At 58.1% G+C, this 227747-nt stretch carries 215 protein-coding genes, 1 tRNA gene and 1 pseudogene (2 of these 217 cut by a window edge); 91 read left to right on the top strand and 126 right to left on the bottom strand.

Annotated features, from left to right (window positions below; genetic code table 11):
- The 11 genes from ACGK9W_RS02555 to ACGK9W_RS02505 all read right to left on the bottom strand — a co-directional run.
- Positions 1-1352, bottom strand: partial view of an RND family transporter gene (locus ACGK9W_RS02555; RefSeq protein WP_008170496.1) — the 5' portion only. 1033 nt of this gene lie to the left of the window's left edge; 1352 of the gene's 2385 nt are visible here — the first part of the coding sequence; its start codon is at positions 1350-1352; the stop codon falls past the left edge of the window.
- A gap of 46 nt (positions 1353-1398) precedes the next feature.
- Entirely contained in the window at positions 1399-2547 is a 1149-nt protein-coding gene (locus tag ACGK9W_RS02550) for a YCF48-related protein (RefSeq protein WP_227497736.1), read from the bottom strand.
- Positions 2548-2693: 146 nt separating this feature from the next.
- Positions 2694-4079: a DUF1329 domain-containing protein gene (locus ACGK9W_RS02545; RefSeq protein ID WP_008170500.1), complete on the bottom strand. Its 1386-nt coding sequence runs from the start codon at positions 4077-4079 to the stop codon at positions 2694-2696.
- 139 nt (positions 4080-4218) lie between these two features.
- Positions 4219-6861 (bottom strand): aminopeptidase N, encoded by a 2643-nt coding sequence (gene pepN / locus ACGK9W_RS02540; protein WP_405418975.1) that lies wholly within the window; start codon positions 6859-6861, stop codon positions 4219-4221.
- Between the two features lie 82 nt (positions 6862-6943).
- Positions 6944-7783 carry a DUF2797 domain-containing protein gene (locus ACGK9W_RS02535; RefSeq protein WP_405418973.1) on the bottom strand — a complete coding sequence of 280 codons (840 nt, stop codon included), beginning with the start codon at positions 7781-7783 and terminating at the stop codon, positions 6944-6946.
- A complete protein-coding gene (locus ACGK9W_RS02530; RefSeq protein ID WP_008170505.1) occupies positions 7780-8070 on the bottom strand; it encodes a YeaC family protein in 291 nt (96 codons plus the stop codon). Before ACGK9W_RS02530 ends, ACGK9W_RS02535 begins: the two co-directional genes overlap by 4 nt.
- A 165-nt stretch (positions 8071-8235) precedes the next feature.
- A complete protein-coding gene (locus tag ACGK9W_RS02525; protein ID WP_008170508.1) occupies positions 8236-9099 on the bottom strand; it encodes a rhomboid family intramembrane serine protease in 864 nt (287 codons plus the stop codon).
- A 43-nt stretch (positions 9100-9142) separates the two neighbouring features.
- Entirely contained in the window at positions 9143-10156 is a 1014-nt protein-coding gene (locus tag ACGK9W_RS02520) for a metallophosphoesterase (protein ID WP_008170510.1), read from the bottom strand.
- 2 nt (positions 10157-10158) lie between these two features.
- Complete coding sequence (locus ACGK9W_RS02515) at positions 10159-11043, bottom strand: NAD(+) kinase (RefSeq protein WP_008170512.1); 885 nt, start codon at positions 11041-11043, stop codon at positions 10159-10161.
- A gap of 111 nt (positions 11044-11154) precedes the next feature.
- Positions 11155-12402 (bottom strand): hypothetical protein, encoded by a 1248-nt coding sequence (locus ACGK9W_RS02510; protein ID WP_008170514.1) that lies wholly within the window; start codon positions 12400-12402, stop codon positions 11155-11157.
- 205 nt (positions 12403-12607) lie between these two features.
- Positions 12608-14677, bottom strand: a complete 2070-nt coding sequence (locus ACGK9W_RS02505; protein WP_273084837.1) for an NADPH-dependent 2,4-dienoyl-CoA reductase — start codon at positions 14675-14677, stop codon at positions 12608-12610.
- Positions 14678-14831: 154 nt separating this feature from the next.
- Here ACGK9W_RS02505 and ACGK9W_RS02500 point away from each other — a divergent pair, with 154 nt between their 5' ends.
- A complete protein-coding gene (locus ACGK9W_RS02500) occupies positions 14832-15881 on the top strand; it encodes an AraC family transcriptional regulator (protein ID WP_008170518.1) in 1050 nt (349 codons plus the stop codon).
- A 250-nt stretch (positions 15882-16131) separates the two neighbouring features.
- Here ACGK9W_RS02500 and ACGK9W_RS02495 read toward each other — a convergent pair.
- A tRNA-Asp gene (locus ACGK9W_RS02495) sits at positions 16132-16208 on the bottom strand.
- A gap of 138 nt (positions 16209-16346) precedes the next feature.
- A complete protein-coding gene (locus tag ACGK9W_RS02490) occupies positions 16347-17378 on the bottom strand; it encodes an AraC family transcriptional regulator (protein WP_008170520.1) in 1032 nt (343 codons plus the stop codon).
- A gap of 285 nt (positions 17379-17663) precedes the next feature.
- Here ACGK9W_RS02490 and ACGK9W_RS02485 point away from each other — a divergent pair, with 285 nt between their 5' ends.
- Positions 17664-18539, top strand: a complete 876-nt coding sequence (locus tag ACGK9W_RS02485) for a MaoC family dehydratase (RefSeq protein ID WP_008170521.1) — start codon at positions 17664-17666, stop codon at positions 18537-18539.
- Here ACGK9W_RS02485 and ACGK9W_RS02480 read toward each other — a convergent pair.
- The 3 genes from ACGK9W_RS02480 to ACGK9W_RS02470 are packed head-to-tail and all read right to left on the bottom strand — an operon-like array spanning position 18536 to position 23233.
- On the bottom strand, positions 18536-20113 hold the full coding sequence (locus tag ACGK9W_RS02480; protein ID WP_008170524.1) for a response regulator: 1578 nt from the start codon (positions 20111-20113) through the stop codon (positions 18536-18538). The two genes, ACGK9W_RS02485 and ACGK9W_RS02480, sit on opposite strands and share 4 nt — an antisense overlap.
- Positions 20114-20158: 45 nt before the next feature.
- Positions 20159-20785: a response regulator FixJ gene (fixJ, locus tag ACGK9W_RS02475; protein WP_008170525.1), complete on the bottom strand. Its 627-nt coding sequence runs from the start codon at positions 20783-20785 to the stop codon at positions 20159-20161.
- Between the two features lie 39 nt (positions 20786-20824).
- On the bottom strand, positions 20825-23233 hold the full coding sequence (locus ACGK9W_RS02470; protein WP_008170528.1) for an ATP-binding protein: 2409 nt from the start codon (positions 23231-23233) through the stop codon (positions 20825-20827).
- A 217-nt stretch (positions 23234-23450) separates the two neighbouring features.
- Between ACGK9W_RS02470 and ACGK9W_RS02465 the strand changes: the two genes are divergently transcribed.
- The gene (locus tag ACGK9W_RS02465) at positions 23451-23828 is read left to right on the top strand and encodes a PilZ domain-containing protein (RefSeq protein ID WP_008170530.1); all 378 of its coding nucleotides are present in this window, start codon (positions 23451-23453) and stop codon (positions 23826-23828) included.
- A 15-nt stretch (positions 23829-23843) separates the two neighbouring features.
- Here the strand turns inward: ACGK9W_RS02465 and ACGK9W_RS02460 are convergent, their stop codons facing one another.
- From ACGK9W_RS02460 to pncC, 3 genes are all read right to left on the bottom strand, one after another.
- Entirely contained in the window at positions 23844-24314 is a 471-nt protein-coding gene (locus ACGK9W_RS02460; protein ID WP_008170531.1) for a flavodoxin family protein, read from the bottom strand.
- A 20-nt stretch (positions 24315-24334) separates the two neighbouring features.
- Positions 24335-25381, bottom strand: coding sequence for a recombinase RecA (recA, locus tag ACGK9W_RS02455; protein ID WP_008170534.1), 1047 nt, complete (start codon positions 25379-25381; stop codon positions 24335-24337).
- Positions 25382-25545: 164 nt separating this feature from the next.
- A complete protein-coding gene (gene pncC, locus ACGK9W_RS02450; protein ID WP_062785224.1) occupies positions 25546-26046 on the bottom strand; it encodes a nicotinamide-nucleotide amidase in 501 nt (166 codons plus the stop codon).
- A gap of 81 nt (positions 26047-26127) precedes the next feature.
- On the opposite strand from pncC, the gene mutS reads away from it, so the two are divergent.
- Complete coding sequence (gene mutS / locus ACGK9W_RS02445) at positions 26128-28758, top strand: DNA mismatch repair protein MutS (protein WP_405418967.1); 2631 nt, start codon at positions 26128-26130, stop codon at positions 28756-28758.
- Between the two features lie 150 nt (positions 28759-28908).
- Positions 28909-29232: a ferredoxin FdxA gene (gene fdxA / locus ACGK9W_RS02440; RefSeq protein WP_008170541.1), complete on the top strand. Its 324-nt coding sequence runs from the start codon at positions 28909-28911 to the stop codon at positions 29230-29232.
- A 71-nt stretch (positions 29233-29303) separates the two neighbouring features.
- Here the strand turns inward: fdxA and ACGK9W_RS02435 are convergent, their stop codons facing one another.
- The 6 genes from ACGK9W_RS02435 to ACGK9W_RS02410 form a co-directional block, all read right to left on the bottom strand.
- Positions 29304-29942 carry a LysE family translocator gene (locus ACGK9W_RS02435; protein ID WP_014576519.1) on the bottom strand — a complete coding sequence of 213 codons (639 nt, stop codon included), beginning with the start codon at positions 29940-29942 and terminating at the stop codon, positions 29304-29306.
- Between the two features lie 56 nt (positions 29943-29998).
- Positions 29999-31033, bottom strand: coding sequence for a hypothetical protein (locus ACGK9W_RS02430; RefSeq protein WP_286804053.1), 1035 nt, complete (start codon positions 31031-31033; stop codon positions 29999-30001).
- 139 nt (positions 31034-31172) lie between these two features.
- A complete protein-coding gene (locus ACGK9W_RS02425) occupies positions 31173-32123 on the bottom strand; it encodes a DegV family protein (RefSeq protein ID WP_008170544.1) in 951 nt (316 codons plus the stop codon).
- Positions 32124-32233: 110 nt separating this feature from the next.
- Entirely contained in the window at positions 32234-33067 is an 834-nt protein-coding gene (locus ACGK9W_RS02420) for a metal-dependent hydrolase (protein ID WP_008170545.1), read from the bottom strand.
- 255 nt (positions 33068-33322) lie between these two features.
- The gene (locus tag ACGK9W_RS02415) at positions 33323-34699 is read right to left on the bottom strand and encodes a solute carrier family 23 protein (RefSeq protein WP_041645090.1); all 1377 of its coding nucleotides are present in this window, start codon (positions 34697-34699) and stop codon (positions 33323-33325) included.
- A gap of 97 nt (positions 34700-34796) precedes the next feature.
- Complete coding sequence (locus tag ACGK9W_RS02410; RefSeq protein ID WP_405418963.1) at positions 34797-36425, bottom strand: acyl-CoA synthetase; 1629 nt, start codon at positions 36423-36425, stop codon at positions 34797-34799.
- Between the two features lie 152 nt (positions 36426-36577).
- Between ACGK9W_RS02410 and ACGK9W_RS02405 the strand changes: the two genes are divergently transcribed.
- The 5 genes from ACGK9W_RS02405 (at position 36578) to ACGK9W_RS02385 (ending at position 41821) form a co-directional block, all read left to right on the top strand.
- Positions 36578-38092 (top strand): PAS domain S-box protein, encoded by a 1515-nt coding sequence (locus tag ACGK9W_RS02405; protein WP_405418961.1) that lies wholly within the window; start codon positions 36578-36580, stop codon positions 38090-38092.
- Positions 38085-38741, top strand: a complete 657-nt coding sequence (locus tag ACGK9W_RS02400; protein WP_288367294.1) for a response regulator transcription factor — start codon at positions 38085-38087, stop codon at positions 38739-38741. The genes ACGK9W_RS02405 and ACGK9W_RS02400 overlap by 8 nt, the downstream gene beginning before the upstream one ends.
- Positions 38742-38815: 74 nt before the next feature.
- A complete protein-coding gene (locus tag ACGK9W_RS02395) occupies positions 38816-39622 on the top strand; it encodes a PhzF family phenazine biosynthesis protein (RefSeq protein ID WP_008170555.1) in 807 nt (268 codons plus the stop codon).
- Positions 39623-39665: 43 nt separating this feature from the next.
- Complete coding sequence (locus ACGK9W_RS02390; RefSeq protein ID WP_008170557.1) at positions 39666-40859, top strand: NAD(P)/FAD-dependent oxidoreductase; 1194 nt, start codon at positions 39666-39668, stop codon at positions 40857-40859.
- Between the two features lie 92 nt (positions 40860-40951).
- Positions 40952-41821 carry a patatin family protein gene (locus ACGK9W_RS02385; RefSeq protein ID WP_008170559.1) on the top strand — a complete coding sequence of 290 codons (870 nt, stop codon included), beginning with the start codon at positions 40952-40954 and terminating at the stop codon, positions 41819-41821.
- Here ACGK9W_RS02385 and ACGK9W_RS02380 read toward each other — a convergent pair.
- Both ACGK9W_RS02380 and ACGK9W_RS02375 read right to left on the bottom strand, forming a co-directional pair.
- The gene (locus ACGK9W_RS02380; protein ID WP_405418958.1) at positions 41818-42744 is read right to left on the bottom strand and encodes a universal stress protein; all 927 of its coding nucleotides are present in this window, start codon (positions 42742-42744) and stop codon (positions 41818-41820) included. The genes ACGK9W_RS02385 and ACGK9W_RS02380 overlap by 4 nt on opposite strands.
- Position 42745: 1 nt before the next feature.
- Positions 42746-44233, bottom strand: coding sequence for a SulP family inorganic anion transporter (locus ACGK9W_RS02375; protein WP_053114765.1), 1488 nt, complete (start codon positions 44231-44233; stop codon positions 42746-42748).
- 335 nt (positions 44234-44568) lie between these two features.
- Between ACGK9W_RS02375 and ACGK9W_RS02370 the strand changes: the two genes are divergently transcribed.
- Positions 44569-45849 (top strand): MgtC/SapB family protein, encoded by a 1281-nt coding sequence (locus tag ACGK9W_RS02370; protein WP_053114764.1) that lies wholly within the window; start codon positions 44569-44571, stop codon positions 45847-45849.
- 4 nt (positions 45850-45853) lie between these two features.
- Here the strand turns inward: ACGK9W_RS02370 and alkB are convergent, their stop codons facing one another.
- A complete protein-coding gene (gene alkB / locus ACGK9W_RS02365) occupies positions 45854-46504 on the bottom strand; it encodes a DNA oxidative demethylase AlkB (protein ID WP_273017253.1) in 651 nt (216 codons plus the stop codon).
- Between the two features lie 138 nt (positions 46505-46642).
- Here alkB and djlA point away from each other — a divergent pair, with 138 nt between their 5' ends.
- Positions 46643-47422, top strand: coding sequence for a co-chaperone DjlA (gene djlA, locus ACGK9W_RS02360; RefSeq protein WP_273017254.1), 780 nt, complete (start codon positions 46643-46645; stop codon positions 47420-47422).
- A gap of 20 nt (positions 47423-47442) precedes the next feature.
- On the opposite strand, the gene ACGK9W_RS02355 is transcribed toward djlA, so the two are convergent.
- On the bottom strand, positions 47443-48051 hold the full coding sequence (locus ACGK9W_RS02355) for an isoprenylcysteine carboxylmethyltransferase family protein (RefSeq protein ID WP_273017255.1): 609 nt from the start codon (positions 48049-48051) through the stop codon (positions 47443-47445).
- A 204-nt stretch (positions 48052-48255) separates the two neighbouring features.
- Here ACGK9W_RS02355 and ACGK9W_RS02350 point away from each other — a divergent pair, with 204 nt between their 5' ends.
- Both ACGK9W_RS02350 and ACGK9W_RS02345 read left to right on the top strand, forming a co-directional pair.
- Positions 48256-49710 carry an amidase gene (locus ACGK9W_RS02350; RefSeq protein ID WP_405421147.1) on the top strand — a complete coding sequence of 485 codons (1455 nt, stop codon included), beginning with the start codon at positions 48256-48258 and terminating at the stop codon, positions 49708-49710.
- 125 nt (positions 49711-49835) lie between these two features.
- Entirely contained in the window at positions 49836-51692 is a 1857-nt protein-coding gene (locus ACGK9W_RS02345) for a bifunctional diguanylate cyclase/phosphodiesterase (protein WP_008170574.1), read from the top strand.
- Here the strand turns inward: ACGK9W_RS02345 and ACGK9W_RS02340 are convergent.
- Positions 51677-52420, bottom strand: coding sequence for a pseudouridine synthase (locus ACGK9W_RS02340; RefSeq protein WP_008170576.1), 744 nt, complete (start codon positions 52418-52420; stop codon positions 51677-51679). The genes ACGK9W_RS02345 and ACGK9W_RS02340 overlap by 16 nt on opposite strands.
- A 154-nt stretch (positions 52421-52574) precedes the next feature.
- Here ACGK9W_RS02340 and ACGK9W_RS02335 point away from each other — a divergent pair, with 154 nt between their 5' ends.
- Positions 52575-54200, top strand: a complete 1626-nt coding sequence (locus ACGK9W_RS02335; RefSeq protein WP_008170578.1) for a methyl-accepting chemotaxis protein — start codon at positions 52575-52577, stop codon at positions 54198-54200.
- Here the strand turns inward: ACGK9W_RS02335 and ACGK9W_RS02330 are convergent.
- Together ACGK9W_RS02330 and ACGK9W_RS02325 are read right to left on the bottom strand one after the other, a co-directional pair.
- Complete coding sequence (locus ACGK9W_RS02330) at positions 54197-57280, bottom strand: efflux RND transporter permease subunit (protein ID WP_053114759.1); 3084 nt, start codon at positions 57278-57280, stop codon at positions 54197-54199. The genes ACGK9W_RS02335 and ACGK9W_RS02330 overlap by 4 nt on opposite strands.
- 5 nt (positions 57281-57285) lie before the next feature.
- Positions 57286-58368: an efflux RND transporter periplasmic adaptor subunit gene (locus ACGK9W_RS02325; protein WP_405418953.1), complete on the bottom strand. Its 1083-nt coding sequence runs from the start codon at positions 58366-58368 to the stop codon at positions 57286-57288.
- Between the two features lie 311 nt (positions 58369-58679).
- Here ACGK9W_RS02325 and ilvG point away from each other — a divergent pair, with 311 nt between their 5' ends.
- Both ilvG and ACGK9W_RS02315 read left to right on the top strand, forming a co-directional pair.
- Positions 58680-60380, top strand: coding sequence for an acetolactate synthase 2 catalytic subunit (ilvG, locus tag ACGK9W_RS02320; RefSeq protein ID WP_104270268.1), 1701 nt, complete (start codon positions 58680-58682; stop codon positions 60378-60380).
- On the top strand, positions 60377-60655 hold the full coding sequence (locus ACGK9W_RS02315; RefSeq protein WP_008170585.1) for an ACT domain-containing protein: 279 nt from the start codon (positions 60377-60379) through the stop codon (positions 60653-60655). The genes ilvG and ACGK9W_RS02315 overlap by 4 nt, the downstream gene beginning before the upstream one ends.
- Before the next feature lie 454 nt (positions 60656-61109).
- Here ACGK9W_RS02315 and cynS read toward each other — a convergent pair whose 3' ends face one another.
- Genes cynS through ACGK9W_RS02295 form a run of 4 tightly spaced genes read right to left on the bottom strand, consistent with a single transcriptional unit; the run spans position 61110 to position 64802 of the window.
- Positions 61110-61553, bottom strand: a complete 444-nt coding sequence (gene cynS, locus ACGK9W_RS02310; protein ID WP_008170587.1) for a cyanase — start codon at positions 61551-61553, stop codon at positions 61110-61112.
- Between the two features lie 27 nt (positions 61554-61580).
- Positions 61581-62495: an ABC transporter ATP-binding protein gene (locus ACGK9W_RS02305; protein ID WP_008170588.1), complete on the bottom strand. Its 915-nt coding sequence runs from the start codon at positions 62493-62495 to the stop codon at positions 61581-61583.
- Between the two features lie 55 nt (positions 62496-62550).
- Entirely contained in the window at positions 62551-63378 is an 828-nt protein-coding gene (gene ntrB, locus ACGK9W_RS02300) for a nitrate ABC transporter permease (protein ID WP_008170590.1), read from the bottom strand.
- Positions 63379-63380: 2 nt separating this feature from the next.
- Positions 63381-64802, bottom strand: coding sequence for an ABC transporter substrate-binding protein (locus ACGK9W_RS02295; protein ID WP_008170591.1), 1422 nt, complete (start codon positions 64800-64802; stop codon positions 63381-63383).
- Positions 64803-65115: 313 nt separating this feature from the next.
- Here ACGK9W_RS02295 and ACGK9W_RS02290 point away from each other — a divergent pair, with 313 nt between their 5' ends.
- Positions 65116-67032 carry a sigma 54-interacting transcriptional regulator gene (locus ACGK9W_RS02290; protein WP_053114754.1) on the top strand — a complete coding sequence of 639 codons (1917 nt, stop codon included), beginning with the start codon at positions 65116-65118 and terminating at the stop codon, positions 67030-67032.
- On the opposite strand, the gene ACGK9W_RS02285 is transcribed toward ACGK9W_RS02290, so the two are convergent.
- The 4 genes from ACGK9W_RS02285 to ACGK9W_RS02270 all read right to left on the bottom strand — a co-directional run bounded on the left by ACGK9W_RS02285 (position 67019) and on the right by ACGK9W_RS02270 (position 71912).
- On the bottom strand, positions 67019-68356 hold the full coding sequence (locus tag ACGK9W_RS02285) for a sodium-dependent transporter (protein ID WP_273070800.1): 1338 nt from the start codon (positions 68354-68356) through the stop codon (positions 67019-67021). The genes ACGK9W_RS02290 and ACGK9W_RS02285 overlap by 14 nt on opposite strands.
- Before the next feature lie 255 nt (positions 68357-68611).
- The gene (locus ACGK9W_RS02280; RefSeq protein ID WP_273070802.1) at positions 68612-69793 is read right to left on the bottom strand and encodes an acetyl-CoA C-acyltransferase; all 1182 of its coding nucleotides are present in this window, start codon (positions 69791-69793) and stop codon (positions 68612-68614) included.
- 181 nt (positions 69794-69974) lie between these two features.
- Positions 69975-71126, bottom strand: a complete 1152-nt coding sequence (locus ACGK9W_RS02275) for an acyl-CoA dehydrogenase family protein (RefSeq protein WP_405418948.1) — start codon at positions 71124-71126, stop codon at positions 69975-69977.
- Between the two features lie 24 nt (positions 71127-71150).
- A complete protein-coding gene (locus ACGK9W_RS02270) occupies positions 71151-71912 on the bottom strand; it encodes an SDR family NAD(P)-dependent oxidoreductase (protein ID WP_405418946.1) in 762 nt (253 codons plus the stop codon).
- A gap of 104 nt (positions 71913-72016) precedes the next feature.
- On the opposite strand from ACGK9W_RS02270, the gene ACGK9W_RS02265 reads away from it, so the two are divergent.
- From ACGK9W_RS02265 to ACGK9W_RS02220, 10 genes are all read left to right on the top strand, one after another.
- Positions 72017-72460: a MerR family DNA-binding transcriptional regulator gene (locus ACGK9W_RS02265; protein ID WP_273157582.1), complete on the top strand. Its 444-nt coding sequence runs from the start codon at positions 72017-72019 to the stop codon at positions 72458-72460.
- Between the two features lie 25 nt (positions 72461-72485).
- Complete coding sequence (locus ACGK9W_RS02260; RefSeq protein WP_405418944.1) at positions 72486-73655, top strand: isovaleryl-CoA dehydrogenase; 1170 nt, start codon at positions 72486-72488, stop codon at positions 73653-73655.
- A 208-nt stretch (positions 73656-73863) separates the two neighbouring features.
- Complete coding sequence (locus ACGK9W_RS02255) at positions 73864-75471, top strand: carboxyl transferase domain-containing protein (RefSeq protein WP_405418943.1); 1608 nt, start codon at positions 73864-73866, stop codon at positions 75469-75471.
- Positions 75472-75485: 14 nt separating this feature from the next.
- On the top strand, positions 75486-76292 hold the full coding sequence (locus tag ACGK9W_RS02250) for an enoyl-CoA hydratase-related protein (protein WP_405418941.1): 807 nt from the start codon (positions 75486-75488) through the stop codon (positions 76290-76292).
- 2 nt (positions 76293-76294) lie between these two features.
- Positions 76295-78304: an acetyl/propionyl/methylcrotonyl-CoA carboxylase subunit alpha gene (locus ACGK9W_RS02245; RefSeq protein ID WP_273085173.1), complete on the top strand. Its 2010-nt coding sequence runs from the start codon at positions 76295-76297 to the stop codon at positions 78302-78304.
- On the top strand, positions 78304-79209 hold the full coding sequence (locus ACGK9W_RS02240; protein WP_405418939.1) for a hydroxymethylglutaryl-CoA lyase: 906 nt from the start codon (positions 78304-78306) through the stop codon (positions 79207-79209). The genes ACGK9W_RS02245 and ACGK9W_RS02240 overlap by 1 nt, the downstream gene beginning before the upstream one ends.
- A 14-nt stretch (positions 79210-79223) precedes the next feature.
- The gene (locus tag ACGK9W_RS02235; RefSeq protein WP_405418937.1) at positions 79224-79799 is read left to right on the top strand and encodes a peroxidase-related enzyme; all 576 of its coding nucleotides are present in this window, start codon (positions 79224-79226) and stop codon (positions 79797-79799) included.
- Positions 79800-79851: 52 nt separating this feature from the next.
- Positions 79852-81540: an AMP-binding protein gene (locus ACGK9W_RS02230; protein ID WP_104270262.1), complete on the top strand. Its 1689-nt coding sequence runs from the start codon at positions 79852-79854 to the stop codon at positions 81538-81540.
- Positions 81541-81692: 152 nt separating this feature from the next.
- Complete coding sequence (locus tag ACGK9W_RS02225) at positions 81693-82379, top strand: DUF2959 domain-containing protein (protein WP_405418935.1); 687 nt, start codon at positions 81693-81695, stop codon at positions 82377-82379.
- Between the two features lie 21 nt (positions 82380-82400).
- Positions 82401-84386 carry a hypothetical protein gene (locus tag ACGK9W_RS02220; RefSeq protein WP_008170623.1) on the top strand — a complete coding sequence of 662 codons (1986 nt, stop codon included), beginning with the start codon at positions 82401-82403 and terminating at the stop codon, positions 84384-84386.
- An 18-nt stretch (positions 84387-84404) separates the two neighbouring features.
- On the opposite strand, the gene ACGK9W_RS02215 is transcribed toward ACGK9W_RS02220, so the two are convergent.
- The 5 genes and pseudogenes from ACGK9W_RS02215 to ACGK9W_RS02195 all read right to left on the bottom strand — a co-directional run bounded on the left by ACGK9W_RS02215 (position 84405) and on the right by ACGK9W_RS02195 (position 89531).
- The gene (locus tag ACGK9W_RS02215; RefSeq protein WP_008170625.1) at positions 84405-85676 is read right to left on the bottom strand and encodes a CynX/NimT family MFS transporter; all 1272 of its coding nucleotides are present in this window, start codon (positions 85674-85676) and stop codon (positions 84405-84407) included.
- Between the two features lie 86 nt (positions 85677-85762).
- On the bottom strand, positions 85763-86506 hold the full coding sequence (locus ACGK9W_RS02210) for an ABC transporter permease (protein WP_104270261.1): 744 nt from the start codon (positions 86504-86506) through the stop codon (positions 85763-85765).
- Complete coding sequence (locus ACGK9W_RS02205; RefSeq protein WP_405418933.1) at positions 86506-87453, bottom strand: ABC transporter ATP-binding protein; 948 nt, start codon at positions 87451-87453, stop codon at positions 86506-86508. Before ACGK9W_RS02205 ends, ACGK9W_RS02210 begins: the two co-directional genes overlap by 1 nt.
- A 20-nt stretch (positions 87454-87473) precedes the next feature.
- The gene (locus ACGK9W_RS02200; RefSeq protein WP_053115549.1) at positions 87474-88628 is read right to left on the bottom strand and encodes an ABC transporter permease; all 1155 of its coding nucleotides are present in this window, start codon (positions 88626-88628) and stop codon (positions 87474-87476) included.
- A 36-nt stretch (positions 88629-88664) separates the two neighbouring features.
- A pseudogene (locus tag ACGK9W_RS02195) lies at positions 88665-89531 on the bottom strand (ABC transporter substrate-binding protein).
- Positions 89532-89762: 231 nt separating this feature from the next.
- On the opposite strand from ACGK9W_RS02195, the gene ACGK9W_RS02190 reads away from it, so the two are divergent.
- Positions 89763-90854 (top strand): TauD/TfdA family dioxygenase, encoded by a 1092-nt coding sequence (locus tag ACGK9W_RS02190; protein ID WP_085986431.1) that lies wholly within the window; start codon positions 89763-89765, stop codon positions 90852-90854.
- A gap of 27 nt (positions 90855-90881) precedes the next feature.
- On the opposite strand, the gene ACGK9W_RS02185 is transcribed toward ACGK9W_RS02190, so the two are convergent.
- Positions 90882-91190 carry a hypothetical protein gene (locus ACGK9W_RS02185; protein WP_008170638.1) on the bottom strand — a complete coding sequence of 103 codons (309 nt, stop codon included), beginning with the start codon at positions 91188-91190 and terminating at the stop codon, positions 90882-90884.
- Between the two features lie 167 nt (positions 91191-91357).
- On the opposite strand from ACGK9W_RS02185, the gene ACGK9W_RS02180 reads away from it, so the two are divergent.
- Positions 91358-92167 (top strand): ABC transporter substrate-binding protein, encoded by an 810-nt coding sequence (locus ACGK9W_RS02180; protein ID WP_008170640.1) that lies wholly within the window; start codon positions 91358-91360, stop codon positions 92165-92167.
- 22 nt (positions 92168-92189) lie between these two features.
- Here the strand turns inward: ACGK9W_RS02180 and ACGK9W_RS02175 are convergent, their stop codons facing one another.
- Genes ACGK9W_RS02175 through ACGK9W_RS02160 form a run of 4 tightly spaced genes read right to left on the bottom strand, consistent with a single transcriptional unit; the run spans position 92190 to position 95035 of the window.
- The gene (locus ACGK9W_RS02175) at positions 92190-93116 is read right to left on the bottom strand and encodes a M14 family metallocarboxypeptidase (RefSeq protein WP_008170642.1); all 927 of its coding nucleotides are present in this window, start codon (positions 93114-93116) and stop codon (positions 92190-92192) included.
- A complete protein-coding gene (locus ACGK9W_RS02170; RefSeq protein ID WP_405418930.1) occupies positions 93113-94327 on the bottom strand; it encodes a serine hydrolase domain-containing protein in 1215 nt (404 codons plus the stop codon). The genes ACGK9W_RS02175 and ACGK9W_RS02170 overlap by 4 nt, the downstream gene beginning before the upstream one ends.
- Positions 94324-94749 (bottom strand): GFA family protein, encoded by a 426-nt coding sequence (locus ACGK9W_RS02165; protein ID WP_405418928.1) that lies wholly within the window; start codon positions 94747-94749, stop codon positions 94324-94326. Before ACGK9W_RS02165 ends, ACGK9W_RS02170 begins: the two co-directional genes overlap by 4 nt.
- On the bottom strand, positions 94730-95035 hold the full coding sequence (locus tag ACGK9W_RS02160; protein ID WP_288367310.1) for a hypothetical protein: 306 nt from the start codon (positions 95033-95035) through the stop codon (positions 94730-94732). Before ACGK9W_RS02160 ends, ACGK9W_RS02165 begins: the two co-directional genes overlap by 20 nt.
- A gap of 97 nt (positions 95036-95132) precedes the next feature.
- Between ACGK9W_RS02160 and ACGK9W_RS02155 the strand changes: the two genes are divergently transcribed.
- The 4 genes from ACGK9W_RS02155 (at position 95133) to ACGK9W_RS02140 (ending at position 98945) form a co-directional block, all read left to right on the top strand.
- A protein-coding gene (locus ACGK9W_RS02155) for an IS3 family transposase (RefSeq protein WP_371915663.1) occupies positions 95133-96283 on the top strand; the annotation gives its coding sequence in 2 pieces (ribosomal slippage) (positions 95133-95370 and positions 95370-96283; 1152 coding nt in all).
- A 263-nt stretch (positions 96284-96546) separates the two neighbouring features.
- The gene (locus ACGK9W_RS02150) at positions 96547-97476 is read left to right on the top strand and encodes an MFS transporter (RefSeq protein ID WP_288367311.1); all 930 of its coding nucleotides are present in this window, start codon (positions 96547-96549) and stop codon (positions 97474-97476) included.
- Between the two features lie 66 nt (positions 97477-97542).
- Positions 97543-98630 (top strand): IS3 family transposase gene (locus ACGK9W_RS02145; RefSeq protein ID WP_405418926.1). Its coding sequence is split into 2 segments (ribosomal slippage): positions 97543-97804 and positions 97804-98630, totalling 1089 coding nucleotides; the frame shifts between segments, so codons are not numbered across the junction.
- A 9-nt stretch (positions 98631-98639) separates the two neighbouring features.
- The gene (locus ACGK9W_RS02140) at positions 98640-98945 is read left to right on the top strand and encodes a hypothetical protein (RefSeq protein ID WP_288944859.1); all 306 of its coding nucleotides are present in this window, start codon (positions 98640-98642) and stop codon (positions 98943-98945) included.
- A gap of 36 nt (positions 98946-98981) precedes the next feature.
- Here the strand turns inward: ACGK9W_RS02140 and ACGK9W_RS02135 are convergent, their stop codons facing one another.
- The 11 genes from ACGK9W_RS02135 to ACGK9W_RS02085 all read right to left on the bottom strand — a co-directional run bounded on the left by ACGK9W_RS02135 (position 98982) and on the right by ACGK9W_RS02085 (position 106510).
- On the bottom strand, positions 98982-99230 hold the full coding sequence (locus tag ACGK9W_RS02135; protein WP_288944860.1) for a DUF1272 domain-containing protein: 249 nt from the start codon (positions 99228-99230) through the stop codon (positions 98982-98984).
- A 41-nt stretch (positions 99231-99271) separates the two neighbouring features.
- A complete protein-coding gene (locus tag ACGK9W_RS02130) occupies positions 99272-99643 on the bottom strand; it encodes a hypothetical protein (RefSeq protein ID WP_288944861.1) in 372 nt (123 codons plus the stop codon).
- Positions 99644-99887: 244 nt separating this feature from the next.
- Positions 99888-100169, bottom strand: a complete 282-nt coding sequence (locus ACGK9W_RS02125) for a GFA family protein (protein WP_405418924.1) — start codon at positions 100167-100169, stop codon at positions 99888-99890.
- Between the two features lie 804 nt (positions 100170-100973).
- On the bottom strand, positions 100974-102299 hold the full coding sequence (gene ltrA, locus ACGK9W_RS02120) for a group II intron reverse transcriptase/maturase (protein ID WP_405418922.1): 1326 nt from the start codon (positions 102297-102299) through the stop codon (positions 100974-100976).
- A gap of 514 nt (positions 102300-102813) precedes the next feature.
- Entirely contained in the window at positions 102814-103212 is a 399-nt protein-coding gene (locus ACGK9W_RS02115; RefSeq protein WP_008170669.1) for a DUF6930 domain-containing protein, read from the bottom strand.
- Between the two features lie 106 nt (positions 103213-103318).
- Positions 103319-103921, bottom strand: coding sequence for a hypothetical protein (locus tag ACGK9W_RS02110; protein ID WP_232903312.1), 603 nt, complete (start codon positions 103919-103921; stop codon positions 103319-103321).
- Positions 103922-104016: 95 nt separating this feature from the next.
- Positions 104017-104319: a type II toxin-antitoxin system RelE/ParE family toxin gene (locus ACGK9W_RS02105; RefSeq protein ID WP_288944582.1), complete on the bottom strand. Its 303-nt coding sequence runs from the start codon at positions 104317-104319 to the stop codon at positions 104017-104019.
- Entirely contained in the window at positions 104307-104564 is a 258-nt protein-coding gene (locus ACGK9W_RS02100; protein WP_076725764.1) for a type II toxin-antitoxin system Phd/YefM family antitoxin, read from the bottom strand. Before ACGK9W_RS02100 ends, ACGK9W_RS02105 begins: the two co-directional genes overlap by 13 nt.
- A gap of 147 nt (positions 104565-104711) precedes the next feature.
- Positions 104712-105077, bottom strand: coding sequence for a hypothetical protein (locus tag ACGK9W_RS02095; RefSeq protein WP_405418919.1), 366 nt, complete (start codon positions 105075-105077; stop codon positions 104712-104714).
- A 113-nt stretch (positions 105078-105190) separates the two neighbouring features.
- The gene (locus ACGK9W_RS02090) at positions 105191-105574 is read right to left on the bottom strand and encodes a hypothetical protein (RefSeq protein ID WP_008170671.1); all 384 of its coding nucleotides are present in this window, start codon (positions 105572-105574) and stop codon (positions 105191-105193) included.
- Positions 105575-106081: 507 nt separating this feature from the next.
- Positions 106082-106510, bottom strand: a complete 429-nt coding sequence (locus ACGK9W_RS02085; RefSeq protein ID WP_273071359.1) for a hypothetical protein — start codon at positions 106508-106510, stop codon at positions 106082-106084.
- Positions 106511-106968: 458 nt separating this feature from the next.
- Between ACGK9W_RS02085 and ACGK9W_RS02080 the strand changes: the two genes are divergently transcribed.
- The 3 genes from ACGK9W_RS02080 to ACGK9W_RS02070 all read left to right on the top strand — a co-directional run bounded on the left by ACGK9W_RS02080 (position 106969) and on the right by ACGK9W_RS02070 (position 109174).
- On the top strand, positions 106969-107994 hold the full coding sequence (locus ACGK9W_RS02080; RefSeq protein ID WP_405418917.1) for a DUF2235 domain-containing protein: 1026 nt from the start codon (positions 106969-106971) through the stop codon (positions 107992-107994).
- A 97-nt stretch (positions 107995-108091) separates the two neighbouring features.
- On the top strand, positions 108092-108424 hold the full coding sequence (locus ACGK9W_RS02075; RefSeq protein ID WP_014576437.1) for an SMR family transporter: 333 nt from the start codon (positions 108092-108094) through the stop codon (positions 108422-108424).
- Between the two features lie 24 nt (positions 108425-108448).
- Entirely contained in the window at positions 108449-109174 is a 726-nt protein-coding gene (locus tag ACGK9W_RS02070; RefSeq protein WP_405418914.1) for an SGNH/GDSL hydrolase family protein, read from the top strand.
- Positions 109175-109189: 15 nt separating this feature from the next.
- Here the strand turns inward: ACGK9W_RS02070 and ACGK9W_RS02065 are convergent, their stop codons facing one another.
- Positions 109190-110848, bottom strand: a complete 1659-nt coding sequence (locus ACGK9W_RS02065; protein WP_405418913.1) for an acetolactate synthase large subunit — start codon at positions 110846-110848, stop codon at positions 109190-109192.
- A gap of 58 nt (positions 110849-110906) precedes the next feature.
- Complete coding sequence (locus ACGK9W_RS02060; protein WP_405418911.1) at positions 110907-112520, bottom strand: FAD-dependent oxidoreductase; 1614 nt, start codon at positions 112518-112520, stop codon at positions 110907-110909.
- Between the two features lie 88 nt (positions 112521-112608).
- On the opposite strand from ACGK9W_RS02060, the gene ACGK9W_RS02055 reads away from it, so the two are divergent.
- From ACGK9W_RS02055 to ACGK9W_RS02015, 9 genes are all read left to right on the top strand, one after another.
- Entirely contained in the window at positions 112609-113622 is a 1014-nt protein-coding gene (locus ACGK9W_RS02055; protein WP_092030138.1) for an AraC family transcriptional regulator, read from the top strand.
- Positions 113623-113750: 128 nt separating this feature from the next.
- Positions 113751-114590: a phosphonate ABC transporter ATP-binding protein gene (gene phnC / locus ACGK9W_RS02050; RefSeq protein ID WP_008175863.1), complete on the top strand. Its 840-nt coding sequence runs from the start codon at positions 113751-113753 to the stop codon at positions 114588-114590.
- Positions 114587-115450 (top strand): phosphate/phosphite/phosphonate ABC transporter substrate-binding protein, encoded by an 864-nt coding sequence (phnD, locus tag ACGK9W_RS02045; RefSeq protein ID WP_008175864.1) that lies wholly within the window; start codon positions 114587-114589, stop codon positions 115448-115450. Before phnC ends, phnD begins: the two co-directional genes overlap by 4 nt.
- Before the next feature lie 8 nt (positions 115451-115458).
- A complete protein-coding gene (gene phnE, locus ACGK9W_RS02040) occupies positions 115459-116289 on the top strand; it encodes a phosphonate ABC transporter, permease protein PhnE (RefSeq protein ID WP_008175865.1) in 831 nt (276 codons plus the stop codon).
- Positions 116290-116298: 9 nt separating this feature from the next.
- The gene (locus tag ACGK9W_RS02035; RefSeq protein WP_008175866.1) at positions 116299-117309 is read left to right on the top strand and encodes a phosphonate dehydrogenase; all 1011 of its coding nucleotides are present in this window, start codon (positions 116299-116301) and stop codon (positions 117307-117309) included.
- Positions 117303-118163, top strand: a complete 861-nt coding sequence (locus tag ACGK9W_RS02030) for a LysR family transcriptional regulator (RefSeq protein ID WP_008175867.1) — start codon at positions 117303-117305, stop codon at positions 118161-118163. The genes ACGK9W_RS02035 and ACGK9W_RS02030 overlap by 7 nt, the downstream gene beginning before the upstream one ends.
- A gap of 105 nt (positions 118164-118268) precedes the next feature.
- Complete coding sequence (locus tag ACGK9W_RS02025) at positions 118269-118877, top strand: sigma-70 family RNA polymerase sigma factor (protein ID WP_008175868.1); 609 nt, start codon at positions 118269-118271, stop codon at positions 118875-118877.
- On the top strand, positions 118874-119602 hold the full coding sequence (locus ACGK9W_RS02020) for an anti-sigma factor domain-containing protein (RefSeq protein ID WP_008175870.1): 729 nt from the start codon (positions 118874-118876) through the stop codon (positions 119600-119602). Before ACGK9W_RS02025 ends, ACGK9W_RS02020 begins: the two co-directional genes overlap by 4 nt.
- 118 nt (positions 119603-119720) lie before the next feature.
- Positions 119721-120149, top strand: a complete 429-nt coding sequence (locus ACGK9W_RS02015; protein ID WP_104270244.1) for a hypothetical protein — start codon at positions 119721-119723, stop codon at positions 120147-120149.
- Between the two features lie 82 nt (positions 120150-120231).
- On the opposite strand, the gene ACGK9W_RS02010 is transcribed toward ACGK9W_RS02015, so the two are convergent.
- From ACGK9W_RS02010 to ACGK9W_RS02000, 3 genes are all read right to left on the bottom strand, one after another.
- Positions 120232-120468 carry a hypothetical protein gene (locus ACGK9W_RS02010; protein WP_405418906.1) on the bottom strand — a complete coding sequence of 79 codons (237 nt, stop codon included), beginning with the start codon at positions 120466-120468 and terminating at the stop codon, positions 120232-120234.
- 89 nt (positions 120469-120557) lie between these two features.
- Positions 120558-121997, bottom strand: a complete 1440-nt coding sequence (locus tag ACGK9W_RS02005) for a fibronectin type III domain-containing protein (RefSeq protein ID WP_227497868.1) — start codon at positions 121995-121997, stop codon at positions 120558-120560.
- A 363-nt stretch (positions 121998-122360) separates the two neighbouring features.
- On the bottom strand, positions 122361-123641 hold the full coding sequence (locus tag ACGK9W_RS02000) for an FAD-binding oxidoreductase (protein ID WP_274540920.1): 1281 nt from the start codon (positions 123639-123641) through the stop codon (positions 122361-122363).
- 184 nt (positions 123642-123825) lie between these two features.
- On the opposite strand from ACGK9W_RS02000, the gene ACGK9W_RS01995 reads away from it, so the two are divergent.
- A complete protein-coding gene (locus ACGK9W_RS01995) occupies positions 123826-125343 on the top strand; it encodes an aldehyde dehydrogenase (protein ID WP_008175879.1) in 1518 nt (505 codons plus the stop codon).
- A 74-nt stretch (positions 125344-125417) separates the two neighbouring features.
- Here the strand turns inward: ACGK9W_RS01995 and ACGK9W_RS01990 are convergent, their stop codons facing one another.
- The gene (locus ACGK9W_RS01990; protein WP_405418904.1) at positions 125418-126782 is read right to left on the bottom strand and encodes a glutamine synthetase family protein; all 1365 of its coding nucleotides are present in this window, start codon (positions 126780-126782) and stop codon (positions 125418-125420) included.
- A 345-nt stretch (positions 126783-127127) separates the two neighbouring features.
- Between ACGK9W_RS01990 and ACGK9W_RS01985 the strand changes: the two genes are divergently transcribed.
- Genes ACGK9W_RS01985 through ACGK9W_RS01970 form a run of 4 tightly spaced genes read left to right on the top strand, consistent with a single transcriptional unit; the run spans position 127128 to position 131110 of the window.
- Complete coding sequence (locus ACGK9W_RS01985; protein WP_008175893.1) at positions 127128-128234, top strand: polyamine ABC transporter substrate-binding protein; 1107 nt, start codon at positions 127128-127130, stop codon at positions 128232-128234.
- 3 nt (positions 128235-128237) lie between these two features.
- Complete coding sequence (gene potA, locus ACGK9W_RS01980) at positions 128238-129356, top strand: polyamine ABC transporter ATP-binding protein (protein WP_008175895.1); 1119 nt, start codon at positions 128238-128240, stop codon at positions 129354-129356.
- Positions 129357-129360: 4 nt separating this feature from the next.
- A complete protein-coding gene (locus tag ACGK9W_RS01975; protein ID WP_008175897.1) occupies positions 129361-130290 on the top strand; it encodes an ABC transporter permease subunit in 930 nt (309 codons plus the stop codon).
- Positions 130283-131110: an ABC transporter permease subunit gene (locus ACGK9W_RS01970; protein ID WP_008175898.1), complete on the top strand. Its 828-nt coding sequence runs from the start codon at positions 130283-130285 to the stop codon at positions 131108-131110. The genes ACGK9W_RS01975 and ACGK9W_RS01970 overlap by 8 nt, the downstream gene beginning before the upstream one ends.
- Before the next feature lie 24 nt (positions 131111-131134).
- Here ACGK9W_RS01970 and ACGK9W_RS01965 read toward each other — a convergent pair whose 3' ends face one another.
- The gene (locus ACGK9W_RS01965; RefSeq protein WP_008175900.1) at positions 131135-132025 is read right to left on the bottom strand and encodes a LysR family transcriptional regulator; all 891 of its coding nucleotides are present in this window, start codon (positions 132023-132025) and stop codon (positions 131135-131137) included.
- A gap of 104 nt (positions 132026-132129) precedes the next feature.
- On the opposite strand from ACGK9W_RS01965, the gene ACGK9W_RS01960 reads away from it, so the two are divergent.
- Together ACGK9W_RS01960 and ACGK9W_RS01955 are read left to right on the top strand one after the other, a co-directional pair.
- A complete protein-coding gene (locus ACGK9W_RS01960) occupies positions 132130-132570 on the top strand; it encodes a DoxX family protein (RefSeq protein WP_008175901.1) in 441 nt (146 codons plus the stop codon).
- Between the two features lie 25 nt (positions 132571-132595).
- Positions 132596-133369 carry a class III extradiol ring-cleavage dioxygenase gene (locus ACGK9W_RS01955; protein ID WP_008175902.1) on the top strand — a complete coding sequence of 258 codons (774 nt, stop codon included), beginning with the start codon at positions 132596-132598 and terminating at the stop codon, positions 133367-133369.
- Positions 133370-133381: 12 nt separating this feature from the next.
- On the opposite strand, the gene ACGK9W_RS01950 is transcribed toward ACGK9W_RS01955, so the two are convergent.
- The gene (locus ACGK9W_RS01950; protein WP_405418901.1) at positions 133382-135874 is read right to left on the bottom strand and encodes an efflux RND transporter permease subunit; all 2493 of its coding nucleotides are present in this window, start codon (positions 135872-135874) and stop codon (positions 133382-133384) included.
- The gene (locus ACGK9W_RS01945) at positions 135871-137040 is read right to left on the bottom strand and encodes an efflux RND transporter periplasmic adaptor subunit (RefSeq protein ID WP_008175904.1); all 1170 of its coding nucleotides are present in this window, start codon (positions 137038-137040) and stop codon (positions 135871-135873) included. Before ACGK9W_RS01945 ends, ACGK9W_RS01950 begins: the two co-directional genes overlap by 4 nt.
- 113 nt (positions 137041-137153) lie before the next feature.
- On the opposite strand from ACGK9W_RS01945, the gene ACGK9W_RS01940 reads away from it, so the two are divergent.
- Positions 137154-137681, top strand: coding sequence for a hypothetical protein (locus tag ACGK9W_RS01940; protein WP_008175906.1), 528 nt, complete (start codon positions 137154-137156; stop codon positions 137679-137681).
- A gap of 81 nt (positions 137682-137762) precedes the next feature.
- Here ACGK9W_RS01940 and ACGK9W_RS01935 read toward each other — a convergent pair whose 3' ends face one another.
- The 21 genes from ACGK9W_RS01935 to ACGK9W_RS01835 all read right to left on the bottom strand — a co-directional run bounded on the left by ACGK9W_RS01935 (position 137763) and on the right by ACGK9W_RS01835 (position 161372).
- A complete protein-coding gene (locus ACGK9W_RS01935; RefSeq protein WP_008175909.1) occupies positions 137763-138758 on the bottom strand; it encodes a branched-chain amino acid ABC transporter permease in 996 nt (331 codons plus the stop codon).
- Positions 138759-138760: 2 nt separating this feature from the next.
- The gene (locus ACGK9W_RS01930) at positions 138761-139648 is read right to left on the bottom strand and encodes a branched-chain amino acid ABC transporter permease (protein ID WP_008175912.1); all 888 of its coding nucleotides are present in this window, start codon (positions 139646-139648) and stop codon (positions 138761-138763) included.
- Between the two features lie 106 nt (positions 139649-139754).
- Entirely contained in the window at positions 139755-140966 is a 1212-nt protein-coding gene (locus tag ACGK9W_RS01925; RefSeq protein ID WP_008175914.1) for an ABC transporter substrate-binding protein, read from the bottom strand.
- 72 nt (positions 140967-141038) lie between these two features.
- Positions 141039-141761, bottom strand: coding sequence for an ABC transporter ATP-binding protein (locus tag ACGK9W_RS01920; protein ID WP_008175916.1), 723 nt, complete (start codon positions 141759-141761; stop codon positions 141039-141041).
- Positions 141758-142561, bottom strand: a complete 804-nt coding sequence (locus ACGK9W_RS01915; protein WP_008175919.1) for an ABC transporter ATP-binding protein — start codon at positions 142559-142561, stop codon at positions 141758-141760. Before ACGK9W_RS01915 ends, ACGK9W_RS01920 begins: the two co-directional genes overlap by 4 nt.
- Before the next feature lie 78 nt (positions 142562-142639).
- The gene (locus tag ACGK9W_RS01910; protein WP_008175921.1) at positions 142640-143443 is read right to left on the bottom strand and encodes an alpha/beta fold hydrolase; all 804 of its coding nucleotides are present in this window, start codon (positions 143441-143443) and stop codon (positions 142640-142642) included.
- A 4-nt stretch (positions 143444-143447) separates the two neighbouring features.
- Positions 143448-143864: a PaaI family thioesterase gene (locus tag ACGK9W_RS01905; protein ID WP_008175922.1), complete on the bottom strand. Its 417-nt coding sequence runs from the start codon at positions 143862-143864 to the stop codon at positions 143448-143450.
- On the bottom strand, positions 143861-145510 hold the full coding sequence (locus ACGK9W_RS01900; protein WP_008175924.1) for an AMP-binding protein: 1650 nt from the start codon (positions 145508-145510) through the stop codon (positions 143861-143863). The genes ACGK9W_RS01905 and ACGK9W_RS01900 overlap by 4 nt, the downstream gene beginning before the upstream one ends.
- Before the next feature lie 172 nt (positions 145511-145682).
- A complete protein-coding gene (locus tag ACGK9W_RS01895; RefSeq protein WP_008175927.1) occupies positions 145683-146744 on the bottom strand; it encodes a proline racemase family protein in 1062 nt (353 codons plus the stop codon).
- Positions 146744-147886: a zinc-binding dehydrogenase gene (locus ACGK9W_RS01890; protein ID WP_405418896.1), complete on the bottom strand. Its 1143-nt coding sequence runs from the start codon at positions 147884-147886 to the stop codon at positions 146744-146746. The genes ACGK9W_RS01895 and ACGK9W_RS01890 overlap by 1 nt, the downstream gene beginning before the upstream one ends.
- Positions 147887-147986: 100 nt before the next feature.
- Positions 147987-149090, bottom strand: coding sequence for an AI-2E family transporter (locus ACGK9W_RS01885; protein ID WP_405418895.1), 1104 nt, complete (start codon positions 149088-149090; stop codon positions 147987-147989).
- A 197-nt stretch (positions 149091-149287) separates the two neighbouring features.
- Positions 149288-150247, bottom strand: coding sequence for an SUMF1/EgtB/PvdO family nonheme iron enzyme (locus ACGK9W_RS01880; protein ID WP_008175932.1), 960 nt, complete (start codon positions 150245-150247; stop codon positions 149288-149290).
- A 13-nt stretch (positions 150248-150260) separates the two neighbouring features.
- Positions 150261-152378, bottom strand: a complete 2118-nt coding sequence (locus tag ACGK9W_RS01875) for a LysM peptidoglycan-binding domain-containing protein (RefSeq protein WP_405418893.1) — start codon at positions 152376-152378, stop codon at positions 150261-150263.
- Positions 152378-153172: a DUF4123 domain-containing protein gene (locus ACGK9W_RS01870; RefSeq protein ID WP_405418891.1), complete on the bottom strand. Its 795-nt coding sequence runs from the start codon at positions 153170-153172 to the stop codon at positions 152378-152380. Before ACGK9W_RS01870 ends, ACGK9W_RS01875 begins: the two co-directional genes overlap by 1 nt.
- The gene (locus tag ACGK9W_RS01865) at positions 153169-155289 is read right to left on the bottom strand and encodes a type VI secretion system Vgr family protein (protein ID WP_405418889.1); all 2121 of its coding nucleotides are present in this window, start codon (positions 155287-155289) and stop codon (positions 153169-153171) included. Before ACGK9W_RS01865 ends, ACGK9W_RS01870 begins: the two co-directional genes overlap by 4 nt.
- 132 nt (positions 155290-155421) lie before the next feature.
- Positions 155422-155754, bottom strand: coding sequence for a hypothetical protein (locus ACGK9W_RS01860; RefSeq protein ID WP_405418887.1), 333 nt, complete (start codon positions 155752-155754; stop codon positions 155422-155424).
- Between the two features lie 3 nt (positions 155755-155757).
- Positions 155758-156645 (bottom strand): 3-hydroxyisobutyrate dehydrogenase, encoded by an 888-nt coding sequence (mmsB, locus tag ACGK9W_RS01855; RefSeq protein WP_053114702.1) that lies wholly within the window; start codon positions 156643-156645, stop codon positions 155758-155760.
- A 27-nt stretch (positions 156646-156672) separates the two neighbouring features.
- Entirely contained in the window at positions 156673-157743 is a 1071-nt protein-coding gene (locus ACGK9W_RS01850) for an enoyl-CoA hydratase/isomerase family protein (RefSeq protein WP_405418886.1), read from the bottom strand.
- A 33-nt stretch (positions 157744-157776) separates the two neighbouring features.
- Positions 157777-158556: an enoyl-CoA hydratase gene (locus tag ACGK9W_RS01845; RefSeq protein ID WP_405418884.1), complete on the bottom strand. Its 780-nt coding sequence runs from the start codon at positions 158554-158556 to the stop codon at positions 157777-157779.
- 62 nt (positions 158557-158618) lie between these two features.
- Positions 158619-159785 (bottom strand): acyl-CoA dehydrogenase family protein, encoded by a 1167-nt coding sequence (locus ACGK9W_RS01840; RefSeq protein WP_008175947.1) that lies wholly within the window; start codon positions 159783-159785, stop codon positions 158619-158621.
- Between the two features lie 93 nt (positions 159786-159878).
- Positions 159879-161372 (bottom strand): CoA-acylating methylmalonate-semialdehyde dehydrogenase, encoded by a 1494-nt coding sequence (locus tag ACGK9W_RS01835; RefSeq protein WP_008175948.1) that lies wholly within the window; start codon positions 161370-161372, stop codon positions 159879-159881.
- A 162-nt stretch (positions 161373-161534) separates the two neighbouring features.
- Between ACGK9W_RS01835 and ACGK9W_RS01830 the strand changes: the two genes are divergently transcribed.
- The 3 genes from ACGK9W_RS01830 to ACGK9W_RS01820 all read left to right on the top strand — a co-directional run bounded on the left by ACGK9W_RS01830 (position 161535) and on the right by ACGK9W_RS01820 (position 163890).
- A complete protein-coding gene (locus ACGK9W_RS01830; RefSeq protein WP_008175950.1) occupies positions 161535-162410 on the top strand; it encodes an AraC family transcriptional regulator in 876 nt (291 codons plus the stop codon).
- Between the two features lie 103 nt (positions 162411-162513).
- Positions 162514-162942, top strand: coding sequence for an SRPBCC family protein (locus ACGK9W_RS01825; RefSeq protein ID WP_008175952.1), 429 nt, complete (start codon positions 162514-162516; stop codon positions 162940-162942).
- Between the two features lie 147 nt (positions 162943-163089).
- Positions 163090-163890 (top strand): MBL fold metallo-hydrolase, encoded by an 801-nt coding sequence (locus ACGK9W_RS01820; RefSeq protein ID WP_008175954.1) that lies wholly within the window; start codon positions 163090-163092, stop codon positions 163888-163890.
- Here ACGK9W_RS01820 and ACGK9W_RS01815 read toward each other — a convergent pair.
- Positions 163887-164510 (bottom strand): tetratricopeptide repeat protein, encoded by a 624-nt coding sequence (locus tag ACGK9W_RS01815; protein WP_227497869.1) that lies wholly within the window; start codon positions 164508-164510, stop codon positions 163887-163889. The two genes, ACGK9W_RS01820 and ACGK9W_RS01815, sit on opposite strands and share 4 nt — an antisense overlap.
- A 204-nt stretch (positions 164511-164714) precedes the next feature.
- Here ACGK9W_RS01815 and ACGK9W_RS01810 point away from each other — a divergent pair, with 204 nt between their 5' ends.
- Together ACGK9W_RS01810 and ACGK9W_RS01805 are read left to right on the top strand one after the other, a co-directional pair.
- Positions 164715-165440 carry a YebC/PmpR family DNA-binding transcriptional regulator gene (locus ACGK9W_RS01810; RefSeq protein WP_008175958.1) on the top strand — a complete coding sequence of 242 codons (726 nt, stop codon included), beginning with the start codon at positions 164715-164717 and terminating at the stop codon, positions 165438-165440.
- Between the two features lie 37 nt (positions 165441-165477).
- Positions 165478-166224, top strand: coding sequence for a glutamine amidotransferase (locus ACGK9W_RS01805; RefSeq protein ID WP_008175960.1), 747 nt, complete (start codon positions 165478-165480; stop codon positions 166222-166224).
- Positions 166225-166245: 21 nt separating this feature from the next.
- Here the strand turns inward: ACGK9W_RS01805 and ACGK9W_RS01800 are convergent, their stop codons facing one another.
- The 3 genes from ACGK9W_RS01800 to ACGK9W_RS01790 are packed head-to-tail and all read right to left on the bottom strand — an operon-like array spanning position 166246 to position 169014.
- Positions 166246-166596 carry an FHA domain-containing protein gene (locus ACGK9W_RS01800; RefSeq protein ID WP_008175962.1) on the bottom strand — a complete coding sequence of 117 codons (351 nt, stop codon included), beginning with the start codon at positions 166594-166596 and terminating at the stop codon, positions 166246-166248.
- A gap of 10 nt (positions 166597-166606) precedes the next feature.
- Positions 166607-167362, bottom strand: coding sequence for a protein phosphatase 2C domain-containing protein (locus tag ACGK9W_RS01795; RefSeq protein WP_008175964.1), 756 nt, complete (start codon positions 167360-167362; stop codon positions 166607-166609).
- Positions 167362-169014 (bottom strand): serine/threonine-protein kinase, encoded by a 1653-nt coding sequence (locus tag ACGK9W_RS01790; RefSeq protein ID WP_053114697.1) that lies wholly within the window; start codon positions 169012-169014, stop codon positions 167362-167364. Before ACGK9W_RS01790 ends, ACGK9W_RS01795 begins: the two co-directional genes overlap by 1 nt.
- Positions 169015-169173: 159 nt before the next feature.
- Between ACGK9W_RS01790 and ACGK9W_RS01785 the strand changes: the two genes are divergently transcribed.
- The 4 genes from ACGK9W_RS01785 (at position 169174) to ACGK9W_RS01770 (ending at position 173224) form a co-directional block, all read left to right on the top strand.
- Positions 169174-170622, top strand: coding sequence for a phospholipase D family protein (locus ACGK9W_RS01785; RefSeq protein WP_405418880.1), 1449 nt, complete (start codon positions 169174-169176; stop codon positions 170620-170622).
- Positions 170623-170641: 19 nt separating this feature from the next.
- On the top strand, positions 170642-171706 hold the full coding sequence (locus tag ACGK9W_RS01780) for a carboxysome shell carbonic anhydrase domain-containg protein (protein ID WP_053114696.1): 1065 nt from the start codon (positions 170642-170644) through the stop codon (positions 171704-171706).
- A gap of 106 nt (positions 171707-171812) precedes the next feature.
- Positions 171813-172214: a PA2779 family protein gene (locus ACGK9W_RS01775; protein ID WP_041645035.1), complete on the top strand. Its 402-nt coding sequence runs from the start codon at positions 171813-171815 to the stop codon at positions 172212-172214.
- A 59-nt stretch (positions 172215-172273) separates the two neighbouring features.
- A complete protein-coding gene (locus ACGK9W_RS01770; protein ID WP_219122916.1) occupies positions 172274-173224 on the top strand; it encodes a PA2778 family cysteine peptidase in 951 nt (316 codons plus the stop codon).
- Here the strand turns inward: ACGK9W_RS01770 and ACGK9W_RS01765 are convergent.
- The 3 genes from ACGK9W_RS01765 to ACGK9W_RS01755 form a co-directional block, all read right to left on the bottom strand.
- Positions 173221-173760, bottom strand: a complete 540-nt coding sequence (locus tag ACGK9W_RS01765; RefSeq protein WP_241956182.1) for a class I SAM-dependent methyltransferase — start codon at positions 173758-173760, stop codon at positions 173221-173223. The genes ACGK9W_RS01770 and ACGK9W_RS01765 overlap by 4 nt on opposite strands.
- A gap of 103 nt (positions 173761-173863) precedes the next feature.
- The gene (locus tag ACGK9W_RS01760; RefSeq protein WP_053114694.1) at positions 173864-174850 is read right to left on the bottom strand and encodes a GTP-binding protein; all 987 of its coding nucleotides are present in this window, start codon (positions 174848-174850) and stop codon (positions 173864-173866) included.
- A gap of 48 nt (positions 174851-174898) precedes the next feature.
- Complete coding sequence (locus tag ACGK9W_RS01755; protein ID WP_008175980.1) at positions 174899-175294, bottom strand: hypothetical protein; 396 nt, start codon at positions 175292-175294, stop codon at positions 174899-174901.
- A 134-nt stretch (positions 175295-175428) separates the two neighbouring features.
- Here ACGK9W_RS01755 and rluF point away from each other — a divergent pair, with 134 nt between their 5' ends.
- The gene (gene rluF / locus ACGK9W_RS01750; RefSeq protein WP_288365985.1) at positions 175429-176367 is read left to right on the top strand and encodes a 23S rRNA pseudouridine(2604) synthase RluF; all 939 of its coding nucleotides are present in this window, start codon (positions 175429-175431) and stop codon (positions 176365-176367) included.
- Between the two features lie 27 nt (positions 176368-176394).
- Here rluF and ACGK9W_RS01745 read toward each other — a convergent pair whose 3' ends face one another.
- The 8 genes from ACGK9W_RS01745 to ACGK9W_RS01710 form a co-directional block, all read right to left on the bottom strand.
- Complete coding sequence (locus ACGK9W_RS01745; RefSeq protein WP_008175984.1) at positions 176395-176739, bottom strand: YdbL family protein; 345 nt, start codon at positions 176737-176739, stop codon at positions 176395-176397.
- 29 nt (positions 176740-176768) lie between these two features.
- Positions 176769-176951 (bottom strand): YnbE family lipoprotein, encoded by a 183-nt coding sequence (locus ACGK9W_RS01740; protein ID WP_405421142.1) that lies wholly within the window; start codon positions 176949-176951, stop codon positions 176769-176771.
- Positions 176952-176989: 38 nt separating this feature from the next.
- A complete protein-coding gene (locus tag ACGK9W_RS01735; RefSeq protein WP_405418876.1) occupies positions 176990-178510 on the bottom strand; it encodes a YdbH domain-containing protein in 1521 nt (506 codons plus the stop codon).
- 23 nt (positions 178511-178533) lie between these two features.
- The gene (locus ACGK9W_RS01730) at positions 178534-180102 is read right to left on the bottom strand and encodes a bifunctional GNAT family N-acetyltransferase/carbon-nitrogen hydrolase family protein (protein WP_108019437.1); all 1569 of its coding nucleotides are present in this window, start codon (positions 180100-180102) and stop codon (positions 178534-178536) included.
- A gap of 72 nt (positions 180103-180174) precedes the next feature.
- Positions 180175-180717, bottom strand: a complete 543-nt coding sequence (gene thpR, locus ACGK9W_RS01725) for an RNA 2',3'-cyclic phosphodiesterase (protein ID WP_405418874.1) — start codon at positions 180715-180717, stop codon at positions 180175-180177.
- Positions 180718-180721: 4 nt separating this feature from the next.
- The gene (locus tag ACGK9W_RS01720; protein ID WP_008175994.1) at positions 180722-181480 is read right to left on the bottom strand and encodes an SDR family oxidoreductase; all 759 of its coding nucleotides are present in this window, start codon (positions 181478-181480) and stop codon (positions 180722-180724) included.
- Positions 181481-181510: 30 nt separating this feature from the next.
- Positions 181511-182203, bottom strand: a complete 693-nt coding sequence (locus ACGK9W_RS01715; RefSeq protein WP_008175995.1) for an SDR family oxidoreductase — start codon at positions 182201-182203, stop codon at positions 181511-181513.
- A gap of 66 nt (positions 182204-182269) precedes the next feature.
- On the bottom strand, positions 182270-182596 hold the full coding sequence (locus ACGK9W_RS01710) for a DUF2007 domain-containing protein (RefSeq protein WP_264622635.1): 327 nt from the start codon (positions 182594-182596) through the stop codon (positions 182270-182272).
- Between the two features lie 106 nt (positions 182597-182702).
- Here ACGK9W_RS01710 and ACGK9W_RS01705 point away from each other — a divergent pair, with 106 nt between their 5' ends.
- On the top strand, positions 182703-183773 hold the full coding sequence (locus tag ACGK9W_RS01705) for an alpha/beta hydrolase (RefSeq protein ID WP_338355183.1): 1071 nt from the start codon (positions 182703-182705) through the stop codon (positions 183771-183773).
- Here the strand turns inward: ACGK9W_RS01705 and arfB are convergent.
- Positions 183770-184183, bottom strand: coding sequence for an alternative ribosome rescue aminoacyl-tRNA hydrolase ArfB (gene arfB / locus ACGK9W_RS01700; protein ID WP_008175998.1), 414 nt, complete (start codon positions 184181-184183; stop codon positions 183770-183772). The two genes, ACGK9W_RS01705 and arfB, sit on opposite strands and share 4 nt — an antisense overlap.
- Before the next feature lie 72 nt (positions 184184-184255).
- Between arfB and ACGK9W_RS01695 the strand changes: the two genes are divergently transcribed.
- The 3 genes from ACGK9W_RS01695 (at position 184256) to ACGK9W_RS01685 (ending at position 186011) form a co-directional block, all read left to right on the top strand.
- Positions 184256-184924 (top strand): SOS response-associated peptidase, encoded by a 669-nt coding sequence (locus ACGK9W_RS01695; protein WP_008175999.1) that lies wholly within the window; start codon positions 184256-184258, stop codon positions 184922-184924.
- 86 nt (positions 184925-185010) lie between these two features.
- Positions 185011-185580: a DJ-1/PfpI family protein gene (locus ACGK9W_RS01690; RefSeq protein ID WP_008176000.1), complete on the top strand. Its 570-nt coding sequence runs from the start codon at positions 185011-185013 to the stop codon at positions 185578-185580.
- Between the two features lie 50 nt (positions 185581-185630).
- Positions 185631-186011, top strand: a complete 381-nt coding sequence (locus ACGK9W_RS01685; RefSeq protein WP_062785432.1) for a ribbon-helix-helix domain-containing protein — start codon at positions 185631-185633, stop codon at positions 186009-186011.
- Between the two features lie 14 nt (positions 186012-186025).
- Here the strand turns inward: ACGK9W_RS01685 and ACGK9W_RS01680 are convergent, their stop codons facing one another.
- Positions 186026-187054, bottom strand: a complete 1029-nt coding sequence (locus ACGK9W_RS01680) for an Acg family FMN-binding oxidoreductase (RefSeq protein WP_405418869.1) — start codon at positions 187052-187054, stop codon at positions 186026-186028.
- A gap of 174 nt (positions 187055-187228) precedes the next feature.
- Here ACGK9W_RS01680 and ACGK9W_RS01675 point away from each other — a divergent pair, with 174 nt between their 5' ends.
- Positions 187229-187729, top strand: coding sequence for a C40 family peptidase (locus ACGK9W_RS01675; protein ID WP_008176003.1), 501 nt, complete (start codon positions 187229-187231; stop codon positions 187727-187729).
- A 20-nt stretch (positions 187730-187749) separates the two neighbouring features.
- Here ACGK9W_RS01675 and ACGK9W_RS01670 read toward each other — a convergent pair whose 3' ends face one another.
- The gene (locus ACGK9W_RS01670; protein ID WP_338355185.1) at positions 187750-188223 is read right to left on the bottom strand and encodes a DUF4442 domain-containing protein; all 474 of its coding nucleotides are present in this window, start codon (positions 188221-188223) and stop codon (positions 187750-187752) included.
- 99 nt (positions 188224-188322) lie between these two features.
- Positions 188323-188928, bottom strand: a complete 606-nt coding sequence (locus ACGK9W_RS01665) for a LysE/ArgO family amino acid transporter (RefSeq protein ID WP_104270215.1) — start codon at positions 188926-188928, stop codon at positions 188323-188325.
- Between the two features lie 88 nt (positions 188929-189016).
- Between ACGK9W_RS01665 and ACGK9W_RS01660 the strand changes: the two genes are divergently transcribed.
- The 3 genes from ACGK9W_RS01660 to ACGK9W_RS01650 are packed head-to-tail and all read left to right on the top strand — an operon-like array spanning position 189017 to position 190730.
- Positions 189017-189898, top strand: coding sequence for a LysR family transcriptional regulator ArgP (locus ACGK9W_RS01660; RefSeq protein ID WP_053114686.1), 882 nt, complete (start codon positions 189017-189019; stop codon positions 189896-189898).
- Positions 189899-189919: 21 nt separating this feature from the next.
- Positions 189920-190273, top strand: a complete 354-nt coding sequence (locus ACGK9W_RS01655) for a gamma-glutamylcyclotransferase (protein ID WP_008176007.1) — start codon at positions 189920-189922, stop codon at positions 190271-190273.
- A 37-nt stretch (positions 190274-190310) separates the two neighbouring features.
- Positions 190311-190730, top strand: a complete 420-nt coding sequence (locus ACGK9W_RS01650) for a DUF2721 domain-containing protein (RefSeq protein ID WP_008176008.1) — start codon at positions 190311-190313, stop codon at positions 190728-190730.
- Here ACGK9W_RS01650 and ACGK9W_RS01645 read toward each other — a convergent pair.
- Both ACGK9W_RS01645 and ACGK9W_RS01640 read right to left on the bottom strand, forming a co-directional pair.
- Entirely contained in the window at positions 190721-191311 is a 591-nt protein-coding gene (locus ACGK9W_RS01645) for a CPBP family intramembrane glutamic endopeptidase (RefSeq protein WP_104270213.1), read from the bottom strand. The genes ACGK9W_RS01650 and ACGK9W_RS01645 overlap by 10 nt on opposite strands.
- Before the next feature lie 30 nt (positions 191312-191341).
- Entirely contained in the window at positions 191342-192187 is an 846-nt protein-coding gene (locus ACGK9W_RS01640) for a crotonase/enoyl-CoA hydratase family protein (protein WP_227507898.1), read from the bottom strand.
- 136 nt (positions 192188-192323) lie between these two features.
- Between ACGK9W_RS01640 and ACGK9W_RS01635 the strand changes: the two genes are divergently transcribed.
- The 3 genes from ACGK9W_RS01635 to ACGK9W_RS01625 all read left to right on the top strand — a co-directional run bounded on the left by ACGK9W_RS01635 (position 192324) and on the right by ACGK9W_RS01625 (position 197608).
- Positions 192324-193295 carry a ribonuclease Z gene (locus ACGK9W_RS01635; protein ID WP_405418866.1) on the top strand — a complete coding sequence of 324 codons (972 nt, stop codon included), beginning with the start codon at positions 192324-192326 and terminating at the stop codon, positions 193293-193295.
- 142 nt (positions 193296-193437) lie between these two features.
- A complete protein-coding gene (locus ACGK9W_RS01630; protein ID WP_338355187.1) occupies positions 193438-197199 on the top strand; it encodes a DUF1631 family protein in 3762 nt (1253 codons plus the stop codon).
- Between the two features lie 202 nt (positions 197200-197401).
- A complete protein-coding gene (locus tag ACGK9W_RS01625) occupies positions 197402-197608 on the top strand; it encodes a cold-shock protein (RefSeq protein WP_008176018.1) in 207 nt (68 codons plus the stop codon).
- Between the two features lie 68 nt (positions 197609-197676).
- Here the strand turns inward: ACGK9W_RS01625 and ACGK9W_RS01620 are convergent, their stop codons facing one another.
- Positions 197677-198156, bottom strand: a complete 480-nt coding sequence (locus tag ACGK9W_RS01620; protein ID WP_014576349.1) for an Lrp/AsnC family transcriptional regulator — start codon at positions 198154-198156, stop codon at positions 197677-197679.
- Between the two features lie 157 nt (positions 198157-198313).
- Here ACGK9W_RS01620 and ACGK9W_RS01615 point away from each other — a divergent pair, with 157 nt between their 5' ends.
- The 4 genes from ACGK9W_RS01615 (at position 198314) to ACGK9W_RS01600 (ending at position 205009) form a co-directional block, all read left to right on the top strand.
- Positions 198314-201832 (top strand): indolepyruvate ferredoxin oxidoreductase family protein, encoded by a 3519-nt coding sequence (locus ACGK9W_RS01615; RefSeq protein ID WP_338355188.1) that lies wholly within the window; start codon positions 198314-198316, stop codon positions 201830-201832.
- Positions 201825-203012 (top strand): aromatic amino acid transaminase, encoded by a 1188-nt coding sequence (locus ACGK9W_RS01610; RefSeq protein WP_405418862.1) that lies wholly within the window; start codon positions 201825-201827, stop codon positions 203010-203012. The genes ACGK9W_RS01615 and ACGK9W_RS01610 overlap by 8 nt, the downstream gene beginning before the upstream one ends.
- A gap of 56 nt (positions 203013-203068) precedes the next feature.
- Positions 203069-204451 carry a sodium-dependent transporter gene (locus ACGK9W_RS01605; RefSeq protein WP_092030214.1) on the top strand — a complete coding sequence of 461 codons (1383 nt, stop codon included), beginning with the start codon at positions 203069-203071 and terminating at the stop codon, positions 204449-204451.
- A 138-nt stretch (positions 204452-204589) separates the two neighbouring features.
- On the top strand, positions 204590-205009 hold the full coding sequence (locus ACGK9W_RS01600; protein ID WP_092030216.1) for a universal stress protein: 420 nt from the start codon (positions 204590-204592) through the stop codon (positions 205007-205009).
- 22 nt (positions 205010-205031) lie between these two features.
- Here ACGK9W_RS01600 and ACGK9W_RS01595 read toward each other — a convergent pair whose 3' ends face one another.
- Positions 205032-205892 (bottom strand): DUF6544 family protein, encoded by an 861-nt coding sequence (locus ACGK9W_RS01595; protein ID WP_092030217.1) that lies wholly within the window; start codon positions 205890-205892, stop codon positions 205032-205034.
- A 106-nt stretch (positions 205893-205998) separates the two neighbouring features.
- Here ACGK9W_RS01595 and ACGK9W_RS01590 point away from each other — a divergent pair, with 106 nt between their 5' ends.
- Positions 205999-206853 carry a PA4780 family RIO1-like protein kinase gene (locus tag ACGK9W_RS01590; RefSeq protein WP_053114677.1) on the top strand — a complete coding sequence of 285 codons (855 nt, stop codon included), beginning with the start codon at positions 205999-206001 and terminating at the stop codon, positions 206851-206853.
- A gap of 18 nt (positions 206854-206871) precedes the next feature.
- Here ACGK9W_RS01590 and ACGK9W_RS01585 read toward each other — a convergent pair whose 3' ends face one another.
- The 4 genes from ACGK9W_RS01585 to ACGK9W_RS01570 form a co-directional block, all read right to left on the bottom strand.
- Positions 206872-207342 (bottom strand): MaoC family dehydratase, encoded by a 471-nt coding sequence (locus tag ACGK9W_RS01585; RefSeq protein ID WP_092030219.1) that lies wholly within the window; start codon positions 207340-207342, stop codon positions 206872-206874.
- 25 nt (positions 207343-207367) lie between these two features.
- On the bottom strand, positions 207368-207823 hold the full coding sequence (locus ACGK9W_RS01580; protein ID WP_405418859.1) for a CopD family protein: 456 nt from the start codon (positions 207821-207823) through the stop codon (positions 207368-207370).
- Positions 207824-207845: 22 nt separating this feature from the next.
- Positions 207846-208886 carry a diguanylate cyclase gene (locus tag ACGK9W_RS01575; protein WP_014576339.1) on the bottom strand — a complete coding sequence of 347 codons (1041 nt, stop codon included), beginning with the start codon at positions 208884-208886 and terminating at the stop codon, positions 207846-207848.
- Between the two features lie 113 nt (positions 208887-208999).
- Positions 209000-209671 carry an SDR family oxidoreductase gene (locus ACGK9W_RS01570; RefSeq protein ID WP_405418856.1) on the bottom strand — a complete coding sequence of 224 codons (672 nt, stop codon included), beginning with the start codon at positions 209669-209671 and terminating at the stop codon, positions 209000-209002.
- A 146-nt stretch (positions 209672-209817) separates the two neighbouring features.
- On the opposite strand from ACGK9W_RS01570, the gene ACGK9W_RS01565 reads away from it, so the two are divergent.
- On the top strand, positions 209818-210648 hold the full coding sequence (locus ACGK9W_RS01565; protein WP_273082365.1) for a zinc-dependent peptidase: 831 nt from the start codon (positions 209818-209820) through the stop codon (positions 210646-210648).
- A 64-nt stretch (positions 210649-210712) separates the two neighbouring features.
- Positions 210713-210889 (top strand): DUF2897 family protein, encoded by a 177-nt coding sequence (locus ACGK9W_RS01560; protein ID WP_075267673.1) that lies wholly within the window; start codon positions 210713-210715, stop codon positions 210887-210889.
- A 40-nt stretch (positions 210890-210929) separates the two neighbouring features.
- Here ACGK9W_RS01560 and ACGK9W_RS01555 read toward each other — a convergent pair whose 3' ends face one another.
- Both ACGK9W_RS01555 and ACGK9W_RS01550 read right to left on the bottom strand, forming a co-directional pair.
- The gene (locus ACGK9W_RS01555; RefSeq protein ID WP_405418854.1) at positions 210930-211439 is read right to left on the bottom strand and encodes a copper chaperone PCu(A)C; all 510 of its coding nucleotides are present in this window, start codon (positions 211437-211439) and stop codon (positions 210930-210932) included.
- 95 nt (positions 211440-211534) lie between these two features.
- Positions 211535-213811: a putative bifunctional diguanylate cyclase/phosphodiesterase gene (locus tag ACGK9W_RS01550; RefSeq protein WP_405418852.1), complete on the bottom strand. Its 2277-nt coding sequence runs from the start codon at positions 213809-213811 to the stop codon at positions 211535-211537.
- A gap of 226 nt (positions 213812-214037) precedes the next feature.
- On the opposite strand from ACGK9W_RS01550, the gene ACGK9W_RS01545 reads away from it, so the two are divergent.
- Positions 214038-214757, top strand: coding sequence for a tellurite resistance TerB family protein (locus tag ACGK9W_RS01545; RefSeq protein WP_092030228.1), 720 nt, complete (start codon positions 214038-214040; stop codon positions 214755-214757).
- Between the two features lie 3 nt (positions 214758-214760).
- On the opposite strand, the gene ACGK9W_RS01540 is transcribed toward ACGK9W_RS01545, so the two are convergent.
- The gene (locus ACGK9W_RS01540; protein WP_405418850.1) at positions 214761-215099 is read right to left on the bottom strand and encodes a zinc ribbon domain-containing protein YjdM; all 339 of its coding nucleotides are present in this window, start codon (positions 215097-215099) and stop codon (positions 214761-214763) included.
- A 40-nt stretch (positions 215100-215139) separates the two neighbouring features.
- On the bottom strand, positions 215140-215712 hold the full coding sequence (locus ACGK9W_RS01535) for a histidine phosphatase family protein (RefSeq protein WP_273071173.1): 573 nt from the start codon (positions 215710-215712) through the stop codon (positions 215140-215142).
- Positions 215713-215996: 284 nt separating this feature from the next.
- Between ACGK9W_RS01535 and ACGK9W_RS01530 the strand changes: the two genes are divergently transcribed.
- From ACGK9W_RS01530 to ACGK9W_RS01500, 7 genes are all read left to right on the top strand, one after another.
- Positions 215997-216449: a YaiI/YqxD family protein gene (locus ACGK9W_RS01530; RefSeq protein ID WP_405418848.1), complete on the top strand. Its 453-nt coding sequence runs from the start codon at positions 215997-215999 to the stop codon at positions 216447-216449.
- Positions 216450-216551: 102 nt separating this feature from the next.
- Positions 216552-218354 (top strand): ABC transporter ATP-binding protein, encoded by a 1803-nt coding sequence (locus ACGK9W_RS01525; RefSeq protein WP_092030234.1) that lies wholly within the window; start codon positions 216552-216554, stop codon positions 218352-218354.
- Positions 218355-218422: 68 nt separating this feature from the next.
- Entirely contained in the window at positions 218423-219196 is a 774-nt protein-coding gene (locus ACGK9W_RS01520) for an ABC transporter ATP-binding protein (RefSeq protein ID WP_219122951.1), read from the top strand.
- On the top strand, positions 219186-220121 hold the full coding sequence (locus ACGK9W_RS01515) for an ABC transporter substrate-binding protein (protein WP_405418846.1): 936 nt from the start codon (positions 219186-219188) through the stop codon (positions 220119-220121). Before ACGK9W_RS01520 ends, ACGK9W_RS01515 begins: the two co-directional genes overlap by 11 nt.
- Entirely contained in the window at positions 220111-222141 is a 2031-nt protein-coding gene (gene fhuB / locus ACGK9W_RS01510; protein WP_405418844.1) for a Fe(3+)-hydroxamate ABC transporter permease FhuB, read from the top strand. The genes ACGK9W_RS01515 and fhuB overlap by 11 nt, the downstream gene beginning before the upstream one ends.
- Positions 222128-222949: a (2Fe-2S)-binding protein gene (locus ACGK9W_RS01505; protein ID WP_405418843.1), complete on the top strand. Its 822-nt coding sequence runs from the start codon at positions 222128-222130 to the stop codon at positions 222947-222949. Before fhuB ends, ACGK9W_RS01505 begins: the two co-directional genes overlap by 14 nt.
- Positions 222950-223200: 251 nt before the next feature.
- Entirely contained in the window at positions 223201-224322 is a 1122-nt protein-coding gene (locus ACGK9W_RS01500; RefSeq protein ID WP_062785473.1) for a PQQ-dependent sugar dehydrogenase, read from the top strand.
- Here ACGK9W_RS01500 and ACGK9W_RS01495 read toward each other — a convergent pair.
- On the bottom strand, positions 224316-224729 hold the full coding sequence (locus ACGK9W_RS01495; protein ID WP_405418841.1) for a GFA family protein: 414 nt from the start codon (positions 224727-224729) through the stop codon (positions 224316-224318). The genes ACGK9W_RS01500 and ACGK9W_RS01495 overlap by 7 nt on opposite strands.
- 121 nt (positions 224730-224850) lie before the next feature.
- On the opposite strand from ACGK9W_RS01495, the gene dkgB reads away from it, so the two are divergent.
- Positions 224851-225660 carry a 2,5-didehydrogluconate reductase DkgB gene (gene dkgB, locus ACGK9W_RS01490; protein ID WP_405418840.1) on the top strand — a complete coding sequence of 270 codons (810 nt, stop codon included), beginning with the start codon at positions 224851-224853 and terminating at the stop codon, positions 225658-225660.
- On the opposite strand, the gene ACGK9W_RS01485 is transcribed toward dkgB, so the two are convergent.
- The 3 genes from ACGK9W_RS01485 to ACGK9W_RS01475 form a co-directional block, all read right to left on the bottom strand.
- A complete protein-coding gene (locus ACGK9W_RS01485) occupies positions 225629-226306 on the bottom strand; it encodes a hypothetical protein (protein ID WP_405418838.1) in 678 nt (225 codons plus the stop codon). The genes dkgB and ACGK9W_RS01485 overlap by 32 nt on opposite strands.
- Positions 226303-227238 (bottom strand): aldo/keto reductase, encoded by a 936-nt coding sequence (locus ACGK9W_RS01480; RefSeq protein ID WP_104270196.1) that lies wholly within the window; start codon positions 227236-227238, stop codon positions 226303-226305. The genes ACGK9W_RS01485 and ACGK9W_RS01480 overlap by 4 nt, the downstream gene beginning before the upstream one ends.
- Before the next feature lie 192 nt (positions 227239-227430).
- Positions 227431-227747: the end of a glutathione S-transferase N-terminal domain-containing protein gene (locus ACGK9W_RS01475; RefSeq protein ID WP_053115543.1), read on the bottom strand. Its footprint extends 454 nt past the window's final position; the window shows 317 of its 771 coding nt (coding positions 455-771); its start codon lies beyond the right edge, outside the window — the gene reads right to left on this strand; the stop codon is at positions 227431-227433.

The following is a 227747-nucleotide window of genomic DNA, read 5'->3' as shown; positions in this document are numbered from 1 at the left end:
TTCAGGTCCTGCTTGTAATAAAGACCAAGACCGAGACCAATTACAGCAATCAACAACGAAATTGGCGCAACGCCCGGATGGGAGAAGTAGGACAAAACACGCCATTTCCGATCCTGTTTTTCGCCGTGATTCTGCACGTGACGAATACCCCCTTTGGAGATACCGACATAGGACATAATCAATACATGCAAAACCAGGTTGGTGAAGATCACGAACGCCACACCAATACCTGCGGCAACAGCCAGGTCCCGGATAACGTCGATCTCGATAAAGAACAGGGTCAGGAAACCAAAGGCATCCGAAATCAGAGCCAGCATGCCCGGAATGTAAAGAGCACGGAAAGCCAGGCGCGCAGCGGTCACCGCATCAAAGCCCTTGGCAGCTTCAACCGCCATGGCATTCACAATCTGAACGCCGTGACTGATACCAATCGCAAACACCAGGAATGGCACCAGCACCGAATAAGGATCCAGCCCGTAGCCCAGCAGCCGAAGCGTACCCAACTGCAGGAACACTGCAATGATTGAGGTAAAGACAGGAACCAGGGTGCCGGCAATAGCCCGCGAGTACCAGAACAGAAGCAGCGTGGTCAGCAGAATGGTAATCCCTGCAAACCAGGCAATAGAACCAATCCCCTCAATCAGATCGCCGACCTTCTTGGCGAAACCGACTATATGAATCTTGATGTTCGGGTTCTGTTCTTCGTACTTTTCACGAATCTTTTCTTCAAGCTGACGGGAAAATTCGCCGTAGTCCAGAGCCTCACCGGTCTCCGGATTCTTCTCGTACAGCGGCGCGTAAACGATCGTTGATTGGAAGTTATCAGAGATCAGGCGCCCAACTTCGTTGGAACGAAGAACGTTCTGGCGAAGCTTCTCCAGACTGTCCCGGGAGCCGTCATAGCCGTCCGGTATGACAGTGCCACCCTGAAAACCCTGTTCGGTAACCTCAACCCAGCGGACATTCGACGTCCAGAGGGATTTGAGACCCGAACGATCCACGCCGTTGAGATAAAAAACCTCGTCGGTGATCTGCTTCAGGGTTTCCATGTACTCTTGGGTGAAAATATCGCCCTCTTCTACCTCGACGGCGATACGAACGAAGTTACCGAGGTTTTCAAGATCATCCCGGTGCTCAAGCATATTTACAATGTAGGGATGCTCAAGCGGAATCATTCGCTCGAAGCTGGCATCCGGCTGGATCTTGACGGCGTTATACCCCAGAAACAGCGTCAACACGGCGAAGACGACAAGAATGATTGGCCGATTATTGAAGATCAGCCTTTCGAGAAAGGGTTCGGCCTTGGGCGTGGTCAGATAGTGCTCGCCCTTGTCATGCTTAGGGTTGGACATTCAAAAGCCCCTCTATTATTCGTTCGGTTGTTGCCACATCAGGGCGTTATTGAAGGTTTCTTCCACGGGCGTCTGTGATTTTTACGCCACCTTCGCCGACAATCAGCAGGTCTGTTCCTGAGATAGGCACCGCGCTCATGACACCTTCACGATCACTTCTGAAATGCTCGCGGAAGGTTTCGGCGCCATTGGTGCTCATCAGTACCGCACCACTATTACCTACCAGGGTGATACGACCATCTTCCGAAACGACGCCGTCGTTGAGCGTAGCCCCAGCTGAATTGGGGACCATCCGCCAGCTTCTGCCGAGGTCTGAAGAGAACAGCATGTTGCCACGAAGGCCGAAGGCGAGCATCTCGTTCACCCGGCCTGTACCGATGACACCGAACAGGGAGCCTTCATAAGGCGCCTCACGGCGCTCAAAGGTCTCACCACCGTCTACAGAGACATGTATCTGACCGGCTTCACCAACGACCACCAGTGCACCACCCGTGATCCGGGTAATGCCATTGAGATGGAAGTTCTGCCGGTTATCAATTCTTGGCGCCCAGTCTTTCCAGGTCTCACCACCGTCCATGGTGCGCAGGAACATACCGTAAGCGCCTACCACAAAACCGCGGTTCTCGTTTTCAAACCAGACATCCAGCAGCGGGTTAACTGGACCAATGTCCATATCCGCCTGAATGTTCTCGAGGGCAAAGTAAAGGTCGTCCAGTGCCCACTCGAGATCCTCTTTCTCTTCTTCGGGCGCTTCTTCGATGCGCTCCTCCATGGCGGCAATCTGCTCTTCCCGGCTCTCAATGGCCAGTTCCATGGCGCGGATACCGTCAATCTGAAGGTCCCAGGTGGCCCCGGCGTCGCTGGTATGGAGGACAACGCCGCTGTGGCCCACGGCCCAGCCATGGCTGTCGGAGCCAAAATCGATCCCTGTCAGGGTCACAGAAACAGGTACCTCACCCTGAACCCAGGTTTTCCCCTCATCATCCGAGTAGATGATATGGCCGCGTTCTCCCACGGCCACAATGCGATCCCCAACCCGGGTCGCATCGGTGAGAAGATTTTCCGGGGCCAGATCCGTCGGCCGGGCCGGGGTTTCGATGATATCTGCAAGCGCAAACGCTGCAGGGGCAGACCAGACCATGGAAAGTCCAAGGCAGGCAGCGCCCAGAGTCTTGCACATCAACCTTTTAGCCATTCAGATTGCCTATTATGTTGTATTGAACTGTGTCTCTGACCGGCAAAGCCGGGAATAACTGTAAACATACCGGCAACCTTACGATTGCCGGTATGTCGGGTCGCCACTTCCTGTGGGCGGGGACGCATCCCTCGGCCAACAGTGCGTTAGCGAACACTCCTGCGGCGCAGGGAAGCCGGCGAGAAGTAACGCTTGTTCGGGACCTCATTGGTGAACACGCGGGTATTGGCCTCTTCTGTGTCCAAACCGAGTACATGATAACGACGGGCCTGAAGGTCATGATAGACGTCAAGAACCGTCCACACACCTGGAAGTTCATAATAATTTTTCGGCAGCCCCATCGTGACACGCCAGAGTTCGCCGCGACCGTCGTATTGATCCAGCAGAACCGTGTTCCAGCTGTCCTCGTCGATATAGAAGCGGCGCTTGCCATAGATATGGCGCTCACCGTCTTTCAGTGTGGCTTCTACCACGTGCACACGGTGAAGCTCCCAGCGGGTGAGGTCCGGATTCAGATGGGAGATACCGAGGATTTCCTCGTAAGGAAGACCTTTTTCCCCAATTCGGTAATTGTTGTAGGGGATGTAGATTTCCCGCTTGCCTTCGTAATTCCAGTTATAGCGATCCAGGGCCCCGTTGAAGATATCGGTATCATCTGCAGTCCGGAGGTTGTCAGCCGCTGCAATCGGGGAGTCGTACCCCAGGTTTGGCGCCCGACGTACCCGACGCTGACCGGCGTTGTAGCCCCAACCATTCCGGGGATTGATGATCTGATTCAGGGTCTCATGAATCAGAATGGCGCCACCGGCAAGGCGGGGTGGTGACTGGGTAAACGACAGGTAGTAGAAGATCACGTTATCCAGATCTTCTTCACCGCCTTCCGGGTTGTAGTAGTTGAAGAAGGCTTCCTGTTGAGAGGTAACCAGCGAGTAGTCACCGTTGGTCTGGACTGCCACCTCACTGGAGCGACGGGTTATATTCACGCCCCGCCAGCGGGTCAGGTGGTTCCAGACCGCCTGCCAGGCCTTCTGCTCGTCATTGCCGTGCAGGATCGGGAATGGGTAACCGCCAAAGGCTCCGTCCAGGCCTTCGCCCTGGCCAACAATCTCCGCGCTTACCGCGTTTTCACGGGTATTCTCAGCCACCCAATCAGGGACCGCATGGGTACGACGGGACTGGTAAACGGGCACACGGAATGTGGTCGGGTAGGTTTCGAGCATCGCCTTCACACCGTCAGTGAGGTACTCCTCATACTGATCCATGTTGGCAGGCGTAATGGTAAAAAGGACTTCATCATCCGGGAACGGATTAATGTGGTGCTGTCCGCTTCCCTCATAGCCGGGAGGCGGCTCTGTCAAGCCTCCGGTCCAGGCCGGAATGGTTCCGGCGCTGTTGCCGGCCTTGGGCGAGCCAAAGGGTGTCAACTCCTGGCCCAGACGGGCCGCTTCACTGGCGGAGACCGCCGCCCACGCAGGCGCTGATGCCACGGAGAAAGCCAGCAGGCCGCCGAGAATCGCATTTTTGTTATACATCATTGTGAAACCTTAAGTGCGTCTGGAAGCCTCTGCGGAGGCTTTTTTATTGTCGTCTGATGGAATTACAGACCTTACTCCAGATTACCCGATCCCAGACTAAAGTCTATCGACCGAAAGTGCGATTTTGTATCTGGCTTCACTCCGCGAGGCTCTTGTGCACCACCTCATAAACATCCCGGGACAATCCGGATTTGTCGCGAATACGCTCCAGGGCAGATTTCATCTGAGCGCTGTACGCGGGCGCAAACTTTCTCCATCGGGTAAGCGGCGTCACCAGGCGCGCAGCAATCTGCGGGTTGCTGTCGTCCAGGCGGCAGACCTGATCCGCCAGGAATTCATAACCAGAACCGTCAGGCTTGTGGAAAGCAGCCAGATTCTGACCCGCAAACGCACCCACCACAGAGCGAATCTTGTTGGGGTTTTTCCAGTCGAACGCCGGATGCTCCAGAAGCTTACGGATGTCCGCCAACTGCCCGGCCTGATCACTGGACGCCTGCACAGAGAACCACTGTTCAACAACCTGCGGATCTTCCTGGAACCGATCATAGAAGTGATCAAGCGCCTGCCGGCGATCAGCCTCAAAGCCCGAATTGACGAGCGCACGCAAAGCACCCATGCGATCGGTCATATTGTCAGCAGCGTTCAACTGGCTCACAGCCAGGCCCCGACCCTCCTCGTCATCAATCATCAGCAACCAGGCCAAAGCGGTATTGCGCAGGCTACGACGGGCAATGGCCTCCGGCGTCACCTCGTAGGGACCACTGTCCTGTTGGCGCTGGTAGCAATCAATCAGCTCGCCTTTCAGGGCACCGGCCAGGTGCCGCAGCACTGAGTCACGAGCCCGGTGAATGGCTGGCACATCGGCGTTTTCGGTAAGCTCAATCAGGTACGCTTCCGAAGGAAGCTGTAGCATTTTCGCCACCAGGGCCTGATCCAGATCGGTGTCGGAAATCAGCTTGCGATAAGCCTCAACCAGTCTTGGTTCGATGTCCGCATCGTCCGGCGCTCCGACCAGTGACTGGATGACATCGACGGCCAGTCTCTGGCCCGCATCCCAGCGGTTGAAACCGTCCGGATCATGGCTCATCAGGAAGAGCAGCTGTTCTCGGCTCCAGTTGTAGCGAACCCGAACCGGCGCGGAGAAGTGCCGCAAAAGTGATGGCACAGGTCTGGATTCGACGCCATGGAATTCGAACGTGTGGACGGCTTCGGTCAGCTCAAGCACCCGCTCCGTCGGCGCACCCGAATCTCCGGATTCAAGCTGCAACGGCAGGGGCTGGCCATCCTGTCCAAGCAGACCCAGCGCAAACGGGATGTGCTGGGGTTTTTTGTTGGTCTGGCCCGGGGTATCCGGAATGCTTTGCTCAATAGTCAGGCGGTACACACCTGTCTCCGCGTCAAAGTCGTCCGAAATGGCCAACACCGGCGTGCCGGCCTGCTCGTACCACAGACGGAACTGGCTCAGATCACGGCCGGAGGCATCCTCCATGGCTTTTACAAAATCATCGGTTGTGACGGCCTGGCCATCGTGGCGCTTGAAATACAGGTCACTGCCCTTGCGGAACATGTCCGGCCCCAGCAGGGTATGGATCATGCGTACGACCTCTGCACCTTTCTCATAAATGGTCAGGGTGTAGAAGTTAGAGATTTCCATATAGGAAGCCGGCCGCACCGGATGCGACATCGGGCCTCCGTCTTCAGCAAACTGGGCGGTACGCAGCAGCGTGACATCCTCAATCCGCTTCACAGTCGGCGAACCCATGTCTGCCGAGAACTGGGAATCCCGGAAAACGGTAAAGCCCTCTTTCAGGCTGAGCTGAAACCAGTCGCGGCAGGTGACCCGGTTACCTGACCAGTTGTGGAAATATTCGTGGGCGACGATGGCCTCAATGCGCTGGAACGCCAAGTCCGTAGCGGTTTCCTGGCTGGCCAGAACACAGGACGAGTTGAAGATGTTGAGCCCCTTGTTCTCCATGGCGCCCATGTTGAAGTCGTCTACCGCCACAATCATGAAAATATCGAGGTCGTATTCTCGACCATAGACTTCCTCATCCCAGCGCATGGAACGCTTCAGCGAGTCCATGGCGTGATCGCATTTCTCGGCGTTGCGGGGCTCCACATACATGCGCAGATCGATGTCGCGGCCAGAGCACGTGGAAAACGTGTCCCGTTTCTCAACCAGATCTCCGGCCACCAGGGCGAAGAGGTAGCAGGGCTTGGGGAACGGGTCTTCCCAGGTGACAAAATGCCGGCCGTTTTCCAACTCGCCTTTTTCCACATCGTTGCCGTTAGAGAGAAGGACCGGATAGGCGTCCTTGTTGGCTTCGATGCGGGTTCGGAAACGTGCCATCACGTCCGGACGGTCCGGGAAGAAAGTAATGCAGCGGAAGCCTTCTGCCTCACACTGGGTACAGAACATGCCGGAGGATTTGTACAGACCTTCCAGGCGGGTATTATTCTGGGGCTCAATCCAGGTCACCACGGTCAACGTGAACTGCTCCGGTACCGAGCGAATAACAAGCTGGTCGCCCCGGTCCTCATAGTCTCCCGCAGCCAGGTCGGCACCATCCAGGGCGACGGATTCCAGCGTCAGACTGTCGCCGTCAAGCTCCAGAGGTGCAGACACTTCATCAGATTCCGGGTTGCGGCGAACGTCAAGCGTGCTGTGCACACGCGCCCCGTCTTCAAAGAGCTCGAACCTCAGGTCTACGGTGTCGACCAGATACGCCGGCACCTTGTAATCGCTCAGATAAATGGTCTGTGGCTGGCTGGTACGCATTGGTTTTCTCCAGAGTTCGCGGTCTGCAGGTGCGTATGATCAGCACCTGCAGACATGAAAAGAAGGGCCGGGCAAGGCGCTGTCAGCCTTCCATGACCCGGAAACGGACTTCATAACCGGTGAATTTCCGAATGTTGATCACACCGGTATCCAGGATAAGGTACTGCCCCTTTATGCCCTCGAGCACGCCCTCCACTTCCGGCGTTTTGTCGAGGTTATGGGTTTTGATCTTTTCTGGCCAGACCTTGACGGGATAGCTCAGGCCAAGACCCTGTTCGTCAACTTCCCGGATCGAATCCTGACCGTGGGTCTGCCTGAGGGCCTCAAGATCGTCAGCGATCAGCCCAAGCATGCGCTGACGCTCCTGTGCCAGATCGAGCTCAGGAACATCGCCCTTGAGCATGGCCCGCCAGTTGGTCCGGTCAGCGACATGGGCCTTGCAGGCGACTTCCACAAGGCCTGCGAGGTATCGCGTTGCAACGCGCACCATCGGTATAGCGTCAACAGCCCCCTGGTCAATCCACCGTGTTGGCACCTGGGACGCCCGGGTAATACCAACCTTGAGACCCGACGAGTTCGCAAGGTACACCACATGCTCCACCATGCAATGGGTTTCTCCCCATTCCGGCTCCCGACAGGTACCAAGGTGATAGTGGCACTTCTCCGGACTCATGATGCAGCTGTCACAAGCGGCAAGCTTGCGGAAACAGGGGTAACAAAAGCCCTGATTGAAGCTTTTGTTGGTTTTCCTGTCGCAATGAATACAACGAATCACGCCATCAAAATCCAGGCGCAAAGGCCTGCCGATCAGATCATTCAGAGGAATGCGGGTATCGCCAACGGCAATGGAGTAGGCCACCGGGTTTCCGGCCTCCGCCGGCATTTTCCGGAGCCGGCCGGTGACATCAATCAGTTCGCTCAAGACTTGACCTCGACAAACTGGCTGGGATCCATATCGTCTTTATCCTGCTTGCGCTGCACCGAAGGATCGCAGGCGGTACCGGCTTTGCTGCCCCGATCCAGGTAGCCAGTGCGCTCTTCTTCAGGAATGTTGTGAAGGTTCTCGTAGTAGATCACCGCTTCCAGGCTGATTTCACGCTGTTCGGGCGTCAGTTTTCGGCCATCAGGCCATTTGCCGAGTTCAATTGACTGCCGGAGGCTCCGGTAGACATTGGGATCCAGTCGCTCGATCAGTTCTTCGTAAGTCATCCCGCTCTCCTGAAAAAACGTTCATTAAAAATATGGCGGAACCGTTTGACAGCATCAAACGATAATGATTATCATTACTTCACCAAATGACGACGGTCGTATCATTTGGTCTCTCTCATCAGGAGCTAAAAGCTCTTTTAACGCCCCGCCTCTGGCGGGGCTTTTTTATGCGCCCCTTCTGCCTTTTACGGGCAAAACCACCGCAAGGGCCAGGCCGGCAACAAACCCGCCCAGGTGCGCCTCGTTGGCCATACGCCCGAGCCCGATCATTTCGGGCAGCGGGGTAAATCCGATGACCATCCACGCAACGGCAAAGGTTACCAACGCAGGTGGAAACTGAAACCTCGGTGCCGATCGCTGGCTGAGCCAGCAATAACCCAGAATCCCATAAACCACTCCCGATAGCCCACCGAACAGCGGACCCGAGACAAAATACTGCAGGCCGTTGGAAATCAGGCTGGTGATCACAAACAGCATGATTAGCCGGGCGCGACCATCAAACCACTCGATCTGGCTACCCAGAAACCAGAGCATAACCGAATTGAAAATGATGTGGGTCCAGCTGAAGTGCAGAAAATCCGGCGTCAGCAGCCGCCAGACCTGGCCGCTTGCCAGCGTCGCTGTCAGCGCTTCAATGCGGCCGGCCATGGTGCTCCAGTCGTAATCCCGGGGGTCGATCACCATCAGGCTGGCCGCCAGCTCATTCTGCCCCATGGCCGTGAGCCAGACCATGGCTACCGCAAACACGATAATCCCCAGCACTAGCGGCGCATGACGCGGAGAAGGTTGCCAGCGGCCACCAACAAACACCGGCGAGCGGTTCTGACGATCCACCGCTTCCCTGATCTCCGGTTCCGCCATAAAACGGTCAAGGGCCGAGAGCACGGGTTCCGCATGGGCGGGATCTTCCAGCCAGAGCACCTGGAACCCGCCCTCTTCCGTGATGCGGTGGGCCACACCCTGACCGTTCAGCCAACGGCTGAAGCCCGCCAGGTTTACCGTGGTATCCAATTGCTTGACTCGGTACACCGTTTACTCCGCCTCCGGAAATGATTCAGCCACAACGCTCGGTCTAGCGTGCGAGACTGTCCTCGCTATTGGGATAATCCGCTTGCTCCGGTCTTTCCACATCAACCCAGACAAATTTGTCCCGGGAAAGTGCCCGCTCACCATCCATTCGGTAAGCGACCAACCGCCCGTACTTCACGGCACTGTAGTCGATGCACGCGACATTGGATTTGAGCGGCGCCGGCTCTCCTTCCATCCAGTAATGCCCGACAAAAACCGGGGGCGCATCGAGAGGATAACTGATCAGCTGCTTTCGCTCGCTTTCCGTCAATACGCGGCTTGCCACTTCCGGTGGCAACGGGTCCGGCTGGAAGACAACATCGGCATAGGTATGAGGATCGTCGGCCCAGAACTTGGTTCGGAAAAACTCGCGCACATAGCCATCCCGACCGGTGATGGTCATTCCCCGGGGGAGCCGCAGATCCGTCCCCCTCAAAAGGGTATCCATAACCTGCCCGGCAAAAGACTCGATGGCGGCAGAGGCGTGCAGGAAATCCTCATCAATGCACGCACCACCCTGCGACTGCTTGAATTTCTCGATCAGGTCGCCATCCCAACACGCGTGCACAACGCGGAAATCCTCGTCGTCGATGAACAGCGGTATGGTGTAGAACCACTCGAGAAACTCATTCCACTCGTAGGGGTGCGCTTCGAACTGCTCGAGAGTCTCGCGGATCAGGCGGTCGTGACGCGCGTTGTGCTCGCGCAGGAAGGTTTTGCCGCTGCCCGGGCGCGCCCGCGTACAGTAACCCAGGGCATTGTACTCATGGTTGCCCATGACAATTCGGGCCGAACCATGTTCCACCATATCGCGCACAAGGTGCAGGGCTTCACGGATGCGTGGGCCACGATCAATGATATCGCCGATGAAGATCGCCTGACGACGGGGGTGCTGGTAGACCCCGTTGATCTTCCGATAGCCCATCTGGTCCAGCAATCGGGCCAGGGTATTGGCACAGCCGTGAATGTCGCCAATGATGTCGTAACCGCGGTTTGCGGTCGGTTTTGTCGCAGCCATGATCAACTCGCTGATATTTCACTAGCCCAGCCAAGCTTGTCACGGCAGGTGGCGTAGAAATTATGGTCTGTGGGGTGAATCAACCGGATCTTGAACGGCTTTTTGGTAATGCGAATGATATCGCCTGGCGCGCAGGCAATGTTCATCTGGCCGTCAAAGCTGATTTGCGGATAGGTTTCATTGGTCTCCCCGATCACCAGTTTGATTTCACTCTTGCCATCGACAACGATCGGCCGGCTACTGAGAGTGTGGGGAAACATGGGCACCAGAACAATGGCGTCCAGCTTCGGGTGCATAATCGGACCACCGGCAGACAGCGAATAGGCGGTAGACCCTGTCGGCGTAGAGACAATCAGGCCATCCGAACGCTGGCTGTACACGAAATGGCCGTCGATGAAGAGGTCAAAGCCAATCATCCGGGTGGATTTACCGGGATGCAGTACGACATCGTTCAGGGCCGTACCAAACCCCAGGGGCTGGCCGTTGCGCTCAACATTGCCATCCAGCAGGAACCGCGTCTCCTCCATGTACTCGCCTTCCAGAACCTTGCCCAGGCGCTCCTCAAGATCGGACGGCGAAATGTCAGTCAGGAAGCCCAACCGCCCACGGTTCACCCCAAGCAGGGGAATCTTGGACTTGGCCAACTCCCGGGCGGCGCCCAGAAGGCTGCCATCCCCGCCAACCACGATGACCAGATCACAGATTTCGCCCAGAAGCTTTTTGCTGGCCACCTGCAGGCCATGCCCTGGCAGCATGCTGGCTGTGTCTTCTTCAAGAATGACGTGGTAATTGTTGGTGATCAGGTACTGTTTGAGCTGGCGCAGTGATTCAACCACTTTCACACTGCCCATTCGGCCAATTACACCAATGTTCCTGAACTGATCCATGAAGTTTCCTGTGATGTCGGGATGCGGCGGGGACCAACGAAACCGTTACCCCGGTGACAATCTGGCGTACAGTTTAACGAAAGTCACCCCGATACTGAAAAAGTTCGAACCTCAGGCCTGGTGTTTCTCACACCGATCGTCAACGCCCGGGCGGAATTCCGAGGGTTGGCTTACCCGCAGGATAGGCTCACCGCAGGGTTTGCCATCATTGCCCTTGTGGGTGCACACAGGATTTTCATAGTGATCCAGCCATTCACGATAGGCGGGTTCATTCATGCCGCAGCGTTCCGCGGCATAGGCGGTGGGGTTGCTGAAGTAGGTCTCAATGTCCTTGAAGGGCAGCGTTACGTGACCGACGCCTGGCTGGTAGGCCACCAGGAACACCGCCTGGCGCTGCAGGTGGTCCATGATGGAGTCTTCCGGAGGTTCGCGGTTTCTCAGCTCGTGGTTCTCTTCCTCGAGAGCGACAATCTTCTCGTCTCTCAGCTCGAGTTCACGCTGACGCCGCTCCAGCTGCTCCCTGAGGAGCAGGAGCTCGGCACCCGCGTTTGAATCCTCCCGCTGTTTCTCCTCACCTACCGCGGCCATCTGCTCCTGCATGGCGAGGTACTGCTCGTTTCTTTCGGAAAGTCGCTTCTTGAGCTGCTCATTACTGAGGCGCTGGCGTTCGTATTTCTGCTCGAGATCCGCAATATCACTGCGTAACCCCTGGACCTCCAGCCGGTGCTCTCGCTGGATATCCGAAAGCGCATCGCGGTGGACACTCTGGAGGGTCTTGATCCGCAGGCGTTGCTCACGAATCAACTGCGCCAGGCGGGAACGGTCGGCGGCGGCTGCGGCCTCTTCGCGCTCCGAAGAATCTTCTGCCTGCTCACTCAGAACCGGAATATTCTCTTCCTGTACCGGCTCAACTTTGCGGAATTTAAGGCTATTGGCCTCTACTGCCTTGCGAATGGCCTGGAAATGATTATTCCCCGGGGTCATGTCCGGGTCCCAAAGATCCTCCTTGAACTTGGGATCGGGGCATTGGCTTCGGCAAACCAGCCGGATCGGACCACCGCCCATGTCCGGCCCCTTGGCGCCTTGCCTGGCGAGCTCTTCAATCGGCAGGTTCCAGTGACTGTCTGCCCTGCCCTCCTCATCAAACCAGATTCGGAAGAACACGAGTGCCTGAACCCGAAGATCGGGACTCAACTCAACCAGAACAGCCCTGACATCGGTTTCGGCAAGATCGGACAGCCCAACGTAGCCATCCAGGAAAGCGCCGAATTCCGTGGCCCGCATTTCGCGAGCCACCTGGCTTCCTTCCACAAAAAATACCGCCGAATAACCATCGGTTGCCTGGTCGGCAGACACCATTGCACGTTCTCCAAAGTTCAACGACTCGACACCACACGACAGAACACTGAGAGATGTTCCATCCGATCGTGGTGCCGGCCTCTTCAACCCCAGCCTCCCGGAGCCGGGGCGAAGACGCAAGCTGACAGACTCAAAGCTATTAGTCTAGCCAGACAATCGTTTCTGCACAGGGAAAAAGTGCAACGATTTGTGATCGTGTTTGCGCTTAAAGCTCTGCTGCCAGGCGACTGCCCTGGTTGATCGCTCGCTTGGCATCGAGTTCAGCCGCCACATCCGAGCCACCAATCAGGTGAACTGGCAGGCCCGCTGCCTCGAGTTCGCTTTGCAGTTCGCGCAGCGGCTCCTGGCCCGCGCAGACGATAATGGTATCCACGGGCAGCATACGATCTTCGCCCTGCTCTGCGCCTTTCGGCGTGACCGTTATATGCAGCCCCTCATCATCGATTTTACGATAGGTCACACCGGGCACCATCTGAACCTGACGGTTTTTTAGGGAAGTCCGGTGAATCCAGCCGGTGGTCTTGCCCAGGTTCTTACCCACTTTCGAGGCCTTGCGCTGAAGCAGATAGACTTCCCGGGCCGGCTCCGGTACCTGGGGCTCAACGCCCTGGATGCCACCACGATGCTCGACACTGAGATCCACACCCCACTCACGCATGAAGTGATCGGTATCCAAAGCAGCTGACGTGCCCTTGTGGATGATAAACTCGGAGACATCGAAACCGATACCGCCGGCGCCGATCACGGCCACTTTCTGGCCAACCGGCTTGCGCTCCAGCAGCGCGTCCAGATAACCGATCACTTTGGGATGATCGATACCCTCGATTTCCGGCGTACGCGGCTTTACGCCAGTGGCCAGAATCACTTCGTCAAAGCCACCGGCTTTCAGGTCGTCAGCGCTAACCCGGGTGTTCAGGCGTAAATCGACCTGATGCTTGTCGAGCATCACCCGGAAGTAACGCAACGTCTCGTAAAACTCTTCCTTGCCCGGAATCAGCTTGGCAACGTTGAACTGGCCACCAATCTCACTGCCGGCGTCAAACAGTGTCACCTTATGGCCACGCTCTGCCGCCACGGAAGCAAAAGCCAGTCCTGCCGGGCCGGCACCAACCACCGCGATGGATTTGGGCTTCGCGGTCTTCACGTAGGTCAGCTCGGTTTCATGACAGGCGCGGGGATTGACCAGGCAGGACGTCAGCTTGCCACTGAAGGTGTGATCAAGGCAGGCCTGATTACAGCCGATGCAAGTGTTGATCTCCTCCGCGCGATCTTCCGCCGCCTTCAGAACCAGATCGGCGTCTGCGAGGAACGGCCGGGCCATGGACACCATATCGGCATCGCCCTCGGCCAGAATCTTCTCGGCCACATCCGGCATGTTAATCCGGTTGGTGGTGACCAGAGGAATGCTCACTTCACCTTTCAAGCGCGCGGTCACCTTGGTAAATGCGCCCCGGGGAACTGAGGTGGCAATGGTAGGTACGCGGGCCTCATGCCAGCCAATACCCGTATTGATGATGGTTGCACCCGCCTTCTCGATTTCCTTGGCCAGATGCACCACCTCTTCCCAGGTACTGCCGTCTTCAATCAGATCCAGCATGGACAGGCGGTAAATCAGGATAAAGTTCTCGCCCACTCGTTCACGAACCCGGCGAACGATTTCGATGGGCAGACGAATGCGGTTTTCGTAACTGCCACCCCAACGGTCAGTCCGATGGTTGGTATGAGACACAATGAACTGGTTAATGAAGTAACCCTCTGACCCCATCACTTCAACGCCGTCATAACCGGCGCTTTGTGCCAGTGCGGCGCACTCCGCATAGTCCTGAATCTGCTTCTCGATGCCGTCTTCATCCAGCTCCCGGGGCTTGAACGGATTGATTGGCGCCTGAATGGCCGAGGGTGCCACCAGCTCCGGAGAATAGGCGTAGCGGCCAGCGTGGAGGATCTGCATGCAGATCTTGCCATCAGCTCCATGCACCGCATCGGTAATGACCCTGTGCTTCTCGACTTCCTCTTCGGTGGTCATCTTGGCGGCGTGCTGGAAAACGCCCCCCTCCACATTCGGAGCAATACCGCCAGTCACGATCAGGCCGGCACCGCCTCTGGCACGCTCTGCATAGAATGCCGCAAGGCGTTCGAAGCCATTTTTGGCCTCTTCCAGGCCGGTGTGCATGGAGCCCATCAGGGTGCGGTTACGCAGTTTGGTAAAACCAAGGTCCAGTGGCTCAAGCAGGTTCGGGTACTTGGCAACGCCTGACGTCGTGCTCGCGGTCATGTTTGCTCTCCTCATCGTGATCTCGGGCGGAACGCCTGTAAATGACAGGGCTCCGTTCATTGTTGAGCCTTAAACTACCCGCGCATCTTGCCATCGACAATATCCAGGGATAACATTTTATTATCTTTGCATAACATGTCAGACAAAGGCTTCAATGAACGCCCACCTCTCCAGCCCGTCAAAAAACCGAAACTCACTCGGGGACATCAGTGTTCTCTATGTGTCGGCTCTTTTGCGGGCCGCCGAAGCCGAAGGCGCCAGCAGCGCAGAACTGGCATCCCGTTTCCAGCTTGACCATCAGACCCTGACATCACCGGAAGCGCGCATCAGCATCCCGCGGTTTATGCGTCTGGGGCATGCCGCGATCAACGAGACCGGCAACCCGGCTCTCGGGCTGAGGATGGGTGCGCTATCACGCCCTGTCGACGCGGGTATTGCAGGGCTGGCCGGAGAAACCGCCGGCACCGCTGGCGCAGCACTCGCCACGCTGATTCGATACGCTCTGCTAACCAGCCGCAATAGCCGTGGCGTTCCAACGGTCCAACCGGAAACCCGGCAAGCAAAGTTCTACTCGATTCGTCCCTATAACGGCTTCAACTACTTCGTGGTGGATTCTGTTCTTGCCGCGTGGACCCAGTTTCTCAGGACCGTTACGGGCCGTTATGACGTTCTGGAGAAGGTCACTATCGAATACCGATCAATCGGCCAGGATGATTTGTTCGAGAGCTGGTTCCGCTGCCCCGTGCAGTTTGGAGCTTCGAGCAACAGCCTTACCGTTCGTCAGGACATTTGGGAAAGCGCCAGCCAGCAGGCTCAGCCCGCCATGCATGAAAAGCTTTCGGATCTCTGCGAACGGGAACTGCAGCAGATACGACGGGGGTGGACCACAGGCGACCGCGTAAAAAACCTTCTCACACCCCTGTTTCGGGGCGAGACACCCAGCCTGGAAACCATTGCAGTTAAACTGGGGATTGCGCCATGGACGCTCCAGAGACAACTGGCCGCCGAGGGAACCGGATTCAGGGAACTGGTGGATGAAACGCGAAAACAGTTAGCGCGGGATTATATTCGGGAGACAGAGACATCACTGGCAGAGATTGCCTGGCTTCTGGGTTTTGCCAATCCTGCGGCCTTCCACAAAGCCTACCGGCGCTGGTTCAATCTAAGCCCCGGGGAGCACCGAAAGCAGATCAGGCATGGATGACATCGGTGATGGTTTCATCCCTTGCCTATAACTCCATGGCGTCGTCCCAGCCATCATCGTCTTCATATTCTTCGAACTGGTTTTCAATCAACTCTTCTTCGTAATCCCGCATCACAGCCTTCCTGATTCCTGAATTTTCAGAAATAGCCTAGAAGTTCTCAATGACAGAACGATGACAATGAAGCTTGGCGTTGAATGTAATGCAACTGGAGAAGTCGGATAACGTGAAAGGTAAAACGAGGGGAAAAAATGGCGGAGCGGACGGGACTCGAACCCGCGACCCCCGGCGTGACAGGCCGGTATTCTAACCAACTGAACTACCGCTCCGTGCGGGTCATCACAGCTCGCCTCGAAAAGGCTTGGCAATCAAGGGTGTGATTGCTCTGTGACAACGAGGGCGCATTATAAAGAGGCGCCCTGTTATGTCAACGCTTTTCCTAAAATATTTTCAGAAAAAGCGTTCTGTTACATGGCATCGACCATGGCGTCCTTGCCCTGGGCGGTTTTGCGGTATTCGATAGGTGTCATTCCGGACCAGCGTTTGAATGCGCGATAAAAAGTGCTGGGCTCAGAAAAGCCGGTCAGGTAGACAATCTCATCAATGGATTCATCGGTGGTTGCCAGCAACTGACGGGCCAGGCGATAGCGAAAATCCGCCAGTACCTGATTGAAACTGGTCTCGGCCTCTGTCAACCGGGTACGCAGGGTCCTCGGCTTGATGCCGAGCCGCTCGGCCACGGCATCGAGGGTGACCTCTCCACTATCGAGGAGCTCTGCGACAATCCGCTCCACCTGACCAACGATGTCTTTCTTCTCCAACCGGGCAACCTGTTCGCTGGCAAACCGCTCGTGCAGATCCAGCAGCTCCGGCTCGGCATGCGGCGAAGCATGGGAAAGCAGCTTGGCCGGGAAATACAGCCGGTTTTCCGGCGCACCGAAGGTGACATCGCACCCCAGCACCTCGCGAACATGATCCTGGCCCTCGGCACGCTCATGCTCGAACTCGATGCGTGACGGGTAAAAGTTGCCATCGGTGATGGAGCGGAAAAAGGTAATCAGTCCCAGCACGAAACATTCATTGAAATGCCGTAAACGACGTACATCATCAGACGCTGCATCCAGAACCATGCAGGCATCGTCGCCCTCAATGAAGAAATCGGTGTTAGCGGCATCACTCAGCAGACGCTGATAGTTCTGGGCCCGACGCAGGCCCTCGCCGAAGGTTGGGCTGCTCAGAAAAAGGTATTCCAGCACCTGCCCCTTATACGCTGGCAGCAACTGTCCCAGATGCAGGCCAACATCCGGATCGCCGGAAACATCCTCAACAGCCTGCCAGAAGTACATCTGCGCACTGTGGGGAGTTCGAAGCTGTTCGGTATAAACGTAATTTTCATCCACACCCAGACGGCTGAAAATCGCATTGGTATCGATTCCCTTCTTTTTCATCGCCTCATAAATCAGGCGCAACATCACTCCCGCGTCACGAAGTTCCTGCATAAGATCCCGTTTTCTTATTTGTTGACTTCTACTTTGGCCGGCCGGACAGTCGCCGGGGCTCGCCAGGTCAATGCCTGATCTGGCAGGGTTTGCCACACTCCAGAGGTTTGTCAGATCCAGAGGGCCCAGAAAAGGCACCCTGTTAGACAATCGTCTTATATTAGAGCATATCAGGCCACGAACGCCGAGTTGTACCAAAATGTAAAAAAAAGCATATCCTCTGCTACTACGCTTTTACTCAGGCAGCGCCGGCATTTCCGGTCGAGGCTATAAAGGAGAACATCCATGCCAGAGACCCTCGTTTACCACACGACACCACCCGCCCTATTGCCCATGTATGGCAGAACACTGCTGCCGAAACAAAAGCAAACCGGCGGTGACGTCAGCATCCCGGAGTTAGCCGCCAGCCTGCTTGGCGTCAGTACTGCCGGCAAGAACCTCAAGCGCTACCAGCAGGTCTGTGGCTTCGCGGCAGGTAGTCATCTGCCCGTTACCTGGCCCCATGTGCTGGCTTTTCCACTGCACCTGAAACTGCTCACCGAGAAGGCCTTCCCCCTGCCGCTGCTGGGCCTGGTGCACCTGCGAAACACCATTACCCAGCACCGGCCGATCGGCACCGGGGAGAACCTGGATTTATCTGTACGACTGGGGAATACCGCAAAAAGTGACCGGGGCGTGGAGTTTGATCTCATCACCGAGGCTCGCTCGGCTGGCAAACTGGTCTGGGAAGAAGCGAGCACAACGTTGTTCCGACAACCGGATGGCGAGAGCAAGTCGTCCGGCAAAAAAACACCGCCAGAGCTGGAACGTTATCCGAACACCGAAAATTTCAAGGCGCCCGAATCGATTGGCCGGCAATACGCCCGGGTATCCGGCGACAGCAACCCGATCCACATGCATGCCCTGAGCGCCAAAGCGTTCGGCTTTCCAAGGGCAATCGCCCACGGTATGTGGACCAAAGCCCACGCACTGGCGCTACTGGAACAACAGGAAGGCTGGCAAGCCAGTGCCCTCAGCATCAGCTGCCAGTTCAAGAAACCGCTGTTTCTGCCTGGTACAGCCCAGCTGAACTGGAAAACCGGAGAAACGGGGTGGGACTACCAGGTGCTGAATGCCAAAGGCGATGCGCCCCATCTAACCGGGCGCGTCGACTGGCTTTAGGCAGGCTTGCCATCCGGTGCGCAGGGGGAACCCTGGGCGCCGGCAACGGGCAACGTGAAATAGAAACAGGCACCACCGCCTTCCGGCCGCTCGAAACCGATGTCGCCACCCTGCGCCTGTATGAGGGAACGGCAGGTTGAAAGACCAATCCCCATCCCTTCATCCTTGGTCGTGAAGAACGGCAGGAACAGTTTCTCTTCGGCATCTTCCGAGAGGCCGATGCCGTGATCCCGCACCTGGATTCGAACACAGGTGCCACCCTGCACACTGGCACTCACTTCTACCGGCGCGCTGGAATCAATACTGCTGGTCGCTTCCAGAGCGTTGCGAATCAGATTCAGGGCGACCTGCTGTACCTGAACCGGATCGGCCAGAACCTCAGGCATATCCCCAGGCACGGACAGCTCAATAGCGCCCTTGTTATTACGCATATCCACCTCGGCAAACTGCCGGGTGTCTTCCAGCAACGCGGGCACCGACAGTACTTCCTTGCCCGTCGCCGGTTTTTTCATGAATCGACGAATGCGTCGGATGATTTCACTGGCGCGATGGGACTGTGCCTCGATCTTGTCGAGGGTCTCCTGGAGCACCCCCATGTCAGGGCTTTCCTTTACCATCATCCGCTTGGCGACCCGGGCATAATTGGTGATGGCGGTCAGCGGCTGGTTCACCTCGTGGGCAACGCCGGCGGCCATTTCACCCATGGTGGTCAGGCGCGAGGTATGGGCAAGCTGATCGCGCTGTTCCTGAACCAGTTGCCGGGCATCCTCCAGCGCCTTTTCATTGTCCAGTTCGGCGGTGATATCCCGGAATACAACAACCGCACCGTGGAGCTCGTCAGAGTCCAGTTTCGGGGTTGAGCGGTACTCCGCCGGAAAGCCGGTTCCATCGGCCCTTAGCATTCTGATATCCCGCTGGTTCTCGGCCACACCCTGCTGACAGGTCGCCTTCACCGGCAGTCCGTCCGGATTGTCACCGGCAGTCGCGAAGTGGGTTTCGAAGAAATCACGACCAATCAGCTCTTCCACCGGGCAGCCAACAATTGACGCCGCCGCCGGATTGGCAAATTCAATAATGCCGTTCTCATCGAGGCCGTAGATGCCTTCGCTGATGGAGTTCAGAATCCGGGCCTGGTCACTTTGCAGCTCCCGGTTGCGGGCCTGCAACTCTCTTTCAAGACGAATAACGCTGGCGTGGGTTTTCACGCGAGCGATCACTTCCTGGGACTGGAACGGCTTGGAGATGTAGTCGGCACCGCCGAGTGAAAAGCCCTTCACCTTTGCCTGCAGGTCGTCCAGCGCAGACAGAAAGACGACGGCACAGTCGGCCGTCTGCGGGGCGGCCTTGAGGCGCTCGCAGACTTCATAGCCGTCCATCTCCGGCATCATGATATCAAGGAGAATCACTTCGGGCTGATGGCGGTGGGCAAGGTCGAGGGCCTTTTCGCCCTCGTTGGCAATGAGTAGCCGGTAACCTTTGTCTTTCAGGGTCTCATAGAGGACTTTGAGGTTCTGCGGATTGTCATCCACGAGCAGAACCGTCACCTCCGAGTTCTCGCTGACAGCTTCAGTCATAAATGTCGGGCCGGTTAGAAAAGTAACCGTATGATGCCGCCGGGATCACCCTGCGTCGATAAGGTCCTTTACGGACAGGACCATACGAACGAGATGTGCCAGGGAATGGGTCCCCATCTTGTGCATAACGCGGGAACGGTGGATCTCGACCGTGCGCTGGCTGATTTCCAGCTCAATGGCAATCACCTTGTTGGCCTGACCGGCAATCATACGGTCCATGATCTCGTGTTCCCGGGGGGTCAGGCTCTTGATGCGGCGAATGATCTCCTGCTTCTCGTCCAGAGACTTGCGCTGCTCAAGATCCTGTTTGAGGGCTGCCTCAATTTTCTCCAGCAGTGCCTCCTCACGGTAGGGCTTCTGAATGAAGTCCACAGCGCCCTCTTTCATGGCGTCGACGGCCATGGGGACGTCACCGTGACCCGTCACAAAGATAATCGGCAATATGGAGTGTTTTTCATTGAGCTTTTTCTGGAGCTCCATACCGTCCATGCCCGGCATGCGAATATCCAGCACAATGCAGCCTGCCATCTTGTCGGAGTAGTCCTTCAGGAAAGCGGTTGCACTCTCATAGGTCTTTACCGGCTTGCCGTCGGATTTCAGCAGCAGCTCCAGGGAATCGCGGACTGCTTCATCGTCCTCAACAACGTACACGGTTTGCTGGATATCAGTCATGGGTGTGTTCTCTCCTGTCCGTTTTCTTATGATCGCCGGTCAGTGAATTGACGGGTCTTTATGGTCGTCACGGGCATGTTCCTGACGCTCGTGTTCCCGCATTTTTTCTAGCCGTTGCTGGATAATGCCAAAAACGCTCTGCTTCGGGTACCTGCCTTTGTCATCGGCCTTGCCCGCAGGCTTTCCAAGCAGCAGCGTGATGGCCTCTTCAACACGGGCGACCGCGTACACCGCAAACTGCCCCCCGCGCACTGCCTGCACCACTTCGCTGTCAAGCATCAGGTTCTGCACATTGGTGGATGGCACGATGACACCCTGGCTGCCTGAAAGCCCACCCTTGAGCTGGCAGGTGGTAAAAAAGCCTTCCACTTTTTCGTTGACACCGCCAATGGGCTGAACCTCACCAAACTGGTTGACCGACCCCGTAATCGCAAGATCCTGCCGAACCGGTATACCGGAAAGGGACGAAATCAGCGCGCACAGCTCTGCCAGAGACGCACTGTCTCCGTCCACTTCACCGTAGTTCTGCTCGAAGGTCAGACTGGCCGACAGGTGCATCGGATCGTTGACCGCAAAATGGGAGGCTAGCCAGGAGCTCAGGATCATCACGCCCTTGGAGTGCAGATTGCCACCAAGCTTTACATCTCGCTCAATATCCATGACCGCGCCATCTCCATAATAGCAGGTAGCGGTGACACGGTTGGAAAGACCGAACTCAAATCCACCCGTGGACAGCACCGAGAGTGCATTAACCTGGCCAACACACGTGCCACTTGTAGTTACGAGCGTTGTGCCGTCACGGATGGAATCATAGAACTGATCCCGGATCCGGCTGCTGCGGTATTTCGCGCTTTCCAGCGCGCGCTCAACGTGCAGGTCCTGGATCAGCTTGGCACCGGCCTGACGGGCCCAGAAATCGGATTCCCGCAGCAGGTTGGCAATATCGGCCGCGTGCAGGGACAGTCGATCCTGATGCTCGGCCATACGGGCACTGTGTTCAATCACCCGGGCAACCGCCTTGTTCGAACAGTGCAGTAGCTTCTTCTCGCTCACCAGGCTGGCGATGAACTTGGCATATAGCAGCTGACTGTCATCGGAACGGTACATTTCGTTCTCGAAATCCGCCGTGACTCGAAACAGCTCGGCGAATTCAGAATCGTATTCCTGCAGCAACATCCAGGTTTCACGGTCGCCGAACAGAACAATCTTGACGTCCAGGGGCACCGATTCCGGTTCAATTGAGATGGTTCCGGACAGCGTCAGTTCCCGTTCCAGGGAATTTATCTGTATGGACTTCGAACGCAGCGCACGCTTGAGGCCATCCCATACGAACGGTTGCTCCAGAACCTTGATGGCGTCCATCAACAGATAGCCACCGTTGGCCCTGTGCAGGCTGCCAGGGCGAATCAGGGAGAAATCCGTGAACACGGTGCCCTTGAAGGTGACGTTCTCAACGTAACCGAACAGGTTGTGGTAGGTGGGGTTATCCTCCACCACCATTGGTACTTCGTTGGTTTTCTGGTGCACCAGAACATTGACGAGGTAACGGCGGGGCATCTTCTTGTCGAGGGACGCATACGCAATCGCTGCCTGTTCCTCGTTGTCATCGAGGAAAATCTCGAGATTTTCAACCAGGTCCGCCCGAACCGCCTCAAAGAAGGCGACCACGTCCGGCAGATCCTTGTATTTCTCGATCAGCTCATCGATCTGATGGCCTGAGATACTCTCGAGGGTCTCCTGGTTCAGGGCTTGCTGTTTATCAGCGTATTCCTGTTCCCAGTCCGCCAGTTTGCGGAGCGCCTGCCTGAGCTTTTTCTCAAGCTTGTTGATGGCATCTTCGAACTTGTCGCGCTGCTCATCAGTCAGAGCCTGGAAAGATTCCGCAGTGTGGGGTTCGTCGCCATTCATGGCCACCAACCGATAACCGCCCGGGGTTGTCACAGTGAGGCTGACTTTTTTGCGCTTGGCCTGTGCCGCCACCTTCTCGAGCTCGTCTTCCTGTTTTTTGCCGTATTCGTTTTTCAACTGTTCCGAGCGCTCAAGAAAGCTGTCGCTGTCAAAGGTCTGTGGAATAACCTTGACCAGGCGACTCATCAGCTTTTCCATATCCTGTTTGAGCTGGGTACCCTTCCCGGCCGGGAGCTGCAACAGCTTCGGAATGCGCGGCTCCTCGAAGTTGGCCACGTAGCACCAGTCATGGCTCTGCTGATCCGTATCCACATGATGCTCGAGGTAACGCAGCATCATGGTGCGCTTACCCAGGCCATTACGGCCAACGGCATAGACGTTGTAACCGCCATGGGGCATTGCCAGAGCAAAACGCACAGCCTCCTGGGCACGGTTCTGGCCAACGATTTCAGCCAGGGGCTCCAGTTGCTTGGTGGTTTTGAACGGCAGATCTTTCAGAACACAGGCTTTGTAAAGCTGGTGCAGAGGCAGTGACTTCAAGGTTTGGTCCTGTAACGGTTAACACATTGGCCGGTCATTGTAGATTCTGCGGTCGGCTCTGTCGCGTTCAGCACGAAGATTTCTGGAGTCGCGCACATTGCGCGGGATTTTGTTAGGCAGTTCACAATTCCGCCGCCGCTCATTTTTCAGCCAGCCTTTCCGGAACTACACTTTATGTCCCAACCATAAAAACAATGCACGCAACGGACGCCAGCGTATGACCAATGATTCCGCAGAGCGCAGAATCAAGGATCGTTACCCCGCCTCCTGCCTGAAGGTCCAGCTCCGGGAGCGTAGCTTCCTTGGTCGTGGCAAACACCCCACGCCGGTTACCTGCCTGGACCTCAACCGGTACGGAATGGCAGTGCTATGCCCCCGACCAGTAGAGCCGGGCGCCCGTCTGTTCATGGATTTTGACGGCAAGTACATCAGCGAATCGCGGGTTTGTGCCCGGGTGGTGGAATGCCAGCCCTTCCAGACCGGCTATCGCGTCAGTGTCCAGTTCAGCTATTGCCTGGACAAGAAGGGCTATTCACGAACTGTCGACAATGCCCTGTCGCGGATTGAAGGCTTCTACAACCGGTTTGCCAGCTGAGCCAGGCCTTCGGAATCAAACCAGCCCGGCGTCAAGGCTGGCCGCAACATACATCCCCAGCTCCCGACACTGATCTTCAAACTCTTCCCGGTATTCACCCCGGCAGATCAAAGGCTCCTGGACCAGCTTCCAGCGTAGCCCGGTAGTAATGCTTTCTATTGCCCGCTTGGTGCCCGTGCCGTCATGGCCGGCGCGAATGTAATAGGCAAAAGGTAGCCCCTGGGTTTTCTCGAGGCAGGGATAGTAGCTGCGATCGAAGAAGTCTTTTAAAGCACCACTCATATACCCGAGATTCTCAGTGGTGCCCAGAATAATGGCGTCGCAGGCAAGAACGTCTTCGGGACCGGCATCCAACGGTGCCAGAACGGTTACTTCAACGTTTTCGATATCTTCATGGCGGGCACCCTCATCCACAGCTTCTCGTAGGCGGAGGGTGTTCGGGGAAGGCGCATGGGCAACAATCAAAAGTTTCTTCATGCCATCCATACGTCCTCCCTACATCAAGCTTAGAGCAGCTCGCCGTTGGCTTCTGCGGGCTCTTCTTTTGCGTCTTTCTTGGGTTCAGGCTTGGGCATCAACTTGTCCCGAACCTTGGCTTCGATCTCGTTGGCAATGTCCATGTTTTCTTCCAGGAACTTGCAGGCGTTGGCCTTGCCCTGACCGATCTTGTCGCCATTGTAGGCGTACCAGGCTCCGGACTTGTCGACAAAGCCTTCCTTGACGCCCATATCCAGCACTTCCGCCATGTGGTAAATGCCCTTACCGTACATAATCTGGAACTCGGCCTGCTTGAACGGCGGCGATACTTTGTTCTTGACCACTTTCACGCGGGTCTCGTTACCGACCACTTCGTCACCATCTTTCACGGCACCAATGCGGCGGATATCAAGGCGAACGGAGGAGTAGAATTTCAGCGCGTTACCACCGGTGGTGGTTTCGGGCGAGCCAAACATAACCCCGATTTTCATACGGATCTGGTTGATGAAAATCATCAGGCAGTTAGCGTGTTTGACATTACCAGTCAGCTTGCGAAGCGCCTGGGACATCAGTCGCGCCTGCAGACCCACGTGGCTGTCGCCCATTTCACCCTCGATTTCCGCTTTCGGGGTCAGGGCCGCCACGGAGTCCACGATGATCACGTCTACCGCATTGGAACGAACCAGCATGTCGGCAATTTCCAGGGCCTGCTCACCGGTATCCGGCTGGGACACCAGAAGGTCGTCCACATTGACGCCCAGCTTTTCGGCGTAAACCGGATCGAGCGCGTGCTCGGCATCCACGAATGCGCAGGTTTTACCGGCTTTCTGTGCTTCGGCAATTACCTGCAGGGTGAGCGTCGTCTTACCGGAACTTTCCGGACCGTAGATTTCGCAAATTCGACCGTATGGAAGACCGCCAATACCCAGGGCAACGTCCAGGCCAAGGGAACCGGTGGAGACCGCAGGAATGGCTTCGCGGGGCTGATCGCCCATTTTCATCACGGCGCCCTTGCCGAACTGGCGCTCAATCTGCCCAAGTGCTGCGCTCAATGCTTTCTTGCGGTTGTCTTCCATCAGTGCAAACCCTCTGTCGCCTGGGCCGCCACCCTCAGGAAAAGGCTGGCAGCGAAATAGTGAATCGGGAATCTGTACAGCTCGAACAGCCCATTCCCTGTATATTTGAACAGTATTAAAACATAACCCGCAGAGGAGACCAACCCCTCCGGATGTGAAAGCCGTCAGACTTCGTCCACAAAATTGTTAACCCCTTGAAGGGCAAAGAGAACGGCCTGCCTGCGAACCTGATCACGATCACCCTCAAAGTGTTTTACCACGGCCACGGTGGAGGCCGGGCTGCTACCCCAGGCAAACCAGACGGTGCCCACAGGCTTTTCCTCGCTGCCACCGCCGGGCCCGGCAACACCACTGATAGCCACGGCAACGTCAGCATCTGTCGCCACCAGGGCACCGGCAACCATTTCCCGCACCACCGGTTCGCTGACCGCACCGTGTTCATCCAGCGATTTCCGGGTTACGCCCAGAAGCCCCTGCTTGGCCTCATTGCTGTACGTGACAAGGCCACCCAGCACGTAGGCCGAAGAACCGGCACGATCGGTCAGTACCTTCGCAACCCAGCCGCCGGTGCAACTCTCCGCCGTCGCAACGGTACGGCCGGTTGTCAGCAGTCGTTCACCAAGGCGGTTGCCTGCCTCTTCCAATTCCTGATCGCTGGCCAGCATAATGACCTCCTTCGTTTCATCACGGCGGTTATTTTCTTACAATTCACGCCTTCATCCAAAGCAAGGCTACCGGACCCGTTCATGTCAGCAGCTCAGACCGATCTTTCCAAGCACACCCCAATGATGCAGCAGTACCTGAAGATCAAGGGCCAGCACCCCAATGAACTGGTTTTTTACCGCATGGGGGACTTTTACGAACTGTTCTACGAAGATGCCAAGAAAGCGGCCGAGCTGATGGATATTACCCTCACCGCCCGGGGCCAATCTGGCGGCAATCCGATCCCCATGGCCGGCATCCCCTATCACTCTTCTGAGGGCTACATTGCCCGGCTGGTTCGGGCAGGTCAATCCATCGCCATCTGCGAACAGATCGGAGATCCTGCCACCAGCAAGGGGCCGGTTGAGCGACAGGTGGTGCGGATCGTCACACCGGGAACCCTGAGCGACGACGCCTACCTGGAAGATCGCAGGGACAATCTGCTGGTGGCTATCTATAACCATCGGGAGCAGTTCGGTTTTGCTTCACTCGATATCTCCAGCGGCCGTTTTGCCGTTTCAGAACTGGAGAACCTGGAAGCCCTGCAGGGTGAACTTCAGCGACTGCGCCCGGCGGAAATTCTGATCAGCGAGGATTTTCCTTACGAGGAAGTTCTGGAGGGCTTTACCGGAATTCGACGCCAGGGTCCCTGGCTGTTCGAATCCGATACCGCACGCCGTGTGATCACCCAGCAGCTGCAGGTGCGAGACCTGACCGGATTCGGCTGCGAAGACCTGAACCTGGCGGTCTGTGCCGCCGGCTGTCTGCTGCAGTACGCCAAGGAAACCCAGCGCACCGCCCTGCCCCATATTCGCAAGCTGACCCGCGAGCGTCGTGATGAAGCGGTCATTCTGGATGCCGCCAGCCGCCGCAACCTGGAGATCGACACCAACCTGATGGGCGGCCACCAGTACACACTGGCCTGGGTGATGGACCGTACCGCTACCTCCATGGGCGGACGGGAGCTTCGGCGCTGGCTGAACCGCCCGCTTCGGGACGTGAACATCGTCCGTCAGCGCCAGCAGGCCGTTTCGGCGCTCCTCGACGGATTTCACTACGAGCCTGTGCACGATCTGTTGAAAACCGTGGGCGACATTGAACGGGTACTGGCCCGAGTCGCCCTTCGGTCAGCGCGCCCTCGAGACCTGGCAAGGCTTCGGGATGCCTTCCAGGCACTGCCAGATCTGCAGGAAACCCTGAAACCGGTTAACTCCCACCATGTCGTCAAGCTGGCAACCATCATTGGTGAATACCCGGAACTGGCGGATCTGCTGGAGCGCTCCATTATCGACAACCCTCCGGTTGTGATCCGTGAGGGCGGTGTCATCCGGGAAGGCTTCGACGAGGAGCTGGACGAGCTGCGCAACATCAGCGAGAACGCCGGCCAGTATCTGTTGGACGTGGAAACCCGGGAACGGGACCGCACAGGCATCAGCACCCTGAAGGTGGGTTACAACCGGGTCCACGGCTATTACATCGAAATCAGCCGGGCCCAGTCGGACCAGGCGCCGGTGGATTACATTCGCCGACAGACCCTGAAGAATGCCGAGCGGTTCATTACGCCAGAGCTGAAAGAATTTGAAGACAAGGCCCTGAGCGCCAAGAGCCGGGCACTGGCCCGTGAGAAAGGCCTGTACGATGAGGTCCTGGAAACTGTGGCCGGGCAACTGGCACCATTGCAGGATGCAGCACAGGCGCTGGCCGAGCTGGACGTACTGAGCAATTTCGCCGAGCGCGCCACCTCCCTGCGTTTTTCGGCGCCGGAATTCAGCGAATCCCCCGGTTTCGACATCGAGGAAGGCCGCCACCCGGTGGTTGAACAATTGCTGGATGAGCCTTTCGTACCCAACGATCTGTTGATGGATACCCAGCGCCGCATGCTGGTGATCACCGGCCCGAACATGGGCGGTAAATCCACCTACATGCGCCAGGCCGCGCTGATCGCCCTGCTGGCTTACACCGGCAGTTTTGTGCCAGCCAACCGGGCGGTAATCGGCCCCGTGGACCGGATTTTCACCCGGATGGGCTCCTCCGACGACATCGCCGGCGGCCGGTCCACCTTCATGGTGGAAATGACCGAAACCGCCAACATCCTGCACAACGCCACCGAGCACAGCCTGGTGCTGATGGACGAGGTGGGCCGGGGCACCAGCACCTTTGATGGCCTGTCACTGGCCTGGGCCACCGCCGAGCACCTGGCCCGGGAAATCCGTTGCTACACCCTGTTTGCCACCCACTATTTCGAGCTCACCCATCTGGCCGATGAGTTGCAGCATGCCGTCAACGTGCATCTGACAGCCACCGAGCACGATGACAGCATCGTATTCCTGCACAACGTGCATGATGGCCCGGCGAGCCAGAGCTATGGGCTCCAGGTAGCCAAGCTGGCCGGCGTGCCCCAGGATGTGATCCGAAATGCCAAAACCCAGCTTTCCAATCTGGAAGGCTCTGCCTCTCCAAAGGCGCCGGCAGACATGGGCGGCGAACCGCAAAAAGACACACCCCGCACCAAACCGGCAACGCAGGTCAGCGAACCGGTTTACCAGGGCGATATGTTCGCCAGCATGGAGCCCAGTGCCGTGGAAGACGCGCTTAAAGAGCTGGATCTGGATGGGCTGACACCCCGCGATGCCATGAACCAGCTCTACGAACTGAAGGCGCTGATGAAGAAATAGCGCAAAATTGATCTGTGTAATAAGGTTATAGCAGCCCAATGCTTGCGGCTGTGCGGGTCGCTCCCTACAATATCGCGCACCAAAATATAACGGTGGCGCCCGAAGGCGCTCCTGATGAGACTGACCGACCACTGGACCAGGGATCTGACTATGGCGTTTATCGTTACTGATAACTGCATCAAGTGTAAATATACGGACTGCGTGGAAGTCTGCCCGGTAGACTGCTTCTACGAAGGCCCAAACTTTCTGGTAATCGACCCGGACGAATGTATCGACTGCGCCCTGTGCGAGCCAGAGTGCCCGGCCGAAGCCATTTTCTCGGAAGACGAGCTGCCGGCCGATCAGGTCCAGTTTGTGGAGCTGAATGCCGATCTGGCCGCCAAATGGCCGAACATCACCGAAAAGAAAGATCCACTGCCAGACGCTGAAGAATGGGATGGCAAGCCGAACAAGCTTCAGTATCTGGAAAAGTAAGCATCCGGAACTGGAACAAAAAAGGGAAGCCGAGGCTTCCCTTTTTCTTTGCCTGAAGTTCCGTGATTGCGTCAGGTGCTGGCCAGCTTGGCGCCCATGGCCACGAAAAACCCTCCCGTCAGGCCGTTCAGCGTTCGCTTCACACGCGCGTTTACACCAAGACTCCGAAACGTCACCACCACCCAGGCCAGACCACACTGCCAGAGCATTGCCAGCAGAAAATGCACACCGGCCAGCATCAGCGACTGCTGAAAGGCGTTGCCTGCCGGATCCACAAACTGTGGCAGCAAAGCCATGTAGAACAGGGCGGTTTTGGGATTAAGAACGTTGGACAGCAGGCCCTCACGAAACGACACCGCCAAGCCCACCTTCCGGCGGGCAACCGTTACGTCCTTTGCCGCAGGCGCGTCACCCCGGCGAAGGGCCTGGCGCAACGAACCGATGCCGAGCCAGACCAGGTAGCAAGCGCCGGCCCACTTCAATGCAGAAAATGCCCAGGCGGTTTCCACCAACAGGAGGGAGATGCCCAGCGCCGAGAGCGTGGCATGAATGAACAGGCCGCTACAGATTCCGACACTGGTCACGCACCCATCCCGCAAACCGCCCCGGCCGGTATTACGCATCACCAGCAGCGTATCCACACCGGGCGTGATGGTGAGCAATGTAATGGCAACCAGATAGGCCCAGAACAGATCCGATATCAACGTCATGCCCTCTCAAAATCCTGAACGAAACCTTCCCCGGGGCCCTTCCGACAATCTCAGACTCAGGCCTCCTGCTGGAGAATCTTACGCGCAGCGGCGGACTTGTAAAATGGCGCAAGCCGCCGACGAATCACGGCCTCAACATAGCCCTCTTCACGCAACACGTCTATAACCGGAATTGCGTAAGCATCTATCTCCGCCATAACAACCTCACGGCTTACCCCCATATCGCCCAGCAGGTCTGTAAGCGGGCGCTCGCCATATTTGTCGAACAGGTGGGAAACCACGGCCCGGGCACAGTTCTCAAAGTATCCGGTCTTGCGAAACTGCAGCCAGAACTCATAGCCAAGCACCACAAACTCCTGCAGCTGCACGTCTCCGAGCCCCTCGTGAAGCTCGGCAATGGTGCGATCCTCCAAAGACACCCAGGCGGCCATCACACTGTCGCGCAGCTCCTCATCAGACAGGGCACTGTGCAGGAATTGCTCACTGCGGCTGATCAAACCGGGCAGGCTGTCAGACAACCAGGCTTTCAGTCGACGCTCAAAGGTTTCATCCAGCCCCGGCACCGCCCGGTTGGCCATCCGCTTGCCAAATTTCATCATCGAACCAACGCCCGGCACAGACTTGGTGATCAGGTTATCCTCGTACAGGTAGTTCACCAGGCCGTGGTACACCACATTGGACACCAGCTCCTGATAGACCGGGTGCGCCATGATCTCGCTGATCACCCGTTCACGTTGCTGCCGGAGCTCCAGAGCTTCCTCCAGAAAGCCCGTGGCCTGTTCGCGGGTGATGATCTCGCCCAGGGTGGTCTTTGACTGCACATCGGCATTGAGCACCTCGGTGGCCATCTCCGCAGCCAGTTCCGGAATGCCTGCATCCAGTTCCATGTCCATAACGATACGCTGGATAACGCCCATCACCTGCTCTTCCGAGGTTATCCGGCCAAGGGTTATCTCGCCGGCATAATGCCAGAGCTCATCGAGCTCCTGCTCCAGGAACTTGCGCAGCTTTGCGCCCTTTAGCGAAGCCAGCTCATGTTTCACATGCTGCTCAAGCAGTTGGTTGGCGAGATCCGTTTTGCCTTTGGTCATGGCGTCAGTTGTCCTGTTGAAGAAATGAAACACACAGGCCAGAGGCTAACACGAACGAAACGCTGGCAGGTTTGCCAAAACTACAGGTGGAGAGGCGCGGCCGGGCCAGTATGATTCAGTCACGCACTCTGAGAAGGAGTTACTGAAAATCGTTGAAGGTGTGGGGTTCCGCAGCAAGTGCGAGGCAAAGACTGCCGGGGCCAACGTAGATGCTGCTGGTAATCCCCATCTGGGAGAGCAGCAGTTCCACACCATTGCGTTCGCAAGCATCGCGCAGTCGGTTGAGCCCGGGCAAATCCTCGATCTCCGTCCAGGTAAGACCACAGGACAGGCTTACATAGGGTGTCAGAAGCCCGGCTTCGACACGGGCAGCGGCATAGTTCATCACCTTTTCCACGGCCACGTCGAAACTCCGGGTTTTGGCCGCAGGCTGGCCCTCGGCCCCCTGCCCGAAGATAACCGGCGTAATGTTCAGTGCTTTGCCCAGGAAGGCAACCAGCGCCGACACACTCTTGTCACCACGACGCCGTGCCCGTTCACGGATGTAGTGCAGATCCCTCGGAATGACGCAGGTGTAGATCTTGTCGCTGAAGGTTTCCACCTCATGGCGCAGGGCATTCTTGGACACATTCTGGCCGATCAGCTTGAGCGTGTGGGCTGCCAGCAGGCCCTGGCCGGCAAAAATCTGTTTACTGTCGATCACACGCATAAAGAACCGGCCATCACGACCGGCGGCCTCCCGCGCACCTTCGTAATTCGCCAGGACACTGTTCATAGCCTCGGTGGCATTCTGGAAAATCAGGCTTCGGGATTTCGTGACCGTCTCGCAGATAGCAATATCGAACTGGGTGACGATCTTCTCCATGAACAGATCGTGTATCTGCTCTGCGGTGAAGGCGCGGGTTTCCGCCTGATGTCCTTTCTGCAACAGGCCGCTCTGATAGAACTCCTGGGTCCGAACCGGATCATGCTTGTCTATGTAGGTCTGGCCATCGATTACAGCGGTTACCGGCAGCACGAACAGGTCGTGCTTGCGGCTGAACTCATAGGGTAAGTCGCACGCAGAATCGACGATCAAACCAACTCGCATGGTGGGCCTCCAGCTCCGGGTAGCTTCTCGAACGGAAGCCCCCTTTATTGTCGTTATTCTTTGTGCCGCACAGTTTTACACACCGCGATCAGAATTTCAGCAACCCGGCCCTATCGTGCTGCCGATGTCATATCCAGCTCACGGAGATTCTGCTCGAGCAGTTCGCGGTTATCCTGCTGCCAGGGGTGAAAGCCTTTACGGAAATACGCCAGGAATTCCGGCAGACACTTGCGGAGCACTCCGGGCTTGCCCCAGAGAAAATTAAACCCGCCAACCCAGGTGCGCAGGCTCCAGAGTTTGCCATCGGCCTTCAGCAGGCTACAGGTATTCAAAAAGGTGTACTTGAAGAAATTCCAGGTAACAAAGAGGAAGACGATCCGGCGAAGCTGTTCATTGCCGACACATTCCCGGTAAACATCAAAGGCGACGGATTTGTGTTCGGTTTCCTCAATCGCATGCCATCTCCAGAGCTTTGCCATGGTCGGCGTGGCGCCTTCCATCCACTCCGGGTGGCTCAGGATGGCATTGGCCAGGACGGCGGTGTAGTGCTCGGCGCCACAGGTACCTGCCAGTTGGCGGCTTGGTGGCAGTTTACCCACCCACTCCATATGCTTGCGGAACCGTTGGTCCAGGGCATCAATATCGTAGCCCCGGGCCTTCAGGGCCTCGTTGTAATCCTTGTGCTCCCTGCTGTGCAGGGCTTCCTGGCCAATAAATCCGCGGATCTCCGCTTTAAGCTTTGGATCCTCGATCTTGTCCCGATAGAGCCTTACGGCATTGATAAACTGCTGCTCGCCATCGGGAAATTGCAGGGAAAGGGCGTTGAAGAACGCGGTCCGGAAAGCATCGTTGCCATGCCAGAGCGTTTTCAGATCCTCGCTGACATCGAACCGCAGATGTCTCGGCTCAACGGACACCCCCTCGGGCGTGGAGCTGATGGTCATGACTGCCTCCTGTTTTTGTAGTGTTGTTATCAGTATTGAACAGCGGACAAAATTTCATCAGTTCTGGCAGTTTAAACCCGGAAACCGCGCGGAAGGAATACTTCAGGAGGAAAAATTAGACAAATTGTCACGAAATGACATTCTGTCAACGCCCATGCTCAGGGAAACATTCAGGCATAAAAAAGGGAGGCACGAGGCCTCCCAAGGACACACAGGGGGTCAACGCCTTCCGGTGCAGAGCCGGAAGACGCAGGTTTAGTGCTCTTCCGCGGCTTTCACGCCCGGCGCTTCCGGGTCGGCGGTAAAGCCAAGCAATTTGGTACGTTCAATCAGGAAATAGAGGACGGCGCCGGTGGCCAGGCCCCAGCCAGCGCCATAGACGGCCAGAACAACACCCATGGTGCCGGCAATGCCACGCTCGGTGTTATTCTCCAGCTGCTCCAGCCCTACCATCAGGCAGATATAGCCGGTCAGCAGCAGTGTCAGTGACAGGGCAATCGGCAGCACCGGTTGGAAGAAGCTCACCAGCGGCAGAACGAAAAGGGCAATAAAACCCGTAATCCAGAAAGTACCGCCGCCACTGTAGATGGAGTCCATGGCGTTACGACCGTACTTGTAGCGCTCGGCCATGGTGGCAGTGACAGCCGTCCAGATCGGGCCCGCCAGCCCCGGATAGGGTGCGAAGAACGCGTGGCCACCATTGCGGATAGCGGTTACCAGATGCACCCGGTCGATGCTGTTATCGATATCTTCGTCTTTGCGCAGATGATCAACGCGGTTCATCAATGACTGGCCGACCACGATATCGCCGAAGGCAATCACGTAGGCGATCACCGCCGTGGGAATGGCGTACAGGAAGACGTTGGCATCCGGGAATCCGACGGCGAACGGCAGGTAGTTCCACAGCTCATCAAACGCGGGTTTGGTGATGCCCCACTCCACATTGGGCACCTCGTATTCGCCAGTTGCAAAGCCAACCAGGATCGCAACCACCATACCCGGCACCATGCCGTAGTTGGCAATCTTGCGGGCGATTGAATTGCTTTCCACAAAACCTTTGAACGATACCGAGAACATCAGGTAGAGGCACACCAGGCCACCGATGATCAGGGAGATCGGCGTGTTGGCGAGACGGCCGCCTGCCTCAATCTCACCCATCAGGGCGGCGATACCGGCACCGATGATAATCCCGCCTTTCATGGAACGGGGAATCAGCTCCACCAGTTTGCTGCCCAGGCGTGTAATACCCAGAACCAGGAAGATAATGAACACCAGGAACTGCAGCGCGAACAGCGCCTGAATCGCCTCGGGGCCCGGCTCGTAGTCGCTCAGGAACAGCAGAACCACAGGAATCCCTGGCGTAATCCAGCCCGGCACCAGGGGAACACCCAGCAGTGCCGGCAGCATGAAACCGATGCCACAGATCACCACGTAAGCCAGAGCCACGTCGTAGGGCACACCCAGGTATTTCTCAAGAAGGGGAATCATGGCCAGGCTGACCACGAACATGATCAGAGCCTGCACCATCTCCGCGAACTCCCAGCGGTAATGAACGAACGGCAGACGAACCTTGAAGGGACCGGCCGGCCAGAACGGCTGCTCTTCCCCGTTCTTTCGGTGAAACATTTGCATAAAAAGGTCTCCGGGCTCACGCGGCGCGTGTGCCTGACAGCGTTGTTTTTTCTGGTTTAATTCGGCTGCGCCGGGGCCGGCGCAGCCGATCGGGGAATCAGTCCAGTTCTTTGGCCTGATCCCTCAGCACGAACTTCTGGATCTTACCCGTGGAGGTTTTGGGCAGCTCCGAGAAGACGATGGTCTTGGGTACCTTGAACCGGGCCAGGTGCTCGCGGCAGAAGTTGATGATGTCTTCCTCGCTGACTTGACCGGCTTCCGGCTTCAGGGTCACAAAGGCGCAGGGGGTTTCGCCCCACTTTTCGTCCGGCCGGGCAACCACAGCTGCCTCAAGCACAGCCGGGTGGCGGTACAGGGTATCCTCAACCTCAATGGTGGAAATGTTCTCACCACCGGAGATGATAATGTCCTTCAGCCGGTCCTTGATCTCCATGTAGCCGTCTTCGTGCCATACCGCCAGGTCCCCGGTGTGGAACCAGCCACCCCGGAAGGCCTCTTCGGTGGCTTTGGGGTTCTTCAGATAGCCCTTCATCACCGTATTGCCGCGCAGGAAAATCTCACCGATGGTTTTGCCGTCTTTGGGCACTGGCTCCATGGTGTTCGGGTCGCCGACCATCGTGCCTGCCAGAGTGTGATAACGAACGCCCTGACGGGCCTTTTTCCGGGCACGATCATGCAGTGGCAGCGCATCCCACTCGGATTTCCAGGCACAAACGGTTACCGGGCCATAGACTTCGGTCAGACCGTAAACGTGAGTCACCTGGATGCCCATTTCCTCGATGGCACCAATGACCTGGGCGGGGGGTGCCGCGCCTGCTGTCATGGACTTCACGTCGTGATCAATGCCGGCCTTGGCGGATTCCGGCACGTTCAGCAATGCGTTAAGCACAATCGGGGCGCCACACATGTGGGTAACCTGATGATCCCGGATCAGCTGCAGAATCTTCTCGGGATCAACCCGGCGCAGGCAGACGTGAGTGCCGGCCATGGCGGTGATGGTCCAGGGGAAACACCAACCGTTGCAATGGAACATCGGCAAGGTCCACAGGTACACCGGGTGCATGTCCATGGACCAGACTGTCTGGTTGCCGATGGCATTGATGTAGGCGCCACGGTGATGATAGACCACACCTTTTGGATTGCCGGTAGTGCCGGAGGTGTAGTTCAGAGAGATCGCATCCCACTCGTTCTCCGGGAAGCTCCACTGGAATACCGGATCCCCTTCCTGAAGGAACGCCTCGTAGTCCAGATCGCTGACCTGAACACCCTCGCCATACTCGGGATCGTCCACATCGATCACCAGCGGCTTGGTGTCCAGCCGGCTGACGGCGTCCCTGATCACCTCACCGAACTCCCGGTCGGCAATCACAACCTTGGCCTCACCGTGATCCAGCATGAAGGCGATGGCCTCAGCGTCCAGGCGAACGTTCAGGGTGTTCAGCACCCCGCCAATCATGGGCACCCCGAAATGGGCTTCCACCATCGCGGGAATATTCGGAAGCATGACGGCAACGGTATCACCGCGTCCGATGCCGCGCCCTTTGAGGGCTGATGCCAGACGGCGGCAACGTTCGTAGGTCTGCGCCCAGTTGTAACGGATGGCCCCGTGAATGACGGCGGGATACTCCGGGTAAACCGTGGCGGTACGTTCGATGAAATCAACGGGAGATTGGACGGCGTAGTTGGCGTCGACGGGCGCCAGGCCTTGATCAAATATCGAGGTCATTGCGTGGTCCTCTTGAGTACTGTTGTTCTTATGGCGTATTCAGGAATATCGCTAAACTAGCTATACTTCGGGCTGGTCAGAATAGTATTGGATAGCAAAAACACTAGAAACTATACCAACGTATTATAGTTAATTTACTATAACGATAAGCCATGAACGATTTTTCCACTCCAAGTGTATTTAGTTTGCATGACGCCGACCCGCAACCCGGTTTGATCCTGGATGCGACAGGCAGCGTTCTGGAGGGCAACCTGGCCAGCCATCATCTTTGCCAGAACGCCAACCTGACCTCGCTGTTCCATCTGCTGCCGGTCAACGTTCAGGCGCTTGTGAAGTCGTCCCTGGAGCAGGAACGATCGATCGAGAATGTGGAAGCCAGAATTCCGGCAGACACCACCGAGCGTTTCCTGGTGTGGACGTTCGTCCCCGATATCGGGAGCTCGACGGTTCTGGCGCGGGCCAGAGACGCTACAGACGAAACCATCAACCGGGAAGAAGCGACCCGCTCCAACCGTCTTTACCGGCTGATTACCGAGAACACCACCGACCTCATTTCCCGCCATGCCCCGGACGGACGGTTTATCGATGCCACGCCCGCATCCTGGCGGCTGCTGGGCTACTGGCCGGAAGAACTGAGGGGTAAGCCCCTGGAAGAAATTTTCCGGGGCGATCAGGTGGTTCAGAAGCTGGCTGAAACCCGCAACCAGCTACGGGACGACGGCTACGCCACCATGACTCTGGAGATTATTCACCGGGACGGTTCCCGCCGCTGGTTCGAGATTGCCAGCAGGGCCATTCGGGAAACCTACACTGGCGCTGTGATTGAGGTCATCAGCGTATCCCGGGATATCACCGCCCGGGTAGAGTCCGAGGAGAACAACCGCAGGCTGGCCGACGAACTCGCCCACACCGCCAGGCTCGCCACTCTGGGGGAGCTTGCCTCAAGCATTGCCCACGAGATGAACCAGCCATTGGCCACCATCGTGAACTTTGCCAGCGCCAGCCAGCGCTATCTCAAAGGCGCCCGAACCAATCCCGAATGCCTCGATCGAGTGGACGACGGCCTCCAGAAGATTGTTCACCACGCCAACCGGGCCTCGGAGGTCATCAAACGTTTGCGAGCTTTCCTGCGCAAGGGCCAGAAGCGGACCGCACCAATCGCACTGAACGAAGTCGTCAGCAATGTCGCCCGTCTTTGCCAATGGGAGGCCGAGAAAAACAAGGTGCAGATCCGAGAGAATCTGGCCTGTTGTGCGCCCGTCATCACCGCCGACCCGGTGCTGCTGGAACAGGTGCTGATCAATCTGATCCGCAACGGTATCGAAGCCACGGTTGAGGCTCGCGGTGAGGACAACCCGGGCCCACACTCGCAGATCGCCATAACGACCTGCATCAACGATCAGAACGAAACCCTGATTGAGGTCATCGACGAAGGCCCGGGGCTCGACGCGCAGGGCATTCGCCAGATGTTCCAGCCGTTCTATACCAGCAAGCCCCAGGGGCTTGGCCTGGGGCTCTCGATGAGCCGTTCGATTATCGAAGGCTTTGGAGGCTTCCTGGACGCCAGGCCGGCAGCAACGGGCGGACTCTCCCTGATCTGCCGTTTCCCGGCCAGCCCGGGCCACAAGAACAGAACCTCGAACACGGAGATGCAGCCAGATGAGTGATCAAGCGACACCGGAAGCCACCACCGTCTATGTGGTTGACGACGACGCCGGCATGCTGGAATCCACCCAGTGGTTGCTGGAATCGGTCGGGTTGAACGTGGAAGCCTACAGCGACGGCCGGAAATTCCTGGATGCGGTTGGCAACAAGAAAGCGGGCTGCGTGGTTCTGGATGTGCGGATGCCCGGGCTGGGCGGCCTGAACGTTCAGGAGGAGCTTCAGAAGCGGGGGCTGGACCTGCCGATCATCTTTGTCTCCGGGCACGCCGACGTTCCCATTGTGGTGAGGGCGTTCAAGTCCGGGGCCTTCGATTTCATCGAGAAGCCGTTCAACGAACAGTTGCTGCTGGACAGCGTTCAACAGGCCCTTCAGGAACACCAACAATCCGGCACACAGCTGCAGGGCGATGAGGCAACCGACGCCCTGCTGGCCACCCTCACCCGGCGCGAACGGGATGTGTTTCTGCCACTGGCCCAGGGCTACACCAGCCGGGAAATCGCCGAGCAGTTGGATGTCAGCGTGAAGACGATTGATCTGTACCGGGCCCGGGTGATGAAACGCCTGGGCGCCGATCGCCTGCCGGATGTTACCGGCACAGCCATTGCCACCGGGCTGCTCGACCCGCTGGACCTGCGCAGGGAAAAGAACTGAACGGCAAGAACGACTCGGTACGGCACCCCCAGGCGCGTTATCATCAGTCGAAACCGCCCATCAGGAGAACAGCCATGACCTACCCCATTTACCAGGTTGATGCTTTTACCAGCAAGATTTTCGGTGGCAACCCGGCCGCGGTCATGCCGCTGGAAAGCTGGCTTCCGGACGAAACCATGCTCTCGCTTGCCATTGAGAACAACCTCTCCGAAACCGCCTTCTTCGTGCAGCTGCCTGAGGGGGACGAAGCCGATTTCCACATTCGCTGGTTCACTCCGGGCATCGAAGTACCCTTGTGTGGCCACGCCACTTTGGCCAGCGCCTGGGTCATCTTCAACAAACTTGGCTGGGACAAAGATCAGATTCGCATTCGCTCCAAAAGCGGCCCACTCTCCGTCCGGCAGGCCGATGATGGCTGGCTGGTATTGGATTTCCCGAATCTGGCTTTCGAGGAACAGAGCACGCCGGCACTGATTCGGGAAGCCCTGGATAACGCGCCTGATGCTTCGTTTTTTGTTCCAAACGACACCAATTACATGGTGGTTCTGAGGGATGAGGACGCCGTGCGATCTGCTCAACCGGATCTGCGCAAACTCAAGCAAATCGGCAATCAGGGGCTGATCATCACCGCACCTGGCGAAGACTGCGATTTCGTCAGCCGCTATTTCGCTCCGGGCGCCGGTATTGATGAAGACCCGGTTACCGGCTCCATTCACAGCGTGCTCGTGCCCTACTGGTCAGAAAAACTGGGCAAGACACGGCTCGACGCCCGGCAGGTTTCAGCCCGGGGCGGCGTGCTGCACTGCGAGTTGAAGGGGGATCGGGTCGACATCGCCGGCCAGGCTGCATTCTTCATGGAAGGCTCCGTCTACCTGCCCTGAGACTGGTATACTGCCCGCCGTTTTCTTTCCAACGGCGGGCAGTATGACGGCAGTTTCAGCATCACAGTACGACGTAATCATCCTCGGCGCCGGCGCGGCGGGCCTGATGTGTGCGGCAACCGCCGGCTATCGCGGCCGCAGGGTGCTGGTGCTGGACCACGCCAACAAGCCAGGCAAGAAAATCCTCATGTCCGGCGGCGGCCGCTGCAACTTCACCAACCTGAACAGCACGCCCGCCAACTTCCTGTCGGACAACCCGCACTACTGCATTTCCGCACTCAAGCGCTACACGCCCCAGGATTTTCTGGAACTGGTAGACCGGCACGGCATTGAGCATGAGGAAAAAGCCCCTGGCCAGTTGTTCTGCAAGGACAGCGCCAAGGATATCCTCAACATGCTGCTGACCGAATGCGAGTGGGCAGGAGCAGAAGTGAGAATGAAAACAACGGTCGACCGCATTACCGAAATCGACAGCGGCTACCGCCTGAGCGTCGGCTCCGGCGATCTCACCTGTGAATCCCTGGTGATCGCCACCGGTGGCCTGTCGATTCCCACCATGGGCGCCACCGCATTCGGTTACCGGGTAGCCGAGCAGTTCGGGCTGGACATACTTCCCACCCGCGCGGGCCTGGTACCCTTTACCCTGCAGCCGGAATTGAAAGACCAGCTCGCGCCTTTGTCCGGTGTCAGTTGTCCCGTTGACGTGCAGTGCCATGACCAGCACTTCCGGGAACCGATGCTGGTCACCCATCGCGGGCTCAGTGGCCCGGCGATGCTCCAGATTTCCAGTTTCTGGGAGCCGGGCGACAGCCTGGCCATCGATCTGCTGCCGGCCTGCCGCATCAAGGATGACCTGCTGAACCTCCGGAAAACCCGCCCGCAGTCAACCATTGCAAACTACCTGACCCAGCACCTGCCAAAACGGTTTGCCCAGGCCTTCAACGAACTGCAGGGCTGGACCGGTCCCTTGCAGGGCTACAAGAACAGCGATATTGAGCAGGTTGCCGATGTCCTCGGCCATTGGTCGATCAAGCCGGCGGGAACCGAGGGCTACCGCACGGCAGAGGTTACCCTGGGGGGTGTGGATACACGCCAGCTCTCCTCCAAAACCATGGCGGTGCTGGAGAAGCCAAACCTGTATTTCATCGGTGAGGTGGTGGACGTGACCGGCCACCTCGGCGGCCATAATTTCCAGTGGGCCTGGGCTTCGGGTGTGGCGGCCGGCAACAGCGCCTGAGGGCACATCCGACTGCCCAAAGCGACCGTCGAACTGGTAAGCTGAGTTCATGTATTGGCATGACCGGAGAACACACAAGATAGGGGGAACGGATGCTCCAGACCCACAGTGACACCACAACCAGCAATGCCCTCGTTGTCGAAGGTGGCGCCATGCGCGGCATCTTCGCCGCCGGCGTACTCGATGCCTTTCTCGAAAAGCGGCATCAGCCTTTCACGGAAGCCTGGGGCGTCTCCGCGGGCTCAACCAATCTCATCGGCTACCTCTGCGGCCATCACGGCCGAAATCATCGAGTAATCACCGACCACGCCTGTCGGCCGGAATTCATCAACTGGGGGCGTTTCTTCCAGGGCGGGCATTTGTGCGATGTTCACTGGCTCTGGCATCAGTCTTACCAGGAAGTACCACTCGATCTGGAACGCTACCTGTCTGGCACCACCAAACTCTGGGTGGCAACCACGTCGGTGGTGACCGGTGAGGCCCGGTATTTTCCGGTCGACGACCAGAACATCCACAACGTGCTCACCGCCTCCTGCTCCATTCCCCTGGCCTACCGTGATTATCCAAGAGTGGAGGACGAGCCCATGAGTGATGGCGGAATTGCCGATTCCATTCCGGTTGCGGAGGCCTATCGCCGGGGAGCCCGGGATATCACGGTGGTGCTTTCCCGACCGCTGGGCTATGAGAAGAAGCCGTTGGCGTTTCCGGCGCTCACCAAGCGGATGTTCCGGGAGCAACCGGGGCTCGCCGAGGCCATAATCCGGCGGGGCGAAAGATACAACGAGACACTGGAATTCATTCGAAATCCGCCGGAGGACTGCCGGCTCCGGATTATCGCGCCACCGGAGGATTTTCCGGTAAGCCGGTTGACCACGGATCTGAACAAGCTGGATCTGGGGTATCAGCAAGGCCACCGCGCGGCGATGGCCTATCTGGCCGAATTGGCCCAGGAAGTAACCTAGCGAAGCACCACCAGGGGCTTTTTGGCGGTTTTCAGCATCGTGGTGGTTGTACTGCCCACCAGGAACTGACGGATGCGGGAGTGCCCATAGGCGCCCATCACCAGGATGTCGATGTCGTGTTCTTCCTGGTAGGCGTGCAACGCGGGTTCCACATCCCCGGCCCGGATCGCCAGAGTGATCTCGGATTCCAGACCTGCCAGCATTTTCTCGGCTTTCCTGAGCTGCTCCCAGCGGTCGTTGGTGTCCGGTCCAACCATCACCAGATGCAACGGCATGCCTTTCAGAACCGGGCTGCCAGCCAGCAATTCCACGCCCTTGAACGCCGTAGCGCTGCCATCGAAGGCCAGCATGGCGCTGCGGGGCTGGGTATAGTCGTCCGGCACCAGGAGAATCGGGCGGTGCATGCTGCGAATCACCGTCTCCAACTGACTGCCGATGTGGGTGTCACGCTCGGAACTGCTTTCACCGTGCAGCCCCATGACCAGCAGGCGGGTCTGATTCTCCAGCGCCAGCAGAGACTCGGTCAGGTCACCATGGCGCTGACGCTGCACCACGTCATTGATACCGGATTCGCTGACCCGCTTTGCCGCTTCGTCCAGCATGTGGTGGCCGTGTTCCAGGGCCAGCTTGGCGCGCTTGCGGTCCAGCTCTGCCAGGTCTTCGAGCAGCTGTTCACGGCTGCCCAGACCAATGTTGCCAGCCAGATCCGGCTCCGCCGGATAACGTTCCTTGTCCAGCACGTGCAGCAGCATCATGGGCGTTTCCATGTGCTTGCTGGCCCAGGCTGCGTAATCGCAAACCGCCGGCGCCGCCTGGGAGCCATCAATACAGGCAACTACTCGTAACATCTCAACCTCGCCTTCATGATCCTTGTGATTGTTATTCTGACTGCGATCGCTGTTGGATTCCTTGGTCTGTGTCATGTCAGTGCCCCATCAGCTGGTCAACGGCGTCCGGCTTGTCGTGCACGCCAAAGCGGTCAACAATCGTGGCACTGGCTTCATTCAGCCCGATAACCTCAACTTCCGCGCCTTCCCGGCGGAACTTGATGACCGCCTTGTCCAGGGCACCGACTGCGGTGATATCCCAGAAATGGGCCCGGCTCAGATCAATGACCACATTATCGACTGCTTCCTTGAAATCAAAGGATTCCGTGAATTTTTCCGAGGAACTGAAAAACACCTGGCCCACCACTGTGTAGGTGCGGGTATCGCTTGCTTCATCCAGCTCAGAGGTCACCAGCATGTAATGGCCAACTTTGTTGGCAAAAAACAGGGCCGCCAGCAGAACGCCGGCCAGAACGCCGAACGCCAGGTTATGGGTGGCAACCACCACAATCACCGTAACAACCATCACGATGTTGGTTGAAAGCGGATGTTCCCGCAGGTTCTTGATCGAGCCCCAACTGAAGGTACCAATCGACACCATGATCATCACAGCAACGAGGGCCGCCATGGGGATCTGGACCAGCCACTTGTCCAGCACCAACACCATAATCAGCAGGAACACACCGGCAGTCAGTGTCGACAGCCGGGTACGGCCGCCGGATTTGATATTGATAATGGACTGCCCGATCATCGCGCAGCCCGCCATACCACCAAGCAGGCCGGAGCCGATGTTGGCAATGCCCTGACCCTTGCACTCACGGTTGCGGTCACTGGTGGTGTCGGTCAGGTCATCGACGATGGTTGCGGTCATCATCGATTCCAGCAGCCCCACAACAGCCAGCCCCACGGAGTACGGCAGGATGATCATCAGGGTTTCCAGGTTCAGGGGCACATCCGGCCACAGGAAGATCGGCAGAGTATCGGGCAATTCGCCCATATCACCGACCGTGCGGATGTCGAGGTTCAGGTACATGGCAACGCCGGTCAGAACCACAATGCACACCAGAGGTGAAGGCAGGATCTTGCCGATCCGGGGCAGCAGCGGGAACAGGTAGATGATGCCGAGGCCGGCCGCCGTCATGGCGTAGACATGCCAGGTAACATTCGTCAGTTCGGGCAGCTGCGCCATAAAAATAAGGATGGCCAGGGCGTTTACAAAACCGGTTACCACCGAGCGCGAGACGAACCGCATCAGGCCGCCGAGCTTAAGGTAGCCAGCGGCAATCTGAAGAACACCGGTCAGCAGCGTCGCAGCAAGGAGATACTCGAGACCATGCTCTTTAACCAGTGTCACCATCAACAGGGCCATGGCGCCAGTGGCTGCCGAAATCATGCCGGGACGGCCACCCACGAAGGCAATGATCACCGCAATACAAAAAGAGGCGTAAAGACCCACTTTGGGATCGACACCGGCAATGATCGAGAAGGCAATGGCCTCCGGGATCAGTGCCAGCGCCACGACGATACCGGCGAGCACATCGCCACGAATGTTCGAAAGCCAGTTGGCTTTTAGGGAATTCACCATAATGTCGGGTTTCCGGATTGCTGTGGAGATAAAAAAACTGAGATAAAACCGTCGATTGCACCCAACCTATCTCACGTTGGCTACAGGGATATGTCTCAGGGGATTAAACCAGAGGAAGAGGAAGCTGAGCGCTAGGGCGGAAGGATCGTCACGGTTTCAGTTTGCTGCACGGTTGATGAAAATCAGGTAACTGCGAATTTCAGGGTCGCGAAGCTTACCAGACCCCTAACGGGAAAGTAAGGCGGTTACGGGAATCTTCTTAGAGGTGTAACGACCGGTTGCACCTGCTGCTATCATCAACATATTCAATTATTAACAGGAGCCTACGCCCTCCCATGGATGATCTTGCTTCCCAGTTTCTGGCCGGAAACCAGACCACTCTCGACCTCGCCGTTGCGCTTTTGCTTGGCGCCATCATTGGCCTGGAGCGGGGATGGGATGCCCGGGAACAGAAATCCGGCGAGCGAATTGCCGGCATCCGCACCTTTGCCCTGGTAGGCCTGCTTGGCGGTATTTCCGCGGTATTGGCACAGGAAATCACGGAATGGGCGTTTCCCGTGCTTCTGGTCAGTGTCGTGGCCATGGCCATCGTGGCCTACAGCGAGCGCCTTGAGCATATCCGTAATTTCAGCATCACCGGTATGGTTGGCATGGTGCTGACCTTCTGCTTCGGTGCGGTGGCGGTGGCAGTGGACCCGGTCATCGCCACGGCCGCAGCGGTGGTAACCGCAATCATTCTGGACAACAAGGAAGAAATCCACGGTTGGGTCAACAAGCTGAAGGAACATGAACTGGATGCCGCTCTCAAGCTGCTGCTGATTTCCGTGGTCATGCTGCCGTTGCTGCCAAACGAAAAGATGGGGCCTGGCGGGGTTCTGAATCCCCGGGAAATCTGGTGGATGGTGGTGATGATCGCCTCCATTTCCTTTGTCGGCTATTTCGCCATAAGGGTCGCCGGTACCCGCAAAGGCATCCTGTTTACCAGCCTATTCGCCGGGTTGAGCTCGTCCACTGCCCTCACGCTGCACTTCGCCCGCCAGGCCTCGAAAACTCCGCAGCTCAACGCCCAGTTCGCCACCGGTATCCTGATTGCCTGCGGCACCATGTTCCCCCGTATCCTGGTTTATTGCCTGGTGATCAATCCCGATCTGTTGCCCAGTCTGATCTGGCCCGTGCTGGTGATGACCGCCCTGCTCTACGGGCCCGCGCTCTTTATCTGGCGGAAAAATGACCGAGAGCTTCAGGTAAGCCAACCAACCCTTAACCAGAACCCGCTGGATTTGACCTCTGCCCTGGTTTTTGGCGCGTTGCTCACAGCCATCCTGCTTATGGGCGAGTTCCTCGGCAACTGGCTAGGTGATGCGGGCATCTATTTCCTGGCAGCCACCTCCGGCATCGCGGATGTGGACGCAATTACCCTCTCCCTGACCCGCATGTCCAACAACAGCCTGGCCATGGGAACAGCAGTCATAGGCATTGTGATCGCCGCTGCCACCAACAACCTCGTGAAATCGGCGCTGGCCGGGTTTGTCGGCAATCGCCAGATCGGGCTGCTGGTCGGGGGGCCGATGGTGCTCTCTCTGGCAGCCGGGCTTCTGGTCGCCTGGCTGCAGTAATCCCTTACCTGGCCCGACGGAACGTCAGATTGTAACGATACCCGCCCGTTAGCGGGTGCTCCCCGGCTTTGAGGGTCAGCACGCCGTGATAACGCATCCGGGCCGGGCCGCCCCAGACCACAACGTCACCATGGGCAAGTGGCACGCGGATGGGGCGTTCGCTGCGTTTGAGACCACCAAACTGGAACACCATCGGCAGGCCCAGAGAAACCGACACGATGGGCTGCGTGAAGTCCTGCTCGTCCTTGTCCTGATGCAGCCCCATTCTTGCCCCGGGCTGGTATCGATTGATCAGACAGGCGTCCGGTTCAAATCCCTCAAAACCAGCGGTTTCGGCGGCGCTTCTGGCCAGTTCCCGGAAAGCCGCAGGCATGGCGGGCCAAGGCCGGCCGGATTCCGGATCCTCCGCCTGATACCGGTAACCCCTGCTATCGGTAACCCAGCCAAGATCCCCGCAGCAGCTCATGGCCGCAGACATGGCATGGCCACCAGGGGTCTTCATGTGTCTGAACGGCGCTTCTGAGGTAACCGTTTCAATGCTGGCCATGAGTGATTCGGCGTTCGGGAGCGCGAACTGCCGCAGCACCACCGCGCCATCCATCAGAGGCTCGACTGTCTGTTCCGGTGGCAGGTTAGAAAACAGGTCTTGGGTCATGACTACTGCCCCCTCATAAATGATTTAATCTAATAGCTTACGTGGCTTTTTCACAGGTCGATGAAAGCCTGTTCATGAAGCCGGGCTGAAAAACACGTATATTCTATGGGCTGATTCATTCCTGTTAAGGACTTATTAATGCTGTTTGCAATCATAATTGGCGGTCTGATTGGCTACGCCTTTGGCAAATTCCCGGGCTTTCTCATAGGTGCGGCGATTGGCGCCTTTCTCTTGAACCTTCTCAAGCGCCGCCTGATTGGCAAGCTCCAGAGCATTCAGTCCGGTTTTATTGAATCGGTTTTTGCTGTGATGGGTGCCCTCTGCAAGGCAGATGGCGTGGTATCCAGGGATGAAATTCAGATGGCCGAAGCCATGTTCGTTCGCTTCCGCCTGAATGAAGAACAGAAAGCCAAGGCAAAAACCGCCTTCAACCGTGGTAAAGAGCCGGATTTCGACCTGGATGCCGAGCTTAACCAGTTCCTCCAGGCCAGCGGACGCCAACCCGCGTTTCTCCAGATGTTCCTGCAGGTTCAGGTATCGGCCGTGGCTGCAGACGGCAAGGTGCACCCGGCCGAACACGAAATGCTGGTAAAAATCGCCCGTGGGCTGGGGCTACCGGAGAGCCAGGTGGACCAGCTGGAAGCCATGCTCCGAGGAGCCCACACCAACCGGGCCGGTGCGGGCCAGCCCTCCTCCGCTGATCAGATCAGCGATGCCTACAAGGTTCTTGGGGTATCGCCTTCCGCCAGTGATGATGAACTCAAGAAGGCCTACCGTAAGCTGATGAGCGAGAACCACCCGGATAAACTTGCCGGCCGGGGATTGCCCGAGAGCATGCGGGAGATGGCAGAGGAACGCACCCGCGAAATCAGTCATGCCTACGATGTGATCAAGGAAGCCCGGAAAAAATCTGCGTAAAGCCCTCTGCCGTCAGCGGGTCAGAACCAGCGCGGTACCCGCACGCGATAACGCTCGTAGTCCTCGCCAAATTTTTCCGCCAGCGCCTTCTCCTCCTCCCGGGCCTGGCGGGTGATCACCAGTACACCGGCCACCAGGCATACCAGGGAAAACACACTGGGCAAGGCCAGGAAAAAACCGAGTTGCCCAGCCATCACAGCCAGGAACAGGGGATTACGGGAGCGGCCAAATGGCCCGCCTGTGAGCAGTTTGCGCTTATCCTTCCGAGGATCGATACCAGAGCGCCAGTCCTCATGCATGTAGGCCTGCAGATAGTTCACCGAAGTAAATGAGCCAATCAGGAGGAGCATACCAACCAACAAAATCGGCCATACATAGAGCGGGCCGAACACGCCCAGCCAGGGGTCGATATCCGCAAAAATCCGCACCACGCAGACGCCGAGAATGAACGCCCGAAACACATTGAAGGTTTGCCGGTGCCACCAGGGCGCACTCCCTCGCTCACCATAGTTAATGTGCGAAAAGCGCATTCTCTGATACAGCCCGAGGCTTCGGCCAGCAAACTGCAGACCGATCATCAGAAAGAAAATGCCGAGAAAGTGGCGTACGAGGGGTTCAATAAATTCCATCAGGATCGCTTACAACGTTTTCAGGCGGACAGCTTATTATCTGAAGAGGTCTGTGAAAAGGCCCTGTGCTGGCTGCCGACCACTCACCCTACCTAAAATGACATGTCATCACGTTTTCAAATGCAGTAGAGTCGTGGAATCACTTTCAAGGAGAGTCTGGCCGTGAGCGCCCCGCAGTCCTGACACAGTTTCAGCAACGACGCGATAGGTTGCGATGACGCCACTGCCCTTGCCGAGAAGGTCCGCCGCCGGGAAATATCGATCACCGAACTCACGCAAGCCGCTATCGCTCGCGCACAGGCGGTCGAACCGCTAATTCATGGTCTGGCCGCGGCGAATTACGACCAGGTGATATGGACTGCTTCACAGCTTGATGCCACCGACCAGACCGGTTCCTTTCCCCTGTTCCGCGGTGTTCCAACACTGATCAAAGACAACACCAACGTGTCGGGCATGACCACACGGCACGGCTCCCTGGCCTTGCCCAGCGTTCCTGCATCCGATACCAGTCCATTTGCCCGCCAGTTGCTTGCCCAGGGTTTTCTGTGCCTGGGTAAAAGCACCCTGCCGGAATTCGGATTCAACGCCACAACCGAGCCCGCACACGCGCCGGCAACCTGTAACCCGTGGAACCTGGCCTATTCCTCCGGCGCCTCCTCAGGCGGTTCAGCGGCCCTGGTGGCGGCCGGCGTGGTACCCATTGCCCACGCGAATGACGGCGGAGGCTCCATACGGATTCCGGCCGCCTGCTGCGGCCTGGTCGGCCTTAAGCCCACACGAGGACGATTGATAGACAACGAAGCGGCGGCCTCCCTGCCGATCAACATTATCAGCGAGGGCGTAGTGACGCGCTCGGTACGGGATACCGCTAATTTTTTCGAGCAGGCCGAGACCTATTTCCGCAATCCCGGCCTGCCGCCCATTGGAAGAATGGAGGGCCCCTCCGGTCGTCCTTTGAGAATCGGACTGGTGCTGGATTCCATCAACGGTCACAAAACCGATGACATCACCCGACGGACTGTCGAAGAAACGGCGCTCAGGCTGGAAAAAATGGGCCACCGCATTGAGCCAGTGCCCGTTCCGGTGCACAGCACCTTCCCTGATGACTTTGCCCTGTACTGGGCACTGCTTGCCTTCGGCATCAGGGCCAACGGCAGGAAACTGCTTCACCCGGCCTTCGACAAACACAAAACAGACGGCCTGACCAACGGCCTCGACAGGATGTTCCGGCGACAGTTCTGGCGCCTGCCAACCGCACTCTGGCGGCTCAAGCGTTCCTGGCACGACTATGCACATGCCATGGCCGGATTTGATGCCGTGCTCACACCGGTACTTGGCCACACCACGCCCGCCCTTGGCCACCTGAGCCCCGATGTGCCTTTTGACACCCTGTTCGAACGGCTGCGCGAGTATGTGAGCTTCACCCCTCTGGCAAACGCCACGGGCGCACCGGCAATCTCATTGCCCATGGGCCACACGCCCGATCAACTGCCCGTGTCCGTTCAGTTTATGGGGCGGCACGGAGGCGAACGCACGTTGCTGGATATCGCCTTTACTCTGGAAGCCAACCATCCCTGGCCGCTGCTTTGCGATTTCAGCCGGAACCATCTTGGTAGTGGAGAGCAAAACACCAGGGACTCACTGACCAATCCCGTTTGAAGTTGGACACTTATAAAAACAGCTGCCATATTCTTTAAAGAACTTAGACATAACCTGTTCAAGTATCCAAACCGAGAGCCAAGGCCGTTCGTAATTCGAAGAAGGACAATTTATTGAGCCCGGCCATGCGTGACAGTGAAGTCCTCGTGACCCACCACAAGGCACTGATGGAGCTGAGCCACAATACCAGCTTTATCGAGATGCCCCGCCCCCGGAAGCTGGCAGCCCTCATGGAGCTGTGCACACGGCTGTTGGGCGTGAAACGGGCAAGTGTCTGGCTTTTCCCTCCAGAACGGGACCGGATCACCTGTGAGTGGCTTCACGACACAGAGCTGCCCGGCCGCAATAGCTGCATCGCGCAGAATGGCTCAGAGTTCAACCTGTTTCGCTCAGACCACCCCGACTACTTCCGCGCCATCACCGAAGAACGAGTCATTGCCGTGGAAGACGCCCGCAATGATATCCGTACCCGTTCCTTCGACCGCGATTATCTGTCCGTGCAAAACATTCATTCCATGTTAGACGCGCCGATTTTCGACGGCGAACAACTCAGCGGGGTTGTCTGCCTGGAGTCAAGTGTGCGCCGTGACTGGTCGGTCCCGGACATTTCGCTGTCAGCTGCCATTGCAGACACCATAAGCCTGATGAACACTCACGAGGCATGGCTGAGATCCAAGCGGGCGCTGGAATACGTCAGTCGCTACGACTCCCTCACCGGACTCGCCAACATTGATTCACTGCGTGACCGGCTGAACCACCTGGTGCGCAAGATCAAAGGCCGGGGTACCGGCAGTCTTGCACTGCTCTGGATTGACGTTGACCGCCTGAAAACCATCAACGATGGCCTTGGCCCTCAGGCGGGGGATCAGGTCATCGCCGATATCGGACAGCGCCTGAAAGAAATCCAGTTGGCGGGCAAGGACTTTCTGGCGCGCATTGGAGGGGATGAATTTGCCCTGGTTATTCGCAACTACACCCAGCCGAGCTTTCTGGACGAGGTGATCCGCGAGATCCACAGCCGTATTCGCCAGTCTATCCGGGTGTCCGATCAGGATCTGAATGTCAGTGCCAGTGTGGGCATCTGTCACTTCCCGGGCGATTGCCACGAGTCAGAAGAACTGCTCAGAGGTGCAGAGGCTGCGATGTACCACGCGAAGCGGCAGGGCGGGGACCGTTCGACCCTGTTCGATTCGGAAATCCAGATGACAGCCCGCTCCCGGTTTGCGCTCGAGAGCGAGCTGCGGGAAACACTCAGAACCAGCGGCCTCGATGTCTTCTACCAGCCAATCATGGACCGCACGGGAACACAGCTGGAAAGCGCCGAGGCCCTGGTTCGCTGGCAGCACCCGCAACGTGGCTGGCTGTCACCGATTGAATTTCTGGACGTGGCGCGCAGCGCCGGCCTGATGTATGAGCTGGGCGCCTGTGTGCTGAAAAACGTCTGCGCTCACTGGCGTGAGGCAAAAGACCGGAATACGCCATTACCAACGATATCCGTCAACCTGTCGGCAGAGCAGATATTGGTCCCAGAGTTGCCAGAGCTGGTAAAAGAGATCTGCGGTAACCAGGGCATGCCGGTCAGTGCCCTGCAGTTTGAGGTGACCGAAGACTCCATCCAGGGTGATTTCAGTGTCATCGGTCGGGTTCTGGAACAGCTGGTACACGCCGGCGCCGAGCTCGCTATCGACGACTTTGGCACCGGGTACTCATCGCTGTCCCGGCTCAAAAGCCTGCCCTTCTCCCGCATCAAGATCGACCGCTCGTTCATCAACAACCTTCCGGATGACGAAAACGATTGCGCTATCACCCTGTCGATCATTGGCCTGGCCAGGGGGCTTGGCCTTTCTGTCGTTGCAGAAGGTGTGGAGAGCGAAGCCCATGAAAGCTGGCTGTTCGAGAAAGGCTGCGACTACCTTCAGGGCTACCGTTACAGTAAACCGCTTCCCTACCCAGGGTTTATCAAGCGCTACTTTTCCGAGTGATCCCGTACGTCAAATCCCGGGAATAGCGATAGCACCTCCAGAAAACTCGCTTCCGGCGCGGCGCTAATGGTCAGTGGTTTACCCGAAACCGGGTGCTGGAATGCCATCCGGGTTGCGGCCAGCATCAACCGCCCCTGGCCGAATCGCTCTGCAAAATAGCGGTTGTGGCGGCCCCGACCGTGATTGGCATCGCCAATGATCGGGTGGTTGATGTGTTTCATATGCCTGCGCAACTGGTGCTTTCGGCCAGTTTTCGGGTTCAGTTCAACAACGGCGTAGCGACTGCTCGGGTATTTCTCGATCTCCACTGGTATCTCGGTCGTCGCCAGCGTGCGGTAATAAGTGAGAGCGTCCCGCACCGGCTGCTCTTCCCCTTTCAGCCGTCGATCCTCCGGTTCCTCTCGCAAGGGATGATCAATCTCCCCGTGTTCCGGCGGCCAGCCACGCACCATCGCCAGATAGGTTTTCGTCACCTCACCGGCCATCAGCGCCATACCCAGCGTGCGGGCAGTGTCGCTGTCCCTGGCAAACACCAGGACGCCGGAGGTAGGCCGGTCCAGTCGATGGACCGGGTAAACATGCTGGCCCTCATTTAGCGCCCGGGCATATTGCAGGGCAAACTCGGTTTCGTGTTTGTCGATAGGGCTCCGGTGAACCAACAGCCCGGCCGGTTTGTGGACAGCCAGAAGGTGTTCGTCCCGGTAAAGAACGGTTAGTGGGTTGCTCATAAGATAGATGTCATAAAAGCTTCATATTCAAGTCGGCCAATTGCATTCAAGAGCCCGCTTCCCTAGCCGATACCAAAGTAGATAACCTAATCAACTAACGCTACGTATACACTAGCGACACACCCTTACCATCGATCGCTCCCAGGAATAGCTGATGAACTGGTACTCGAAAAGCATTCTCAACCGGGTTCTTCTCGTCGTTTTGACGGCAAATCTAGTCGTCGCCGCAGTGGCGGTGATTTACCTGAACTTCTCCCTGAAAGTCAAAGATGACTTCAACAGTCTTGTAAGTACCAGGATGGTGAACGCCCTTGAAGCCCAGGATGTGCTTTCTGATTTCAAGACCCAGGTCCAGGAGTGGAAAAACGTCCTGATCCGCGGAGCCGACCCGGAACAACTGGACAAATACTGGGGCCGATTTCAGCAGCGCGAAGCATCAATACAGAGCCAGCTTGATGACCTGATTCCCCGAATTCAGGAGCCACAGGCAAAGTCACTGATGTCCGACTTCAAACAGGCACACCAGACGATGGGGCGTGCCTATCGTGAGGGATTCGAGGCGTTCACACGCTCAGGCTTTGATCCGAACGCAGGCGATGCCGCGGTACAGGGGATCGACCGTGAACCTGCCAGACTGATTGTAGATGCTGCAACCGCAGTCCGTGAAGATAGCCTTGTCCGGGCCCGAACCCTGAACACCGTTGTCACCGAGCGTAGCTGGCTGGTGGCGGGTCTTCTGATTGCCGCCATCATTCTGGGTACCATCGCGCTGATAATGATCCTTTTGTCAGGTGTGGTCCGGCCCGCACAGAAGCTCACCTCGCAGATCTCCCGACTGGGCGACGGTGATCTTTCGGATCCTGTAACCATGCAGCGGGCTGACGAATTGGGGCAATTGGCCGACGCTGCCCGAAGCCTGCACCGCTTCCTCAGCGATACCGGAAGCCAACTGAGCGAGAACGCCAGGCAACTGAACGATACCGGCGAGTTGATCCGCCAGAACGCCGACAGTGTCGTCAGCCAGTCTGACCTGGCCCACCAGCGCATTGAGCAGATTGCGACAGCCATGAACGAAATGTCTGCCACCGCGGAGGATGTGGCCAGTCACGCTGCCTCGGTAGCCACCGAAGTGAGCCAGACATCCGACGAGACGGCTACAGCGGATTCGCAGATCAACAAGGCGGTAGACAGCATGCGGCGTCTGACCGACCAGATCCGGAACTCGGCCGAAACCGTTAACCAACTCGCCAATGATGGCAAGAAGGTCGGCGACGTTATGCAGGTTATCCGGGAAATTGCAGACCAGACCAACCTGCTGGCACTGAACGCCGCCATCGAGGCGGCCCGGGCCGGCGACGCAGGTCGCGGATTCGCGGTGGTTGCCGATGAAGTCCGGAACCTGGCTGCCAAGACCCAGGAAGCCACCGTGGAAATCGACCAGATCATCGGCGCCATCAGTGGGGCTTCGCGGGACGCCACCGAGTTCATGCAGGCCTCAGGCGTTGTAGCTCAGGAAAGCAGCGAGGCCGTTGAAGCCGTACGCGCCACCCTGGCCGAAATCAACCGGCGCATGGGCAGCATCAACGACGCAACAACCCAGGTTGCTACAGCGGCCGAAGAACAGACCAGTGTCTGTGAAGACATCAACCGCAATGTCACGGATGTGGCCGAAACCTCCGAAGCCATGCACCAGGCTGCTGAAAACAACCTGCGCACGGTACCTGAACTGGAAGCCATGGCTGCCCGGGCCCAGGAACTGGCGGGCCGGATCAAGCATTAAGTAGTTCGGAAGCGGCTGGTCAGACTCCCGAAAGCCCGACCGGCCCGGTTACCCAGCACCAGCAATGCAGGTGTGAGCAACAGCGTCAGCACCGTAGCAAACGCCAACCCCCCCGCGATGGCACTGGACAGCTGGGTCCACCACTGGGTTGATGGCGCACCAAGGCCCAGGGAGGGCGTCAGCAGGTCCACATTGACGCCGAGGACCATGGGCATCAACCCCAGCACAGTGGTGATGGCCGTCAGCAGCACCGGCCTCAGGCGAAGGCAACCGGTTTCCAGGGCGGCCTCGTAGGCCTCAACCCCGTCCTTGCGCATCTGGTTGTAGGTATCGATCAGAATGATGTTGTTGTTTACCACGATGCCTGCCAGGGCAATCGTACCCATTCCCACCATCACAATGCCGAACGACTGACCGTTTACCAGAAGCCCGAGCAGCACCCCGGCGGTGGAGAGCACAATCGCCGAGAGAATCAGGAAGGTCTGGTACAACGAATTGAACTGGGTCACCAGTATCAACAGCATGAGGCCGATGGCTACCAGGAAGGCCGTCGCAAGGAAGTTTGATGCCTGCTGCTGATCCTCGTTCTCGCCGGCAAACTTCACCGAAATTCCCTCTGGCGGTTCCGGCATCTCGGCCTGCAGGGCCCGCAGCAGCTCATCCACGCGGCGCCCCTGTGCCAGATCGGATTTGATGGTTACCGTGCGCTGGCCATCCACCCGGACAATACTGTTGGTTTTGTCGCCGGGGCGAAGATCGACGAATTCAGAGAGCGGCACCTGGCCCCGGGAGGTATGAATGGTCTGGCGCTGCAGATGATCCAGTTCCCGCCAGTTATTCGGAACTCGCACCACGATGTCCACTTCATCCCGCACGTCTTCAGGGCGATAGGTGGCCAGTTTCAACCCGTTGGTCACCAAGCGCACGGCACTGCCGATACCCAGCACATCGGTACCGAAGCGAGCGGCGGCTTCCCGGTCAACCTGCAGCCGCCACTCAATCCCCGGAAGGCTGCGGTCGTCTTCGATGTCCACGAAACCACCGAGCTCACGCATGCGGTCTTTGATTTCGTCCACGTAGCCATTGAGACTGTTTGCTTCGCGGCTGCTCACCTGTAGCTCTATCGGTTTGCCTTCGGCAGGCCCACCTTCCTGTTTGCGGAATTCCAGCTCAACGCCCGCTATATCAGAGGTCATGTCGCGGAAGTCCTCGAGAATCGCGCTGGCCGGTCGCCGGGTGAACCAGTCGGTAAACTGGAATTGCAGAACGCCTATGACATCTGGCGCCAGTTGCGAGCTGGTCTGTACCATTGAGCGGGCGTACAGGGCCTTCACCTCGGGCATGCCACGCAACCGCTGCTCCACTTCACGCACAATGGCATCCCGCTCCCACACTGAAAGATCACCCCTCGCCCTCACCTGAACCTGGGCGGAATCCGGCTCCACACTGGGGAAGAACTCAACCCCATGGTTGAAGCGGGCGTACGCGGCGTAGATCACGGCGATCACGCAGAGCACACCAATCAACGTCAGCCCCGGTGAACGAAGTAGCAGCCCCAGTACCCGTCGATAACCCTCCATCAGGCGCCCCGAAGAATGCCCCTGCCGCGCCCGGCGCCCCCCACTGGTGCTGCCCAGCACGGGCAGGAACACCAGCGCCATGGCCAGGGAAGCAATCAGACAGATAATCACCGTCAGCGGCAGGAACTTCATGAACTCCCCGACAACGCCGGGCCAGAACAACAACGGCACAAACACCGCCAGCGTGGTTGCGGTCGACGCAATAATGGGCCAGGCCATGCGACTGGCCGCCTCGGCCCAGGCGTGCTTTACCGTCTGCCCCTCCGACAGGTTCCGGTCCGCCAGCTCCGACACAACAATGGCGCCATCCACCAGCATGCCGGCCACCAGGATCAGACTGAACAGCACCACGATGTTGAGCGTGAGCCCCATGCTCCAGATCACCAGGATGCCGGTGAGGAAGGCACCAGGAATCGTCAGCCCCACCATAACCGCCGAACGCGGCCCCATGGCGGCAATCACCACAATCAGAACCAGCACGATGGCGGTGAGCACGTTATTCAGCAGGTCACTGAGAATATCCCGGACTTCCTCGGACTGGTCCATGATGTAGCGGATTTCCAGAGAGTCCGGCAGCTCCGGTCTGGCCTGATCAATCAACTCACGAACCTGGGCAATGGTCTCGATAATGTTGGCACCCGAGCGCTTGGAGACTTCCAGCACCAGCGCCGGCTCCCCATTGATACGAGCGAAACCGGTGGGGTCCTTGAAGGTACGCTGGAGCATGGCCACATCGCCGAAGGTGACCACTGTGTCACCGTCCACCTTGATCGGCATGGACATCACATCCTCGATGGTTTCGATCACCCCGGGCACTTTCAGGGCCATGCGGCCATTGCCGGTATCCAGCGAGCCGGCCGCCACCAGCTGATTGTTGCGGGTTACCAGCGAAGCCAGCTGATCAAAATCAACGCCATAGCTCTCCAGCACCTGGGGATCGACCACGATTTCCAGCAGATCCTCCCGATCGCCACCAATCTCCACTTCCAGAACTTCCGGGATAGACTCGATGGCATCCTGGAACCGCCGGGCGATGGTTATCAGCTCCCGCTCCGACAAGGGGCCAGACAGACCCACGGACAGCACCGGGAACAGGGACACGTTGATCTCGTTTACCCTGGGTTCATCCGCTTCCTGGGGCAGCTTGGTACGTGCTGTATCCACTTTCTCCCGCACGTCCTGAAGCGCCTTGTCCGGATCAAACCCGGCATCGAACTCCAGCATCACCGAGGCATGACCTTCCGAGGCGGTACCACGCATTTCCTTGATGCCTTCAAGCGAACGCAGCTCCTGCTCCATGGGCCGCACCAGCAGACGCTCGGCGTCCTCCGGGCTGATGCCATCCAGGGTCATGGAGACATAGATCATGGGGATGGTGACGTCGGGGTTGGCTTCCTTCGGGATGGTCTGAAACGCGGCAATACCCCCGAGCAGGAGGAACAGAAGCGTCAGCAAGGTGGTCCGGCTGCGATCAATGGCTGCGAAGATCAGTGCGCGCATGCGGTCTAGCCCCTGTCTTCAGCGGCGTCGACCGGCACAACCTGTTCCCCGGTGCTGACGAAACCACCGCCGCGGGTAATCAGGCGGATCTCATCCGGCAAGCCGGTCACCCAGGCACCCTCGGTGGATACACTCAACAACTTCACTTCACCGAACTCGACACGGTTCTCACCGTTCACGTATTTCACACCGGGGCGACCGTCATCACCGAGGGACAAATAAGCGGGTGAGATAAACATCGCCTTTACCTCCGGCAATGCCACCCGCAGGCTGGCGCTGCCACCGGCCACCCGTTTGCGATCCGGATTCTCCACCGCGATCTCCACGGCAAAACTCCGGGTTTCGGGCGAGGCAGCGCTGGCCACAAAGGTCACCACGCCAGAAAGACGGCTGCCATCCAGCAAATCCACGCGAACAGACTGACCGGGCGCCACATTGCCCACCGATTGCTGGGGGATCTGCGCGGTAGCCTTCAGGCGATCCACCCTCACCAATTGAAACAGGGGGGAACCCACCTGCACCAGATCGCCGATATCCACCGATTTGCTGTTGATAATGCCGTCAAAAGGCGCCTCGGGAGTGAGGTGGCTGATGGCCTGTCGGGCACCGGTCAGCTCCGCTTCAGCGGCAGCAAGTTCGCTTTCCAGGCTCAAAATCTGGGATTCCGAGGCAAGGTTATTGGCGCGGAGCCGGCGGGCCGCCACCAGGTCCGCTTCCAGTTTCCGAACCTCGGACTGCCAGCGCAACACCGCGGCACTCCGCCCTTCATCAGCTATCGTAAGCAGCTTCTGACCCTGCTGGACCTGCTCACCCAGACTCACAGCCAGAGACTCCACGCGGCCGGGCACCTGGGCACTCAGCATCACCGAACTCCAGGGCTCCAACTGGCCCTGCAGCATCAGGCCCGGCTCATGCAGCCGTGCCGTCAGGGTTTCCACCTGCACAGTTGTAGGCTGGCCATCGCCGCTGTCCTGACGTTCCGGAGCCTCATCACTGGCCACCTTTACCTCACCGGTCGCCATCCAGACCACCAGCGCGATCACGATCAGAAGTGACAGCCCAAGAGAACCCCATTTTGCTTTCGTCATTGAATGCTCACTGTTCCTGAATCGGAGGTTGGCAGAAAAACCGGCAATTAACGGTTGCATCTGTATAAAAACGTGGGGTAGATTCTACACAGAATCTTTTTACGAATTCAGAGCAGACTGTCGATTTTATGAATCTCAACGCAGTGATTGTCCTTGTGAAGCTTGTCCTGGTGGTCGTGGTACCGTCCGGGGGCTTCTGCGTGGACAAGCGGGTGAGATAGCGACAAACCTGACAAAACACCAGAAACCCCCGGCACCGAAAGGTCCCGGGGGTTTCTTTTTTTACGGCAAAAGAAAAGGGAAAAACGACCATGAACGGCGCACAGCACATTCTTGAAGCGTTCCACCGCCACAACATCAGCACGGTTTTCGGGTATCCGGGTGGCTGCATCATGCCGCTATACGACGCGCTGGTGGACGATGTGGGCGTGGAGCACGTGCTGTGCCGCCATGAACAGGGCTGCGCCCTGGCGGCAGACGGCTACGCCCGGGCCAGTGGCAAGCTGGGCGTCTGCATTGCCACGTCGGGCCCCGGCGCCACCAACCTGATCACCGGCGTTGCCAACGCGCACCGGGATTCCATTCCCATGCTGGTGATCACCGGCCAGGTTCCCTCGGGCCTGATCGGCACCGACGCCTTCCAGGAAACCGACGTACTGGGCATGACCCTGGGCATCGTTAAACACAGTTACCTGATTGACGATGCAGACAGCCTGCCGACCATCATGGAAGAGGCGATCGAACTGGCTCAGAGCGGTCGCCCCGGGCCGGTCTGGATTGATATTCCCAAGGACCTGTTGCTGAGCGAAGCGGCCTATGCGCCCTTCCCCCAGCCTGAAGCCCGTGAAACAGCTTCAACCGACCTGACGGACGCCCTGGCAATGCTGCGCGCAGCCCGCAAGCCCCTGCTCTACAGTGGCGGTGGCATCAGCCTGGCCCACGCCGAGGACAGCTTCCGGGCCTTTGCCGAATCCTCCGCCCTGCCCGCGGTTGTAACTCTGAAAGGCATCGGCAACCCCGGGAAACACAATCCCTACAACCTCGGCATGCTGGGCATGCACGGCTCCCGGGCTGCCAACAAGGCCGTCGACGAGTGCGACCTGCTGCTGGTCATCGGCGCCCGCCTAGATGATCGCGCCACCGGCAAACTGGATGGCTTTGCGCCCAACGCCAGGATGATTCACATCGATGCCGACGCAGCCGAAATCAACAAACTGCGCGACGCCGACCTGGCCATCCGCGGCGACCTGAACGAGATACTGAAATCACTGGCGGACGCATTGCAGGCCGAGCCACTGGCCATCAATGAATGGCAGAAACAGTGCCGCACCTGGCACACCACCGGCGGCTTCCATGCGGCCGACAACGATGACCCGATGGCCCCGATCACCGGCCCGGCCTTCATCCGCCAGCTCTCCCGGATTGCCCCGGACGACACCGTCATCGCCTGTGACGTTGGCCAGCACCAGATGTGGGTGGCCCAGCATTACGACTTCTATCACCCGCGCCATCACCTGACCAGCGGCGGCCTCGGAACCATGGGCTTCGGCCTGCCAGCTGCCATCGGCGCCCAGTTTGCGGATCGCAACAGCACCGTCATCAACGTAACCGGTGATGGCTCGTTCATGATGAACGCCCAGGAACTGGCCACCATCCGCCGCTACAACCTGCCGGTAAAGCTGATCGTCATGGACAACCAGTGCCTGGGCATGGTCCGCCAGCAGCAGGAACTGTTCTACAACAACCGCGAAAGCCAGATAAACCTGGACGACAACCCCGACTTCGTCGCCATGGCCCGGGCCTTCGACATTCCGGCCCTGCACATCGAACGCACCGACCAGATCCGCCGCGGCATCGAAACCATCCTGGCCTACAACGGCCCGATGCTGCTGCACGTTGCCATCAGCCGTGAAGAAAACGTATGGCCCATCGTCAAACCCGGCGCAAGCAACACAGACATGATCGACGAAACCGCCCGCACCGCAAAAGCCAGCAAGGAGCAAGTTGCATGAACCCGCAAAGCCAGCCATCAACGCCCAGCTACACCATCAACTGCCGCATGACCCACGAAGCCGCCGCCCTGGAGCGGCTCTGCCAGGTGGTCCGCATCCGCGGGTTCCGGATTGCCACCATGGCGGTTGAAACCGCTGGCGAGCATCTGGATATCGCACTGACTTTGGAGGGTACAAGGCCGATTGCCATGTTGCAGTCGCAACTGGAGAAGCTGCACACGGTTGCCGAGGTTGCCCTCGCGGCTGGATCTGTGGCCCGGTCTCGTTCGGCCTGAGACTTTGGGGGGTATCGTCCTTTCCTAGCCTGAGGTTTGGCGGGCGTGGTCTTTCTGTAGCCTGAGATTTGGCGGGCAGGTACGGGGGTGGGGGTATCTTTTCTTCGGGGAAAACAACTCGCTGCGCTCAGACATCTTTTCCCTGTCAGAAAAAATACCCCCACCCCCTACCGACGGGCAGCAGCGATAATTCTAAAGGGAATATTTCGTAGGATTAGCGAAGCGTAATCCGACAAAACCCGTTGGATTACGCCTGCGGCTAATCCAACCTACAAAAGCACAAAAATCCTTAAACCGGTGAACCCGTGTTGCACGTCGGCGCGGGGTGGCAGGTGGATTTTTCGCCGGAAAAAGGTGTCTGAGCGAAGCGAGTTCTTTTTCCAAGAAAAACTCCACCTGCCACCCCGCAGGCCCGCCCCTCAACCAACAGGCTACAAAGGCGGGCTCTTCCGATTTACCAGGCTTTGTAAGGCAGGAACTTCCCGTTCATAGTCACGACCACACGGTCGCCCTTCGGATTCTCTTCCTTCTCGATGTCCATGGTGAAATCGATGGCACTCATGATGCCGTCGCCGAACTTCTCATGGATGAGCTCTTTTATAGTGTCGCCGTAGACACCCACCACTTCGTACAAACGGTAAATCAGCGGATCCTGCGGAACGGCGCCGTCCCAGGCTTTTTTGGGGCAGACCTGCAGGGCTTCGGCTATCGGCTTGTCCAGGTCGAGGACTTCGCACAGGGCAAAGGCCTTGTCTTCGGTGAGGCTGTTCATACCCAGGGCCGCTGAGGTGGTGAACACCGGGGATAGGCCGATGGTTTCGGCGATGGCTTCCCAGGTCATTCCCTTGGACACTTTGGCTTCCAGGATTTTGGCGGTCATCAGTTCTTTGTTCATCATGGCTGTTTCCTCTCTTGGGTTTTAACGTCAGGCATTCACCGCACGGGCGGCAGTCTCAGATTCGGATTCGGTTTCAGAGTCGGCAGACGCTGGCGTGGACTGGGCAACGCCTTTGGCGGGTTCGACGATTTTCGGGGTGCCGTCTTTTTCCGGCAGAGCCGAGCCGCTTCGGTTGACCAGGAAGTCCACCAGGTAGTCCCGGGTTTTGTGGTAGGCCGGGTTCTGGAAGATGGTGGCCCGGGCCCGCGGGTGCGGAATGTCCACTTTCACGCTCTCAGCGATGCGGGCGTTGGGGCCGTTCGACATCAGGAAGATGCGGTCAGACAGTAGAATGGCTTCGTCCACATCGTGGGTGATCATGAACACGGTCTGGCGGGTTTCTTCCCAGATTTTCACCAGCTCGTCCTGAATCACACCCCGGGTGAGCGCATCCAGCGCGCCGAAAGGCTCGTCCAGCAGCAGGAGTTCCGGCTGGGTGGCGAAGGCCCGGGCGATACTCACCCGCTGACGCATACCGCCGGACAGCTGGGACGGCTTGCGGTTCAGGGCGTGGTCCAGGCCCACCATCTTCAGGTAGCGTTCGCTGTGCTCTTTCACCTTTTCCTTGGACCACTCCGGCCAGCGGGCGCGCACGGCGAAGACGATGTTGTTCAGGGTGGTTTTCCAGGGCAGCAGGCTGTAGTTCTGGAACACAACCCCGCGCTCAAGGCCTGGGCCTTTGATTTCCTTGCCGTTCATCACCACGTTGCCGGCGCTGGCTTCGTCCAGGCCTGCCAACACGTTCAGGATGGTGGATTTGCCGCAACCGGAGTGGCCGATGATGCAAACAAACTCACCTTTCTCCAGGGCAAAGCGGATATCCTCGAAGACGGTCAGCTCACCGCCCTGGCCGTCCGGATAGACTTTGGACAGGCCATCTACTTCCAGGAATGATTTACTCATAACAGGTCTCCATTCGGAGGGTTGAGGCCGGCACCGGAAACCGGTGCCGGACCGCTCATTCTTTGTATTCCACCAGTTTCTGGGCCTTGCCCAGGGCCAGGTCGAGCAGCATGCCCACCACCCCGATCATCAGGATGGAGAAGATCACACTGGCCAGATCCAGGTTGTTCCATTCGTTCCACACGTAGTAGCCAATGCCGGTGCCGCCCACGAGCATTTCCGCGGCCACGATGACCAGCCAGGCAATGCCAATCGAGATCCGCATGCCGGTCAGAATGGTGGGTGCTGCGGCCGGCAGGATCACCGTAATGGCGGTGCGCAGTGGGCCGAGTTCGTGGGTGCGGGCCACGTTGACCCAGTCCTGCCTCACGTTCGCCACACCAAAGGCGGTGTTCAGAAGCATTGGCCAGATCGAGCAGATGAAGATCACAAAGATCGCTGAGGCATCGGAGTCCTGGATGATGAACAGGGCCAGGGGCATCCAGGCCAGCGGCGAAATTGGCCGCAGCACCTGGATGTAAGGGTTCAGGGCCTTGTACATCAGCGGCGACATGCCGATCAGGAACCCGACGGGCAGCGCAATGGCCATGGCCGCCAGGTAGCCGGTCAATACCCGGTACACCGAATAGGCCAGCTGGATGCCGATGCCCTTGTCGTTGGCGCCGGCGTCATAGAACGGATCGGACAACTCCGCCCAGGCCAGCTTGATCACCGCCGAGGGTGGCGGCACCCGGGATTCCTGCTCCACACCACCCATCAGCATTTCGTATTCGGTCAGTCCTGTCTGGGCCTCCGGGGGCTGGGTTGCCATTTCCCAGAGCCCCAGGGCCAGAATCAGGAACGACACCGACAGCAGTGCTGCCCGGACGTTCAGGGAAGCCATGGTTACACCCTCCCGATGTCGAAGCTGCGTGCGTATTCTTCGGCACGATCAGAATCGAACGTCTTGCCCATGATGGTGTGGGTCTTGTAGGTCTTGTCCGGAGCGGTGTAACCCAGTTCTTCCATGATCTTGCCGGTCTCGCTCGCCAGGTAGACCTGCTCGGCAATGCCTTTGTAGTCCACATCACCCTCGATATAACCCCAGCGCTTCATCTGGGTGAGGATCCACACGCCCATGGAGTGCCACGGGAACGGGTCGAAGTCGATGCGGTCCGGCACGTCTTTTACCTCGCCAAGGCCATCGGCGTAGTAGCCGGTCAGCACCTGCTGAATCACCGGAACCGGCTGGTTCAGATAGTTCTTTGGCGCGATGGCTTCGGAGATTTCCTTACGGTTATCCGGATTGTTGGAGTACTGCGTCGCGTCGATGATGGCGCGCAACAGGGCGCCGTAGGTGTTCGGGTTCTGGGTCGCGAACTGCTTGCTGCAGGCAAAGGCGCAGCACGGGTGGCCTTCCCAGATGTCCTTGGTCAGCATGTGGATGAAGCCCACCTTCTCCCAAACAGCACGCTGGTTGAACGGATCCGGTGACAAGTAGCCATCCAGGTTACCGGCGCGGAGGTTGGCAACCATCTCGGGTGGCGGGACCACACGGATCTGCACATCTTTGTCCGGGTCGATACCGTTCTCGGCCAGGTAGTAACGCAGCAGGAAGTTGTGCATGGAGTACTCGAACGGCACGCCAAACTTGAAGCCTTTCCACTGTTTCGGGTCGCGCTTGTCCTTGTGGTCGACGTGCAGCACGATGGCCTGGCCATTGATGTTCTCAACGGCCGGCATGATGAACGGCTCCGGTGTGGAGCCCGCGCCCATGGTCATCGCCAGGGGCATGGGAGTAAGCATATGTGAGGCGTCGTATTCGCCAGCCAGGGACTTGTCCCGGGCCACCGCCCAACCTGCGGTCTTGGTGACGGTCACATCGAGGCCGTACCGCTCATAAAAGCCCATCGGGTGGGCCATGATGATAGGCGTGGCGCAGGTGATCGGTACAAAACCAACGTTCAGCTTGGTCTTCTCGAGCTTGCCCAGGGATTCCTTCACCGCGGCCTTGGCCTTTTCCATCGGGAACACGCTGCCCAGAACGGCCGCCGCGGTGCCCGCGCCCATCATTTTCATGAAGGCGCGCCGGCTGTGTTCGTTGTGACCAAACACCGAGCGCACCACCGCGCCTTCGATGGCGCGATCCATCATCGCTTCTGAATCCAAATGCTCGTCAGCAACTGCCTGCTGGCCGGCAGAGGGCTTGAGATCGAGGGAAATCGACGGGGTGCTGTCGCCGGGTTTGCACTCGGGGCAGCCGCAGGTCTTGGCATGAATCAGGGACTTGTCACCGTCAAACGGGTTTCCAAGGCTTTTCGTGGTCATGGCGCACTCTCCTGGGTTTGGGACCTAAGTTTTGGGTTATTTCTGCACTCTCACGGTGCAACAAAGGTGCGGCTCGGGCCCGAGGCTGGAAATGGTCGGGTCGGCTCCGCGTTCTGAGAGAGGTATCGCAGGGTTTGTGCCAAGTCCGGTTATTTTTTTAACCCATTGTTTTTAAGGCATCAGGAATGAGGAGCCTGAAAACAGGAGAGCTACGACATTTCGTATTTCACGATTTTTCGTAGCCCGGACTGCGATTTTTCGTAGTTGGCACAGGGTTTGTTTCTTCCTTCGGGAACTGACTCAGGAAATCGCCATGAACACCGAAGCCATCATTCGCCCTGAAATCACCGGCAACTGGATTGACCATCTGCCAGAGGCTGCGCTGTTGGTAGATGCAGGCAGGGACCTGATTCTGTCCGCCAACAGTGCCATGGGCCGAATGATCGGCTCCGACCGGCAATCCCTCGTCGGAACGCCATGCACCCACCTGTTCACCGACCAGCGGCCGCAACTGATTGCATTCACTGAGGAAACCCTGTTTCGCAGCCACGGCTGGAGCCGGGATTTCTTCCTCCAGCACCGGGACGGCCACACCGTGGAACTGGAAATCTCCTCATCCAGGGTCGGCGAGGCGGAAACCCAGAATGTGCTGCTGTTGTTGAGGGACCGACGCCAGCTGCGAACCCTTCGGGAGCGCCACGATGCCAACCACTACCACCGGGGCGGCCTGCTTGAATGGCGTCGGGTGGAAGAACTGTTCAAGGACATGGAGCGGGAAAACCAGCTGATCCTGCATGCCGTCGGGGAAGGCATTTACGGGGTGGATGCCGAGGGGCGAGGCACCTTCGCAAACCCCGCAGCCGAGCGCATGCTGGGGTGGCGAATTGACGAACTCATGGGGCGGGTTCTGCACCGCGTGGTGCACCACTCCCATGCCGATGGCAGCCTGTATCCCCTGAAGGACTGCCCGATATACGCCGCCTTCCGCGATGCCAGTGTGAAGCGGGTTGGCGAGGACTGGTTCTGGCGCAAGGACGGCAGCGGTTTCCCGGTGGAATACACCAGCACACCGATCCTGGACAACGGGCATCCGGTGGGTGCAGTGGTGGTTTTCCGGGATATCTCCGCGCGTCAGGAAGCCCAGCAAGAACTGCAGAAAGCGCTGGAGGAAGTGGAAACCCTCAAGCACCGGCTGGAAATGGAGAACGCCTATCTGCAGGAAGAACTCAGCGCCGAGTACCACTTCCACGAAATCTTCGGCCAGAGCGAGGCCATCAAAGCCATCGTGCGCCGGATCGGTATGGTGGCGCCCACCGATGCCAACGTGCTGATCACCGGCGAATCAGGCACAGGCAAGGAGCTGATTGCCCGTGCCATCCACCAGTCCAGTAGCCGACGGGACCGGCCCCTGATTCGGGTGAACTGTGCGGCCATTCCCAAGGATCTGTTCGAGAGCGAGTTCTTCGGCCACATCAAGGGTGCCTTCACCGGCGCCGTCAGTGATCGCGTGGGCCGGTTCGAACTGGCCGACGGCGGCACCCTGTTCCTGGACGAAGTGGGCGAAATCCCCCTTGAACTCCAGGGCAAACTGCTCCGGGTGCTGCAGGATCAGCAATTCGAGCGGGTTGGCGAAAACCGAACCCGGGCTGTGGATGTGCGGGTGATCGCGGCCACCAACCGTGACCTGAAGGCGGAAGTTCAGGAAAAAACCTTCCGGGAAGACCTCTACTTCCGCCTGAATGTTTTCCCCATCGAATCCGTACCCTTGCGCCGGCGGCTGGAGGACATCCCCATCCTCGCCCAGGAATTCCTGAACCGCGCGTGCCAGAAGTTCAACCGGCCTCTGTTGGCCCTGAAAGAACGTGACGTTGAAACCCTGAAAGCCTACCACTGGCCCGGCAATGTGCGGGAGTTGGAGAATGTGATCGAGCGCCAGGTAATCACCGCCGACGGCCGGCTGGATCTGGACCTGCCAGGCCCAGAGTCCGCAGCCCGGTCCAACACGGCAGAAGCGCCGCCTGCGAGACATTACAGCGGCGAATTGATGACGGAGCAGGAGTTGCGGGAACTGGAGAAACAGAATTTGGCCCGGGCCCTCACCATGAGCAGTGGCCGGGTCTTCGGCGATGACGGCGCGGCGGCCATGCTGGGCATCAAACCGACCACCCTGACCTCGCGCCTGAAGAAGCTGAAGATCGACGCCAGGGAGTTCCAGGTCAGGCCGGAGTAATGCCCACCTGGTTCAGGGCATAGGTCACCACAATCCAGATCAGCATCACCAGCGGCAGGTAGCGACCAACCAGGTACATACGCCACTCCCACCAGCGGCTCTGGGTGCCCAGCACCGTTCGTATCTTCTCGGGCGGAATAAACCAGCAGAACATGGCGGCCCCCAACACCCCGGAGAAGATGATCACATTACCGCCGGCCACCCGGTCGATCACATCCAGCACCGGCTCCCCGGCAATGTTCCACTCCAGCGGGGTGAAACTCAGTGCCGATGCCGTGCCCAGCACCAGCATCACCAGGGTAACAAGACTGACGGCCTTGCCATTGCTCAGCCGGAACTCCTCCGCTACCGCCGCTATCATCACCTTCAGACCGGCCAGGCTGGAACTGAACGCGGCCATGAAGAACAGGCTGAAAAACAGGGTACCCACCCAGTAGCCGCCCACCATGTCCTCGAACACCCGGGGCATGGTCACAAACGCCAGTTGACTGCCCTCCGCGGGCTCCATGCCAAGACTGAACACAAACGGAAAGATCATCCAGCCCGCCAGCAGCGCCACACTGGTCTCGGTACCTGCAACAATCAGACAGGCCCGGGGCACGTGGGTCTGCCGGGGGATAAAACTGCCATAGGTCACCAGGTAGCCCTGGCCAATCGCCAGCGTGTAGAACGCCTGCCCGAACGCAAACGCCCACAGCTTGCCGTCCGCCAACCGGCTCCAGTCCACCTGGAAAAAGAAATCCTTGGTCTGCTCCCAACCGGGTGTGCGGCTGGCGAAAATCACCAGACCGATCATCACAATGATCAAAACCGGCATCAGGATCTTCGACATCAGCTCGATGGCCGTCACATCCTTGGCCAGGATGATTGCCCCCAGCACGGTCACCGCGAAGAAATACCAGAGCGAGTTATACCCGGCGGTAAAGTCACCAAACACTCGGAGATTGTCTGTTGCGGCATCCACCGCATAACCCAGGGTCCAGCCGGTAATCACCAGGTAATAGCTGGTAATGGCCATGGTGATGAGCACCACAAACCACCCGTAAACAACCCCGAAGCGGTTCACCTGCCGGTAGGTCTGAACCGTACTGCCCTTGGAAAGACGTCCCGCTGACACTTCCAGAATCATGATGGGCAAAACCACGACAATCAGCGCCAGCAGATAGGCCACCACAAAAGCGCCACCACCGTTCTCCCCCACCATGTACGGAAACCGCCACAGGTTCCCAAGCCCCACAGCCGCTGCGGCCATGGAGGCCACAAACGCAGGCTCGGAGCTCCACTGTTTGCGGGATTCCTCAATAAACTCGTGGCTCTTTCGCACGGGGGTTCTTTCTCCAATGCCGGGGACGTTCAATGCATTTGAGGCTAGCATATCATGGCTTGGGCCGCATGACTGATATCAAAGTCACTAACTTCGCGATATCTCAGGGGGTATCTCGGCGCGGGGTGGCCGGTGAATTTTTCGCCGGAAAAAGGTGTCTGAGCGAAGCGAGTTCTTTTTCCAAGAAAAATTCACCGGACACCCCGCAAGCCCGCCCTAAAATGGGCAGGCTACAACGAGGACAATTCCACCAAATCAGATCAACTCGATAGCAACGGCAGTCCCCTCGCCACCACCAATACACAGCGAAGCCACACCGCGCTTCAGGCCACGCTGCTTCAGGGCATTGATCAGGGTAACGATAATCCGCGAACCGGAAGAACCGATCGGATGCCCCAGGGCACAGGCGCCACCGTGGACGTTCACCTTGTCAGCCGGGAGTTTCAGTTCGTTGATGGCCGCCAGGGTGACAACGGCGAAGGCTTCGTTGATCTCGAAGAGATCCACGTCGTCCACGCTCCAGCCGGCTTTCTTCAGCACCTTCTCGATGGAACCAATGGGCGCAAGGGTGAACTCGGCCGGCAGTCGGGCATGAGTGGCGTGGGCCACGATGCGGGCCTGGGGTGTCAGGCCACGGGCGTCGGCTTCGGCGGCGGAGGCCAGAACAAGGGCGGAGGCGCCGTCGCTGATGGAGCTGGAGTTGGCCGCGGTCACGGAACCGTCTTTGGCGAAGGCCGGCTTCAGGTGCGGGATTTTCTCCGGCTTTGCGTTGCCCGGCTGCTCGTCGGTGTCGACTTCGGTGTCACCGCCACGGCCAGGTACGGTTACCGGAACAATTTCGTCGCGGAACCAACCGTTTTCGATGGCCGCCAGGGATTTCTGCAGGGAACCGATGGCAAATTCGTCCATGGCCTGGCGGCTGATGTCGTATTTGTCAGCTGTACGCTGGGCGAAAACGCCCATCAGGCCGCCTTCGTAGGCGTCTTCCAGGCCGTCCAGGAACATGCTGTCCATCACCTGGCCATGGCCCATGCGCATGCCGGCGCGGGCCTTGGGCAGCAGGTACGGCGCCTGGCTCATGTTTTCCATGCCGCCAGCGATCATGATGTTATTGGTGCCTGCCTTGATCTGGTCGTGGGCCATGATCACGGCCTGCATGCCGGAGCCGCACATCTTGTTGATGGTGGTGCAGCCGGAGCTGTCGGGAATGCCGGAAGCACGGGAGGCCTGGCGCGCCGGGGCCTGGCCGAGGCCTGCGGGCAGTACGCAACCCATGATCACTTCCTGCACATCCGCCGGCTGGAGGCCGGAGCGTTCAATGGCGGTCTTGATGGAGATAGCGCCCAGATCCGGCGAGCGCACGGAGCTGAGGGAGCCCATCATGCCGCCCATCGGGGTTCTTGCTGAACCTGCGATTACCACATCATTGCTATTCATTTGGTTGTCCTCCTGATTCTGTGGAAGGCCCGACCAGGGGGCAGCCTCTCCGGGACACGCTGTAAATACTTCCCTGTACGCTTGACTGCAGCATCCATGCTGCAGACAGTCCCGGAGAGGCTGCCCCCTGCTCGGACCCCGAGCATTCGACTTGCCTTCTGAGGCCTTAAAGGCCCTTCTTTCAGGCTTTGCCCAGTACCGACCGGGCAATAATTTCTTTCATGACTTCCGAGGTACCGCCATAAATGCGCTGCACCCGCGCGTCGATAAAGGCCCGGGAAATCGGGTATTCGGTGGTGTAACCGTAACCGCCAAACAGCTGCAGGCAGCCATCGGCCACGCGGCACTGCATCTCGGTGGCGCTGTACTTGGCCATGGAGGAAGTTGGGGCATCCAGCTCGCCCAGATCGTACTGATCAATACACTGGTCCACGAATGCCTTGTTCACCCGGTAGTCGGTTTCCATGCGGGCGATTTCAAACCGGGTGTTTTGCAGTTGGGCCAGCTTCTGGCCGAACAGTTCCCGCTCCCGGGCATAGGCGATGGTCAGGTCGAGGGAGCCACGGGCGGCGGCAACACCAAGGGCACCAATCACCAGCCGCTCCCGGGGCAGCTCCTTCATCAGGTACACAAAACCCTGTCCTTCTTCGCCGAGAAGCGCGGAAGCCGGGATGCGCATGTCGGAGAAAAACAGTTCGGAGGTATCCCCGGAATGCTGGCCTATCTTGTCCAGGTTGCGACCTTTGCTGTAGCCGGGCAGCGAGGTGTCCACCAGGAACAGGCTGATGCCGCGGGCGCCGGCCTTCGGGTCGGTTTTCGCGGCGACGATGACCATGTCGGCGTGCTGACCGTTGGTGATGAAGGTCTTGGAACCGTTCAGGATGTACTCATCGCCATCCTTGACCGCACTGGTGCGGATCGCCTGCAGGTCACTGCCAGCACCGGGTTCAGTCATGGCGATGGCGCCAACGGCTTCGCCGGAAACCAGCTTGGGAAGCCACTGCTGCCGCTGCTCTTCATTGCCCATGTGGCTCAGATAGGGAGCGACAATGTCCGAATGGACCATCACGTTGGTGGATAGCGCGCCGAATCCCATGCGGGCAAGTTCTTCACCCACCACCACGGAGAACTGGAAAGGCGCACCAATCCCGCCCCACTCTTCAGGCACATCCACGCACAGCATTCCGGCGTTGCCCAGGGTGTTCCAGAGCTCGCGGGGCACCAGCCCGGACTTCTCCCAGGCTTCGTAGTGCGGCGTCACTTCTTTTTCCAGGACCTTGATAACGGAATCCCGGAACATCCCCAGTTCTTCTTTATCAACAGACACGGTCATGTATGTCTCCTGCAATTGAATGCTTTACTTGGGCGCCATACGAAGCGCGCAGTCCAGACGAATCACTTCGCCGTTGAGAATCGGGTTGCGCACCATCTGGTCCACCATCATGCCGAATTCTTCCGGCTTGCCGAGACGCTTCGGGAACGGCAGCGTAGCGGCCAGGCTTTCCTGAACCTCATCGGGCATACCCGCCATCATGGGCGTCATGAACAGGCCCGGTGCAATCGTATTTACACGGATGCCTTCGCGAGCCAGCTCACGGGCCGACTGCAGGGTAAGCGATACCACACCGCCCTTGGACGCGCTATAGGCCGCCTGGCCAATCTGGCCCTCGTAGGCGGCCACCGAGGCGGTATTGATGATCACACCCCGTTCACCGTCAGCGTTGGGCTCACGCTGGGCCATATCTGCTGCCGCCAGGCGCAGAATGTTAAAGGTACCAATCAGGTTGACCTGGACAACCTTGCTGAAGTTCTCCAGCGGCATTACCCCCTCACGGCCCAGAATCTTGGAGGCCGTGGCAATACCGGCACAGTTCACAGCAATACCGCAGGGGCCATGGGCCTCACGGGCCGCGTTAATCGCTGCTTCGGCGCTGTCCGGGGAACTGACATCGCATTTCAGGAAAATGCCGCCGATATCCGCGGCCACCTTTTCACCCTGTTCCTGCTGAAGGTCAAGAACCGCGACCTTGCAGCCGGCGGCGGCCAGTGCGCGGGCCGCACCCTCGCCCAGCCCGGAAGCACCGCCTGTTACAATGGCTGCCACATTTTTGAATTCCATCGTTCACTCCCCTTTTCAGGATTCTGTTTGTTAGAAATCGGACCCTAAAACTACTTTACGTTTACGTAAACTTTATCTAACCTAAGTCTAAAAAGGAAATCCCAATGGACATTAAACAGACATACAGCATCAGCGAGCTCGCCAAAGAGTTCGATGTAACAACCCGGAGCATTCGTTTCTACGAAGATCAGGAACTGCTCAAGCCCTCACGGCGCGGGCAGACACGGATCTTCAGTTCAAAGGATCGGGTGCGCCTGAAGCTCATACTCCGGGGCAAGCGCATGGGCTTTTCCCTGGCCGAGACCAAAGAGCTGTTTGACCTGTGGGACGAAACCCTCAGCGGAAATGAGAAACAGCTTCACAAGATGCTGACCATTCTGGCCAACAAACGGGCACAAATGGAACAGCAAAAGAACGACATTGCCCAGGCGGAAATGGAGATAGACACAGCCGAAACCCGGTGCCGAGAAGCCCTGGCCGAGCTGCAGAAGAAAAAGAAACAGCAGGCCCCGGCCAACGAAGAAGCCAGGCAGACCGCTGAACACTAATGACAGAAATCAAAGGTAGCCAACGATGAAATCACAATACTCAGAGCTCAACTTCGGCCTCGGCGAAACCCTCGATATGCTCCGCGAGCAGATCAACGGCTTTGCTGCTTCCGAAATCGCGCCGCGCGCCGAGGAAATTGACCGCAACAACGAGTTCCCCATGGACCTGTGGCGGAAAATGGGCGACATGGGCCTGCTGGGTATCACCGTGAGCGAAGAATACGGCGGCTCCGACATGGGCTACCTGGCGCACGTCATCGCCATGGAAGAAATCAGCCGTGCTTCCGCCTCCGTTGGCCTCTCCTACGGTGCCCACTCCAACCTGTGTGTGAACCAGATTCACCGCAACGGCACCGAAGAACAGAAACAGAAATACCTGCCGAAGCTCGTCAGCGGCGAGCACATTGGCGCCCTGGCCATGTCCGAGCCCAACGCCGGCTCCGACGTCATCTCCATGAAACTGACCGCCAAAGATGAAGGTGACCACTACCTCCTCAACGGCAACAAAATGTGGATCACCAACGGCCCGGATGCGAACACCTACGTCATCTACGCCAAGACCGACACATCCGCCGGCTCTAAAGGCGTGACCGCCTTCATCGTAGAACGCGACGCCCCGGGCTTCAGCCGTCACCAGAAACTCGACAAGCTCGGCATGCGCGGCTCCAACACCTGTGAGCTGGTATTCCAAGACTGCAAAGTACCCAAGGAAAATGTCCTGGGCGGCGTTGGCAACGGCGCCAGAGTGCTCATGAGCGGCCTCGATTACGAGCGTTTGGTCCTCGCAGGCGGTCCGCTGGGCATCATGCAGGCCGCCATGGACGTGGTTGTTCCCTATATCCGCGAGCGCAAGCAGTTCGGCCAGGCCATCGGTGAATTCGAACTGGTGCAGGGCAAAGTCGCCGACATGTACACCTGGATGAACACCGCCAAATCCTACGTCTATATGGTTGCCATGTCCGCCGACCGCGGCGCTGAAACCACCCGGAAAGACGCGGCCGGCGCGATCCTCTACTCCGCCGAAATGGCCACCAAAATCGCCCTGGACGCCATCCAGCTGCTCGGCGGTAACGGTTACATCAACGAATACCCGACAGGCCGCCTGCTGCGCGACGCCAAGCTGTATGAGATCGGTGCTGGTACGTCAGAGATTCGTCGGATGCTGATCGGCCGCGAGCTGTATCTGAACAAATAAAACGCAGCATCAAGCCGGAGGCCGTCCGTAGTCTGAAACGGCTGGGACGGCCGCACCCAAAGTATGACGGAGGGGGCGGTGGCAGGGCGGTCCGGGAATGTAGAGGGCCATGGATGGCCCGAAACAAGCGCACATGGATGTGCTTGTAGCGGTTCCCGGACCGCCCTGCCACCGGCCCCGACTCCCCCGAGGTCAGGAAGTCAAAACCATGACGATACTGCAAAGCAAGATTAACCCCAGGTCCGAAGAGTTCCAGGCCAACCAGGAATCCATGGCCAAGGCCGTCGCCGACCTGCGCGACAAAGTCGCCACCATCCAGCAAGGCGGCGGCCCCTCCTACCAGGAGCGCCACATCGCCCGTGGCAAACTGCTTCCCAGAGAGCGCATCAACCGCCTCCTGGACGACGGTTCCCCGTTCCTGGAAATTGGCCAGTTCGCCGCTTACAACGTCTACGATGAAGAAGTCCCCGCAGCAGGCGTCATCGCCGGCGTGGGCCGCGTCTCCGGCACCGAATGCATGATCATCGCCAACGACGCCACCGTAAAAGGCGGTAGCTACTACCCGCTTACGGTCAAGAAACACCTGCGCGCCCAGGAAATCGCCCTGCAGAACCGCCTGCCGTGCATCTACCTGGTCGACTCCGGCGGTGCCAACCTGCCCCGCCAGGACGAAGTCTTCCCGGATCGCGACCACTTCGGCCGCATCTTCTACAACCAGGCCCGCATGTCCGCCGACGACATCCCGCAGATCGCCGTCGTTATGGGCCTGTGCACCGCCGGTGGCGCCTACGTGCCCGCCATGGCCGACGAATCCATTATCGTCCGCAACCAGGGCACCATCTTCCTGGCCGGACCGCCGCTGGTAAAAGCGGCCACCGGTGAAGTGGTCAGCGCCGAAGACCTCGGTGGCGCCGACGTCCACTGTAAAATCTCCGGCGTTGCCGACCATTACGCCGAAAACGACGCCCACGCCCTGGAAATCGCCCGGCGCAGCGTCTCCAACCTGAACCGTCGCAAGCCAACGGATGTGGAAATTCGCAAGCCGAAGGCGCCGCTCTACGACGCTGAAGAAATCTACGGCATCGTCGGCACCGACCTGCGCAAACAGTTCGACGTGCGCGACGTGATCGCCCGCACCGTAGACGGTTCCGAGTTTGACGAATTCAAACGCTATTACGGCCAGACCCTGGTCACCGGCTTTGCCCATATCCACGGCTACCCGGTGGGCATCATCGCCAACAACGGCATCCTGTTCAGCGAAGCCGCCCAGAAAGGCGCCCACTTCGTTGAATTGTGCTGCCAGCGCAACATCCCGTTGCTGTTCCTGCAGAATATCACCGGGTTCATGGTTGGCCAGAAGTACGAATCCGAAGGCATCGCCAAGCACGGCGCCAAGATGGTTATGGCCGTGGCCTGTGCCAACGTACCCAAGATCACCGTACTGATCGGCGGCTCCTTTGGCGCGGGCAACTACGGCATGTGCGGCCGGGCCTACAACCCCGATTTCCTCTGGATGTGGCCGAACGCCCGCATCTCGGTGATGGGCGGCGAACAGGCCGCCGGCGTTATGGCCACCGTTCGCCGTGAAGGCATGGAGCGCAAGGGCCAGGAATGGAGCGCCGAGGAAGAGGCGGAATTCAAGAAGCCGATCATCGACACTTACGAACACCAGGGCCACCCGTACTACGCCAGTGCCCGCCTCTGGGACGACGGCGTTATCGACCCGGCCCAGACCCGGGAAGTGGTTGCCCTGAGCCTGTCTGCCACCCTTAACCGACCCGCCAAGCCGACACGCTTTGGCGTGTTCCGGATGTAATCGGGGAGACTGACATGACAGACAACGAATCCGCAGTTCTGCTCAAACGTCGCGACGAAGGCATTGCCGAGGTGGTTCTAAACCGCCCTGACAAACGCAACGCCTTTGACGACGTGATCATCCAGCAGCTGATCAGCACCCTCACCGAGGTGAATGCCGACAACAGCGTGAAGATCGTTATCCTGCGCTCCGAAGGCAAGCACTTCTCCGCCGGGGCCGACCTTGGCTGGATGCGCCGCATGGCCGAGAACAGCCGCCAGGAAAACCTGGACGATTCCCGGGAACTGGCGCGGCTGATGAACGTACTCAACCATCTGGCCAAGCCGGTGATCGGACTGGTACAGGGCGCTGCCTTCGGCGGCGCGGTGGGCCTTGCCGCCTGCTGCGACATCGTCATTGCCACCGAAAAATCCAGCTTCTGCCTCAGCGAAGTGAAGCTCGGCCTGATTCCGGCGGTGATCAGCCCCTACGTGGTGCGCGCCATCGGCGAGCGCCAGGCCCGGCGGTATTTCATCTCCGCCGAAGTGTTCACCGCAAAGCAGGCTCAGGAATACGGCCTTGTGCACATCGTCTGTGACGATGTCGACGCCATGGAAGCCCGCTGCAACGAGATGCTCCAGCAACTGGCCATGAACGGGCCCGAGGCCATGAAAGCCGCCAAGGACCTGGTATTCGCCGTCAGCCACAAACCCATCAACGACGACGTGATTGACGACACCGCACACCGCATCGCGGATATCCGGGTGGGTGAAGAAGGGCAGGAAGGGCTCAGCGCCTTCCTGAACAAGCGCAAGGCCAACTGGGTTCCGGAGGAAGAATAACAATGTTCAGCAAGATACTGATCGCCAACCGGGGCGAAATCGCCTGCCGGATCATACAAACCGCCCACCGCATGGGCATTCGCGTTGTCGCCGTCTATTCCGAGGCCGACGCCAATGCACGGCACGTGGCCATGGCTGACGAAGCCTTCCACATCGGCCCTGCACCGAGCTCCGAGAGCTACCTGCGGGCCGAAAAGATCATCGAGATTGCCAAAAAGAGTGGTGCCCAGGCCATCCACCCGGGTTACGGTTTCCTCTCGGAAAACACCGGGTTCGCCGAATCCTGTGAAGCCAACAACATTGTCTTCATCGGCCCGCCCTCCTCGGCCATCGCTGCCATGGGCTCCAAGTCTGCGGCCAAGGCCATCATGGAAAAGGCTGGCGTACCGCTGGTGCCGGGTTACCACGGCGACGACCAGTCGGTTGAAACCCTGCGGGCCGAAGCCGAGAAATGCGGCTTCCCCTTGCTGCTCAAAGCTGTCGCCGGCGGCGGTGGCAAAGGCATGCGCGTCGTGAACAACATGGGCGAGTTTGACGACGCCCTGGCCGCCGCCAAGCGCGAAGCCCAGAACGCGTTCGGCAACCCGGACATGCTGATCGAACGTTACCTGACCCAGCCCCGGCACGTGGAGATCCAGGTCTTCTGCGACCAGGAAGGCAAGGGCGTGTACCTGGCCGAGCGTGATTGCTCCGTGCAGCGCCGCCATCAGAAAGTCCTGGAAGAAGCCCCGGCCCCGGGCCTGAGCGAAGACACCCGCAAGGCCATGGGTGAGGCGGCCGTGCGCGCCGCCCAGGCCATTAACTACGTGGGTGCCGGCACCGTTGAATTCCTGTACGACGTCGACGGCTCCTTCTTCTTCATGGAGATGAACACCCGCCTTCAGGTCGAGCATCCGGTTACCGAAATGGTCACCGGCCAGGATCTGGTGGAATGGCAGCTGAAAGTGGCCTGGGGTGATGCCCTGCCGCTGGAACAGTCCCAGGTGAAAACCCGGGGCCACGCTCTGGAAGCGCGGATCTACGCCGAAGACCCGGACCAGGACTTCCTGCCGGCCACCGGTAACCTGCGCTACCTGAGCACCCCGGATGAAAGCGCCCATGTGCGCGTCGACACGGGCGTGACCGAAGGCGACGACATCAGCATCCACTACGACCCCATGATCGCCAAGCTGATCGTGTGGGACGAAACCCGCGACCAGGCCATCAACCGCATGGTTCAGGCCCTGGAGCACTACCGCATCGCGGGCGTGAAGACCAACATCCGGTTCCTGCACGCCCTGGCGGACGCCCAACCGTTCCGAGAAGCGGAACTGACCACCGGCTTTATCGACGATCACCGGGAACTGCTGTTCCCGAAATCGAAGCTCGATACCCATAAAGCCCTGGTACTGGCCGCCGGCTTTGTTCTGGAACAGCGCAAATCCCGTGAAGTGGTCAGCACCGACCCCTGGTCGCCGTTCGGCCGCCAGAACAGCTGGCGCATGAACTCAGAATACGCCCAGCCGCTGCAACTGCAGGTCGGTGACGAGATTCACGACCTGAAGGTACTGGAGCGTGATGACCGTTATCAGGTGTATGTGGGCGACAGCGTCTATAACCTCACCGCCCGCCTGGACGACGATTATCTGCAGGCGGTCATCAACGGCCACCGCATCAGCATCCACGGCAACCTGCACAACGACCAGCTGGTGCTGTTCTACGAAGGCGACACCTTCAACTGCACCGTGTACAAGGAAAGCTACGGCTTCGAGGAAATGGCCGGCGAAGGCAGCCTGGCCGCGCCCATGAACGGTGCCATCGTCGCCGTGCAGGCCAAAGTCGGCGACAAGGTCACCGCCGGCCAGAGCCTGGTGATCATGGAAGCCATGAAGATGGAGCACGCCATCAAGGCCCCGGCCGACGGCGTGGTCACCGAGATCTTCTTCGCCGAAGGCGACCAGGTTTCCGAAGGTGCCGAACTGATTGCCATTGAGGTGAACGACCCAGAAGCGAAACAAGAGGAGGCAGGCTAATGGCCTTTCCCAAACAGGTCCGCCTGGTTGAGATGAGCCCCCGGGACGGACTCCAGAACGAGCCCGGCCCGGTGATCGCCACCGCCATCAAAACCGGGCTGATCAACCGCCTGGCAGACAGCGGCCTGAGCCACATCGAGGCCGCCAGCTTCGTGTCCCCGAAATGGGTGCCACAAATGGGCGACGCCGCCGAGGTGATGGCCGGCATCAATCGCAAGGCTGGCGTTCGCTACTCCGCCCTCACCCCGAACCTGAAAGGGTTTGAGGGGGCACTGGCGGCGAAGGCCGACGAAGTGGCGGTGTTCGGCGCCGCGTCCGAATCCTTCACCAAAAAGAACATCAACTGCACCATCGCCGAAAGCCTCGAACGCTTCGCCCCGGTGGTGGAAGAAGCCCGCAAACACGGCATCCCAGTGCGTGGTTACGTTTCCACCGTCATGGGCTGCCCCTACGAAGGCGACATCGCCCCGGAACAGGTGGCCACCGTGGCCAAAGCCCTGTACGAAATGGGTTGCCACGAAATCTCTCTGGGCGACACCATCGGCGTGGGCACCCCGATCAAAGCCAAGCGAATGCTCGAAGCCGTCGCTGCCCACGTGCCCATGGAAAAGCTGGCGGCCCACTTCCACGACACCTATGGCCAGGCACTGGCCAATCTGTATGCAGTGCTGGAAGAAGGCGTCAGCGTTATCGATGCCTCCGTCGCCGGCCTCGGCGGCTGTCCCTACGCCAAGGGCGCTTCGGGCAACGTCGCAACCGAGGACGTGCTATACCTGCTTAACGGCCTTGGCATCAAGACCGGCGTCGATCTTGAAAAACTGGTCGCCACAGGCGACTGGATCTGCAGCCAGCTGAACCGTCACAACGGTTCAAAAGTCGGCCAGGCAATGGGCGGTAACTGTTAAAACCAGGGGTAGTTATGAGCAACAAGAATGTGGTCGCGCTGGATCTGCCGATTCCCGAGATCAACGACATGCCGGAAGACACCCAGAAGTACTTCCAGATCTGCCAGGAAAAGCTGGGCATGATCCCGAACGTACTCACCGCCTACAGCCAGAACCTCAAACAGCTGGACGGCTTCACCCGCCTGTATAACGAGCTTATGCTCGGTGAGAGCGAACTCTCCAAACTGGAGCGGGAAATGGTCGCCGTGGTGGTTTCCTCCGAGAACAAATGCTTCTACTGCCTGGTTGCTCACGGCGCCGCCGTGCGGGTCCTGAGCGGCGATCCCCAGTTGGGTGAGCACATGGTGATGAACTACCGCAGCGCCAAACTCGACAAGCGCCAGCGGGCGATGCTGGATTTTGCATCCCACCTTACCCGCTCGCCGGCCACCGTAACCGAAGACGACATCCAGGCCCTGCGGGATGCCGGTCTGAGCGACCGCGGCATCTGGGATCTCAGTAACCTGATCGGCTTTTACAACATGTCCAACCGGGTGGCAATTGCCAGCGATATGCAACCGAATCCCGAATATCACAGTCAGAGTCGCTAGCAGGTAAACCACCCTGCTCGCCCTCGAATACAAAAACAATGGAGGCAGAGATATGAGCAAGACTCTACCAAGTTATACCAGCGGAACCGCGGAAGTGCCCCTGCTGGGCATGACCATCGGTGAAATGCTCGACCGCACCGCAGAGAAGTACCCGGACAACGAAGCCCTGGTGTGCCTGCACCAGGACATTCGCTGGACCTACAAAGAGTTTGTTGAAAAAGTCGACGAAGCCGCCCGCGCCTTCATGGCCATTGGCGTCAAACGCGGCGACCGCGTGGGCATCTGGTCCCCCAACCGCTACGAGTGGACCGTTACCCAGTTCGCCACCGCCAAAGTCGGCGCCATCCTGGTGAACATCAACCCGGCTTACGGTGTCCACGAACTGCAATACGCCCTCAACCTCGCTGGTATCACCACCCTGGTGACGGCTGACAGCTTCAAAGCCTCCAATTACCGCGAGATGATCTACGAGCTGGCCCCGGAGCTGAAGCGAAGCTCCCCCGGCAAGCTCAAGGCCGACCACGTTCCGGAACTGCGGGCTGTGATCAACGTGCACGAAGACAAGCACGACGGCATGTGGACCTGGAAGGAATTCCTCGGCTTCTCAAGCGACGTGTCCCAGGACGATCTGGTAAAACGCCAGGGCGAACTGCAGTTTGACGACCCCATCAACATTCAGTTCACCTCCGGCACCACCGGCAACCCGAAAGGCGCTACCCTCACCCACCACAACATCCTGAACAACGGGTACTTTGTGGGCGAGAGCCAGATCCTGACCGAGAAAGACCGCCTGGTGATCCCGGTGCCCCTGTACCACTGCTTCGGCATGGTCATGGGCAACCTGGGCTGTATCACCCACGGTTCTACCATGATTTATCCCGGCGAAGGCTTCGAGCCCAAGTCGGTTCTGCAGGCCGTGCACCAGGAAAAGGCCACCGCCCTGTACGGCGTGCCCACCATGTTCATTGCCGAACTGACCGAGCCGGAATTCGAGACCTATGACCTTTCCAGCCTGCGCACCGGCATCATGGCGGGGTCCATCTGCCCGGCAGAGGTCATGAAGAAGGTCAACGGCAAGATGAACATGAAAGAGGTTCAGATTGCCTACGGCATGACCGAAACCAGCCCGGTTTCCACCCAGACCAGCTCCCTGGATCCGTTCGAGAAGCAGGTCACCACCGTGGGCCGCACCCAGCCGCACCTGGAAACCAAGATCGTTGATCCGGGCACCGGCAACGTGGTTCCGCGTGGCGAGATCGGCGAGCTGTGCACCCGTGGCTACAGCGTGATGCTGAAGTACTGGAACAACGAAGAGAAAACCCGCGAAGCCATCGACAGCGCCGGATGGATGCATACCGGCGATCTGGCCACCATGGACGAAGAAGGCTATGTCCAGATCGTTGGCCGCATCAAGGATATGGTCATCCGCGGTGGCGAGAACATCTACCCGAAAGAAATCGAAGAGTTCCTCTACACTCACCCGGCCATCGAAGAAGTGCAGGTAACCGGCATTCCCGATGACAAGTACGGCGAAGAGCTGATTGCCTGGGTGAAGCTGGCTCCAGACGCGGCGCCAGTCACAGCCGAGGACCTGCAGGCCTTCTGCAAGGGCAAGATCGCTCACTTCAAGATCCCGAAGAACTACAAGTTCGTGGACGAATTCCCGATGACCGTCACCGGGAAGATCCAGAAATTCAAGATGCGGGAGATTTCAATCGAGGAGATGGGACTGAAGAAATAACCACGGTCCCTGCTTTGGTTGAACGGACAAACCCCGGCACTTGCCGGGGTTTGTCGTTTTCCGCTCCAGCAAATCAAGGCCGAATACGTGCTTGTCAGCGCTCCACCGCCATGCTTCACTTCTGTGATTAGCATGCAACCGGAGACGCCCCTATGCCCAGCCCCGCAACCGACTACTCGAAAACAAAAATCAGCCTTCAACGTGTCTGGGTGCTATTGCTCAGCGCGGTGCTCCTTGGCGGGTGCTCCACGGTGTACTACAAAACCATGGAAAAATTCGGGTATGAAAAGCGGGACATTCTGGTGGATCGGGTTGAAGATGCCCGGGACAGCCAGAACGACGCCCAGGAAACCTTCCGTTCGTCGCTTGAGCGTTTCCAGAGTGTGGTGGACACGCCTGACACCGAGCTCAAGGAACAATATGCCGAAATCAGCGATGCCTACGAAGACAGCCTGTCGAGTGCCGAAGAGGTTAGAGACCGGATCGACAAGGTAGAAGAAGTCGCCGAGGACCTGTTCGATGAATGGGAAGACGAACTCAGCCTGTACGAGAGCGCATCACTGCGCCGCAGCAGCGAACAGCAGCTGAAAGAGACGCGCGTTCAGTACGGCCAGCTGATCAGCCGGATGCACGACGCCGAGGACAGAATGGAACCGGTGCTGCAGGCATTTGAGGATCAGGTGCTGTACCTTAAGCATAATCTGAATGCCCAGGCGATCGGTTCGCTGGAAAACGAACTGGTGAGCATCCGTCAGGATGTGGATTCCCTGATTCGCAATATGGAACAGTCAATCGCGGAATCTGAAGCTTTTATTCAACGCTTTCGCCAGGGCGGGTAATACCTCAAGGGAGCCAACGCTATGGAGCGCCAAGACGCAGATCCTGCGCTCAAGCCGGCATTGATGCAATTCGACATGGCGCTGGCAGAATTTGCCCGCGCCCGCAAATCGGACCCCAAAGCCTCAAGTCTCAGTCTCCTGGAGCGCACACGGATGCTGATGACGCTGCCGGGCGGCTTCGACGCCATCTACCGGCGCGTAAGGTCGCTCGAATCCGCTGGCATTTTCGGCACCAGCGACTGGGCCCGGCCAGCCCTGCTGCAACCGGCGCTCGCCAAACACTCGCTGAGGGAGGCGGGCGCCGTTACCACCATTGTCGAGGCGATCAGCGAACTGCGCATGCTGGCCGTCACCCGTGGCAAATACTTCCATCCCGGAATTTCTGCTGAGCAGGCACGCCACTTTCTCACCCAGGTGATGGCATTAAACCTGGACCTGCTGTCTGGCCAGCTCACCGAAGCCGATCGTGAAAGACCCAAGCAACTTGGCACCATCGTTCAGGAACTCTATCGGTACCTGATCTCCCACCTCGGTTATGAAAGCCTATTGGACAGCCTGGTGGCGGAAGTCTGGCGATTGCTGGACCAGGGGCCGGTGCAGGTCGACAGTATTCGGGAAATGATCGGGCAGATCGCCAAATGCCTTTACGACCCCGACATCAAAACCGGACGCAATGCCGATGCCACGCGGCTGGTGAAGGCCCTCTTTGCCCCCACACCTGCCAGCGCCGAGGACCCCGGCCTTGCCGTTTACGAGCAGCGTTTGAAAGACATGGACGACGTGGCGCTCTCCTCCGAAGCCACCTACTTTGCCCGCAGCATGTTCGACACCGGCCTTGCCTCTCCCTACCACGCGGTGATGCTCCGGTTCCTGCGCGCCAGCGGCCAGGACGATCTCATCCCCAACACACTGGGGCTGACCATGACCGGGCTGGACGATCTCTACTGTTACACCGATCTGGTCCATGCCCTGATTGACGAGGCCATCTACCCGGAAACCTGCCAGGCCGTCTATGGCCTGACCATGATGCTGGAGCGCGGATCGCTGTTTACACCCTCTGTGGCCCAGGCACTGTGGCGGCAAATCAAACTGAAGCCCTCTGCGGAAACCGATCAGGCTCTCAGAGAGGCGTTCGGCGATGCCCGGCCACCCCGGGTATTCCTGCTGGCCGGGGTTATCAACCTGCTGGGCCAGCCGCTGGGCGTTGGTCAGGGCAACAACCCCACCTGCCAGTCTGCCATTGGCCTCTCCATGTGGGCGTCAAACGAGGCGGATTACCTGTTGCAAGTCCTGGCCTGGGCAGCACGCGACAACGAAGTGCTGAGCCGCTTTGAAGGCCAGGAGGTTTCTTCCCGCGATCTGGAACCGGGCCTGGTTAAGGGAACGCCAGTGGATGTGGACCCGGTATCGCTCGTGCTCATCCCTCATCTCGATCGCCTCTACGGTGAGATGTGGCGCCGCTGTGAGACCCGGGACGACGACGCCCATCGCTGGATCAACCCGGAATTCTACGGCTGGTGGGTCAGCCACGGCTTCCGCGTGGTCGCCGACGTAAAAACCGGCGAGGTAAAGGACTACGAGGGATTTATCCGGCATTTCTACGCGAGCTATCACCCCTTCTACAACGGCAACATACCGGTCATTCACGCCCAGCCGGCAGGGATTGCTGTAACAGACAGCGCCGCCCGCTTTGTTGGCCGGCACGCCATCAATATCCTGCGGGTTGCCCTGAGCCCGAAGAACGAGATGCGGGTGTACTTTTTTAACCCCAACAACGACAGCGGCCAGAACTGGGGCCAGGGCATTACCTGCTCAACCCACGGCAATGGCGAGTTTCGCGGTGAAGCTTCCCTGCCCGTGGCCGAATTCACGTCTCGACTGTACGCCTTCCACTATGACCCGCTGGAACTGGGCGATCTATCGGCGATACCCGATGAGGAAGTCGCCCGGGTTATGGACCTGGGCTACACAAGCTGGGCGGCGCCGAGAGATACATCCGAGGAATAACACTCTCGGCTATCCGCCCTAATAGCTCTCGGTCTTACCGGTGACCGGCGACAGGGGCTCGCCCTCCTCGTTCTGCAGCTGATAGTCGTAGGCGGCCTGCAGACCGGTATCCTCTTCGGTCTCATCATCCGGTTCGTATTCCAGATGCCTTGGATAGAGCGGCGACAACATGGCCACGATAATGCCGATGGCGCAGAACATGGCAAAGGCATCGGCGTAACCCACCTTGCCAACAAGAATACCGACTATCGGCGAGCCAGCCGCCTGGCCCAGTGATACTGCCATGAAAGGCAGTACGGGGCCCATGGACAGCCGCCCCGGCAGCAGGCGAATGCCGGTCATCAGGTACAGCCCGGTCAGACTCATGTAGGCCAGACCAAACACCAGTGCTGAAAACGCCGAAATCATCAGGTTGTCGGGGCTGGCCGCCAACAACGCCAGGCTCGCGGCCAGTGTCATCAGCATCAGGGCCTGGGTAACCGGTGGGTTGTTCCGGTCAGCCAGATCGGCCACCACCGCGCCGCCAAGGCCGGCAATACCGACCCCCAGCCACAGCCATGCCGTGGCATCGGATGGCATGGATCCCAGATTAACCACGAGATCGGGTGCGAAAATCCAGTAGGCGGCGGAGACAAAGCCCATCATGAACGCGAACAGCGAGAGCCTGAGCAGTCGCCACCATTGATCCGCACTGATTGGCTGCGCCGGCGCAGCATTGGCGGGCACAACACGGGATACAGACGGAATGAAGAACCAGGTGGCAATCACGCCAATTACCGCCAGCACGGCAAAGGACGCGTAGGCATAGCGCCAGGCCCCGGCGAGGAACAGGATCGTCGGCACAGCAACGACGACACCGATACTGGTGCCCGCGTTCATCACCGAGCTTACCCGGCCGTGGAGCGAGCGTCTCACCAACGCCTGCATGGCGGCTGTGAGAGCCGGCATCATCAGGCCCGTGCAGATACCACAGAGAACAACACCCACCCCGAGGGAGACGGCCCCCACGGCCTGGCTGATCAGCGCCAGGCCAACAACACCAAAAATACCGGATGCCATGGCGGTATTGCGGGCACCAAGACGATTTGCCGAGAGCGGAGCCACCAGGGTAGCGAATACGAAACTGATCAGCGGCAGCGCACCGATCACACCGATCACATCCGGCGCCAGCCCCAGGTCATCCCGGATCGGGGGGACGAACAGACCGAACGCAAAGCGCGCCAGACCATAGCTGATCGCGATCAGTGCTGCGCCGAGGAGTGCAAATGACGTGCTCGAAGGAAACTTCATTCCGCTGTGCTCCTTGCGCTGTCCATCTTCGTCAGACTAGACATCAAAGCAGGATTTTTAAAGCAGCGGATGGCCTGCGCCAGCGATCAGCCTGCGGTCTGGGGCAGAAACCGGCGGTCCCAGACCCGCTCAGCGGCCTCGAACAGGCTGTCCACCGTCAGCGCGAGCATGCCAATCAGAATCGCGCCCTGCAACACGTAGGCTGTGTTGCCATTGACGAGACCGGCGATCACCGGATCCCCCAGGGTTCTGGCACCGATGGTTGAGCCAATGGCGGCCGTTGCAATGTTGATGGTTACCGAGGTCCGGATACCGGCCAGGATCACCCTGCCCGCCAGCGGCAACTCCACCTGCAACAGCACCTGAAAAGGCGACATGCCCATACCGAGCGCCGCCTGCCTCACTGTGGCATCGACACCCTCCAAGCCGGCCAGGGTATTGCGCAGAATGGGCAGCAAGCCATACAGAATCAGCGCCACCAGAATCGGCGCCTCACCAAACCCGAGAACCGGCACCGCCAGGGCAAGAACCGCCACCGGCGGGAAGGTCTGGCCGATAGAGGCAATCTGGCTAACCAGCGGCAGAAAGTCCCGCCCAGCCGGGCGCGTGGCGAAGATTCCCCCGGCAACCGCAGCGACGGTTCCAACCAGGGCGGAAATCACCACCAGCATCAGATGGTTCTGGAGCAGAAAGAGAAAGCTCTCCCGCTCGTAGATCACATTCTGCTTATCGGGCTGCATCCACTCGAAAAGCGGTTCGAGAGCCGGCATGCCCGCGCTCAGGGCACAGAGGAGCACAGTCAGCATCACAGGCGGCAACCAGACCCGCATCAGGCACCTTCCTGGATAATGCGGTCACGGGTGATGGTTCCGGTTTCCTGGCCATCGGCATTGAACACCGGCACCTGGCTCCAGTTCTGCCAGAGCATGATTGAAAGAGCCACTCGCAGGCTGTCGTCTTCCTTGAGGCCGTCGGCGCCGGGTTCCGGCTCTCTGGGCTGAGGGTGAGCCTCCATCAGATCCCGCACGGTATGCAGGCTCATCAGTTTCAGGCCTCGGTCCTGCTTGCCCACGAGATTCTCCACAAAAACGGAGGCGGGTCGCCGGAGAATGTTCTCCGGCGTGTCGTGCTGGATAATCCGGCCCTGATCCATCACGGCAATGCGGGTCGCCAGCCTCAGGGCTTCGTCAATATCGTGGGTTACAAAGACCGTGGTTTTCCGCAGCTGACTCTGGATACGCAGCATCTCCAGCTGCAGGTTCTCCCGCGTGATGGCATCCAGCGCACCGAAGGGTTCGTCCATCAGCAGAATATTGGGGTTGGCAGCCAACGCCCTGGCAACGCCCACCCTTTGAGCCTGCCCGCCGGACAATTGCTGGGGATATTTGTTGGCGTGGGTGGCCTGGTCCAGATCCAGCAGCGTCAGCAACTCATGCACGCGCTCGTCGATCCGCTCCCGTGGCCATTTCAGAAGCTGGGTTACCATGGCGATATTGCGGGCCACCGTCCAGTGTGGAAACAGCCCCGTGCCCTGAATCACATAACCCATGTTCAACCGCAGCTGCTCGGGGTTCATGGCGGTAACATCGTTACCATCCACCAGGATCTGGCCCTCACTGTGGGGCAGCAACTGGTTGATCATCCGCAGGGTAGTCGACTTGCCGCAGCCTGAGCTGCCCACCAGCACGCACACTTCGCCGGTTTCGACCGTGAGGTTTATCCGGTCCACCGCCACGGCATCTCCAAAGCGGCGGGTAACGTTTTTCAGTTCAATCATCCGGGCTTATCCCTCTCCTGTCAGGCCGTCGCCGGTGTCGGCTTGAGACTGGCCGCCAGCATGGTGAGCAGAGCATCCGCCAGCAGCGCGAGTGCAATGGTGGGCAGCGCACCAAGCAATACCAGATCCATCGCCGCCTGCCCCAGGCCCTGAAAGATAAAGCTGCCAAAACCGCCGGCGCCAATGAGCGCGGCAACCGCGGTCAGGCCAATGGCCTGGATGGTGGTAATGCGCACGCCTTCCACAATCACGGGAAGCGCCAGTGGCAACTTGAGTTTGAAGAACAGCTGTCGCTCGTTCATTCCCATACCCCGCCCGGCATCGGCGAGGCTTTCCGGCACCTCGGTAAGCGCGACGAAGGTGTTGCGCACCATGGGCAACAGACTGTAAGCCACCAAAGCCAGCAAGGCCGGAGCCCAGCCAATGCCACGAATCCCCATGGCCTGCAGTGCCGGAAAAGCGGCCGCCAGCGCACTGAGCGGTGCGATCAGTAACCCGAATACCGCCAGGCTGGGAATAGTCTGAAGAAAGCTGACCGCGCCAAGGATGGGACGGCGCCAGGCCACACTACGAATCATCTTCAGGGCCAGTAGAAAAGCCAGACCGGCGCTGATGCCGACCGCGCCAAAGGCCAGTGCCAGATGAGTCCACAGGGCCTGCTCGAACTTGTCCGGGCGGGCGTTGAATTCCCGAACCAGCGACAAACTCTCCAGCCCACCGCCTCGAAGGATCCACAGCCAGCTGCCAACGATGACGGCCAGTATCATCAGCTGCAGCCCTCGCCCGCTCCCGAGGCGCCCGAGGATTTCGATCAGCATCAGCGACAGCAAAAACAGCAAACACCAGAAACCGGCTCCGATGGACGACCGCGCATAAGGTGCGTCTTCCGGCAGGTGCCGGCCCGCAAAGACCTCGAGCAACAGGGGCAGCAGCGCCAGGGAGAGGCCTACCAGGCCCAGAAGCGGCAGGTACCGCCGGCGCAACGGCAGAAAAGACAGCAGAACGCAGCCAGCCAGAACCAGTGACACCAGGCCAGCCCAGGGCCCGCCAACGGCCGAAATGAGGCCGTGACCGGTACCCGGAACAATGCGGTTGGGTTGAATGACGCCCAGGTCCAAAAGCCAGACCAGCGCCAGGGCAAGACACCCCAGCACAGGCAGGACACGGTTCGGCATGGTGTTCGAGGCAACAGAGCTGTAAATCGACAAACCTCAGTCCTGGGCCAGGGAATCCAGGTAATCCCGGGCGACGGTATCCGCCGGTACCCCGTTCACGGCCACCTGGCCATTCAGGCGCTGCAGCGTTTCGAGATCCAGCGATTCGAAGATCGGCGTCAGCACTTCCCGGATCTGCGGATAGGCTTCCAGCACCTCGCCACGCACGATCGGCGCTGGCTGATACACCGGCTGAACGCCTGCGGTATCTTCCATTACCTTCAGATCCAGCGCATCCAGCCCGCCATCGGTGCCGTAGGTCATCGCACCGTTTACGTCGTTGTTATTCAGGGCCGCCGCGCGCAATGTCGCCGCCGTGTTGCCACCGGAAAGAATCAACAGCTGGTCGGATTCCAGCTTGAAGCCATAGGCCTCCTGGAACGCCGGCAAGGCACTGGCGGATTCCACAAACTCGGCGCTGGCCGCAAACTTGAAGGCACCGCCCTCATTGATGTAATTCGCATGATCTTCGAGTGTGGCCAGGTTATTTTCCCGCGCCAAATCGCCCCGCACGCTCATAGCCTAGGTGTTGTTTGCTTCGGCGGGTTCCAGCCAGACAATGTTATGTGCCTCTTTATCCAGGCGAGCAGCCTCCTGGTAGGCCTTATCCGCATCTTTCCAGATATCCCGATCCGCCTGATCGTGAAAGAACGCAGCATTGCCGGTGTACTCGGGGTAGATATCGATTTCGCCGGCCTTGATCGCATTGCGGACGATGCTGGTGCCACCCAACTGCAGTCTGTTTTCAACCGGAATACCCGCCCCCTCCAGGGACTGCAACACCATCTGCCCCAGTACCGAGCCCTCGGTGTCGATCTTGGAGGACACCACCACGGGATCAGCAGCCATTACCGATCCGGACATCACGAACGCTATCAATGCCGCTGTGCGGCGCAAACGGGATTTGGGAGTCACGGCCATTCCTCTCGGTTTTTGGTTACCACTATCAATCTAGAGGCCGCATCTACGAAGGCAAACGGGATTTGGTCTTGCCGGCACCGGCCCGCAGGAGGCCAGTTCCAAAATCGGGCGGAACGGACATCGTATTTGAAATCCGGAAACCCAACGGGTTAGGCTGTCTAAATAGCGAGCAGCATGGTAGTGAAGGTTATGGCACAGACCCTGGAAAAGACCCTCGAACCCACCTCCACCGTAGCGCCCCTGAACCCTGATAACGTGGCACTGCTCGAACAGGAAGGTTTAACCCTCAAGCCACTGGACCCTATCGGCGTTGAGATCTACGGATCCGACGTGCGCAACCAGCTGCCAGAGCCGGCTATCAAGGCCCTGGAAGAGGAAATGGCAAATCGCGGGTTCATCGTATTCAAGCACCAAGCCGGCCTTTCCCCCGATGAACTGATTGAAGCCTGCAAATGGTGGGGCGGGCGCGAGATCCATTCCACCCACGGCGTGCATCCCGCAACACCCGGCCGTAACCGGCACATTTTCCGCTGCTCTAACGATGGCCGCCAGGGCATTCTTGGCGTTGGCCCGCAATGGCACAACGATGGCAGTTTCGAAGCCGCCACCTTCTCCCACAGCGCCTACTACATGGCCCGTGCGCCAGAGAATGGCGGCGGCACCCACTTCGCGCACCAGGGTGCGGCCTTTGAAGCACTCCCTCCGGAGAAACAGGATTTCTGGGAAAGACTGGTGTCGGTAAACTCCGCATCCAGTGTGACCCACCCCGTGGTTCACACCCACCCGATTTCCGGTCGCAAGAGTGTCTGGCTGCATCTGGGCATGACCGGCGCCGTGCTGGAGCGCCTGCCGGAAGAAGGTCTGACGCTCGACCAGTTAAAGACTCTGCCTGCACCCGCGGACAGCTTCCACCTGCTGGACGACGCCGCCATGAAGGAACTGTTCAACGATTACAATGATCTGCTGAACGATTCCTTCGAGGGTGGCTACGGAATTCGCTACGAATACGAAACCGGCGATCTGTTATTTATCGATAACTGGGCCGTCGCCCACCGCGCCGCGCCAGAAGCGCATCTGCCGGCAGAGCAACAGGGACTGCGCATCATGGACCGGGTCACCATCAAGGCACCGAGAAACCTGTCGCCCCATTTCGGGCTGCCCCAATACATCAACATGGCCGGCCCCCACCCGTTCAACAAAGACGGCGTATGGCAGGCCGGTGGCGTGGGCTTCCGGTGGAAAGACGATATCCGCATGCAGAACTGATTCACCCGTTTTGCATGCGGCCGTGCGTCACTGCACCGGCTGACAACCGCGCACAGCGAGAGAGATATTCGTTGCCGCCTTTATCTGATCGTAGTATTTCGCGGCGGTTTTCACGCCCATATCCGCGTAGTTCCCGGCACTGGGGCTGATCAAGGTGCCCAGCTGGGCCCAAGCCGCCGCGGATTGCCGGTCACTCTCATAGGCTGAAAATGCCTGGTAGATTTCATTACAGGTAATGCCGTCTCCATCCATAGCTGCGGAAGAAACATGAGAGGACGTCTGACAGCCCGTCAAAGCGCCAACCGCCAACAAAAACCCAAGACTCTTGTACTTCATTGATCAGGTCTCCCAGGCCGTAATGGCCTCTTTTCGAAAGTATGGATAGCATGGTCTTATACATTCCAGCCCGATGCCAGACCTGCTGGTCTCAATGGAAAGATGCATTGAAAATTCCTCGCCACAAACTAAGCTATTCCTGTCTCTTCACTCTTTTGAGCATGCCCATGAAAGCGTGTCTTCATGCAGGTCTCACTCTCGCGCTATCCATTCTGCTTCTCTGGAGCCCAGCCCGAATTGGCCATGCGGAAACCGTCCTGCACGTTGCCTACGAAGATAAAACGCAATTCCCCTACTACATGGGCGACACCCAGGAGGTTCTGGAGAGACCCGGCGCAGCGGTGGAGCTGGTCAAATTGCTGGAAGAGCGGGTACCGGGGTTGCGGATCAAGTTCAGCCGATACCCCTGGAAACGATGCCTGGCCATGCTCGAAACCGGCCAGGTAGATGGTATTTTCAATGCTTCTTACAATGCTGCCCGCACCCGAATTGGCGAATACCCCTGGCGGGACGGTCAGGTTGACCCTACCCGCCGACTAACCACCATCAGCTACAATCTCTATGTCCTGCCAGATACAGAGCTGGGCTGGAGCGGCAAGGCTTTCGAAGACACGGACCTGTCAGTTGGCGCCCCATTGGGCTACTCAATCGTGAACGATCTGGAGAACCTGGGCGTTTCCGTAATCAAGGTTCGGAGTTCCAGGCAGAGCCTGCAGTTACTGACTGCCAGACGCGTTCATGCCGTTGCGCTCCAATCGGTCACCGCCGATTTTCTGTTACGCCAGAACGCCAGGCAGCTCCCGGGCATTGTCCGGATTGATCCCCCTCTCAAAACCAAGCCCTACTACCTGATGCTCTCACGGGAATTCAAAGCGGCAAACCCGGAGCTTGCAGAGCACATATGGAATGCCATCGGCGAACTCAGAGAAGAAAAGCTTGAGGCCCTGGCGCAGCCCTATCTATCCGAGTCCGGCTAGTCAGCTTTCCCACTTATTTGGCCTATTGAGAGTGAGTAAGCCCATAGTCGATGGCAGCACACACCGCCGCGGCCTGCGCGGCATTGCATTGCTCGGGGGTTACGCGGGGGCTGTCGGGGTAAACCTCGGTGGTGGTCCGGTAGGGCGCACTCGTAATACCGGCGCACAGGCCCCACTGCGTGAGCGGATACGCGATCACGCCCCGGGCGACCACCGGGGAGCCGAAGATCTCGCCGCTGTCATCGGCCGGCGCAATATGCGTCACCTGCTCCACCGCTCTGATCAATGCCTGCTGGAATTCAGGCTGTGGGTTCTCGCTGTCGTCGACCACGTAAAAGCCATCGGGAATCCCCGCCGGTTCGAACGGCTTGCCGTCGCGGGCAGCCAGCGCCGGGCGAAACTCCGATTCGTCGGTATCGGCAGTCTCGTGCAGGTCGATATGAATCAAGGCACTGTCACGAACAGGCGCTACCAATCGCATAAGGGCGGCTGACTCCTCCGCCCGACTGCCCTCGTGGAATGAACGGTTGGGATCAATCGCATTATAGTTCCAGCGATGAATGCGCTCATACGCCCAGGGACTGACACAGGGCGCAACCAGCAAGTTCACGCGGCCGGCATAATCCTCCGCGTGCTTATCCAGGAACTGCAGCGCGCCATGCACACCACTGGTTTCATACCCGTGAACGCCGCCGGTTATCAGCACCACCGGCAGATCGTTATTCCAGTCGCGGCTGCGAATCGCCATCAGCGGATAGTAATCCGGGCCGTAATCCAGAGCGCCGTACTCTTCCACATCAAAGCGCGAGCGCAGGCCCTCGATCACACTCAACACCTCCGCCTCGTAACTGCGCTGGCGGGTCTGCCGTGACAACCACTCGGCGCGTTCCGCATCGCCCCAGGGAGTGCCGGGAGTGCCAATTGGATAGGGTGTTGAAACTGTGTTCATAGCAGCGCTCCGTTAACGATTGCCCGTAACTCCTGACGGATGGGGTATGTTGATGAGGGAATCAGTTGCGTCATGAAGATCATCACCAGCTCCTCCACGGGATCGACGAAAAAGTTGGTGCTCGCAAGGCCACCCCAACCGTACTCACCGACCGATCCGTTGGTCTGGGATTTGGCGACGTCGGTTTTTACCGAAAAGCCCAGACCAAAGCCAGTGCCGGCATAAGGTGTCTCGCTGAAAGCACCGACAGACAGGCCCGGTAGGTCCTGATTGTAAGGCAGGTGGTTACGACACATGAATTCCAGAGTTTTTCGACCAATAATCCGCCGCCCGCGGAACTCGCCACCCTGGCACAGTGCCTGGGCGAAGTGGAAATAATCGTCGATGGTGGAAACCAGCCCGCCGCCGCCGGACACGAACTGAGGCTTGCGCCGGAAGGGAGACGTCTCGGGGTCATCCTGCAGCGTGAACTGATCACCGGCCTGGTACTGATAACAGGCAGCGAAGCGGTCAAGCTGATCATCCCGAACGTGGAAGCCGGTGTCACACATGTCCAGAGGCTCAAAGATATGCTCCCGCAGATACTCATCAAACGGCTTACCAGACAGCAACTGCACCAGATACCCAAGCACATCCGTGCTGACCGAATAGTTCCAGGCTGTGCCCGGGGAAAACTCCAGAGGCAGCTCTGCGAGGTGATCGACCAGGGCTTCCAGCGTCATACTCCGGCTGCCATCCAGCTTAAGCTCGCGATAGGCAGCATCAACGTTGGTGCGCTGCATAAATCCGTAAGTCAGGCCTGACATATGCGTGAACAGGTCGCGAATTGTCATGGTGCTGGATGCAGGCGTGGTCAGGAAGTTGGGGTAAACCCCGCTTTTATAAATCCGCCGGGTTCTCCAGGCAGGAATATACTTGTGTACGGGATCATCCAGTAAAAACCGCCCCTGCTCATAAAGCTGCATCATGGCGATAGATGTGATCGGCTTGGTCATGGAATAGATGCGGAACACCGTATCCCGGCGGACCGGCTTGTTGCGTTCCACGTCCATCAGTCCCTGGGCTTTCACATAGGCAATTTCCCCTTGCCGGGCGACCAGTGTCAGCGCGCCGGGTAACTTCCCGGGCTGGATGTAGCAACGGTCAAGGTGGCTTTCAATGTTTGAAAGATGATCCGTAGACAGGCCAGCAACCTGTGTGTGTTCCGTCATTGCACGGGTACCTCTTCAAGCGCCTCATCCCAGGCTGCCCTGCTCACCGTGAAAATATGCGCCGTTGGCTTTATGGAGACTTCGGTGTCCAGACACCCTGCTGGAACCACAAGCAAACCTTGAACCTGAGTGCCTGGCAGTGCGGAACCACACAGCTTACAAAAACTCTTGCTATGGCGAGTACCCGGAAGCGTGTAGGACGTCACAGCATCCTCACCGGCCAGCCACGTCAATTTGGCGGATTGCGAAAACAGATTGGCTGCATGGGCAGAACCCGTATCCTTTTGGCAGTGCTGGCAATGGCACAGGTAAAAGTTCTCGAAATCGCCTTCAATCTCGAATGTCACGGTGCCGCAAAGGCAGGAACCAGAATGAACAGTCATCGGTGTTTCTCTATCGCTGTTACCGAATAGCCAGGACATCCTCGATATCAACCGGCCTTGAGAGTAGGGATTTATACCAGATAAGATCCTCCTTCAGCATCAAGGGAAGCTCAAGGCCAAGTAAGTGCACGGTCTCGTATCGAGAAAAATCGATGTTTAGCGCAACCCAGGTTCTATTTTGCGCATCGAAGATTTGTGCACGGTCGGCGTTACCCACCTCCACTTTGACACCTTCATACTTGAACTGGACGTAGGTCAGATCCCAGCCTTCCTCCCGGCGGTGAGCGGCAGCTTTGGATATGAACTGATGTCCTGCCTGGACCACAGACGAAAAGTGCTCCCCAGGGACAAAGAGTGGCAAGCCCCCGATACAGTAGACGCCTGATAGCGTTACACTAAACGCAAATCTACAGGTGTTGGTAATGAGCGGAAAGCGATACTCCGAAGAATTCAAAATCGAGGCGGTCAAGCAAGTCACGGAGCGTGGCTACAAAGTGACTGATGTGTGCCGGAGACTGGGGATTACCTCGGCCAGCCTGCACAAATGGATCAAGCTATACGGCGATGCTGGAAGCCAACACCAACAAATCAGCGAGCAGCAGGAAGAGCTGCGCAAGCTCAGAGCGGAATTGCGCCGGGTCAGCGAGGAGCGCGACATACTAAAAAAGGCCGCAGCGTTCTTTGCCAAGGAGTCCAAGTAAAGTATCGCTTCATCAGGGCTCACCAGAGTGAATTTCGAGTCCGTGTCATGTGCCGAGTTCTAGGCGTTCACTTCAGTGGCTTCTATGCCTGGCTAAATGCACCAGAAAGCCCTCGCACCAAGGCCAACCGCCGCTTGGTGGGACTGATCAAACAAGCCTGGCTCGAAAGTGGTGGCGTGTATGGCTATCGGAACATCACCCTGGATCTCAAGGACCTCGGCGAGAGGTGCAGTAAAAATCGGGTATATCGATTGATGAAGGCCGAAGGTATCCGCGCTCAGCGCGGCTATAAACGCCACAAAGGCTACTACGGCGGGGAACCTGCTCACGTCGCGCCCAATCACCTGGATCGTGATTTTGAGGCTCAGAAGCCGAACGAACGTTGGGTGACTGACATCACCTACATTCGGACCCATGAGGGCTTTTTGTACCTTGCCACCGTTCTGGACCTGTTCTCCCGGCAAATTGTGGGCTGGTCCATGAAGCCACGGATGTCGACAGACCTCGTTATGGACGCCTTACTAATGGCTTCCTGGCGGCGAAGGCCGAAGCAGGAGGTTCTGATTCATTCAGATCAAGGCTCTCAATACACTAGCCGTGAATGGAGAGATTTCCTGAAGGACCACCGTTTGAAGCCCAGTATGAGCCGTCGCGGAAACTGTCACGACAATGCGGTTGCGGAAAGCTTCTTCTCATTACTCAAAAGTGAGCGAGTGAAGCGGAAAATCTACAAGGATCGGGAAACAGCCCGGCAGGATATCTTCGATTACATCGAGATGTTTTATAACCCTGTTCGCCGTCACGGCAACAACGGTGGCTTGTCGCCGGTGGACTTCGAAAAGCAGTACTTCACAAAGCTGTCAGGTGTCTAAGATATCGGGGGCTTGCCAGAGATCAATGTCATGCAGATCGCGTTGAGAGCCATATCCCCTTGCGGCGAGCCCGCCACAAATCAGGAAGGGAATGTTCCTTTCCCTCAGTTGCGACACAATCCACTTGGCGGCTGATTGATGCACGCTCTCTCCTTTCGTGATTAAAGCTGGACGATTGCCCTGGTGGGTAGGATGCTTCGATTCCGCCCAACGCATCTGATAGTGTAATCGACCTTTCAGTAACCGTTCATTGGAACTCTGGCATGGCCCCCTCCAAGCAGCACCCATGGCTTCCGCTACTCATATTCCTGGGCGCGACCTTTACCTTCAGCGTGACCATGATCGGCACCACCATGCCGACACCGCTCTACCCCATCTACCAGGACAGGTTCGGCTTTTCGGATCTGATGATCACCATCATCTTTGCCGCCTATGCCTTTGGTATGATCGCCGCGCTGGTAATGACGGGGCGCTGGTCCGATCAGATAGGCCGCCGGCCAATGCTGTTCGCGGGCCTTGCTTGTTCGATCATCAGCGACCTGGTGTTCTGGCAGGCCAATGGGCTGGGAATGATACTCACCGGCCGGGTGCTGTCCGGATTGTCTGCGGGGATCTTTACCGGCACCGCCACGGTGGCCGTGCTTGAATTGGCTCCGCCTCACTGGCGGGACAAGGCAACCTTCTTTGCCACGGCGGCGAACATGGGCGGGCTTGGCCTCGGCCCAATGCTTGCCGGCGCCCTTTCCGAGTATCTGCCCTGGCCACTGCACCTGACCTTTCTAGTGCACTCCGCCATGGCCCTGCTGGCCGTGTGCTGCATCTGGGCAGCCCCGGAGACCGTCTCAAAACCCGCTCGCCCAAAACTCACCATCCAGCGCCTGAGCGTGCCACCGGAAGTTCGCGGAGTATTCATTCCCGCCGCCATTGCCGGTTTCGCCGGCTTCGCCATGTGCGGCTTCTTCACATCCATCGCTCCGGCGATGATGGGCAAGGTCCTGGGCTATGACAACCGGTTGCTGATCGGTGTTGTTGCCGGAAGCATCTTCATCGCCTCAACCCTGGGCCAGTTCCTGCAAGGCGCCCTGCCGCTGCGGCTGCGCCTTCCCCTGGGCTGCGTGTCTCTGATGCTCGGGGTAATTCCGATAGCACTGGGCATCTATACCCAATCCCTCTCACTATTCATAACCGGGTAATCCCCCCGAAAAACAGCGGTGATCAAAAGTAGAATTTTCCGTAAGCTACACGCAGGGAGATTCTGCATGAAGAAGTCACGATTTTCCGACAGCCAGATCCTGTCGATCCTGAAACAAGCCGAGAACGGCGTACCGGTTCCGGAGCTGTGTCGTGAGCACGGCATGAGCAGTGCGTCGTTTTACAAATGGCGGGCCAAATTCGGTGGTATGGATGCGTCCATGATGGCCCGCTTGAAAGAGCTGGAGGATGAAAACCGCCGGCTTAAGAAGATGTATGCCGAAGAACGTTTGAAGGCTGACATCCTCAAGGAAGCCATCGAAAAAAAGTGGTGAAGCCGTCTCGTCGCCGTGAGATGGCGCAGAAAGCCGTCAATGAGAAGCGCATCAGCATTCGTCTGGCGTGCTGGATGTTCAGCATCAGTGAGACCTGCTACCGCTACCAGCCTAAACTCAGCAGCGAGAACGCTGAGATCGCGGACTGGCTGGTTCGGCTGACCCACAATCAGCGGAACTGGGGCTTTGGTCTGTGCTTCTTGCATCTGCGCAATGTGAAAGGCTTTACCTGGAACCACAAACGGGTCTATCGGATTTACCGGGAGCTGGAACTGAATCTACGCATCAAGCCCAAGAAGCGTCTGGTTCGTGAAAAGCCGGAACCATTGGCTGTGCCGGAAATGATCAACGACAGTTGGTCGATGGACTTCATGCACGACCAGCTCAACGACGGACGCAGTTACCGGCTGTTGAACGTGATCGATGACTTTAACCGCGAGGGGCTTGGCATCGAAGTGGACTTCTCGCTTCCGGCAGAGCGGGTGATCCGATCACTGGATCAGATCATTGAATGGCGGGGTAAACCGCGCTCTATCCGTTGTGACAACGGACCTGAGTACATCAGCGGCAAGCTGTCAGCCTGGGCCGAAAAACGAGAGATCAAGCTGGCGTTTATCCAGCCTGGTAAACCCCAGCAGAATGCTTATATAGAACGCTACAACCGAACGGTCCGTTACGATTGGCTGGCACAGTATCTGTTCCACAGCACCGAAGAAGTCCAGGATTATGCCACTCGCTGGCTCTGGCACTACAATCACGAACGACCCAATATGGGACTCGGAGGGATTACTCCTCAACAGAAGTTGGCCATGATGGCCTGAGGTCTACTTTTGAACCCCGCTAAAAATGGGGGGATTACCACCGGGGCCGTGATTGCCGGCATGGGCCAGGGTATTTCGTTCCGGGCCGGCATGGGCGCCATTGCCTCAGCCAGCCCGACGACGGAGAAGGCCGCCGTAACGTCCGCCTTCTTTGTTGTGGCCTATATCGCGATCTCGGTGCCGGTGATCGGCCTGGGCGTGATGGCAACCGTGACCAGCCTGACGACAACCGGGATCAGTTTCGCCGCTGTTATGGGGTCACTGGCGGCGCTGGCATTGGTACTGCTGATTCGACGGGAACGGGCAGAGGCGTGATAAGGCCAGAGAAAAGGCGCGTAATACTGCGACTGGTTATGAGTTGGCTCTGCAACCACCCACCTTCAAGACCCGCTTGGTTGACGCCGGATATTTACCAAGCAGTGACGCAGGGCGAATCGGACGGGGTGAGAAATTACCACCACAGTTGGGGCATTGGTTACCCAAAACACCCGAGGCGCACGATTGGCAGAACGTGCATTCGAATGTGCAGATGACTGCCTCACTGGAGTCCGGTGGCAAATCCTTGTCGCAGCACTCGCAATTGGGTCTTAATTCGAGCATAGAATTCTCCGTACTTCTTCATTTGTACTATTTCTAGACGCTCACATTTCTCGCCCTGTGGTGCAGAACACGCTGGCCTCGGTCACGACAAGCTGGGCCAAAATAAGCCGTTTGTCTGACTTATCCAAAGGCACCCAATTTTCCTCTGGTAGCGACAGCGATTCAGGATCAAGGGTTTCCGGATCACCAGCGATCTGGGCGCGACGATCAGCCTGTGTCTTGATGCAGTTGTACACCTTTTCACTGATGTTCGTCGCTTCTTTCATTCCCACCAAAAAATGGTTCAGCTCGGCGCTGGTAAGCTTGCCGTCTGCATCAAAAGGTGGGTCAGTGAACAGTTGATCACATGCACTGGTGAATAGTGCGATAGACGTTAACAAGAAAGCACGCCCAAATCTCAGACCTTTTTCCATGCATCTAGGTCCCATGCAATGGTGTTGAAACCATAAATTGGCTGCTAATCCAGTCTACTGCTCTATCGCCAAGTAAGCCTTCCTTAGCAAACGTTTTCCAGGCAGATTCCATGCTGCCAATAATGACTAAATCTGCAGCTAAGAAGATTAGCGCTTTTGTTTAGCTGCGGCCATGTAGCGCAGCTAAATGGGTGTCCGGTGGAGGATAGAAGGCCCGAAACAAACTACTATCACTTGTTACGCGTTACTCCTCGTCGCCCGACGGAAACCGCTCATAAGCCTTTAACGTGCCGAGGTGGGGCACCCAGGTTTGGCGCTCGGCCGTTTGGACCTGGACCCCGGGTGGTAGCGAGTTCGGGTTATCGAGAGTGGCGGTCTGCACGTCAATAAGACCTGGCAGAACATCGGCATTTCGGTAGAACAGCCCTGTGCCACACTCTGGACAGAACGAACGCATAGCAGCGCCGGATGAATTGATTGTCTTCGGCACACCCGCGATGACCTTGACCGATGATTCAGGAAACATAGCCCATGCAACGAGTGGTGCCCCAGCACTGCGTTGACAATCCCTGCAATGACAAACAGCCACTAAATTTGGACTGCCTGTAATGTCGTATTTAATCGATCCACACAAGCATTGACCAGTTTGTTTCATTGTCATTTCCTCGCGAGATGAACAGTGATGTTCTTCTTGTGCAGTGACGCATAACGCCAGCAATAAACGGCGCCCTGACAAGGCCGTAACGAATTTAATTGCCTTGTTATGAGTGCAGCCAACGTTGCACCCTCACTTTATCCTGACCAACGACCCGCTCGATTAATTCCGCCAAAAAATCCATGTTCTCGTAATGCTCGAGCCTTGTGCCCTGAAGCTCCGAACCTTTCAAGATAATGGAGTCGACTCGGGACCGCCTCTTGTTCAGCACGAGCTTATCAACTTTGCGGAGGTCGATCTCCGTCTTGTAAGCACTGCCTCGGCTTACGAGATTTTCGCCAATGATCTCCAGATGGTGATCTTTAGCATTATTGAGAAATCGCCTCGCTCCAAGCCAGTTAAGACCTGAACAGAAAACTACTAATAGGGCTACTATTGATACTCCCGCAACTAGTGATGCCCCGCTTGCGAAACATAAAAGACCTCCGATCAGAGCAATTAATGCAGCACTAACGAAAGGGCCTCGTCGCCGTTTTCGCAAATACTTTTCTGAAACATTGAACTTCATACGCTACTCATAATCGGGATAGGGAGGCACCTCACGATGCCCCTCCTCCCACATCACCGGGCATACGGATCACGTACCACGGCGATTCAGTGACTTGATTCAACCCGTTACCGCACTGCCAGTTCCGGCAGTCCATAGCTCCGGAACAACCGGGCCGGTAAGGCTTCCCGCAGGGCCGGCGAATGACTCAGCCGCCACGGGCCGTGGGCTGATTTCGCGGTGTTCCAGGCCAATCTGACCGGGACACCCCGCTTTCTCAGCTCACGATACCCCCTTCGGCCCCATTGCTTCCACACGTAACTTCTCATTCTCCGCCGTATCCACTTGTCCAGGTCCCGCAGCGGGCTCAGTACTTCGGCTGCGTCGAAGTACGCTTTCCAACCAAGCAGGGTCTCTTTCAGATCTGCGATCACCCGGGCCAGTGAGTGGCCCCGTGTTCGGCGGCTCAGTAGCCGGATCTGGGTTTTCAGCTTGGTGATGGCTTTGTCAGCCACTTTCAATCGCTGCCCTTTCCGGCTGAGGGTGAAGCCCAGGAAGCTGCGCTTCCAGGGCCGGTCTACCGCGCTCTTTCGTGTATTCACTGTGAGCCTCAGCGAGTCCTCGATAAAGCGCGTCAGACTCACCATCACCCGCTCGCCTGCGCGGTGACTGCCCACGTAGATCTGGCAGTCATCCGCGTAGCGGGCGAAGCGCAGGTTGCGCCGGTCCAGCTCCCAATCCAGTTCATCCAGCATCACATTCGCCAACACCGGGGACAGTGGCCCGCCTTGTGGTACGCCCTCGGGTGTTGGTGTTTTGCGGCTGTCGATCTGTACACCTGCCTTCAGGTACCGGTTGATCAACCTGAGCATCGGCCTGTCCGGCGTGTGCCGTTTCAGACGTGCCATCAGGCGATCATGGTTTACCCGGTCAAAGAAGGCTTCCAGGTCCAGATCCACCACCCAGTTGCGACCTTCCCGGGCGCAGCGCTGTCCGTATCGGACCGCTTGATGCGCAGAGCGTCCCGGACGGAAGCCGTAGCTGTGTGGGTGGAAGCGCGGTTCCCAGTCCTGCTGGATAACCTGAGCGATTGCTTGCTGGATAAAGCGATCCAGCACCGTTGGAATGCCCAGAGGGCGGGAACCGCCGTTGGCTTTGGGGATGGTAACCCGCCGGACCGGTTTTGGTCGGTAGGTCTGCTGGAGCAGTTGCTGCCGGATCTCGGGCCAGTGTTGGCGCAGATAATCCGGCAACTCATCCACGGTCATGCCGTCGATGCCCGGCGCTCCCTTGTTACGTCGAACCTGTTTCAGGGCGCGATTGAGGTTGTCCCTGCTCAACACACGCGCCATCCACGGTGAGGGTTGAACGGAGTGCGAGCCTTCCCGGTTTCCGGCAACGGGTTCATCCCCTGGAGACTCCAGGGGCAGCGCTAGCTGCTTTGCGGATGCCATCCCGTTTCCCTGCACGGACTCTCGACTCCTGTCTCTGTTCGGGCCTTCGGTTCACGGGCGAACCTACTATGCCCTCTGCTGATTTCTGCCACGCGATCAGAGACGATCGCTCGTCTCTCAGTGGGTCCGTCCACACGTGGCAGACCTCCCGGGGTAAGGCACAGAGCTTTCACGACGTGAACGCCCGATTTATAAAGTACACCCCAGTCGCAGAAGGAGGGCTTCGCGGTCACGTGCCCGCTCGCCCCGGATGTACCACACCTCGTATCGGGTTCCTGTTCGTCGTCCCGCCGCTTTGGATTGGGCTTCCTTCAGACCCCACCTCGCGATGACGCCCTTGCCCTTCTCCTAGCCTTCGGCTCTGCGAACACCTGGCAGGAGGACTTTCACCTCCCTAGTTCTGTGCCATGCCCGGCACACACGCCGTTGTTCAGCGGTGCCCTTGTAGCGCAGCGAAAAGGGCATCCGGTGGAGGGCCGTCAGGCCCGGAACGAACTGGAACACTTGGTTAGATTTATTGGATCCTACCGCCTGAAACATGGGCCGCGAAACCTTCCCTCGCTTCCTGTGTTATGCCGGATAGATCTTTGGCCGGGACTCGCTCAACTTCAATCCCCATGGCCTCAGCGACTTTGACCAGATCATCCGCGTGGTACTCAGTCGCTATGAACAATTTTTGGGGTCTTGAGCCAGATTGGCCTTCAGCGTCGGCCAACAATTTCCGTGACAGGAATTCCGGCAAACCAGACATGCTTACCTGAACAAGCTCCATGCCAAAGATCATCCCCGTTGCCACCTCCATGATGGCCATAGCGTTGAAATCTCCATCGGCCTCCGTCATCACCGGTGCTTCGTTCAATTGGAAAAGCAGCCAGGCTTCATTGTGGGCATAATCAGACGGCTCAATTGGCAACGTACTCTCCTGATTCTTTTAAATCTAACGCGAAGCTTAGCGGCGCCCTTGTAATGGAGGCGAAGCCGCAATGGAAAAGACGTCGCCGTGCCTGCGATTGTTAGGCTTAGATGCCACAGTTAGCCAGTGCCTGTTTGATATCTTCGCCTAATGCATATTCTCCAGTAGTTGTTGCGACTGAATTCACTCCAAATCCGATAATACGCATTTTGAGCACTTTGCCTACTTGAAGTTGGTCGACAATCTTCTCCGCTTTTTCACCCGCTGTGGCCGTGTACGGGCTTGACATTTTTTGGACATTTTCCATAGTCGCAGCCATAGATTTCTCCATCGCCTCAGCGTCAACACCTTCAATGCCTTTCATGTAAGACATATCTATCTCGTGGGAGCTTGAGGAAAAGCGCAAAGGGGTTTCAGATTGCGATATCGAGATAAAGTTATTCCCATCAATCCGTATCTGAACATCGCCAACAGGTACTTCGTAATCGTTGTGCACCCCAAAAACAACACCATCAGGACCATTCTCAATGAAGGGATAATAATGTATACCGCCTAACCCCTTGACCATTCCCTTACCAAAATCAGTTCCGTAAACTACTCTGCACGTTTTTTGATCGGTAAATTCATCTTGATAGTTTCTTGCCGACCAGTTCGTCGATGCACAAGCACTTAAAAGGACAATGAAGAGTGATAGCACCACCTGTTTCATTACGAACTCCATTTTTCTATAAGCCTAACGCTGAAGCTCACCGGTGACTTTGAAGTAGCGAAGCGGAGACAAAGGCATCCGAGTGACGCGCCTGGCTAGCTGCTCTCGAGCATGTACGCACGGAGTTGCCTTTCCTCCCGCATTACATAAAGGACAAAAACCCGCTTATCATTCTCACGATAAAAAATGCGACACGGTGGAACAACTACTTCCCTGTATACCGAATTAGGAAGCTCTGGAGGAGTCCGCCCGGATTGCGGAAAATCTTCCAAGCGATCGGTTTTATCAAAAACCTCTTCTACCAGACGGCTTGCAGCGGCAGGATTATCCAGAGCAATGTACTCTGCGATTGCGCTTAATTCTTGAAGGGCCGGCTCAGTCCAGATTACTTCAGCCATTTACTCATTTTCTCTCTGGCCTCACTTTGGCTGTACGTTCTTCCCTCAAGTACAGCACGCTCCCCCCGTGACAGCCCCTCAAGCAGCTCAAGTCGGCGCTGCATGAACTCGTAATCCTGCACATCAACAAGGTATGCAGATGGCTGACCATGCTCCGTGATCAGTATCGGCTCTTTAGACACGTGCAAATCTGCCAGAATCTTTGTCGCTTGGCGCTTGAGATTCGTAACCAGCTCAACTTTCATGGGCTCACCCTGAATCAGACTAATAGTGACACTATAGTATCACTATTCAGATGGGGCAATCCCAGCTAACGCATAGGTAACCGGCGCCGGAGCGCCAGCGGAGGGAACCAAAAGCGGTACGCTTTTGGCGTCCGGTTGACCGACTGGTTATGGCTGCTCATTCCGCCTCACGATACCGATGACCAACTTGCCGCAACCTAGCGCCAACAAAAGCATCGATAGAATCTGCACTACGCTGATGGCTATAAAGTACCACTGGTATTTGTCTTGGGCTTCTTTTTTGGCTGAAGAGAACTTTTTCAGGAAGTCATCATTTTTCATAAGACTCGAAAGCTGCTCTTTCGACATAAATTCCCAGGTTTCGAGATTCCAAGGCTCCTGACCAAGCACGCTCACGCGAATCTCTTTCTCCAACCTTTCCTGAAGAACGCTTCGACCTGTTTCCAATACAGATTCGACCAAGTTCACGAGAAAGAAAAAGACGAAAATGGTAAAACAAACTTTAAGCTTCACTCGACTTCCCTGTGGGCATAACGCCAATAATAAGCGGCGACCCGACAGGGGCGTCCGGTGGACGGCCGTCAGGCCGGGAACGAACTTGATTGACTGGTTAAAAGGTGCACCGCTTACGGGGTTCCTCGCAGTCGCTCTGTTACAACCACCGCATCGGCCTGATTTTCTTTGAAAAAATATCCTGAAAACGCGTATGCATCCTGCCAGTTTGGATGAGCCAACTCGAACTCTTTGAGTTTTCCCACAAGAATACTGACGGCTTCTTCTGACGACGTTGATTCCTGAATAAGCCTGTCCAAAATCATGGCTTGGAGGCTCACTTTCAGCGCTTCCAAAAATTTGGAATATGATTCCTGCCCCTTATCACGGCCAAATAATGTCTTCTTGCCGGTATTTTTTGTGACTGCGGCCATGGCCATAACCAATTTGGTTAGTGCATTGTAGGTATGGGGCGAGAAATGACGTAACTGTCGCTCAAACAGTTGATTACCAGCCATAGAACAACCTCCTTGTGTACTTTTAACGCTGAGGTAACCGGTGCAGGAGCGCCAGCGGAGGGAACCAAAAGCGGTACGCTTTTGGCGTCCGGTTGACCGCCTTGTTAATGGCCGTTCACCACCGTGGTTGAGCCTGACACCCAGGCCGCATGCCCTCTCCCGGACAGCTTGCACCAACTCGACGGATGGCGAAAGGAACCAGAACGCAAAAGCCGCCGACCCGATTACCATTTAAGACGGACGGCCCCACGACTGGGGCACGTCATGAATACCGACACTGCTGGGCATTGTGGCAACCAAACCAGACAGCGAATTTTCCGGCCTTGGCGATCACCAGAGTGAGCGGGCTTACAACCAATCCCGGTGCCAAGGCCTTTGCACCCCACTTGCTAAAAACTCACGAATGCCGGGCCAATAACGCTGAGCACAGCAGCGACCTTGGAATGGCGACGAAGACGCCATGGAAAGGGCGTCCGGCGGCCATAGGCCGCGTACTGCTGCGACTTGTTAAAGGTTTTTGAGGGCTGTTTTTGCCCTGTATGCTTGCACAAACTGAAAGAGGCCCAACCCAATCAAAAACACGACCGGTGAGCTCAGGTTGTCCATATCGATCTGTACAAAGCCAGCAGTCGCGACACAAAATAGCCCGCCTAGAACGTACTCGCAGGGAGAATAGCTGTAATTAAACCTCAATGACTTTCCGAAAAGGTCGGTCTCAAAATCGACCGGAACCTTCAATTCTTCCGCTTTTTTGAGAGCGAAACGGTTCACTTTGCCACGAAAAAATGACCAATAGACAATTTCTTCACCCGGTAACGCAATCACTCGAAAACCCTTGCCTGCTCCGGTTGCCACTTTAGTTAAGCGTAGGCCCGTAACTTCTGAAAGATCGCCAATTCTTATTGTTCCATCTAGGAATTGCTTCCGTGCCATCATTCCTTGCCTGCCTTTAACAGCTCATTATATGAACGCGCTCGTCTATCACCCGTTCGCAAAACTCCATTCAAACACGCTCAAGAAAAAAACTAGCTTCTTCAGTAAAAACAATCTCTTGAGCACCAATCACCACGGCTACCGCCGGAGTTATACGCCCTATTTTGAGCCACTCCCGCTCCCACCGTGGGCGTATAACTCAACCCATCCTTTTCCATCTTTCCAACCCTATCAGATAGTTACCAACATTTCTCTTGGGGCATCCGGAGTTATACAAACGCGTTCGTATAACTCCAGCGCCCGGCGCCTCGGCACTACCCTCCCACTCACATACCTGAGATACTCATCTATACCCACCAAACAGGATGTACCGGTCGTTTCCATTCGCCGGACGGTGGGCAAGGTTGCTCCCCTCTCGACAGGCGGAGCACAGGGAAACAACACGACAGGAGGTCACTCCCATGAAACGCATCGCTGTCTGCTTTGATGGCACCTGGAATCGCCCGGAGGAAATCCTGGGTGAGGACTTTCCCACCAACGTACTGCAATTTGCCCGCGCCATCCGACCAACCGACGGTAACGGGGTGGAGCAGGTGGTGTTTTACGATTGGGGCATTGGCTCCTACCACGATTCCCTCCGAGCTGGCGCCACCGGGTACGGGCTGGAGAAGAACGTGATGGACGGCTACCGGTTTCTGGTGCACAACTACGAGCCCGGCGACGAGATTTTCCTGTTCGGGTTTAGCCGCGGCGCCTACACAGCCCGCAGCCTGTGCGGGATGATCAATAACTGCAGCATTCTGCGAAAAGAACACGGCAGCCGGATTGAGGAGGCCTTCAAGCTCTATAAAACCAAGAAGCACAAGGCCAACGGCGACCATTCCATGGCCTGGAAGGCGAAATATTCGCTGGAACAGCGCACGCCCATCCGGTTTGTCGGGGTGTGGGATACCGTGGGTGCCCTGGGCCTGCCCTTTACTTTTTTCGGACTGATCAAGGATCGGGACCTGTTCTACGATTGTAAGATCGGCAGCAACATTCGCGTCGCCCGCCACGCGCTTTCGCTGGACGAGCAGCGGGAGGATTTCGAACCCACGCTCTGGGACCCGCGAGACGGTACCGATCTGGCTCAGGTGTGGTTTGCCGGGGTGCACTCGGACGTCGGCGGAGGTTATGAGCCAGACAAACAGGGTCGCACCCTGGCGGATATCCCCCTGCTGTGGTTGAAAGAGGAGGCGCAAAATCACGCCCTGGTGTTCAACGATTCCCTGCCCGCCGAAACCCACGCCAATGCCGATCAGCACAATGAGTACAAGGGCAAGTACAAGCTGCTGGGCAAGCTGGTACGCGAGATACCGGCGCCCGAGACCAACCGCACCTGGGTGCATCCCAGCGTGAAAGAGCGCTATGCCGGCGGCTACCGCAGCGAACCGATCGAGCAGTACCACAAGTTCCACGGCCAATGGCCACCGCGCTGGCCGGGATAAGCCCGCGCGTTATCGGCCTGGTTTTTGATAGACTCCGCAGCCACAGAGTGCCGTTCGGTCTTGCCGGGCGGTTGTTCACCAATGGGGGCTGTAAGTTGTGAAGAGCTGGATTTTTCTGGGCGTTGCCATCGTAGCGGAAGTGATAGCCACCACCGGCCTGAAAGCCAGTGAAGGGTTCACCAGACTGTGGCCCAGCCTGCTGGTGATTGCCGGCTATACAATTGCCTTTTACTTCCTCTCGCTGACCCTGAAGGAAATTCCCGTGGGCGTGGCCTATGCCATCTGGGCGGGGATGGGCGTTGTGCTGGTGGCACTGATCGGCTGGCTGATTTACGGGCAGGCTCTGGATGCCGCCACTGTGATTGGTATGGCGCTGATCATCACCGGTGTTGCAGTGATCAATCTGTTTTCCAAGTCAGTCGCTCACTAACCTGACGGTAAAACCGGAGCCCCCATGCATCTCCCTTTCTGGCTGACGACTACCCTGCTCTTTCCGGTACTGCTCTACCAGGGCAAGCAGGCGCGCCGCACAACACCAAGGTTGCCGGAGGCCGGGGGATCTCCTTGCGGCCAATATGGCGAAGGCACTCCCGCCAAGCGGGTCCTGGTGATTGGCGAATCCACCGCGGCCGGCGTGGGTGTTGAAACCCACGACCAGGGCCTGGCCAGCCACTTGGCAAGAGAGATTCACGAGCGCACGGGCCAGACCATTGCCTGGCATACCTTCGGGGTCAACGGCATCCGGCTTGGGGCGTTGATTCACAAGCTGGAAACCGCCGAGTTGCCAGAGGCGGACGTGGTGCTGCTGAGCATGGGGGTGAACGACACCACGGGCTTCACGCCCCGCTTTCGTTTCCGCCGGCAGTTGCGGGCATTGCGCCAATTGCTGGCGCCACGGTATTCAGGGCCTATTCTGCTTTTGAGCGTGCCGCCGATGCATCTTTTTACGGCGCTGCCCTCGCCGCTCCGGCACGTGATGGGATGGCGGGCCCGGCAGCTGGATAACCTCTATATCCGGCTGGCACGCCAGATTCCTGAGGACTTCCGTTACGTGAACTACCCGGTGGTTACCGATCCCGAGCTTCTGGCCAGGGATGGCTATCACCCCGGCCAGAAGGGCTACCGCTATATTGCCGAGGCACTGGCAGACAGGGTCAGCCCCACCAATCGGTCAGGCTAACCCTTCCTTCCCGCCTCAGGGCGCCAGCTTGCGCTTCAGCGCCTTGGAAACCGACAGCGGCAGGCTGGGCAGTGAGCGCAGCATCCACGGTAGTATCCGGCGTTTTACCCCGCTCAGGGATTCCGGGATCACGGCTTCAATAAGGTGGGGGCCCGGCATTCTCTGGGCGTATTCCAGGGCTTTTGCCATTTCCTCAGCGGTGTGTACCCGCACGCCGTGAACGCCCATACCGTTAGCCATTTCCGCAAAGTTGATCACCGGGCCCCGCAGGTCCAGCTGGGATTTGGCTTTCTCTCCGGCCTCTTCGGCGCCGACCCGCTCAAGCTCGATGTTGAGCACGGAGTAAGAGGCGTTGTTGAAGATGATGGAGGTGACGTTCAGTTGCTCCCGAGCCATGGTCCACAGGGCCTGAATGGTGTACATGGCGGTGCCATCGCCAATCAGGGCGATAACCGGCCGGTCCTGGCAGGCTACGGCAGCACCCACTGCATTGGGCAGGCCCTGGCCGATGGCGCCACCGGTGAGGGTGATCATGTCGTGGCGGGGCGCGCCGGCGGTCATCACTGAGAGCATCAGGCTGGAGGTGATGCCCTCGTCGACGATGATGGCGTTCTCGGGCATCAACTCGCCTACCGCTTTGCAGACTTTCTCGGCGGTCAGCTTGCCCCGTGGCCGGCCCGGTCGCTTCTCTGGCTGGAGCTTCGGCTGCGCCTGGCTGGCACCAACGGCGTCATTGAGTTTGTTGAGGCTGGCCAGAATATCCTGGTCCGGGGCGGCCAGGGTATGTACCTGGCAGGTATCCGGCACCAGGTAGCTCTTCTTGCCGGGATAGGCGAAGAAGGAAACCGGCGCCTTCGAATCCACCAGAATCAGTTGCTCTATATCGGTCAGCTGCACCGTGGCGAGCTCCGCCAGGTAGGCGATTCGTTCGATGTAAGGCAGGCCGGCACCCCGCTCCATGCGGGTGGGGAAGGTCTCCGCCAGCAGGGTAACGCCGCTGTGGGCGGCCAGTTTGGCGGCCGCCAGGATGCTGGGCTCTCGCAGGGAATGGCCACCCATCAACAGGGCGGTTTTCTTGCCTGAGCGGATGGCCTTGGCAATGGCCTCTACCGTGGCATCGTCTGCCGGCTCCGGTGTTGGCGGTGCCATGGGCGCGCTGGGCACACCGCCCTCACCCCAGGACACATCGGCCGGCAGTATCAATGTGGCGACCTGCCCGGGCGCTGTGCGGGCAGCGGCAATGGCTTCGGCGGCATCCTGGCAGAGGGTTTCCGTGCTCTTGGCGGTGCGCACAAACCCCGGGGATACGTTGCGCGCTACGGTCTCGATATCCGACTGCAACTGGGCATCGTATTTCACGTGGTAGGTGGCGTGGTCGCCCACAATGTTCAGCACCGGCACCTTGCCCTTGCGGGCGTTGTGCAGGTTGGCCAGGCCGTTGCCCAGCCCGCAGCCCAGGTGCAACAGGGTGGCGGCAGGTTTGTCGGCCATGCGGGCATAGCCGTCGGCGGCGCCGGTGGCGACCCCTTCGAACAGGGCAAGCACCGCCCGCATTTTGGGCTCGTCATCCAGAGCGGCCACAAAATGCATCTCGCTGGTGCCGGGGTTGCTGAAGCAGACCTCAACGCCGGCATCCACCAGGGTTTTCATCAGGGCTTGAGCGCCGTTTGTCATTGTTGTTCTCCAAGCTTTCCGGGTTCGGGGTTTTGGTTATGTGTTTTGCCCACAGGATTCAGCCTCCGGCCACGATGGCCCGCACCGCCGCCCGGGCTGTCATGATGCATCCCGGCAGGAAGGTACCTTCCAGGGAGCGCTTGCCGTTGGCACCACCGCCACCAAAGCCTGCAGCCTCGCCCACACAGTAGAGACCTTCAACGGGTGCGCCCTGGGCGGTGAGGACGCGGCTCTGCAGATCAGTTTGCAGGCCACCCAGGCTCTTGCGGGTAATCAGCTGCATTCGGATGGCGATAAAGGGGCCGGCGCCGGATTTCTGCAACGGGGCCGGCTTGCAGGTGCGCAGGCGATCCGGCTTCCATTCCCGGGCATGCTGGATCATCCGGATCTGGGGGTCGTCGTGGAGGCTGGTGCCTGCCGCGAAGTTGGCATCAAAGGCATCCGCGGTAGCCTTGAGTGTTGCCGGGTTGATGTCGTTGGAGCAGGTCAGCGCGTTCATCTTGCCGGCCAGATCCGTCAGGCTGTCGGCCACCAGGAAGGCCCGGCTTTCATGCCGCATCTGCCGAATCAGGGCGTGGTTGCCCAGCAACAGCTCTTTCACAAACTGGGGGAACTGTTTATCCCGGATGCGGGCATTATGCTCGGCGCCCGAGATGGCAAATTCCTTGGCGGCGATGCGCCAGTTAAGCAGGTGCCAGGTCCAGGGCTTTTCCTGCTCGGCCACGCGCTGGCACAGCCAGTGGGTATCGAAGCCGGTCACCAGGGGTTCCGGGCCAATCCGTTCGCCCCGATGGTTCAACCACAGGGCGGATTTACAGGGAATGGTGGACAGGCCGTGGCCCGGAAAGTGGGGGTACGGATGCGGAAAACCGGCCGCGTAATTCCACATTTCGCCAGCGTGGGTAATCCGGCCTCCGAGGGTGTCGGCCACCCAGTGATGCATGCGGCCATCGGCATAGGGGTGGGCCCCATTCAACATGCGGGTGGGCTGCGGGCGATCCACCGGCCAGTTGGCGCGGCATTCCTTGTGGCTGCCGTTGATGCCGCCAGTGGCCAGAACCACGGCCGACGCCGCGAAGCGGACTTCCTCACCGGTGGCTTCGTTGATGGCCAGGGCGCCGCTGACCTTTCCCGCTTCGTGGTCCAGTTCGGTAATGCGATGCTGGTGCAGCAGCGTGAGCTTGCCGCTGGTGTTCTCCCGGTGCAGCGCGGTCATCAGGCAGCGGACCAGTTCCCGGGCGGTGCCCCACACCACATGGTAACGGGGCAAACGATTACCATCGCCGAAACGGCCGCGCTCAACCCAGTTCACGGCGGGCAGGAACTTGATGCCTTCGTTGCTGAGCCAGTCGTAGACCTCGGAGCGTGAATGCTCCACGTAGTAACGGGCCCATTGCAGGGGCAATTCATCGTCGGGGGCCAGCTCGCCAAAGCTGAGCCAGTCTTCCAGGGCAATCTCCGGTGTGTCGGCAATTTTCATGCGCTTCTGCAGCGGCGTACCCACCAGCATCATGCCACCAAAGGCCCAAAGCGCCAGGCCACCCATCCGTTCTTCGGTGTCCCGGTCTGCCAGGGTTACGGACTTGCCGGCGCGCAATCCTTCCAGAGCGGCGACAATACCGGCCAGCCCGCCGCCGACCACCAGAATGTCTGAGGAAATCACCTTGGCCATATCGCATCCGACCCGATCGCAATGAGTTGTCAGCTTTAAAGATATACCGGTACCATGGCTTTAAAATTGACTTCAGAGGCCAACAAAATTGACGTTAGAGGCCACGGTTTCCATTGGATGGGTTAACACCGTCATCGGTGCTGCCGAGAGACTGTCTTTAAACGCCAACCAACTGCTGGCAGAAGCCGGCATTCCGGAAGCCGCCTGCGAACTGGAGCGCTGGCCGATCGACGATATTACCCGACTCTGGCACGCCGCCGAACGCTGCACCGGCGACCCGGGCTTTGGTTTGAAGGTGGGAGCGGAGTTCTCCCCGATGAGCATCAGTGGCGTGGGTTTTGCGCTGCAATCTGCCGCAACCCTGCGGGAGGCCATTGTGATGGTGCAGCGTTTCCAGCGGCTGATCTCCGATGGCGGGCGGTTCCAGATTGTTGCCGGCAACACAGCCACCTGGCTGGTTTACCATCCCAGGCAGGGCCGGCTGGCCTTCAGCCCGCACCAGATCGAAGCGGTGCTGGCGTCGGTGGTGGGGTTCGGAAGCTGGGTTACCGGCACCCGGATGCAACCATCCCGGGTGCAGTTCAGCCAGCCCCGGTTGGGGCCGTTGGCCGGTTACCAGACCGTATTCAATTGCCCGGTGGAGTTCGAGCAGGCGTTCAGCGGTGTTCAGATCGACAACGCCGTTCTGGACCAGCCCCTGCCCCAGGCGGACCCCCAGCTTGCCCAGGTGCACGAGCGCTACACCAATGCCCGCCTTGCCGCCCTCTCCATCAACAGTGCCTCAGTGCCAGAAATACGAAGATGGCTCACTGCCCGGATAGGCCCGGTTCTGCCCCGCCGGGCAGACGCAGCCGAAGCCCTGGGCATCAGCGAACGCAGCCTGGCCCGGCGGCTCCGGGAACAGGGCCAGACCTTTGACGGGCTGGTCGACGACGTGCGCCGTGAAAAAGCCCTGCAGGCGGTCGTTGATTTCAGCGCTTCCCTACCTGAAATCGCCGAAGCGCTCGGGTTTGCCGAGGTAAGCACGTTTTACAGGGCATTCCGGCGTTGGACGGGCATGCCACCGGTGCGGTGGCGCAAGCAGGAAAACCTGACTTCGTAATTCTTCTTCGGCCGGCGCAAATGGTCACTAAGGTGTCACGTCACTGACACTGCATTGTCACCTCTCAGGATTAGCGTTGCATTGTAAGTCGCAATCAAGCGAGCTTATTCATTGCAAAAGGTGATCCAATGACGCCTGCTTCATACCCCGACATGATGCTTCGCATTGAGGACATGGGGGTGACTTACCCCGGCAATGTCCTTGCTCTACGGCCAACCACCGTTGATTTCAACAAGGGCGAATTTACGGTCCTGCTCGGCCTTTCCGGTGCGGGCAAATCCACGCTTCTGAGGTCACTCAACCACCTGGTGCAGCCAACGGCTGGCAAGGTCGTTTCGGCGGAATTTGGTGACCTTGATAACCGCAGAACCGTTCGGCTGCACCGAAGCCGCACTGCCATGGTGTTCCAGCACCATCAGTTAATTGAGCGCCACACTGCACTCCAGAACGTACTGACGGGCAGGCTTGCCTATCACAGCACCTGGCGCAGCCTGTTACCAATGCCCAGGCGCGATCTTGAACTTGCCCTTCACTGCCTTGAACGCGTTGGACTTGCCGACAAAGCCCTGGCCAGGATTGACCAGCTGTCTGGAGGCCAGCAACAACGAGTTGGCATCGCGCGCGCACTTGCACAACAGCCCTCAATGATCCTCGCGGATGAACCCGTTGCCAGTCTGGATCCGGCGACGTCGGAAAAGGTACTGGGGTTACTGCGCGATATCTGCCAGGAAGACGGTATTACCGCTGTTATTTCACTGCATCAGCTGGAATACGCCCAACGCTTTGCAGACCGAATCATCGGCCTGGCGAATGCCAGGATTGTGTTCGATGCACCACCTGCAGACTTGAAGCAACACCACCTGAATGAGATCTACCACGGAAACTACGAAACCAAACCCCGAACCGTCCCGGTTCCCGCCACCAAACCCGTTAACCCCCAACCGAAGAAACTGGAGATAGCCCGATGAAAGCGTTAATGAACCTCTTGATAGCACTCTGCCTGGTGACAGGATTGAATTCGCAGGCACTCGCAGCGGATCCAGACCCTGATCTTCTGAAAGTTGCTCTCCTGCCCGATGAAAACGCCTCTGAACTGATCAAACGCAATCAACCACTAAAAGACTATCTGGAAAGCACGCTTGGCAAGGAAGTTGAGCTGATCGTGACTACCGATTATTCATCAATGATTGAAGCCATGCGCTTCGGACGTATCGACCTGGCCTACTTCGGCCCTCTGTCCTACGTGATGGCCAAGAGCAAGAGCGACATCGAACCCTTTGCAGCCATGATTGTGGACGGCAAGCCAACGTACCGCTCCATCATCATTGCCAACGCAGACGCCGGGGTTGAATCCTATGCTGACATCAAGGGCAAGAAGATGGCCTACGGTGATCGGGCCTCTACATCGAGCCACCTGATTCCCAAAACTGTCCTGATGGAATCTGCGGGCCTGGAAGCCGGCCGTGACTATGAGGCACATTTCGTAGGGTCCCACGACTCTGTGGCAGTGAATGTGGCAAATGGCAACGCAGAAGCCGGCGGCCTGTCCGAGGTAATTTTCCAGCATGTGATGGATCGTGGCCTGATTGACCGCAATAACGTGAAGGTTCTCGGATATAGCGGCGAATTCCCCCAGTATCCCTGGGCCATGCGCTCAAATCTCGCCCCGGAGCTGAAAGAAAAGGTTCGAAATGCCTTCATCAGCATCGACGACAAGGAAATCCTGAGCAACCTCAAGGCTGAAGGCTTTGCTGCTATCTCCGATTCGGATTACGACGTAATCCGGCGCATGGGCAGCCTCCTGAACCTCGACTTTGCCAAGATGTGAGGAAATCCATGAGTTATACCCCGACGGAACCGGCGACTCTGTCGCCGGCTCCGTCAGCTCCGGTGCTGGATGAGCATGCCCGGGGCTGGCGGAAAAAACTCCTGCAGACAGGTCTGGTCCTTGCGGTGATTCTCATTGCCAGCTGGTACGTGGGCCTGCTCGATTTCAAAACCCTGGCCAATGGCATGCCAGCGATTGGCGTCCTGTTGGGTGAATCTCTGCCGCCCGACTTTACCAATGTCATGAACTGGGTTTCGCCACTTGTCGACACCCTCGCCATGAGCATTGCCGGCACTGCAATTGCGGTTGCCGCTTCGGTACCACTGGCTTTCCTTGCTGCACGGAATACGTCGCCACACCCGGCTGTTTTCCACATAACACGCACCATTCTGAATGGCCTGCGGTCAGTTCCCGAACTGATCATGGGGATTATCTTCGTCGCTGCCGTCGGCTTTGGCGCGCTACCGGGCGTTCTTGCCCTCGGCCTTCACTCTATTGGGATGGTCGGCAAATTCTTTGCAGAAGCCATTGAACATGTGGACGAAGCCCCGGTGGAAGCAGCCGATGCCGCCGGAGCGACTCGCCTACAGGTTCTCTGGCACGCAGTTCTGCCCCAGGTTCTGCCGCAGTTCGCAGATGTATCCATCTACCGCTGGGAGTACAACTTCCGCGCCTCGACCGTTATGGGCATGGTGGGAGCAGGGGGTATCGGTTTCGAACTCATGGGCTCACTGCGCATCATGCAGTACCAGGAAGTCAGTGCCATCCTGATTGTTATCCTCCTGATGGTCACGATTGTCGACAGCCTGAGCGGCTTCCTCCGTAAGAAATTCAAGTAAGGAAAACGAATGAAACCAAGAGTTGTGATAACTCACCGGGTACACGATGAAGTCCTGGCTGCCCTCGAACCACATTGTGAGCTTGTAACCAATCAGTCAAACCGCACGCTCCCGCCAGATTCGGTGAAGGCCAGGGTAGCCACAGCCGATGCCGTGATGGCCTTCATGCCGGACAGGATCGGCGATGAGTTTCTGGCGGATTGCCCGAACCTGAAGATCGTGGGCGCAGCCCTGAAAGGTTACGACAACTTCGATGTGGACGCCTGCACTCGCCATGGGGTGTGGCTTTCATTCGTGCCGGATCTTTTAACCGTACCCACCGCAGAACTGACCATCGGACTCACCGTTGGCCTTACCCGGCAGGTAAAGGCAGCGGACGAATTTGTTCGTTCCGGAGAGTTCAGAGGGTGGCAGCCGAAGTTCTATGGGCTGGGAATTGAGGGCGCTACCATTGGCATTGTTGGAATGGGTGCCATTGGCAAGGCCATAGCTGTCCGTCTGCAGGGATGGGGTGCGAACCTGCTCTACTCAGAGCCCGAGGGCTTGCCCTCTGATGAAGAGAGGAATTTGGGGCTGGCGCATACAGGACTGGAAGAGCTTCTCGCCCAATCCGATATCGTAATACTGGCGCTGGCACTGAACGAGCATACCTTTCACACCATAAACCCTATACGCCTGGCACTGATGAAGCGGGGTGCCTATCTGATCAACCCATGCAGGGGTTCTGTGGTCGATGAGAACGCCGTACTGGCGGCACTGGCCTCCGGACAGTTGGGTGGTTACGCCGCCGATGTATTCGAAATGGAGGACTGGGCACGAACGGATCGTCCGCATGAAATCAGTCCGGAGTTACTTGCCCATCCGAACACATTATTTACCGCTCACATCGGCTCGGCCGTACAAAGTGTAAGGCTGGCCATTGAGCAACGGGCGGCCGAGAACATTCTGCAGGCATTACGGGGTGAACGGCCGCGGGATGCGATCAATTCTCCGTCATTACGTGAGGACTCTCCATGCTGAATCCGGTCTGGCTCAAGAGCTTTATCGCGTTGGTCCAGCATCAGAGTTTTCAGGCCGCTGCAGAGAATCTTGGAATCGCCCAACCCACTCTCTCCCAGCATATCCAGAAACTGGAACAAGACCTGGATGTGTTGTTGATTCGAAGGGGAAGATCAGGCTGCGAGCCCACCAGGGCAGCTTTGGCACTGGTACCATTCGCAAACAGTATATTGCGCCTCGACAAACATGCCCGTGAAGCGGTTCGGGGGGCCGGCGTTCGGATAGGGGCGAGCTCAAACATTGGCATATATATGCTCCAGCCCTATCTTCGGGCCTTCAGGGACGATAAAGCCTCGCCCGACGTGGACCTCGTAATTGATAATAACCCCTCAATTGCCCGGCAACTAACGATCGGTGAACTCGACATAGCCATAATGGAGTGGTGGCAGCCTAAACCCGGATTTCTGGCGCAGGATTGGCGGCGAGAACAGATGGTACTGATTGTTCCACCCGATCACCCATGCGCAGATCTTCAAAGCATAGATCGGGACACCCTCGCAGAAATGACGCTGCTTGGCGGAGAGCCTGGCACAGGCACAGGCCGGCTACTGGCAAACTTCTTTGGTGACGAGGGACCGTTTCCGAAGGTGTCTATGCAACTAGGGAGCACAGAGGCTGTCAAACAGGCAGTCAAGGTTGGACTGGGTATATCGCTGGTGTTGGAAGCGACGGTAAGGGAGGAAGTCCAGGCGGGCTCGCTACGAGCCATCCCCGTTAGTAACCCTGGGTTGGAAAAGGAACTCATGGTGGTCTACCCGAATGCCTTGGCCAATCATCCGCCAGTCTCTGCATTCCTCAGCCAACTGTGCCACTGAGCAAACGAATAGCTCACACCGAGTGTTAGCCAGACTGCAATTTCATGTTGAGCAACAACGGACCAACCAGTAACCTGCTGATCAGACACCAAAGCCCGAGGCCCCATGAAGCCTGACTCCCATCAGCTCCCAGACAATGCCAGCGCAGGAACCGGCCCGCAGTCGCCATCCGATGGCCCTGAGCGTGTTGCCCGGCTGATTCACCGCGTCGCTCAAAAAGACCGCCAGGCTTTCGCCCTCCTCTACCAGGCAACTGCCCCGAAACTTCTGGGCACCGTGTTGCGTATCCTCAGAGACAGAGGGTGGGCAGACGATGTTATCCAGGACAGTTATCTCAAAATCTGGCAAAAAGCCGAGCAGTTTCAGGACGGCAAATCTTCGCCGATTACCTGGCTGGTGTCGATTGCCCGTAACGGTGCCATTGATGAGCTGCGCAAACACCCCGCCGGACGCACCACGAACAGCGACGAGCTGGATGAGATGCCAGGCCGGCAGACATCAGCTCAGGAACAGCTGGAAGACCAGCGGGCGGCAAATCAACTGAATCACTGCATCGACCAACTGGAAAAAGACCGACAGGACATGGTGCGCCTGGCCTACCTTAACGGATGGTCCCGGGAGGACCTGGCAAGCCAGTTTGAACAGCCGGTCAACACGGTAAAGACCTGGCTTCACCGCGCATTGAAACAGCTCAAAAGGTGCCTCGAATCATGACTGAACGCGACGACCTGGACATGCTGGTTGCAGAGTTCGTTCTGGGCACATTGCCAGCCTCGGAGCGGGCCTATCTTGAAAGCCGGCGCAATGAGGACCCGGAGGTAGATGCGCTGATTCTGCAATGGGAAGAGCGCCTGGGTAAGCTGGCCGAGGAAACCGAGCCCGTTCAGCCCTCACCGGCGTTGTTCGCAAAAATCGAGAAGGCTCTGGACCGAGTGGAATCGACGCCTCGCGAGGCTGCCGAAACGTCAAACGTGGTTGCGCTGCGCAGCCAGCTGAACCGCTGGCGCTGGAGCACGGCGATTGCCTCGGCGGCCGCCCTGGTTCTCGTGGCCATTCTGGCGTTCCAGCCGCAGCCCGAGCCTCAAGCCCAGTCGTTTGTTGCGGTTTTCCAGAACAACGATGAGCAGCCGGCCTTCCTGCTGACGGTGGACCTGAAGGAGCAACGGCTCAACATCCGGCCGGTAACTGCCGAGCCAAGACCCGGAAAATCCTATCAGTTGTGGATCAAGGCCGACGAGCTGGGTCCAAACCCCCGCTCCGTGGGCGTTCTGGGCAACGATTTCGCGCTGGATGAAGGGGCGTTGAGCAATTACGACCCTGCCCTGCTCAAGGAGGCCACGTTCGGCATCAGTGTCGAGCCCGAAGGCGGCTCACCCACCGGACAGCCCACGGGACCGGCGATTCACGGTTACCTCTACCCCACCGACGGAAACAATTAATAGGCAGGTGCAAAAAATCTTCCGTGCCTGAAACTTTGCGCACCGGCTCCCGTAGCTGCAGTTAACCCGCCCAAAAACAACCCAGCGGGCGGGAAACACTGACACTCAGGAGAACGCAATGATCAAGCACGCAAAAACTTCCACACTTCTGGCCGCCCTCGTTTCCGGCGCTTTCGCAACCAGTTCAGCGTTGGCCGCTGAACACAAGGCCGGTGTCTGGACCAACGATCAGTCTGTTGCCAACGGCGTTGTATCCGCCAGAAAGGTGGTTGCCGAACAGAATGGGTGGCTGGTGGTTCACCGCACGGACGAATCCATGAAGCCGGGCCCTGTTGTCGCCCACGCGCCGTTGCGCAAAGGTATGAACATGGACGTCGCCGCCATCCTGACCGAGGAAGTGCAATCCGGTGACATGCTGATGCTGATGGTTCACAGCGAAGACGGCGGGATGAAAACGGGTATTTTTGAATACACCCTGGGCGCCAAGGAAGACGGCCCGATCAAGAAAGATGGCAAGCTGGTGATGCAGACTATTACCGCAAAATAATCGCTGGCGATAGTGCCGGCTGCTGCGCTGACTGGCGAATGCAGCCGGCATATCAAACCGGATTAATTACCCACGGCCAACCCTATCTGCCGTCCCCCTTCACGCCCAATCTGTCGAGGTAAAGATGGAGTTCCGCCTCGCTAATGTCCACGTATTCAAGTACGCGCCCATACAGCATGGCGGTCGGGACATTGCGGCCCTTCAGCTCTTTCTGAGTTTCATGCAGGACGTAAAGAATGATTCTTTCAGTACGGGTAAGGCCGTCTCTGGCGTCAGGGATCACTTCAAGGAGAGTGCGGGAGTAGTCTGAACCGGCCATGATGTACCTGGTATGGAGCAATGGACCAGCACATAGTAACAGGCTGGCAGCGAAGCCCCCAGAGGGGGTCGCTGCCTTTTACCGCCAAATCAGATCTGTTTGTAGACCACTTCAGACAACCGGCTGCGATTACCATCGGTGTCCAGGGTACGGATAGCGAAGTACCAGGTGCCTTCTGTCAGCTCATCAACCAGCAGCTCGTCGACGGAGGCGTCACCAATGGCCAGGCTCTGGTCGAGGTTTTCAGCGCTGGTGCCGTAGACCACCTCGAAGCCTGCGATTTCGCCCATGGCCAGGCTGTCGCCATTTTCGCGGGTCAGCGGCGCGGTCCAGCTCAGCAGTGCTGTGTTTGCAGGAGCGGTTTCCTCAGGCGTCGTCTCGGTGACGGGCTCGCTGATTTCAGTGTCTGTTCCTGTGTCCGCTACGGTTTCGTCGGTGGTTGTATCGGGCTCAGTTGTACCGGCAACCTGCTCGTCGGTTGAACCTGTTGAGGTATCGGTCGAGGTATCGGTGTTGGTGTCGGTTGAGGTGTCAGTGGTGCTGCCGGAATCAGTTCCAGCGGTTTCATCGCCGCCAGTGGTTCCGTCGGTGGTGTCACCGGAATCGGCGACGTCGGTATCACTTTCTTCGTTAACATCGGCAATGGTTTTGAAGCGCTGTACATTGCGGTATTCGACCACCACCAGCTTCTGGCTAATGACGCTTGAATTCACCACGTTCTGCAATTCTGAGGACTGCAAGGCCGCCGCGCTGACAAGATCTGCCAGTGCCACGTTGGTACCATCGCCCATAACGCTGATCTGGCCGGTGGCACTGACCTGTGAAGTAACGTCATCCAGGACAGCTGAAATCGAATCCCACTGGGCGTTGTCATTGACCAGCGCCAGGAATGACGCATTGGCAATCGCCACCTGAATGGCATCCGCGGTTACGCCGGTCATTCCATCCAGATTGGTCAGGTCCGGAGGAGTCAGGCGCAAAGCACCGGCCGGAAGGGCGAACCAGTTTTCAACGGTGGTGTAAGCGCTGGAAATCGCTGTCGGTGAGAGACCTTCCGAACTGCGCTCAGCCAGTTTTACAGCCAGGTGGGTGAGCGGCGTAAGGTTTACCGTTTCGTTCCGCAAATCGCCAGCACCCAACAGACTGAAGTTGCTATCCAGCGGCATTACCTGCCCAAACGGCACTGGCTCGGCACCGGCCTGATCGCATTGGGGCAGAACGTCACAGACCATGCGAGTGCCGCCGTCCGCAGAAAGCTCAACCAGGGCCCAGCCTTCGGCCTTACCGCGAAGCTGCCAGGTATAGCTGCCATCGTCTGCGGTTAATACCGGTTTGGCTGCCTGACGCTGCGGGGCGTAGTAGCCGTCTTTGTCAGCTATCAGCCGATTTGCAACCACAAGGCCCTGTTGAATGATTCCTTTAACGGCTGCGCCGGCGATCTGGACTGTGGGCTCAGGCGTCGCGGGAGCAGCCTGCGCCGCCGTGGTGCTCTCTTCACTCGTAATGTCCAGACCGCAGCCCGAAAGCATAACAACCGCAGGTAAAATCAGCAGTCCTTGCTTCGTTAGTTTTTTGCCGCAATATGACATTGTTTCGCACCAATTATTTGACGAATTTGAGCGAATCTTACAGCGGCAGTTTTCGGTTATATGCGGCCCAGTTCCGGATTTTTCGGCCGGATTACGTCAGAAAATTGGCGTTTACGGAGGGATACACGTTGTGATGGAAGGTTACAGCATGGAGCCCGGACTCCTGAGCATAGGTCATTGTTTTAGGTCCGCTTTTCACAATTCGCTTAAATCCCGGCTGTGGGCCGGGAGCGAATAGCGGGCCGACTGATTACAAATTTAAACGTTGATGAAACGGGTACTGTTTCACAGTTTTCCGGGGACTCAAACGCCCAACCTGTCCCGCAGCGCATAGTACCAGGCTCCCATCGCCGTCAACGGCACCCGGAAGGCGCGGCCACCCGGGAACGGGTAATGCGGCAGGCTGGCGAACGCATCAAACCGTTCCGCCTGATCCTGGATTGCCAGTGCCAATGCCTTGCCTGCCACGTGTGTGAAGGTAACCCCATGGCCGGAGCAACCCTGGGAGTAGAACACGTTCTCGTGCAAGCGCCCGAGCTGTGGCAGGCGCGACAGGGTCAGCAGGAAATTGCCGGTCCAGGCGTAATCGATCTTCACATTCGCCAGTTGCGGGAAGGTTTTCAGCATATTCGGGCGAATCAGCCGTTCGATGTTAGCCGGGTCGCGGGCGCCGTAGACCACGCCACCGCCGTAGATCAGGCGGTTGTCACCCGACAGCCGGAAGTAGTCCAGGAGGTAGTTGCAGTCTTCGACGCAGTTGTCGTTCGGCAGCAACTGCCTGGCAACGGCCTCCTCCAACGGCTCGGTAGCAATAATCTGCGAGCCGCAGGGCATGGATTTGGCCCCGAGCTCCGGCACCAGGCCGCCAAGATAGGCGTTGCCCGCCAGGACAACCGTTTGCGCCCTCACCTCGCCCATGTCGGTTTTAACGGTTACGGTTTTACCGGGGGCGATGCTCGTTACTGTGGAGTGCTCGTGAATCACGCCGCCACGCGACTCGAGGGCCGCGGCTTCGCCGAGAGCCAGATTGAGCGGATGAATATGGCCGCCGGTGTGATCAATGGCGCCGCCGACATACCGTTCCGTGCCAACCCGGGAACGGATGGCATTCCTATCCAACAGTTCCAGTTGGTCGTAACCGAACCGGCGCCACAGCGCTTGCTGAGATTCCAGGTGCCTGAGCTGCTTTGGATTGAGCGCTGCGAAAATACCGCCTTCTTTCAGGTCGCACCGAATGCCGTAACTCTTCACCCGCTGGCGAATGATCTGGCTGCCCTCAAAGGCCATCTCGGACAGCAGTTTCAGGTGGACTTGAGAGGTCTGTCTTTCGATGCTGTCCAGATCCCGGCTGAAGCTGTTAACGATCTGGCCGCCATTGCGCCCCGAAGCACCCCAGCCGACCGTCGCTGCCTCCAGAACCACCACCCTGAAGCCAGCTTCCGCCAGGAACAGCGCTGTCGAAAGGCCGGTGTAGCCGGCACCGACGACGCAAACATCGGCCTCGCAAGACCCTCGCAGCGCCGGGCGCACAGGGGCCGAATTGGCGGAAGCTGCGTAATACGAGGGAACCGGGGGATACTCGATCATTATGTGACGCCAGAAAAGGTGATAGAGACGTTCAGGATCAGGCTGCAACGATGCGCGCCGCAGGAAGTCTATGCCAGCACCGCGCGTTCGGAAAGACACGTTCTTATACCTATATCGCGGGCGGCGCCTGCGGATAAAAGTGCTGCTATGATTGCTCAACTCTACAGCCTGCGAGGCGTCCATGAATCAACCCGTCAGCTCTTCCACACCGACCAGCCAGGCCGAATGGCAGGCCCTGGCCACAAACCTCACTCTGGAGGGCCGCGCCTATCTGAACGGCGCCTATCAATGGGCGGCCAACGGCGAGACGTTTACCTCGGTCAGCCCGATTGACGGGCGCGAGCTGGCCTCTATTGCCAGTTGCGATCAGAGCGATGCCGACCAGGCCGTTAGGGCTGCAAGGGCCGCCTTTGAGGCGGGCATCTGGAGCCAGCTGGCACCGGCAAAACGCAAGGCGGTGCTGCTCCGGTTCGCTGACCTTATCGAAGCCCACGGCGACGAGCTTGCCCTGCTGGAAACCCTGGACATGGGCAAACCCATCAACCACGCCAGGAATGTGGATGTGCCGGCCACCGCCCGGGCAATCCGCTGGACCGCCGAGGCCATCGACAAGGTCTACGGTGAACTTGCCCCCACGCCTCACAACCAGATCGGCATGATCTCCCGTGAGCCGATGGGTGTGGTGGCGGCCATCGTGCCCTGGAACTTTCCGATGATTATGGCGGCCTGGAAAATTGCCCCGGCCCTGGCTACTGGTAATTCCGTCATACTGAAACCCTCCGAGAAATCGCCCCTGAGCGCCATTCGCCTGGCCGCCCTGGCCGGGGAAGCGGGCGTTCCCGCCGGCGCTTTCAATGTGCTTCCAGGCTATGGTCACACCGTGGGCAAGGCCCTGGCGCTGCACATGGACGTGGACTGCCTGGTGTTTACCGGGTCCACGAATGTGGCCAAGCAGCTGATGATCTACGCCGGCCAATCCAACATGAAACGGGTATGGCTGGAGGCCGGTGGCAAGAGCCCCAACATTGTCTTTGCCGATGCGCCAGACCTGAAAAAGGCCGCTGCCGAGGCGGCAAGTGCCATTGCCTTCAATCAGGGCGAAGTGTGCACTGCCGGCAGTCGCCTGCTGGTCGAGAACAGCATTCGTGCCGAGTTTGTAAGGCTGATATGCGAGGCCCTGAAAACCTGGCGCCCCGGCCATCCGCTGGACCCGGCGACTACCTGTGGCGCGATCGTGGATCAGGCCCAGCTTGATCGGATCATCGACTACATCGGCATCGGGCAGTCTGAGGGCGCACGCCTGGTGGAAGGTGGGCAGCGGATTCTGGAAAACACGGGCGGCCTGTTTGTTCAACCCACGGTGTTTGACGGGGTGAATAACCAGATGCGCATTGCCTCGGAGGAAATCTTCGGGCCGGTGCTTTCTGTCATCGGGTTCGATACTGCAGACGAAGCCGTTGCCATTGCCAACGATTCCATCTACGGCCTGGCTGCGGCGGTGTGGACCTCCAATATCAATACCGCCCATAAGGTAGCCAAGGCCCTGCGAGCCGGCAGCGTGTGGATTAACCACTATGACGGCGGCGATATGACCGCACCCTTCGGTGGCTTCAAGCAGTCCGGCAACGGCCGCGACAAATCTGTGCACGCCTTCGACAAGTACACGGAACTGAAGGCCACCTGGCTGGTGCTGGAGTAGTTCGGAATAGTTCGTCGCAGTCCGGCAAATGAAAAACGGCGCCTTCAAGGCGCCGTTTTTTATCCCGGAATTGATCAGACCGTGTGCAGGTACCAGAGATATTCGAGATCGGAGATGGTCATCTCGAATTCGTTCAGTTCATGCTCCTTGCAGGCGACGAACACATCCAGAAACTGGCTGCCGAGATAATCGGCCATCACTTTCGATTGCCCCAGCTCCCGCAAGGCATCCCGCAGGTTATTCACCAATGAGGCTTCGTGCTGCTCATGGGCATTACCCACGGTGACGGGGGGTGGCTCTATCCTGTTGGAGATGCCGTAGTGAATGCCCGCCAGCACGGCTGCCATCAGCAGATACGGGTTGGCATCAGCACCGGCGACCCGGTGTTCGATTCGCAGGGCCTCCGGATCACCGCCCGGCAGACGCAGCGACGCAGTGCGGTTGTCCACGCCCCAGGTGGCGGCGCTGGGAACGTAGTACTCCGGGCTGAACCGGCGGTAGGAATTGATATTGGGGCAGAACAAGGCCATGGCGTCGTTCATGGTGGAGACCAATCCACCCACGGCCCAGCGCAACATGTCGTTTGGCTGCTCGGCGTCGCCGGAAAACACGTTACGGCCTTCGCCATCCACCAGGCTCACGTGCAGGTGCATGCCACTGCCGGCCTGGTTGTGATAGGGCTTGGCCATGAACGTGGTGTCCATTTCATGGTCGTAGGCCATGTTCTTGATCAGACGCTTCAGCAGAGTGGCGTGGTCGCACGCCTGCACCGCGTCATCCACGTAGTGCAGGTTGACCTCAAACTGCCCGGGCGCGGACTCGGCTACCAGCGCATCCGCCGGCAGCTCCTGCTCATGGGCGGCATCCAGCACGTCCGCCAGGAATTCAGCGTATTCGTCCAGATCATCAATGGAATAGGCCTGCGTGCCCGCCGGGCGTTTGCCAGAGAGGGGTGATTTGGGTGGCTGAGGGCGACCGGCGAGGTTTTCCTGGTCAATCAGGTAAAACTCCAGCTCAAAGGCCGCCACGGGAGTCAGCCCCAAATCCTCAAAGCGCTTGATGATGTTCTGCAAGACCACCCGCGGATCTGCGAAAAACGGTGTCTCGCGATCCAGCTCATACATGGTCAACAGAAGTTGCGCAGTGGGCCGCTTCTGCCAGGGTTCCATAGTGAGGGTATTTTCAATGGGCAGACAGACGCGGTCTGCCTCGCCAATATCCAGGCCGAGGCCGGTTTCTTCCACCGTAGTGCCCTGAATGTTCAGGGCAAAGATGGACGCCGGCATAGCCACACCGCGCTCAAACACCTTCGCCAAAGCAGACGGGTCTACCCGCTTGCCGCGAACAATACCATTCATATCCGGGATCAGCAGATCAACAAACTGCAGTTCGGGGTGTGCCTGAAGGAACGAGTCGGCACTCGTAGAACCAGAAGCCATAAGGGAAGCCATCCACAACGCAAACAGGCCTGGTGCCGAGGAGCCGGCGCAGGGGTTTCAACACTCCTTTATCCCGCTTTCCGGGGTGTTTGGCAAGATAGGGACATACCACAAATCCCGGAGTAAAATTTTTATAGCGCAACCCCGCATCTCATGATAAATATCGCGAGAATTCGGCAGGTTCCCCACCGCCGTTTCCAGGACAAGCCTTAAAGGAGTCAAAAGGCGGCGACCGGTTCTTCCCGGGACAACAGCCACCTGCGGCCACCCTCAGCAGACCTGCACAACACCGCGTGCGTCCTGCACGTTTTGTATTTATCCCTTTTGAGTGAGGGACATCATCCAATGTTGAAGTTGTGTAAGCCACAGGCGCTGGCCGCCTCTGTTGCGTTGTCTCTGTGTGCCTCTTCCGCGTTTGCCGCCGAGGAAGTGCGTGTCTACAACTGGTCCGATTACATCGCCGAGGACACCCTGGCGAAGTTCACGGAAGAAACCGGCATCAAGGTGATCTACGACGTTTACGACAGTAACGAGATCCTCGAAGCCGCCCTGCTTTCCGGTCGTTCCGGCTACGATCTTGTTGTGCCGTCCAACCACTATGTGGCCAAGCAGATTTCTGCCAACGCCTTCGTAGCGCTGGACCACAGCAAGCTGCCGAACATGAGCAACCTCAACCCGGATCTGATGGACGATCTGGAAAAGGTTGACCCGGGTAGCCAGTTTGCTCTGCCTTATCTCTGGGGCACCAACGGCTATGGCTATAACGAAGGCCGTATCCAGGAAATCCTGGGTGACAGCGCTCCCACCGATTCCTGGGCCCTGGTATTCGATCCTGAAGTCACCGGCAAGCTTGCCGCCGGCGGCTGCGGTATTGCCATGCTGGATTCCGGCGAGGAAATGGTTCGTGCTGCCATGGCCTACATTGGCCTGGACCCGAACAGCAACAACGCCGACGACATCAGGAAAGGCGGCGAGGTGATCAAGGCCATTCGCCCGAACATCACCTACTTCCATTCGTCGCGTTACATTGCTGACCTGGCCAACGGTGACCTGTGTGTGGCTGCCGGTTACTCCGGCGACATCCTGCAGGCCGCCGCACGCGCCGAGGAAGCCGAGAACGGCAACGTGATCCGCTACACCATTCCCAAAGAAGGTGCAGTCCTGTGGTTCGACATGATGACCATCCCGGCCGGCGCACCGAACGTTGAGAACGCCCACAAGTTGATGAACTTCCTGATGCGTCCGGAAATCATCGCGGACGTGACCAACTATGTGTGGTACGCCAACCCGAACAAGCCGGCCAACGAATTCGTTGATCCGGAGATTCTGAGCGATATCAGCATCTACCCGACCGATGAGGTGATGAAGAAGCTGTACATCATGGAAGGCCGGCCTCAGGACGCCCAGCGTCTGATGACCCGCACCTGGACCAACGTGAAGTCTGGTCGCTAAGCGGTGGAAAACGGCAACAACACCTCCGCGCAAGCGGAGGTGTTACTCAGCATTCGGAGCATTTCCAAAAGCTTTGATGGCACGCTGGCCGTGGACAATGTGAACCTGGACATCCACAAGGGCGAGATCTTTGCCCTTCTGGGTGGTTCCGGTTCCGGCAAGTCCACCCTGCTACGCATGCTCGCAGGTTTTGAAACGCCCAACGCCGGCTCCATCATGCTCGACGGCCAGGACGTTACAGCTCTGCCCCCGTTCCTGCGCCCGACCAACATGATGTTCCAGTCCTATGCTCTGTTCCCCCATATGACGGTGGAGCAGAACATTGCCATGGGCCTGAAACAGGACAAGTTGCCGAAAAGCGAAATTCGCGACCGGGTGGCCGCCATGCTGAAGCTGGTCAAGATGGAACCCTATGCCCGGCGCAAACCCCAGCAGCTTTCCGGTGGTCAGCAGCAACGCGTTGCCCTGGCCCGCTCACTGGCCAAACGTCCCAAGCTGCTGTTGCTGGACGAGCCCATGGGCGCCCTGGACAAAAAGCTGCGTACCGAAATGCAGCTGGAACTGGTGGAAATTCTGGAAAACGTGGGCGCCACCTGCCTGATGGTGACCCACGACCAGGAAGAGGCCATGACCATGGCCAGCCGCATCGCCATCATGGCGCAGGGCCGGATTGTCCAGATCGGCTCGCCCATCGACATCTATGAGAGCCCGAACAGCCGCATGACGGCAGAGTTTATTGGCTCGGTGAACATTTTCGAGGCCCACATCCGGGAAGACGAGGCCGACAGCGTTACTTTGACCAGCGACCTGCTGGATGCCCCGGTTTTTATTGATCGCGGCGTGACCACGCCGGCGGAAAGTACCGCAACACTGGTAGCCCTTCGCCCAGAGAAGATCTACCTGACCCCGGACAAACCGGACGGCGAGCACAACTGGAGCTGCGGAACGGTGGACAACATCGCCTATCTGGGCGACATCACGTCCTACTATGTAAAGCTGGCCAGCGGCAAACGCGTTCAGGCGACCATGGCGAACGTGGAACGCCGTGGCGAGCGGCCAACCTGGGGTGACAGGGTATTCGTATCCTGGGAAGCCTCCAGCCCCATCCTGCTCTGGAACTGAGCCAATGAGACGGAAACTTTTACCCACCCCTCTGACCGAGCGGGTGCGTGCAGTGCTGTTTAATCGCCGGGTGGTGTTCGGTATCCCGTTCCTGTGGCTGCTGCTGTTCTTCCTCCTGCCTTTTGCGCTGGTGCTGAAGATCAGCCTGACCTCGGCGGTGATGGCCATCCCCCCTTACGAGCCTGTATTCCGGTGGGTGGACAACACCCTCTCGGTGGTGGTGAACATTGGCAACTACCTGTTCCTGCTTTCGGACAGCCTGTATGTCGCCGCCTATTGGGGGTCGGTGAAGACAGCATTCCTGGCAACGGTGGTGTGCCTGCTCATCGGCTACCCCATGGCCTACGCAATGGCCCGTGCTCCAAAACATTGGCAACTGGTGTTGCTGTTGATGGTAATGCTGCCCTCCTGGACCTCGTTCCTGATCCGGGTTTATGCGTGGATGGGCATCCTCGGCAATCAGGGGCTTCTGAACAGTTTTCTGATGTGGTTGGGTTTTATCGATCAGCCGCTCAAGATGCTGAACACCAACTTCGCGGTGGTGCTGGGCATTGTCTACGCCTATCTGCCATTCATGGTGCTGCCCATTTACACCAACTTGGTGAAGTTGGATGTGCGCCTGCTGGAGGCGGCATCAGACCTGGGCTGCCGCAGCCTGACCACCTTCTGGGCCATTACCCTGCCCCTGTCGAAGGCCGGCATTCTGGCCGGTTCCATGCTGGTGTTTATTCCCGCGGTGGGCGAGTTCGTTATCCCGGAACTGCTGGGCGGGCCGGATACGCTGATGATCGGCAAGGTGTTGTGGGAGGAGTTCTTCAACAACCGCGACTGGCCGGTGGCGTCTGCCCTGGCGATCGTGATGCTGTTGTTGCTGCTGGTGCCGATTGTGCTGTTCCATCGGTTCCAGGCCCGGGAGATGGAAAAGCATGGTTAAGTCCCGCTCCTTCAGTTTCTCCAAAGTGATGCTGGTTCTCGGCCTGCTGTTCCTGTACCTGCCAATGTTCGTGCTGATCGTGTATTCGTTCAATGCGTCCCGGCTGGTGTCGGTGTGGGCCGGCTTCTCAACCCAGTGGTACGGCGAGCTGTTCCGGGATGAGCAGATTCTGTCGGCGGTGTGGATGAGCCTGCGGATTGCCTTCTACTCCGCCAGCATGGCGGTGTGCTTGGGCACGCTGTGTGCGTTCGTGATCACCCGGTTCAAGAAGATGCGCGGGCGCACACTGCTGTCCAGCATGATTACCGCGCCGCTGGTTATGCCAGAGGTAATCACGGGCCTGTCGCTGCTGCTGTTGTTCGTGCAGATGGCCCAGACCATCGGCTGGCCGGTGGATCGTGGCATGGCCACCATCTGGATCGCCCACACCACCTTCTGCAGTGCCTATGTGGCGGTAGTGGTGTCGGCCCGGTTGCAGGAAGTGGATCGCTCCATCGAGGAGGCGGCCATGGACCTGGGCTGCACGCCCCTGAAAACCTTCTTTGTCATCACCCTGCCTGTGATTACCCCGGCGCTGGTATCAGGCTGGCTGCTGGCGTTTACTCTGTCGCTGGATGATCTGGTGATTGCCAGCTTCGTTTCCGGGCCGGGTGCAACAACACTGCCGATGGTGGTGTTTTCGTCTGTGAGAATGGGGGTTTCGCCGAAGATCAACGCGCTGGCCACCCTGATCATCGTGGCGGTATCGCTGATTGCGTTTATTGCCTGGTATCTGATGCGCCGGGCGGAACGCAAACGGCTGCAGACACCGGACGCCTAGCGTCCAGAGGCCCCGCTCGCGTCCTCACAGGGCATCGGGAAAGGCAGAGACAAGGTAGTCAACCAGCGCACGGACTTTGGGTGTGACGAACTTGCGGGTGGGATAGACGGCGTATACGCCAAGCTCGGTGGAACGATACGCTGGCATCAGCTCCATCAGGCGCCCGGCTTCGAGATCTTTATGCACCAGAAAGCCGGGCTGGAGAACAATGCCCTGGCCGGCCAGGGCAGCACCGCAGCAGGTTTCACCGTTGTTGGCGTACATCCACGGCCGCACCCGCACACTAGTGGCGCCTTCCGGGCCTTCAAAGGGCCAGTCGTTGCCCGTGGTGAAGTTGCTATAACCGATGATCCGGTGGCTGGTCAGATCTTCCGGTTTGGCTGGGGAACCGTGGGTGGCGATGTAATCCGGCGAGGCACAGGCAATGAGCCGGGTAGAGGTGATCCGTCGGCTGACCAGCGTGGAGCTCTGCAATGTGGCAATGCGGATGGCCAGATCAAAGCCTTCCTCAACGATGTCCACCAGCCGGTCTGAAAGATCAATCGACAGCTCCACATCCGGATAGCGGGCGTGAAATTCTCCCCACAAAGGTGCCAGGTGGCTGATTCCGAAGCTGACCGGCGCGTTCACCCTTAGCGTGCCTCTTGCGACATCATTGCGGGAGGTAATTTCCGCTTCTGCCTCTTCAACACCGGCCAGCAACTCCCGGCATCGGACATAAAACACCTCGCCCTCCCCCGTAAGCGACAGGCGGCGGGTGGTCCGCTGCAACAGCCGAACCCCTAGACGGGTTTCCAGCTCGCTGACATAACGCGAGACAGCGGCCTTGGACATCCCCAGATTCTCCGACGCAGCCACAAAGCTCCCCGCCTCAACCACGGTGCAGAACGTCTGCATCTCCAGCAATCGATCCATTGTTTCATTTTCCGGAACAGTTAATTCATTAAAGCCACGTTTATCCCTTTTATTGATATTTGTAAAGTACCCACATGCTCACAACACACCCAAGGAGATTCATCATGAACAACGCATTCCTGAACAAACTGATCGCCACTGACGCAGGCTGGGGCGCTCTGGCCCTTCGAATTCCCGTCGGTATCATTTTCGCCGCTCATGGCGCCCAGAAACTGTTTGCCTGGTTTGGCGGCTATGGCCTGGAAGGCACAGGACAATGGATGGATTCCATCGGGCTGAGTCCCGGCTACCTGATGGCCTTGTTGGCCGGCGGTGCGGAATTCTTTGGTGGCCTGGCTCTGATCATCGGCCTGCTGGTTCGCCCCGCCAGCGCGGTACTGGCATTCGCCATGCTGATCGCCATTTTCAGCGTTCATATCGGCAACGGCCTGTTCATGAGTAACAATGGTTACGAGTTTGGCCTGGCCTTGCTGGCCGTATCGGTATCCCTGGTATTCAGCGGCGCAGGCCGCGCGTCCATTGACCGCGCGATTGCAGCCCGATAACCACCGCAACCCGGAGGAGCAAATCATGAGTCTGTTTGTTTCCCACGGCGCTCCCACCTTTGCGCTGGAGCCGGGCCTTGCTGGCCCGGCCCTGACAGAGCTGGGCAAACGCCTGACCCGGCCCGCAGCTGTGCTGGTGGTTTCACCACACTGGATGACGGAAGAAATCCGGGTAGGCGTCTCGGAAACACCCGAGACGATTCACGATTTTCGGGGTTTTCCACCCGAACTCTATAACCTCGACTATCCGGCACCAGGCCATCCGAAACTTGCGCGAACTGCTCTGGCGTTGTTGGAGGCAGGGGGCTGGAAGGCCAGTGCTGACGAGACCCGGGGGCTGGATCACGGGGCCTGGGTGCCAATGATGCACCTGTTCCCTGATCATTCGGTTCCGGTATTCCAGGTTTCGATGCCAACGGATCTTGGGCCTGCGTCTGCCTGGCGGTTGGGCCAGACCCTGCAGCCGCTCGAGCATGATGGTGTGCTCATCATCGGATCAGGCAGCCTTACCCACAATCTGTATGAGGTTCGCTGGGGTGACCCGAACGCATCCGGGTATGCGAGGGAATTCACGGATTGGGTCCGTGCCAAAGTGCAGGACGGCGACCATCAGCAACTGATAGCAGCGTTGGAGGAGGCCCCCCATGCCAAGCGGGCGCACCCAACCACCGAGCATTTTCTACCTTTGCTGGTGGCCGCCGGTGCAGCCGGGGAGCAGCAACCCGGCGGGCTGATTGATGGCGGGATCGAACACGGTGTTCTGGCCATGGATGCCTTCGTTTTTCAGCACCCAGCCTGAACGGTCAGCGAACTACGCTGCCGGTTGGCGGCGGTCCCGGACAGACTGGATCCATTTGTAAAATACCGGGACCAGCAATGTGCCCAGAACGGTGGCGGCAACCATGCCACTGAGAACCGTAATACCGAGGCTTACCCGGCTTGCAGCCCCGGCGCCACTGGCAAAGCCCGCTGCCGCCTCCCCGGAGATGGTTATCGAGCGCTTCAAGTTGAAATGCTGGATGCTTGAGGGCCCGAGCACAGGCTGGAGCGAAGCCAGCGTGGTCAGTGGCACCATGTCGCCATCCCGGTTGCGGACAAAGTAATGGGACAGGTCCTCCGGACGCTGCCGGAACTCGCCTTCGGCCTGAAGAAGTACGCGGTAGTTCTTACCGAACCGGGTGAAGTCATTCACGTAGAGCGAGCCGAGCTGGGTCTGCAGGGTAGAGAAGATATCGGAGAGCTCAATACCCAGGGCCTTGGCTTTATTCCTCTCAACCTCCAGCAGATATTGCGGAATGTTCGCGCGATAGGTGCTGTAAACACGGGATAGCTCTTTACGCTGATTGGCCTCGTAGATGAGACCATTCATCACCTGGGCCAGTTCCGAGACATCCCTGCCCTGGTTGTCTTGCAGCCGGAAATTGAAGCCGGAGGAGGTACCCAGGCCCGGAATCGGAGGCGGGTTGAAGACCATCACCTGGGCCTCGGGGATTGTCCAGAGCCCGGAGTAGAGCCGGGGGATCACCGCGCTCAGCCCCAGAGCTGGCTCTTCCCGGTCTTCCCAGTCCTTGAGCATGACGATTCCCAGACCGTTGTTGGTGGCAGCGCCGCCCAGCAACGAGAAGCCAGACACGGTGATGAAATCGGTCACTGCCGGATCTTCCAGAACCATATCAGTAACTTTGCCGAGTACGGCTTCGGTGCGCTCGAGGGAAGCAGCATCGGGCAATTGCACATCCACGAACAGGAAGCCCTGGTCTTCCGGCGGCACGAACGCCGATGGCACGGATTTGAACAGGCCGGCCCCAGCGACCAGTATCACCACCAGGGTCACGCCAACGAGAGCGCCTTTGCGTAGCAGCTGCACGACCAGCTTTGAGTAACCACCGGTTGTTCGCGTAATCAGTAACTCGAAGGGCCGGAGCCAACCAATGGTCTTTTCTCCGCCTTTTCCGAGCAGCGCGACGCAAAGGGCCGGGCTGAGGGTAAGAGCGTTTATGGAGGAGATGATCACGGCTACCGAGATGGTGACCGAGAATTGTTGGTAGAATTTTCCGGTGATCCCCGGCATGAAGGCCACCGGTACGAACACGGCCAGCAACACCAGCGTGGTGGCAATCACCGGCCCTGTGACTTCCGCCATTGCCTTGGTAACTGCCTCTCGTATCGGCAGCTTCTCCTCGGCAAGGATGCGCTCAACGTTCTCGATAACCATGATGGCGTCATCCACCACAATGCCAATCGCCAGAACCAGCCCGAACAGCGTGATGGTGTTGATGGAATAACCCAGCACAGCCATAACAGCAAAGGTGCCGATCAGGGAGACCGGGATCGCGATACTGGGAATCAGCGTGGCCCGCCAGTTCTGCAGGAACAGGAACACCACCAGGATCACCAGGCCGACGGCCTGGAACAGGGTAACGATGACTTCGCTGATGGAGCGGCTGATAAACTCCGTGGTGTCGTACAGTACGGTGTGATTCACACCCTCCGGAAAACTCGCGGACGCCTCATCAACCAGTGCTTTTACCCGTTCCGCGACCTCCAGAGCATTGGCATCGGGCAGCTGGTAGATCACCAGGAATGCCGTGTCCTGATTGTTCAGTTTCGCGGTGGAGGTATAGGAACGGGAGCCCAGTTCGATACGCCCGACGTCTCTGAGGCGCACAAAACCGCCATCGGGCCTTGAGCGGAGAATGGTCTGGGCGAACTCGTCGGGATCTGACAGGCGCTCCCGGGTCTGAATGCTGTAGACAAACTGCTGGCCCGCAGGCACGGGCGGCTGGCCGAGTTTGCCGGCCGCGACAATCTGGTTCTGCTCACGAAGCGCGGCAGCAACCTCGGCGACGGTCACATCCAGTGAGGCCATCCGGCGGGGATCCAGCCAGACTCGCATGCTGTAATCTTTCGCGCCCATCACTTCCGCAGAACCGACGCCTGGCACCCGACCAAGGGCTTCGACCAGGTTATTGGAGGCGTAGTTGCTGAGAAAGACGCCGTCGAGATCCGGTCGCTCGGAGGTCAGGTTGATACCCATCAGCATGTTGCCAGCCTGCTTGCTGACCACCACGCCCTGTCGCCGGACTTCATCGGGCAAAAACGGTTCCGCCAGGGCAACGCGGTTCTGGACGTTTACCTGGGCGCTGGCCCCGGGAAGCGATGCGGTCACCTGAACCTGGGGCGGGGCCATGTCCGGATACATATTGACCGGCAGAATGCGTAACGCCAGTAGCCCGGCCAGGGTAATCAGGATGGAAATAACAAACGCAAACTTCGGTCGATGGATAAAAACCCGGCTGATCATTGGCTCGCCTCACCCGTCTGGATGAGTGCTCCGGTTTGCGGGTCAATCTGTTTTTGAGCAGCACTGACTGTGACTCCGGGCCGAACTTTCTGGAGGCCCTCCACAATCACCTGGTCACCGGCTTCGAGCCCTGAGTTGACCACCAGCAGCGCTCCTTCCCGAGAGCCGGTCTGGATGAAGTGCTGGGCAACCTGATTCTGGTCATCAACCACCAGAACAAACTTTCCTTCAATGGTCTCCTGAACCGCTACCTGAGGGACAAGCACCTTGGCCTCACCCGACTGCCCCTCAACCCGGAGTGTCACGTACAGGCCTGGCACGAGGACCGCATCGGGATTGGGGAAGACCGCTCGCATCTCGACGGTCCCCGTACTGGCATCGGTCTGTACGTCGGCGAAATCCAGCACACCAGGCTGCTCATAGCGCTCGCCATCTGGCAGGGTAAGATAGAGCCCCAGGGATCTGGATAGCGCTTGAGCAGATTCCGCTCCCCGGCGGCGGAAGTTAATAAAGTCAGCCTCATTGATCTGGAATTCGACGTAGACAGGGTCGGTAACCTGGATAGAGGTTATTGCTCCAGAAGAGGGACTGACCACGGCTCCTACGTCATAGTTCAGGCGGCCGATCCAGCCATCAAAGGGTGCTCGTATTTCAGAGTACTCGAGGTTACTTCCTGCCTTCTGAACGGCCGCCTGGGCAGCCTGAAGGCGGCTTTCAGCTGCGCTGAAGCGGTCTTTGAGTTTGTCCAGGTCTGCAGCCGACAGGAAGCCTTTCTCCGACACTTCTTCCCCTCGTTTCAGATTTCGGCTCGCAGAATCCACTTCGGCGCGGGCCGCAGCCAGTTCTGCATCCGCCTGTTGGAGATCAGCGCTTGCGCGAGTGTCCTCAAGCCGGATCAGGAGCTCGCCCTGGCTGACTTTCGCGCCCTCGGTAAAAAGAATTTCCCGGATTTCCGCTTCTATGCGCGGCGTGATATCCGCTTTGGCGGAAGCGGCCGTTCTGGCAACAAACTCCCGGGAAGGCCGGATTTCACTGGCCTCAAGTACCACCACGGAAACGGCAACGGGACTGGTTTGCTTTGGCTCCTGAGGCTCGGAACAGCCTGCCAACAACAAAACTGCACACAGTGAAACTACGGCAATGCGGAATTTCTTATAGCCTTCCATCGTCTGTCTTCCCTGAAATGGCAGTCTCTTGGCGGGGTTCAATCAAGTCGAAAATAAGATTAGTCGAATCTTTGCTATATTTCCCTGAATCGTTCGTTTCAGAGATCCACTCAATGAAAATCCCCAAAACCGTAAAATTTACTTCCGTCATCATCGGGCTTTCCCTGGCGGGATGCTCAATTCAGAACACGCTGTCACTGGGCGTTGACGATCCCTGCGCCTCACTGAAAGGCATCGTTGCTGATTACCCCTCTGGTTTTGAGGCTTACCGTGGCAGCTCCAATAGTTTCAGCTCGGTAACTGTCTACAATGCCAAAGAACAGATAATCCGCGGACACTGCGAAGTCTGGAGCTGGGCCAATAACGACAGCGCCTACGTCTGCTCCGGCAATACTCCCAACGACGAGGTGGCGACCACCAGGTACAACACGGCTGTAAACTGGATGGGGCAGTGCCTGGGTGATAGCTGGTCAAGCACTGAAGGGGAAAGAACGAGGGATGGGATGAATGCAGGAATGGTCACCCGGTTCAGCGCGGCTGAGGCTGGGAAACCGAATGTATCGGTTCACAAGGTGGCCTTCCGCGGCGATTCAGCGGTTTATGTGTATGTGGGTACACCCAGTCGTTTGGCGGAGTTCTAACCCGAGAAACCCTGCCAGTTGAACAACAAAAAGGGCCACCCCCAGAGGTGGCCCTTTTTGTTTTCCGAGCTAAAGCAGGCGTCAGCCCAGGTTCTTTTTCACGAACTTCTGGATCTCTCCCACGATACCGCTACGGAATGCCAGTACCGTCAGGACGAAAATCCCGCCGAGGATTGGGTCCACCCAGTCACGCAGGGCACCCTGGGACAACTGGTACTCGATGTTCACCACGAAGGTGGCACCAACCACCGGGCCCAACAGTGTTCCCATACCACCAACCAGAGTCATCAGGATGACCTCGCCCGACATATGCCAGTGGGCATCGTTGAGGGAGGCAAGCTGGAACACCACAGACTTCATGGAACCGGCCAGACCGGCCAGGGCCGCCGAGATGACGAACGCGAGCACCTTGTAGCGATCGACGTTGTAGCCCAGGGAGACGGCACGGGGTTCGTTCTGCTTGATCGCCTTCAGCACCTGGCCGAACGGACTACCGACGATACGCTGTACCAACAGGTAGCAGGCGATGAACACCGCCAGGACGAAGTAATACATGTTCAGGTTGTCTTCAAGATTGATGAAGCCCAACAACTCGCCACGAGGAATGCCGTGCATACCGTCCTCACCACCCGTGAATTCAGACTGGACGAAGAAGAAGAACACAAGCTGGGCAAGCGCGAGGGTTACCATCGCGAAATAGATACCCTGGCGACGAATCGACAGCAACGCAAAGCCAGTACCGAGCACTGTGGCCGCCAGCGTACCGGCGATGATGCCCATCTCGGTGCTTAGCCCGCTGTAATTACTGAGCAGGTAACCGGTGGTGTAGCCCCCTGTGGCCAGGAAGGCTGCGTGGCCAAATGACAACAGGCCGGTGAAGCCGAACAGAAGGTTGAACGCCACCGCAAACAGCGCGAAGCACAGGATCTTCATGAGGAAGACCGGATAGATCATGAACGGTGCCGCCAGCAGGAGGAGCAGCAGGACACCGTTCAGCATCATCTTTTTGCGATCCTGAGCGGCCTGTTCCTGAACGATAGCCTTGTGAATGTCGGCGGAATTGACTGGCTGATTCATGGTTATGCCTCCTTACCGAACAAGCCACTGGGCCGGAACATAAGAACCAGAACCATGACCAGGAAGATGATCGCCGAGGATGCCGGCGGGTAGAAGGTTTTGGTGAGCCCTTCAATCACGCCCATCAGAATACCGGTGATGATGGCGCCGCCGATGGAGCCCATACCGCCGATAACCACCACGGCGAAGACCGTAATCAGTGTGGCCGACCCCATGACCGGTGTCACCGAGTAGATGGGCGCGGCCAGAACACCTGCAAAGGCTGCCAGCGCAACACCAAACCCGTAGGTGAGGCTAATCAGAAGCGGCACGTTAATGCCAAAACCCTGCATCAATTGAGAGTCTTCCGTGCCGGCCCGCAGGTAGGCGCCCAGCTTGGTTTTCTCAATCACGAACCAGGTTGCAAAGCAGACGACCAGTGCCGCTACGATGACCCAGGCCCGGTAGTACGGCATGAACATGAAGCCGAGGTTTACGCCACCCTTGAACATGTCCGGCATGGTGTAGCGAAGCCCGGAAACCCCGAACCAGTTCACCAGTACACCCGAGATGATCAGCGCGACGCCGAACGTCAGCAGCAGACTGTAGATGTGATCCTGCCCCGCAATGCGACGCAGCAGAAAATATTCAATGGCGACACCGAAGGCACCAACCAGAAGTGGCGCCAGCAATAAGGCGACCCAGTAATTCACGCCCAGATAGTCGAACATCAGGACGGTGGTCAAAGCACCGAGCATATACATTGCGCCATGGGCAAAATTGATGATCTTCAGCAGACCGAAGATGACCGCGAGCCCAAGGCTCAGAAGGGCGTAAAAGGCGCCGTTGATTATTCCGATCAGGAGCTGGCCGGATAGCACAGCTAAAGGGACGCCGAAAATCATGGACATTGGGCTAACTCCAGAAGCAGCACAGGGATTGTTTTTTGGCTTTATTCTTTTCCGTTTTCATGGGTTCGCCCTGCCCTGTTGCAGGACGAACCCATAACGGTCGCTTTTAGTTATTGACCAGCTTGCACTTGCTCTCGGAGAGCGGACGGTAGGACTCTTCGGCCGGGATGGTCCGCAGAATCTTGTACAGATCCCACTCGTTCTTGGACTCGGCCGGGGTCTTCACTTCCGCCAGGTACATATCGTGCACCATGCGGCCGTCAACGCGGATCTTGCCGTTCTTGGCAAACATGTCGTTGATCGGAGTGTCCATCATCTGCTTGCGCACAGTCTGGGCATCGTCAGAACCGGTGGCCTCTACGGCTTTCAGGTACTGCATGGCGCTGGAGTAGATGCCAGCGTGAACCATGGTCGGACGCACGCCGGTTTCTTCCATGAAGCGATCAGACCACTCACGGGTTTCATCGTTCATGTCCCAGTACCAACCGGTGGTGAGCTGGATACCCTGGGCCGTCTGAGCGCCAAGCGCATGTACGTCAGTCAGGAACAGCAGCAGTGCCGCCAGAGTCTGGCCGGACTGGGTTACGCCGAACTCACTGGCGGTGGTGATGGCGTTGGTTGTGTCGGCGCCGGCGTTTGCCAGACCGATAACATCAGCACCGGATGCCTGAGCCTGCAGGATGAACGATGAGAAGTCCTGAGTGGGGAACGGATGACGCACTGAACCGATGATTTCACCACCGTTGGCTTCGACCACGCGAGTCACGTCGCCTTCCAAAGCATGACCGAAAGCGTAATCGGCAGTCAGCATGTACCAGGTTTTGCCACCTTCTTTAACGACCGCACTGGCGGTGCCGTTGGCCAGCGGATAGGTGTCGTAAACGTAGTGGATGTGGTTCGGGGTACAGTGCTCGTTGGTGATGCTGGAAGCCGCTGAACCGGAAATGATACCGAGGCGATCGTGCTCTTCCAGAATCTTGCTCACGGCGATGGAAACAGAGGAAGCCACCATACCGGCTACGAGATCGACATCCTCGTTCTCAACCCAGCGACGTACGGTGCTGGATGAGGTATCCGGGCTGTTACGGTCATCGGCGCTCACCACTTCAATCTTGGCGCCATTTACCTGGCCACCAAAATCGGCAATCGCCATTTCCAGGGCTTTCAGCCCGTTGGGGCCTGCCAGATCACGGTAAGTGCCGGACATGTCCGCCAGATAACCGATCTTGACCGTGTCGTTGGAAATGGCCGCCTGGGCTCCGCCTACCATCATGGCTGATGCAACGGCTGATGTCAGAAGCTTTTTCATCATTGTCATTGTTGTATCTCCGCTACTGTCTTGCGTTGGTTCGGGTTGTTGTTACTTTTCTTGCTCTCGTCCTATCCGGGATCAGACCCCCAAATAGCCATCCAGCACCGACTGTTTTGCACTCAGTTCGTTGGCGCTGACTTCTTCCACAATCTGACCGTGCTCAACAACGTAATGACGGTCGGCTAACGGTGCTGCGAAGTGGAAATTCTGTTCAACCAGGACAATGGTCAGGCCCTTGTTTTTCAGGGCAATCAGGACCTCTCCCAGCTTTTCTACAATAACCGGGGCCAGGCCCTCTGTGATCTCGTCCAGCAACAGCATGTTGGCGCCGGTGCGCAGAATACGCGCCATGGCCAGCATCTGCTGTTCGCCTCCGGACAGCTTGGTGCCCTGGCTGAAGCGACGTTCATAAAGGTTGGGGAACATGTTGTAGATTTCTTCCAGGCTCATGCCGCCGCTACGCACAACTGGCGGTAGTGTCAGGTTTTCCTGGACACTGAGTGAGGAAAAAATGCCCCGATGTTCGGGGCAATACCCGACACCCAACCTGGCAATATGATGAGGTGCACAGGACATTGTCTCCTCACCATTGATCATAATGGAGCCGGTGCGCCGGCCAACCATATTCATGATGGCTTTGAGCGTTGTGCTACGGCCCGCGCCATTGCGACCCAACAACGTCACCAGTTCCCCGCGGTTCACCACCATGTCGATGCCGTGGAGGATGTGAGATTCGCCGTAAAAGGCGTGCAATCCGGACAGTCGCAGCTGTTCGTACTCGCGGTCGGATTTCGTGGTCATTGCGCTGCCTCCGCCTGATCATTGTCGGCGGTGGTGCCGCGCTCGCCGCTACCATCACTGCCCATATACACCTCGCGAACCCGTGGATCGCCGGAAACCGTCGCGTAATCGCCTTCGGTCAGAACAGCGCCCTGAGCCAGTACGGTGATGCGATCACAGAGCTTGCTGACTACGCTGAGGTTGTGCTCAACCATCAGGACAGTTCGTCCTTCGGCAGCCTTGCGTACCAGTTCCACAACGCGATCAACGTCTTCCGAACCCATGCCCTGGGTTGGCTCGTCCAGCAACAAAAGTTGGGGCTCCATGGCAAGCGTGGTGGCCAGTTCCAACGCCCGTTTGCGCCCGTACGCCAACTCAACCGTGGTGGTGTTGGCGAATTCAGCCAGGCCCACGGCGTCCAGGAGCTCCATGCAACGCTGGTTGAGCTTGTGCAGGGAGTTACCGGATTTCCAGAAACTGAAGGAGGTGCCCTCGAACGTCTGCAAGGCTACCCGGATGTTCTCCAGCGCGGTCATGTGTGGAAATACGGCTGAGATCTGAAACGAGCGAACAATGCCCTGGCGGGCGATGGCGGCGGACTTCATGGTGGTGATGTCCTGATCCTTGAACAGGATCTGGCCCCGGGTCGGGATCAGGAATTTGGTGAGCAGATTGAAGACCGTGGTCTTGCCGGCACCATTGGGGCCGATCAGGGCGTGAATGTGGCCTTTCTGGACCTTCAGGTTCACGTCGTCGACCGCAACAAAGCCCTTGAATTCTTTGACAAGGTTACGGGTCTCCAGAACGTACTGTTCACTCATGAGCCAATCTACCTTTGTTATTGTTGTGCGTTTTATCTGACTACCAGATTAGATTGACGTATACGTAAACGTCAACACTTAATTGCAGTTTTTAAGTACACTCTCGCTACGCAAAAAGTCGTATAGGAGTTCTACTACCTGGTCCTGCTTTTCCAGGTGTGGCGAGTGCCCCGCATCCTCGAGAAGAACGCCGCGGGCCTTTGGTCCGATGCCGGCAACGATATCCGTGACCTGCTCCGGCACTCCGTATTCGTCGTTTTCTCCCTGAATGATAATAGCCGGACATTCAATTGCCGCCAGCCAGCGACTGAAATCCATCGCCGCCTGAAACCCTTCGTCACGCCAGACTGTCTGCCAGGCGTTGAAAAGATCGTCAGTCCGGTTGCCGTGATAGCGCGCCAAACGATCCCGGATATCCGTCTCCCGGTAACGTACAGCCATTTCCTCGATACCAGCGAGGGTCAGGTGATCGGCATAGATGTGCGCCGCCATGGTCGCCAGCGCCTTTACACGGCCCCCCATGGTGCCGGCAGTCACGAGGGCAATGGAACCACCGTCGCTGTGCCCTATCAGCACCACATCCCTGATTTCGAGCTTGTCCAGGAGACGGGGCAACCACTGTTCGCCAGCTGTCTCAAGGTAATCGTGTGGGCGCGGGAGCTCTTCATCGGAAGAATGGCCATAGCCCTGACGATTGTAGATCAGCGCGTCGCAGCCGGTTGCTTTCGCGAGCTTTTCCGGAAACTTACGCCACAAGGCGATGCTGCCCAGGGACTCGTGGAGAAAAACCAGCACCGGCCCTTTCGGTTCCGCGTGCTGGATTCGCCTGACTTCCAGCTCAATACCGTCGCCTATCGGCACCATCATGTCACGAATCTGCATGGGATTACCGGTTTGGCGGAATTGAATAGGTCATGGTGGAGTGAGCAACCGGCTCTTCGGCACCTTCCGAGTAAACGAACACTTCGCCCACGCCCATGGTACGGCCGACTTTCAGCATGGTGGCACGGGCCCAGATGGGCTGATGCGCCACCGGCTTGCGCAGAAAATTAATGTTCAGATTGGTGGTCACCGCCAGGGGAACCAGGCCAATCTTGCTCAACAGCGCCGCATAAAGGGTGACATCCGCCAGCCCCATCATGGCCGGCCCGGAGACGGTGCCCCCGGGCCTGAGATGCGCCTCATCCACTTCCAGTTTCATTTCTGCCCAGCCATCCCCGAGCTTCTGCAGGGTGCCGTAGGCCTCCCCCTGCGGAAACTGCTCGTCAAGGAAGGCCTGCAGCTCTTCGAACGTAATGATCATGCGCCGATTTCTTCCTTGGCCTGATTACGCAGGACAAACCGCTGGATCTTGCCGCTGGGAGTCTTCGGCAGCTCATCGACAAACTCAATCTCCCGGGGGAAGGCGTGGGTCGAGAGCCTGCGACGAACCAACTCCTGCAGTTCGTCTTTCAGGGCCTGTTCGTCTCCAAGAGCGTAATCGCCCTTGATCACCACATAAGCCTTGATGATGGAACCGCGCTTTTCGTCCGGCTTGCCGACAACGCCGGACTCCGCCACAGCGGCGTGCTCAAGCAGCGTGCTCTCGACGTCTGCCGGTCCCACCCGGTAGCCGGCCGTGGTGATGATGTCATCATCCCTGCCACTGAAGGAGAAGTTGCCATTGCCGTGGTTGATGACCATGTCACCGGTGAGGTAGTAGCCGTTAACGAACGGGTCCTTTTCACCCCAGGTGTAACCGTCGAAGTGAAAAAGCGGGGACGCTTTTACGTCAACCGCCAGCTGACCAACTTCACCCTCGCCTACAACCTCGTTTTTCTCGTTCAGCGCGACCACCTTGTGGCCAGGAGAAGCATAGCCCATGGAGCCTTCACGGACCGGATGCGCCAGACCGTGGAAGTTGCAGCAGGTCATGCCAGTCTCGGTCTGGCCGTAATGATCTTTAACCGGGCAGTAGTGACGGTTGCGAATCCAGTTCACCACTTCCGGGTTCAGAGGCTCGCCGGCACTGCTGGCAACCCGAAGGCCCAGGTTCTCGCCTTCCGGCAGCACGTGATCGTTTGCCTTGAGCAAACGGTAAGCCGTAGGCGCCGCAGCCAGGTTGGTGATCTTGTACTTGCGGATCATGTCGTAGGTGGATTCCGGGGTAAAACCACCCGGGTTGAAGTGCGTGGCGTGGCCCATCAGCAGCGGCCCAACCACGGCATAGTAAAGACCGTAGGCCCAACCGGGATCGGCCACGTTCCAGAACCTGTCACCATCCTGCAGATCAATGGCGTATTTCATGTAAACGTAGAACGCCAACAGCGCTTTGGCCGGTACCGCAACCCCCTTGGACTTACCCACGGTGCCAGAAGTGAACATCTGCAGGAATGGATCGTCGCCCTTGATCATGACAGGCTCGAAATCGCTCGACTGGGCCGCCAGGGTCTCTTCGAAGTCAGGGATGTCCGCGCCAATCTCACTGGCGTTTACACCCACAATCGGCGGGCAGACCTTGACGTCGTTCAGCTTGGGATAGTTCTCCGGGTTGGTCACCACCAGCTTGGTGCTGGCTCGCTCGAACCGGTACTCAATGGCCCCGGAACCAAAGGCCGTGAACAGCGGCTGATACACGGCACCAGCACGCAGGGTTCCGGCGATAACGATCAGCAGCTCCGGAGTGCGCGGCAGGAGTGCAGCCACCCGGTCGCCCTTTCCGATGCCCTGGGATTTCAGATAATTGGCAAAACGCGCAGAGGCCTCTTTCAGCTCGGCGAAAGTCAGAGTGCCGTCACCGCCATCTTCGGTTTCGTAGTAAAGCGCAACCCGACTCGGGTCATCTGCCCATTTGTCGCAGATTTCGTGACAGACATTGAGCCCGCTATCCAGACGTCCATCCAGGATGTCCGCTTCCAGAGCAGCAGGATCGAAGTTGTTGTAAACGTCGGTATATTCCGGAAGGCTCATTCTCAACTCCTGTTGTTTTTATCATTGAAAGCACGGGTCAAGGTTTAGCACAGGCTTCACTTTACGTAAAGGTAAACTTTAGACCAAAAAGGAAGAAATCTGTGTGGCTTTATGAGCAGGAAAAGCGGGTGCGACAGGCCTGCCGCACCCTTGAAGGGATCAAACACGAAAATCAGGATTTCGGCGTAATCTTCCCGGGATGGCGGCTTGAAAGTATGTGGTGCAGGGAGTCGCATTCCACCATGGGATCATCGCAATTGACCACGATGTCGGAGCGGGCAATGACATAACCCTTGCCGGTGATGCTGTTTTTGATCACCTGGTACTCACCCTCTTCCTCAACCGAAGTGAATTCACCGATAAAACCCGTCTCTCTGAGGGAAACGGTTTCCAGCTTGTCGCCCGGCTTGATACTGCCTTCGTAGTTCATCAACGCCAGACGGGCGGACGTGCCAGTGCCCGTTGTGCTCCGACAGATCACCCCGGGATGCACATAGGTTGCCGAGCGGGACCGGTAATAGCCCTCTGCCACATGTTCCACAGGGCCCATGAAGTGCAGGAACGGCAGTGGCCCTACGTCGCCAAGCGTATAATGGGAAAAGCCCCGCTCTGCCTGAATCGCCTCGACAATGGCGTGGGCGGTTTCTGCGAGTTTGCGTTCTTCGTCCAGGGTCAGATCGAAGCCCATGCTGGCTGCATCCACCAGCGCATAAAAGCCGCCGCTGTATGCAACACTGTAGGTAATCTCGCCCAGCGAAGGCACGTCGATGGTGGCCTTGTAGGTGTGGATATAGCTGGGCAGACCCTCACAGGTGATGGCTTCTACCACTCCGTCGTGCACCGTCGCCTCAATCTGGACCAGTCCGGCGGGCGATTCCAGTATAAAACTCTGCTGGCCTTCCTGTTTGGGCACAATGCCCGCTTCCAGCACCGCAGTAGCCGTGCAGATGGTGTTGGAGCCCGAGTAGATAGGGTAGCCCATGACTTCCATGATGATGTAACCGGCGGCAGCTCGCGGATCCGTGGGCGGCACCAACAGATCCACAGACATTTCCGGTATCCCGTAGGGCTCTTCCAGCAAAAGCCGGCGTAGACCGTCGGCGTCATCCCGCAGGTACTCCATCTGCGCTCGCACGGTATCACCGGGCAAAAGATCAATGCCACCGGTCACGATCCGGCTGACATCACCGCCGGCATGGGTATCCATCAACTGAATGGTAAGTTCCGGTTTCATCAAGCGCTCTCCAGTGACCAGGGTTGGCCGTGTTCTTCCCATTGTGAGTCGGGAACGATCACGATCTTGCCGAGATAATTACTACCCCGGTTCACAAAATATTCTTCTGCCCGGTGCAGATCAGAGAGCCGAAACGCACCGTGCAGAACCGGTTTCAGTTGCCCTCCCCGGATCCAGGCCATAAGTTGTTCCGCCTCTTCGCGGGTGCCATGAGATACCCCGAAAATCTGTACCTGGTAGAGGTAGATCCGGGTCCACAGGATTTCGCTGATGTTGCCTCCACTTGCCCCTGCAATACTCAGTCGCGGGTAGGTGCTGCGGGCGTTCATATCGAAGATCATGGTATCGATGAACACATCGGTCATCTCTCCGCCCACCAGATCCATCACCGCATTAATGGGCTTGCCTCCGGTTTCCGCTTTCACCCGATCTACAAAGCTGTCCATATCGGAGCGATCCAGCACCGCCTCGGCGCCCAGTTCCAACAGCGCTGCCGCTTTGTCCTGTTTACTGAGAGCATAGGGAATAGCCCCCATAATTCGGCAAAGCTGGATCAGGGCCGTGCCAACGCCCCCGCTCGCGCCGGTCACCAGGACCCGCTCTCCGACCTTGATGTTGGCCGAGGTAAGCATGTGCATGGCGGTCTGGTAGGAACACATGCCCATGGACGCCACTTCGGCATCCGCCAGTTCGGCATTGGGTATGTGATGGAACTGGTCAGCCGGCAGCGCTACGTATTCCGCGTAACCGCCGTCGGCACCGTGGCCGTAGTAATCGGGCGTGAGATTGATGTCTCGGCGGTCATTGGCGTAGATGTTGAAATCCAGAAGGCCCCGTTCTCCAATGCGGGACTCATCCACACCGTCACCAACAGCCACGACACGCCCGGCGATGTCGGCCCCCTGAATCCGCGGAAAAACCAGCGTGGGCTTGCCGCCCATCTGGAAGGATGTCATTTCGCCTTTTTTGGTGGGATACAGCCCTTCCCGTGCCTTGCGGTCGGTGTTGTTCTTCGCCGTTGCCGTAACCTGAACAAGCACCTGGCCGGCTCCGGGCGCAGGAACAGGCACATCTTGGTACTCCAGTTTATCGACATCACCGTGACCGGTAAGAACCATGGCTTTCATGGTGTTCGGGATCATGGGCTGACGATCCTCCCTGTTTGCTGAATTTCGGGTATTCAAAGAGGATAGGTGAGTTTACCGGGCGTGTCAGTGCGTGTTGCGGGTATCCATTATCAGACTACCGGGCAATCACTTTGTAGACAGGACGCAGCTTGGGAATCTGTTTGAGTACCACCTGGATGACCGTCATCAGAGGCACCGCCAGTAGCACGCCCACCGGCCCCCAGAGCCAGCCCCAGAAGAAGATCGAGACGAAGATGATCACCGGATTGATGGCCATACGAAAGCCATGAATCCAGGGCTCAATAAACAGTCCGACAAGCGTGGTCAGCCCCAGGAATCCCAGGGGCGCGACAGCCATCATCCAGAGCTCGTCCAGACTGACCACAGACACGATGGTCAGCAACGAGATCGAGAGAATATTGCCCAAATAGGGAATGAACCGCGCCAGCCCTGCGACCAGTCCCCAGACAGCCGGATCGGGAAGGCCGACCGCCCAGCAGATCAGCCCGGTGGTTGTGCCCACAACCAGATTGCTCAGGCCGAGAACGCCCAGGTACTGGGCAATCTGATGCTGAGAATCGTGGGTAATCCGAAGCACGGTTTTCCCCTGATCAATAGGCAAATGACGAACAAAGTTCTTGATCAGACGATCACCGCTCACCAACAGGAAATAGGTCAATGCCAGTGCCAAAGCCAGGCCAGCGATGCCGTTCCGGGCTTTGGTCATCAACTGGTTGCGCCAGGAATCCGTCTGCAGAACAACCGTCGTTGGCTGTTGCCTTTCTGACTCCGAGAGCTCCTCAACGGACTTTTCAACCTGTTCCGCAGACTCGGAGACTCTGGCGATCTGGCGACTGATTTCGCTCTCGCCCACCAGCAGCCTCGATATCCCCTGGGGCACTTCCTCAACCCACTTGAGGGCAGGCGTCGCGACGGCCAGTGTAATGCCGACGATGCCGGCGAGCACCAGGAGCACAAACACCAGGGAGCTGATCATCCGGGGAACCCGCCACTTAACGTATGCCTTCTTGACCAGGGGCGAGAGCAACAGGCTCGTCATTACCGCAAGAATGATGGGCAGGACAATCTGATGAGCAACGTACAGGGTGTACAGGATTCCCAGGCCGAACAAACCGTATATCGGCGTGGCAAGATCCGATGAAATCAGCAGGCGCTTGTTCTCACCCGCCGGTTCCTTATTTGTGGATTGGTCTTCCATGATGAAGCCTGTATACCGTGAAAAAAAGCTGGCCCGGTAAATCCAGGCCAGTGTTAAAAACGGTCAGTCTACCTTCACCATGGCGCGAGCGCACCCGGGAGAGGGTTACGCGGGGTTCACTTGAAGCAAAAACCGAAGTTTCGAAAACGAAATGTAAGCTCGGCACTTCAATTTTTTTGACGGATTCCTGTCATTCCCTAGTTTATCGGCTCGGGATGATTGACGACACACCGAAAGCCCGTTCCTGACGCCGATACAGGCTCACCCGCCCGCATAAACACTGTACCTGCTCCCCCCATGCTGTCTCCGTGACCTCCCCAATCCCTTACGGTTTTTTCTGGCCTGTCTGGATTGGCCGGCTTCTCGGGCCCACTGGGGTTATCTCTGGGAGCTTGCTCGTAGTAATCCTCCTGAAACCAATCCTGCGTCCACTCAGCGACATTCCCAGTCATGTCGTAGAGGCCCAGGGAATTTGGGGGATAACTGCCAACCGGCCGGCGCTCAAATTTAAGCGAAGAATGGATCAAAGTGTTGCCGGAAGGAGGAATCGACGGGTCCACGTACTCTGTAGGGCGCCGCAAGTATGGATCTTTTTGCACTTCACCGGAGTCTGTCGCGTAGGCTACCTCACGCCCTCGGCTTCTGGCCGCGTACTCCCATTGCGCCTCAGTCGGTAGTGCAAAAGGCAACCCAGTCTCCTGAGCTAACCAGTCACAATAGCCTTCGGCCTCTCCATAATTGGGCACTCTGGCAGGCTTGTTTCGGAAGTAAGGTGACAAACGATCGTCAGTTGGCGAGGTTACATATCGTTGTTTGAACGGTGACGCCTCATATTGAGAAAGCCGCCCTGTAGCTTCGTAATACACCCTCATTTGGCCCCAAGTAGTTTCGTAGCGTGAGATTGAATAGCTATCGACCCTTACCTCAATTGCCGGGCGACTATGATCAACCAACGTCACGTAGGCAGAACCATCGGGGCGACCCACGTCTCCGAGTTCAAATTCACCGCCTTCAACAAAAACCTGATTCTCGATAGCGTTTTCCACAATACGGGATACAGAGCTATCACCATCAGCACCACCAAGACCACCACATGCCACCAAGAAAATCGGCATTATCGTCAGACCAATCACCTTCAACCGTTCAGTTCTCAACATCCACTAAGTTTCCTTAACCAATCCTACAAATACGACAAACATTAAACGGATCCATTCTTACCGGCCTGTCAGCGACGGCCACCTGGTCCTTCAAGCCTCGAATGAAGAGATGCTGATCCGATTTATTCTTGCCTATGAAGTCAAACAGTCGGTCTAGGTTATTTTCGAACTCATCCAGCCGGGCTAAGCCTTGCGGATTCATTCGTAACACCGTTTCCTCGAAATCACGCCATCCCTGAAACGATTTCAGAATCAAATTCACGGCTTGAATTTTAATATCGCCATCACTCCAGATATCGGGCGTTAGCCACCAGTCGTAAAGGATATTGTCCAGAATTACGCCTTTGACCTCAGGCGGAGAATGCAGAAAGACCGAACTATCTTTAACTGTAATGTCTTGAACTACATTCTCAGCAATTTCGCTGCCCTGTTGTTCTCGATGGCGGTCAACAAACACGGCATGAATATAATCTACAACCCCATCCACCAAAGTGTCCGCAAATCCTTGGGCCACTTCTAATGCCGTGAGCCCCCGAGCCAGAGCGAACAAGCTCATACGCCGATACCAATCAAAAGCTTCTGTATCGCGATCGAAAAGCTCAAGATACCGAAAATCTACATCCATCAGAGCGTTATAAACGAAGTGAAGCATCCGCAATATTTTCTGAGTTTCGATCTCCAACAAGAAACTCCCCGACGCACCAGCACCGAAAACTAGCCCCGCATGAACATTGATATAAAACTTTCCAGTGGCGCGACTGAATTCCAACCGAACGTTAAGCTCAGCACCTCCACCCAATGCACCTTCAACTTTCTGTCCAATGACACAAAGCCTGTCCCACTCTCTCTCCTCGGTTAACACATCCTTCCAGCGCAGCTCACCAGAAACCTCACAACCACCACGAACCCCGGCAAACACACCCGCGTCCATGCCAGCCCCTTGTCCATGCTTTCGGGCGGCAATACCCTTGAGTTTCGGAAAGCCATCGCTGGTGGACACCTCAACGTTGGCAGCCATGAGCGCAGAGGCGCCGGCAAATCCGGTCAGCGAGGCGTTGATCGCTGCCTGGAAATGGCCGAGCGACGCGATCTTGCGCTCGCCATCCCAGCCTCCAACCCTATAAGGAATCCGGATTTCGGACCGGTTATTCACCGGAAACGCCTGCTCAACACCAACCTTGCCCTGCGCCAGCGCATACTGCGCTTCCGCTTTCGCCTGGAAATGCACTTTTCCCTTGCGCGGATCAAATTCACCCGAAGCTGCCGCACCGGCAGCAAAGCGCATGAATTGTGCCTCTGCGGAGGCATCAAATCCGGTTTCATCGACCGCTTCCCGCCGGGCTTCCGCGTCTCCCCAGATGGACCAGGATGCCTCATCGTAAAACTTGTTCAACGTCGTCATAAGCGCGCCATTTTTATCGGGCTCCCAGAGGGTTGCGTTGAACTTGATGTTAAGTTCGCTTCGGATAGCATCTCGTAGCTTCGCCGGATCAACCCCGTTCTCGTTTAGCCAACCCTTGCTGCGCTCCCTGTCTCGCGATGTCATCGAATACCGGCGAGGGTGGTTCGCGATCTTGTCAGAGCGCACGAAAGTGACGTGCTTATTGCCGGCCAACCGCTTTATTTCAGTAATCGGTGGAATGGATTGCATGTCGTTGGTCAGGACTGAGCGCGCCTCAAGTTCGTCTATCAGCCGTTCTTTCTCCTCCTGTACTTCCGACAGCAAGCGCCCTTCGCCCTCACTCACGCCCAGTTCAGAGTCGGTTTCACCCTCATCAAGCCCGTCGAGCTTCCCGTAAAATTCAGTGATGGGGCCACAAACGAATTCCTCTTCTTCGACCCACTCCGCCAATTCCGCCTCAGTCAGGAGAATCAGTTCGTCAGACCCGGTTACATGAACAACTTCCACGATTTCTTCGGAACAGGAAGGCTCCTGAGCAACAGATCCCACTTCGCAGTTGGAGAAACCAGCCTCGTTGGCCGCTGGCAGCTTGAGCAGCTGTCCGGGGAAGATACGATCCGGGTTCTCAATTGCAGGATTCAGCCGCATCAGGCTGCTCAGGGTTGTTTGATGCCTTTGTGCAATCGCACTGAGGGTGTCGCCGGAGCGAACGGTGTATTCAGAATTCATCAGGCAACTCCATATGCCAAATGGTTATCCACTGCTTTCAGACGTGCGCCAGTCGAGAGCTGAGAGTCAGACAGAATGGTGCGGATTTCGGCAAGCTTGATCCGCTCCCCGTGAACCACGGCCAGCTCTGAGTAACGGCTAACCTCCTTTTCGGTTCGAAAACCCAGCGCGGTTGCCTCATTGATGAGTTGCTCCAACCGTGCTCGATCCGTGATGTCGAGAAAACGGCCCAACTTCTCGACGAATTCATGCCTGGCGCTCTGTGACAGCACTGCCACATGATTTTCAGTGAGGAGAAACCAGCCTTCCTCAGCCGCTTTCCTGAAGTGTTGCGAGCCATCTGAATCGAACCGGGATAGCTCTCCGTTCGGTTGGAAGGCCAGCCACTCTCTGACTGGCCCACTAAAGCGAGCGCGTTCCTGCTCATTCAGTGCAGACATCAGCCGCGTGAGCTGCTTGGGTGCGTAATAGCGCAGGTAGGAGAATCCCCCATTCGGCATCTGCACACTGAGCAAACTGCGCAAATGGCCCGCCACAAGGGGGAGGCTTTGATCCGATAGAAGGATAATGGCTTTATCCTGCCACTCCGACTGGGCACGCCAAAGCCGTGTACCCTCGGAGGGTTTGACCAAGCAAGGGGTTACTTCCATAGCCGCTTCATGTGGTGTGCCCAAGAACAGATATTCCAGTTGGGGCTGATCATCATGCTCGTAGGTGAAGCGCGGTGCATCAAACAATGCACCGTCAAAAAGAATGTAGGCCTTCGCCCTGGTTGTTTCATCCAGCCCTATCATGCAGTCACATCCTCGCATGAACAGGATGAGAGGGCGCAGGTGCCATCCGACTTGCGCCCGCATTGCTTGACCAGTGCAACATCATTCCTGGCCGCCGCTTTCAGGGCCTGCACCGAACTTGGAGTCGGACCTGCTAAAGCCCGGGTGTCGGTTTCAGCAAGCTGTGCCGGTTTGTTCGTATCGGCAATTTCACTCAGGCTGGCCGGAAGCGCCGGGTCTTGGGCCGACACCCCACTCCCACTCCCAGGCCCACCGCCAGAGTTCATGCGCACCGAAGGCCCGGAGACCGTAACGCCACTGGGATCCAGCTTCAGAAAGCTGCCACCCGCCTTGAGCGTGAGTTCGGCGCCCGCCTCGATTACGACTTTCATACCCGCTTTGTGGTGGATCTCGGTGCCAGCTTCAACGAGCTGGTTTTTGCCCTGTTTGCTGTGGAGAGTGCCACCGATTGACAGGCTGTAATCACTCCCGACCGACTCACGCTGTTCGCCATCGACAGTGCGGTGCTCATTGCCTTTGACGTGACTGAAATCGTTGTTTTCGACCGTGCGGTGACTGTCGTTTCGAATCACCTCCGTGCGGTTGTTCTCGGTGAGCAGGTCCAGGTCTTTCTGGGCGTGGACGTAGATCTGCTCCTGATCGGCCTCATCCTCAAACCGCAGTTCGTTGCTGCCCTCGCCCTTGTGGGTTTTGGTTTTCAGGGTAGTGCGGGTTTTGTGCTCCGGCAGCCCATAGGGTGGCGCGTTGGTGATGTGATGGGTTCGCCCGGTGATGATGGGCTGGTCCGGGTCGCCGTCCAGGAAGGAGACAATTACTTCGTGGCCGATTCGTGGCAAGGCCATGAAGCCATACTGGCCACCGGCCCAGCCCTGACTGACTCGGAGCCAGGCGCTGCTGTGTTCGTCGTTCCTGCTGTATCGATCCCACGGAAACCGCACTTTCACCCGACCATATTCGTCGCAGTGGATCTCTTCGCCTTCCGGGCCGGTGACAATCGCAATTTGCGGGCCGTCCATCAGAGGACGATGGGGCGTTCGGGGACGCCAGGTCAGGTCTGCAGGTATGGCATTGAACCGGTTGTGATAGGTGGTGGGTTCGCTGCCGCCCTCCTCTTCCAGGGCCTGGGGCTGGGTGCCGGTGTGAGTGACTGCGGTCAGCAGCCATTCCCGATTCAGGGCGTCGCTGTCGTGCTCCTTCAGCTCAACCTTGGCGCCGGCGCTGAAGTCCGGGCGATTGCTCTCACCGGATGCGGTACTGGCATCATTGCGGAGGGATTGCAGTCTGGCTTCGGTAAACGGCTGGCCACTGGCATCGGCCTTGAAGCGGCCGGGGTAATCGTAGTGCTGGTAATCTTCCCGGTGCTTCAGGTCGCCGGAAGCATGCTGATGCATCAGGGCATAGGCGGGGTTCTTAAAGGTATAATCCTTCATGGCCACAGAGGCCACCCGCACCCGCTCTTCATATCGAAATCGGTACACGACCGGGCGCCTGCTGCTGCCGCCGGCTTTGGCGTTATATTCTGCCGGCTCCAGCTTCGGCGCATCGCCGTGATGGTCGGCGATTACAAGCGCCGGCTGTGTGTCTGCGTCCACGCTCCCGTGTTCATACCTGTAATGCCAGCCCTCTTCAGCCGCGAGGCGTTCGAGGAAGGCCAGGTCGCTTTCTCGATGCTGAACACAATACTCCCGCTGCTCTGGAGTGCGTTTCAGATCGAAAACCGAATCGATAATGCCGCGCTCTTCCAGCAAGGTACGCACGATGGTATCGCTGCTTTGGGTCTGGAAAATCCGGCTGTTGTGCATCAGCCCCAGACGCCAGAGCGGCGACTGGATATTCAGTTCATAGCGGGTTCGCCGGTGACCGGCATCGCCCCGAACAAATTCGTTGACCACACCCGTGAAACGCCTTAGCGGCTCGCCATCCTGCCAGACCACAAGATCCATCGGTTGCTCAAGAATTTCCGCTGCCTGAATTGAGGGATCGGTACTGGCCAGCTCAAGCCGACCGTGAAACACCTCGGACAGGCATTCGGTCAGGGTAAAACCGACGAGTGAAAAAATATCAGAGGGGAGACCGCCAACGCGGACGGTGTACTGCAATCCATTTGCCTGGGGCATGTCTTCAATCCTTTGAAGTCATCAATCCGGATGATTCTGCTACAAAAACTGCACTATCCCTGGCAGTTCTTCCGTCGTAGCGGGTGAAACATTAACAGCGTAGTCGCGGTTATTCAACGAAAAGACCAGAGGTTACTCACTCGCCTCCTGAAGCGAACGATACCATTCGGCGTACGGCGTGTTCTCGATCTTGCACTGGGTGTAGTCCGGTTCGCCATCAGACCACCATACCGGCCCGCGCTCACCCAGGGCACGCTTGGCGTGATCCACCTGTTGGCGGGCCTCACGCTCCTGACCCTCGTCGCCGGATGCTTTCGCATCACGCACCTTCCGGCGAGCAGCCATCAGGCGCTTGACCTGTTCCTGATACACCGATTCCGGGAGACTGGGATCCGAACAACGCCAAAGGCGCCCCTTGATCACAAGGTAGCGCTCGTCTGGCGTTTTAATCGTTTCCTTGGTCAACCTTTATTCAGGCTTGTAAAGCCGCTGAATGCTGGAGAAATCCAGGCCACCATTACCCTGCCCGGCGTGCAGCTGGAACAGGTTACGGGCGAGAGAGCCCATAGGAATGGAAGCCTGGTTCTTGACGGCGTTGTCGAACGCCAGCCCCAAATCCTTTGTCATCAGATTGACCAGGAAGCCGCCCTCGTAGTTACGTGACGCGGGTACGCCCTCCATCACACCTGGCCAGGGGTTGTAGACGTTCAACGCCCAGTTGCCGCCAGAGCTCTGCTTCATGATTTCCGAGAGCACCGCCGGATCCAGACCGTTCTTCACGCCGAGCGCAAGTGCTTCGCTGGTGCCGGACATCAGGATGGCCAGCAGCATGTTGTTGCAGATCTTGGCCACCTGGCCGGACCCATGATCACCGGCATGGAAGATGTTCTTGCCCATGGCGTCAAGAATCGGCTTGGCCTTGTTGAAGGCCTCTTCCGAGCCGCCGCAAATGAAGGTCAAGGTGCCGGCCTTGGCACCGCCAACACCGCCGGAGACGGGCGCATCGAGGAACGGGATATCCTTGGCTCGTGCAACTTCGGCAACGCCCCGGGCTGTTTCCGGAGCGATGGTGGAAGAATCAATCACCAGGGTGCCGGCCGGCAGTTTTGCCAGCAGACCATCGTCTCCCAGGTATACCGCTTCCACATGCTGGCCGGCAGGCAGCATGGTGATGACACACTCCGCGCCACTGGCTGCTTCGTGGGCGGTGCCTGCTGTTTTCGCGCCTTCGGACACCAGGGCAGCAACAGCGTCTTTGGACAGGTCGAATACGGTGACCTCGTGGCCGGCTTTTACCAGGTTCCCGGCCATTGGGCCGCCCATGTTACCGAGACCGATAAAGGTAATCTTTGCCATGTCTTTTCTCCTTGTTCTTGTAATAGATCAGCTAAAAAAATCGTCGATCCAGGCGCTGTCCATTTCGGCAAGGGACGCATAGCGCCAGCGGGGCTGCTGGTCCTTGTCGATCAGAAGCGCGCGGATGCCTTCGGCAAACTCGCCCTTGGTCAGGCACTTGGTGGAAAGCACCAGTTCCTTGTCGAGCACCTCTTTCAGGCTGTCGTGTTTACAGCCGTGCAGGTGCCGCCAGACCAAAGCCAGGGATGTGGGTGACGCACCAGCCAGGGAGCGGGTCGCTTTCGCCACCCAGCCCTCGCCACCAGACAGTTCCTTCAACTGGTTAACGGTCGCTTCCAGGGAGTCAGCATCGGTAACCCGATTGATCTCATCGAAATGAGTGCGAACAGGTGACTCCGGCATGGCGTCGGCGCTCTCACGCTCGTATTGACGCAACACACTACCGACCACTGCATGAGGATCTTCGCCCTGCCAGTTACGCTTGCACAGCTCGGCAACAACATCGGCCTTCAGATCATGCCGGATGAAGCGGTCGGCAAGGCCAGTGAAGATTGCATCAGCGCCGTTCAGGCGAGCACCAGTCAGACCCAGGAACAAGCCGGTGCGCCCGGGGGTGCGGTTCAGGAACCAGCCCGCCGCAACATCGGGGTAGAGGCCGATGGTGATCTCGGGCATGGCAAGCTTCGACCCTTCCGTCACCACCCGGTGAGACGCGCCCTCCATAATGCCCATACCGCCGCCCATTACGATGCCGTGTCCCCAGCAAACGAGGGGTTTCGGGAAGGTATGGATCAGGTAATCCAGCTCATATTCCTCGGTGAAGAATGCCTCACCCTCACTGGCACCCTGTGGCTCGGTCATGCTGCGATACAGGGCAACGATGTCGCCACCGGCACAGAACGCCTTGTCGCCCTCGGATTCCAGCCAGACGGCCTGGATTACGGGGTCTTCCGCCCAGCGCTTGAGTTGCGGCGTCAGCAGCCGGATCATTTCCAGAGACAGCGAGTTCAGCGCTTTGGGCGTATTCAGCCGGGCCACGGCGATCAGCGCGCCATCGCCCGTCTTCCATTCTTCGAAGATAATGGGTTGATCACTCATAACAGGTCCTTGAGCCAGCCTTCAAAGCCGGCTTCAGCGGTTTTTCCATTCCGGCTTACGCTTTTCGAGAAACGCATTTACGCCTTCTTTCTGGTCTTCGGTAGAGAACAGCTCAACAAACAGTTCCCGCTCCATGCGCCAGCCGTCGTCGTGGCTGCGGCCATCGCGGGCGCTCATCACCAGGGTCTTGCAACGAGCCGTTGACGACGGGCTCTGCTGGCAAGCCATTTCCGCCAGCTCCAGCGCCTTATCAAGGCTCTTTCCGCTCGGCACCACTTCCTCAACCAGGCCGATTCGCAGTGCCGTATCGGCCTTTACCCGCTCACCGCACAGAATCATCCGCTTGGCCCAGCCCTCACCCACCAGCCAGGGCAGGTTCTGGGTGCCGCCGGCACAGGGCAAAAGGCCAACGCCTGCTTCGGGCAGTGCCATCTGGGCATGCTCTTCGGCAATGCGGATGTCACAGGCCATGGCGCACTCCAGGCCGCCACCCATGGCGTAGCCGTTCACCGCCGCGATAGAAACACCGCGGAACCGCTGCAGCGTGGAGAAGGCCTCGCCAAAAAGCTGGCCCATCTCGTTCGCCCGGGCCTTGTCGCCATCGGCGAAGGTTTTCAGATCGGCGCCGGCAGAATAGAACTTCTCGCCCTGCCCGGTCATTACCAGGGCAAAGATGTCCCGGTCTTCGTTCAGTTCCTTGACGATGTTCGTCAGGGCAATGAGGGAATCCTTCGTCCAGGTGTTGGCCGGTGGATTGTTGATGGTCAGTACCGCGATATGTCCGCGTTTTTCGAGCTGAATCAGGTCACTCATTTGCTATTCCTCATACTGAAAATGGGGTCGGATGACGATGTCATCAGACCCCATTTCTATGCTTATTGAATTGCCTCAGCCACGCCGTCATCGAGCAGGCGACGGGCAACAATCAGACGCATGATTTCGTTGGTGCCTTCCAGGATCTGGTGCACACGCAGGTCACGCAGATAGCGCTCAAGCGGGTATTCACGAATGTAGCCATAACCGCCGTGAAGCTGCAGGGCCTCATTGACCACTTCGAAACAGGCATCGGTGGCGAACCGTTTGGCCATGGCACAATGCAGTGTCGCTTCCGGATCGGCGTTATCAAGCTTGAACGCGCCCAGACGAACCATCTGCCTCGCGGCAACCAGGTTGGTGGCCATGTCAGCCAGCTTGAACTGCAGAGCCTGGAAAGCCGCCAGCGGCTTACCGAACTGTTCCCGCTCGTGCATGTAGTTACGGGCACGCAGAAGAGCCGCCTGGGCACCACCAAGGGAACAGGTGGCGATATTCAGACGCCCGCCATCGAGCCCCTTCATGGCGATGGCAAACCCGTCGCCCTCGTCACCAACTCGGTTGCTGGCCGGAATGCGGACATTCTCCAGGCTGATCATCCTGGTAGGCTGACTGTGCCAGCCCATTTTTTCTTCGTTCTTGCCGTAGGAAATGCCGTCGGCATCTGCGGGAATCACGAAGGTGGAAATGCCTTTATAGCCGGAATCCGGCGCTCCGGTTCGGGCCATCAAGACCAGAATATCGGTGGCCCCAGCGCCGGAAATGAATACTTTACTGCCGTTGATTACGTAGCTGTCGCCATCGCGCACGGCCTTGGTGCGAAGACTGGCCGCGTCTGAGCCGGCACCCGGCTCGGTCAGGCAGTAGGAGGCGAGCCATTCGCCGCTGGCGAGTTTAGGCACGATTTCCTGCTTGAGATCATCCGACGCAAAGCTGGCGACCATCCAGGTGGCCATGTTGTGGATGGTGATAAACGCGGCGGTTGAAGGGCACGCAGCAGCGAGCTCTTCCACGATGACCGAGGTGTCCAGCCGGGACAGCCCCATGCCGCCAAGCGCTTCGGGCGTGTACATACCCATGAAGCCCATTTCGCCGGCTTCCTTCATCACATCGACCGGGAAAATATGCTCGCTGTCCCACTTCGCAGCGTGGGGCGCCATGGATTTTTCCGCGAACGCTCGCGCGGCCTCGCGAAACGCCAGCTGATCTTCGGTGAGGTTAAAGTCCATCGTTACGCTCCAGATAGAAAGGGCTTGGCATTGAGCGGGGAAAACAAGGGGCCGGAAACAGGTTCCGGCCCAAATACCCCACCTTCAACGCAATTAACGCAACTGGATAGAGAAGTTGGCTTCCGAGCTGGTCGCTTCACTGGAGAACCAGCGGGAGGTAACCGTTTTGGTTTCGGTGTAGAAGCGAACCGCCTGCTTGCCGTAGGCATGCTGGTCACCGTAGAAGGAACCCTTCCAGCCGGTGAACGAGAAGAACGGCAGGGGCACAGGAATGGGGATGTTCACGCCCACCTGGCCTACGTCGATCTCATGCTGGAAGCGACGCGCGGCACCACCGGAACTGGTAAAGATGGAGACGCCGTTGCCGTACGGGCTGTTATTTACCAGCTCGATGGCATCACCGAGGGTGTCGGTTTCCATGCAGGAGAGCACGGGACCGAAGATTTCCTCGTTGTAGATATCCATCTCGGTGGTAACACCGGAGAACAGAGTCGGGCCAACCCAGTTGCCATCGGGCAGTCCGTCTACGGTGCAGCCGCGACCATCCAGCAGAAGGTTAGCGCCCTGCGCTTCACCGGTCGCGATCAGAGACTCGATACGGTCTTTCGCTTTCGCGGAGATGATCGGGCCATAGCTGGCACCGGAATCGTTCCACGCGCCTGGACGAACTTTCGCCATGGCTTCTTTCAGCTCCGGAATCCACTGCTGGGCTTCGCCCACAAAGACCGCGACCGAAATTGCCATGCAGCGCTGGCCGGCAGCACCAACCGAGGCGCCAACCAGGGCATTGATCACTTGCTGTTTGTCAGCGTCCGGCAGGATCACCATGTGGTTCTTGGCACCGGCGAAACTCTGCACACGTTTCATGTTGCGGGTGCCGGTCTCGTAGATGTAACGGCCAACAGGCACAGAACCTACGAAAGAAACGGCCTTGATAGCGGGATCAGTCAGCAGTACGTCAACCTGCTCCTTGCCACCGTGAACCACCTGCAGAACGCCCTTGGGCGCACCGGCTTCTTCAAACAGCTCGGCAAGGCGCATGGGTGTCAACGGATCCTGCTCGGAAGGCTTGAGGATAAAGGTGTTACCGCAGGCAATCGCCATTGGGAACATCCACAGCGGGATCATGGCCGGGAAGTTGAACGGCGTAATACCGGCGCACACACCCAGCGGCTGGATCCAGGAGTGGGTATCCACTTCACGGGCAACGTTCTCAACCGTCTCGCCCATCATCAGAGAAGCGACGTTTCCAGCGTGCTCAACTACTTCAATACCGCGCCAGACATCCCCTTTGGCGTCTTCGAACGTTTTGCCGGTTTCCTGCGAAAGGATTTCAGCAATCTCGTCATGATGTTTTTTCAGAAGTGCCTGATAGCGGAGCATAACCCGGGCGCGCTCGGAAACCGGCACTTCCTTCCAGGTCTTGAATACTTCACCGGCATACTTGATGGCCTGCTCCATTTCCGCATGAGTCGTGTTCGGAGCCTTGGCGATCACTTCGTTGGTGGCGGGGTTGGTAACTTCAATCCAGTCCTTGGTCTGGCTCTGGATGAATTCACCTGCAATATACAGCGGTACATTTTTCATGTTGATGTCCCTGTTTGTTGTTGTGCGGGAAGCCGGCCGGAACCTGATGGTTCCTTGCCACGTTTACCCAAAGGCTAGCACGGGATTGACCAATGGGTGATTGACTAAATTTCGCCCGTAATGGACTATCTTTCGATAAAGCTCAAACAAACAAGACCAGAAATGACCCAAACCTCACAGTGGCCGGTGCCCAAAGACAGCATTCGCTACGTGGTGCCTGAGCCGATCATTCGACTACTCGCGAGCCATCCACTTACCCGGGATCTCTATCCGCTGGCGTTCGGCCACTACCGGCGCGCCGTCGGCCATCACATGCATCGGGAACACCATCACGACAATCTTTTGATCTACTGCACGGAAGGCCGTGCGTTCCTGAACGTAGGCGGAGAGCCGTACACGGTGGAGGCTGGCGATCTGCTGCTTTTGCCGGCCGGTGCCAACCATCGGTATACCGCCGATCCGGACAATCCCTGGACCATTCACTGGGTGCACTACACCGGACCACTGGCAGCGGATTTTCAACACTACATGGGGTTCGACGGCCCGACCCGGATTCGTCATTTGGGCCGGCAACCCCGGCTTCTGGTTGACTTCAATGGCCTGCTATCGGTGCGACAGACCGGTTTCCGGGCCCGCGGCCTGATCCACGCTGCCAACCGGCTTCGGCAACTGTTGGCTGCGGTTCCGATCAACGCCGACGAAACCGGGCACGAGCGGCAGGCCGAACTGGAAACCATTCACAACTATATGCGGGAGCATCTGGATGAGCGTATCAGCCTGGAGCAACTGGCCGATCTTGCCGGCCTCTCACCGGCTCATTTTGCCACCCGCTATCGGGAACAGACCGGCACCTCCCCGATCCAGCACTTCCTGCACCTGAAGGTGGAACGCGCCTGCCAGATGCTGGATACCAGCAGCCTGAGCTTCGCAGACATAAGCCGACGCCTGGGCTATGACGATGCTTACTATTTTTCGCGGCTTTTCAAAAAGGTAATGGGTCAGTCACCCCGGGACTACCGGCATACCGCACGACACTGAACGGTCAACCCGGGCCAGATTGAAACCTGCCGCCTTCTACGACTTTTGTTGTAGGAGCCAAGGGGTTAGGCTGGGGGCATCGAATGACAAAAAGAGTGAGCCCATGGCCATGTACACCATTGAAATTGACGAAACCTTTGACGTACCCCGACGACGGGTTTTCGCCCTGTTCGCCGACCACTACCGTTTCGGAAAACTGCTGGGAGCACCGGTCAAACGAATCAAGGACAGCGATCAGGCTGATCCCAACGGCATCGGCTCCGTTCGCAAGATTGGCATCGGGCCGGTCGGCCTGGAAGAAACGGTGACCAGCTTCGAGCCGGATTCATTGATCGAATACACCATCACCAGCATGAGCCCGATCCGCAACCATCTGGGAAGAATCCGTTTTGAGGACACACCGGAAGGCCACACCCGGGTGAACTACACCATCACCTTCGAAGACATCGTACCGTTCACCGGGAAGGTCGTCAGCAGCGCTCTTGAACAGGGCATTCGCCGCGGGATCAAACGGGTACCACAGCTGGCCTGAGAGCCGGCAACAACAAATCGTTACTTGAGGAATATCAGAGAATTGACCTGAGGCAAGAGTTGGCTTTTGTCAATTTTGTAATCTCCGCGCAGCTTGCAATATCCGGCCATTCCGGCCGGATCAAACTGTATTTTGCGGGAGACCGAAATGGCAGCCGAACCCATTGTCCTGTTCGATAACGGACACCACAAATGCCTGATGTTCGATTCCCTGGTAACCGGAGAGGGCGTCCAGTCCAACCAGTTCCTGATTGTCGACGGTAAACATGAAGCACTGATCGACCCGGGTGGTGACCTCACCTACACCCCGCTGTCGGTGGCGGCATCACGCTACATGAACATCCGCGACATGGATTACGTGTTCGCCTCTCACCAGGACCCGGACATCATCGGTGCCATCGACCGCTGGATCGTTCATACCCGCGCGAAGATCGTAACTTCGAAACTCTGGGCCCGGTTCCTTCCGCACCTGGTTTCCAGCTACGTGACCAACCAGCTCAGCGGCAGCGTGTACGACCGCATCGTTAGCGTTCCGGATGCCGGCGCCAATGTGAAATTCGGGGAATCCTATCTGCAATGTCTGCCAGCCCACTTCATGCATTCGGTCGGCAACCTGCAGTTCTATGACCCGGTCTCGAAGATTCTGTTCTCGGGCGACCTGGGCGCCTCCATGGGGGGCGAAGACGATCACCTGCCTGTGAAGGACTTCGACAAGCACATACCGAGCATGATCGGCTTCCATCGGCGCTACATTGCCTCCCGGAAGGTTTGCCAACTCTGGGCGAATATGGTCCGCGACATGGATGTTTCGATGATTGTGCCCCAGCACGGCAAACGCTTCGAAGGACCGGTGATGGTCGATCGCTTTCTGAACTGGGTCAGCGATATGGAGTGCGGCATCGACCTGATGACCCAGGAAAACTACCGGCGCCCGGTCGATTACGTTTAACTGCCGGAAGGCGAGCACCGAGACCGGGGCAATTTATTCTCCGGTCCGGCACTCGGCCCCAGCGCTGACAGGAACTGCTGTGCTGAGGGCTGGCCGCCGTCAACTGCCGCCAGCCGGATCAGACACAAGCCTTCAGCCATGCGGCCTTCGTCAAAAAGGCTTTTGCCCAGCCGCCAGCGGGCATCACTGTTTCCCGCTTCCGCAGCTCGGCGATACCAACTGAGTGCTTCGTCTTTATCCAGGACCGTTCCCCTGCCCTCTTCATAGGCCATGGCCACTTCGACCATACTGATGGAATCACCACTGTCGGCTGCCCGCAGGTACCACTGGAAGGCTTTCTCCTGGTTTTGTTCAACGCCCTGCCCCTGGGCATACATGTTGGCCACATTCAGCATGCCCTGGCGGCTGCCCTCCTCTGCCAGCTCCAGATACTGCTCGAAGGCCGATTCATATTGCCCCATCTTGTAGACGACATAAGCGTTGAGAACCCGGATCATGTCCCGTGCCACCTGGTCCTGATCGCCGTTCTCGTTACCCCCGGCACTCGCCAACGAGCATGAAAAGACCAGGCACAGAAACAGCATCCGAACCATTGTCTGCGTTGCGCTTTGTCTTTGCATTCTGTTCCCCGACGCCTGCCAGTTGTCCTCTCACGCTAGCAGTGGCTTGCCTATAGGTCTGTGCATCAAAAGTGCTGTCCTGCTGGCACCTTGGTATTGGCGGATCGTGAAAACCATCCCGGAACAGGGGCCAAATAAGCCTGTCCCAAACCGGCAATGTTGAGTAAAATCCGGCCTTTTCCAGAGAACCAAGAGGCAGCGCAGATGGGCAGAGCCTACCAGAACCGCAAAGAATCCATGGCCAAGACGGCTGCGGCAAAAACCAAGGTCTACAGCAAGTACGGCCGCGAGATTTACATGAGCGCCAAGTCCGGAGGCCCCGATCCCCAGGCCAACCTGTCCCTGCGCGGACTGATCGAGCGGGCCAAGAAAGACCAGGTGCCTTCGCACGTCATTGAAAAGGCCATCGACAAGGCCAAGGGTGGCGCCGGCGAAGACTATGCTGCAGCTCGCTACGAAGGCTACGGACCGGGCAACTGCATGGTGATCGTGGACTGCCTGACCGATAACCCGAACCGCACCTTTGGCGACGTGCGCCTGGCCTTCACCAAGACCAAGTGCAAGATCGGCACGCCCGGAGCCGTGTCTCACATGTTCGACCACAGCGCTATTTTTGCGTTCAAGGGCGAGGATGAAGAAGCCGTACTCGAGGCGCTGATGGAAGCGGATGTCGATGTAACCGACATCGAGAACGAAGATGGCCTGATTACCGTGTTCACACCGAACACCGAATACGCCAAGGCTCGCCAGGCACTCGTGGACGCAATCGAAGACATCGATTTTGAAGTGGATGAAATCCAGTTCCTGCCCAAAACCACCACAATGGTGGAAGGCGACGACATCCCCATGTTCGAGAAATTCCTCGACATGCTGAACGAACTGGACGACGTGCAGAACGTGTTCCACAACGCCGAACTGCCAGAGCAGTAAACAACCCGGCCCGCTGGCCTCGCAGGAAGATAGCACCATGCAACAGAACGCTCCCACAAACCGCAAGGCGCGCGTGGTGGTCCTTAAAACAGGCACCACCTACCCGGACATTCGGGCAAGGTTTGGCGATTTTGACGAGTGGTTCCTGCGCGGGTTGTCAGACGAGCTGGATATCACCGTTGCCAATGCCGAGGCCGGTGAACTGCCGGGGAATCCTGAAGACTGGGACGGCATCGTGGTGACGGGCTCCCCTGCCATGGTGAGCGACCGGGCCGAGTGGAGCGAGAACGCGGGGCGTTGGCTGGTAAAAGCCGTCAGAAGCGAAGTGCCGGTGCTTGGTGTCTGCTATGGCCACCAGTTACTGGCCCACGCGCTGGGCGGGGAAGCTGGTTACCATCCGAATGGCCGGGAAACCGGCACCCACGAGGTTGAACTCCTTCCCGAGGCAGCTTCCGATGTCCTGTTCCGGGAGCTACCGGAAAAATTTCCGGCCCAGCTGACACACCGGCAGTCCGTGCTGCGCCTGCCTGAAGGCGCGGTGTTGCTGGGACGCAACCAGTTCGAGCCTCATCAGGCTTTCAGAATTGGTCCCTGCGCCTGGGGCGTGCAGTTCCATCCAGAGTTCACGGACGCCATTATGAGCGCCTACCTGAAGGTCCAGGCGCCCGACCTGACACGGGAGGGGCTTGATGCGGAGGCCCTGATCGCCGGCGTAAAGCCAGCGCCGGATGCGTCCTCGCTGCTTTCCCGTTTCAGCAGATTTGTTCAGGATCGGATCCGGTAATTCGCGGGCCAACCGTTAGGGTCAGTCGAGGATATAGGCGGTTTTTTCCATTGCCTGCTCTTCTTCATCGATGAAACGGAACTCATTCCAGCCAATGCGCACCATGTCGTTGCTGTTGAGACGCTGGCGGTCAGCAACCCGCAATTCGTTCACAAAAGTGCCATTGGTGCTGTTGCTGTCGGTAATGTAGTAATCCACCGTACCTTCCAGATAGGCATTGGGCACCGCTTCTATCAGGGCGTGCTGGCCGCTCACAGAAATTTCATCAATCTGGATATCGTTGTCCGGGCGCCGACCGATGCGCGTTTCCGGTTGACCGAGTTCAAAGGTGTTAACAACAACGTTATCCACCAGTTGCGAAAGCGAAGCCATGTCAGTTTCCTCAATACTCCAACGTCAGTAATACCACAGACACATTGTCACCCGCCTCGTTTGCCAGGCCGGCATCAATCATTGCCTGAACCGTGCGCTCCATGCCGTCACTTTCCTTATGGATTTCAAGCCACCGGTATTCCGGAACCGAATCAGTTAACCCATCGGAACACAGCAGCAGCACATCTCCTTCATCAAGCGTTTCACGCCGATAACTGGGGGCCGCCTGCTCCACCGTTCCCACGGCCCTGGTCAGGACATTCCGGAACGGCACATTGGGCACGTCGGCCCTGGTAATGCTGCCGTCTTCCAGCATGTTCTGGACCACGGTATCGTCCCGCGTGAGACACAGCGCCTGGCTGCCACGCAGGCTGTAGCAACGGGAATCGCCAATGTGAGCAATATGCGCCTGATTGCCACTCAACCAGGCCACCACCAGTGTCGTGCCCATTTTTTCAAGTCTTGGATCCCCGGAACGGCGGCTCACTATGCGCTCATTGGCCAACCTGAAGGCCCGATCCAGTTTTCCCCGGATATCCGCATCCGTGGTGCCGCTCGAGGCACCGGCGATTTCAGGCTCAAGGGATTCGATGATGGCATCAACCGCAAGGCGACTGGCAACCTCGCCTCCCTGGTGACCGCCCATACCGTCAGCAACCACCAACAACGCCTGGTCACCCGCATCATTGATCCGCCAGTCCACCACATCCTGGTTTGATTCCCGGACGGCCCCGCGATGACTCTGGCCGGCAACGTGATATCGCATCAGGACGACACCTCCTGGCCAGCCTCACGAACGGCCAGACGACGCACGGCCTCGGCCATGGTGGCGGCACTGGCAAAGCGCTTGTCCGGCTCGCGCTGGATAGCCTTGTTGATCAGACGGACCACCCCGTTTGGCAGATCCGCGTTGAACTCGCGGACGCTGCGTGGGCGCTTGTTAAGAATCTGGTAGGTCAGGTTGGCCAGGGTATCGCCCTGATAGGGCGTTTCGCCGCTCACCAGCTTATAAAGCGTTACGCCCAGGCTGTAGATATCGGAGGCACCGGTTACCTTCTGACCCTTCAACTGCTCCGGCGACATATACAATGGGCTGCCCATTACCGCGCCGGTGCGGGTTCGCGAGTCATCGGAGATCTTGGCAATGCCGAAATCGGTGATCTTTATATCGCCATTGTCGGGATTGAAGATGATATTCCCGGGCTTGATGTCGCGGTGGACGATTTTCTGGCTGTGAGCGTAGGCCAGAGCGTCCGCCACGCGGGCAACGATATCCAGAACCCTGGGCAGGGGCAGTAACCGTCCGGTTCTGCCGAATTCACTGAGCGGACGTCCTTTCGCATAGTCCATGGCGATATAGGCGAGGTCTGCCTCCTCGCCAACGTCATACACGGTGACGATAGCCGGGTGGCTCAGGCGGCCAGCGGCTTCTGCCTCCCGGAAGAATCGCTCCTTGAGATCCTGAAGCTGTCCATCATCAAACGCCTGGTAGCTGAGAGTCTTGATGGCAACGGTACGGGCAATCTTCGGATCCTTGCCCAGATAAACCACACCCATGGCCCCTCGGCCAATCTCCCGCTCGATTTCGTACCTTCCGAGGGTCGGGCGACTAACGGCGGGCTCGGGCATCAACAGGGTGCGGGTATTGTCGAAACTCCCTCCCTGCATCAACGAGTTATCCGGCGCGAGCTTTTCCAATGCCGACAGCCTCGCGGCGGTATCCCGAAAACCTTTCTTTCGCTCCTGAATACTGCGGTAGGTGCTGACCGCCTTGTCGTACTGGCGCTTGCGCTCCTGCTGGATGGCGGCGTCGTAGCGCAGCTCGATCTCGCTTTCACAGTCGGGGCAGCGATCCAGCGCTTCGAGGGCCTCGTCTGTATGACCTTGTTGCAGAAATACCTTGGCCAGCTTCAGCCGCGCATCCCGCACATTATCTGTCAGTGCACGGATGTGTTTGCGGGGCTGCAGCCAGAACAGCATCACCACGTAACCGACCACCAGCAACGTGAGCACCACGCCAAACGGCACCCAGGCATTGCGGTAGAACATCAAAGCCGCCTGGATCACCACGAGCGAGCCACCAAGCAAAAGAGTGACCGGCAGGGAAACGGCCGCGCCCATCGCCGGAATTGCAAGCACCAGATACAGTGCCGCAATTGCCAGCCCGGCGGTCACCGCCATGTCGGACCAGAGTGGTTCCGAAAGCCCCCGATCAGCCATAGCCGGCCCGAATGCCTCCTGCGGGAGAATCGTGGCCGGGGTCGCGCCCTCTGGCACGCCGAGAATGCTGAATAGCGCACGGTCAGCCCAGCCAACGAGGGCAAGCTGGTCCCCCATGAGGGCAAACACAACAGCCAGAACGAGAATAACGGCCCGCAGACTGAACAGGCGCGGTATGAAAGAGAGTATGGCGTTCACAGGCAACTTTGTTATAAATGGTTGATCTGACTAGTTTAGAAAGCGTGGCGGAACTTCGATACAACGACCGGGGTGTTTTTTGTAAGTGTTTGTTTACCTGAGAGAGAGGTCACGTATAGTTATGCCGTCGTTTACCTCAGGGATGATGGAAATACACACATGACACTGAAGTTACTGATTCTCCTGCTGTTGCTCACCCTGGCCGGCATCGGCCTTTACCACACCCAAAAGCCACTGCCGCCAGGCATCAGCTATCGTGGAACCGCGGTGCCATTGGAGGAACCCGTCCTGCTGACAGACGTCACCCGTCACTATCAGAACGGCCGTGAGGAGCGAGACCATGAAATCTTCGACGAGGTGTTCCGGCTTGTGGGACAAGCCAACGAGTTCATTCTCATCGACATGTTTCTGTTCAACAGCACCAAGCCGGAGGATGTAGCCCACCGGCCTCTGGCTCAACAGCTCACAGAGGCCCTGCTGGCGAGAAAAGCGGAAAAACCGGAGCTATCCATTACGGTTATCTCCGACCCCCTGAACACCATGTATGGCGGCACGACCTCACCCTGGTTTCAAGCCCTGCGCGATGGTGGCATTCCGGTTGTGGAGACGGCACTCCGGCCGCTACGGGACAGTAATCCCACCTGGTCTTCAATCTGGCGGCTGTGTTGTCAGTGGTTCGGCAACAACCCCGACGGAGGCTGGCTGGACAACGCCCTGGGCACCAGGCCTGTTACCCTTCGAAGCTATCTCGCCCTAATGAACTTCAAGGCCAACCATCGCAAGCTTATGGTCGCGGATGAGGCGGGCTCCCTGAGGGCCATCGTTACCTCGGCCAACCCCCACGACGGCAGCAGCCGGCATAGCAACCTGGGGCTTAGCTTCACGGGGCCGGCGGTCTTTGATCTGCTGAAAAGCGAGCGGGCGGTTCTCGCCATGTCGGGAGCGGACACCACGCCCATTGATGAGCGAATCAGCATGGCTCCCGAAGTCACTGGAGAACCGCAGAAATCCGAAATCCCCCTGGTGGCAGTGCTGACCGAATCGGAAATCCGGGATCAGGCTCTGTCCATGATTCAAGAGGCCTCGGCCGGTGATCAGCTGGACATGGCCATGTTTTACCTCTCACATCGCGATATTGTCACAGCCCTGGTCGACGCCGCCAGACGGGGCGTTGCACTGCGAGTTCTGCTTGATGCCAACAACGAGGCCTTCGGCCACCAGAAGAGTGGCATTCCCAACAGGCAGGTCGCCATGGAACTGGTTCGCGCGGGCGTTCCGGTACGTTGGTGTAATACCCTGGGTGAGCAATGCCACACTAAACTGTTGATGTTGGCCAGAGAAAACGGCGCAACAGAACTGCTCCTGGGTTCGGCCAATTTTACCCGGCGCAATCTCGACGATCTGAATCTCGAGACCGATGTCTGGGTATCGGTGGTGGAGCAGTCACAGGTTGCGAGCGGAGCCCGGCGATTCTTTGACGAGCAATGGCAAAAAGGCCCTGGCGACGATCCGGTGATGAGCCTGCCCTACGAGCGTTGGGCCGACGAATCCAGACTTCGCTATTGGCGCTACCGGATTATGGAGGCGACCGGCCTGTCGACCTTCTGAACAGAACAGGACAAAAGCCATGACAACACCCGTGCATGCGCGCCCTATCGCAGAGCGTATCGACTGGCTGATGGAGCTCAGCCGGGCCCATTCGGCCAGCTTCTGTAGCCCGGAAAACCATCTGGCCAGGCAGCGCTACCTGGCAGAGCACAATACCCAGATCATTGCGATGAAGTGCATGGATGGCCGCATCCACCTGCCCTACGTGACCCAGACGCCTCTTGGTGTCATTCACCCGTTCCGGAACCTTGGCGGGATCTTTGAGCTGGGCTGGCCCTACCTTGGCGACATGCTGGCGGACACGGTCCAGCAAGCCGTAACCCAGGGACGACGGGTGCTGATCATCATTACCTACCACTATTCAAAAGGTTCACGGGAACGGGGCTGCGCCGGCTTTGACTGCGATCGTGAGGCCGCCATGCGCCATGCGTTCCAGATCCGAAGCCAGGTGGAAAAGCTGTTCGGAAACGGCCACCGAACGGTCTATCCCCTGGTATGTGGTTTCGAGAGCGACGAGGATGCACTGGTTCTGCACGGTAGCCAGGAGCGAACGCTGGATCTGTCTACCATTCCTGTAACGCGACTTGCCGATATGGCCTCCGAAATCGCCTCCCTTTGTCCGGATATGCCGGAACCGGTTCAGCGTGATCTGCTGCCCCTGGTTGAGGGCAATATCCGGCACGTGAACGAGATTCGGCGTTTTGACCGGGAACTGAACATAGAGCACCGGGAGTGGGTCATCTGCCTTGGCAGGGGGTTCGATTTCCTGCACGCACCCAACGTAGCCCTGATCATCGGCCCTTACAGCCCGGATCTGTCCCATCCCATCCGCCAGGCCGCCGGGATCATAAAGAGCAACATGGATAATGGACGTGTTCCGGATGATGGTTTCCTGCTGCTCTGCTCCGCGCCCTACCAGGAACCGGGCACCCAGAAGGCCCGGGCAGAACTGAAATCGGCGTTCCTGGCAGAGTTCGGTGCCAACGTTATCCGCCAGGCGTACCCAGACCTCGCCAGCCGAATGGTCGCACGCTCGGCTATACTCCATTGGCCGGAACGAAAGCTGCAGGTTTGTGAATCCTGAACGATTCGTATGTTGAGGGAACGCAACCGACTGTTTTATCGTCCGGTTAGTGCAAGATGACTAACAAACCGCTACACCGGAAGTAGCCAACGAGCAGGAGTGACCCATGTCAGGCATTCGCAAGCACTTGAGGTACGTTTCCTTTTTTATGGCCATGATGATGGCTCTTGGTTCCGTCTGGTCGGCCACCGCTACCGCCGGCATGGTTGGAACCGGCGAAATGATCGGGCAACAACAGGTTCAGCTGGACCGGCAGGAGCTGATCAGCATGCTCGACAGACAGGATGTGCAGGCCAAGTTGGCAGACCTTGGGGTCAGCCAGGACCAGGTCAAGGAACGCATCCAGAACCTCACGCCCGCGGAACTGGCGGATTTTGAACGTCAGCTCGCCGAGGCCCCTGCAGGGCAGGATGTGGTCGGCATCATTGTGTTGTTCCTGCTGGTATTCATTATCACCGATATGCTCTGTGCTACGAATGTCTTCCCGTTCGTGAACTGCATTCGATAGCGGGATCAGTGGCTGTCATTTTTCCCTCTCTAGAAGCGACATCCAGCAGGCTGATCCTGATGTTACTGGTCAGCCTGCTGGCCGGTTGCGCCAGTGCTCCCAAATGGCCAGCGCCCGAAACTCACCAGGCCATGCTGCCCGACAGGGTTGTGCTGGACGACGTACCTTTCTACCCCCAGGAAAGGTATCAGTGCGGGCCTGCGTCGCTGGCAATGATGCTGAACAGCCAGGGCCTTTCATCCAATCCCGATATTCTCAAGGAGCTGGTTTATATTCCGGGCCGGGAAGGCTCCCTTCAGGTCGAAATGATCGCCGGCGCACGCGCCCATGGCATGTTGGTTTACCCGCTGGACGGTAGATTAGAAAGTGTCCTGACCGAGATCGCAGCAGGCAATCCAGTCCTGGTGATGCAAAATCTGAGGTTTGGCTGGTGGCCCCAATGGCACTTTGCGGTTGTGATCGGCTATGACGCCGGTGAGCGCGACCTGATACTCCACACCGATACCCGCAAGCATGAAGCGATCGATCTGGAAGTTTTCGCCAATACCTGGGGGCGGGCCGATAACTGGGCAGTAACCATCCTTCCGCCCGACCGGGTGCCTGCCACGGCAAAACCACTCCGCTTTCTCCAATCGGCCCACGACCTCGAGACAACCGGCCGAACCACAGCCGCTGGCATGGCCTATAAGACAGCCGAGACGACCTGGCCGGACCAACCGACGGCCACTATGGCCAGAGGCAACCTTGCCTGGCAGTTGGGCCACCGAGGCGAAGCACAGGAGCATTTCTTGCGCGCGGTGAAACGTTTTCCCAAATTCGCCGAAGGCTGGAACAACCTCGCTTTCGCGCTGCAGGCGAGCGGCTGCACAAACGTTGCGACCCAGGCGGCGAGATGCGCCGCCGCACTGACACCGGACCGCTTCGGTGAATCAGAATTGCTCAAACAAGAAGGCACCACATCCGCGGAACAGTGTCCTGCACTTCCCGAGTGCCCAAGGGAAGCCCCCTAGGCTGGCTTCCGGAACAGAGCCACATCCTTTCTCGGTATTTCCAGGCGCCAGCCAAACCGGTTGGCGAGCAGCTTGAAGGTGAATTCCCGGTAGAAGACCACATGGGTCGGGTCACGGCGATAATGCCAGTTGTCGAACCGGTCATCGTCGGTCTGGAAGCAGGTCATCACACCCAGCCAACCACCGGGCTTCAGCATCCGGTCGAGTTCCCTGAAAACGCCAGCGGGGGCGTAAAGATGCTCTACCACTTCGGTACAGGTTATGAAATCGTAGGTCTGATCGAGAGCCACTGCTGAGGGATAAAAATAGGGATCGTAGAGACTGACTGCCATGCCTTCCGCCTCAAGCATCTGCGCCAGTGCAGGGCCGGGGCCGCAGCCGAAATCCAGGCCGCTGGCGCCCGATGGCAGGCGCTCAAGCAGAGGTTCTGTCAGTTTCGAGAGAAATGTCCGGTACCCCGGATGAGACGGGTCATTATCATGCAGTTGGTAAATTTCCCGCTCCTGCTCAGGCGATAACCGGCAGGACGCATCCATCACCGTCGCCTCGCAGACATCACATCGAAGGTAACGCTGGGCCTTCACTGAACGGAAATCCGAGAGACTGCCCTGCTCGCACACCGGACAATGACTCACGCCCTCACCTCGGATCAAGTCCCGCGGCCGCCCTCATGCGGGCATCGAGTTCCCGGGCGTCAATCTGATCGGACGCTATGATCTCTGCCCGGCTGTAGGCTTGCGGTTCACCCTGAATAACGGTCAGGGCTCCATCAACCACATTGATCGCCCGCCAGCCGTCCACGGTCTGAACGACAGCCTTGAAGCGCACAAAGGCCGAGTCCATGGCCATCACCAGCAATGCGTTCTCATCGAGTATCAGTTCCGGATGTATGCGCCAGCCAACACTGAAATGCCCCTGTCCCTGATTGGTAATCTGTTGCCAGGGCTCGTCATCAATAGTGGGGGCCGGCGATGCAGTCTTATGATGGTGGTGATGGTGAGCTTCCGGATCGGTCACCGGCAGGGCATCCGATTGGCCGTCCAGCCAGCCCGGTGCCAGATGCCCGAACCGCGTGTGGTGAATCGCCCGCTTGGCGGGTTCCAGTTGTGCGGCCCACTCATCAAAATGAGTCAGTTGCTCCGGGGTGCAAAGATCAGTCTTGTTGGCAACGAGAATATCCGCCGCAGCCACCTGATCCCGGAACTGCACATTGCCGAGCACCTTCGGTTCTTCGAGCCTTCGGGGGTCCACCAGGCAGATTACAGGGCCCATGGCGAGTACATCCTGGTAGTGCTCGCTGGTCAGGGTGTCCAGAATCTGAGAGGGGTGACCGAGCCCGGTCGGCTCAATCAACAGACGATCGGGCTTTGCCTTGTGAATCAGCTGGTTGAGCCCTATCTGCATCGGCAGGCCGGCAACACAGCACATGCATCCGCCGGGTATTTCCTTGATGAAGGCGCCTTCGGTCTTCAGCATGGCGCCATCGATGCCCACCTCGCCGAACTCGTTGACCAGAACCGCCCAGACCTCGTTTTCCGGTTTGCTTTTCAGAAGATCCAGAATGGCGGTGGTTTTACCGACACCCAGAAAACCAAGTATCAGGCTGGTAGGAATAGGTTGAGCCATGGCGCCGGAGGCACTCCTCTAAGAATCAAAATGTTATATTATAACAATTTATCCGCCAGGACGATCCTCTTTCAGGAACAGTCCGACGGCCTTGTCTGATAGCAGGGCATGAGCAAGTGCCGGATAGGGCAGATAGTGAACAAACAGCGTGGCGAGGGTGACTGCATCCATGCCGGCATCCAGGAACATCCAGGCCCCGAAGGCGACGAACAGGGCGCCCAGAAAACCGCCATAGATCCACAGCGCCCGTGAGCGCTCCTCAGGCATCGGCAAACGCTCAAGGGTCCGTGCGATTGAGAAGCTCATGTAGACGGCAATCAGGGCCGCAATGACCAATGAGGCCAGCAACCCGGTAAATCCGATCAGATACCGGAACAGGTAGTTGGTCAGGAAAAACAGGGCAATGCAGGTAACGGCAACAATGGTGATGCGTGTCTTTTCCATGGCGGCTCAGGGTTTGTTGGTTTTAAGGATAGGCGCAAAGAATGGCAGAGACGCCGGGAAAGAACCACCCCTGCTGCGACCGGGGTTCCAGACTGATATGATGCCCGTCATTCTCACTGGCAACCGGACACCCGATGACCACTGGCAATTCCACCCGGCTCAACAAATACATCAGCGAAAGCGGCATGTGCTCCCGCCGGGAGGCCGATCGCTATATCGAGCAAGGCAACGTCTACATCAACGGCAAACGAGCAACCGTGGGCGACCAGGTGCTTCCGGGTGACACGGTCAAGGTGAACGGCCAGGTGATCGAGCCACGGGCTGAAGAAGATCTCGTGTTCATTGCACTGAACAAGCCGGTAGGGATTGTCAGCACCACGGACAGCGCGGAGAAACACAATATCCAGCGCTTTGTGGGTCACAGCGAACGCATCTTCCCGATCGGACGTCTGGACAAGGACTCCCAGGGCCTCATCTTTATGACCAGCAACGGCGACCTGGTCAACAAGATACTGCGGGCGGGCAACAACCACGAAAAGGAATACCTGGTTACCGTCGACAAGCCGGTCACCCGGGAATTCGTGGAGGGTATGGCCAATGGTGTGCCGATCCTCGGAACCATGACGAAAAAGTGCAAGGTGTCGCGGGAGTCACGATTTGTCTTCCGGATCACCCTGGTTCAGGGCCTCAATCGCCAGATCCGTCGCATGTGCGAGTATTTTGGCTACGAGGTTTCCAAACTGGAACGGATCCGGATCATGAACGTGAGCCTGAAAGGGCTTGCGGTGGGCCAGTGGCGGGACCTGAGCGAGAAAGAGCTGGCCGGGCTGTTCGATGCCATCCGGGATTCGTCTTCCGAAGCCCCGCCCGGCGCTGGCAAGCCAGCAAAAAAGAAGCCCGGAACGAAGGCCAAACCAAAGCCTGATCGCAAGCCTGGCTCTGCATCCGCACCAGGTAAGCCCGGTGGCGCCAGGCGCCCCGGCCCGAAAGGCAAGCCCGCACCTGGCAAAAAGCCGGCATCGGGCAAACGGCCAAAAGGCGGCAAGCCAAGGCAAAAGAGCGTTAAACGGTAAGCGGGGCTTGCACCTGGCCGCGCCGGGCTACTTTTTCACCCACTTACCGCCCATTTGCACATACTGGCCGGACGGAGTCTTCTCAATCGCCTTCTTGCCTGCAACCGTCTCCACCTGGGTTACCGGAATGTTGTGTTTTTCGGCAATGCGCTTGTACTCATCCCGACGGGCGCTGTTAATGGCTTCCACCACTTCCTTCGCCTGCCCTTCGGCGCGCACCACTTCCAGATAACCCGTCGGTGTTTCTCCAACCAGCCCCTGCTGCTTGACCGAGTCCAGTTTCTGTTTGGCTTCATCCAGCCCCATGGCAAGCACGGAGGCGCTGATACCGAACGCCAGAACCAGCGCAAACATCTGTATCAATCGTTTCATCTTCAACCCCTCAAACTTTCCGGACACAGTCAGAACAAGCCCTGTTCGCTGAACAGGTCATCCACTTCCTTATCCACTTTCACGTAGATTTCGTGCTGGATTTTCATGTTCAGGTTGACCGTAATCGGCTCCTTTGGCGCCGCCATCTGCACTGTCGGCGTGCAGGCAGCCATCGCCAGAGGAAGCATCAGTATCATCAGTGTTCTTGCCATGGGCGACCTTTCAGGCCACCAGGGCCGCACGGGTTTTATCATGGTGCTTTCTCCTCACCGGATTCCTGCAGCAATTTCCGGACGCGCCTGGTAACAGCTTCATTGACCCTGCCACTCAACTGCAGGCTGGTGAGCAGCGCGGGAATGTCTTCCTCAAGATTGACATTGAGTACCACCGGCTGCCCACCCCTCAGGTCCGGATTCTTACCTTCGAGGCGAAGGCCAAGGCTCAACTTACCCTGTTCATCGTAGTCTATCGTGCTGTTGAGGACTGAATAGTGAAAGTTTTGCAACGCCTGGACCACGATGTCCATGGCCTGGTTGCCACCGAGCATCGCCTGGAGCTTGTCCGCCGGCAACTGCAAACGGCCGCCAGGATCTATTGCGGAAATACTGCCTGCACTCACCTGCACCCCGTCGCCACTGATGCCCAGAGGAACTCGCCCACGAAGCAACCCGCTTCCAGAAAGTCCTTCGGCTGGATACACGGCCATCAGACGGCTGAGGGAGACGTCCTCAATCTCCACAGGGATGCGGCCAGACCCACCGCCCAAATCGTACCTGGCAGGAGGCACTCTGAGGGTACCTTCGAGGAACCGGGCCCTGGCCTGCTGAACCTCCAGAGTGCCGGCCAGCAGTTCCGTGACCGGCGCGCTGTAATTCCCTGAAAAAAGAACCGAGGTGACGGGAATGCCGGCATTGATCTCGCCAACGGTCATGTCCCTGAAACGGGTCGTAATCCGGGAATTTTCCAGCGATCCCCGCACCTGGCCGGTGAGCCCTGATACCGCGGTCCGGTTAAATACCCCGCCAACATCCTGCAGTTCAACGCTGCCACTGGCTGCAAGTTCACCACCCTGGCCGGTCGAAACCTCCATCGACAACCGGGCATTGCCAGAATCCACTGTCAGCAGATCCGGCCATCCGACCAGGGTTTCTGCCAGGGCCTGAACGCCCTGTTTACCGTCGATAACAGAGTCGATGGCGACGGATACGCCGCCTTCGGGATTGAGCTGGATATCGAGATCAGCCGTAAAGCCGGACTCGGAAGCCAAGGTGCCCTGCACCCTGAGATCTGCCAGGCGGCCCTTTGCCCTTCCCTGGAAGTTCCACGTTTGCGGCAGTAATTGCGGATGCTCAACGCCCCCGGCATCGACCCTGATGTCGCCATCAATGGAAATGCGCTGCGCCCAGGGGCCATTTGCGCCATAGTCCAGGGTTACCGTTGTATTGCTGAGATCCGTGCGCAGGTTGTTGAGCGTCAGCGGCTGGTCTGCACCGACAAACGTGAGATGATCCGTCAGAACAAGAGACGAAGGGGCAAAATCGATGGTTGCGCCATCACCGTTGGCGGTCACAGAAGGCCGGACATCTGCACGGCTGCCCGTTACTTCCCATCCGCCGGACCGTATATCCGGCAATGCCATACCCACCGAGCTCTGTTCAATGGCAAAGGACCAGCCTGCAACCGCCAGGGGCCAGGCCACCAGAGCCATACCACCGGCCCAAAGAAGCCCGCGGCCGATGCGTTCAGGCTTTACAGACCCTCTACTGGGCAAAACGACGCTCCTGTCGGCTCGGTTTACTCACCACGCCAGGTCACGCTGTACAGATCGTGCCGGCGGTCCTGAAGGTTTTTAACGGTACCACTGTTGCGGGCAGTGATCAGTACTTCCGGGCGCAGATCCGCAAAGGCAACCGTCTCCACGTTGGGCTCGGTGTCAGCGGCGATGCCATCCCGGGCGAAGGGAAAGTCGCAGGGCGTCAGGATGCAGCTCTGGCCGTACTGGATTTCCATATTCGGTACGTTCGGCAGGTTGCCGACGTTGCCGGACATCACCACGTAAACCTGATTCTCCACAGCTCTGGCCTGGCAACAATAGCGAACCCGCAGGTAGCTCTGCCGCTCATCGGTACAGAAAGGCACAAAGATGATATGCACCCCCTGGTCCACCAGGTGGCGGGTCAATTCCGGGAACTCCGCGTCGTAGCAGATCAGCACACCGATGGTGCCGCAGTCCGTCTCGATGGCGCTGACCCGGTTGCCGCCCTGAACGTTCCACCAGAACGCCTCGTTGGGCGTCGGATGGATCTTGGGCTGGCTGAACACCTGGCCATCCCTGAGAAACACATACGCCATGTTCCGGATGGTGCCGTCTTCCTCACGGACTGGCGTTGAGCCGGCGACAATATTGATGTTGTGGCGCAGAGCCAGATCCCGCATCAGTTCACGATAACGCTCTGCGTAATGGGTGACTGCGGCAAAGGTCTCGGCGGGGCTGCCCTTGCGGGCTTCGATGGAAAGCAGTTGCAGGGTGAACAGCTCGGGGAACACCACAAAGTCGCCCTTGTAGGTGGAAACAACATCGACAAAATAGCGGACAATCTCGCTGAATTCGTCGAACGATCCCACCGGGCGTTGCTGGTACTGAACCGTGCCTATGCGCACGGTATCGCGCATTCGTTGACCGTAGCGCTTCCGACGGCCGTTGTTCTCCGACTGGGGTACTTTCGGGTTACGCCAGACCAGATGAATACCATAGCCCATGGAATCGTGGTCGGCATCGAGATAATGCGGAATAATTCCGTGCACTTCGAAGCCCTGATGAAGCTGGAAGGAAAGCACCGGATCCTTCTGTTCCTTGCTTCGAATGGCCTCCACATATTCCTCGACGCTCGTGAACTTCTTCAGCCGCTGGCGCAGGCTCGGCAAACGGCCGGCAAACACCACTCCCTGCAGGTTCAGGGCCTGGCATAACTGCTTGCGCTCGTTGTAGAGCCGCTCCCCAATGCGGTAACCCCGGCATTCCGGATCAACACAGACTTCCATCCCGTACAACCAGTCCCCCTCCGGGTCATGCCGCGAGGCATAACCGTTACCGGTGATGGAGGTCCAGTCGTGGGCAGCGAGTGCGATCTCTTCCGCAATCCGAAACGTGGCGCAGTAGCCGACTACGGTGTCTCCGAGCATGGCAACAAACTGGCCGTCGGGAAAGGTATTGATCTGCCCGGTCAACGGCCCCTTGGTATAGCCGTACATGCCCGTGCCTTCATAAACCCGGCGACTGAGCTGGATGATGCCTGGGATATCTGCAAGCGTGGCATTGCGGACGTACAGACGCTGATCAGGATCGGAAAACGGGGGGCACATAGACACCTCAGGAAAGGCGTTGATTTCCCCTCATCTTTGGTGGGACGACAGGGATTCGTCAAGACAAATCGGCTATCCGGCGTTGCGCAGGGAGAAGCGATCGACCACTGAATACACGGAACCGGCCGGGCCAGGTTTGCTTTCGAAAAGCACAAATTCAGTAACCTGGAACTGGCCAAATCCATTGTCACCATATTCAACCAACAACGGTTCAACAGAACCCGGCTGGCGTTTGAAACGGGCCAGCGTAATGTGCGGGCGAAATGCCCGACGTTCAGCCACAAAGCCCAGACTCTCCAGTCGCCGCCCGAGAGTCTGGTGCAGCGCAGCCACCGGTGCCGCCGGCTGAACACCGGCCCATAGATTCTTCGGCCTTTCGGGCTGGCCGAAACAACCAACGCCGGCAACCTCGAGCGGGAAGGATTCCGAATCTATCTCACGGGCTGAACTGGCTACGGCTTTGAGACCTTCCCCGCTCACCTTCCCCAGAAACAGGAGGGTGATGTGCAATTGCTCAGCACTCTGCCATCTGGCGCCTGTCACCGGTGATCTGACCTTCAACAACCGGGCCTTGATTTCAGCCGGAAGCTCCAGCCCGAAAAAAAGCCGTGGCAACGCTCTATTCCTCGTAGATCATCTTGCGCACCATGCCGCCATCGGCCACAAAATTCTGGCCAGTGATAAACGAGGCCTCAGGCGAAATGAGGTAGGCCGCCAAGGAGGCAATATCCCCAGGTTGCCCTACCCTGCCCGCCGGGTGCTGCAGGTGGTCGTTTTCGGAAAGCGGTTCAACCGGCTCTGCGCCGCCCTGCCAGGCCCGGGTATCGACCCAGCCGGGACTGATGCAGTTCACACGGATATCCGGCCCCAGGCTCACCGCCAGCGCATGAGTAAGTGCCACAATACCGCCTTTGGTAGCGGCGTACGCCTCGGTGTCCGGCTCGGACTGAAGCGCCCTTGTGGAGGCCATGTTAACGATAGCGCCTTTCGTTTTTCGAAGGTGCGGCACCGCATGCTTGGTGACCAGGAACGGCCCGGTCAGGTTCACGTCCAGCCGGCGCTGCCACTGATCCAGGCTCAGTTCTTCAATCGGCCCCGTCTCGGGGTTGGCGATTCCGGCATTATTGATAACGGCGTCCAGACGGCCACTCCAGCGAAGGGCTTCGGTAACGATGCGCTCCACATCGGTTTCCGAAGCCACATCGCCGGGCAGAAAGTGCAGTGCATGATCTGCACCGGCGGCCAACCGCTCACCGACAGCACTGTCGGTGTCACAGAACGCCACCTTCCAGCCAGCAGCGGCCAGGTGAAGCACAATGCCCCGGCCAATGCCTTTGGCGCCGCCGGTCACCAATGCGACGCGATCGGTTTGACTCAAAACAACCTCCGTTACGACCGCCCCTACCGGTTACTCAACCTTGGGCGTGGGCCGGACAAGAATTTCATTTACATCGACATGTGCCGGCTGAGCCACGGCATACATGACCGCATTGGCAATGTCCTCCGGCTTCAACGCATGACCAGGACGTTCATCAAAGAAGGGCGTGTCCACCATGCCCGGTTCGATCAGGGTAACGCGGATACCGGAGCCACGGAGCTCCTCACGAACACCATAGCCAATGGCGGTTACCGCCCACTTGGTCGCACTGTACATGGAACCGGGAATGGTGGCACGGCCTGCCGCAGAGCCGGTTAACAGCAAGTGGCCCTTGCTCTCTTTGAGCGCCGGCATGCAATGCTGTAGGGTCAGGCCCACACCGTAGATATTGGTGAGGATCATATCCTTCCACACGTCCGGGTCAGCGCCGCTGAATCCGCCCGGCTCACCACCGCGGCCGGCGTTGGCAAACACCGCATCAATGCGGCCAAAGGTTTTCAGGGCCTGGTCGACCATGTTTTTCTGGTCATCACCGCTCTGGACGTCGCACTGGACCGTCAACACCGTTTCCTCGCCACCCAGCTCCTGCTGTAGGCCTTTCAGTTTGTCTTCAGATCGCGCGGCCAGAACCAGCCGATAGCCCTGTTTCGCGGCCGCTCGCGCTGTTTCCGCGCCGATGCCTGACGACGCGCCGGTAATCAGCATTACAGGTTGATCTGCCATAAGCTTTTTCTCCTGTTGCTTGGGAAGTGTGGGTAGGGCTACGCCCGGTGACCCCAGACCGATCAGTCAGTAGATCTGCAGCAGGATGAGAGCGACGATGGCCAGGGCCAACAGAAACCAGCGGGCGTAGTGGTCGGGGCGGTCCTCTTGGTCGCTGGCAGCCCGGCTGAGACTGCTGCCGGACGTCTGCTCATACTCGAACACCAGTTGCCGCGCCCGGTAGAGATCCTCATCATCGACATGCACGTTGCTGAAGCCCGCGGCACCAATATCACCCATGGCACCCTGAAGGTAATGACCTCCGACATGGGCCTCAATACCGTTGGCTTCCAACAGACCAGCCACAATGTGGGCTTCGGTTATGTCTCTGGCCCGATAGGCTATTTGCAACACGCGACTCCTTCTGTGACCGTTCCGGGCAGAACCGGGACAAATCTGCGAGTATCATTTGAAGGATAGTTCGACCTGCCCGGTGGGGCCAATAACATACGGATCGACCATGCTCTGGATTATTCTCGCCATCATCGTGTTCATCGTTGCCGCAACCCTGCTTCTGTTCCGGCTTGAGGATCTGTCTCATCTGGACCGGGATGATTACCCGATCAAAGACGCAACACCAAGCGAAGCCAACCGGGAGGTGCTGGGACGCATCCGCGAGCTTGGGCAATCTTCAAAAGGCCTGCGCGGTAAGGCGCGGCTGATGGCGCTCCGAAAACACATGGACGGGCTGAGTGAAGGCATTGAACTGGCCTCGGAGCTGCGCCATTGCGAGTCACCCCGTGGCGAATGGGTTCTCGCCCCGGGATGTGATACCAGCCGCCGCATCCTGTACATTCATGGTGGCGCCTGGGCCGCTGGCAGCCCCAGAAGCCATCGGGCCATTACCGACCGTTTATCGCAGATAACCAGAGCCGCAGTGTTCGCACTGGACTACCGTTTAATGCCGGAGAACCGGTTTATGGACGGTGTCCGGGATTGTCGCGAGGCTTATAAATGGCTGCTGAAACACGGGCCCGACGGTGCCGAGCCGGTAGATTTCATGGTGGTCGCCGGGGATTCTGCCGGGGGCAGTCACACTCTGGGATTGATTGCCTGGATTCGGGACAATGGCCTGCGCCAGGCGGACGCCGCCATCGCTTTCTCACCATCCACCGATCTGACCCTGACCGCGCCGAGCAACCGCAACAACATCGGTACCGATCCACTGCTCGGGCCTGTGTTTGGTGGCCTGTCGAAAATCCCACTGCCGGTCATCTGGTGGGCCACACTGGCGGCATTCCGGGTCTCCCCGACCAGCCCTGTCGCCTCACCATTACGCGGGAATCTGAAGGACCTGCCCCCAACGCTGATACAGGCCAGCGACACCGAGATGCTGCTGGACAACGCCCGGCGTTACGCCGCGCGGGCAGAAGCAGCAGGTTCTCCGGTTACCCTTCATACCTGGCCGGGAATGGTGCACGTATGGCAGATCTTCGTGCCCTTACTTCCGGAAGCGGAGGAGGCTTTCGATGACATCAGGGCTTTCCTGGAGCAGCTGGAGTCCCGGGGTAGCGAACAGGCTTCGGCCTAAACCTGGACCTTGCCCCGCAGGGCCTTGGTTTTACCTTTTTTGGTTTTCTTGTCCACACGCTTGCGCTGTGAGGATCGGGTCGGTTTGGTGGGACGTCGGGCCTTGCGGGGTTTGACGGCCTCCTGGATCAGCTCTTTCAGCCGCTCCAGCGCATCTTCCTTGTTCAACTCCAGGGTTCGGAAAGATTGCGCCTTGATGATCAGCACACCTTCTTTGCTGATTCGCTGATCATTGAGCGACATCAGCCGCTCCTTGTAGAACGGTGGCAGAGAGGAGTGGGGAATATCGAAGCGCAGGTGCACCGCGGAGGCGACTTTATTCACGTTCTGGCCGCCGGCACCCTGGGCCCGGATCTGGGTGATTTCGATTTCCCAGTCAGCAAGTTCAACAGCGTTGGATAGTTTCAGCATCTGCTAAGGTTAACAGAATCCAGAACCGTGGGCTTTCAGCACCGGGATTTGTGCGAGGAACAACCAGTTATCATGTGCGGACGATTCACCTTCTATACCCCACCGGACACCCTGATCCTCGAGTTTTTTCCCGAGGGCATGGAGGTGGACGGGCATTTTGACCCCGGCTACAACATCCCTCCCGGCACAGGTATTCCCATGATCCGGATGAGCATGAACGGCAGCCTGATCATGGCTCACTCCCACTGGGGCTTCCGGCCGGCCTGGGCGGATCAGAAAGCGCCGGCTCCGATCAATGCCCGTGCAGAAACAGCAGCCACATCAAAATACTTCCGGGACGCCTTTGCCCATCACCGTTGCCTGATACCGGCCAATGGCTGGTACGAATGGCAACAAACGGAACATGGGAAAGAACCTCACTACATAACGCCAGCGAATTCCGGGAAGTATCCGGCGATTTTCTTCGCCGGCCTCTGGACCCCGAGAGAAGGCGACGAGACCACCGCCTGCGCCATCATCACCGAACCGGCCAGCGAACACCTGAAGCATATCCATGAACGTCAGCCCGTGGTGCTTGATCCGGCCTGCCTGAGGGACTGGCTGAATCCGGAAATCACCGACCGGACACAATTGCGAGCAGTGACCCATCGCCTGGATCCTGAACAGCTGAAAGCCATTCCCGTTTCGCCGGAGGTGAATAATCCGAGGCATAACTCGCCGGACCTGATCCGGGAAGCCTGAGGCCTGTAGTAATCCTCTAATACCCGCTTCTTCACCGACGCTGATACTGTTTCCAGACTTGGCACGACAATCACAAGGAGACAGCCATGAGCGGGAAGAAGATTCTGATGATTACCGGTGACTTCACCGAAGATTACGAAACCATGGTGCCGTTCCAGGCACTGCAGGCCGTCGGGCACACGGTTCACGCTGTCTGCCCCGACAAGAAAGCCGGCGACACGGTTGCCACCGCCATCCATGATTTCGAGGGTGACCAGACCTACACCGAAAAACCGGGGCACCGGTTCGCCCTGAACGCGGATTTTGACGGGCTGGACCCCGCGAACTACGACGCATTGGTGGTGCCCGGCGGTCGCGCTCCTGAGTACCTGCGGCTTAACAAGGATGTACAGAATCTGGTTCGCCATTTTTTCGAGACTGACAAGCCAGTGGCAGCGATTTGCCATGGTGCCCAGCTGTTGGCCGCAGCCGGGGTTCTGGAGGGGCGCAAATGCTCGGCCTATCCTGCCTGCCAGCCGGAGGTGGAACTGGCCGGCGGCACGTTCGCCGGTATCGAGGTTGATCAGGCGGTCACCGATGCTAATCTGGTAACAGCGCCTGCGTGGCCCGCTCATCCGGCCTGGCTGGCGCAGTTTTTCAAGCTGCTGGATCAGTAATGCAAACGGGGCCGGCCCTCCGGCCCCGCCACGCTCTCAGGGAGGCCCGCATGTGCAAGCTCTTTATCAACGCCGATCCGGAGCTTTGGGTCAGCCGGACCCACTCCCTGCGAATCGATGGCATGGTGACCAGTGTGCGAATGGAAAACGCCTTCTGGCAGGTACTGGCCGAGCTGGCCGAACGGGATGGCATGAACCTGCCCCAGATGATCACCCGGCTTTACCACGAATCCATTGATGCCGGCCACGACCTCGGTAACTTCACGTCCTTCCTTCGGGTGTGTGCGCTCCGCTATCTGGAGCTCCAGCTGACCGGCGACGTTCCCCGGGATACCCGGGTTCCGATTGCCTCGCTGGATGCAGACCGCATTCTTGCCAGCAAATCCGGTGAGCCGGCAACACCGGAGGTGGTAACCAAGGCCAGGCACTGATCAGAGGAGGCCAGTCAGCGCTGGCGTCCCTGACCCGCCTGTTTTGCCTTGATATCCCGGGTGTCTGAGGTTTCTACAACCTCCTGAAGATTCCGCCTCGGTGCCGCCGGCAAATCTGTCGCCGGGTAACCCAACCTGAGCAGAATCTGCGGGAAACCCGAACGCCCAAGGAGGTGCTGGAGTTTCGGGCGAAGCACGGCGACCTGAATTGGCTGGTTCAGATAGGAAGCCTGCAGCCCCTGCCCCAGGGACCGGAGCAAAACCCGCTCCAGCGCCTGCCCGGCCTTCAGCCAGTCTTCTACGCCATCCCCGGCCGTTCCCAACGCAGCAATCACGGGTGATTCATCCGCCAGTTGACGGTCCTTGGCGCCAACGCCGTTGTCCATATCAAATGTGCGCACCACCAATTGGGCCACGGGCGCAACCATGCCGGGAACCGTCAAACCGTCTCCCTTGCGGCGGGGATGCATCCAGGCAGCCAGCTCCCGTCGCCAGCTCGGGTTGGACCACTGCGCAGCGTCGCCCTCCGCCACCAGCTCGGCCACCTGATGACGCGCATGCTCCGATTCCAGAACCTGGAACCATGCTCCTTCGGTCTCCGCCGACTCTTCAAGGATGCCCAGCACCTCGGAAGGCACCTGCTTTGACTCAAACCGCTTGCGATAGGTGCGTCGCCTGGCAATCGCCCGGAACAGTTCCGTTTGACGGCCCTCCTCCCCGGATACCGGTGTGAACGAGACGGTCGCCAGCAGATCCTCGTCGCCCGGGTCCGGCAAAAGCTGGCATTCGGTATTGAATCCTGCATGAGCGGCGGCAATCCGAAGATTAAACAGGGCACACCCGCAGCTGATGGTCAGTTCCCGGTCGTCGGGGTCGTTGACCGGCAATGCCCGTAACCGGTCCGCAAACAGGGAAATCCCGGTTTCGCCGAGTTCAAATCGCCAGGGCTGGGTGTTGTGGCTTGATGGCGCCAATGTTGCGCTCTCGAGGATGGCCGCCAGGGTGTCTCGCGGTATGGGGGTGTTGCGTGTTCCTTCGCTCATTGCAGCTCTCCCGAATGGTCTCGTGACAGACTATTCCTGCGTGAAAGGAAAAGATAGCCGGTGATGCCCGGCGACTTAGTGGAGCCGCATCAACAAAATCTCACGCTCCGTAACCTGACATTCCCGGGCGCGACAATTAAAGTGAAGACAGTGAAAACTTGCACAGGGTCTGAGATGCGTTATTCCTTCAGAAACATCTTATTTCTGGCATTCGTGGCGCTTGCGCTCGGCGGTTGCGCCAGTAGCGGAAAGCTGCAGCCGGGTTCTACGCCTGGACTACAGACCGTTCCTGTCGAGGCATCCAGTTCGGAAAAGGCCCAAAAACTCTGGCAGGTGTTCGAGCGTTACCGGGGCACCCCCTATGAATACGGTGGCACCTCCGGCAATGGCTTCGATTGCTCAGGATTCATTCTTACCGCCTACCAGGAAGGTCTGGGCAAACAATTGCCCAGGACAACGACCCAAATGCTTGCCAGTGGTGACGTGGTTCATCCCGGCGAGATTCGACCGGGCGATGTGGTGTTCTTCCGGATTGGCGGAAAGGAACAACACGCCGGTATCTATATGGGCGGGGACCGCTTTATCCACGCATCAACATCGGCCGGCGTAATCCAGTCCTCGATCAGCGGCTACTACTGGAAAGGCCGCCTGACCGAAGCGAGACGCTTTGACTGAGCCAAGCTGAATAGCCCGCTTCAACGCTTTTTCCGGCGCACATAGAGTACTTTGAGGACGCGCGCGACGAGCTCACCGGATTCATCAACAATATCCACGTCCCACTCTGGCAGCATTTTGTCTCCGTTTGCCGTTGCGGCGCGGATCTCTTCAACACGCTCATCGGTCAATTCAAAGCGTGCCATCACCTTGCCCTTGCCGGGACGGATAAAATCAATACTCGCCGATTTATCCCACACGATGTATTCATTGCCCAGCCGTCGCATCAGCAGCAGCATGTACATGGGATCAACCATGCTGTAGAGCGAACCGCCAAAGTGCGTGCCCACGTAATTGGTGTTGTACCAGTGCTGGCCCATCTCCACCCGGGCCGAGCTGAAATCCTCAGCAATGTGGGTCACCCGGATTCCAGCACCGATATAGGGAGCAAACGTGGAAAGAACACGGCGCATGGCCCCGGCACTGGCAAGCCAGCGACGTAGAGTGGCGTTCATCAAACATCCTCGATGGTATAAATGACTGCAAATTCAGTAGCACGCTATCTTCCAACCCGACGCGCGCCGATGCAAGAAATTCATACGATCGTTTGAATATTAAAGACCACTGAACGTGAGATGCAGGGCGATAGCGGCCATCATGATTCCAATGACACCATCAATAATCCGCCAGGCCAGCGGCCGGGAGAGAATGGACGCCAGCGCCGAGCCGCCCCAGGCAAGCAGGCCGAACCAGAGAATCGAGGCACTGCTCGCACCGGCCACAAAGGTGGTCGCGTCCTCTTGCTGGGCTCCGATGGCAGGAATCAACAGCAGCGTATCCAGATAAACCTGAGGGTTGAGCAGAGTGACTGCCAGGGTCGTGAACACCACGGCTTTGAGGCTTCGTTTGGTTACCTCACCCGCTTCAAGAACCGCTCTGCCGCGGCTGGCGCGAACGAAGGACTGAATCGCAAGCCAGCCAAGGAAGGCCACACCCAGCCACCGGAGAATCTCCAGGGCCTCTGGCATGGCCATCAGGGCAGCACTGATGCCGAACATGCCCAGGGTAAACAGGGTGATATCGGCCACTATGCACAACCCGGCTGACCACCAATGATGTTCCCGGCGTATTGCCTGGCTCAGCAGGTAGGCGTTCTGCGCACCAATCGCCACGATAATGCCGCCACACACAATCAGACCGGTCAGGTAACTCTCAAGCACGTGAATCTCTCCTTAATGAATGGCGCAAGGTTACCGCTTCCCAGCTATACTTGAAATTCATACTCATAATGCTGCATCAGTTTTACTTATGATTGACTACAAATTGCTTGAAGCCCTGGCGACGGTCATTGAGTGCGGAGGATTCGAACGTGCCGGCCTGGCGCTCGGGCTGAGCCAGTCGGCCATTTCGCAGCGAATTCGCACCCTTGAAATCCGGCTCGGACAACCGGTTCTGGTGCGAAGCCCGGCACTCAAGGCTACACCGGCCGGACAGCGTCTGCTCAACCACGTTCAGCAGGTGCAATTGCTGGAGCGCGACCTGACCAAGTCCATCCCGGCACTCTCGGAACCCACAGCAAGACTGCGCATCGCGCTGAATGCCGACAGCCTGGCCACCTGGTGGGCGGCCGCGGTAGGCAACTTCTGTGCGGAGGAGACCCTGCTGCTGGATCTTGTGGTCGAGGACCAGGACATTGGCCTTCGCAGGATGAGGGAAGGGGATGTGGCTGCCTGCCTGTGCAGCAGCCCCCAGCCTGTTGCCGGTGCCCGCTGCGTGCCCATTGGCACGATGACCTACATGCCACTGGCAACTCCGGACTATGTGCGCCGATACTTCGGGAAAGGCCTGAGCGAAACCAGCCTGAAGAATGCCCCGGCCATTGTTTTCGGGCCGAATGACCAACTGCAACACCGGTTCCTGGCCCAGTGCGGCTATCACGGCACCTTCCCCCACCACCTTTGCCCATCCTCGGAAGGTTTTGTAAAACTGGCGCTGGCCGGCATGGGGTATGGCATGATTCCGGAAATGCAGGCCCGCCCGGAAATATCTGCCGGGCGCCTGGTGAGCATCGCGCCTGAACAAACCCTGGAAGTGCAGCTATACTGGCACTTCTGGCGCCATGGCGGCGGCGTGATGGACCGCCTGACCAACGCCTTGCGGTCTGCGGCCACGTTGAATTCAAACGTGTAAACAGGGGGAGCAACGATCAGAATGAAGCACCTTGTGGCGGTTTACGGCACGTTGAAACGTGGCCGGAACAACAGCCATATTCTGCGAGGCGCCCGTTTTGTCGGGACAGACTGGATGCCCGAACTGAGCCTGTATCACCTGGGCCCCTACCCGGGTGCCATAGAGGAACCTTCCCCGGGCGTCCGCGTGGAAGTCTATGCGGTTACCGATACGATGCTGAAAACACTGGACGAACTGGAAGACTTCTTTCCTGAACGCCCGCAAAGCAGCCTGTATATCCGCCAGACCATGGACACTCGCCACGGGTCTGCCTGGGTGTACATTTACAATCGGCCGGTTAAAACGATCCAGCGGCTGCGCTCCGGGAGCTGGTAGACCATAGCCCACACACCTTCACCATAAGGACACCAGATTGGACCTGACAACGCCTGCCCTGCTCTTCCCGGCGATTTCACTGCTGTTGCTGGCCTTCACCAACCGGTTTCTGGTGTTGGCGCAGCTGATCCGCCAACTCAAGCAGATGGACACCGAGGAAGACCACGCCCTGATTGCCCGACAGATCGGCATGCTGCGCAAACGGATTGTGCTGACCAAACGCATGCAGGCGTTCGGCGTACTCAGTTTCTTCCTGTGTACGGTTTCCATGTTCCTGCTTTTCCTGGGTGCCGACCTGCCGGGGGTGATCGCGTTTGGCGCCAGCCTGGTACTGCTGTCTTTCTCGCTGCTGTACTCGCTGTACGAAATCCAGATCTCAACCAATGCCATCAATGTCGAGCTGGCCAGCTTTGAGGCCCGCAAGAGTGCCGGCCGGGAAGATGTCGACTATTCGTGAGGCCTGTTTGCGCCGGAATTCACGACCCGGACACCAAACCAGCGCGGAAACCGGAGCAGACAAAACAGGGCAATCATGTCGTAAAGGGCGTGCCAGACCATGACCAGAGCAAGGCTTTCGGATAACAGGTAGGCCGCCCCCAGAACCATGCCAAGGCCGGTAGCCACCAGAAAATAGGTAAATGAAACGTAGTGCACCAGCCCGAACAACACCGATGCCGCAAGCACGGCCGTTACAGGGTCCGTCTTTGTGATCAGCCAGCCCTGGATTGCGCCCCGGAATAACAGTTCCTCACCGACTCCGGCCAGGAGGGATAGCAGAATGAGTACAGCCGGGGAGTAGCTGGAGGCAAAGTCATACAAACCTTGCATCTGCCGCTCGAGGTTTTCCGGGAACAAGCCGGGCACCCGCGTAAGCAACAGCAAAGCGGCGTAGGTAAGAGCGGCTCCAACCGTCCCCAGGAAGATGCTGGGCCACAGGCCTGGCCCAACATGCAGCACCGGAATTCCGAATAGCAGTATCGCCACTAATCCGATAACGCCAATGGCGCCCTGGAATAACAGAGCGGCATTGGAGGACATACCCGAGTTTCGTCGTTTACCCAACGCCATTTACTGGTCGAACAAGGGCTTCACTGGAAACAGCGCATCGTATTTTGGCGCCTGCTTCTGGGCTTTGGCCTGGAACGATTTCATCATGTCCGTCGGGCGGAACATGCCGGCCTGCCAGGTGGCCATATACTTGAGGCTGTCTTCCACACTGTGGTCGCGACTGTAATTGAGCATTTCCTTGCAGCCAGTGACGGCCAGAGGAGAGTTCGCCGCAATCTGGCCGGCAATGGCCATAACGCCTGCCAGCATGGATTCCTGGTCGGCGTAAACGGCGTTCACGAAGCCCAGATTCTGCGCTTCAGTGGCGGAGAATTTTCGGCCGGTGTAGGCCAATTCACGAACCACGCCCTCGGGCATCAGTTTGGGCAGGCGCTGGAGCGTGCCGACGTCGGCGGTCATGCCCAGCTCGGTTTCCTTGATGGTGAAGTAGGCATCTTCCGTGCAATAACGGCTATCGGCGGCACACACCAGATCCAGAGCGCCACCGATACAGCCACCGTGGATGGCTGCCAGCACGGGAAGCCGGATTTTTTCCAGAGAGGTGAGAGTATCCTGCAACTGCAGCACAACCCTGCGAAGGTTTTCCGCCATGCGCCCGGGGTCACCGTTCATGGGCACGGCTTTGGGATCGCTGAATACACCCAGATCCATGCCCGCAGAGAAGTGTTTGCCGGTGGAGGAAATGACGATAACGCGGGCATCGGTGTTGGCCTCAATATCCTGCATGCACCGGGGCAACTCGAGCCAGAACGCCTTGTTCATGGTGTTCAGGGCCTCCGGACGACTGAACTGAACGTGGGCGATGTGGTCTTTAACCTCAATCGAAAAACTCTCGTAACTGGACAACTCAGACAAGACAGCACTCCTTACATAAATGTCGCTAACCGGCTCACTAGCGGTCGCCCCGGCTAATGTATCGTCAATTCTGCTACCTTCGTATTATGGCGGACAGAGACGACACGTTAACCCGAAAAGGCCTGGTATGGAATTCACCTTCCTCGGCACGTCAGCCGGAACGCCGACAAAATCGCGCAACGTAACCGGTCTGGCGCTGAGCCACGACGGACCAAAACACTGGTACCTGATTGACTGCGGTGAAGGCACCCAGCACCAGTTGCTGAGAACCCATCATTCCGTGATGCAGCTGCAGGCAATATTTATCACCCACATCCATGGCGACCATACGTTCGGGCTGCCGGGACTGCTGACCAGCGCCTCCATGCTCGGCCGCACTGCTCCTTTGTACCTGGTTGCGCCAAGACCGGTAAAAACCTTCATAGAGGCCGCCATCGGTAATAGTGACTCCAGCCTGAGTTATGAATTGAGATTTGTCGATTCCGAAGCAGAGAACTTCTACTGGGAAGACGACTCCCTGTCGGTAACTGCAGTCCCCCTGTCCCATCGTGTCTCCTGCAGGGCCTTTGTGTTCACGGAAAAGAATCTGGAACGCCAGCTGGTCCGGGACAGGCTCGAAGCGGATGGTATTGAGGCCGGTCCCGCCTGGGGCCGCCTGCAACAGGGCGACGACGTGGTACTGGAAGATGGGCGCCTCGCCCGTTGCGATGATTACACCCGAATTGCCAGAAAACCTCGCAAGGTTATAGTAGCCGGCGACAACGACCAGCCCGACTTGCTTCTGGCAGCGTGCACGGGTGTTCAGGTGGTCATCCACGAAGCGACCTACACCCAGGAAGTCTCCGACCGGGTCGGACCCTGGCCGCAACACAGCTCCGCTGCCCAGGTAGCCCGCTTCGCCGAGGCCGCAGGCGTTCCCAATCTCGTCCTTACCCACTTCAGTTCCCGTTACCAGTTCAATCCGGATGCTTATCCGCACATTGGTGAGATCGAATCCGAAGCCAAAGGCATTTATCGGGGAAACCTTTATCTGGCAAAGGATTTTGCCTGTTATGAGCTCAACAGGGATCTGATGCTGAAGCCCATCGAGCGTCTATAATACAGGCGTGGATTAAACGAGCCGCCCAAGCTTATATGTGTCGCTTTTATAGATTCACTTTGCGTTTGCTGAAGTTCAAATTAAACTGAACCCACAATAAATTGAACAACAATTCATTTTTCACTGCTCAGGAAGGCGGTCAATGACCCGGCTCAACGCAAAACACTCCAGACTCAGCAAGGATGCGGTTGTCGTCGCGCCCGGCCTCATTCCCTGTGGCTGTGTCATTGACAGCGTGGCTCTGGGTAAAGAAGGGCTGCGCCTCACCCTGAAGCACTTTTCGTCGCCCGCGGTACTCGACCAACTGTCATCGTCTGCCGCTGCACAGACCGATCTTCATGTTTTCCTCGATAATGACCGTGAAAAACAGCATATCCATTACAGAGGCACGGTCCAGGTTGGCCGCAGTAGCGGCATTTCGCTGGACATAGCGGGGAACACTGAGGAACTCAGCAACGACATTGAGTGTTTGTTACAGCACACTGGAACGAATCGGCTCGAAGCCGCGACTCCGGATCCTTCACTGAAACAGCTCTACCACCAGCATTGCCGTCGGCTTCTGGAACAGTTGCTTCCGGAATTTATGGAAGGCACCTTCGAGGGCATTGAAGCCGACCTGGAAGAGGCTGCAGAGCTGCGTGAGATTACCCGGCTCAAGGACATGCGCTTCATTTTTCAGAGTCGCCAGCAACGAATGCTCCAGGATTTCCAGGCCCAGTTCCAGGCCAATCAGGCAACCCTTGAGCCCGCCGCCGAGTCCCGGGCCGGCAACAAGGAGTTGCACCTGCTGCAACAGCACGAGTTCGAGGACTGGCTGGACCTGCAGGCCATCGCCACCCGCGTAAACAAAGCAAATACCGGGGCCAACTTCCTGCTCAACCAGTTTCTCAACCAGATTTTCCGACAGGACGTCAACGATGACAACAATCCTCTGACGCCCCGGGCCCTGTGCGTCTGCCTGCAGTATATGGTCGATCATCTGGGCATTGCGCGGGAGCACCGCCTGACCATCTACCGCGCCTGGGAAAATGCTCTGGTCCGGGTCTGGCCCGCGGCCATCCGGTCCCTGATCAATGACTGCCGACGAGCTGGCCTTGAGGCCATAGATATCACCGAGCTACCCGCAAACTGGTCACTCCGCGACCGGGAGCACGCAACGGACGACTCGGGTTCAGCAACGACAGCCACAGAAGACTCATCCGAAGAAACTCCGGAAACCAATCACGCCAGGCACGAGGCGTCCGGGTCGCCTTCGGTCGGTCGTTCCCTTTTTCAATTGATGGCACTGGAGTCAAACCCCTCGTCTGAAGTTTCAGACTGGGAGGAGCCCAATCCAAGGCTTTCGGAAAACCTCCGCTCCCGGCGCCGGGAACTGCTGGACCGGTTGCACGGCGACGAGCCCGATATGGCGGGACTGCTTCGGGAACTGGCCAACTCGGACTCCGACCTGGCCAGCTCACTGGATCACACGGCCGTTGAGAAGGCCAATCTGGTGGACCGACTGTTCGAGCCTCTGAAAACCCACGATGAACTCTCGGGCTCGCTTCGCCACCAACTGCAAAAGCTTCGACTACCCGTATTCGAAACGCTGGTTGAAACACCGGATTTTCTGAATGCCGGCGACCACCCGGCCCGGGATATCATCAATAACCTGATGCACATCTGTCTTGCCGAGAGAGCCTCAAGCAAGAAGCTGGAAGCAACGGTTGCCGATATCGTCGAGGAGCTGACAGAGATCGAGGTATCGGATCCGGACCTGATGGGAAGCCTGGGTGAACGCCTGAAACAGCTTGTCGAGCGTCAGGACCAATCGTTTCTCCGCAACTCGGAACGGCTGGCAAAAACCCTGGAGGGCAAGGAGCGCCTGCGCCTTACCCGCAAGGAGGCAAGGCAGAGGCTGAACTCGCTCTTGAGCAACAGACAGGTTCCGAAGATTCTGATCCGCATTCTTCAGGCGGGCTGGGAGCAGTTGATCGTCCTGACCATGCTGAGAGAAGGTCCGGAAAGCCGGCATTGTGAGGAACTGTTTGATGTGGTTGCACAGCTCCAGGCCTGGCTTTCGCCTGCCGACACCTCCGAAGAGCTGGCATTTGAACGGGAGCTGGAGAGCAGCGTCATGCTGCAGTTCATCGAGCGGGAGCTGAAAACCGCCGGGGAAGTCTCGCGCGTAAGGCCGGTTATTGACGAGCTATCCGGAATTCTCGAGGGCAACGGGGAAGCAGAAACCACATGGGTTGATGAGTACGGTGACGCCGATGAAGCGCCAGCCCCGCTGCCACCGGAGCTTGAAGACAGTCGTTGGGCCTCAAGGGCAAAGGAGATTTCCGTAGGCGACTGGGTTGAGGTTCGTCTGGATACCGGCGAGACCCGCCGGTTGCGGCTGGTGTGGGGCAGCGAGGATTCACTCAGGTTTGTTTTTCTTTCGCCCAAAGGCATGAGCGAGGTCAGTTACGGATTTCCCGAGTTTGTGCAGAAACTCGCTGAAGGCGAAGCCTGGCTGGTTGAGAGCGGAGACGTCCCATTCCTCGACCAAAGCCTGTTCAGCATCGTTGAAGATGTTTACCGGAAGCTCAATTTTCAGGCAACCCACGATGCCCTGACGGGGTGTATGCACCGCCATGACTTCGAGAAACAGGTTTCTCAGCTGATCAGCATCCTGCCGTCATCTGCTGAAGACCATGCCGCCGCCCTGATGGTTCTGGATATAGACGAGTTCAGTGTCATCAACGCCTCCTATGGCGCGGACGCCGGCGACGCCCTGTTGAGGCATGTCGCCGACACACTCCGTAAGCAGAGCGAATCCCGATTCGCGGAGTCCCACGTTGGCCGGATCAGCGGCAATGAGTTTGCGGTGCTCATCAATAACATCAGTACAGAAGACTGCCTGGATTTTGCAGAGTCCCTGCGGCGCAACTTCGAGCAACATGTGTTCCGGCATGGGCAGGCGGAATATCGGGCAACCGTCAGCATCAGTATCCGGCCGGTAACCGGGGCGGGACAGTCACCTGGCGACCTTCTCAATCTTGCGAGCCTCTCGCTTAAAGCAGCCAAGAAGCTGGGCGGGAACCGGATTGAACTGGCCAGGGAAAACCGGGACCAGTCCCGGCTCGGCACCCCCCAATGGGTCACCGAAATAGACCGGACCATCCGTGATGGCAGCCTCTACCTTCGGGCCCAGCCCATCGTTGCCCTTGAACCGGAAGACGGCGAAGGCACGATGTATGAACTCTTGCTCGGCCTGAAAGACAGTGCTGGTAAGGAGATCTCGCCCCAGGGCTATATCGAGGCGGCCGAACAATTCAAACGCAGTACGCGGGTTGATTTGTGGGTCATTTCCGAGGTGCTGACATGGATGCGTAATAATCCCGAGGCGCTCGCCAGGATTGCCACTCTGAACGTTAACCTGTCAGGCTCGTCGTTGAGCGATGACAGCTTCATGCTCGGCCTGGAATCCAATCTCAGGGCGAATCCGGAGCTGGCCCACAAGCTCTGCTTTGAAGTAACCGAGACCTCTGCCGTCGCCAACCTCCATTTTGCCTCGGATTTCATGCGCGAGATGAAGCGGCTGAACTGCCGGTTCGCACTGGATGATTTCGGCACCGGCCTGTCTTCCTATGCGTACCTCCAGAAACTGCCAGTGGACTTCGTGAAAATTGACGGCATATTTGTAAAGGACATGGCGACCAACCTCACGAACTACGCCATGGTGAGGTCGATCAACGAGCTCTGTCATTTTCTGGATCTTCAGACCATCGCCGAATATGTGGAAGACATGGAAATCATGGACACCCTGAAAGAGATCCAGGTGGACTACGCCCAGGGCTTCGCCATTGCCAAGCCGCGCAGGCTGGACAGCCTTGGAACCGTGAATTCCACTACCCCGGTTTATGCCTACAAGAAATAGCTTTGCTTTTCCCCCTGGCAGGAGTACAGTGGGCCTCGTTGGAAAGATTTAGCAAAGCATTTCATCAATAAGACCGCTCAGCTGTAATAAGTAGCACGTCCTGTTTTTGATCACGCCAGTTTTTTGTTTCCGCATACCGCCGATCAGCCATCAACAAGATGACGTGACGGCACATTAAATGATTGAAATCAGGAAGAATACTATGTCTACAGTTACCGGCAACGTTAAGTTTTTCAACGAAGCAAAAGGTTTTGGCTTTATCACTCGCGAAAGCGGCCCGGACGTTTTTGTTCACTACAGCGCTATTCAGGGCGGCGGTTTCAAGACTCTGGCTGAAGGCCAGCAGGTCGAGTTCACCGTTACCCAGGGCCAGAAAGGTCCTCAGGCGGAAAACGTTGTCGCTCTGTAAATAACAGACGACACGTTCAGAAAAAGGCAGCTTCGGCTGCCTTTTTTCGTTGTTGCTACCTGCCGAAACTACAGAATACCTTCCACCGGGATCGTCTCGGTATTTTTTATCTCCCGCAACGCAAAGTTCGAATTCACCTGGGCAATGCCCTGCAGGGTAAAGATTTTTTCGTTCAGGAACCTGTCGTAACTGGCCATATCCGGCACGATTACCCTGAGCACGAAATCGGCATTACCGGTCACCGCAAAGCACTGAAGCACCTCCGGATAACTGCTCACCTGCTGCTCAATCTCCGCCGTGCTGTCGATGTTGTGCCGCTGCAGTGACAGATTGACGAGCACGCACAGCCCCTGACCAATGCGTTCCGGATCCACTCTTGCGCTGTATCCCTGAATCACACCGCTTTCCTCAAGTGTGCGCACCCGGCGCCAGCAAGCAGCCGGTGACAAACCCACCTGTTCGGCCAGTAACTGGTTACTGATGCGCCCATCCTGCTGCAGCACCGATAGGATTTTCCGATCCAGCTTGTCCAGCTCCACCTGTTTCATTTGGTAACACCTGATTTTTATCAAAGGTTCTTTCTCTTTATTGTCTTTTATCAAACATTCTTTCGCAAATCCTGAAAACCTCCTTCCAATAAGCAAGCACCTTTTGCGGACTTACCTCTAGAATTTTGGTCATAAAATCGACAAAAAGGAGGGCGCCATGTCCGCCGATACCCCACAACTCGACGATTACAAACTCGAAGACCGCTACCTGCGGGAATCCGGTCGGGTGTTCCTGACCGGCACACAGGCCCTGGTCCGAATTCCGTTGATGCAGGCTGCCCTGGATCGCAAGCAAGGCCTGAATACCGCCGGCCTGGTCAGTGGATACCGTGGTTCCCCCCTCGGTGCGGTCGACCAGGCACTCTGGCAGGCGAAAGACCTGCTGGACGAGAACCGGATCGATTTTGTTCCCGCCATCAACGAGGATCTTGCCGCGACGATCATGCTGGGTACCCAGCAGGTAGAAACCGATGAAGACCGTCAGGTAGAGGGCGTATTCGGCCTCTGGTATGGCAAGGGCCCGGGCGTGGACCGAGCCGGCGACGCCCTGAAACATGGCACCACTTACGGATCCTCCCCCCATGGCGGTGTGCTGGTGGTGGCGGGCGACGACCATGGCTGCGTGTCATCGTCCATGCCCCACCAGTCCGATGTGGCGTTCATGAGCTTCTTCATGCCCACCATCAACCCGGCCAACATCGCGGAATACCTGGAATTCGGTCTCTGGGGTTATGCCCTTTCCCGCTACAGTGGCTGCTGGGTCGGCTTCAAGGCCATCTCGGAAACCGTGGAAAGCGCGGCTTCTGTGGAAATTCCGCCAGCACCGGATTTTGTCACTCCGGACGATTTCACCGCGCCGGAAAGCGGCCTTCATTACCGCTGGCCGGATCTGCCCGGCCCGCAGCTGGAAACCCGCATCGAACACAAGCTCGCGGCCGTTCAGGCCTTTGCCCGGGCCAACCGCATTGACCGGTGCCTGTTCGACAACAAGGAAGCCCGCTTTGGTATTGTCACCACCGGCAAGGGGCACCTTGACCTGCTGGAAGCCCTCGATCTGCTCGGTATTGACGAAGACAAGGCCCGGGACATGGGTCTGGATATCTACAAGGTGGGCATGGTCTGGCCCCTGGAGCGCCGCGGCATCCTGGACTTCGTGCACGGCAAGGAAGAAGTCCTCGTGATCGAGGAAAAGCGCGGCATTATCGAGAGCCAGATCAAGGAGTACATGTCCGAGCCGGACCGTCCCGGCGAGGTTCTGATTACCGGCAAACAGGATGAGCTGGGCCGCCCGCTGATCCCGTACGTTGGCGAATTGAGCCCCAAACTGGTTGCCGGCTTCCTCGCAGCCCGTCTTGGTCGCTTCTTCGAGGTGGACTTCAGCGAGCGCATGGCTGAAATCAGTGCCATGACCAACGCCCAGGATCCGGGCGGCGTCAAGCGTATGCCCTATTTCTGCTCGGGCTGCCCACACAACACCTCCACCAAGGTCCCGGAGGGGAGCAAGGCCCTGGCCGGCATTGGCTGTCACTTCATGGCGTCCTGGATGGGCCGGAACACCGAATCCCTCATCCAGATGGGTGGCGAAGGCGTCAACTGGATTGGCAAGAGCCGCTACACCGGCAACCCCCACGTGTTCCAGAACCTGGGTGAAGGCACGTATTTCCACTCCGGTTCCATGGCTATCCGTCAGGCGGTAGCTGCCGGCATCAATATTACCTACAAGATTCTGTTCAATGACGCCGTCGCCATGACCGGCGGTCAGCCCGTCGACGGGCAGATCACCGTCGACAGGATTGCCCAGCAAATGGCCGCAGAAGGGGTCAATCGGGTTGTTGTTCTCAGCGACGAGCCCGAGAAATACGATGGCCATCATGACCTGTTTCCCAAGGACGTCACCTTCCACGATCGGTCCGAGCTCGACCAGGTGCAGCGGGAATTGCGTGATATCCCCGGCTGTACCGTACTGATCTACGACCAGACCTGTGCCGCCGAGAAACGCCGCCGTCGCAAGCGCAAGCAGTTCCCGGATCCGGCCAAGCGGGCCTTTATCAACCATCACGTGTGTGAAGGCTGTGGCGACTGCTCGGTGCAGTCCAACTGCCTCTCGGTGGTTCCCCGCAAGACGGAGCTGGGACGCAAGCGGAAGATCGACCAGTCATCCTGCAACAAGGACTTTTCCTGCGTTAACGGTTTCTGCCCAAGCTTCGTGACCATCGAAGGCGGCCAGCTGCGCAAATCCCGCGGCGTTGACACCGGCTCCGTACTCACCCGCAAGCTGGCTGATATTCCAGCTCCCAAATTGCCGGAAATGACCGGCTCCTATGATCTGCTGGTGGGCGGCGTTGGCGGTACGGGCGTGGTGACGGTTGGCCAGCTGATCACCATGGCGGCCCACCTGGAGTCGCGCGGCGCCTCGGTACTGGATTTCATGGGCTTCGCCCAGAAAGGCGGCACGGTGCTGAGCTACGTTCGTATGGCACCGTCCCCGGACAAGCTCCATCAGGTTCGGATCAGCAATGGCCAGGCCGATGCGGTCATCGCCTGCGATCTGGTCGTAGCGTCTTCCCAGAAGGCCCTGAGCGTTCTCCGGCCAAACCTCACCCGGATCGTTGCCAACGAAGCGGAACTGCCTACTGCCGACTACGTGCTCTTCCGCGACGCCGATATGAAGGCCGACAAGCGCCTTGGGCTACTGAAGAATGCCGTGGGCGAGGATCATTTTGATCAGCTGGACGCCAATGGCATCGCCGAAAAGCTAATGGGCGATACCGTGTTCTCCAACGTGATGATGCTCGGTTTTGCCTGGCAGAAAGGCCTGCTGCCCCTGTCCGAAGCGGCTTTGATGAAGGCGATTGAGCTGAACGGCGTCGCCATCGACAGGAACAAGGAAGCCTTCGGCTGGGGACGGCTTGCAGCCGTGGATCCGAGCGCAGTCACGGATCTGTTGGACGACAGTAATGCCCAGGTGGTTGAGGTCAAACCCGAACCAACCCTCGACGAACTCATCAACACCCGGCATAAGCACCTGGTCAACTACCAGAACCAGCGTTGGGCCGACCAATACCAGGACGCAGTTGCAGGGGTCCGGAAGGCTGAGGAGTCCCTCGGTGAAACCAACCTGCTGCTGACTCGTGCAGTAGCCCAGCAGCTGTACCGGTTCATGGCCTACAAGGACGAATACGAAGTCGCGCGACTGTTTGCCGAAACCGACTTCATGAAAGAGGTGAATGAAACCTTCGAGGGTGACTTCAAAGTCCACTTCCATCTGGCCCCGCCCCTGCTCAGCGGCGAGACCGATGCCCAGGGCCGCCCGAAAAAACGCCGGTTCGGCCCCTGGATGTTCCGGGCCTTCCGGCTGCTGGCGAAACTTCGCGGCCTGCGCGGAACCGCAATCGATCCGTTCCGCTATTCCGCCGACCGCAAGCTGGATCGGGCCATGCTGAAGGATTATCAGAGCCTGGTAGACCGGATCGGTCGTGAGCTCAACGCCAGCAACTACGAAACCTTCCTGCAGCTTGCCGAGCTGCCTGCCGATGTCCGCGGGTACGGCCCTGTGCGGGAGCAAGCGGCGGAGAGCATTCGCGAAAAGCAGACTCAGCTGATCAAGGCGCTGGATACCGGTCGCCCGACCTTGATTCGCACCCAACAGGCTAACGAGGAGGCCAATCATGTTTGAAGCACTCCAGCCCCTTCCCCAGGATCCGATCCTGCAGTTGATGCAGACCTTCCGTGAAGACGATCGACCGGACAAAGTGGATCTGGGCATCGGTGTCTATAAGGATGACGCCGGCAATACGCCTATCATGGCCGCCGTGCACGAAGCCGAGCGTCGCCTTCTTGAGGGCGAAACCACCAAGAGCTACGTGGGCCCTGCCGGTTCCGCCGGCTTCAACAGCGCCATGGCGGAGCTGATCCTGGGCAGCAACAGCCCACTGGTCCGCGACGGTCGCGTATCGGTCATCCAGACACCGGGCGGCTGCGGCGCCCTGCGTATGGCGGCCGAGTTTCTGCGTCTGTGCAAAGCCGATACAAAAGTTTGGGTCAGCACGCCCACCTGGGCCAACCACTTGCCGTTGCTCGGTGGCGCCGGCCTGACTATTCGCGAATATCCGTACCTCAATCCAGAGACCCTGCAGGTAGACTTCGGCGCCATGCTGGAAACCCTGGAACGGGCGGATGCGGGCGACGTGGTGTTGCTGCACGGGTGCTGCCACAACCCCTCGGGCGCGGACCTGAGCCTGGCCCAGTGGCAGGAAGTGACCAGCCTGATCCAGCGCAAAGGCCTGCTGCCCTTCGTGGACATGGCCTATCAGGGCCTTGGCGAAGGCCTGGACGCGGATGCAGCTGGCCTGAGGCACCTGGCCAGTGCGTTACCTGAAATGCTGATCGCAGCCTCGTGCTCCAAGAACTTTGGCCTCTACCGGGAGCGCACCGGCGCCCTCGCCCTGGTTTCGGAAACCGCAACCGTGAATGCCGCCGCCACAAGCCAGCTGCTGAGCGTCATCCGGTCGCATTACTCAATGCCACCGGCCCACGGCGCCTCAATAGTGGAGACCATCCTTGGCGATGACGACCTGCGAGCCCAGTGGCAACAGGAGCTAAACGGTATGTGTGAGCGCATCCTGCATCTGCGTCACGCTTTTGCGGATGCACTCTCGCCAGTAGGCGACTTCGACTTCATCGCCCGTCAGCGGGGCATGTTCTCGTTCCTCGGAATCAGTCCGGAGCAGGTGGGCCGGTTACGGAAGGAACACGGCATCTACATGCTGGAAAGCAGCCGCGTAAACGTTGCCGGTTTGAACGACCACGTCTTGCCACAAGTCGCTTCCGCCCTGCGCGAGGTGCTCGGCAAGTAAATACTTTTTCGACAACAACCAATCAATCCGACAAAAACAATTAGCCGGAGAGAAGAATGAGTGAGAGTACCCAACCACACCAGCAGGCCAATAACCTCTGGTCCTCACGGATGGCCTTTATCCTGGCTGCGGCTGGTTCAGCCGTTGGCCTCGGGAACATCTGGAAGTTTCCGTACATTACTGGCGAGAACGGCGGCGGCGCCTTCGTTCTGATCTACCTGGCCTGTATCTTCCTGATCGGCGTGCCGGTACTGATTGCCGAAACCATGATTGGTCGGCGCGGCGGCCAGAGCCCCGTGGCCACCATGCGCACCCTGACCAAAAGTGAAGGCACAGCCAAGGGCTGGAGAGCCATCGGCTGGAACGGGGTAATTGCATCCTTCCTGGTGCTTTCTTTTTACGCCGTGATTGGCGGCTGGGCCCTGGTCTATATCGGCAAGGCCGCAACCGGGCTGTTTACCGGAGCAGATGCCGAAGCCATCGGCGGCCAGTTCGGCGGGCTCCTTGCCAACCCCTGGGAACTGCTCATGTGGCACTCGGTGTTCATGGTGATTGTGGTGTTCATCGTTGGCAGGGGCATTCGCTCGGGGCTTGAGAAAGCTGTGAATATGCTGATGCCTCTGTTGTTCGTGCTGTTGGTTGCCATGGTGATCTATGCCATGAACAGCGGCAGCTTTGGCCGGGCCGTGAGTTTCATGTTCTCGCCGGATTTCAGCAAACTGACAACGGCGGGGGTTCTGACTGCCCTGGGGCACGCCGCCTTTACGCTCAGTATCGGTATTGGTGTTCTGATGGCCTATGGCTCCTACCTGCCAAAAACCGTAAACATTGCGCGGACCGCCATGACCATTGCCGTCGTGGACACCAGCGTTGCGCTTCTCGCGGGGCTGGCCATCTTTCCCCTGGTATTTGCCAATGGCCTTGAACCAGGGGCAGGGCCCGGCCTGATCTTTGTGACCCTGCCATTGGCCTTTGGCCAGATGAGTGGTGGTGCGCTGTTCGGCACCATTTTCTTCGCTTTGCTACTGGTAGCAGCCATCACCTCGGCCATTTCCATGCTGGAACCGGTGGTCGAATGGCTGGAAGAACACAAAGGCGTGAGTCGAGCGAAAAGCGCCATTGGTGGCGGGCTCGCCATCTGGTTTATCGGTATCGGTACCGTGTTGTCCTTCAACGTCTGGGAAAGTGTGCACCCGCTTGGCTTTATTCCGTTCTTCGAGGGCAAGACGGTCTTCGACCTGCTCGACTTCCTCGTCTCCAACCTGATGATGCCTCTCGGCGGACTCGCCATTGCGCTGTTTGCCGGATGGGCAATGAAACGTGAGAGTCTGCCAGCCGATATTGGTCTGCAAGGAAGCAGCTATAAGGCATTCATGTTCGTACTCCGGTATCTGACGCCTGCCGGTATCGCCGTGGTTTTCCTGTACAACCTGTTGTAAGGCCATCCCGGCTTCTCCAACCGCAAAAGCCCGGTGAACTTCACCGGGCTTTTTTTGACATACCCAACAGGGCACTGCCAATCTGAATTCAGGACAACAGACCCAAGTCTGTATCGCATGCGGAAAAGGAGAACTCTTATGTACAGCAAGATCCTCGTTCCGGTCGACCTCGCCCATACCGATAAAATGGTGAAGGCGCTCAATACCTCCATTGATATTGCCAAGCATTACAACGCCACCCTGTGCTATGTGACCGTCACCAACAGCACCCCGGGAGCGGCCGCGCACAACCCGAAAGAACTCGCAGAGAAACTGAGGGTGTTTGCGGAGGAGCAGGGAAAATCCCACGGGATCAGTACCGACAGCATGGTGATTGAATCTGCTGATACCGCCGTGGAGCTTGAAGACAAGTTGCTTGAGGCGATCAAAACAACCGGGACAGATCTGGTAGTGATGGCTTCACATCCGCCGGGGATTGGCGACCGGCTACACATTCTCCATTCGAACGGCGCCAATATCGTTAAACACAGCGATATTTCGGTTTTCGTCGTTCGGTAAAGATAACAGGGCATCCGAGACACTATTCCGGATGCCCTGTTGCGTCATGCTTTGGAAATTCAATTCCCGTTACCCTGGCAATGAAAAAGGGAAAGTAATCCTCCGTGGCAAAGAAGTTCCCGGCTTCCACCTGGGTCGGCAATACAAAGCCTTCGAACTCCCGAAACTCTGACAGGTAGCCGCCAAAGGGCTGCAAGCGATGGACTTTTTCCGCATTCGCATTGGTCCACCGGTCAAAACTCACCTGGAGCGGCCGGCCGTCGCCGGCAACGACAACATCCACTGCCTGTTCCATGCCCTCATGACGAACAACCACCCTGGCCGTGTTTATATCGACCAGCTTCCAGGAAACGCCGGGCCCCGGCAGCAGGGCAGCCGGCGTCCAGAAAACCGCCTCTGCCACATAACGGCCGAATGCCGAACGGGCATGATCCGCATCACCACCCGCCCGGGCAACAGGGAATAGGCCCATCAGCCAGAACCGCGTCCACTGGTCAGTGTCCGAGCCGGAAATCCCGAGCAGGCCTCTGTGGGCGCTCATTTTCCAGATAAACCCTTCCGGCATGGCCAGCACCTGGGTGGCCTGCATGTGCACGTAGTCGGGCGACTCCCGATTGCCCATACCGAATTTTCCGTTCATAGAGATACGGGCCACGGTATAGAGCGGGGTACCAGGCTGAATGGTGTAACGGAAATACCGCTGGGCTGGCTCCGGCAAACCCTCAAGAAGAGCAAGATCAAAGCGCTCCGGGGCAGCCGGCTGCAGCGTTGCCAATCCGGTAATGACAGCCCGGTCTGCGGTGTGGTCAGACTGACGCCAAAACCAGAGGGCGACGGTGACTGCAACCACCAGAATCAACAGGATCAGGAAAAAGATTTTCATGTAAGCTATGCTCCGTAGCAGTCATTGTCCCTGCCCTGCCCGAATCCGGCCTTGTTCCAGATCAACGAACGTGGCTGCCCGACTCACTGTCAGCCTGAAAGGTTTTATGAAAGTACCAAAAAGATTACAACCACTTGTCGATGACGGCATGGTGGACGAAGTGCTCTACCAGCTCATGAGCGGCAAGGAAGCCCAGGTTTATGTTGTGCGCTGCGGAGACCAGACGCGCTGTGCCAAGGTCTTCAAGGAAGCGACAAAGCGGAGTTTCAAGCAGGCGGTGGAATACCAGGAAGGACGAAAGGTCCGGAACAGTCGTCGAGCCCGGGCCATGAGCAAGAAGACAAAGTACGGCCAGAAGGAACAGGAAGATGCCTGGCTCAACGCCGAGGTGGATGCCCTCTACCGGCTTGCCGCCGCCGGTGTCCGGGTTCCCGAACCTCTGGGCTTCGTGGACGGTGTACTGCTGATGGAGCTGGTGGCGGATGAAGATGGCAAGGCCGCGCCCAGGCTGGATGATGTCACCCTGTCCCCGGAACAGGCCCGCGACTTCCACGGCCAGGTCATCCGAGAGGTTGTCCGTATGTTGAGCGCCGGTCTGATCCATGGGGATCTGTCGGAATTCAACGTGCTGGTCGATGCCCGCGGTCCTGTCATTATTGATCTTCCCCAGGCCGTCAATGCGTCCGGCAATAACAACGCGGAACGCATGTTGGAGCGCGACGTCGACAATATGCGCCGCTATTTCGGACGCTTCGCGCCGGAACTGCTGAACACCGATTATGGCAAGGAGATCTGGGCGCTCTACGAGTCAGGCGACCTGCACCCGGACAGCAAGCTCACGGGCTGCTTCCAGCACGATGACACCGCTGCCAACGTCGACGAACTGATGGAAATCATCGATGCGGCAAAAGAGGAAGAGTGGGAGCGACAGGAACGGATGAGGGACGCCGAGGAGGACTGACGCCTTAGCCGGTGCTGGTCAGCCGGCAGACGTGGTTCTCTCTTCGCTGATCATTGCTGACATCAACTGCTGTTCCTTCGGCCCGGGTAGAACACCCGTTAACGTGGCTTCGATAACCGGCTCACCATGCTGATTCGAGAGCACCGCTTCGGCCCTGGCCCTATTCCTTGCATCGACTTCGGTGATGGTGAATACACAGGTGACGGTATCCCCGAAATACACTGGCCGGCGGAAGCGAAAATTCATCCCGGACGCCAGCCAGCCAATCTGCCCACCCACTTCCGTGATCATCCCGCCAACCAGCAAGCCATGGCAGATCTTTCCCTGCAGGTTCTTGGCCTGGGCAAACTCATCGCTGTAGTGAACCGGATTCTGATCTCGGCTGATTTCGCCAAAGGACAGAGTCTCATCCTCGGTGAACGTACGCACCAGGGTAAACGAATCGCCGGCTTTCAGGCCTGCAATGGCTCTCTTTCGAATATCAGACATGGTATCGGTCCCCGATCGCTCAGCCTTACAGGTACCGACCGCCAGACCCTATGGCGACCACAATCAGGCCGAGAATCAGATTGATACCGACCAGACGGCGAATCTTTCCCACCTGAACACCACCAGCCTGCGGATCCTTGTCTGCAACCGCCTGCTTGAGCCGTCGGAAAGGCGCAAAATACACGTGAAAGTAGAGCAGCATCATCACCAGCCCGAGCGTCTGCATGGCATGAATGTGCCAGCCAGCACCGGCCATTCCGCCAAACACACTGAAAATCATCCAGTAGCCGGTAACCAGGAGCAGCACAACCGCGAGCCAGACCCAGCGGAAGAACCATTCAAGCGTCTTCGACCAAAGATGGCCACGCTGGGAGGCCTCTACCACCTCAACCACGGCCGGACGCATCGCCATGTAGGCGAAGAACATACCGCCAACCCAGATAACCGCGGACAGAACATGCAGTGCAATTGCCAGACTCATAAACCTACCCCTTGCTTTGGCTTCAGATGGTTTCCAGTTCTACCCGGTTACGGCCGCCCGTTTTACCGCGGTAAAGAGCTTCATCAGCCCTGCTGACCGCGGCACTCAGGTCTTCGCCAGTTCGCAGCTCACTTACCCCGATGCTGATCGTAACATCGATATCACCGCCGATAACTGCGCGCCAGTCTCTTGCCAAAAACGCCTTTCGTATCCGCTCCGCGCTTGCTTGCGCTTTATCAGCATTCGTATCCGGAAGAATGACCAGAAACTCCTCACCACCCCATCGACCTATCAGATCCTGAGCCCTTAACTCTTCCCGGATCACATCGGCAACACAGCCGAGTACCCTGTCACCGGCTTCATGTCCGAAGGCGTCATTAATCGACTTGAAATGATCGACATCCAGCAGGAGGAAACCGACCGGGTGTCCGCTGCGCCGGAACCGCGATACCTCTTTTTCAGCCAGGTAGGTCATATGACGGCGATTGAAAAGCCCGGTTAATGAGTCCGTTGTTGCCATTTCGCGAAGCTTGCGCTGTGCCGAAACAACCATGCTGAGGTAATAGGAAGCCAGGTAACTGAACATTGCAAAGACCACGCTCAGATTGAACAGATGGACTATGTTCAGGGCTGTCTGCGGGATTGGCTGCAACGGTTCGATGTACCACATCAAGGCATCGAGCGCGACGTAGTATCCCCAGAGAGTGAGTAGCGCATAAACCGCCCATCTTCGGGACGCGGAAACGCAGATCGCCGGTATGAACATCAGAAGGTAGTAATGGAAACCGCTCTCCCAGCCGATGAGAACGGTACCGAGGCCGGCGTGTCCGAGCACTTCCGCCCAGATCAGTACGACCGCAATCTTGTTTTTATGGTATTTGAGTGCGTAGTAGGCGCCGGCATACATGGCCACGCTAACCACGTTGATCCATGCCAGAACCGGCGAACCCAATGCATGAAAAAGAAAGAAAAAGATGACATCTACAGTTCCGGCGATCTGGGCACATCGCATGGCCAAACGCCAGAACTGGGGCCTGCGCTCCCGCTCAGGCTCATAATTCATTGGAGCACTCGCACTTTTCATAGACAGCAGAATTCCTTTTTAGGTAACAAGAGTACTCGTTAAAACAGAATCCTGCCTCACTCCAATGCAAACAAATGAAAATGTTTTCAGGATCACCACGGCAGCTCGTCGCCGTTGCTGTGCCAGAACGACCCGGTATTCTCCAAGGTGAGGCCATCAATCCGCTCTGCCAGGCCTTTTGCCGATTCTTCCGGAGTAATCAACCCACCAAAATTCACCATTCGGGTCTGAACATAACCCGGGTGCAGCTGGGCCACCGCGATACCCCTCGGTTTCAGATCCATCGCGAGGGACTTGCCAAAGGCATTCAACGCCGCCTTTGAAGCACGGTACCCATAGCGGCCGCCAGAGTCGTTGTCGGCGATAGAGCCCATGCGGCTGGTGATGTTGGCGATTTTGCCTCCGGAGGGGATTTTTTCAAACAGGGCTTCAGCAATTTTCAGTGGAGCGTAGGCGTTGATTTCCATCTGCGTACGAATGGAATCAAAATCGATACTGCCCAGTTTCTCGTCCTGCAGCAGACCGGCATTGTTGATCAGCAGATCAATGGACTGGCCCTCAAGACCGGCCACGAGCCTTGCCACACCCTCATTGGTCGTCACGTCGACACTGTCGATGATCCTCGCCGCAACCTCTTCCAGCTCCGGCGAGGCCTCCCGGCACACGCCGATCACCGAGCAGCCGCGGCCTGCATAGAGCCGGGCGAGCTCCAGACCAATGCCCCGGTTTGCCCCGGTGATTACAACAGTGGAATCATCGGACATATCAGCCTCCTCAACGATCAATACGGTTCATGCAGCTTCACATCCCCTGCACTGTAGAACAACCAGCAATACGGGCCCTGACTGCGTGCAGATCCAATTTTTCTGTAAGATACGGGGTAATTCAATCAATGGTCGCCGGGAGCAGCATGTCAGCAGCACTTGTTTTCGCAGTCTTCGCAGTGACCCTGATCGCGGCAACCGTATTCTACCTCTTCTTCTACCGCGCCTGGCGGAGGGAACGGGAACTGAGAGCCCCCTTTCCAACATCCTGGCGCGAGCATCTTGATGCGAACGTTCCGCTTTACCGACGGCTTCCTGAAGCCCTCAAGCAAACCTTGGAGCAACGGGTCCAGCTTTTTCTCTCCGAGAAAGAATTCTATGGCTGTGACGGCTTTGAGGTGGACGACGCGGTGAGAGTGACCATTGCCGGCCACGCTTGTTTGCTGATTCTTGCCCGCCCCTATTCAGATTTTGACGAGGTAAGCAGCATTCTGGTCTATCCCGATGCCTATCACGTCAGAGACATTGAAAGCGATGGCATGATTGTCAGCGAAAGTAATGAAATACGGGCCGGCGAGGCCTCAAGCAGGGGCCAGGTGGTGCTGGCCTGGCGAGAATGTCAGGAGGCCGCCCGGAACCCGCACAGCGGCCATAACGTCATGCTCCATGAGTTTGCACACCAGCTGGACTACCTGGACGGCACCGCAGACGGGGCACCGCCGCTGAGTGGAGAGCAGGCCCGGCACTGGCAAAGTTCCATGACGACGGCCTACGAAGACCTCAGGCATTCCCTCCGGCACCACCATAGATCCTGGCTTGATCCGTACGGCGCTACCGAACCGGCAGAATTTTTCGCAGTGCTGACCGAGGCATTTTTCCAGCAGCCGCGCCATCTCAAGCGAGAACAGCCCGAGGTCTACAAGGCCCTGCAAGGGTATTACCGGCTCGATCCAACGGCTTTCTGGGAGGATGCATGACAGTTGTGGCAAATCAATGCGTGGTCCACTATGTAGGAAAGCGGATCAGTTGGTGGAGGTTTACATGCCAGCCATAGGATGGATATTCATAGTTGTTGCCCTTGCCTTGATCGTGGGCAGCCTGATGATACTGCGTGACAATGCCCACAGCATGAAAATCTCCGATGAAAAGATGAAGAAAATCCAGGCCCGGAAGGCGGAGATCGAGGCCGAGGAGAGCGCCGAAGACAGAGAGTGGTAGGTTTGGGGGCAGCCGCAAAGACTGCCCTGGGCACGTTCGATCAGTGTCCGCTGTGGTCCATACTTTTGCCCGAGTGATCCACGCTCTCGCTTTTCATCATCTCGCCATCCAGCGACTCGACATTCAGCTCAACCTGCATTTCGTCGGCACCCTCAAAAGTCAAGGTCAATGGAATGCTCTCACCCTCGCGCAACGGACTTTTCAGTTTCTCCAGCATCAGGTGAAAGCTGTGGGGCTTCAACTCCACGGTGGTACCTGCCGGTATGGCGAGCCCGCCCTTGACCGGTGCCATTCGCATTACACCATCGTGCATGCTGGTCTCATGGATCGATACGTTACCTGCCCTCGGGGTTGCGGCCCCAACCAGGGTGATATCACTGCTGCCGCTGTTGGAGATACTCATGTAACCCACGCCCATGGGCGTGCCAGGCGGTGTAGGCCGACTCCAGGGATGATCGACCGTGACCGGGCCATGGCTGTAATCATGGGCAAATGCTGTCGGGGCAACCAGGGCCAGTGCCAGCACAAACACGCTCAGGCAATACTTCATGTCCAGTGTTCCTTGTCGATGGTTCAAAACCAAAGGATAGAAAGGGTAGGTCCCGGATCCAAGCTTTTCAGTGCGACGAATGGTCGCAGACCGGGTCAATGCCCGATGGCGAGAGCCGGGTTCGCTTTCAGTCTGTCCAGGGTCTCCGGACGACTGAAGTAATAACCCTGAAAACGTCGACAGCCCATCTCGACCAGGGCGCTGGCCTGGGCCTCCTCTTCAACACCCTCGGCAACCAGCTCCATGTTATGGCTCCGGGCAATGGCAATAATACTCCGGATCATGTTCGCGGCTTTTTCGTCTTCCAGAATGGTGTCGACAAAGCTCTTGTCGATTTTCAACTCGTCAAGCGGCAGCTTACGCAAAAGACTGAGCGAGGAGTAACCCGTTCCGAAATCGTCCATCGAGATCCGTATCCCTTTCTCTCGCAATCGTTCGATCGTTTTCAGCACTCTCTCAAAGTCACTCATGAACAGGCTCTCGGTGATCTCAAGAACCAGCTCTCCAGGCGACACACGGTGCATTGCCAGAACCTCAAGCACTGTTTCAACAAAGTCTGGCTGGCGAAACTGGATAACAGAGATGTTGATAGACAGGTCCACGGAACCGCCGACCTCGTTACGAAACAGGCTGTATTCACGGATACTGGTTTCAAGCACAAAGCGCCCGAGTGGAACCATCAGCCCGCTTTTTTCAGCGACCTCGACAAATTCCGCGGGCGAAACAAAGCCGAGTTCCTCATCCTGCCAGCGAACAAGCGCTTCCAGCCCGACCGCTTTTCCGGTCTGATCTACCTGAGGCTGGTAGACCATGTACAGTGAGCCCGATGCCAGGCCATACCTGAGACGCTGCTCGACCGACAGCCTGCGAAGATAGGCCATTTCCATCTCGCTGCGGTAAATGCAGACGTCGTTCCGGCTCTGTTTCGCCTCGTACAGCGCAAGATGGGCACTTCGAATCAGCTTGCTGAGGGAATCTCCGTCATTCGGAAAGCAGGCCACACCAATACTCGCCGTTACCTGCAACCTCAGTCGGCCCACCTCGAAGGTGCGGGACAGGTTGCCGGCCAGCGACACACAGGCTTTTTCAACATCGTCGAGATTGGTGTTCGGGGTCACAATGGCGTACTCGTCGCCACCGAGCCGGGCAAGATCGTCCCGGCTTTCAACCAGTTCGGCGAGCCGACGACCGAATTCCAGAAGGGTTTCATCGCCGGTCTCCAGCCCAAACCGGTCATTGATGCCTTTAAAGTTATCAATGTTGATCACAATGAGGCAGAACGGTTTTCTATCCGGAACCAGGTTGTCGAGGCGGTCCAGCAGCCCATTGCGATTCAACAGCCCGGTCAAATCATCGTGCCGTGAGAGGTAAGAAAGCTCCAGACGCCGCTTCTTCTCGGCGTTGTCGATAATCCGGAACCCCTTGTAGAAAACAATCCCGAAAACCAGGAAAGTCAGCAGATACTGCAACAGGGATTGGAGAAATTCCCGGTAAAGCGGAGCGAACCGGGTTTCCGAGATGGACCACAACTGGTAACGGGCGTTGAAGACAGCAGCCGTCAGATAATCCTCACCCTGGCGTCGGGTTCGGATAACCACTGAATCACTGCCCTGCATGACCTCCTCTACGCTCTTGCCGAGCTCCTTTTCAAACGCTGCCCGATTTATCTCCCTCTGGTCCATCGGCACCCGGATTTGCGAATACTGTTGCGGGCCAATGCCGTCAGCCGACATGAACTGAACATAGCCATCGGTTTCCCGGAACAACATTACGGTGTCAGAGTCGCCGTCATGCAGTGTCTTGCCGAAAACCGAACCACTGCCATCAAGCCGCATGCCGGCTGTCATGACTGCAACGACTTCCCCACTCGGGGAACGTATCGCTTTTCGGATCGGTATAACCCACGCGCCCAGGGCGTCTACGAAATAGGTCCGGCCCACGACCATCGCATCGGAAGACAGTGCTCCCAGGAAACTGCCACGGGTCTCGGGATCGGTTCTCAGATTTGGAAGAGTCGACAGATCGAGGTTGGTGCTGACACGAACCAGCGTGCCGTCCGGCCTGGCCAACCCAAAGCCCACGAGCATGGGGTTGGCGGCGAGGATGCTGTCGAGCAAGGGGATCTGTCGACTGCCTGACAGGAGGTTGTCCTGATTGAGCAACTCGCGGCCAATTACATCGAGAACCAGCTCCTGGGTTCGCAGGATACTGTCGACAGACTGAGCAACCAGCTCGACACGGGCGGTCTGGTAAAGCTTCTCGTCCGAAATAAGGCCCTGCCAACGAAAGAACAGAACGACACTGAGGAGCAACACACCACCGAGGAGGATAAGAGCGAAGAGTGTCCAAAGATTGCGTTTGAGAATTGCCAAAAGCAGTTCCAGAAATTCGGGAGGTTGAACAACGGCTTTGCGTCAGTATACGGGAGAGCCTGAAAAGCGCATTACTATTTACCGCTAATTTGTAGGCTGTTAATTCCCATGGAACTAAATGCGTCGATTCGTGACAACAGAGTAATTCCGCGTCCATCACCGATCAGGGTATCGGGTGTACTATTCTGAAAAGCTGAACGGCAGTCGATCTTAAAGGAGTGTGTTTATGAACGTGATGTCTGTACTGAACCAGGTAATGAAGCAGGCTCAGGGTGGCCAGTCCCAGGGTAGTGGCATGGACGTCAACAAAATGATGAACAGCCTTGGCAGTCAACTCAAGGGCAGCCAGGGATCCGGTTCAGGCATCGACGTAAAGAGCCTGCTGGGCGGCGGAGCCCTCGGCATGATGCTGGGTTCCAAGCGCGGCCGAAAGATGGGCGGCAAAGCCCTCAAATACGGTGCCCTGGCAGGCGTGGGTGTCCTGGCCTGGAAAGCCTATCAGAACTATCAGACCAACAGTCAGAGCCCGGCGAAACCGGCATTGGCACAGCAGGGCCAGCCACTGGAGCAACTGCAGGGCCAGGCGCAGGAACAACGGGGACTTGAAATACTCCAGGCCATGATCATGGCAGCCCGCGCTGACGGCCACATAGACGCCAACGAACGCGCGCTGCTTACCCAGGAGATTGAAAAACTGGGGCCAGATGACGAACTTCACGCCTGGATTCAGCAGCAGTTCGACGCCCCTCTGGACGCCACTGCCCTGGCACGCAATGCCGACTCACCCCAGGCCAGCCGGGAAATCTACATCGTCAGTGCGGTCATGATCGACGAACAGAACCCCATGGAGCGGGCCTGGCTGGATCAACTCGCCAGCGCCCTCCAGCTCGACCCGGGTCTTGCCAGGGAACTGGAACAACAGATCCAGAGTGCAACAGCAGGGTAGTCGTCAGGCTTTCTTGACGAACTCCGATTTCAGTTTCATGGCACCAATACCGTCGATCTTGCAGTCGATATCATGATCGCCGTCTACCAGGCGGATATTCTTCACCTTGGTGCCAACTTTAACCACGGAACTGGAGCCCTTTACCTTCAGATCCTTAATGACCGTAACCGTATCACCATCCTGAAGCTCATTGCCGTTGGCGTCGCGAATCATCTTCGCGGCGTCAGCCGCCGCAGCCTCCGCCTCAGACCACTCATGCCCGCATTCGCGACAAACCAGTTGAACGCCGTCCTCATAGGTGTACTCGGAACTGCACTGCGGGCATGGCGGAAGCTGCGACATTATCATTTCCTGTTAATTGAATGGGCGCAGGATTATACCATCAACGCCCGGGCGAGACCCTCGCCAGCACCGTCGGATCTTCCGAAAGAGGCAGGGCGATAATCGCGCCCTCGTTCGACGAAGGGAAAATCCCGGTCAGGCCCGTAATGTTCACCTGATGCGACACCATGATCACCGGTGCCCCGTCCTCCAACTCATTCACCAGAGCAATCGTCTGCCGCGTCTGCGCCGGACCATCGCCACGGTTGCGAAAGAAAGAATTCAGCGACGGCCACTCCGTTACCTTCCCCATGTCCATCCCGGTTGCGGTATCCATGCAACGGCACCACTGACTGCTGAACACCCGCGCGTCCGTAATACCATGGTCCGCCAGAAACGGCTTCCACGCCCGCGCCTGCTCACGACCGACGTCGTTCAGATTCCGCTGGGTGCTGCAATCGTTGATATCAAAGTTGCCAGGATCTCCGGTCCCCGGGGCCAAGGCATGGCGAAGCATCAGAACAGCCCGTCCGTCTCTCAGAGCCTCCCAGGCTTCTTCGTTGTTATCGGCGGCGGAAACGCTGAAACACATGGCGACCGCCAGAAATGCGGTTAGGATAGATCTGGCAAGCATAATTGTTACCTCCTGAAAAAAATCCTATGCAGCTGTGCAGTGCGCGGATGAACTGACGATGTCCGATTGAGGCATTGGGAGAGCCCTTCCAAAAATGTTGAAGGCCAAGGATGGCCTGAAACAAGCGCACATGGACGTGCTCGTAGCGGTTTTTGGAAGGGGGCTCCCAATGCCTCCAGCACCAATGTCCGCAGCCTTGCAAGAGATACGCGAGCAATATCTATCAGGCTCATATCAACAAAAGGTAAACTCTGCACAGAACCACGCAAACAGAAGGAAACACCATGCCAATCTGGGTCGACGCCGACGCCTGCCCCGTTCCAATCCGGGAAATCCTCTGCCGCGCCGCCACCCGCTGGCAAATCGACACCACCTTCATCGCCAACCACGCCATCACCCTGCCACCGAGCCCTTACATCAAGCGCCGACAGGTCCCCCAGGGCTTTGATGTGGCCGACAACGAAATCATGGACCAGATGCACGAAGGCGATCTCGTGATCACGCAGGACATTCCCCTGGCCGCCGAAGCCATTGAAAAAGGCGCCGACGTCTTCAATCCCCGCGGCCAGGCCTTCACCAAAGAGAATATTCGCCAGCGCCTTGCCATGCGCAACTTTATGGAAGAAATGCGCAATGCCGGCCAGGTCACCGGAGGCCCCGCCCCTTTCTGCCAGACCGACCGCAAGGAATTTGCCGACAAGCTTGACCGCTGGCTGCAAAGAAACAAACGCAGTTGATAATGATTCTATTTTAAAACCCGGGCAGATCCGCTACCCTTCCCGCCTTATTATTTTCAGGCTCAACGCGGGCCTGCCTGATTCAAGGGAGAGAAGCGGAGTATGTCCTCACACAGCCACCAAACCACCAGCAGCTTTGCTGCCCTGGCCCGCCTGCTGAGATACGCCCGGGGATACCGCCGACAGATCATCGCTGCCACCACCTGCTCGATCATCAACAAACTCTTTGATATTGCCCCGGAAATCCTGATCGGTGTCGCCATTGATGTGGTCGTCAACCAGGAAGAGAGCTTTGTGGCTGGCCTCGGTTTTGAAACCGCCCAGGAACAGATCACCATTCTGGCCGTACTCACCTTTTTTATCTGGGCCGGCGAATCCCTGTTCGAATACCTGTTCCAGATCCTGTGGCGCAACCTGGCCCAGCGTTTGCAGTCGGACCTCCGACAGGATGCCTACGAACATGCCCAGCGCCTCGACATGAGTTTCTTCGAGGCTCGCAGCTCCGGCCAGCTGGTGGCCACCATGAACGACGACGTCAACCAGCTCGAGCGCTTCCTCGACGGCGGCGCCAACGCCATGATTCAGGTGCTGGTGACCGTGGTTGCCGTCGGCGCCGTATTCTTCGTGCTCTCGCCGCTCATTGCCCTGCTCGCATTCACCCCCATTCCCCTGATTATCTGGGGCGCCTTCTACTTCCAGCGCAAAGCGGGGCCGCTCTACGCCGACGTTCGTGAAAAAGTTGGTGACCTGTCCAGCCGGCTGGCCAACAATCTGGGCGGCATCGCCACCATCAAGAGCTTTACCGCTGAACAGCGAGAGGCAAAGCGTCTGAAAGAAAGCAGCGAAGCCTACGTGGAGGCCAACCGCCGGGCCATCCGCATCAGCTCTGCGTTTATTCCGGTGATCCGGATGGCCATTCTGGCCGGCTTCCTGGCCACCTTCACGGTGGGGGGCATGATGGCCCTTGAAGGAAACCTGAACGTGGGTGCCTATGGCGTTCTGGTCTTTCTTACCCAGCGCTTGCTGTGGCCCCTGACCGGGCTTGCCGAAGTGATTGATCTGTTCGAACGGGCCATGGCAAGCACCCGTCGGATTCTGGACCTTCTGGCCGAGCCCGTGCACGTGCGAGACGAGGGTGGCAAGGCACTGGCAGAGCCGGTGAAAGGCGATGTTGAGCTGGACAAAGTAAGCTTTCACTATCCCTCCAGCGGCGCAGGAATCCGGGATATCAGCCTGACCGTGCCAGCTGGCAATACCCTTGCGCTGGTCGGCGCAACCGGTTCCGGCAAATCCACTCTGATCAAGTTGTTGCTGCGGTTCTACGATCCGAGCAACGGCCAAATCCGAATCGATGGACAACCCATTCGGGATCTCAGCCTGCAATCCCTGCGCGGCGCAATTGGGCTGGTGAGTCAGGATGTTTACCTGTTCGAGGGCACCATTCGGGAAAACCTTGCCTATGGAAATCCGGCGGCGTCCGATACCGAGATCATAGATGCAGCGAAAACCGCGGAAGCCTGGTCGTTTATTGAAGCGCTGCCCGAGGGCATGAACACACCGGTGGGCGAACGGGGCGTTCGTCTGTCCGGGGGACAGCGCCAGCGACTGTCCCTCGCCCGTGCACTGCTGAAAAATCCGCCGATACTGGTGCTTGATGAAGCCACCAGCGCGGTGGACAACGAAACAGAAGCCGCCATCCAGCGGTCACTGAAGCGTATCGGCCATAACCGGACCGTGATCATGATTGCCCATCGGCTCTCCACCATCGTTGATGCCGACTCCATCGCGGTCATCGAAGGCGGCAAAGTGCTGGAACAGGGAACTCACCGGGAGCTGCTGGACCAGGACGGCGCTTATGCCAACCAATGGCGTGTGCAGACCGGGCAAATACAGGCAGCCATTTAACGCAATATATATTGATAGTGATTCGCATTTAAATTATTCTGCAGACCCTCAGCATTTCGGGAGCCTGCATGCCTGTTTTCTTCGACGTTTCCAATCTTGATGTCCGCATTGGCGACACCACCATACTTCAGAACCTGAACCTCGGTTTCGGTGAGGGTGAGGTAACAGCCCTGCTCGGGCATAACGGCTCCGGCAAGTCCACTCTGCTCAAGGTGCTTGCCCGCCAGCTTGCACCCTCAACCGGCAATGTCCGGCTTCTGGGCAAATCCTTCCGGAGCACGGGTGCACGGGAATTTGCCCGCAATGTGGGCTACCTGCCCCAGCATCCGCCGGGAACCGACGGTTTGACGGTTCGCGAGCTGGTTGCCCTGGGGCGCTACCCCTGGCGCGGACCGCTGGGACGCTATAACGAGGAAGACCACCGGCTGATCACCCGGGCCATTGAGGACACCGGACTCGGCCAGTTCCAGCATCGCTCTGTCGACACGCTCTCCGGTGGTGAACGCCAGCGCGCGTGGATTGCCATGCTGCTGGCCCAGCAAACACGATGCCTGCTGCTGGATGAGCCCATATCCGCCCTGGATGTGAAACATCAGGTGGAAACCCTGCGTCTGGTGCATCGTCTCGCCGAGCAGCGGGATCTTACGGTTATCGTGGTGCTGCACGACGTGGATCTGGCGGCCCGGTTCTGCGACCGTCTGGTCGCTCTAAAGTCCGGGCAACTGGTTGCCGATGGCAGCCCCCGGGAAATCATGGATTCCGGCATTCTGGAATCCATATATGGCGTGCCCATGGGCGTGATGGAGCGCGCGCCCGGACAGTGGGTCTCCTATGTTCATTAGGTCTGAACGCTGCTGGCGATACGGCGCGGCGCTGCTGCTGAGTCTGCTGCCGGTCTTTGCCGGCGCTGCAAGCTGGCACCACGAACAGGGCACCCTGACCCTGGACAAGACTCCGGAACGCGTGATCGCTCTCAACTGGGCCGCCACCGAGGCGCTTTTGTTACTCGGTGTCACGCCCATCGGCGTTGCTGATCGGGATGGCTATAACGTCTGGGTCAGGGAACCGGAACTGCCAGAGGGAGTCGCCAACATCGGCACCCGCGTCGCGCCAAGTCTGGAAGCCATTGCCGAGCTCAAACCGGATTTGATCGTCACCAGCTCCGAGATGGCGCCCGCAGCCAACCTGTTAGAGCGTATTGCGCCCACCTATGTTGTCAGCGTTTACAAGCAGGGCTCCCGACCGTTCGAAAAGGCCAGCGGTATGCTTACAACTCTCGGTGAGATGCTGAACCGGGAGGAACGCGCAAAGGCAGTTCTTAACGACATTGACCAGACACTTCAGACCCAACGCCGTCGTCTTGAAAATGCCGGCCTCACCGAACGACCGGTAGCACTCGTAAACTTTCTGGACGACCGCCACGTTCGCGTATACGCATCCAACGGCCTTTTCCAGAGTGGCCTGGACGCCCTTGGCCTTGAGAACGCCTGGCCCCATACCGGGAATTACTGGGGGTTCTCGGTCGTCGGGCTTGAGGCAATTGCGCCCTATCAGGACAGCCGGATTGTGGTGATTTCTCCGACCCTGCCCGGGTTGTCTGACACCCTGGCCGACAGCCCTTTCTGGACTTATCTGCCACCGGTTCAACGCAATCAGGTGTACCAGATTGATCCGGTCTGGCCGTTTGGCGGGGTATTCCCGGTCAAGCGACTGGCGACACTACTCGCCGAAGGCCTGCTGGCAGGAGGATCAGACAATGTACGCTGAAACTGCCAACAACCCGGTCGCAAAACCTTCCTTGCCAGCAAGGCTACCAGCGGCGGCAGCACTGATCTGGTGTGGCGCATTTCTCGCGAGCGCGGCACCCTGGCTTGGTCAGCTCAACCCGAGCGCTCTCATCGCCGCCTTCTGGACGTTTGAGGGCAGCGATTACGCTTCGGTACTGGCCCATTACAGCTGGGCCCCCCGGGTCGCCATTGCAGTCCTCATTGGCTTTGGTCTTGGTCTCGCCGGCGCGGTTACCCAACAGATCCTCGGTAACCCTCTCGCCTCGCCCACAACCCTGGGCGTGGAGGCAGGCGGCCAGTTCGGTATAACGGTGGCGACCATGTTCTTTCCCGGCCTGCTCGCCTTCAGTCCAGACCTTGTGGCGGTTTCCGGCGGGCTACTGGCCATCGGGCTGGTCATCGCGCTCACCTGGCGCCTGGGCTTTTCACCGGTCACAGTGATACTGGCCGGGCTTGTTGTCACCTTTTTCCTGGGCGCCGTAAACATGGCGTTCCTGTTACTCAAAGGCGAATGGCTGGGGAACCTGTTTATCTGGGGCGCGGGTTCGCTGGTCCAGAACAACTGGCAACCGTTTATGGAACTCTGGCCCCGGGTGCTGGTGCTGGGCGTATTCATGGTCCTGTTGATGCGCCCGCTGCAGGTCATGCAACTGGGGCAAACCTCCGCCCGGTCCCTCGGTGCCAAGGTCGGTCTGATTCGGGTGCTGGCGCTATTTCTGGTGGTCCTGATGAGTGCTACCGTCGTCAGCCGGGTCGGTGTCGTGGCCTTTATCGGTCTTGCGGCACCGGTGCTGGCAAGGCTGCTGGGCGCTCGCACCCTCTCTGAACGCCTGATCTGGAGCAGTCTCCTGGGCGCGGGTCTGCTGTTGCTGGCAGATACCCTCGCCCATTGGGCATCCACCTGGGGCGACGGATCGCTGGTGCCAACCGGCACGACCACCGCCCTGATCGGCGGGCCGATTATCCTGCTGGCCCTGCAGGGTTTGAAGAACACCCATCATATGCCAGGGCAGGATGACAGCCCCGCCGGTTTCCTGCCAAAGAGGCGCTCTATTTTCCTGACTGCTGGGGTCATAGCGGCTCTTCTGCTGGCCACCATCGTAATCTCCATGGGGTGGTCTCCGGGACTGGACGAATGGAGCTGGACTCCGACCGCCCAGTGGCACGAGGCGTGGGTCTGGCGCGGCCCCAGATTACTGGCCGCCATTCTTGCCGGCTTGGCCCTCGGCCTTGCGGGCACACTGATCCAGCGTATGACCGGCAATCCCATGGCCAGCCCGGAAATGCTCGGCATCAGCGGCGGCGCGGCGGTGGTCATGGTCTTGATCGTTCTGTTCGGTGCCGATATTGGCCGCGCAGGACAGCTGGGCGCAGCTACCCTGGGCGCTGCGGCTGCCCTGGGTTTGCTGATCATGCTTGCCCGCAAGCACCGGTTTGCCGGCAACCAGCTCCTGCTTGGCGGGCTCGCGTTATACGTGTTCATGGACGCGGGCCTTCGCCTGGTCATGGCTTCCGGTGGCACGGTCGCCTCGCAGCTTCTCAACTGGATGTACGGGTCCACCTGGCTGGTTTCAGAAGTCGAAGCCCTGGGGCTTTTGGCACTCATTGTGCTGATTTCGGCCGGCCTCCTGGTGATTATCCGGCCCCTGAGCATTCTTCCCCTGGGAGAAACATCGGCCAGTTCATTGGGCTTGCCGGTGACGAAAGTCCGTCTGATGTTGCTTCTGTTGGCAGCGCTGCTGACCGCTTCGGCGACGGTCGTGATCGGCCCACTGAGTTTTGTGGGCCTTATTGCACCCCACCTGGCCCGTGTTCTGGGCCAGCAGACCGTTGGGCGGCAGCTCGTTGTTGCTGCCCTTGCCGGCGGTCTTCTGCTCGGCATGGCAGACTACCTGTCCAGGATTGTGGTTTACCCCAACCAGCTTCCGGCGGGACTTCTGGCAGCTCTGGTCGGTGGCCTGTATTTCCTCTGGGGGCTGAGTCGCCATGGCAGAGCCTGAGCGTAACCCGGGAGTCGGTCCCCGGGGTCGGGAATACTACCGTCTGCTGAGTCAGTCAGGGCTGGATGGTGAAACAGTTCTTGCCGAGGCTCTCCAAACGCAAGCTGGTGCGCGAAGCGGCCTCTTTTCTCTGGCCCAGTGCCTGGAGCAACCGTCGCTACTGCTCAGCCAGGTTGGCATCGAATACCCTGACAACGCCGGGCCCCGGGCCGTGCGCGCGTTTGTTTCTGTGCTTCAGCAGGATCTGGCGCTCAGCGTGATTGCGCCGCTGACCCTGAGGCTGTTCCGCGACGGCCACGCGCCTTTACCGGACGCCAAACGAATATTCCTGGCCCCGGCGCACGACCAGACACAAACGGTATCCCGATGGTTTCAGGTGCCGGGCGGGGAGCGGGTTGATGAAGAAACGTTTGTCCGGTCCGCAGGCGCTCTGACAGCCGGGTGGTACCCGGCCTTCCGGCAACAGCTGGGAGTCAGCCCGGGCGCCTACTGGAGCAGTACAGGTCTTGGACTGGGGGCGCCGTTTTCAGCCGTGTGGAACCGGGTCGAACCGCAAGCGCTTTGCCAATTGGCGCAAGGCTGGCTGGAGCAATTTCAAAACGATGCAAACCAGTTTATTGACTGGATTCCTGCGGTGTTCGGTGAGCAGGCCACGGCAATCCCCCAGCGAAAGGGGTGTTGCCTGAAATACCTGCTGCCGGAGGGCGGTTACTGCGGTACCTGTGGCGTACATCGCAAGGAACGATTCGCCGCTCTCATGCCCCAAGAGCGGACGACAACACCAGGCCGATGGCAGCCAGGCCAATAAGCACACCGGCCACTGCCGCCAGTTTCAACCCTTCGATCATTTCCTGTTCGGGTGCCATTCCTTTTTCTCCCGTTTGAGGTGAAGCCAGTGGCCCTTACTTTATTGCGAATCATTATTATTTTCAATAGAAGGCCACTGATCTGTAATCCAAAGGAAGCCCTATACTCTGGGTAATGGGACACGCTTCGGCGAAGCCCGCTTTAACTGCTACTCTCAATGTTCACACGGCACCGGTAGGAACGGAGGCTCCAATGGGTATACTCAAACACCTTGTACTGACAGGAAGTTTAATGCTGGTTGCCGTTACCAGCATGGCAAACCCGACCTTTTCCTCCGACAAAACCGATTTCCGGCTCGAGACCATTGCACAAGGCCTCGAGCATCCCTGGAGCCTGGCGTTCCTGCCGGATGGCTCCATGCTGGTGACGGAGCGGGAAGGACAGCTGCGAATGATCCGTAACGGTGCGCTGTTGAGCACCCCTATCAGCGGGCTACCAGAGCTCGTGGTATCCGGCCAGGGCGGGCTGCTGGACGTGATTCTGCACCCGGATTTCGAACAGAATCAGATTCTGTTCCTGAGCTATGCCCATCGAAACCGGGACGGCATGACCACCCGCGTGGCACGCGCCCGACTGGACAGAGAGCGCCTTACCGGCGTTGACGTCATCTTTGAAGCGCTACCCCGCTCGAACACCAGCAGGCACTTTGCAGGTCGGATGGAATTTGATCGGGAAGGCAATCTTTACATCTCCGTTGGAGACCGCGGCGAGATGGACCGGGCCCAGGACAATGGTGATGATGCCGGTGGCGTTCACCGAATTACGACTGACGGCGGTCCCGCGCCCGGCAATCCTTTCCTCGACACCAGCGGCGTTAACGATACCTTCTATACAACCGGTAACCGCAATATCCAGGGCATGACGATCCACCCGGAAACGGGCGAAATATGGAGCCACGAACATGGTCCCCGAGGTGGCGACGAAATCAACATCATCCGGGCAGGAACCGATTACGGATGGCCGACAATTACCTTCGGCATCGACTATTCTGGCCTGCCCATCACTGACGAGACCGAAAAGGAAGGCATGGCCCAGCCACTTCATTACTGGGATCCGTCCATTGCGCCATCTGGCATGGCGTTTTATACCGGTGACCTGTTCCCGGAATGGCAGGGGGATCTGTTCGTGGGAGCACTCAAAATGCGCAAGCTGGTTCGCCTGCGCATTCAGGATGGCAAAGTGACAGAAGAGGAAGATCTGCTGACCGATCTCGGCGAGCGTATTCGTGACGTACGCATGGGCCCTGACGGCGCCCTGTGGTTACTGACAGATTCACCAAGGGGCAAGGTCTATCGGATGGTACCGCTTCAGTGAGGATCGTTGGTTCGTTCAGTCTTTTCGAACTGTGGCAGCTCGTCGGTAATATCGAACCAGTCGGATTTTGAGCCCACAAACACATGTTGGGCCGGCCCCTTGCCCAGGGGTTCGTTGATACAGCCAACCCGCAGACGCAGTATGCCGGGGATGGCGTCAACACGGCTGTAAAGCTGGCTGCCGCAACGGCTGCAGAAGCCCCGGTACTTGCCGGGACGCGATTCGAACTCGGTAATCCTGTCTTCGCCGGTTACGAACCGGAACCTCACCTTCTGCACCGGCGCGCTGGCCGAGAACGCGCTACCGTGGGCGCGCCGGCACTGGCTGCAGTGGCACAGGGCAACCGGGCCGATAGGGCCATCGTATTCAAAACAGATATCGCCACACAGGCAACGACCGGTGTACATGGTGCGGGCCTCACTGGTTCGGCTCAGAGGTTGATTCAGGCGCGATGATACCCGGCGACCACTTGAAGAACCAGTCTGCCGGCACCACTTTAAGAACACACTACTCGCTAAGGAGGACATTATGTCATTCAGCGCACTTCCGAAGATCGGCATGGGAACGTTCCGGCTCAAGGGCAACGACGCCCGTGATGCCGTCAAGAGCGCCCTGTCCCTGGGCTACCGCCATATCGATACTGCCCAGATGTATGGAAACGAAGCTGAAGTTGGTGATGGCATTACCTCCAGTGGTATTCCGCGCCGGGAAATTTTCCTGACCACCAAAATCTGGCACGACCAGCTGCACGCGAGTGACCTGATCAACAGCCTCCATGACAGCCTCGCACGGCTCAAAACCGACCATGTGGATCTGGCGCTGATCCACTGGCCATCGCCCGGTGACGAAGTGCCCATGAAGGAGTATCTGGGTGCCTTGAGGGATGCCCAGCGCGAGGGTCTGGCAGAACACATCGGCATTTCGAACTTTACCTGTGCCCAGATGGATGAGGCAAAAGCCATACTTGGCGACACGCCCATCTTCACCAACCAGGTAGAAGTGCATCCGTTCCTGGCCAACCGCAAGGTGGTGGACCATTCCAGGAAGCTTGGCATTACCGTGACCGGCTATATGCCGCTGGCAGTCGGAAAGGTGATGGAGGACGAAACTCTGCAGCGCATTGCCGCTGAGAGAAACCTGACGCCGGCCCAGGTGGCTATTGCCTGGGTGGCATCGAGAGGCGTTGTGCCGATCCCCTCCTCAACACGGCCCGGCCACCAGAAGGCTAACCTGGAGGCGCTGGAGGTTGAATTGAGCGAGGAGGAAATCCACGCGATTGACGAACTGGACCGTAACGAACGCATCGCTAATCCGGACTTTGCGCCGTCGTGGGACTGAGCCAGAACCCGGCTCCAACCAGCAAGAGCGTAGTCACCGGGGCGACAAGCAACCACCAGGTCTGAAGCACCCATAAGAGGGCGGCACTGAACAGACTCCACAACACCAGCAGCGGCAGGTAGACCCAGCGCCAGGTCCTGGTCACGAGTGCCAGAGCGAGCGCGCCGGCAGCTGCGGTGGTGCCGGGTGCTACGCCAAACAATCCGACGGCCTCCCACTGGCCGGAATCAGCCATTGCCAACCAGGGCAAGACACAGACAGCAAGCAGCCAGAGTACGGCAAGTCTTCCGATCGCTAGCCTGCTGTCATGAACGCCGCCTGAAAACACGGCAGCCGCAAGCAACGCGCCCTGGGCCACGAAGGCCCACCCAAACCACGCCGCCGGCCAGTTAATGGGGCCGAAATAGCCCACCAGAAACCCGTAACCGCTGACTATCCAGGCAAGCGACATCAGGCCGACGGCCAAACGCCGTGCCGCCCTGTTCTGTCTGGAGATCAGCACCGGTATAAAAATAGCGATCACTACCGCCAGCAACTGCCAGGGCCATAGATCCTGGTTGATCCGGACAAACAGCCGCAGAAACACCTGCGGCCCGAACATCACAAAATCCTGTAGCGAGTAGCTCAGCCAATCAGCCCCACTCACAGCGACCTCACGTAACCCGCCATCCGCTGGCGCTGGCTGGCATCAGGCAATGTACCGTACATCGCCCCCATGTTTTCCTTCATGTGCTCGACCTTACTGGTCGCCGGAATGGCACAGGTCACCGCCGGGTGGGAAATAATGTACTTGAGGAAAAACTCCGCCCAGTTGCCAACACCGGCCTCCCCGGCCCAATCGGGCAGTGGCTCCGACTGGAATCGCCGAAACAGCGAACCGCCCTGGAATGGACGATTGACGATCACCCCGATTCCGCGCTCCTGGGCCAATGGCAGCAGCCGGTCCTCAACCTCCCGGTCCAGAACGTTGTAGGTCAGCTGCACAAAATCCAGAGGCTCCCGCTCCATAATCTGCGCGAATTCCCGATGCCGGCGACCATGGGATGTGGTGATGCCGATATACCGAACCTCACCGTTCGCCCTCATCTGCTTGAGCGTTTCAAGATGCCCCTGCCACCCCAACAGATTGTGCACCTGCAACAAATCGAACCGGTCAACGCCCCAACGCCTGCTCGAACGCGCCGCCTCCGCCCGGGTTGCTGATTCATCGCCGGTCCAGATCTTGGTAGCTGCAAAAATCCGGTCGTGGCCGTCCAGAGCGTTCAGCGCCTCGCCCATTACATCTGCAGCGCTGCCATACATCGGCGAGCCATCGACCACCGTGCCGCCGAGCTCGAAAAAGGTTTTCAAAACCTCAGTGCGCTGGGTGATTAATTGTTCGTCACCACCAACGTTGAAGGTGATCCAGGTGCCCATACCGATTGCAGGGATGGATTCGTCTGTGCCGGGAATCCGGCGCATGGTGGGAGATAATGCAGTGCTTCCCGATGTGTTTGCGAACAGCATCGGGGCTTTGAGAGCAATTCCGGCGAGGCCGGAACTGATCAGGAACTTCCTTCGAGTAATCTGATTCGCCATAGCGCCCCCACTGACAGAAATTTCAGTGCGAATAGCATGATGCTCAAACAGCGCGGGTGGGTCATCCCTTCTCCAGACCGTGGAGGGCCACGGATGGCCCGACCGAGCCTACATGGAAGTATTTACGGCGTGTCTGGAGAAGGGATGACCCACCCGGGCGGCAGCTACATGGCTGACAGTCTTACCAACAACTCAGTTCCCGTAGTGGGCATCAAGATATTTCAGAATACGGGCAGACTCGAACAGGCCTTCCCCGGTATTGGGGTCTTCAAGATAGGGCACCTGAACCCGCTTGTGCACCTGGAAAAACGCATCCCGCTTGCCACCGGGAATCGGCGTATAAGGCCCCGGCTTGATGCGCTGCTTCGCTGGCCCGATCTCTGTCCAGTGCTCCTTCCCGAGGTTGTGCAAGGTATACGGAATTTCCAGCTCGCACAGCCGCTCACGCACCAAACGTGAAAACGGGCTCCCCTCGAAACTCCAGAGGTGCAACGGCTGCTCCGGCCGCT

The sequence above is a fragment of the Marinobacter flavimaris genome (assembly GCF_045057155.1).
GTDB classification, from domain to species: Bacteria; Pseudomonadota; Gammaproteobacteria; order Pseudomonadales; family Oleiphilaceae; genus Marinobacter; species Marinobacter manganoxydans.
This window is presented reverse-complemented; position numbering and strand designations above follow the sequence as displayed.

What these genes read in the sequence shown, in the direction of transcription:
- ACGK9W_RS02550 (WP_227497736.1), bottom strand. Translation starts at nt 2,547, where the DNA reads ATGGCTAAAAGGTTGATGTGCAAGACTCTGGGCGCTGCCTGCCTTGGA.
- ACGK9W_RS02545 (WP_008170500.1), bottom strand. Translation starts at nt 4,079, where the DNA reads ATGTATAACAAAAATGCGATTCTCGGCGGCCTGCTGGCTTTCTCCGTG.
- pepN (WP_405418975.1), bottom strand. Translation starts at nt 6,861, where the DNA reads ATGCGTACCAGCCAGCCACAGACCATTTATCTGAGCGATTACAAGGTG.
- ACGK9W_RS02530 (WP_008170505.1), bottom strand. Translation starts at nt 8,070, where the DNA reads ATGACTTACGAAGAACTGATCGAGCGACTGGATCCCAATGTCTACCGG.
- ACGK9W_RS02520 (WP_008170510.1), bottom strand. Translation starts at nt 10,156, where the DNA reads ATGGCTGCGACAAAACCGACCGCAAACCGCGGTTACGACATCATTGGC.
- ACGK9W_RS02515 (WP_008170512.1), bottom strand. Translation starts at nt 11,043, where the DNA reads ATGGATCAGTTCAGGAACATTGGTGTAATTGGCCGAATGGGCAGTGTG.
- ACGK9W_RS02510 (WP_008170514.1), bottom strand. Translation starts at nt 12,402, where the DNA reads ATGGTGTCTGCCGACCAGGCAACCGATGGTTATTCGGCGGTATTTTTT.
- ACGK9W_RS02505 (WP_273084837.1), bottom strand. Translation starts at nt 14,677, where the DNA reads ATGACCGCGAGCACGACGTCAGGCGTTGCCAAGTACCCGAACCTGCTT.
- ACGK9W_RS02500 (WP_008170518.1), top strand. Translation starts at nt 14,832, where the DNA reads ATGAACGCCCACCTCTCCAGCCCGTCAAAAAACCGAAACTCACTCGGG.
- ACGK9W_RS02490 (WP_008170520.1), bottom strand. Translation starts at nt 17,378, where the DNA reads ATGCAGGAACTTCGTGACGCGGGAGTGATGTTGCGCCTGATTTATGAG.
- ACGK9W_RS02485 (WP_008170521.1), top strand. Translation starts at nt 17,664, where the DNA reads ATGCCAGAGACCCTCGTTTACCACACGACACCACCCGCCCTATTGCCC.
- ACGK9W_RS02480 (WP_008170524.1), bottom strand. Translation starts at nt 20,113, where the DNA reads ATGACTGAAGCTGTCAGCGAGAACTCGGAGGTGACGGTTCTGCTCGTG.
- fixJ (WP_008170525.1), bottom strand. Translation starts at nt 20,785, where the DNA reads ATGACTGATATCCAGCAAACCGTGTACGTTGTTGAGGACGATGAAGCA.
- ACGK9W_RS02465 (WP_008170530.1), top strand. Translation starts at nt 23,451, where the DNA reads ATGACCAATGATTCCGCAGAGCGCAGAATCAAGGATCGTTACCCCGCC.
- ACGK9W_RS02460 (WP_008170531.1), bottom strand. Translation starts at nt 24,314, where the DNA reads ATGGATGGCATGAAGAAACTTTTGATTGTTGCCCATGCGCCTTCCCCG.
- recA (WP_008170534.1), bottom strand. Translation starts at nt 25,381, where the DNA reads ATGGAAGACAACCGCAAGAAAGCATTGAGCGCAGCACTTGGGCAGATT.
- pncC (WP_062785224.1), bottom strand. Translation starts at nt 26,046, where the DNA reads ATGCTGGCCAGCGATCAGGAATTGGAAGAGGCAGGCAACCGCCTTGGT.
- mutS (WP_405418967.1), top strand. Translation starts at nt 26,128, where the DNA reads ATGTCAGCAGCTCAGACCGATCTTTCCAAGCACACCCCAATGATGCAG.
- fdxA (WP_008170541.1), top strand. Translation starts at nt 28,909, where the DNA reads ATGGCGTTTATCGTTACTGATAACTGCATCAAGTGTAAATATACGGAC.
- ACGK9W_RS02435 (WP_014576519.1), bottom strand. Translation starts at nt 29,942, where the DNA reads ATGACGTTGATATCGGATCTGTTCTGGGCCTATCTGGTTGCCATTACA.
- ACGK9W_RS02430 (WP_286804053.1), bottom strand. Translation starts at nt 31,033, where the DNA reads ATGACCAAAGGCAAAACGGATCTCGCCAACCAACTGCTTGAGCAGCAT.
- ACGK9W_RS02425 (WP_008170544.1), bottom strand. Translation starts at nt 32,123, where the DNA reads ATGCGAGTTGGTTTGATCGTCGATTCTGCGTGCGACTTACCCTATGAG.
- ACGK9W_RS02420 (WP_008170545.1), bottom strand. Translation starts at nt 33,067, where the DNA reads ATGACCATCAGCTCCACGCCCGAGGGGGTGTCCGTTGAGCCGAGACAT.
- ACGK9W_RS02415 (WP_041645090.1), bottom strand. Translation starts at nt 34,699, where the DNA reads ATGCAAATGTTTCACCGAAAGAACGGGGAAGAGCAGCCGTTCTGGCCG.
- ACGK9W_RS02410 (WP_405418963.1), bottom strand. Translation starts at nt 36,425, where the DNA reads ATGACCTCGATATTTGATCAAGGCCTGGCGCCCGTCGACGCCAACTAC.
- ACGK9W_RS02405 (WP_405418961.1), top strand. Translation starts at nt 36,578, where the DNA reads ATGAACGATTTTTCCACTCCAAGTGTATTTAGTTTGCATGACGCCGAC.
- ACGK9W_RS02400 (WP_288367294.1), top strand. Translation starts at nt 38,085, where the DNA reads ATGAGTGATCAAGCGACACCGGAAGCCACCACCGTCTATGTGGTTGAC.
- ACGK9W_RS02395 (WP_008170555.1), top strand. Translation starts at nt 38,816, where the DNA reads ATGACCTACCCCATTTACCAGGTTGATGCTTTTACCAGCAAGATTTTC.
- ACGK9W_RS02390 (WP_008170557.1), top strand. Translation starts at nt 39,666, where the DNA reads ATGACGGCAGTTTCAGCATCACAGTACGACGTAATCATCCTCGGCGCC.
- ACGK9W_RS02385 (WP_008170559.1), top strand. Translation starts at nt 40,952, where the DNA reads ATGCTCCAGACCCACAGTGACACCACAACCAGCAATGCCCTCGTTGTC.
- ACGK9W_RS02380 (WP_405418958.1), bottom strand. Translation starts at nt 42,744, where the DNA reads ATGACACAGACCAAGGAATCCAACAGCGATCGCAGTCAGAATAACAAT.
- ACGK9W_RS02375 (WP_053114765.1), bottom strand. Translation starts at nt 44,233, where the DNA reads ATGGTGAATTCCCTAAAAGCCAACTGGCTTTCGAACATTCGTGGCGAT.
- ACGK9W_RS02370 (WP_053114764.1), top strand. Translation starts at nt 44,569, where the DNA reads ATGGATGATCTTGCTTCCCAGTTTCTGGCCGGAAACCAGACCACTCTC.
- alkB (WP_273017253.1), bottom strand. Translation starts at nt 46,504, where the DNA reads ATGACCCAAGACCTGTTTTCTAACCTGCCACCGGAACAGACAGTCGAG.
- djlA (WP_273017254.1), top strand. Translation starts at nt 46,643, where the DNA reads ATGCTGTTTGCAATCATAATTGGCGGTCTGATTGGCTACGCCTTTGGC.
- ACGK9W_RS02355 (WP_273017255.1), bottom strand. Translation starts at nt 48,051, where the DNA reads ATGGAATTTATTGAACCCCTCGTACGCCACTTTCTCGGCATTTTCTTT.
- ACGK9W_RS02345 (WP_008170574.1), top strand. Translation starts at nt 49,836, where the DNA reads ATGCGTGACAGTGAAGTCCTCGTGACCCACCACAAGGCACTGATGGAG.
- ACGK9W_RS02340 (WP_008170576.1), bottom strand. Translation starts at nt 52,420, where the DNA reads ATGAGCAACCCACTAACCGTTCTTTACCGGGACGAACACCTTCTGGCT.
- ACGK9W_RS02335 (WP_008170578.1), top strand. Translation starts at nt 52,575, where the DNA reads ATGAACTGGTACTCGAAAAGCATTCTCAACCGGGTTCTTCTCGTCGTT.
- ACGK9W_RS02330 (WP_053114759.1), bottom strand. Translation starts at nt 57,280, where the DNA reads ATGCGCGCACTGATCTTCGCAGCCATTGATCGCAGCCGGACCACCTTG.
- ACGK9W_RS02325 (WP_405418953.1), bottom strand. Translation starts at nt 58,368, where the DNA reads ATGACGAAAGCAAAATGGGGTTCTCTTGGGCTGTCACTTCTGATCGTG.
- ilvG (WP_104270268.1), top strand. Translation starts at nt 58,680, where the DNA reads ATGAACGGCGCACAGCACATTCTTGAAGCGTTCCACCGCCACAACATC.
- ACGK9W_RS02315 (WP_008170585.1), top strand. Translation starts at nt 60,377, where the DNA reads ATGAACCCGCAAAGCCAGCCATCAACGCCCAGCTACACCATCAACTGC.
- cynS (WP_008170587.1), bottom strand. Translation starts at nt 61,553, where the DNA reads ATGATGAACAAAGAACTGATGACCGCCAAAATCCTGGAAGCCAAAGTG.
- ACGK9W_RS02305 (WP_008170588.1), bottom strand. Translation starts at nt 62,495, where the DNA reads ATGAGTAAATCATTCCTGGAAGTAGATGGCCTGTCCAAAGTCTATCCG.
- ntrB (WP_008170590.1), bottom strand. Translation starts at nt 63,378, where the DNA reads ATGGCTTCCCTGAACGTCCGGGCAGCACTGCTGTCGGTGTCGTTCCTG.
- ACGK9W_RS02295 (WP_008170591.1), bottom strand. Translation starts at nt 64,802, where the DNA reads ATGACCACGAAAAGCCTTGGAAACCCGTTTGACGGTGACAAGTCCCTG.
- ACGK9W_RS02290 (WP_053114754.1), top strand. Translation starts at nt 65,116, where the DNA reads ATGAACACCGAAGCCATCATTCGCCCTGAAATCACCGGCAACTGGATT.
- ACGK9W_RS02280 (WP_273070802.1), bottom strand. Translation starts at nt 69,793, where the DNA reads ATGAATAGCAATGATGTGGTAATCGCAGGTTCAGCAAGAACCCCGATG.
- ACGK9W_RS02275 (WP_405418948.1), bottom strand. Translation starts at nt 71,126, where the DNA reads ATGACCGTGTCTGTTGATAAAGAAGAACTGGGGATGTTCCGGGATTCC.
- ACGK9W_RS02270 (WP_405418946.1), bottom strand. Translation starts at nt 71,912, where the DNA reads ATGGAATTCAAAAATGTGGCAGCCATTGTAACAGGCGGTGCTTCCGGG.
- ACGK9W_RS02265 (WP_273157582.1), top strand. Translation starts at nt 72,017, where the DNA reads ATGGACATTAAACAGACATACAGCATCAGCGAGCTCGCCAAAGAGTTC.
- ACGK9W_RS02260 (WP_405418944.1), top strand. Translation starts at nt 72,486, where the DNA reads ATGAAATCACAATACTCAGAGCTCAACTTCGGCCTCGGCGAAACCCTC.
- ACGK9W_RS02255 (WP_405418943.1), top strand. Translation starts at nt 73,864, where the DNA reads ATGACGATACTGCAAAGCAAGATTAACCCCAGGTCCGAAGAGTTCCAG.
- ACGK9W_RS02250 (WP_405418941.1), top strand. Translation starts at nt 75,486, where the DNA reads ATGACAGACAACGAATCCGCAGTTCTGCTCAAACGTCGCGACGAAGGC.
- ACGK9W_RS02245 (WP_273085173.1), top strand. Translation starts at nt 76,295, where the DNA reads ATGTTCAGCAAGATACTGATCGCCAACCGGGGCGAAATCGCCTGCCGG.
- ACGK9W_RS02240 (WP_405418939.1), top strand. Translation starts at nt 78,304, where the DNA reads ATGGCCTTTCCCAAACAGGTCCGCCTGGTTGAGATGAGCCCCCGGGAC.
- ACGK9W_RS02235 (WP_405418937.1), top strand. Translation starts at nt 79,224, where the DNA reads ATGAGCAACAAGAATGTGGTCGCGCTGGATCTGCCGATTCCCGAGATC.
- ACGK9W_RS02230 (WP_104270262.1), top strand. Translation starts at nt 79,852, where the DNA reads ATGAGCAAGACTCTACCAAGTTATACCAGCGGAACCGCGGAAGTGCCC.
- ACGK9W_RS02225 (WP_405418935.1), top strand. Translation starts at nt 81,693, where the DNA reads ATGCCCAGCCCCGCAACCGACTACTCGAAAACAAAAATCAGCCTTCAA.
- ACGK9W_RS02220 (WP_008170623.1), top strand. Translation starts at nt 82,401, where the DNA reads ATGGAGCGCCAAGACGCAGATCCTGCGCTCAAGCCGGCATTGATGCAA.
- ACGK9W_RS02215 (WP_008170625.1), bottom strand. Translation starts at nt 85,676, where the DNA reads ATGAAGTTTCCTTCGAGCACGTCATTTGCACTCCTCGGCGCAGCACTG.
- ACGK9W_RS02210 (WP_104270261.1), bottom strand. Translation starts at nt 86,506, where the DNA reads ATGCGGGTCTGGTTGCCGCCTGTGATGCTGACTGTGCTCCTCTGTGCC.
- ACGK9W_RS02205 (WP_405418933.1), bottom strand. Translation starts at nt 87,453, where the DNA reads ATGATTGAACTGAAAAACGTTACCCGCCGCTTTGGAGATGCCGTGGCG.
- ACGK9W_RS02200 (WP_053115549.1), bottom strand. Translation starts at nt 88,628, where the DNA reads ATGCCGAACCGTGTCCTGCCTGTGCTGGGGTGTCTTGCCCTGGCGCTG.
- ACGK9W_RS02190 (WP_085986431.1), top strand. Translation starts at nt 89,763, where the DNA reads ATGGTAGTGAAGGTTATGGCACAGACCCTGGAAAAGACCCTCGAACCC.
- ACGK9W_RS02185 (WP_008170638.1), bottom strand. Translation starts at nt 91,190, where the DNA reads ATGAAGTACAAGAGTCTTGGGTTTTTGTTGGCGGTTGGCGCTTTGACG.
- ACGK9W_RS02180 (WP_008170640.1), top strand. Translation starts at nt 91,358, where the DNA reads ATGAAAGCGTGTCTTCATGCAGGTCTCACTCTCGCGCTATCCATTCTG.
- ACGK9W_RS02175 (WP_008170642.1), bottom strand. Translation starts at nt 93,116, where the DNA reads ATGAACACAGTTTCAACACCCTATCCAATTGGCACTCCCGGCACTCCC.
- ACGK9W_RS02170 (WP_405418930.1), bottom strand. Translation starts at nt 94,327, where the DNA reads ATGACGGAACACACACAGGTTGCTGGCCTGTCTACGGATCATCTTTCA.
- ACGK9W_RS02165 (WP_405418928.1), bottom strand. Translation starts at nt 94,749, where the DNA reads ATGTCCTGGCTATTCGGTAACAGCGATAGAGAAACACCGATGACTGTT.
- ACGK9W_RS02150 (WP_288367311.1), top strand. Translation starts at nt 96,547, where the DNA reads ATGGCCCCCTCCAAGCAGCACCCATGGCTTCCGCTACTCATATTCCTG.
- ACGK9W_RS02135 (WP_288944860.1), bottom strand. Translation starts at nt 99,230, where the DNA reads ATGCTCGAATTAAGACCCAATTGCGAGTGCTGCGACAAGGATTTGCCA.
- ACGK9W_RS02130 (WP_288944861.1), bottom strand. Translation starts at nt 99,643, where the DNA reads ATGGAAAAAGGTCTGAGATTTGGGCGTGCTTTCTTGTTAACGTCTATC.
- ACGK9W_RS02125 (WP_405418924.1), bottom strand. Translation starts at nt 100,169, where the DNA reads ATGTTTCCTGAATCATCGGTCAAGGTCATCGCGGGTGTGCCGAAGACA.
- ltrA (WP_405418922.1), bottom strand. Translation starts at nt 102,299, where the DNA reads ATGGCATCCGCAAAGCAGCTAGCGCTGCCCCTGGAGTCTCCAGGGGAT.
- ACGK9W_RS02110 (WP_232903312.1), bottom strand. Translation starts at nt 103,921, where the DNA reads ATGAAACAGGTGGTGCTATCACTCTTCATTGTCCTTTTAAGTGCTTGT.
- ACGK9W_RS02105 (WP_288944582.1), bottom strand. Translation starts at nt 104,319, where the DNA reads ATGGCTGAAGTAATCTGGACTGAGCCGGCCCTTCAAGAATTAAGCGCA.
- ACGK9W_RS02100 (WP_076725764.1), bottom strand. Translation starts at nt 104,564, where the DNA reads ATGAAAGTTGAGCTGGTTACGAATCTCAAGCGCCAAGCGACAAAGATT.
- ACGK9W_RS02090 (WP_008170671.1), bottom strand. Translation starts at nt 105,574, where the DNA reads ATGGCTGGTAATCAACTGTTTGAGCGACAGTTACGTCATTTCTCGCCC.
- ACGK9W_RS02085 (WP_273071359.1), bottom strand. Translation starts at nt 106,510, where the DNA reads ATGATGGCACGGAAGCAATTCCTAGATGGAACAATAAGAATTGGCGAT.
- ACGK9W_RS02080 (WP_405418917.1), top strand. Translation starts at nt 106,969, where the DNA reads ATGAAACGCATCGCTGTCTGCTTTGATGGCACCTGGAATCGCCCGGAG.
- ACGK9W_RS02070 (WP_405418914.1), top strand. Translation starts at nt 108,449, where the DNA reads ATGCATCTCCCTTTCTGGCTGACGACTACCCTGCTCTTTCCGGTACTG.
- ACGK9W_RS02065 (WP_405418913.1), bottom strand. Translation starts at nt 110,848, where the DNA reads ATGACAAACGGCGCTCAAGCCCTGATGAAAACCCTGGTGGATGCCGGC.
- ACGK9W_RS02060 (WP_405418911.1), bottom strand. Translation starts at nt 112,520, where the DNA reads ATGGCCAAGGTGATTTCCTCAGACATTCTGGTGGTCGGCGGCGGGCTG.
- phnC (WP_008175863.1), top strand. Translation starts at nt 113,751, where the DNA reads ATGACGCCTGCTTCATACCCCGACATGATGCTTCGCATTGAGGACATG.
- phnD (WP_008175864.1), top strand. Translation starts at nt 114,587, where the DNA reads ATGAAAGCGTTAATGAACCTCTTGATAGCACTCTGCCTGGTGACAGGA.
- phnE (WP_008175865.1), top strand. Translation starts at nt 115,459, where the DNA reads ATGAGTTATACCCCGACGGAACCGGCGACTCTGTCGCCGGCTCCGTCA.
- ACGK9W_RS02035 (WP_008175866.1), top strand. Translation starts at nt 116,299, where the DNA reads ATGAAACCAAGAGTTGTGATAACTCACCGGGTACACGATGAAGTCCTG.
- ACGK9W_RS02030 (WP_008175867.1), top strand. Translation starts at nt 117,303, where the DNA reads ATGCTGAATCCGGTCTGGCTCAAGAGCTTTATCGCGTTGGTCCAGCAT.
- ACGK9W_RS02025 (WP_008175868.1), top strand. Translation starts at nt 118,269, where the DNA reads ATGAAGCCTGACTCCCATCAGCTCCCAGACAATGCCAGCGCAGGAACC.
- ACGK9W_RS02020 (WP_008175870.1), top strand. Translation starts at nt 118,874, where the DNA reads ATGACTGAACGCGACGACCTGGACATGCTGGTTGCAGAGTTCGTTCTG.
- ACGK9W_RS02015 (WP_104270244.1), top strand. Translation starts at nt 119,721, where the DNA reads ATGATCAAGCACGCAAAAACTTCCACACTTCTGGCCGCCCTCGTTTCC.
- ACGK9W_RS02010 (WP_405418906.1), bottom strand. Translation starts at nt 120,468, where the DNA reads ATGGCCGGTTCAGACTACTCCCGCACTCTCCTTGAAGTGATCCCTGAC.
- ACGK9W_RS02005 (WP_227497868.1), bottom strand. Translation starts at nt 121,997, where the DNA reads ATGCTTTCGGGCTGCGGTCTGGACATTACGAGTGAAGAGAGCACCACG.
- ACGK9W_RS01995 (WP_008175879.1), top strand. Translation starts at nt 123,826, where the DNA reads ATGAATCAACCCGTCAGCTCTTCCACACCGACCAGCCAGGCCGAATGG.
- ACGK9W_RS01990 (WP_405418904.1), bottom strand. Translation starts at nt 126,782, where the DNA reads ATGGCTTCTGGTTCTACGAGTGCCGACTCGTTCCTTCAGGCACACCCC.
- ACGK9W_RS01985 (WP_008175893.1), top strand. Translation starts at nt 127,128, where the DNA reads ATGTTGAAGTTGTGTAAGCCACAGGCGCTGGCCGCCTCTGTTGCGTTG.
- ACGK9W_RS01975 (WP_008175897.1), top strand. Translation starts at nt 129,361, where the DNA reads ATGAGACGGAAACTTTTACCCACCCCTCTGACCGAGCGGGTGCGTGCA.
- ACGK9W_RS01970 (WP_008175898.1), top strand. Translation starts at nt 130,283, where the DNA reads ATGGTTAAGTCCCGCTCCTTCAGTTTCTCCAAAGTGATGCTGGTTCTC.
- ACGK9W_RS01965 (WP_008175900.1), bottom strand. Translation starts at nt 132,025, where the DNA reads ATGGATCGATTGCTGGAGATGCAGACGTTCTGCACCGTGGTTGAGGCG.
- ACGK9W_RS01960 (WP_008175901.1), top strand. Translation starts at nt 132,130, where the DNA reads ATGAACAACGCATTCCTGAACAAACTGATCGCCACTGACGCAGGCTGG.
- ACGK9W_RS01955 (WP_008175902.1), top strand. Translation starts at nt 132,596, where the DNA reads ATGAGTCTGTTTGTTTCCCACGGCGCTCCCACCTTTGCGCTGGAGCCG.
- ACGK9W_RS01950 (WP_405418901.1), bottom strand. Translation starts at nt 135,874, where the DNA reads ATGATCAGCCGGGTTTTTATCCATCGACCGAAGTTTGCGTTTGTTATT.
- ACGK9W_RS01945 (WP_008175904.1), bottom strand. Translation starts at nt 137,040, where the DNA reads ATGGAAGGCTATAAGAAATTCCGCATTGCCGTAGTTTCACTGTGTGCA.
- ACGK9W_RS01940 (WP_008175906.1), top strand. Translation starts at nt 137,154, where the DNA reads ATGAAAATCCCCAAAACCGTAAAATTTACTTCCGTCATCATCGGGCTT.
- ACGK9W_RS01935 (WP_008175909.1), bottom strand. Translation starts at nt 138,758, where the DNA reads ATGAATCAGCCAGTCAATTCCGCCGACATTCACAAGGCTATCGTTCAG.
- ACGK9W_RS01930 (WP_008175912.1), bottom strand. Translation starts at nt 139,648, where the DNA reads ATGTCCATGATTTTCGGCGTCCCTTTAGCTGTGCTATCCGGCCAGCTC.
- ACGK9W_RS01925 (WP_008175914.1), bottom strand. Translation starts at nt 140,966, where the DNA reads ATGACAATGATGAAAAAGCTTCTGACATCAGCCGTTGCATCAGCCATG.
- ACGK9W_RS01920 (WP_008175916.1), bottom strand. Translation starts at nt 141,761, where the DNA reads ATGACCACGAAATCCGACCGCGAGTACGAACAGCTGCGACTGTCCGGA.
- ACGK9W_RS01915 (WP_008175919.1), bottom strand. Translation starts at nt 142,561, where the DNA reads ATGAGTGAACAGTACGTTCTGGAGACCCGTAACCTTGTCAAAGAATTC.
- ACGK9W_RS01910 (WP_008175921.1), bottom strand. Translation starts at nt 143,443, where the DNA reads ATGCAGATTCGTGACATGATGGTGCCGATAGGCGACGGTATTGAGCTG.
- ACGK9W_RS01905 (WP_008175922.1), bottom strand. Translation starts at nt 143,864, where the DNA reads ATGATCATTACGTTCGAAGAGCTGCAGGCCTTCCTTGACGAGCAGTTT.
- ACGK9W_RS01900 (WP_008175924.1), bottom strand. Translation starts at nt 145,510, where the DNA reads ATGAGCCTTCCGGAATATACCGACGTTTACAACAACTTCGATCCTGCT.
- ACGK9W_RS01895 (WP_008175927.1), bottom strand. Translation starts at nt 146,744, where the DNA reads ATGAAACCGGAACTTACCATTCAGTTGATGGATACCCATGCCGGCGGT.
- ACGK9W_RS01890 (WP_405418896.1), bottom strand. Translation starts at nt 147,886, where the DNA reads ATGATCCCGAACACCATGAAAGCCATGGTTCTTACCGGTCACGGTGAT.
- ACGK9W_RS01885 (WP_405418895.1), bottom strand. Translation starts at nt 149,090, where the DNA reads ATGGAAGACCAATCCACAAATAAGGAACCGGCGGGTGAGAACAAGCGC.
- ACGK9W_RS01880 (WP_008175932.1), bottom strand. Translation starts at nt 150,247, where the DNA reads ATGTTGAGAACTGAACGGTTGAAGGTGATTGGTCTGACGATAATGCCG.
- ACGK9W_RS01875 (WP_405418893.1), bottom strand. Translation starts at nt 152,378, where the DNA reads ATGAATTCTGAATACACCGTTCGCTCCGGCGACACCCTCAGTGCGATT.
- ACGK9W_RS01870 (WP_405418891.1), bottom strand. Translation starts at nt 153,172, where the DNA reads ATGATAGGGCTGGATGAAACAACCAGGGCGAAGGCCTACATTCTTTTT.
- ACGK9W_RS01865 (WP_405418889.1), bottom strand. Translation starts at nt 155,289, where the DNA reads ATGCCCCAGGCAAATGGATTGCAGTACACCGTCCGCGTTGGCGGTCTC.
- mmsB (WP_053114702.1), bottom strand. Translation starts at nt 156,645, where the DNA reads ATGGCAAAGATTACCTTTATCGGTCTCGGTAACATGGGCGGCCCAATG.
- ACGK9W_RS01850 (WP_405418886.1), bottom strand. Translation starts at nt 157,743, where the DNA reads ATGAGTGATCAACCCATTATCTTCGAAGAATGGAAGACGGGCGATGGC.
- ACGK9W_RS01845 (WP_405418884.1), bottom strand. Translation starts at nt 158,556, where the DNA reads ATGAGTGACCTGATTCAGCTCGAAAAACGCGGACATATCGCGGTACTG.
- ACGK9W_RS01840 (WP_008175947.1), bottom strand. Translation starts at nt 159,785, where the DNA reads ATGGACTTTAACCTCACCGAAGATCAGCTGGCGTTTCGCGAGGCCGCG.
- ACGK9W_RS01835 (WP_008175948.1), bottom strand. Translation starts at nt 161,372, where the DNA reads ATGAAAAATGTACCGCTGTATATTGCAGGTGAATTCATCCAGAGCCAG.
- ACGK9W_RS01830 (WP_008175950.1), top strand. Translation starts at nt 161,535, where the DNA reads ATGACCCAAACCTCACAGTGGCCGGTGCCCAAAGACAGCATTCGCTAC.
- ACGK9W_RS01825 (WP_008175952.1), top strand. Translation starts at nt 162,514, where the DNA reads ATGGCCATGTACACCATTGAAATTGACGAAACCTTTGACGTACCCCGA.
- ACGK9W_RS01820 (WP_008175954.1), top strand. Translation starts at nt 163,090, where the DNA reads ATGGCAGCCGAACCCATTGTCCTGTTCGATAACGGACACCACAAATGC.
- ACGK9W_RS01815 (WP_227497869.1), bottom strand. Translation starts at nt 164,510, where the DNA reads ATGCAAAGACAAAGCGCAACGCAGACAATGGTTCGGATGCTGTTTCTG.
- ACGK9W_RS01810 (WP_008175958.1), top strand. Translation starts at nt 164,715, where the DNA reads ATGGGCAGAGCCTACCAGAACCGCAAAGAATCCATGGCCAAGACGGCT.
- ACGK9W_RS01805 (WP_008175960.1), top strand. Translation starts at nt 165,478, where the DNA reads ATGCAACAGAACGCTCCCACAAACCGCAAGGCGCGCGTGGTGGTCCTT.
- ACGK9W_RS01800 (WP_008175962.1), bottom strand. Translation starts at nt 166,596, where the DNA reads ATGGCTTCGCTTTCGCAACTGGTGGATAACGTTGTTGTTAACACCTTT.
- ACGK9W_RS01795 (WP_008175964.1), bottom strand. Translation starts at nt 167,362, where the DNA reads ATGCGATATCACGTTGCCGGCCAGAGTCATCGCGGGGCCGTCCGGGAA.
- ACGK9W_RS01785 (WP_405418880.1), top strand. Translation starts at nt 169,174, where the DNA reads ATGACACTGAAGTTACTGATTCTCCTGCTGTTGCTCACCCTGGCCGGC.
- ACGK9W_RS01780 (WP_053114696.1), top strand. Translation starts at nt 170,642, where the DNA reads ATGACAACACCCGTGCATGCGCGCCCTATCGCAGAGCGTATCGACTGG.
- ACGK9W_RS01775 (WP_041645035.1), top strand. Translation starts at nt 171,813, where the DNA reads ATGTCAGGCATTCGCAAGCACTTGAGGTACGTTTCCTTTTTTATGGCC.
- ACGK9W_RS01770 (WP_219122916.1), top strand. Translation starts at nt 172,274, where the DNA reads ATGTTACTGGTCAGCCTGCTGGCCGGTTGCGCCAGTGCTCCCAAATGG.
- ACGK9W_RS01765 (WP_241956182.1), bottom strand. Translation starts at nt 173,760, where the DNA reads ATGGATGCGTCCTGCCGGTTATCGCCTGAGCAGGAGCGGGAAATTTAC.
- ACGK9W_RS01760 (WP_053114694.1), bottom strand. Translation starts at nt 174,850, where the DNA reads ATGGCTCAACCTATTCCTACCAGCCTGATACTTGGTTTTCTGGGTGTC.
- ACGK9W_RS01755 (WP_008175980.1), bottom strand. Translation starts at nt 175,294, where the DNA reads ATGGAAAAGACACGCATCACCATTGTTGCCGTTACCTGCATTGCCCTG.
- rluF (WP_288365985.1), top strand. Translation starts at nt 175,429, where the DNA reads ATGACCACTGGCAATTCCACCCGGCTCAACAAATACATCAGCGAAAGC.
- ACGK9W_RS01745 (WP_008175984.1), bottom strand. Translation starts at nt 176,739, where the DNA reads ATGAAACGATTGATACAGATGTTTGCGCTGGTTCTGGCGTTCGGTATC.
- ACGK9W_RS01740 (WP_405421142.1), bottom strand. Translation starts at nt 176,951, where the DNA reads ATGGCAAGAACACTGATGATACTGATGCTTCCTCTGGCGATGGCTGCC.
- ACGK9W_RS01730 (WP_108019437.1), bottom strand. Translation starts at nt 180,102, where the DNA reads ATGTGCCCCCCGTTTTCCGATCCTGATCAGCGTCTGTACGTCCGCAAT.
- ACGK9W_RS01715 (WP_008175995.1), bottom strand. Translation starts at nt 182,203, where the DNA reads ATGGCAGATCAACCTGTAATGCTGATTACCGGCGCGTCGTCAGGCATC.
- ACGK9W_RS01705 (WP_338355183.1), top strand. Translation starts at nt 182,703, where the DNA reads ATGCTCTGGATTATTCTCGCCATCATCGTGTTCATCGTTGCCGCAACC.
- arfB (WP_008175998.1), bottom strand. Translation starts at nt 184,183, where the DNA reads ATGCTGAAACTATCCAACGCTGTTGAACTTGCTGACTGGGAAATCGAA.
- ACGK9W_RS01695 (WP_008175999.1), top strand. Translation starts at nt 184,256, where the DNA reads ATGTGCGGACGATTCACCTTCTATACCCCACCGGACACCCTGATCCTC.
- ACGK9W_RS01690 (WP_008176000.1), top strand. Translation starts at nt 185,011, where the DNA reads ATGAGCGGGAAGAAGATTCTGATGATTACCGGTGACTTCACCGAAGAT.
- ACGK9W_RS01685 (WP_062785432.1), top strand. Translation starts at nt 185,631, where the DNA reads ATGTGCAAGCTCTTTATCAACGCCGATCCGGAGCTTTGGGTCAGCCGG.
- ACGK9W_RS01680 (WP_405418869.1), bottom strand. Translation starts at nt 187,054, where the DNA reads ATGAGCGAAGGAACACGCAACACCCCCATACCGCGAGACACCCTGGCG.
- ACGK9W_RS01675 (WP_008176003.1), top strand. Translation starts at nt 187,229, where the DNA reads ATGCGTTATTCCTTCAGAAACATCTTATTTCTGGCATTCGTGGCGCTT.
- ACGK9W_RS01670 (WP_338355185.1), bottom strand. Translation starts at nt 188,223, where the DNA reads ATGAACGCCACTCTACGTCGCTGGCTTGCCAGTGCCGGGGCCATGCGC.
- ACGK9W_RS01660 (WP_053114686.1), top strand. Translation starts at nt 189,017, where the DNA reads ATGATTGACTACAAATTGCTTGAAGCCCTGGCGACGGTCATTGAGTGC.
- ACGK9W_RS01655 (WP_008176007.1), top strand. Translation starts at nt 189,920, where the DNA reads ATGAAGCACCTTGTGGCGGTTTACGGCACGTTGAAACGTGGCCGGAAC.
- ACGK9W_RS01645 (WP_104270213.1), bottom strand. Translation starts at nt 191,311, where the DNA reads ATGTCCTCCAATGCCGCTCTGTTATTCCAGGGCGCCATTGGCGTTATC.
- ACGK9W_RS01635 (WP_405418866.1), top strand. Translation starts at nt 192,324, where the DNA reads ATGGAATTCACCTTCCTCGGCACGTCAGCCGGAACGCCGACAAAATCG.
- ACGK9W_RS01630 (WP_338355187.1), top strand. Translation starts at nt 193,438, where the DNA reads ATGACCCGGCTCAACGCAAAACACTCCAGACTCAGCAAGGATGCGGTT.
- ACGK9W_RS01625 (WP_008176018.1), top strand. Translation starts at nt 197,402, where the DNA reads ATGTCTACAGTTACCGGCAACGTTAAGTTTTTCAACGAAGCAAAAGGT.
- ACGK9W_RS01620 (WP_014576349.1), bottom strand. Translation starts at nt 198,156, where the DNA reads ATGAAACAGGTGGAGCTGGACAAGCTGGATCGGAAAATCCTATCGGTG.
- ACGK9W_RS01615 (WP_338355188.1), top strand. Translation starts at nt 198,314, where the DNA reads ATGTCCGCCGATACCCCACAACTCGACGATTACAAACTCGAAGACCGC.
- ACGK9W_RS01610 (WP_405418862.1), top strand. Translation starts at nt 201,825, where the DNA reads ATGTTTGAAGCACTCCAGCCCCTTCCCCAGGATCCGATCCTGCAGTTG.
- ACGK9W_RS01605 (WP_092030214.1), top strand. Translation starts at nt 203,069, where the DNA reads ATGAGTGAGAGTACCCAACCACACCAGCAGGCCAATAACCTCTGGTCC.
- ACGK9W_RS01600 (WP_092030216.1), top strand. Translation starts at nt 204,590, where the DNA reads ATGTACAGCAAGATCCTCGTTCCGGTCGACCTCGCCCATACCGATAAA.
- ACGK9W_RS01595 (WP_092030217.1), bottom strand. Translation starts at nt 205,892, where the DNA reads ATGAAAATCTTTTTCCTGATCCTGTTGATTCTGGTGGTTGCAGTCACC.
- ACGK9W_RS01590 (WP_053114677.1), top strand. Translation starts at nt 205,999, where the DNA reads ATGAAAGTACCAAAAAGATTACAACCACTTGTCGATGACGGCATGGTG.
- ACGK9W_RS01585 (WP_092030219.1), bottom strand. Translation starts at nt 207,342, where the DNA reads ATGTCTGATATTCGAAAGAGAGCCATTGCAGGCCTGAAAGCCGGCGAT.
- ACGK9W_RS01580 (WP_405418859.1), bottom strand. Translation starts at nt 207,823, where the DNA reads ATGAGTCTGGCAATTGCACTGCATGTTCTGTCCGCGGTTATCTGGGTT.
- ACGK9W_RS01575 (WP_014576339.1), bottom strand. Translation starts at nt 208,886, where the DNA reads ATGAATTATGAGCCTGAGCGGGAGCGCAGGCCCCAGTTCTGGCGTTTG.
- ACGK9W_RS01570 (WP_405418856.1), bottom strand. Translation starts at nt 209,671, where the DNA reads ATGTCCGATGATTCCACTGTTGTAATCACCGGGGCAAACCGGGGCATT.
- ACGK9W_RS01565 (WP_273082365.1), top strand. Translation starts at nt 209,818, where the DNA reads ATGTCAGCAGCACTTGTTTTCGCAGTCTTCGCAGTGACCCTGATCGCG.
- ACGK9W_RS01560 (WP_075267673.1), top strand. Translation starts at nt 210,713, where the DNA reads ATGCCAGCCATAGGATGGATATTCATAGTTGTTGCCCTTGCCTTGATC.
- ACGK9W_RS01555 (WP_405418854.1), bottom strand. Translation starts at nt 211,439, where the DNA reads ATGAAGTATTGCCTGAGCGTGTTTGTGCTGGCACTGGCCCTGGTTGCC.
- ACGK9W_RS01545 (WP_092030228.1), top strand. Translation starts at nt 214,038, where the DNA reads ATGAACGTGATGTCTGTACTGAACCAGGTAATGAAGCAGGCTCAGGGT.
- ACGK9W_RS01540 (WP_405418850.1), bottom strand. Translation starts at nt 215,099, where the DNA reads ATGTCGCAGCTTCCGCCATGCCCGCAGTGCAGTTCCGAGTACACCTAT.
- ACGK9W_RS01535 (WP_273071173.1), bottom strand. Translation starts at nt 215,712, where the DNA reads ATGCTTGCCAGATCTATCCTAACCGCATTTCTGGCGGTCGCCATGTGT.
- ACGK9W_RS01530 (WP_405418848.1), top strand. Translation starts at nt 215,997, where the DNA reads ATGCCAATCTGGGTCGACGCCGACGCCTGCCCCGTTCCAATCCGGGAA.
- ACGK9W_RS01525 (WP_092030234.1), top strand. Translation starts at nt 216,552, where the DNA reads ATGTCCTCACACAGCCACCAAACCACCAGCAGCTTTGCTGCCCTGGCC.
- ACGK9W_RS01520 (WP_219122951.1), top strand. Translation starts at nt 218,423, where the DNA reads ATGCCTGTTTTCTTCGACGTTTCCAATCTTGATGTCCGCATTGGCGAC.
- ACGK9W_RS01515 (WP_405418846.1), top strand. Translation starts at nt 219,186, where the DNA reads ATGTTCATTAGGTCTGAACGCTGCTGGCGATACGGCGCGGCGCTGCTG.
- fhuB (WP_405418844.1), top strand. Translation starts at nt 220,111, where the DNA reads ATGTACGCTGAAACTGCCAACAACCCGGTCGCAAAACCTTCCTTGCCA.
- ACGK9W_RS01505 (WP_405418843.1), top strand. Translation starts at nt 222,128, where the DNA reads ATGGCAGAGCCTGAGCGTAACCCGGGAGTCGGTCCCCGGGGTCGGGAA.
- ACGK9W_RS01500 (WP_062785473.1), top strand. Translation starts at nt 223,201, where the DNA reads ATGGGTATACTCAAACACCTTGTACTGACAGGAAGTTTAATGCTGGTT.
- ACGK9W_RS01495 (WP_405418841.1), bottom strand. Translation starts at nt 224,729, where the DNA reads ATGTACACCGGTCGTTGCCTGTGTGGCGATATCTGTTTTGAATACGAT.
- dkgB (WP_405418840.1), top strand. Translation starts at nt 224,851, where the DNA reads ATGTCATTCAGCGCACTTCCGAAGATCGGCATGGGAACGTTCCGGCTC.
- ACGK9W_RS01480 (WP_104270196.1), bottom strand. Translation starts at nt 227,238, where the DNA reads ATGGCGAATCAGATTACTCGAAGGAAGTTCCTGATCAGTTCCGGCCTC.